General features: G+C 41.0%; 205 protein-coding genes, 5 tRNA genes, 1 pseudogene and 1 riboswitch (2 of these 212 only partly in view). Of the genes and pseudogenes, 120 read left to right on the forward strand and 91 right to left on the reverse strand.

Annotation, left to right across the window (positions count from 1 at the left end):
- The 20 genes from H6614_06350 to H6614_06445 form a co-directional block, all read left to right on the forward strand.
- Positions 1 to 498: the 3' portion of a hypothetical protein gene (locus H6614_06350; protein ID MCB9243275.1), read on the forward strand. The gene continues 87 nt to the left of window position 1, outside the view; 498 of the gene's 585 nt are visible here — the last part of the coding sequence; the start codon falls outside the window, past its left edge; the stop codon is at positions 496 to 498.
- A 63-nt stretch (positions 499 to 561) separates the two neighbouring features.
- Entirely contained in the window at positions 562 to 1,323 is a 762-nt protein-coding gene (locus H6614_06355; GenBank protein MCB9243276.1) for a type III pantothenate kinase, read from the forward strand.
- Positions 1,320 to 1,742, forward strand: a complete 423-nt coding sequence (locus tag H6614_06360) for a YjbQ family protein (GenBank protein ID MCB9243277.1) — start codon at positions 1,320 to 1,322, stop codon at positions 1,740 to 1,742. Before H6614_06355 ends, H6614_06360 begins: the two co-directional genes overlap by 4 nt.
- A gap of 3 nt (positions 1,743 to 1,745) precedes the next feature.
- Positions 1,746 to 3,218 (forward strand): glycosyltransferase family 39 protein, encoded by a 1,473-nt coding sequence (locus tag H6614_06365; protein ID MCB9243278.1) that lies wholly within the window; start codon positions 1,746 to 1,748, stop codon positions 3,216 to 3,218.
- A 78-nt stretch (positions 3,219 to 3,296) separates the two neighbouring features.
- Complete coding sequence (locus tag H6614_06370; GenBank protein ID MCB9243279.1) at positions 3,297 to 5,366, forward strand: 4Fe-4S dicluster domain-containing protein; 2,070 nt, start codon at positions 3,297 to 3,299, stop codon at positions 5,364 to 5,366.
- 28 nt (positions 5,367 to 5,394) lie between these two features.
- The gene (locus tag H6614_06375) at positions 5,395 to 6,540 is read left to right on the forward strand and encodes a methionine adenosyltransferase (protein MCB9243280.1); all 1,146 of its coding nucleotides are present in this window, start codon (positions 5,395 to 5,397) and stop codon (positions 6,538 to 6,540) included.
- Between the two features lie 3 nt (positions 6,541 to 6,543).
- Complete coding sequence (locus H6614_06380; protein ID MCB9243281.1) at positions 6,544 to 7,305, forward strand: EI24 domain-containing protein; 762 nt, start codon at positions 6,544 to 6,546, stop codon at positions 7,303 to 7,305.
- Positions 7,302 to 7,877, forward strand: a complete 576-nt coding sequence (locus H6614_06385; protein MCB9243282.1) for a hypothetical protein — start codon at positions 7,302 to 7,304, stop codon at positions 7,875 to 7,877. Before H6614_06380 ends, H6614_06385 begins: the two co-directional genes overlap by 4 nt.
- Positions 7,864 to 10,116 (forward strand): phosphoribosylformylglycinamidine synthase subunit PurL, encoded by a 2,253-nt coding sequence (gene purL / locus H6614_06390; protein MCB9243283.1) that lies wholly within the window; start codon positions 7,864 to 7,866, stop codon positions 10,114 to 10,116. The genes H6614_06385 and purL overlap by 14 nt, the downstream gene beginning before the upstream one ends.
- A gap of 2 nt (positions 10,117 to 10,118) precedes the next feature.
- A complete protein-coding gene (locus H6614_06395) occupies positions 10,119 to 10,778 on the forward strand; it encodes a hypothetical protein (GenBank protein ID MCB9243284.1) in 660 nt (219 codons plus the stop codon).
- 92 nt (positions 10,779 to 10,870) lie between these two features.
- Positions 10,871 to 11,590 carry an ABC transporter permease gene (locus H6614_06400; protein ID MCB9243285.1) on the forward strand — a complete coding sequence of 240 codons (720 nt, stop codon included), beginning with the start codon at positions 10,871 to 10,873 and terminating at the stop codon, positions 11,588 to 11,590.
- A complete protein-coding gene (locus H6614_06405) occupies positions 11,587 to 12,402 on the forward strand; it encodes an ATP-binding cassette domain-containing protein (GenBank protein ID MCB9243286.1) in 816 nt (271 codons plus the stop codon). The genes H6614_06400 and H6614_06405 overlap by 4 nt, the downstream gene beginning before the upstream one ends.
- A 16-nt stretch (positions 12,403 to 12,418) precedes the next feature.
- Positions 12,419 to 13,495, forward strand: a complete 1,077-nt coding sequence (locus tag H6614_06410) for an MCE family protein (GenBank protein MCB9243287.1) — start codon at positions 12,419 to 12,421, stop codon at positions 13,493 to 13,495.
- A 127-nt stretch (positions 13,496 to 13,622) separates the two neighbouring features.
- The gene (locus H6614_06415; GenBank protein MCB9243288.1) at positions 13,623 to 13,880 is read left to right on the forward strand and encodes an acyl carrier protein; all 258 of its coding nucleotides are present in this window, start codon (positions 13,623 to 13,625) and stop codon (positions 13,878 to 13,880) included.
- A 24-nt stretch (positions 13,881 to 13,904) separates the two neighbouring features.
- Complete coding sequence (gene fabF / locus H6614_06420) at positions 13,905 to 15,152, forward strand: beta-ketoacyl-ACP synthase II (protein ID MCB9243289.1); 1,248 nt, start codon at positions 13,905 to 13,907, stop codon at positions 15,150 to 15,152.
- A 24-nt stretch (positions 15,153 to 15,176) separates the two neighbouring features.
- Positions 15,177 to 16,001: a ribonuclease III gene (rnc, locus tag H6614_06425; GenBank protein MCB9243290.1), complete on the forward strand. Its 825-nt coding sequence runs from the start codon at positions 15,177 to 15,179 to the stop codon at positions 15,999 to 16,001.
- A gap of 290 nt (positions 16,002 to 16,291) precedes the next feature.
- Positions 16,292 to 20,395, forward strand: a complete 4,104-nt coding sequence (gene porU / locus H6614_06430; GenBank protein MCB9243291.1) for a type IX secretion system sortase PorU — start codon at positions 16,292 to 16,294, stop codon at positions 20,393 to 20,395.
- Between the two features lie 33 nt (positions 20,396 to 20,428).
- Positions 20,429 to 21,562: a type IX secretion system outer membrane channel protein PorV gene (porV, locus tag H6614_06435; GenBank protein MCB9243292.1), complete on the forward strand. Its 1,134-nt coding sequence runs from the start codon at positions 20,429 to 20,431 to the stop codon at positions 21,560 to 21,562.
- 79 nt (positions 21,563 to 21,641) lie between these two features.
- Positions 21,642 to 24,674, forward strand: a complete 3,033-nt coding sequence (locus tag H6614_06440) for a hypothetical protein (protein MCB9243293.1) — start codon at positions 21,642 to 21,644, stop codon at positions 24,672 to 24,674.
- Between the two features lie 75 nt (positions 24,675 to 24,749).
- Entirely contained in the window at positions 24,750 to 25,856 is a 1,107-nt protein-coding gene (locus H6614_06445; protein ID MCB9243294.1) for a glycosyltransferase, read from the forward strand.
- Here H6614_06445 and H6614_06450 read toward each other — a convergent pair.
- The 5 genes from H6614_06450 to H6614_06470 are packed head-to-tail and all read right to left on the reverse strand — an operon-like array spanning position 25,853 to position 30,403.
- Positions 25,853 to 26,506: a hypothetical protein gene (locus tag H6614_06450; protein ID MCB9243295.1), complete on the reverse strand. Its 654-nt coding sequence runs from the start codon at positions 26,504 to 26,506 to the stop codon at positions 25,853 to 25,855. The genes H6614_06445 and H6614_06450 overlap by 4 nt on opposite strands.
- A gap of 2 nt (positions 26,507 to 26,508) precedes the next feature.
- Positions 26,509 to 27,396, reverse strand: a complete 888-nt coding sequence (locus H6614_06455; GenBank protein ID MCB9243296.1) for a DUF2520 domain-containing protein — start codon at positions 27,394 to 27,396, stop codon at positions 26,509 to 26,511.
- Position 27,397: 1 nt separating this feature from the next.
- Entirely contained in the window at positions 27,398 to 27,844 is a 447-nt protein-coding gene (locus H6614_06460) for a D-tyrosyl-tRNA(Tyr) deacylase (GenBank protein ID MCB9243297.1), read from the reverse strand.
- Complete coding sequence (gene prmC, locus H6614_06465; GenBank protein ID MCB9243298.1) at positions 27,841 to 28,749, reverse strand: peptide chain release factor N(5)-glutamine methyltransferase; 909 nt, start codon at positions 28,747 to 28,749, stop codon at positions 27,841 to 27,843. The genes H6614_06460 and prmC overlap by 4 nt, the downstream gene beginning before the upstream one ends.
- Entirely contained in the window at positions 28,715 to 30,403 is a 1,689-nt protein-coding gene (locus tag H6614_06470; protein MCB9243299.1) for an amidohydrolase, read from the reverse strand. The genes prmC and H6614_06470 overlap by 35 nt, the downstream gene beginning before the upstream one ends.
- Before the next feature lie 201 nt (positions 30,404 to 30,604).
- On the opposite strand from H6614_06470, the gene H6614_06475 reads away from it, so the two are divergent.
- The 5 genes from H6614_06475 to H6614_06495 all read left to right on the forward strand — a co-directional run bounded on the left by H6614_06475 (position 30,605) and on the right by H6614_06495 (position 36,480).
- Positions 30,605 to 31,048: a MerR family transcriptional regulator gene (locus H6614_06475; GenBank protein MCB9243300.1), complete on the forward strand. Its 444-nt coding sequence runs from the start codon at positions 30,605 to 30,607 to the stop codon at positions 31,046 to 31,048.
- 108 nt (positions 31,049 to 31,156) lie between these two features.
- Entirely contained in the window at positions 31,157 to 32,791 is a 1,635-nt protein-coding gene (locus H6614_06480) for a T9SS type A sorting domain-containing protein (protein ID MCB9243301.1), read from the forward strand.
- Positions 32,792 to 32,869: 78 nt separating this feature from the next.
- Complete coding sequence (locus H6614_06485; protein ID MCB9243302.1) at positions 32,870 to 34,183, forward strand: cytochrome ubiquinol oxidase subunit I; 1,314 nt, start codon at positions 32,870 to 32,872, stop codon at positions 34,181 to 34,183.
- Positions 34,176 to 35,186 carry a cytochrome d ubiquinol oxidase subunit II gene (locus H6614_06490; protein ID MCB9243303.1) on the forward strand — a complete coding sequence of 337 codons (1,011 nt, stop codon included), beginning with the start codon at positions 34,176 to 34,178 and terminating at the stop codon, positions 35,184 to 35,186. The genes H6614_06485 and H6614_06490 overlap by 8 nt, the downstream gene beginning before the upstream one ends.
- 289 nt (positions 35,187 to 35,475) lie before the next feature.
- On the forward strand, positions 35,476 to 36,480 hold the full coding sequence (locus H6614_06495; protein ID MCB9243304.1) for a YihY/virulence factor BrkB family protein: 1,005 nt from the start codon (positions 35,476 to 35,478) through the stop codon (positions 36,478 to 36,480).
- Between the two features lie 51 nt (positions 36,481 to 36,531).
- Here H6614_06495 and H6614_06500 read toward each other — a convergent pair whose 3' ends face one another.
- The gene (locus H6614_06500) at positions 36,532 to 37,491 is read right to left on the reverse strand and encodes a DUF4097 family beta strand repeat protein (protein ID MCB9243305.1); all 960 of its coding nucleotides are present in this window, start codon (positions 37,489 to 37,491) and stop codon (positions 36,532 to 36,534) included.
- Positions 37,492 to 37,609: 118 nt separating this feature from the next.
- Between H6614_06500 and H6614_06505 the strand changes: the two genes are divergently transcribed.
- Entirely contained in the window at positions 37,610 to 38,293 is a 684-nt protein-coding gene (locus tag H6614_06505; protein MCB9243306.1) for a ComF family protein, read from the forward strand.
- A gap of 385 nt (positions 38,294 to 38,678) precedes the next feature.
- On the opposite strand, the gene H6614_06510 is transcribed toward H6614_06505, so the two are convergent.
- The 7 genes from H6614_06510 to H6614_06540 all read right to left on the reverse strand — a co-directional run bounded on the left by H6614_06510 (position 38,679) and on the right by H6614_06540 (position 46,475).
- A complete protein-coding gene (locus H6614_06510) occupies positions 38,679 to 39,890 on the reverse strand; it encodes an aminotransferase class V-fold PLP-dependent enzyme (protein ID MCB9243307.1) in 1,212 nt (403 codons plus the stop codon).
- A gap of 20 nt (positions 39,891 to 39,910) precedes the next feature.
- Positions 39,911 to 40,690, reverse strand: coding sequence for a heme ABC transporter ATP-binding protein (locus H6614_06515; GenBank protein ID MCB9243308.1), 780 nt, complete (start codon positions 40,688 to 40,690; stop codon positions 39,911 to 39,913).
- Positions 40,683 to 41,750 (reverse strand): iron ABC transporter permease, encoded by a 1,068-nt coding sequence (locus tag H6614_06520; protein ID MCB9243309.1) that lies wholly within the window; start codon positions 41,748 to 41,750, stop codon positions 40,683 to 40,685. Before H6614_06520 ends, H6614_06515 begins: the two co-directional genes overlap by 8 nt.
- The gene (locus H6614_06525; protein MCB9243310.1) at positions 41,725 to 42,618 is read right to left on the reverse strand and encodes an ABC transporter substrate-binding protein; all 894 of its coding nucleotides are present in this window, start codon (positions 42,616 to 42,618) and stop codon (positions 41,725 to 41,727) included. Before H6614_06525 ends, H6614_06520 begins: the two co-directional genes overlap by 26 nt.
- A 44-nt stretch (positions 42,619 to 42,662) precedes the next feature.
- Positions 42,663 to 44,783 carry a TonB-dependent receptor gene (locus H6614_06530; GenBank protein MCB9243311.1) on the reverse strand — a complete coding sequence of 707 codons (2,121 nt, stop codon included), beginning with the start codon at positions 44,781 to 44,783 and terminating at the stop codon, positions 42,663 to 42,665.
- Positions 44,784 to 44,992: 209 nt separating this feature from the next.
- Positions 44,993 to 45,322: a hypothetical protein gene (locus H6614_06535; protein MCB9243312.1), complete on the reverse strand. Its 330-nt coding sequence runs from the start codon at positions 45,320 to 45,322 to the stop codon at positions 44,993 to 44,995.
- 112 nt (positions 45,323 to 45,434) lie between these two features.
- Positions 45,435 to 46,475 carry a transglycosylase SLT domain-containing protein gene (locus H6614_06540; protein MCB9243313.1) on the reverse strand — a complete coding sequence of 347 codons (1,041 nt, stop codon included), beginning with the start codon at positions 46,473 to 46,475 and terminating at the stop codon, positions 45,435 to 45,437.
- A 247-nt stretch (positions 46,476 to 46,722) separates the two neighbouring features.
- On the opposite strand from H6614_06540, the gene H6614_06545 reads away from it, so the two are divergent.
- From H6614_06545 to H6614_06555, 3 genes are read left to right on the forward strand one after another with little or no spacing between them, the layout of a single operon-like run.
- Positions 46,723 to 47,280, forward strand: a complete 558-nt coding sequence (locus tag H6614_06545) for a sigma-70 family RNA polymerase sigma factor (GenBank protein ID MCB9243314.1) — start codon at positions 46,723 to 46,725, stop codon at positions 47,278 to 47,280.
- Between the two features lie 11 nt (positions 47,281 to 47,291).
- A complete protein-coding gene (locus tag H6614_06550) occupies positions 47,292 to 48,002 on the forward strand; it encodes a hypothetical protein (protein ID MCB9243315.1) in 711 nt (236 codons plus the stop codon).
- 31 nt (positions 48,003 to 48,033) lie between these two features.
- Positions 48,034 to 48,519 carry a hypothetical protein gene (locus H6614_06555; protein MCB9243316.1) on the forward strand — a complete coding sequence of 162 codons (486 nt, stop codon included), beginning with the start codon at positions 48,034 to 48,036 and terminating at the stop codon, positions 48,517 to 48,519.
- A gap of 163 nt (positions 48,520 to 48,682) precedes the next feature.
- Here H6614_06555 and H6614_06560 read toward each other — a convergent pair whose 3' ends face one another.
- The 3 genes from H6614_06560 to H6614_06570 form a co-directional block, all read right to left on the reverse strand.
- Complete coding sequence (locus H6614_06560) at positions 48,683 to 49,210, reverse strand: GNAT family N-acetyltransferase (GenBank protein ID MCB9243317.1); 528 nt, start codon at positions 49,208 to 49,210, stop codon at positions 48,683 to 48,685.
- Between the two features lie 106 nt (positions 49,211 to 49,316).
- On the reverse strand, positions 49,317 to 49,982 hold the full coding sequence (locus H6614_06565; protein MCB9243318.1) for a hypothetical protein: 666 nt from the start codon (positions 49,980 to 49,982) through the stop codon (positions 49,317 to 49,319).
- Positions 49,983 to 50,089: 107 nt separating this feature from the next.
- Complete coding sequence (locus H6614_06570; protein MCB9243319.1) at positions 50,090 to 50,383, reverse strand: GIY-YIG nuclease family protein; 294 nt, start codon at positions 50,381 to 50,383, stop codon at positions 50,090 to 50,092.
- 823 nt (positions 50,384 to 51,206) lie between these two features.
- Between H6614_06570 and H6614_06575 the strand changes: the two genes are divergently transcribed.
- Positions 51,207 to 51,395 carry a hypothetical protein gene (locus H6614_06575; protein MCB9243320.1) on the forward strand — a complete coding sequence of 63 codons (189 nt, stop codon included), beginning with the start codon at positions 51,207 to 51,209 and terminating at the stop codon, positions 51,393 to 51,395.
- A 427-nt stretch (positions 51,396 to 51,822) separates the two neighbouring features.
- Here the strand turns inward: H6614_06575 and H6614_06580 are convergent, their stop codons facing one another.
- On the reverse strand, positions 51,823 to 52,380 hold the full coding sequence (locus H6614_06580) for a hypothetical protein (protein MCB9243321.1): 558 nt from the start codon (positions 52,378 to 52,380) through the stop codon (positions 51,823 to 51,825).
- 284 nt (positions 52,381 to 52,664) lie between these two features.
- On the opposite strand from H6614_06580, the gene H6614_06585 reads away from it, so the two are divergent.
- The 3 genes from H6614_06585 (at position 52,665) to H6614_06595 (ending at position 55,965) form a co-directional block, all read left to right on the forward strand.
- Positions 52,665 to 53,213, forward strand: coding sequence for a MerC domain-containing protein (locus H6614_06585; GenBank protein MCB9243322.1), 549 nt, complete (start codon positions 52,665 to 52,667; stop codon positions 53,211 to 53,213).
- The gene (locus H6614_06590; protein ID MCB9243323.1) at positions 53,203 to 53,544 is read left to right on the forward strand and encodes a hypothetical protein; all 342 of its coding nucleotides are present in this window, start codon (positions 53,203 to 53,205) and stop codon (positions 53,542 to 53,544) included. Before H6614_06585 ends, H6614_06590 begins: the two co-directional genes overlap by 11 nt.
- 72 nt (positions 53,545 to 53,616) lie before the next feature.
- On the forward strand, positions 53,617 to 55,965 hold the full coding sequence (locus tag H6614_06595; GenBank protein ID MCB9243324.1) for a TonB-dependent receptor: 2,349 nt from the start codon (positions 53,617 to 53,619) through the stop codon (positions 55,963 to 55,965).
- A gap of 310 nt (positions 55,966 to 56,275) precedes the next feature.
- Here the strand turns inward: H6614_06595 and H6614_06600 are convergent, their stop codons facing one another.
- The 4 genes from H6614_06600 to H6614_06615 form a co-directional block, all read right to left on the reverse strand.
- Complete coding sequence (locus H6614_06600; GenBank protein ID MCB9243325.1) at positions 56,276 to 57,649, reverse strand: aldehyde dehydrogenase; 1,374 nt, start codon at positions 57,647 to 57,649, stop codon at positions 56,276 to 56,278.
- Between the two features lie 19 nt (positions 57,650 to 57,668).
- The gene (locus tag H6614_06605; GenBank protein MCB9243326.1) at positions 57,669 to 58,703 is read right to left on the reverse strand and encodes an NAD-dependent epimerase/dehydratase family protein; all 1,035 of its coding nucleotides are present in this window, start codon (positions 58,701 to 58,703) and stop codon (positions 57,669 to 57,671) included.
- 203 nt (positions 58,704 to 58,906) lie between these two features.
- Positions 58,907 to 59,632, reverse strand: coding sequence for an SDR family NAD(P)-dependent oxidoreductase (locus H6614_06610; protein ID MCB9243327.1), 726 nt, complete (start codon positions 59,630 to 59,632; stop codon positions 58,907 to 58,909).
- A gap of 3 nt (positions 59,633 to 59,635) precedes the next feature.
- Positions 59,636 to 60,814: an anhydro-N-acetylmuramic acid kinase gene (locus H6614_06615; GenBank protein MCB9243328.1), complete on the reverse strand. Its 1,179-nt coding sequence runs from the start codon at positions 60,812 to 60,814 to the stop codon at positions 59,636 to 59,638.
- Between the two features lie 166 nt (positions 60,815 to 60,980).
- Here H6614_06615 and H6614_06620 point away from each other — a divergent pair, with 166 nt between their 5' ends.
- From H6614_06620 to H6614_06630, 3 genes are read left to right on the forward strand one after another with little or no spacing between them, the layout of a single operon-like run.
- Entirely contained in the window at positions 60,981 to 61,352 is a 372-nt protein-coding gene (locus H6614_06620) for an STAS domain-containing protein (GenBank protein ID MCB9243329.1), read from the forward strand.
- 21 nt (positions 61,353 to 61,373) lie between these two features.
- Positions 61,374 to 61,793: an ATP-binding protein gene (locus H6614_06625; protein ID MCB9243330.1), complete on the forward strand. Its 420-nt coding sequence runs from the start codon at positions 61,374 to 61,376 to the stop codon at positions 61,791 to 61,793.
- Between the two features lie 34 nt (positions 61,794 to 61,827).
- Positions 61,828 to 63,570 (forward strand): SpoIIE family protein phosphatase, encoded by a 1,743-nt coding sequence (locus tag H6614_06630; GenBank protein ID MCB9243331.1) that lies wholly within the window; start codon positions 61,828 to 61,830, stop codon positions 63,568 to 63,570.
- Positions 63,571 to 63,605: 35 nt separating this feature from the next.
- On the opposite strand, the gene H6614_06635 is transcribed toward H6614_06630, so the two are convergent.
- The 9 genes and pseudogenes from H6614_06635 to H6614_06675 form a co-directional block, all read right to left on the reverse strand.
- Positions 63,606 to 63,893: a 30S ribosomal protein S18 gene (locus tag H6614_06635; GenBank protein MCB9243332.1), complete on the reverse strand. Its 288-nt coding sequence runs from the start codon at positions 63,891 to 63,893 to the stop codon at positions 63,606 to 63,608.
- A gap of 84 nt (positions 63,894 to 63,977) precedes the next feature.
- The gene (locus H6614_06640; GenBank protein MCB9243333.1) at positions 63,978 to 64,667 is read right to left on the reverse strand and encodes a ubiquinone/menaquinone biosynthesis methyltransferase; all 690 of its coding nucleotides are present in this window, start codon (positions 64,665 to 64,667) and stop codon (positions 63,978 to 63,980) included.
- 9 nt (positions 64,668 to 64,676) lie between these two features.
- On the reverse strand, positions 64,677 to 65,897 hold the full coding sequence (locus tag H6614_06645; GenBank protein ID MCB9243334.1) for an ABC transporter permease: 1,221 nt from the start codon (positions 65,895 to 65,897) through the stop codon (positions 64,677 to 64,679).
- 2 nt (positions 65,898 to 65,899) lie between these two features.
- A pseudogene (gene prfB / locus H6614_06650) lies at positions 65,900 to 67,000 on the reverse strand (peptide chain release factor 2).
- Entirely contained in the window at positions 67,000 to 67,311 is a 312-nt protein-coding gene (locus H6614_06655) for a hypothetical protein (GenBank protein MCB9243335.1), read from the reverse strand. The pseudogene prfB and the gene H6614_06655 overlap by 1 nt, the downstream one beginning before the upstream one ends.
- Positions 67,312 to 67,315: 4 nt before the next feature.
- Positions 67,316 to 68,521 (reverse strand): T9SS type A sorting domain-containing protein, encoded by a 1,206-nt coding sequence (locus H6614_06660; protein ID MCB9243336.1) that lies wholly within the window; start codon positions 68,519 to 68,521, stop codon positions 67,316 to 67,318.
- Entirely contained in the window at positions 68,518 to 70,602 is a 2,085-nt protein-coding gene (locus H6614_06665) for a T9SS type A sorting domain-containing protein (GenBank protein MCB9243337.1), read from the reverse strand. The genes H6614_06660 and H6614_06665 overlap by 4 nt, the downstream gene beginning before the upstream one ends.
- Before the next feature lie 25 nt (positions 70,603 to 70,627).
- Positions 70,628 to 71,137 carry an isoprenylcysteine carboxyl methyltransferase gene (locus H6614_06670; GenBank protein MCB9243338.1) on the reverse strand — a complete coding sequence of 170 codons (510 nt, stop codon included), beginning with the start codon at positions 71,135 to 71,137 and terminating at the stop codon, positions 70,628 to 70,630.
- A 7-nt stretch (positions 71,138 to 71,144) separates the two neighbouring features.
- Positions 71,145 to 72,209 carry a type III polyketide synthase gene (locus tag H6614_06675; protein MCB9243339.1) on the reverse strand — a complete coding sequence of 355 codons (1,065 nt, stop codon included), beginning with the start codon at positions 72,207 to 72,209 and terminating at the stop codon, positions 71,145 to 71,147.
- A gap of 89 nt (positions 72,210 to 72,298) precedes the next feature.
- Here H6614_06675 and H6614_06680 point away from each other — a divergent pair, with 89 nt between their 5' ends.
- Together H6614_06680 and H6614_06685 are read left to right on the forward strand one after the other, a co-directional pair.
- Positions 72,299 to 73,660 carry an FAD-dependent oxidoreductase gene (locus H6614_06680; protein MCB9243340.1) on the forward strand — a complete coding sequence of 454 codons (1,362 nt, stop codon included), beginning with the start codon at positions 72,299 to 72,301 and terminating at the stop codon, positions 73,658 to 73,660.
- A gap of 34 nt (positions 73,661 to 73,694) precedes the next feature.
- On the forward strand, positions 73,695 to 74,120 hold the full coding sequence (locus H6614_06685; GenBank protein ID MCB9243341.1) for an arsenate reductase ArsC: 426 nt from the start codon (positions 73,695 to 73,697) through the stop codon (positions 74,118 to 74,120).
- On the opposite strand, the gene H6614_06690 is transcribed toward H6614_06685, so the two are convergent.
- From H6614_06690 to H6614_06750, 13 genes are all read right to left on the reverse strand, one after another.
- Positions 74,117 to 75,064 carry a tyrosine-type recombinase/integrase gene (locus H6614_06690; protein ID MCB9243342.1) on the reverse strand — a complete coding sequence of 316 codons (948 nt, stop codon included), beginning with the start codon at positions 75,062 to 75,064 and terminating at the stop codon, positions 74,117 to 74,119. The two genes, H6614_06685 and H6614_06690, sit on opposite strands and share 4 nt — an antisense overlap.
- A 37-nt stretch (positions 75,065 to 75,101) precedes the next feature.
- On the reverse strand, positions 75,102 to 77,426 hold the full coding sequence (topA, locus tag H6614_06695; protein MCB9243343.1) for a type I DNA topoisomerase: 2,325 nt from the start codon (positions 77,424 to 77,426) through the stop codon (positions 75,102 to 75,104).
- Between the two features lie 71 nt (positions 77,427 to 77,497).
- On the reverse strand, positions 77,498 to 77,953 hold the full coding sequence (gene ybeY / locus H6614_06700; GenBank protein MCB9243344.1) for an rRNA maturation RNase YbeY: 456 nt from the start codon (positions 77,951 to 77,953) through the stop codon (positions 77,498 to 77,500).
- 15 nt (positions 77,954 to 77,968) lie between these two features.
- Positions 77,969 to 78,400, reverse strand: coding sequence for a hypothetical protein (locus H6614_06705; protein MCB9243345.1), 432 nt, complete (start codon positions 78,398 to 78,400; stop codon positions 77,969 to 77,971).
- Between the two features lie 77 nt (positions 78,401 to 78,477).
- Positions 78,478 to 78,690, reverse strand: a complete 213-nt coding sequence (locus H6614_06710; protein MCB9243346.1) for a cold-shock protein — start codon at positions 78,688 to 78,690, stop codon at positions 78,478 to 78,480.
- Positions 78,691 to 78,867: 177 nt separating this feature from the next.
- Positions 78,868 to 79,395 (reverse strand): gamma carbonic anhydrase family protein, encoded by a 528-nt coding sequence (locus H6614_06715; protein ID MCB9243347.1) that lies wholly within the window; start codon positions 79,393 to 79,395, stop codon positions 78,868 to 78,870.
- Positions 79,392 to 79,937, reverse strand: coding sequence for a hypothetical protein (locus tag H6614_06720; GenBank protein ID MCB9243348.1), 546 nt, complete (start codon positions 79,935 to 79,937; stop codon positions 79,392 to 79,394). Before H6614_06720 ends, H6614_06715 begins: the two co-directional genes overlap by 4 nt.
- Before the next feature lie 6 nt (positions 79,938 to 79,943).
- Complete coding sequence (locus H6614_06725) at positions 79,944 to 80,864, reverse strand: hypothetical protein (protein ID MCB9243349.1); 921 nt, start codon at positions 80,862 to 80,864, stop codon at positions 79,944 to 79,946.
- A 41-nt stretch (positions 80,865 to 80,905) separates the two neighbouring features.
- On the reverse strand, positions 80,906 to 81,937 hold the full coding sequence (locus H6614_06730) for a hypothetical protein (protein ID MCB9243350.1): 1,032 nt from the start codon (positions 81,935 to 81,937) through the stop codon (positions 80,906 to 80,908).
- A gap of 24 nt (positions 81,938 to 81,961) precedes the next feature.
- On the reverse strand, positions 81,962 to 82,612 hold the full coding sequence (locus H6614_06735; GenBank protein MCB9243351.1) for a cob(I)yrinic acid a,c-diamide adenosyltransferase: 651 nt from the start codon (positions 82,610 to 82,612) through the stop codon (positions 81,962 to 81,964).
- Between the two features lie 12 nt (positions 82,613 to 82,624).
- Positions 82,625 to 84,517 carry a TonB-dependent receptor gene (locus H6614_06740; GenBank protein MCB9243352.1) on the reverse strand — a complete coding sequence of 631 codons (1,893 nt, stop codon included), beginning with the start codon at positions 84,515 to 84,517 and terminating at the stop codon, positions 82,625 to 82,627.
- A gap of 116 nt (positions 84,518 to 84,633) precedes the next feature.
- Positions 84,634 to 84,842, reverse strand: a riboswitch (cobalamin riboswitch).
- A gap of 62 nt (positions 84,843 to 84,904) precedes the next feature.
- Positions 84,905 to 85,330, reverse strand: coding sequence for a hypothetical protein (locus H6614_06745; GenBank protein MCB9243353.1), 426 nt, complete (start codon positions 85,328 to 85,330; stop codon positions 84,905 to 84,907).
- Between the two features lie 86 nt (positions 85,331 to 85,416).
- Positions 85,417 to 86,610, reverse strand: coding sequence for an aminotransferase class I/II-fold pyridoxal phosphate-dependent enzyme (locus tag H6614_06750; GenBank protein MCB9243354.1), 1,194 nt, complete (start codon positions 86,608 to 86,610; stop codon positions 85,417 to 85,419).
- A 114-nt stretch (positions 86,611 to 86,724) separates the two neighbouring features.
- Between H6614_06750 and H6614_06755 the strand changes: the two genes are divergently transcribed.
- From H6614_06755 to H6614_06770, 4 genes are all read left to right on the forward strand, one after another.
- Positions 86,725 to 87,705: an NAD-dependent epimerase/dehydratase family protein gene (locus tag H6614_06755; GenBank protein MCB9243355.1), complete on the forward strand. Its 981-nt coding sequence runs from the start codon at positions 86,725 to 86,727 to the stop codon at positions 87,703 to 87,705.
- Entirely contained in the window at positions 87,706 to 89,349 is a 1,644-nt protein-coding gene (locus H6614_06760; GenBank protein MCB9243356.1) for an arginine--tRNA ligase, read from the forward strand.
- A gap of 15 nt (positions 89,350 to 89,364) precedes the next feature.
- Positions 89,365 to 89,742 carry a TonB family protein gene (locus H6614_06765; GenBank protein MCB9243357.1) on the forward strand — a complete coding sequence of 126 codons (378 nt, stop codon included), beginning with the start codon at positions 89,365 to 89,367 and terminating at the stop codon, positions 89,740 to 89,742.
- Between the two features lie 110 nt (positions 89,743 to 89,852).
- Positions 89,853 to 90,242 (forward strand): energy transducer TonB, encoded by a 390-nt coding sequence (locus tag H6614_06770; GenBank protein ID MCB9243358.1) that lies wholly within the window; start codon positions 89,853 to 89,855, stop codon positions 90,240 to 90,242.
- A 181-nt stretch (positions 90,243 to 90,423) separates the two neighbouring features.
- Here H6614_06770 and H6614_06775 read toward each other — a convergent pair whose 3' ends face one another.
- Positions 90,424 to 95,475, reverse strand: a complete 5,052-nt coding sequence (locus H6614_06775; protein MCB9243359.1) for a carboxypeptidase regulatory-like domain-containing protein — start codon at positions 95,473 to 95,475, stop codon at positions 90,424 to 90,426.
- Positions 95,476 to 95,664: 189 nt separating this feature from the next.
- Here H6614_06775 and H6614_06780 point away from each other — a divergent pair, with 189 nt between their 5' ends.
- The 5 genes from H6614_06780 to H6614_06800 are packed head-to-tail and all read left to right on the forward strand — an operon-like array spanning position 95,665 to position 100,468.
- Complete coding sequence (locus tag H6614_06780) at positions 95,665 to 96,375, forward strand: DUF2461 domain-containing protein (protein ID MCB9243360.1); 711 nt, start codon at positions 95,665 to 95,667, stop codon at positions 96,373 to 96,375.
- A gap of 1 nt (position 96,376) precedes the next feature.
- A complete protein-coding gene (locus H6614_06785) occupies positions 96,377 to 97,165 on the forward strand; it encodes an alpha/beta fold hydrolase (GenBank protein MCB9243361.1) in 789 nt (262 codons plus the stop codon).
- A 33-nt stretch (positions 97,166 to 97,198) separates the two neighbouring features.
- On the forward strand, positions 97,199 to 98,554 hold the full coding sequence (gene nhaA / locus H6614_06790; protein MCB9243362.1) for a Na+/H+ antiporter NhaA: 1,356 nt from the start codon (positions 97,199 to 97,201) through the stop codon (positions 98,552 to 98,554).
- Positions 98,544 to 99,458: a TIGR01777 family protein gene (locus H6614_06795; protein ID MCB9243363.1), complete on the forward strand. Its 915-nt coding sequence runs from the start codon at positions 98,544 to 98,546 to the stop codon at positions 99,456 to 99,458. Before nhaA ends, H6614_06795 begins: the two co-directional genes overlap by 11 nt.
- 20 nt (positions 99,459 to 99,478) lie before the next feature.
- On the forward strand, positions 99,479 to 100,468 hold the full coding sequence (locus H6614_06800; protein ID MCB9243364.1) for a phosphotransferase: 990 nt from the start codon (positions 99,479 to 99,481) through the stop codon (positions 100,466 to 100,468).
- Here the strand turns inward: H6614_06800 and H6614_06805 are convergent, their stop codons facing one another.
- Genes H6614_06805 through H6614_06825 form a run of 5 tightly spaced genes read right to left on the reverse strand, consistent with a single transcriptional unit; the run spans position 100,469 to position 106,382 of the window.
- On the reverse strand, positions 100,469 to 101,701 hold the full coding sequence (locus H6614_06805; GenBank protein ID MCB9243365.1) for an ABC transporter permease: 1,233 nt from the start codon (positions 101,699 to 101,701) through the stop codon (positions 100,469 to 100,471).
- A 5-nt stretch (positions 101,702 to 101,706) separates the two neighbouring features.
- The gene (locus H6614_06810) at positions 101,707 to 102,933 is read right to left on the reverse strand and encodes an ABC transporter permease (GenBank protein MCB9243366.1); all 1,227 of its coding nucleotides are present in this window, start codon (positions 102,931 to 102,933) and stop codon (positions 101,707 to 101,709) included.
- A 3-nt stretch (positions 102,934 to 102,936) separates the two neighbouring features.
- Positions 102,937 to 103,650: an ABC transporter ATP-binding protein gene (locus tag H6614_06815; GenBank protein MCB9243367.1), complete on the reverse strand. Its 714-nt coding sequence runs from the start codon at positions 103,648 to 103,650 to the stop codon at positions 102,937 to 102,939.
- Positions 103,651 to 103,654: 4 nt separating this feature from the next.
- On the reverse strand, positions 103,655 to 105,001 hold the full coding sequence (locus H6614_06820) for an efflux RND transporter periplasmic adaptor subunit (GenBank protein MCB9243368.1): 1,347 nt from the start codon (positions 104,999 to 105,001) through the stop codon (positions 103,655 to 103,657).
- A 31-nt stretch (positions 105,002 to 105,032) separates the two neighbouring features.
- On the reverse strand, positions 105,033 to 106,382 hold the full coding sequence (locus H6614_06825) for a TolC family protein (protein MCB9243369.1): 1,350 nt from the start codon (positions 106,380 to 106,382) through the stop codon (positions 105,033 to 105,035).
- Between the two features lie 221 nt (positions 106,383 to 106,603).
- On the opposite strand from H6614_06825, the gene H6614_06830 reads away from it, so the two are divergent.
- Positions 106,604 to 107,008, forward strand: coding sequence for a 6-carboxytetrahydropterin synthase (locus tag H6614_06830; protein MCB9243370.1), 405 nt, complete (start codon positions 106,604 to 106,606; stop codon positions 107,006 to 107,008).
- The gene (locus tag H6614_06835) at positions 106,968 to 107,786 is read left to right on the forward strand and encodes an RNA methyltransferase (protein MCB9243371.1); all 819 of its coding nucleotides are present in this window, start codon (positions 106,968 to 106,970) and stop codon (positions 107,784 to 107,786) included. The genes H6614_06830 and H6614_06835 overlap by 41 nt, the downstream gene beginning before the upstream one ends.
- A gap of 56 nt (positions 107,787 to 107,842) precedes the next feature.
- Here the strand turns inward: H6614_06835 and H6614_06840 are convergent, their stop codons facing one another.
- Complete coding sequence (locus tag H6614_06840; GenBank protein ID MCB9243372.1) at positions 107,843 to 109,837, reverse strand: T9SS type A sorting domain-containing protein; 1,995 nt, start codon at positions 109,835 to 109,837, stop codon at positions 107,843 to 107,845.
- Positions 109,838 to 110,107: 270 nt separating this feature from the next.
- Positions 110,108 to 112,117, reverse strand: a complete 2,010-nt coding sequence (locus tag H6614_06845; GenBank protein MCB9243373.1) for a T9SS type A sorting domain-containing protein — start codon at positions 112,115 to 112,117, stop codon at positions 110,108 to 110,110.
- A gap of 290 nt (positions 112,118 to 112,407) precedes the next feature.
- Here H6614_06845 and H6614_06850 point away from each other — a divergent pair, with 290 nt between their 5' ends.
- The gene (locus H6614_06850) at positions 112,408 to 113,622 is read left to right on the forward strand and encodes a T9SS type A sorting domain-containing protein (protein MCB9243374.1); all 1,215 of its coding nucleotides are present in this window, start codon (positions 112,408 to 112,410) and stop codon (positions 113,620 to 113,622) included.
- A 1-nt stretch (position 113,623) separates the two neighbouring features.
- Here the strand turns inward: H6614_06850 and H6614_06855 are convergent, their stop codons facing one another.
- The 8 genes from H6614_06855 to H6614_06890 form a co-directional block, all read right to left on the reverse strand.
- A complete protein-coding gene (locus H6614_06855; GenBank protein ID MCB9243375.1) occupies positions 113,624 to 114,874 on the reverse strand; it encodes a competence/damage-inducible protein A in 1,251 nt (416 codons plus the stop codon).
- Positions 114,871 to 115,428, reverse strand: coding sequence for a phosphatidylglycerophosphatase A (locus tag H6614_06860; protein MCB9243376.1), 558 nt, complete (start codon positions 115,426 to 115,428; stop codon positions 114,871 to 114,873). The genes H6614_06855 and H6614_06860 overlap by 4 nt, the downstream gene beginning before the upstream one ends.
- A complete protein-coding gene (gene pgsA / locus H6614_06865) occupies positions 115,415 to 116,002 on the reverse strand; it encodes a CDP-diacylglycerol--glycerol-3-phosphate 3-phosphatidyltransferase (protein MCB9243377.1) in 588 nt (195 codons plus the stop codon). The genes H6614_06860 and pgsA overlap by 14 nt, the downstream gene beginning before the upstream one ends.
- A gap of 28 nt (positions 116,003 to 116,030) precedes the next feature.
- Entirely contained in the window at positions 116,031 to 117,236 is a 1,206-nt protein-coding gene (locus H6614_06870) for a thiolase family protein (protein ID MCB9243378.1), read from the reverse strand.
- On the reverse strand, positions 117,236 to 117,841 hold the full coding sequence (locus H6614_06875) for a hypothetical protein (GenBank protein ID MCB9243379.1): 606 nt from the start codon (positions 117,839 to 117,841) through the stop codon (positions 117,236 to 117,238). Before H6614_06875 ends, H6614_06870 begins: the two co-directional genes overlap by 1 nt.
- A 128-nt stretch (positions 117,842 to 117,969) precedes the next feature.
- A complete protein-coding gene (locus H6614_06880; GenBank protein MCB9243380.1) occupies positions 117,970 to 118,422 on the reverse strand; it encodes a hypothetical protein in 453 nt (150 codons plus the stop codon).
- Between the two features lie 3 nt (positions 118,423 to 118,425).
- Positions 118,426 to 120,447: an acetate--CoA ligase gene (gene acs / locus H6614_06885; GenBank protein ID MCB9243381.1), complete on the reverse strand. Its 2,022-nt coding sequence runs from the start codon at positions 120,445 to 120,447 to the stop codon at positions 118,426 to 118,428.
- Between the two features lie 153 nt (positions 120,448 to 120,600).
- Entirely contained in the window at positions 120,601 to 123,483 is a 2,883-nt protein-coding gene (locus tag H6614_06890; protein MCB9243382.1) for a hypothetical protein, read from the reverse strand.
- A 277-nt stretch (positions 123,484 to 123,760) separates the two neighbouring features.
- On the opposite strand from H6614_06890, the gene H6614_06895 reads away from it, so the two are divergent.
- Together H6614_06895 and H6614_06900 are read left to right on the forward strand one after the other, a co-directional pair.
- A complete protein-coding gene (locus H6614_06895) occupies positions 123,761 to 124,876 on the forward strand; it encodes a winged helix-turn-helix transcriptional regulator (GenBank protein MCB9243383.1) in 1,116 nt (371 codons plus the stop codon).
- A gap of 7 nt (positions 124,877 to 124,883) precedes the next feature.
- Positions 124,884 to 125,717: a class I SAM-dependent methyltransferase gene (locus tag H6614_06900; protein ID MCB9243384.1), complete on the forward strand. Its 834-nt coding sequence runs from the start codon at positions 124,884 to 124,886 to the stop codon at positions 125,715 to 125,717.
- A 10-nt stretch (positions 125,718 to 125,727) separates the two neighbouring features.
- Here H6614_06900 and H6614_06905 read toward each other — a convergent pair whose 3' ends face one another.
- Complete coding sequence (locus H6614_06905; protein ID MCB9243385.1) at positions 125,728 to 126,231, reverse strand: OsmC family protein; 504 nt, start codon at positions 126,229 to 126,231, stop codon at positions 125,728 to 125,730.
- Positions 126,232 to 126,402: 171 nt separating this feature from the next.
- On the opposite strand from H6614_06905, the gene H6614_06910 reads away from it, so the two are divergent.
- The 6 genes from H6614_06910 (at position 126,403) to H6614_06935 (ending at position 131,897) form a co-directional block, all read left to right on the forward strand.
- Positions 126,403 to 127,377, forward strand: a complete 975-nt coding sequence (locus H6614_06910; protein ID MCB9243386.1) for a cytochrome C — start codon at positions 126,403 to 126,405, stop codon at positions 127,375 to 127,377.
- Between the two features lie 135 nt (positions 127,378 to 127,512).
- Positions 127,513 to 128,442, forward strand: a complete 930-nt coding sequence (gene fabD, locus H6614_06915) for an ACP S-malonyltransferase (GenBank protein ID MCB9243387.1) — start codon at positions 127,513 to 127,515, stop codon at positions 128,440 to 128,442.
- 13 nt (positions 128,443 to 128,455) lie between these two features.
- Positions 128,456 to 129,181, forward strand: a complete 726-nt coding sequence (gene fabG, locus H6614_06920; GenBank protein ID MCB9243388.1) for a 3-oxoacyl-[acyl-carrier-protein] reductase — start codon at positions 128,456 to 128,458, stop codon at positions 129,179 to 129,181.
- Between the two features lie 31 nt (positions 129,182 to 129,212).
- The gene (locus H6614_06925) at positions 129,213 to 129,575 is read left to right on the forward strand and encodes a hypothetical protein (protein ID MCB9243389.1); all 363 of its coding nucleotides are present in this window, start codon (positions 129,213 to 129,215) and stop codon (positions 129,573 to 129,575) included.
- On the forward strand, positions 129,551 to 131,167 hold the full coding sequence (locus H6614_06930; GenBank protein ID MCB9243390.1) for a methylmalonyl-CoA mutase: 1,617 nt from the start codon (positions 129,551 to 129,553) through the stop codon (positions 131,165 to 131,167). The genes H6614_06925 and H6614_06930 overlap by 25 nt, the downstream gene beginning before the upstream one ends.
- Before the next feature lie 13 nt (positions 131,168 to 131,180).
- A complete protein-coding gene (locus H6614_06935; protein ID MCB9243391.1) occupies positions 131,181 to 131,897 on the forward strand; it encodes an SDR family oxidoreductase in 717 nt (238 codons plus the stop codon).
- 477 nt (positions 131,898 to 132,374) lie between these two features.
- Here the strand turns inward: H6614_06935 and H6614_06940 are convergent, their stop codons facing one another.
- Positions 132,375 to 132,887: a DUF2179 domain-containing protein gene (locus tag H6614_06940; protein MCB9243392.1), complete on the reverse strand. Its 513-nt coding sequence runs from the start codon at positions 132,885 to 132,887 to the stop codon at positions 132,375 to 132,377.
- A 130-nt stretch (positions 132,888 to 133,017) separates the two neighbouring features.
- Here H6614_06940 and H6614_06945 point away from each other — a divergent pair, with 130 nt between their 5' ends.
- Positions 133,018 to 133,383, forward strand: coding sequence for a hypothetical protein (locus tag H6614_06945; GenBank protein MCB9243393.1), 366 nt, complete (start codon positions 133,018 to 133,020; stop codon positions 133,381 to 133,383).
- Here the strand turns inward: H6614_06945 and H6614_06950 are convergent.
- Entirely contained in the window at positions 133,380 to 134,471 is a 1,092-nt protein-coding gene (locus H6614_06950) for a histidinol-phosphate transaminase (protein MCB9243394.1), read from the reverse strand. The genes H6614_06945 and H6614_06950 overlap by 4 nt on opposite strands.
- Before the next feature lie 171 nt (positions 134,472 to 134,642).
- Between H6614_06950 and sdhC the strand changes: the two genes are divergently transcribed.
- The 7 genes from sdhC (at position 134,643) to H6614_06985 (ending at position 140,412) form a co-directional block, all read left to right on the forward strand.
- The gene (sdhC, locus tag H6614_06955; protein ID MCB9243395.1) at positions 134,643 to 135,080 is read left to right on the forward strand and encodes a succinate dehydrogenase, cytochrome b556 subunit; all 438 of its coding nucleotides are present in this window, start codon (positions 134,643 to 134,645) and stop codon (positions 135,078 to 135,080) included.
- Positions 135,081 to 135,094: 14 nt separating this feature from the next.
- Entirely contained in the window at positions 135,095 to 135,481 is a 387-nt protein-coding gene (sdhD, locus tag H6614_06960; GenBank protein MCB9243396.1) for a succinate dehydrogenase, hydrophobic membrane anchor protein, read from the forward strand.
- Between the two features lie 206 nt (positions 135,482 to 135,687).
- Entirely contained in the window at positions 135,688 to 135,870 is a 183-nt protein-coding gene (locus tag H6614_06965) for a histone H1 (GenBank protein MCB9243397.1), read from the forward strand.
- Between the two features lie 125 nt (positions 135,871 to 135,995).
- Complete coding sequence (gene lepA / locus H6614_06970) at positions 135,996 to 137,795, forward strand: elongation factor 4 (GenBank protein ID MCB9243398.1); 1,800 nt, start codon at positions 135,996 to 135,998, stop codon at positions 137,793 to 137,795.
- 161 nt (positions 137,796 to 137,956) lie between these two features.
- Complete coding sequence (lepB, locus tag H6614_06975) at positions 137,957 to 138,850, forward strand: signal peptidase I (GenBank protein ID MCB9243399.1); 894 nt, start codon at positions 137,957 to 137,959, stop codon at positions 138,848 to 138,850.
- Between the two features lie 16 nt (positions 138,851 to 138,866).
- Positions 138,867 to 139,985, forward strand: a complete 1,119-nt coding sequence (gene hemW, locus H6614_06980) for a radical SAM family heme chaperone HemW (protein ID MCB9243400.1) — start codon at positions 138,867 to 138,869, stop codon at positions 139,983 to 139,985.
- Positions 139,986 to 140,049: 64 nt separating this feature from the next.
- Positions 140,050 to 140,412, forward strand: a complete 363-nt coding sequence (locus H6614_06985) for a response regulator (GenBank protein MCB9243401.1) — start codon at positions 140,050 to 140,052, stop codon at positions 140,410 to 140,412.
- Here the strand turns inward: H6614_06985 and mgtE are convergent, their stop codons facing one another.
- The 3 genes from mgtE to H6614_07000 form a co-directional block, all read right to left on the reverse strand.
- Entirely contained in the window at positions 140,413 to 141,816 is a 1,404-nt protein-coding gene (gene mgtE / locus H6614_06990) for a magnesium transporter (protein ID MCB9243402.1), read from the reverse strand.
- Between the two features lie 82 nt (positions 141,817 to 141,898).
- Positions 141,899 to 142,258, reverse strand: coding sequence for a YraN family protein (locus H6614_06995; GenBank protein ID MCB9243403.1), 360 nt, complete (start codon positions 142,256 to 142,258; stop codon positions 141,899 to 141,901).
- A gap of 4 nt (positions 142,259 to 142,262) precedes the next feature.
- Positions 142,263 to 142,859, reverse strand: coding sequence for a ribonuclease HII (locus H6614_07000; GenBank protein ID MCB9243404.1), 597 nt, complete (start codon positions 142,857 to 142,859; stop codon positions 142,263 to 142,265).
- A 172-nt stretch (positions 142,860 to 143,031) separates the two neighbouring features.
- Between H6614_07000 and ffh the strand changes: the two genes are divergently transcribed.
- The 7 genes from ffh (at position 143,032) to H6614_07035 (ending at position 147,668) form a co-directional block, all read left to right on the forward strand.
- Positions 143,032 to 144,381, forward strand: a complete 1,350-nt coding sequence (ffh, locus tag H6614_07005; GenBank protein ID MCB9243405.1) for a signal recognition particle protein — start codon at positions 143,032 to 143,034, stop codon at positions 144,379 to 144,381.
- A gap of 52 nt (positions 144,382 to 144,433) precedes the next feature.
- A complete protein-coding gene (gene rpsP / locus H6614_07010) occupies positions 144,434 to 145,087 on the forward strand; it encodes a 30S ribosomal protein S16 (protein MCB9243406.1) in 654 nt (217 codons plus the stop codon).
- 108 nt (positions 145,088 to 145,195) lie between these two features.
- Positions 145,196 to 145,477 (forward strand): KH domain-containing protein, encoded by a 282-nt coding sequence (locus tag H6614_07015; protein ID MCB9243407.1) that lies wholly within the window; start codon positions 145,196 to 145,198, stop codon positions 145,475 to 145,477.
- A gap of 8 nt (positions 145,478 to 145,485) precedes the next feature.
- On the forward strand, positions 145,486 to 146,034 hold the full coding sequence (gene rimM / locus H6614_07020; GenBank protein ID MCB9243408.1) for a 16S rRNA processing protein RimM: 549 nt from the start codon (positions 145,486 to 145,488) through the stop codon (positions 146,032 to 146,034).
- 1 nt (position 146,035) lies between these two features.
- The gene (trmD, locus tag H6614_07025; protein ID MCB9243409.1) at positions 146,036 to 146,728 is read left to right on the forward strand and encodes a tRNA (guanosine(37)-N1)-methyltransferase TrmD; all 693 of its coding nucleotides are present in this window, start codon (positions 146,036 to 146,038) and stop codon (positions 146,726 to 146,728) included.
- 60 nt (positions 146,729 to 146,788) lie between these two features.
- Positions 146,789 to 147,226 (forward strand): 50S ribosomal protein L19, encoded by a 438-nt coding sequence (rplS, locus tag H6614_07030; protein ID MCB9243410.1) that lies wholly within the window; start codon positions 146,789 to 146,791, stop codon positions 147,224 to 147,226.
- A 67-nt stretch (positions 147,227 to 147,293) separates the two neighbouring features.
- The gene (locus H6614_07035; GenBank protein MCB9243411.1) at positions 147,294 to 147,668 is read left to right on the forward strand and encodes a hypothetical protein; all 375 of its coding nucleotides are present in this window, start codon (positions 147,294 to 147,296) and stop codon (positions 147,666 to 147,668) included.
- A gap of 37 nt (positions 147,669 to 147,705) precedes the next feature.
- On the opposite strand, the gene H6614_07040 is transcribed toward H6614_07035, so the two are convergent.
- The 4 genes from H6614_07040 to sprA all read right to left on the reverse strand — a co-directional run bounded on the left by H6614_07040 (position 147,706) and on the right by sprA (position 156,892).
- Complete coding sequence (locus tag H6614_07040) at positions 147,706 to 147,855, reverse strand: hypothetical protein (protein ID MCB9243412.1); 150 nt, start codon at positions 147,853 to 147,855, stop codon at positions 147,706 to 147,708.
- A gap of 12 nt (positions 147,856 to 147,867) precedes the next feature.
- Complete coding sequence (locus H6614_07045; GenBank protein MCB9243413.1) at positions 147,868 to 148,977, reverse strand: Glu/Leu/Phe/Val dehydrogenase; 1,110 nt, start codon at positions 148,975 to 148,977, stop codon at positions 147,868 to 147,870.
- A 35-nt stretch (positions 148,978 to 149,012) separates the two neighbouring features.
- Complete coding sequence (locus tag H6614_07050; GenBank protein MCB9243414.1) at positions 149,013 to 150,191, reverse strand: glycosyltransferase family 9 protein; 1,179 nt, start codon at positions 150,189 to 150,191, stop codon at positions 149,013 to 149,015.
- A gap of 77 nt (positions 150,192 to 150,268) precedes the next feature.
- On the reverse strand, positions 150,269 to 156,892 hold the full coding sequence (gene sprA / locus H6614_07055) for a cell surface protein SprA (GenBank protein ID MCB9243415.1): 6,624 nt from the start codon (positions 156,890 to 156,892) through the stop codon (positions 150,269 to 150,271).
- 183 nt (positions 156,893 to 157,075) lie between these two features.
- Between sprA and H6614_07060 the strand changes: the two genes are divergently transcribed.
- Positions 157,076 to 160,198, forward strand: a complete 3,123-nt coding sequence (locus H6614_07060; GenBank protein MCB9243416.1) for a PD40 domain-containing protein — start codon at positions 157,076 to 157,078, stop codon at positions 160,196 to 160,198.
- 69 nt (positions 160,199 to 160,267) lie between these two features.
- On the opposite strand, the gene H6614_07065 is transcribed toward H6614_07060, so the two are convergent.
- A complete protein-coding gene (locus H6614_07065) occupies positions 160,268 to 160,756 on the reverse strand; it encodes a hypothetical protein (GenBank protein MCB9243417.1) in 489 nt (162 codons plus the stop codon).
- A 122-nt stretch (positions 160,757 to 160,878) separates the two neighbouring features.
- The gene (locus tag H6614_07070; protein MCB9243418.1) at positions 160,879 to 161,199 is read right to left on the reverse strand and encodes a hypothetical protein; all 321 of its coding nucleotides are present in this window, start codon (positions 161,197 to 161,199) and stop codon (positions 160,879 to 160,881) included.
- A gap of 256 nt (positions 161,200 to 161,455) precedes the next feature.
- Here H6614_07070 and H6614_07075 point away from each other — a divergent pair.
- The 14 genes from H6614_07075 to H6614_07140 all read left to right on the forward strand — a co-directional run bounded on the left by H6614_07075 (position 161,456) and on the right by H6614_07140 (position 176,994).
- Positions 161,456 to 161,529, forward strand: a tRNA-Arg gene (locus H6614_07075).
- A gap of 51 nt (positions 161,530 to 161,580) precedes the next feature.
- Positions 161,581 to 162,276 (forward strand): SDR family oxidoreductase, encoded by a 696-nt coding sequence (locus tag H6614_07080; protein ID MCB9243419.1) that lies wholly within the window; start codon positions 161,581 to 161,583, stop codon positions 162,274 to 162,276.
- A 58-nt stretch (positions 162,277 to 162,334) separates the two neighbouring features.
- Entirely contained in the window at positions 162,335 to 164,938 is a 2,604-nt protein-coding gene (locus H6614_07085) for a hypothetical protein (GenBank protein ID MCB9243420.1), read from the forward strand.
- A gap of 3 nt (positions 164,939 to 164,941) precedes the next feature.
- Positions 164,942 to 168,538, forward strand: a complete 3,597-nt coding sequence (gene smc / locus H6614_07090; GenBank protein ID MCB9243421.1) for a chromosome segregation protein SMC — start codon at positions 164,942 to 164,944, stop codon at positions 168,536 to 168,538.
- Positions 168,539 to 169,288 carry an HAD-IB family phosphatase gene (locus H6614_07095; GenBank protein MCB9243422.1) on the forward strand — a complete coding sequence of 250 codons (750 nt, stop codon included), beginning with the start codon at positions 168,539 to 168,541 and terminating at the stop codon, positions 169,286 to 169,288.
- Between the two features lie 20 nt (positions 169,289 to 169,308).
- Positions 169,309 to 170,430 carry a lipid-A-disaccharide synthase gene (gene lpxB / locus H6614_07100; protein ID MCB9243423.1) on the forward strand — a complete coding sequence of 374 codons (1,122 nt, stop codon included), beginning with the start codon at positions 169,309 to 169,311 and terminating at the stop codon, positions 170,428 to 170,430.
- Positions 170,427 to 171,017 (forward strand): lysophospholipid acyltransferase family protein, encoded by a 591-nt coding sequence (locus H6614_07105; GenBank protein MCB9243424.1) that lies wholly within the window; start codon positions 170,427 to 170,429, stop codon positions 171,015 to 171,017. Before lpxB ends, H6614_07105 begins: the two co-directional genes overlap by 4 nt.
- A gap of 5 nt (positions 171,018 to 171,022) precedes the next feature.
- On the forward strand, positions 171,023 to 172,045 hold the full coding sequence (lpxK, locus tag H6614_07110) for a tetraacyldisaccharide 4'-kinase (GenBank protein ID MCB9243425.1): 1,023 nt from the start codon (positions 171,023 to 171,025) through the stop codon (positions 172,043 to 172,045).
- Positions 172,042 to 172,737, forward strand: a complete 696-nt coding sequence (locus H6614_07115; protein ID MCB9243426.1) for a gamma-glutamyl-gamma-aminobutyrate hydrolase family protein — start codon at positions 172,042 to 172,044, stop codon at positions 172,735 to 172,737. Before lpxK ends, H6614_07115 begins: the two co-directional genes overlap by 4 nt.
- Positions 172,718 to 173,497: a DUF4292 domain-containing protein gene (locus tag H6614_07120; protein ID MCB9243427.1), complete on the forward strand. Its 780-nt coding sequence runs from the start codon at positions 172,718 to 172,720 to the stop codon at positions 173,495 to 173,497. Before H6614_07115 ends, H6614_07120 begins: the two co-directional genes overlap by 20 nt.
- Positions 173,488 to 174,663, forward strand: a complete 1,176-nt coding sequence (locus tag H6614_07125; GenBank protein MCB9243428.1) for a peptidoglycan DD-metalloendopeptidase family protein — start codon at positions 173,488 to 173,490, stop codon at positions 174,661 to 174,663. The genes H6614_07120 and H6614_07125 overlap by 10 nt, the downstream gene beginning before the upstream one ends.
- A 5-nt stretch (positions 174,664 to 174,668) precedes the next feature.
- Positions 174,669 to 175,316: a glycosyltransferase family 2 protein gene (locus tag H6614_07130; protein MCB9243429.1), complete on the forward strand. Its 648-nt coding sequence runs from the start codon at positions 174,669 to 174,671 to the stop codon at positions 175,314 to 175,316.
- Positions 175,316 to 176,383: a bifunctional diaminohydroxyphosphoribosylaminopyrimidine deaminase/5-amino-6-(5-phosphoribosylamino)uracil reductase RibD gene (gene ribD, locus H6614_07135; protein ID MCB9243430.1), complete on the forward strand. Its 1,068-nt coding sequence runs from the start codon at positions 175,316 to 175,318 to the stop codon at positions 176,381 to 176,383. The genes H6614_07130 and ribD overlap by 1 nt, the downstream gene beginning before the upstream one ends.
- Positions 176,383 to 176,994: a riboflavin synthase gene (locus tag H6614_07140; GenBank protein MCB9243431.1), complete on the forward strand. Its 612-nt coding sequence runs from the start codon at positions 176,383 to 176,385 to the stop codon at positions 176,992 to 176,994. The genes ribD and H6614_07140 overlap by 1 nt, the downstream gene beginning before the upstream one ends.
- A 375-nt stretch (positions 176,995 to 177,369) precedes the next feature.
- Here the strand turns inward: H6614_07140 and H6614_07145 are convergent, their stop codons facing one another.
- From H6614_07145 to H6614_07175, 7 genes are all read right to left on the reverse strand, one after another.
- The gene (locus H6614_07145; protein ID MCB9243432.1) at positions 177,370 to 178,371 is read right to left on the reverse strand and encodes a glycosyltransferase family 9 protein; all 1,002 of its coding nucleotides are present in this window, start codon (positions 178,369 to 178,371) and stop codon (positions 177,370 to 177,372) included.
- Entirely contained in the window at positions 178,371 to 179,174 is an 804-nt protein-coding gene (locus H6614_07150; GenBank protein MCB9243433.1) for a lysophospholipid acyltransferase family protein, read from the reverse strand. Before H6614_07150 ends, H6614_07145 begins: the two co-directional genes overlap by 1 nt.
- Before the next feature lie 90 nt (positions 179,175 to 179,264).
- The gene (gene miaB / locus H6614_07155) at positions 179,265 to 180,590 is read right to left on the reverse strand and encodes a tRNA (N6-isopentenyl adenosine(37)-C2)-methylthiotransferase MiaB (GenBank protein ID MCB9243434.1); all 1,326 of its coding nucleotides are present in this window, start codon (positions 180,588 to 180,590) and stop codon (positions 179,265 to 179,267) included.
- 114 nt (positions 180,591 to 180,704) lie between these two features.
- Positions 180,705 to 181,181, reverse strand: a complete 477-nt coding sequence (locus H6614_07160) for a hypothetical protein (GenBank protein MCB9243435.1) — start codon at positions 181,179 to 181,181, stop codon at positions 180,705 to 180,707.
- Positions 181,174 to 183,090, reverse strand: coding sequence for a 1-deoxy-D-xylulose-5-phosphate synthase (locus tag H6614_07165; protein ID MCB9243436.1), 1,917 nt, complete (start codon positions 183,088 to 183,090; stop codon positions 181,174 to 181,176). Before H6614_07165 ends, H6614_07160 begins: the two co-directional genes overlap by 8 nt.
- Positions 183,091 to 183,099: 9 nt before the next feature.
- Positions 183,100 to 183,309: an exodeoxyribonuclease VII small subunit gene (xseB, locus tag H6614_07170; GenBank protein MCB9243437.1), complete on the reverse strand. Its 210-nt coding sequence runs from the start codon at positions 183,307 to 183,309 to the stop codon at positions 183,100 to 183,102.
- A gap of 11 nt (positions 183,310 to 183,320) precedes the next feature.
- Positions 183,321 to 184,505: an exodeoxyribonuclease VII large subunit gene (locus H6614_07175; protein MCB9243438.1), complete on the reverse strand. Its 1,185-nt coding sequence runs from the start codon at positions 184,503 to 184,505 to the stop codon at positions 183,321 to 183,323.
- Positions 184,506 to 184,578: 73 nt separating this feature from the next.
- Here H6614_07175 and H6614_07180 point away from each other — a divergent pair, with 73 nt between their 5' ends.
- The 10 genes from H6614_07180 to H6614_07225 all read left to right on the forward strand — a co-directional run bounded on the left by H6614_07180 (position 184,579) and on the right by H6614_07225 (position 191,851).
- Positions 184,579 to 185,439: a hypothetical protein gene (locus H6614_07180; protein MCB9243439.1), complete on the forward strand. Its 861-nt coding sequence runs from the start codon at positions 184,579 to 184,581 to the stop codon at positions 185,437 to 185,439.
- A 70-nt stretch (positions 185,440 to 185,509) separates the two neighbouring features.
- A tRNA-Asn gene (locus tag H6614_07185) sits at positions 185,510 to 185,581 on the forward strand.
- Between the two features lie 87 nt (positions 185,582 to 185,668).
- A tRNA-His gene (locus H6614_07190) sits at positions 185,669 to 185,741 on the forward strand.
- A gap of 116 nt (positions 185,742 to 185,857) precedes the next feature.
- Positions 185,858 to 186,550 carry a sigma-70 family RNA polymerase sigma factor gene (locus H6614_07195; protein MCB9243440.1) on the forward strand — a complete coding sequence of 231 codons (693 nt, stop codon included), beginning with the start codon at positions 185,858 to 185,860 and terminating at the stop codon, positions 186,548 to 186,550.
- Between the two features lie 87 nt (positions 186,551 to 186,637).
- Complete coding sequence (locus tag H6614_07200) at positions 186,638 to 187,510, forward strand: hypothetical protein (protein MCB9243441.1); 873 nt, start codon at positions 186,638 to 186,640, stop codon at positions 187,508 to 187,510.
- An 8-nt stretch (positions 187,511 to 187,518) separates the two neighbouring features.
- Positions 187,519 to 188,160 (forward strand): TlpA family protein disulfide reductase, encoded by a 642-nt coding sequence (locus tag H6614_07205; protein ID MCB9243442.1) that lies wholly within the window; start codon positions 187,519 to 187,521, stop codon positions 188,158 to 188,160.
- A 109-nt stretch (positions 188,161 to 188,269) separates the two neighbouring features.
- Positions 188,270 to 189,424 carry a 1-deoxy-D-xylulose-5-phosphate reductoisomerase gene (locus H6614_07210; protein MCB9243443.1) on the forward strand — a complete coding sequence of 385 codons (1,155 nt, stop codon included), beginning with the start codon at positions 188,270 to 188,272 and terminating at the stop codon, positions 189,422 to 189,424.
- Positions 189,425 to 189,500: 76 nt separating this feature from the next.
- Positions 189,501 to 190,868, forward strand: coding sequence for an RIP metalloprotease RseP (gene rseP, locus H6614_07215; protein ID MCB9243444.1), 1,368 nt, complete (start codon positions 189,501 to 189,503; stop codon positions 190,866 to 190,868).
- Positions 190,869 to 191,080: 212 nt separating this feature from the next.
- Positions 191,081 to 191,170: transfer RNA gene (locus tag H6614_07220), tRNA-Ser, on the forward strand.
- Between the two features lie 54 nt (positions 191,171 to 191,224).
- Positions 191,225 to 191,851, forward strand: coding sequence for a hypothetical protein (locus tag H6614_07225; GenBank protein MCB9243445.1), 627 nt, complete (start codon positions 191,225 to 191,227; stop codon positions 191,849 to 191,851).
- Between the two features lie 6 nt (positions 191,852 to 191,857).
- Here H6614_07225 and H6614_07230 read toward each other — a convergent pair whose 3' ends face one another.
- Together H6614_07230 and H6614_07235 are read right to left on the reverse strand one after the other, a co-directional pair.
- Positions 191,858 to 192,562, reverse strand: a complete 705-nt coding sequence (locus tag H6614_07230; GenBank protein ID MCB9243446.1) for a hypothetical protein — start codon at positions 192,560 to 192,562, stop codon at positions 191,858 to 191,860.
- Positions 192,563 to 192,607: 45 nt separating this feature from the next.
- On the reverse strand, positions 192,608 to 193,201 hold the full coding sequence (locus tag H6614_07235) for an SAM-dependent methyltransferase (GenBank protein ID MCB9243447.1): 594 nt from the start codon (positions 193,199 to 193,201) through the stop codon (positions 192,608 to 192,610).
- A gap of 179 nt (positions 193,202 to 193,380) precedes the next feature.
- On the opposite strand from H6614_07235, the gene H6614_07240 reads away from it, so the two are divergent.
- The 3 genes from H6614_07240 to H6614_07250 all read left to right on the forward strand — a co-directional run bounded on the left by H6614_07240 (position 193,381) and on the right by H6614_07250 (position 196,477).
- Positions 193,381 to 193,462 (forward strand) — tRNA-Leu (locus H6614_07240).
- A gap of 52 nt (positions 193,463 to 193,514) precedes the next feature.
- Positions 193,515 to 194,801 (forward strand): ATP-dependent Clp protease ATP-binding subunit ClpX, encoded by a 1,287-nt coding sequence (clpX, locus tag H6614_07245; GenBank protein ID MCB9243448.1) that lies wholly within the window; start codon positions 193,515 to 193,517, stop codon positions 194,799 to 194,801.
- A 20-nt stretch (positions 194,802 to 194,821) separates the two neighbouring features.
- Entirely contained in the window at positions 194,822 to 196,477 is a 1,656-nt protein-coding gene (locus H6614_07250; GenBank protein MCB9243449.1) for an acyl-CoA carboxylase subunit beta, read from the forward strand.
- On the opposite strand, the gene H6614_07255 is transcribed toward H6614_07250, so the two are convergent.
- Entirely contained in the window at positions 196,474 to 197,793 is a 1,320-nt protein-coding gene (locus H6614_07255; protein MCB9243450.1) for an AAA family ATPase, read from the reverse strand. The genes H6614_07250 and H6614_07255 overlap by 4 nt on opposite strands.
- 81 nt (positions 197,794 to 197,874) lie before the next feature.
- On the opposite strand from H6614_07255, the gene H6614_07260 reads away from it, so the two are divergent.
- Genes H6614_07260 through H6614_07295 form a run of 8 tightly spaced genes read left to right on the forward strand, consistent with a single transcriptional unit; the run spans position 197,875 to position 206,251 of the window.
- The gene (locus H6614_07260) at positions 197,875 to 198,681 is read left to right on the forward strand and encodes a glycosyltransferase (GenBank protein ID MCB9243451.1); all 807 of its coding nucleotides are present in this window, start codon (positions 197,875 to 197,877) and stop codon (positions 198,679 to 198,681) included.
- 45 nt (positions 198,682 to 198,726) lie between these two features.
- Positions 198,727 to 200,340, forward strand: coding sequence for a T9SS type A sorting domain-containing protein (locus H6614_07265; protein ID MCB9243452.1), 1,614 nt, complete (start codon positions 198,727 to 198,729; stop codon positions 200,338 to 200,340).
- Between the two features lie 5 nt (positions 200,341 to 200,345).
- Positions 200,346 to 201,179, forward strand: a complete 834-nt coding sequence (locus H6614_07270) for a glycosyltransferase family 2 protein (GenBank protein MCB9243453.1) — start codon at positions 200,346 to 200,348, stop codon at positions 201,177 to 201,179.
- A gap of 60 nt (positions 201,180 to 201,239) precedes the next feature.
- Positions 201,240 to 201,992 carry a glycosyltransferase family 2 protein gene (locus tag H6614_07275; protein MCB9243454.1) on the forward strand — a complete coding sequence of 251 codons (753 nt, stop codon included), beginning with the start codon at positions 201,240 to 201,242 and terminating at the stop codon, positions 201,990 to 201,992.
- A complete protein-coding gene (locus H6614_07280; GenBank protein ID MCB9243455.1) occupies positions 201,989 to 203,803 on the forward strand; it encodes an ABC transporter ATP-binding protein in 1,815 nt (604 codons plus the stop codon). Before H6614_07275 ends, H6614_07280 begins: the two co-directional genes overlap by 4 nt.
- A 5-nt stretch (positions 203,804 to 203,808) precedes the next feature.
- Positions 203,809 to 205,038, forward strand: coding sequence for an O-antigen ligase family protein (locus H6614_07285; GenBank protein MCB9243456.1), 1,230 nt, complete (start codon positions 203,809 to 203,811; stop codon positions 205,036 to 205,038).
- A 2-nt stretch (positions 205,039 to 205,040) separates the two neighbouring features.
- Complete coding sequence (locus H6614_07290; GenBank protein ID MCB9243457.1) at positions 205,041 to 205,394, forward strand: DUF1844 domain-containing protein; 354 nt, start codon at positions 205,041 to 205,043, stop codon at positions 205,392 to 205,394.
- Positions 205,391 to 206,251: an NAD(+)/NADH kinase gene (locus tag H6614_07295; GenBank protein ID MCB9243458.1), complete on the forward strand. Its 861-nt coding sequence runs from the start codon at positions 205,391 to 205,393 to the stop codon at positions 206,249 to 206,251. Before H6614_07290 ends, H6614_07295 begins: the two co-directional genes overlap by 4 nt.
- Here the strand turns inward: H6614_07295 and H6614_07300 are convergent.
- The 4 genes from H6614_07300 to H6614_07315 form a co-directional block, all read right to left on the reverse strand.
- Positions 206,248 to 206,865 (reverse strand): carbonic anhydrase, encoded by a 618-nt coding sequence (locus tag H6614_07300; GenBank protein MCB9243459.1) that lies wholly within the window; start codon positions 206,863 to 206,865, stop codon positions 206,248 to 206,250. The genes H6614_07295 and H6614_07300 overlap by 4 nt on opposite strands.
- Before the next feature lie 37 nt (positions 206,866 to 206,902).
- Positions 206,903 to 208,684 carry a T9SS type A sorting domain-containing protein gene (locus H6614_07305; protein ID MCB9243460.1) on the reverse strand — a complete coding sequence of 594 codons (1,782 nt, stop codon included), beginning with the start codon at positions 208,682 to 208,684 and terminating at the stop codon, positions 206,903 to 206,905.
- A 94-nt stretch (positions 208,685 to 208,778) separates the two neighbouring features.
- On the reverse strand, positions 208,779 to 209,675 hold the full coding sequence (gene xerD, locus H6614_07310) for a site-specific tyrosine recombinase XerD (protein ID MCB9243461.1): 897 nt from the start codon (positions 209,673 to 209,675) through the stop codon (positions 208,779 to 208,781).
- Entirely contained in the window at positions 209,676 to 211,946 is a 2,271-nt protein-coding gene (locus H6614_07315; GenBank protein ID MCB9243462.1) for an HDIG domain-containing protein, read from the reverse strand.
- 197 nt (positions 211,947 to 212,143) lie between these two features.
- Here H6614_07315 and H6614_07320 point away from each other — a divergent pair, with 197 nt between their 5' ends.
- On the forward strand, positions 212,144 to 213,397 hold the full coding sequence (locus H6614_07320; GenBank protein MCB9243463.1) for a cystathionine gamma-synthase family protein: 1,254 nt from the start codon (positions 212,144 to 212,146) through the stop codon (positions 213,395 to 213,397).
- Positions 213,398 to 213,454: 57 nt separating this feature from the next.
- On the opposite strand, the gene H6614_07325 is transcribed toward H6614_07320, so the two are convergent.
- Together H6614_07325 and H6614_07330 are read right to left on the reverse strand one after the other, a co-directional pair.
- Positions 213,455 to 213,754: a hypothetical protein gene (locus H6614_07325; GenBank protein MCB9243464.1), complete on the reverse strand. Its 300-nt coding sequence runs from the start codon at positions 213,752 to 213,754 to the stop codon at positions 213,455 to 213,457.
- A 228-nt stretch (positions 213,755 to 213,982) separates the two neighbouring features.
- Positions 213,983 to 215,539 (reverse strand): T9SS type A sorting domain-containing protein, encoded by a 1,557-nt coding sequence (locus H6614_07330; protein ID MCB9243465.1) that lies wholly within the window; start codon positions 215,537 to 215,539, stop codon positions 213,983 to 213,985.
- A 144-nt stretch (positions 215,540 to 215,683) separates the two neighbouring features.
- Here H6614_07330 and H6614_07335 point away from each other — a divergent pair, with 144 nt between their 5' ends.
- From H6614_07335 to H6614_07365, 7 genes are all read left to right on the forward strand, one after another.
- Positions 215,684 to 217,237, forward strand: a complete 1,554-nt coding sequence (locus H6614_07335) for a DUF3808 domain-containing protein (protein ID MCB9243466.1) — start codon at positions 215,684 to 215,686, stop codon at positions 217,235 to 217,237.
- A gap of 76 nt (positions 217,238 to 217,313) precedes the next feature.
- Entirely contained in the window at positions 217,314 to 219,443 is a 2,130-nt protein-coding gene (locus H6614_07340) for a thioredoxin domain-containing protein (protein MCB9243467.1), read from the forward strand.
- Positions 219,444 to 219,458: 15 nt separating this feature from the next.
- Positions 219,459 to 221,708, forward strand: coding sequence for an aconitate hydratase (locus tag H6614_07345; protein ID MCB9243468.1), 2,250 nt, complete (start codon positions 219,459 to 219,461; stop codon positions 221,706 to 221,708).
- 1 nt (position 221,709) lies between these two features.
- Positions 221,710 to 222,165 carry a rhodanese-like domain-containing protein gene (locus H6614_07350; protein ID MCB9243469.1) on the forward strand — a complete coding sequence of 152 codons (456 nt, stop codon included), beginning with the start codon at positions 221,710 to 221,712 and terminating at the stop codon, positions 222,163 to 222,165.
- A gap of 38 nt (positions 222,166 to 222,203) precedes the next feature.
- Positions 222,204 to 222,920 (forward strand): M23 family metallopeptidase, encoded by a 717-nt coding sequence (locus tag H6614_07355; GenBank protein ID MCB9243470.1) that lies wholly within the window; start codon positions 222,204 to 222,206, stop codon positions 222,918 to 222,920.
- 7 nt (positions 222,921 to 222,927) lie between these two features.
- Positions 222,928 to 223,692 carry an exodeoxyribonuclease III gene (xth, locus tag H6614_07360; protein MCB9243471.1) on the forward strand — a complete coding sequence of 255 codons (765 nt, stop codon included), beginning with the start codon at positions 222,928 to 222,930 and terminating at the stop codon, positions 223,690 to 223,692.
- Positions 223,693 to 223,695: 3 nt separating this feature from the next.
- Positions 223,696 to 224,685 carry a zinc-binding dehydrogenase gene (locus H6614_07365; protein ID MCB9243472.1) on the forward strand — a complete coding sequence of 330 codons (990 nt, stop codon included), beginning with the start codon at positions 223,696 to 223,698 and terminating at the stop codon, positions 224,683 to 224,685.
- Positions 224,686 to 224,735: 50 nt separating this feature from the next.
- On the opposite strand, the gene H6614_07370 is transcribed toward H6614_07365, so the two are convergent.
- The 3 genes from H6614_07370 to lpdA all read right to left on the reverse strand — a co-directional run bounded on the left by H6614_07370 (position 224,736) and on the right by lpdA (position 227,286).
- Positions 224,736 to 225,314 (reverse strand): DUF948 domain-containing protein, encoded by a 579-nt coding sequence (locus tag H6614_07370; GenBank protein ID MCB9243473.1) that lies wholly within the window; start codon positions 225,312 to 225,314, stop codon positions 224,736 to 224,738.
- A gap of 17 nt (positions 225,315 to 225,331) precedes the next feature.
- The gene (locus H6614_07375) at positions 225,332 to 225,751 is read right to left on the reverse strand and encodes a YtxH domain-containing protein (protein ID MCB9243474.1); all 420 of its coding nucleotides are present in this window, start codon (positions 225,749 to 225,751) and stop codon (positions 225,332 to 225,334) included.
- A 128-nt stretch (positions 225,752 to 225,879) separates the two neighbouring features.
- The gene (gene lpdA, locus H6614_07380; protein MCB9243475.1) at positions 225,880 to 227,286 is read right to left on the reverse strand and encodes a dihydrolipoyl dehydrogenase; all 1,407 of its coding nucleotides are present in this window, start codon (positions 227,284 to 227,286) and stop codon (positions 225,880 to 225,882) included.
- Between the two features lie 109 nt (positions 227,287 to 227,395).
- Between lpdA and H6614_07385 the strand changes: the two genes are divergently transcribed.
- The gene (locus H6614_07385) at positions 227,396 to 227,620 is read left to right on the forward strand and encodes a DUF2905 domain-containing protein (GenBank protein ID MCB9243476.1); all 225 of its coding nucleotides are present in this window, start codon (positions 227,396 to 227,398) and stop codon (positions 227,618 to 227,620) included.
- Between the two features lie 45 nt (positions 227,621 to 227,665).
- On the opposite strand, the gene H6614_07390 is transcribed toward H6614_07385, so the two are convergent.
- Positions 227,666 to 228,202: a T9SS type A sorting domain-containing protein gene (locus H6614_07390; protein ID MCB9243477.1), complete on the reverse strand. Its 537-nt coding sequence runs from the start codon at positions 228,200 to 228,202 to the stop codon at positions 227,666 to 227,668.
- Between the two features lie 1,155 nt (positions 228,203 to 229,357).
- Between H6614_07390 and H6614_07395 the strand changes: the two genes are divergently transcribed.
- Positions 229,358 to 229,873 (forward strand): histidine phosphatase family protein, encoded by a 516-nt coding sequence (locus H6614_07395; GenBank protein ID MCB9243478.1) that lies wholly within the window; start codon positions 229,358 to 229,360, stop codon positions 229,871 to 229,873.
- Positions 229,873 to 230,686, forward strand: partial view of a polyphosphate kinase 1 gene (gene ppk1 / locus H6614_07400; protein MCB9243479.1) — the start only. 1,253 nt of this gene lie beyond the right edge of the window; 814 of the gene's 2,067 nt are visible here — the first part of the coding sequence; its start codon is at positions 229,873 to 229,875; its stop codon lies beyond the right edge, outside the window. The genes H6614_07395 and ppk1 overlap by 1 nt, the downstream gene beginning before the upstream one ends.

A 230,686-nucleotide genomic window follows, 5' to 3' on the forward strand; every position in this document is an offset into this window, starting at 1 on the left:
ATGAGCAAAGACGCGGACAAAATTTCACTTAACGAAAGAGTAAACTCTACTTACCTATCCCCTAATGCAACCGGTACTATCATTACACTGGGTGTTCAGGCTGGTGGTGCCTTTGTAGAAGATAATACGGGACTGACGATTGGCATGTTTGCTAATGTCAGTTACGGAGGATTTTCCTTTGTTCCGCAAGCAAACTACTGGAGAGTAGAAAACTCCAGTAATTTTGAAATATGTGGACTCGCAAGGATCAGGCTTTCAAATGACAGAAAACTTGAACCCTACCTTGACGGTGGCATCGGAATAAATTTCTATGACAATAAAGTTCAAACAGTTACTAAAGTTGGACTTGACGTAGGGGGAGGTATAAGACTCTATGATGTTGGAACAAACTATAACCTGCTCTTTGATGGTAAGTACAAGATTATTGTTAGCGATGTTCAACCTCAAGGAAATATTTCCGGATACTTTTTAACGGCGGGGATTGAATTCTCTTTATAGAATTAGAATTATAAATTTGATATTAAAAGCGTAAGGGTAACCTCTTGCGCTTTTTTTGAATATATGAGAGAAAATCTCTTAATAGATATAGGTAATTCTAATATCAAACTTGGGCTTTCAAAGGATGATGTAAATATTCAAAAAAAGAAAGCCTACAAGTACGACAAAAGTAAATTCAAGGACGAGTTTTCTAAAGTTCTGCGAAGCTACTCTTCTCTATATATAACACCTGGCACGATCGGTAATACCGGAATATCTGTTACAAACCCTCACATCAAAAAAGAACTAGAGGAAAAATTTAAAAAAAGCGGCGCCGTATTTATTGATAATAAGACCTCCCCGTATGTAAAGATAACCTACAAAAGCAGACTCGGTAATGATAGAGTATCATCTATTAATGCCGCATACTATATTTATAAAAAACCTCAAATACTGGTAATAGACCTGGGAACAGCAACCACATTAAATCTTATAATAAACGGCGAATTCATCGGTGGAAGCATTGCGCCGGGGATAGAAGTAGGAATGCAGGGGCTTTTAACAAACACTCCCCTGCCTAAACCGGGCACAAAGTTCAAGGAGGGACTTATTTTTAACAGTACAAAGGAAAGTATTGCTGGAGGTACAGTTCAACAAACGATTTTCTTTATCGAAGGAGCCGCAAGTGAATTAAGGAAGAGATATAAAGATCTCTTTGTAATTGGAACAGGTGGTTACTCCGACTATATTTCGCATCATACAGAGTGCTTTGACATTGTCGATAAAGACCTCGTAATGAAGGGAATTAATGTTATCCTTAACCACAAAAGCTTTAAGAAAGTATGATAAGGATCTCCACAAATGAAATAATAAAGAAGACCAGAGGTAACTGTGATATTATAAATCTCACTGACGACCTGATAGATCTTTTGAGAGAGACAGGTATGAACCAGGGACAGTGCACGGTGTTTTCTATCGGTTCAACATCAGCTATAACAACAGTGGAGTACGAGCCGGGACTAATCAAAGACATCCCTGAATTTCTTGATGAATTAATACCTCAGTACAAGAAATATCATCATAATGATACATGGGGTGACGGCAACGGACATTCACATTTGAGATCTTCACTATACAAATCCTCTTTGACAATACCATTCAGCAACGGAGAATTTTATCTCGGCACCTGGCAACAGGTAGTGTTCCTGGATTTTGATAACAGGGAACGCACGAGGCGAATAATCGTACAATTCATCGGCGAATAAATTTTGAAAATAGACAAAGGTAAAATACTCATACTGCTGGGTTTCCTATTTACCTTATACCTGCGGGTAAATCTGATCGAGAACAAGAACATGTGGTTCGATGAGATATACTCATGGAATACATCCCTGTACGGCATTGCCGGAATAATAAAAGCAGCAGCCGGCGATATACACCCTCCCCTTTTTTATATTGTCCTTAAGGGCTGGACAGCCATTTTTTCTGATTCTGTTTTTGCAATGCGGTCCCTGTCAGTATTCTTTAGCATTCTGAGCCTGGTATTTATATATAGAATTTCTAAGGACATTTTAAAAGATGACGTGAAAGTATTTGCAATAATTATTCTTTATGCATTATCCCCTGTCAATATTCACTACGCTCAGGAAGTACGCATGTTCATGATGAATACTTTCCTTTGTCTTGGCTCCGTTTACTTTTTCATGATTTTACTTCAAAGTAGAAGCAAGCGGGCAAGCATCCTTTTTGTACTTTTCTCTGTATTTGCAATTTACACACATTACTTTGCTTTTCTGGTTATTTTAACAGAGGGATTGATAGTATTATACCGACAGATCAGAGCAAAAAGCGATTTCACGTTATTAAAAACCTTTGCTCCTCTTTTTATAATAATCCTCCTATCTTATATACCATGGTTTTCGGAGTTCTTTGGACAGGTGTCTAAAGGACAATCCTGGAGAACCCCGCAGGACTTTTCATCACTTACATTGAATACTTTCGCATTCTTTCGTGAGATATTCTTCAGCTACTTCATTTATTATAAGTCTGCATCTATCTATCATATTTCTAATTATGTTACGCTTTCTCTCGTAATTATTTACTGCATACTATTCGTAATCATGATAAAAAGAAAAGAGATTATAGGTGATACTGCTGTCGTTACCACATTTTTTGCAATACCTATGATCATTGCGGTCATTATCTCTTATAAGAACAGTCTTCTGTTATCACGATATATCAGTATCATTATCCCCTTCTTTATTATGTCCTATGTGATATTTGCACTATCACTCAAAAATAAAAAGATATCATATACTATTATAACATTTTTTATACTGGTCAGTGCGGTAGGTACTAAGTTCGAGTATGAAATGGACTTTAAAAACAACGATTACAGGCAGATCATTCAATATCTGGAGAAGAATTATCACGACGGTGATTATGTTGTTGTTGAGCCTCACTACATGGGTTGGTCTATCAAATATCTCAATAAAAGAGAAGAAACCAACCTCCCCGCTCCGATTATAATTGACTACAGCCTTAAAGGTATCGTAGATTCCTTAAATAATAACAAAAGCATTGAAAATTTATGGCTGGTATTGGATTACAGCTCGCTTGGAAGGGATGGATATGACAACATTGTATCCTCGATGAATGCGATCGGCTTCGATATGAAGCAGGAAGAGACATTTATTGTAATTCCGGAGAAAGTAATGATATATTACTTCGTAAGAAGGTAATTCCCTCTTAATTATCTTTAAAATTACCTACATATTACATAACTTATGCTATTAACAATTTCTTAATAATCCCGCTGAATGATAAATACCATCATATTTGCGATAGTTCTTTTCGGAGCGCTGGGATTTTTTGCATATTCGGTAAAGAATTTCCTCTCGTACCTAAAACTCGGGAAGAGCGAAAACAGGTGGGATAATATCAAGCAAAGGCTTATTAATACGTTCGAGATCGCCTTTCTCCAGACAAAATTATTTAGACGAAGATTCGCGGGATTTTTACATTTCTGTATCTATTGGGGATTCCTTGTACTTGGTATTGTAGTGCTCGAAGGATTCATTGAAGGTTTCTTCCCCGGATTCTCACTCTCTTTCCTCGGACCTCTATATAACGTTATTACATTCACACAGGATTTCTTTGGAGCACTGGTATTTGTGATAGTGACTCTATCGCTGATCAGAAGATATGTCGGTACTCCAAAGCGACTCGAAAATATTAGCAGCGGTTCTCGCCTCGATGCAACTTTCATACTTTTACTGATATTACTCGTAATGGTAACGATGTTCGGAACAAGCGTCGAAAGAATAATGCTGGGCGAGTCCACGGGTTATAGACCGATTTCCACTATGATAGCAAATCTCATCGGTGGTAATGGGTCGGAATTTATGTACAGGTTCTTTTGGTGGGGACATAATATAGTTGTGCTTTCGTTTTTAAACTATCTTCCCTATTCGAAACACTTCCACGTGCTTTCATCGGTGCCAAATACTTTCTTTTCAAATTACCGTATTGAACCGAACGGAGTGCTGAAACCGATCAACTTTGAGGACGAGAGCATCGAACAATACGGCGTAAAAGACATCGAAGACCTTACCTGGAAACAGATGCTGGATGGCTATACATGTACGGAGTGCGGAAGATGTACCGAGGTCTGTCCTGCCAATTTGACCGGAAAGATGCTGAACCCGAAGATGATCGTAACAAAAATACGAAGACGCGTTGAAGACAAAGGTCCCCTCGCTGTTAAAGGTATTAAAGAAGACCCGATACTTGACAAAGATCTCGTTCACGACTACATAACTCCTCAGGAACTCTGGGCTTGCACTACGTGCAGAGCATGTGTACAGGAATGCCCCGTAATGATCGACCATGTTACGTCTATCGTTGATATGAGGAGAGACCTCGCAATGATGGAATCCGACTTCCCTCCTGAGCTCAATACCGTCTTCAAGAACCTTGAAAACAATGAATCGCCATGGGCATTCGGAGCAGATGCTAGAAATGAATGGATAGATGAGCTTTCCAAAGAAATGGAGCAGGAGAATAAAGATAATAAGCTCAAAAAACTGAGTGAGATAGGTTCTGCTGAAGAATTGGATGTCGTTTTTTGGTCCGGATGCGCGGGAGCTTTCGACAAGAGGTACAGGAACGTTACAAAGTCGTTCGCTAAACTTCTTAGCGAAGCAGGAATAAAATTTGGAGTACTCGGCAGTGAAGAAAAATGCACGGGCGACCCTGCAAGGAGGCTTGGTAACGAATTCCTCGCGGTACAGTTTATCGAGCAGAATATTGAGACTTTTAAAAATTACAAAGTAAAAAAAGTTGTAACGGCATGCCCACATTGCATGCATACGTTGAAAAACGAATATTCAAAATTTGGTTTAGAGTTGGACGTTACTCACCACTCTGAATACATAGACAAGCTGTTAGAGGAGAAAAAGATTACTCCAAAAAAAGAAATTAAATCCAAAACAACATATCACGACTCATGCTATCTTGGCAGGTATAATAATGTCTATACCCCTCCGCGAGAGTCACTGGAATCAATACCCGGCATTGATGTAGTAGAGATGACTCGCTCGAAAGACAAGGGTTTGTGCTGTGGCGCCGGAGGCGGCAGGATGTTCATGGAGGAGCATGAAGGCAAACGCGTTAATATAGAAAGAACAGAGGAAGCATTGGAAACTGGTGCAACTACGATCGCATCTGCATGTCCATTCTGTATGACGATGCTTACCGATGGTGTAAAAGCTAAAGAGAAAGCTGAAACTGTTGCTGTTAAGGATATTGCAGAGCTTGTACTCGAGAGTGTAGACCCCTCGGCGTATACTAAGCCGGAAGAGGGTCATTTAAAAGAAGAAGAACAATAAATTTATTTTAATATAGGAGAAATAATTCATGTCGTATTTTTTTACATCGGAATCTGTAAGTGAAGGACATCCCGATAAAGTAAGTGACCAGATATCGGATGCGGTGCTGGATGATATTCTTACCCATGATCCGGATGGAAGAGTAGCGTGTGAAACTTTTTGCGCAACGGGAATGGTGGTAGTTGGCGGTGAAATTACTACAACACACTACGTTGATATTCCCCACATTGTAAGACAGGTCGTTAGTGATATTGGTTACTCAAAAGGAGAATACAGGTTTGATTTCAACTCGATTAGCGTATTGTCGTGCATAAATAAACAGTCTCCCGATATTGCAATGGGAGTAGATACAGGTGGCGCCGGTGACCAGGGAATAATGTTCGGTTACGCTAATAATGAAACGGACGTATTTATGCCAATGCCGATATATTACGCTCATAAACTTGTGCAGAAGCTTGCTGACATAAGGAAACATCACCACGACGTTATGCCTTATCTCAGACCGGATTCTAAATCACAGGTGACAGTCGAGTATGATGACAATGCTAAGCCAAAACGAGTTGATGCGGTTGTTATTTCCACTCAGCACGATGATGACGTATCACAGGAAACTATCCGTGAAGATGTTATTGAAAAAGTAATAAAGAGGGTTATTCCTGAACATCTGCTTGATGATGAAACAAAATTCCACATTAATCCGACCGGAAAATTCGTCATTGGTGGTCCGCACGGTGATACGGGACTAACAGGCAGAAAGATAATTGTTGATACATACGGCGGTAGAGCTCCTCATGGAGGCGGAGCATTCTCAGGAAAAGATCCATCCAAAGTGGACAGGAGCGCGACCTACGCAGCGAGACATATTGCTAAAAATATTGTTGCAGCCGGGCTTGCTGACGAATGCTTGTTACAGTTCTCATATGCAATTGGAGTAGCTGAACCTGTATCGGTTTACGCTTATACACACGGCACAGGTAAACTTCCCGATAAAGAACTTGCGCGCATCGTTAAGAATGAAATCGATATGACCCCAAAAGGGATCATCGAAAGATTGCAGTTAAAGAGACCTATTTACAGAAAGACTTCGAACTATGGACACTTCGGAAGAGACGATGCTGATTTCACTTGGGAAAAATTAGATCTGAAAGATAATCTTACGAACGCTATTAAATAGATAATGAGAGATTTCTTCTTCGGGTTCTTTTACCCGATAAGAAGTTTGGGTTTTTTCTTTAAGCAACCAAAGATAATACTATATTCAATAGTCCCGATCATACTTAATCTGGTAATTTACGGGACTATTTTTTTCTTTACATACCGCTGGCTATACGGAATATCCGAGGATATTACCGGGGCAGGTACCGGCGACCCGAATGTGATCCAGGTTATGTTTCATGCTCTGTTATCGGTGATATTTTTTATCGTACTTTTATTCATCTGCTACCTTCTATTTATTACACTTGGCGGTTTGGTAAATGCGCCCTTTGAAGACCGGATATCGAGAGCAGTTGAAAAGATCATTACGAATACAAACTACGAAACTAACCTTGGATTCTGGAAGGAAAATTTCTTAAGTATTAAAGCAGAGTTTTTTAAACAGCTTTTTAATATTTGTATAATAGTACCTATCTTCTTTTTAAATTTCGTTCCGGCGGTTGGAACGGTTCTATCAAGCATTCTCGGAATCACATTCTCGTTCTTTTTTAACGCGCTTGATTATCTTGACTATCCAATGACACGAAGGTTTTATAAGCTGAGGCAGAAGCTTTCCGTCGTAAATTCCGGCGGATTGCTCTCATATGGATTTGGCGCTATGGCATTTCTGATGATGTTTTTGCCGATAATAAACGTATTCTTTAAACCTGTACTGGTTGTAGCCGGTACTTCCCTTTTCTACGAAAAGAAATATTTCGATCAAATTAAAAATTTTCATAAGTGATCTTAATCTCTGCTCATTCTGATACAAATTTTAAGACAACAAAACTGAGAATCGAGGGCGATTCTTATGTCGGATATCTTGATAACTTCGTAGGTGTGTATGCAGCGATGAAGGCGTACTTTAGCGGTGAAATAAAGCCTGAAGATGTTTGGATAGAACTTACATACGGCGAGGAAACCGACTTTGCCGGAGCTATCGAAGTTGCGCAGGACATCCAAAAGGATGACCTTGTTATAGTAATGGACGTAACTGCAACTCCTACAGATAAGGACATTGTAATTGAAAAGGCAAACTCGCCTGTTATAAGAGAGTTTCTTGGCGATGTTTTGCAAGGATTTAGTTACGACCTGTATGAAGGATGTCCGGACCCTATCTCTGATCGTGATGAAGTGGAAGTATACAAACACAAATCCGATTACTGTTTCTTCCTGGGACTTCCCTGCTCAGGTGGTGATTATAATGATGTTGAAGTGAAATGCAAAGTAAAGTCCGTGGATGAAGCGGCAAGAGCAATAATCGAAATAACAAAAAAATATAACAACTTTAAAAGATTAATAAATGAGCTACCCTGAAGTCAATCTCGAACTTGCAAAAGAGTTAGGTCTGCAGGAAGATGAATACCAAAGAATACTTGATTTACTGGGCAGGACACCTACATATACAGAGCTGGGAATTTTCTCGGTGATGTGGAGTGAGCACTGCTCCTATAAAAACTCCATAAAACAGCTTAAGACCCTTCCACGTGAAGGAGGAAAGCTTCTTGTCGGCGCAGGTGAAGAAAATGCCGGACTGATCGATATTGGAGACGGTCTTGCTGTTGCTTTTAAAATTGAATCGCATAATCACCCGTCCGCAGTCGAACCTTACCAGGGCGCCGCAACCGGAGTTGGCGGAATACTCAGAGATATATTTACTATGGGTGCCCGTCCGATCGCAGCTTTGAATTCTTTGCGCTTCGGTAAGATACTACCTAATGGAAATTCAAGCGAGAAAGAAATAGACAGAACAAAATATTTGTTCAGCCATGTTGTTAAAGGTATTGGTGACTATGGAAATTGCTTCGGTGTACCTACGGTAAGCGGTGAAGTTTATTTCGAGCAATGCTACCAGGATAATCCCCTCGTTAACGCCATGGCAGTAGGTATCGTTAAGCATAATCAGACTGCTACCGCAACAGCAATGGGTACAGGCAACCCCGTCTTTATTGTTGGTTCATCAACAGGAAAGGACGGTATACACGGCGCAACCTTCGCTTCCGAGGAAATATCGGAAAAATCTGAATCGAAAAGACCGAGCGTACAGGTTGGCGATCCTTTTACAGAGAAACTTCTCGTCGAAGCCACACTAGAAGCAATACAATCAGGTGTAGTTGTTGGAATACAGGATATGGGCGCAGCGGGGATTACCTGCTCAACCAGCGAAATGAGCGCAAAAGGAAAATGCGGAATGAAGATCGACCTCGATAACGTACCCTTGAGAGATGAAACCATGACAGCTTACGAAATAATGCTCTCCGAATCACAGGAAAGAATGCTTGTTGTTGTAGAAAAAGGAAAAGAGAAAGAAGCTATCGATATTTTTGAAAAATGGGATCTTAACTGCTTGCAGATAGGTGAAGTAATCGATGAGGACAGGGTAAAGGTTTACCATCGAGGAGAGCTCGAAGCGGATGTACCAGCTGATGCCCTCGTGCTTGGTGGAGGAGCCCCGGTTTATACACGCGAACAAAAGGAACCGGAGTATCTTAAAGATACACGCTCCTTCGATCCAAACACTATTTCTGAACCTTCCGACTACAACGATACTTTACTTAAGCTTCTCACATCACCTAATATCGCAAACAAGACTTGGGTTTACAAACAATACGATTATGAAGTCAGAACAAACACTGTTATCGTCCCGGGTGGAGACGCTTCCGTGGTAAGAATAAAGGGAACGAACAAGGGTCTCGCGATGAAAGTTGATTGCAACAGTAAATTTGTCTATCTGAATCCCTACATGGGTGGTATTACTGCAGTCAGTGAGTGCGCCCGAAACGTTGTCTGCACCGGCGGGAAACCCCTCGGCATTACGAACTGTCTCAACTTCGGCAATCCTTACGATCCGGAAGTGTATTACCAGTTTGCGGAAGCAATACGGGGCATTGGTGACGCATGTCGCAAATTTGACACACCTGTTACCGGTGGTAATGTAAGTTTTTATAACGAGTCGCAGGATTTTGCAGTGTACCCTACTCCGACAATTGGTATAATAGGTTTGATAGAAGATATTAATAAAATGATGACGAGTAATTTCAAAAAAGAAGGTGATGTGATTCTATTAATTGGAAAACAAAATTGTAATGAGATCGGTGGAAGTGAGTACCTTAACTTCATACACCATAAAGTTACCGGTGATTCACCTCAAATTGATCTGGATGAAGAAAAGGCTCTGCAGGACTGCACACTTGAACTAATTGAGAAAGGACTAATAAATTCCGCACATGATACATCCGAAGGCGGTATTGCAGTTGCTCTGACTGAAGCCTGCATAATGGATAAGAAGAATCTTTTAGGATGTAATGTCAGAATTGACTTTGCAAACAGAAAGGATTTTGAACTTTTTGGTGAAGCCCAAAGCAGGATAATAATTACTGCCGACAAAGATAAAATCGACGAGATAATTTCTATTTGTGAAAATAACGGCGTTCCTGTAAAAGAAATCGGCACCGTAACTGGAAAAGATATTAAGATCAACGATGATATATCTATTAGCACAGACGAGGCTTCACAGAAGTATTACAAAATGTTTGACGAGCTAATGCAAAACTAAACATGAAGAAGGTCATTAGAAATATCGTTATATTTTTTATCCTACTTATGACCTTTACAGTTCAGTCTTACGCTCAAAGCGTGGATTCTTCTGTTGTCTTTTTAAAAAATCAGCCTGAGCTGAAACTGCTTAAACTTGATACCGAAAATGCGCCTTCGCTAAAACCGGAAAATTCCACTCTCCCGCTTGCATTGGGTATAGTTATCTTCTTATATTTATTAAATCCCATGCTATTAGTAGAAGACGGTCTCGCCGTAGGAATGACAAAGGAGCTTTCTCTAGGATTTGGTGATTTTGGACAATACAGGCTCGGCGCTGAATATTCGTTTATTTTCAGATCACTCAATAAGAGCCAGTTGCGATTTTCGGGAAATTATGACATACTGACAAAGGACATCGAACCTTCCAACTTGCTTCAAACAACCGGAGCATTATCCCTCGGCGGAGGCTACTTTACGGATTTCGACAGTGATGGATTCTTTGGGCAGGCAGCTTATGGTTTCTCGATCAGGAATGACAAAATGCTTATTTTTCCACATGTAAAAGCACGTTACACAGTTATACCTACAAAAAACAGGAATAACATTTTCGATCTTTCGTTCGGGGTTATAATCGGTCTCGCTAACCCGTTCATCGATCTAAACATTAGACGAAAGCATTAACTTACACTTTGGCTGGATCAGCGACAAATAAATCTTTTCTTGAGGAATATCTTCCTCTATCATTGCAAAACCTCTTTTATAAGTCATGGGCAATGGTGCTGTTCGGGTTCAGATTCTTTTATGAACTTATCAAGCCCCCTTACGAAACAAAAGAATTCCTTCGTCAATGCTTTGAGATAGGATATAAATCTATCGGATTAACAAGTATAACCGGTTTCATCATAGGGTTAACATTAACTCTACAATCTATTCCTACCCTGGCAGATTTCGGAGCAGAGTCGCTTGTTCCTTCTATGGTAGCACTCGCTGTGATATTGGAGATCGGACCGGTGATCACATCTCTGATTTTTGCCGGTAAGGTGGGCTCGAGTATAGGTGCGGAACTTGGCTCCATGAAAGTTACTGAGCAGATAGACGCTATGGAAATATCCGGAACGAATCCCTATAACTATCTCGTCGTTACTCGTGTAGCAGCCACCACAATAATGCTTCCCCTTCTGGTGATATATGCTGATACTATTGCCCTTATGGGAGGATTTATCGCGGTTAATACATTGGCTGGCGGAATGTCGTTTCAGGTTTTCATACAGTCATCACTGTCCAGCGTAGATTTCTCGGACCTTTTACCATCTGTCATAAAGACATTCTTTTTTGGTTTTGCTGTTGGTGTAATAGGATGCTACGAAGGATATAATGCGGATCGCGGAACAGAAAGCGTTGGAATCGCGGCAAATACTGCTGTTGTCATTTCGTCACTGGCTATTATTATAATAGATATGATTAATGTTCAGATAACCTCAATACTACTATGACGGATAAGCTCGACCAAAATGATAAAGACCTTAAATTGGCGCCCCCTGATCCGGTTGACCCAAAAAAGCTTACGAAAGAAAACAGTATTCTTTTTCTTGAAGATATCCAAAAATCATTCGGCAGTAAGCAGGTATTAAAAGATATTCACCTTGCTGTCAAGAAAAAAGAAACTATCTCTATATTAGGTAAGTCCGGTACTGGTAAGTCTGTTATTTTAAAATGCATCATTGGTCTACTAAAACCCGATTTTGGTGAAGTATATGCTTTCCAGGAAGAAATAACGGGAATGAATAGAAGCCAGCTCGAAAAAGTCCGTCAGCGAATGGGCTTCCTGTTCCAGGGTGGGGCGTTATACGATTCTATGACAGTAAGAGAAAATCTTAAATTCCCTCTCGAAAGACAGCCGGATAAAATAAGCGAAGCTGAGATGGAAGAGAAAGCTGAGAATGTACTTAGAGAGGTAAGCCTGCTGGATGCTATAGACAAAATGCCTTCGGAATTATCCGGAGGTATGCTTAAACGGATAGCGCTCGCAAGAACGCTCATTTTAAGCCCGGAGATAATATTATACGATGAACCGACAACAGGACTGGATCCTGCTACATCAAAAGAAATAAGCGAACTTATTGTGAAAATGCAGGAAAAATTCGATGTAACATCTATCGTTGTAACACATGATATGCCATGCGCAAAAATAGTATCTTCAAGGATCAAAATATTAAAGGACGGGACGTTCTTTAAAGAAGGTACTTTTGATGAACTCGAAAAATCGGATGATGAATTCGTAAAAGGGTTCTTCGAATTTTATTAACCATTAATAAAACGTTATGGAAAAGTCAAAGTTTATCAAACTCGGATTCTTTGTGATCGCAGGATTAGCCGCATTTATATTTGCTATATTTTATATCGGAAACCAGCAGAACCTATTCGGTGATAATATTATTGTGTATTCCGATTTTAAAACTGTAAGCGGACTCGGTGAAGGTGCAAGTGTCAGATATTCAGGTATTGACGTTGGAACCGTCGAAAGCGTTAACATAACGGGGGTTGATAAAGTTACCGTAGGTCTTCGTGTAAAAAGCAGTGTTACAAAGTTCATCAAAAAAGATTCACAGGTTATTATCGCCTCGGACGGTTTGGTCGGAAACAAAATAGTGCAGATATCACAGGGAACAGTGAGTGCAAAGGATATTGAAGACGGTGACTTCCTCCCATCACAGGAACCCGTTGAGATCAATGACGTTATTGAGAACCTGAATGCATCATCCAAACATGCTGAGGAGATTGCACAAGATATTGCTGATATCGTCGACAAAGTAAATCAGGGTAAGGGAACTCTTGGACAGCTTATCAATAACGAAAGTCTCTATAACAATGTTGATTCGCTTATGAATAGTTATGCTTCAATAACAGGTAAGATTAATAATATTATTACCAAAGTCTCGGGAACGATCGACCAGGTTTCAACGGAATTTACAACGTTCTCTACCAGCCTTAGAAATATTACTGGTGATATAGAGGACATAACAAATAAACTTAATTCAAGCCAGAGTCTTGTTGGTACTTTATTGACCGATACCGCTTTTGCTAATGATATAAAGGGCATTATAGAAAATACAAATGCCACTACTTATAATCTCGAACAGGGATCGCTAGGCTTTTACCAAAATATGGAAGCTCTTAAACATAATTTCCTTTTCAAAGGATACTTTGAAGACCTGGGCTACTGGGACATGAATGATTTTGAACAAAAAATGGAATTGAAGGAATCGATGCTCAGACAAAGGGAATTTGAAGTAGAGCAAAAGGAAAAGCAATTAAAAGAGCTCGAAAACGCACTAAATAAAATTAAAGATAAGATAAATCAGGAAACAGAAGGTGTTGATAGCACTAAAAAGAAGTAAATTCATGCAAAATTTTCTGATTCAAATAGCACTTTATAATTTTAGTTAATATCTTTATTTTTACGAAATTCATAAAATCTAAAACAAACTTAAATATTTAAATTATAAAACATTAAGGAGAACCATTATGTCAAATGCTGAAATAGAAGCTAAAGTCAAACAGGCAATTGTCGATAAATTGGGTGTAGAAGAATCAAAAGTAACACCTGAAGCTTCTTTCATCAATGATCTCGGGGCTGATTCATTGGATACAGTTGAGCTGGTTATGAAATTTGAAGAAGAATTTGATATTAAGATTCCTGACGAAGATGCTGAATCAATTCAAACCGTCGGTGATGCTGTTAGTTATATTGAAAACAAATTATCCAGCGGTGACGGTGCTTAATTCCCTTTCTAACTAAACCATTACATGAGAAAAAGAGTTGTTGTCACAGGATTAGGTGTTGTAAGTCCTATCGGCTTGAACCTGCAGGACTTCTGGAAAAATCTCACAGCAGGTCAAAGCGGTGTTGACCTCATTACGTATTTCGATACCACTGAATTTGACACAAAGTTTGCCGCCGAGTTGAAAAATTTCGATCCGTTAAATTTTATGGATAGAAAACTTTCACAGCGTACGGATCCGTTCACACAGTATGCGCTCGCAGCAACAGAAATGGCAGTAAAAGATTCCGGCGTCGATTTCGAACAGTTCGATAAAAATCGCGTTGGTGTTGTCTACGGTTCTGGTATCGGCGGTATGTGGACTTACGATAAACAGCAGAATAATCTCTACAAAAGAGACGGCAATCCCGACAGGATAAGCCCGTTCTTTATCCCAATGCTTATAGCTGATATTGCCGCCGGCAGGATTTCGATGCAATACGGATTAAAAGGTCCTAACTATGCGACTACTTCCGCATGTACTACTTCCGCCCACTCTATAATTGATTCTGTAATGATAATACAGAGAGGCATGGCTGATATGATGGTTACCGGTGGCGCTGAAGCAGTTATCTGTCCTATGGGCGTTGGCGGTTTCAATGCAATGAAAGCCCTTTCAACCAGAAACGATGATCCTAAAAAGGCATCACGGCCTTTCGATAAAAACAGGGATGGATTCGTTATGGGTGAAGGCGGTGCAACTCTAATCCTCGAAGAGCTGGAGTCAGCTAAAAAAAGAGGAGCAACCATATATGCTGAAATAGCAGGTATAGGTATGAGCGCTGACGCTTACCATATTACCGAGCCGGCTCCTGAAGGAGAAGGTTTTGCTAATGCTATGATTGCCTCCTTAAAGGATTCGGATCTAACAGTGAATGACATTGACGTTGTAAACGCGCACGGAACATCTACATACTACAACGACAAAAACGAGACAATGGCTGTAAAACGCGTCTTTGGTGATAGAGCATATAAGATCCCTGTTCATTCTGTAAAATCTATGATTGGTCACCTCCTCGGAGCAGCCGGAGCTATTGAAGCAATAACTTCTATTTTGACTATCAAAGACAGTAAGGTTCCCCCAACAATTAACTACGAAGAAAAAGATCCCGAATGCGACCTGGATTATGTAACCGAGGGAGCAAGGGATATGGATGTAAAAACCGTACTCTCGGATAATTCCGGTTTCGGCGGACATAATACATCTATCATATTCAAAAAATACGAAGAGTAACGACGCTTGATCGCGAGCTAAATTATGTTCAAATTCCTTAAAAGTATAAAAAGGCTCCTCCCCGGTTTTAAAAAACCTGACCAGAGGGATTCCGTTTATGCACGCACCGCAAAAAAGATAGATTTCCAAAAGTTCCAAAAGACTATCCACTACTCTATTAACAATAAAGAGTTCTTTATAACCGCTCTTACTCACCGCTCATTTGTAAACATTAAAAAAGAACATATTCGAGCGGGACTTATCTCAAACGAACGGCTTGAATTTCTCGGTGACGCAGTACTTGATCTTGTTGTAGCGGAATTCCTTTATAAGAACTTCCCCATGAACGAGGAAGGCGACCTTACGAAATTCAGATCGATTCTCGTCAATAAAAGATTCCTCGCTGAGAGAGCCAAAAAGATCCATCTTCAGGACTACATACTCGCTTCATACACTGCCTTAAAATCCATTCAGGAAGGATACGACGCAATCCTGGCTGATGCTTATGAGGCTATCATTGGAGCTATCTTTCTCGATTCAGGTTATGAAGCCGCTAAAGAATTCCTCAATCAGGAGATCTTCGTTAAGCTGGATATAAAATGGCTGGATGAATTCGACGAAAATCACAAAAGCAGATTTTTAGAATACGCGCAGGCAAATACAGAATATGTTCCTGAATATTCAGTTATTAAAGAAGAGGGACCCGAACATAATAAGCTCTTCACTGTCGAGGTTTACCTGAATAGGACCAGCCTGGGAGTAGGTCAGGGTAAGTCCAAAAAGCAGGCTGAACAAATGGCTGCCAAAAACGCCATGGAAAATCTTGATAGGATCGAACCTTCCGAATTAAAGAAGAAAAAGCAAAAATAACACCCAATTAATATACTAATTTGTTATAGTTTAGGCTTGACATTAGTACCCTTTACCGATATATTTGTATCGGATTAATTAACTAAACAAGGAGAAACATAGGAGAAATTTCGACGATTTTTAATTTATTATTACAATAATGAACACATACTTAACTAAAGCCATTTATTAAGGTTTGACCGCATTAAGCTTTAATAAGTGGTTTTTTTATAGGTGAAAATTTGTTTAATAAATTAGAACTTTATTGGGATAATATACATTTTATTGGGTAAAGAAAACAAAGACTGACAATGAATTCAGCCAAAATATTAACTATCTCAATATTACTTTTTACTGCTGCTAGCCTGTCCTTTTCACAGGATAGAAGCCTTAACGATAAACAACCTGTAAGTACGGAATCTGAAAAGAGACCGGATACTTACATCGACGAAAATATCAAGCCGGGGGATGACTTCAAAGTGATCTCATCGTCCAGCTCCGCTATTGAAATTGAATACACACCTATTTATACAGGTGCATTCGATTTTATTGGCGCTACATCCAGAGACTCAAAACAAGGTTATCCCGATGCAAGATTCAGAAGCTTCCCGTTATTTTTACCGGGTCCTATGAATAACAGGATCGAGATCATCGACTATAAATACGAAGACACACAAAACTTTGACTTACCCCCTATTCCTACCCCGGTAAAGTCAAAGGACAACATGCAGACCGACTTTGAGTTAAAGAAAGATGACAAAGCATACTCTTCGAATAGTTTTTACCCTGTCGATGCCGGTTCGCTCGAACCTGTGACTATGTTCCGCAATAAATATATTTCAAACGCTATAATAAGCCCGGTTCTATACAACCCGGCTACAAAAACCCTACGAAGATATTCATACATTAAGTTTAGAGTGACTTTTGGCAGTAGCCCTATTTATACAAATAAGCAACAAAGCTTCGAGGAGAATTTATACTATCGCGACCTCGCAATTAATTCAAGTGTTGCTATCAACTGGTCGACTCCTGACTTTAATAACCCGCTTGATAACGGTCCGGCAAATAGCGTGTTGCAATCCGGTGACTTCTACAAAATAGAAGTAAAAGAAACCGGCATGTATAAACTGGACAAAAACGCCCTGCAAAATGCCGGAATAAATGTTTCCGGTATCGATCCGAGAACAATAAAGATATACGGCAACAGCGGAAGGGAAATTCCGTTCAGCAATGCTATCCCGGTTGCCACAGATCTGATCGAGAATAGGATTCTTGTTGTAGGACAGGATGATGGTGTTTTTGATGATGGAGATTATGTGGTATTCTTTGGAAGAAGCCAGAGCGACTGGACCTACTCTGAATCTGAACCATCTGTTTCACCATACTATCATTATATGAACCCCTATACAAAATCCAATTACTATTGGATCACGTTTGGCGGTTCTAACGGACTGAGAATGAATCCGGTTAATTCTCCCAATCAGGCAAACCCTTTATCGGAACCGTACTTCTATGACATATCATTCGAGGATCCGGAAGTAAATAACCTCGGTTCGACAGGAACGATATGGTTTAGCCAGAGAATAGGTCCTGGTGAAAGTTTTACTTTTAACAAATCGTTAAAAGGATACGCTCCTGGTGTACCGATGGAGATCTACTCAAAGTATGGCAACGGTACATATTTCACTACTGCATATTTTGAGTTCTCCGAATCGAGTTCGGGATATAATAGCATTACTGACGTTTTTGGATACTCCGGAGATTTTTCGCACATTAATCTTGTGGATAAGAGATTTCAGCTTACTCCTAACTCAGAAAACTTCACGCTGAGGATCTCTCTTCCATCAAATCTAAATCCGTCAAATGTTGTTGGCTATTATGACTTTGTAGAGTTTAAGTATCCGAGAACGTTTTCAAGCGTTGACAATAATACTTTATTCTTCCACGCTAAGGATACTACAGGCACATATGAATACACTGTATCGACATTTACTTCACCGGATGTGAGAATATATGACCTAACTGACGAATTTAATATAGATCTTATTACTCCTCTGTCGAACAGCAATGGAACAGTAAAATTCCAGTCCAACCAGACACAGGGAACACCCAGAACTTATTGTCTTGTTGGCGGATCAAATAATTATAAGGCTCCCCTTTCGATTTCATCCAAGGTACCTAACCAGAACCTTCATGGAATAACCGACGGTGCAAGTTTTATAATCATTACCGATAAAGAATTTATCCCGGCTGCGCAGAGATTAAAAGCAATGAGGGAAAAACCGGGTCCCAGTTACCTAAAGACAATGATCGTTGATATCGATCAGATATATAATGAGTTTTCGGCGGGTGTTATGGATCCTCTTGCTGTGAGAAGCTTTCTAAAAAGAGCATATTACAATTGGAGTGAAAGACCTGTCTATGTAATGTTCTTGGGTGATGGAAGCTATGATTTTAGAAATATCTACAATCTGCAAACGAAGAATTATCTTCCTTCTATGCAAAAATCAGACATCACGATTAACGAGATAAATAGTTTCCCGAGTGATGACTTCGTAACTAATATCAACGATACTGCTTCCCTTGTTCAGGCTGTAAAACCGGATTTTGGTGTTGGAAGAATATGTGCCAACTCATTGACCGATGCAAATAACTACATAGACAAGATAGAGAAGTATGAAAACCCGGAAAATAACGGTCTGTGGAAGAAGAAAATAATGTACGTTGCGGATGACGGCTGGACTACCAGCAATCCGGGCGGTGAAGGCTCACTCCATACCGGGCAATGTGAAATGGTAGCCGAGTTTTATACTCCGCAGGACTTTGAAAAGGAAAAAATATACATTGTTAACTATCCTACGGTAATAACTGCCCAGGGTAGAAGGAAACCTCAGGCAAACATTGACATCGTAAGAGGATGGAACGAAGGAAGGCTTGTTGTTAATTACACCGGGCACGGAAGCGCTGACCTATGGGCTCACGAACAGATATTCGAAAGACAGGTATCGATACCCCAGCTTAATAATAGCAAACGTTACCCGCTTGTTACCATAGCAAGCTGTGACCTGGCAAGATACGATGATCCGTTCTTCCCCAGCGCGGCGGAAGAGTTAACCAATCTGCCTAATAAAGGCGCTATTGGTGTCATTGCTGCCGTAAGACCCGTATACGCTTCACAGAATGCTGTATTTAACAACACATTCTGGAATAATTTTGCATGGAAAAAAGATACGCTTAACCTGCCCATCAGGATAGGAAGAGCTATGTACAATACAAAGCAGTCCTTTTCCAGCGTAAGTGATAACGACACAAAATACGTTCTGCTTTGCGATCCTACATTGAGGATTGCCATCCCGCAGTATTTTACAAGGATAGACAGCATAAACGGAACACCGGGTTCTGATACAGCCATTTTAAAAGCCTTGCAGAAAGTGAAGATCTCGGGAAGCGTACTTCGCCCTGACTCTACTTTCTGGAATGATTATAACGGTGAAGTATTTATTAAGATATTCGACGTAAGCAGGTATATAACTGTGTATGATTTTGGTTTTCCGTTTACATTTAGATTAGACGGAGGTCTGATATTTGCCGGTAATGCAAGCGTTACTAATGGTCTGTGGAATCTCGAATTTGTAGTCCCAAAGGACATATCTTATAGAAATGGAAGCGGTAAACTTATTGGTTATTTCCAAAACAGCAATACCGACGGTTCGGGTTATACCGATAGGTTTGTACTAAATGGTATTGATTCCCTTGCCGTGGCCGATACAACAGGTCCGCAAATATCGATATTTATGGGCGACCGTAATTTTAGAACCGGTGATGTTATAAATCAGAATTCGACCCTCATCGCTGACTTCTTCGATCAAAATGGAATGAACCTTACAGGTACGATAGGACACAAAATAGAGGCAATAATTAATAACAATGAGAACAATAAAATAGACCTGACATCATATTATAATGCAACAAGCGGCTATCAATACGGCTCATTGGAGTACCCCCTGCAAAATCTTGCTTCGGGTGATTATAACCTGAAGATCAAAGCTTGGGACACTTACAATAATTACTCCGTATCATCCGTAGATTTTAAAGTGATGGATAATAGCCAGCTGGTTATTGAGAATGTTTATAACTACCCGAACCCGATGACGGATAATACAAGCTTCCTCTTCAACCAAAATCTCGACCAGCCTCTGGATGTAAAGATCAAGATTTATACCGTAAGCGGAAGACTTATTAAAGAATTGACTCAAAGCAATGTAACAGATAAATTCGTCAAAATTGATTGGGACGGACGTGATGATGATGGCGACAATATTGCAAATGGAACTTATATATACCGTCTTATAGTAAAAACACAAGACGGTACGTTCAATGAAACTTCAACCGGTAAAATTGCTAAATTAAAATAATATTTTTCTTACTTAAATAGGAGCTTATCTTAGATGTTGAAAAGTAACAAAAAACGAGCAGTATACCTCTTGCTGGCAATAGTGGCTTTGTTTGCCGCTAAAGGAAATGATGTATATGCTCAGGATGAAAACTCAAATGTAATATCCACTGGTGTCCCATTTCTTCTGATCGGGCCAAACTCCAGGTTTTCAGGCATGGGTGAAACTGGTACTGCTGTAGCTGATGATGCTACCGCTATGCACTGGAATCCGGCTGGATTGGCATTTCAGGGACCCGGTACTGAGATAGACTTTACTCACTCACCATGGCTTGCTGGATTGAATATAGGTGATCTTTTCTACGATTATATTGCTGCTAAAAAGGACATAAAATCCATCAACGGAACGGTTGGCGCCAGCCTTACCTATCTTAATATCGGTGAAATTATTTTCACTGATGAAGCAGGAAGACTCGACGAATCCAAAAACTATAAAGCTTATGAGCTTGCATTCGCTCTTGGCTACGCCACAAAGCTTTCTAAAGATTTTGGTATGGGCATTACAACAAGGTTCATTTACAGCAGACTTTCGCCTCACACAGTTGGTGGTGAGCAAGGAAGCGGTACTGCTTTCACAATGAGCTTTGATATAGCTGGAATGTACAGACCTACAAAAGGTCCTAAGTTCCTCAAAGACAGGTTCTCGATCGGTCTTAATCTTTCAAACCTCGGTCCAAAGATCTCTTATGTTGATGCTGACCAGGCCGACCCTATTCCCACACAGATAAGGCTCGGACTGGCTTACGAAGTATTTAAGAACGAAGGTAACAGCTTAACTTTGACAACCGATTTCGCAAAACTTCTTGTGCACAGATACAAAGATGATAACGGTGATTTCCAATCAGATCCTTTCTATGAAGCGTTATTTACCTCATGGAGTGGTGATGTTTTATCATCTATTCAGACATCGATTGGAGCCGAATATTGGTACGGAAACCCAAAACTGATCGCGCTTAGAGCAGGTTACTTCTATGAAGATCCTTCATACGGTAACAGAAAGTTCATCACGCTCGGAGCAGGTATCAGGTACAGCCTATACGGTTTCGATTTCAGCTACATCGACGCTCTTGAAGAAAACCATCCGCTGGCTAATACCCTCAGGTTTGGTTTAAGTGTTAATTTCAAATAAGATTTATATGGAAGGGCTTGCATAAAGCCCTTCCCTTTTACTGCTTGAACTGTAATTTATAATAGAAATCCCGGAATTAATGATATTCAGAAGAGTTTTATTTGGTTTGCTGATCGTTTTTTCGGCAAACCAAATTTTATTTGCGCAAAGTACGGATAATTTTGTCCCTAAGCTTTCTCACAAGCTCCGGACCGGATTGGACAGATCTTCTTTCTTTTCCCCGGCACAATACGACGGCGTTCCCGATACTTTCAAGATCGTCGCTATCCTGGCACAGTTTCAAGAAGACAATTCCGGGCTTACTACCGGTGATGGTCATTTTGATCTTTCTAATAAGTACTACGATCCTTCTACACAAAAGGACACTGTGATCGATGCTCCGCCATATGACAGCGCATATTTCATTGACCACCTTAAGTTCTTACAGAACTATTTCTATAAGGTATCCAATGGACAGTGCATTGTTCAGTATGAGCTTTACGGCAAAGTGATCACTCTCCCTAAAAAAATGGAAGAGTATTCACCGAGAGCAAACGAAAATCTTTACAGGCTGGGTGACCTTTTCACCGATGCGTGGACTATCGCAGACAGCTTTGTGAATTTCTCCGGTTACAATGAAAATAATACCGCATTCGTCATCTTCCATGCAGGGGTTGGACGTGATGTTGACATCTCATCCATACTTGGATTCGACCCGACTCCCTATGATCTGCCGACCGTTTATCTCGGTCTAAACAACCTGCAGGAATTCTATGGAAGCAATTACACCGGCATCCAGACTAATGACGGTTTTAAGATCCAGAACTCGATGATCATTCCTTCGACTGAATTACGTGAATTGAATCTTATCAGTGGAAATTTCTTACTCGAACTCGGCTTAAACGGTATATTCAGTGCAAGCTTTGGCAGTTATCTTGGACTCCCCGACCTTTTTAATACCAGCACAGGACGTACTGCTATTGGAAGGTTCGGACTTATGGACGGTCAGAGTATATTTAGCTTCAACGGGATATTCCCGCCTGAGCCGTGCGCCTGGTCTAAAATATACCTCGGATGGCAGGAACCGATCACAATCTCCAGCGGAGCATTTAATAGTCTTCGCGTTAAAAATTCTTCGTCCGGCTTTTATTCCGACTCGACGATCTATAAAGTTTTGATTAGCAGTAAAGAGTATTTTCTTGTCGAGAACCGTAATCGTGATGAAAGTGGTACTGGACAGGTCGTTCACATGCGGAATAGAGCATTTAATGATTCTATGACATTCCTCCAGGATACGGACAATTTTAATTATTTCGACATCACAGCTGTTAGCGGTAATATAGTCGATGTTAAAACACCCGACTGGAGTTTACCGGGTTTAATTAACGATACAGCCAGTTTAAAAGGTGGAATACTCATCTGGCACATAGACGAAAATGTGATAGACGCGAATCTTTCATCTAATTCGGTTAATACAAATATTGACCACAGAGGTGTTGCTCTCATGGAAGCCAAAGGAGCGCAGACTATAGGCGTTGTCTTCTCCTCCCCGTTCGGTGAAATAGTGGGTGACGGTACATACTATGATTATTGGTACAATGGCGATCACGGCGTGCCTTCGACTATTTATTTGAATGAGTTCACACCTACGACATTCCCTAATACACTGAGCTATTCACTGGCAAATAATAACATCTTCTTTACGAATTTTACATCCACAGCGGGTATAATGAGCTTCGGTCTTTCCATTGGAAATTCGAATATCAGCCCTGTGGCTAATTTCCCTAGAATGCTCGGTATAGACTCGACCGTTAATTCACAGCCCGTACCGATAGACATCACTGCCAATGGCGTAGACAGAGTTTTCATTAATAACAACAACAGGGTTTTTGGATTCAATGCCGACGGAACAGGTTACAACAGCACTCCGGACGGACTCATTATCCCGAATTATGGAAAGTTTATTCCGCTTAGTTTTGATAACCAGATTTTTGTCGTTAATGACAGCCAGGTTGCGTTCTTTGATGCCAATATGATTCAGACTCAAACATTTAACACCGGAAGAGTCGCTACATGTCCCCCGGTACATATCAACAGCACAGGTCCTGAGGCAGTAGTCGGATTTAGGAATGGTACCGTATCAAAATACACTCCTGCGGGTGGAGTACAAAACCTTACTCCATCGACAAATCCGATAGTCGAGTTTTCGAGTCCGAATATGAATGATTTCATATTAATTGACACAACATATAAATACTTAACGACGGGAAATATTCTCTCGACAACCTCAGTTGATACATTAATTATTGACAGGTCAAATAAGATCTTGCTCAATGGCAAGGTTATTACTCAAAGTTACGGAATTACAACTATAAATAATTCTCCCGTCCTTGCAGACTTAAACAAAGACGGTAAGCAGGAGATTATTCTTGTGTCGAATGGATCGGTGTATGCTCTCAATTCGCAAGGTGTACTGCTCGATAATTTCCCAGTTAATTTCAACAAAACCATCACGTCGGGAGTCTCGGTTGGTGATATAAATAGCGATGGCGTTTTTGATCTGGTATTCGCATCATCGGACGGTAATTTGTACGCGTACAGCACTAACGGAAATATTGTAACTGGATTCCCTGTTCTTGTTGGTCCTAACTCCCTTTCTACTCCCGCGCTGGCAAATCTTAACGGTGTTGTTGGAATTTATATCTTCAGCGGAGATGGATACCTGTACGGATTCAAAACACAGTACTCTTATTCTGCTAATAATATGCTCTGGAAGAATTACCTTCACGACCAATATCTTGGCAATAAGAACTTTATATCCATCAATAATCCGCCGGTTTATGCGGGAAAGCTTCCTAAAGACAAAGTTTATAACTGGCCTAACCCGGTTTATGATAATACAACCTACATTCGTTACTACATAAATGGAGCCGCTGGTACGGTTAGTATAAAAATACTCGACCTCTCCGGCGAACAGGTCACTTCCCTCAATGCCACTTCCTTCTCTAATGCCGAGAACGAGGTAATATGGGACGTAACCAATGTCCAGAGCGGCGTTTACTATGGTGTCATAGAAGCAGAGGTTGACGGTTCTAAAGAAACACAAATAATAAAAATAGCAGTAGTAAAATAAGCTCCTTTCACTACAAGCGAGGTGAATTGTCTTATGTAATAGATAATTCACCTTTTTTATTTTAACTTTGTATATATGACGCTTTTCTTCATCATCACCGTTGTTGCCTATTTACTGGTTCACCTCCTTCTATATTTTGGATTGCTTAGATCTATGCGCCTTAAGCAAGACCGTGATAAACCCCTTCCAAAAGTTACTCTGATCGTTGCCGCTAGAAATGAAGAAAAAATAATCGCCCGCTGTATCTCTTTCCTAAAAAAGCTTGAATATGATAAAAGCCTTCTCGAAATATTTCTCGTAAATGATAAATCCGATGATCGCACAAAAGAGATAATGCTTGAAGAAACAAAGGGGCTGGATTATTTTAAGGTAATTGACTCGGAACCCGACGAAACAGGCAACCTGCTCGGCAAACCTAATGCTATAGATACGGCAATAAGGAAAGCAAGCGGTGAAATACTCTTCACAACCGATGCCGACTGTGAAGCGCCTCCCGAATGGTTACTCGAAACAGTATCATATTACGATGAAAAGACCGCTATCATCGGCGGCTTTACAAACATCGATTACAGCGGGTCCATATTCAATAAAGTACAATCGCTCGATTGGGTATACCTCCATTCACTTGCCGCTGGAAGCGCAGGAATTAATTCCCCTATCGCGTGCATTGGGAATAACATGTCATTCCGTAAAGATATTTACGATAAAGTTGGCGGTTTTGCGAGTATACCTTTCTCTATCACTGAAGACCTGGCTCTCCTGCGTGAAGTAGACCGCAACCACAAGGATTATAATATAAAATATCCCGTTGACCCTAAGTGCCTTATGAAGACCGAACCGTGTCGCGACTTCCTCACACTTGCCCGCCAAAAGAAACGCTGGCTAAAGGGCGCTACACGCGTCAACTGGCTCGGATTTATATTCGCATTCGAGTACGCGGCAATAAACATTCTTTTTATTGCCGGATATCTTTTTCTTGATTTGCAGGATTATTTATGGATGGTGCTTGTTATTTTCCTCTCTGAACTCATCTCTATCGTTCCCGTCATAAGGAGATTCAAACTCAAAAACCTTCTCATATATTACCCGTTCTTCAGGATATACTTTACAATATACTCACTCTTTACGCCCGTCTTGTTTTTAACAGGAAAGAAAATAATCTGGAAAGGCAGGAAGTTCTAGAATTTTATTACAGGGAAGTGGAATCTGGTATTTATTCCAAAAGTAGAATAATCTCCGGCGCTGTTATATGTCGTATATATATCGAAAATGAATAAAGTAAACCCTACACCGCCTCCGAAACCTACAACATTTTCACTAAGAGCAAATCCTGGATTAAATTCGGCCGGTGAGATCTCACGCTCCACCTTCATCATCTTTACATGTAATGTAACAAAAGGTATCGTGAAGTCTGATTTAAGGAATTTATTCAGGATAATATCTACCGATCCGCCAAATGAAGTTATGCTCGTCTTAAATGTACTCAGGAAATTAGCCGTCTTTATCTCATCCGTTCCTTCGTGGGACTCATACTGGAATAATCCCGCGATAACAAAGGGATATATCTTGCTGTGAGCAAATTCCAGCCTCAATCCGTAATCAAATGCGCCCTTTGAGTTATTGGAAAATTCCTGTAGTGGAAATTCGAACCCTAAGAATGGTGAGATAAAAATACCGCCCGCGTCTATCTTCTGTTCGGGCTTTAAATTAGGAGAGTATTTTAATTCCGGTAGTTCTGTTCCTTGTCCTCTCATGTTAGCGGGACGGGTAAGCTCTTGTGAATACACATTCACTGCAAATAATAGCGCAAGTAATACCGGAAGGCTCTTCATTTTCATCTTTTTTTGCTTAAAAAACGGTTTATATCTTCGTATTGCTTATCGGATAAACTACCTTTTTCTTTAGCTACTTTCGAGGTCAATTTGCTTGCCTCTTTGTAAAACGCTTCCATTTCGGGCAGGTGCTTCTTTAAATACTCCACATGCGCGGATATTGTTTCCATGTCATTCCTCTCGACCGGACCCGTTAGCGACCCTGCCGTGCCGTTTCTATTTATGTTCTTGAGCGTCTGCTTTATTATGCCCTTATACACACTATACGCGTCGACGTCATTTATCCCGGCTTTACTCAGTACATCAGACAATACCGCAATATTCGTTACAAGGAAGTTCGACGCTATTACGCTGGCTAAATGATACAGTGGTTTCTTCGCTGACACGATTTCCAGCACCCCAGATCCCAGCTTCTTTGCGGCCTTGTTAAGAAATTTCTTTACTTCCTCATCTCCTTCTATTCCGAAATATATCCCTTTTAATAACCTCTGATTCTTAAAACTAACTCCGCTGAATGTCTGTATCGGATGAAATGACCCTGTCAATGCGCCCTTTCTCTTTAAACCGCTCAGCGCGCGTGACGGAACCGACCCGCTTGTATGAATGAACATCTTACCTTCTACATCCGCGCCTGTTGCTTTGATCTCATCCACCGCTTCTTTCAACTGCGCGTCCCTCACCGTTATAAATACGATTGAAGACTTATCCAGTATCTCCTGCGACAATGTAAATGATATCTTACTGCCTTTGATCTTCTTTGACACTTTTCCGAGTATCTTCTCGTCTCTGCCTACCAGGTATTTCACCTTATACCCGGCATCAGCCAGCTCTATCGCCAGCGCTGAACCCGTCTTTCCTACTCCTAATATGCAGATCTTTTTTTTCTTCACACTATTTATCTAAAATTATCGTTACAGGACCTTCGTTTACAAGCGACACTTTCATCTCTGCCGCAAATACACCTGTCTTTATCTTCTCCGCCTGATAGTACTCTTTCATTTCTTTAACGATAAACTCGTACAATTCATTCGCCCTTCCCGGCTCCTCTGCCATTGTAAAGCTCGGTCTGTTACCGCTCTTACTGTCATCCGTACACAGAGTGAATTGCGATATAACCAGCACCTCACCGTCCACGTCACGCAGTCCAAGGTTCATCTTCCCCGCATCATCCTGGAATATCCTCAGGTCAATTATCTTTTTTGCAAGTGGCGATGCGTTTGCTTCACCATCCCCCTTCTTTATCCCGAGCAAAACAAGGTACCCTTGTCCTATCGAACTGTATTCCTTTCCATCTATCTCTACGCTCGCTTCCGATACCCTCTGTATCACCGCTATCAAACCGTCACCTCCATGATCCTTTCTATCCCGTTAAGATCTTTATAAAAACTATACTCTCTTATTCCTTCTTCTTTCAATAGTCTTTCCAGTTCATCCTTCTGTCCGAATCCTATCTCGCAAAATATCTTCGACCCGTTTTTCATTTCCTTTGACTGTTCTATGAATTTCCTGTAAAAAGTCATCCCATCGCCGTTATCCGTAAGCGCGCATTCCGGCTCATGTTCGAGTATCTCTTTGGATAATTCACTGTACTCATCCTGTGAGACATACGGCGGATTCGACACCAGATAATCAGTTTCATTATTTACTATCACTGAATCCAATACATTGCCGGTCTTTATCTCTATTCTCCCATCTATTAAGTGATTATATACCAGGTTCTCTAATGCAGTATCAACTGCCTCTTGTGATATGTCGTATGCGGTTATGTGATAGTTTATTTCCATTTTTTGTAACTCTTTGCCTAAAGCCCCAGCTATACATCCTGAACCCGTTCCTGCTTCCACAATGTTCACATCATTCTTTCCTGACTGTCTTATATCCTCCAGCACTTTCTCCACCAATAGCTCCGTTTCCGGTCGCGGTATCAGTACAGACGGGTTCACCTTAATGTCATACCCGTAAAAATTCACGCTCCCCATTATATACTGCAACGGTTCGCCAATCAGCCTTCTTTCGAGGAAATTATTATACCTGTCGAGTTCACTTCCCTGCATCACTTTGTCACCGATTCTCCTTAACTCAGTCCTCTTGCAATCCAGCATATCGGAAAGAAATATCTCGACATTCGCCCTGGCTTCGTCTACGCCTCCCTTTTCCAGCAATTCAACCCCGTAATCTACTGCATCGCTGACCGTGAATATTCCTGCCTTATTTAAATGCTGACGGTTTTTTGTCGCCTCCATAAACCACCACTCCATTTACAATTGTTTTAAGCACCTTCGTTTCCAGCAGGTTCTTACTGTCGGCAAATATATCATTTGATATTACAATCATATCTGCGTACTTATCTTTCTCTATAGAACCTCTGAACTTTTCTTCAAACGCCGAATACGCCGCCCATACTGTGTAAGCCCTTATCGCATCCTGCAGTGATATCTTTTGATTTTGATTTGGTATCTTCACACTGTCGCTTCCTATCACCGACCTCGTCGTAAGATAATACATCTGCACGAACGGATTCAGTATGTGGAACGGAAAGTCCGATCCTGCCGTTATCTTTCCGGCAGACTGTATCAATGAATTCCACAGGCCCAGGTTCTTCTCATTGCTCTCATTTATCAAAAACGGCAGTATCTGCGCGTCCGATATACAAACTTCCGGCCTTATCGAAGGAATAACCTTGAGATCTTTTATCCTTGTCAGATCTTTCTCTCTCACGAACTCACTCTGCTCCAATACCGTCCTGTGATCCTCCGGCTTCACGTCTCGCACTACCCGCTCTATTGCATCGAGACTCTTCTCAACTCCCAGGTCGCCCACTGCCTTCACCCTTAGCTGAAATCCTTTCTCTAATCCTCTCTTAAATACACTCTCTATTTGTGTATCGGAATCATATGGAGTTTTTCTTTTTGGATCGTTCTTATACTCGTCTATCATAGCCGCATCCTGCAGTTCGAATGCCCCGTCATAATCCATGGAAACAGACCTTATCGTCAGCTTATCTTTATAGTTTACTTCTATTCCCTTTTCTAAATACTTCTCGAATCCTTCATCACCGCCTGTTAATACCGCGTAAACCCCAACCGGGAATTTACCCTCGTCTATCAATCCTCGAATCGTTTCTATTCCGTCACTTGTGAGATACCTATCCTGAACTTCTGTTATACCCCAGCTGAGTAATTCATTGCCCGCATCCGAAAGCAGTTTCTTTTGTCTGTCTATTGTTAATTCCGGTATGATTTTCCTTACCAGGTCCATAGCTGAACCCGCAAGAATCCCTATCAACTGACCGCTCTCTTCATCTACTAATATCTCGCCATTCTCGGGAGATTGTGTCTCAGGCGTTATCCCCGCGGTTTGGAATAATTTCGAGTTACCCCATAATGCTATGTTCAAATTATCGATAAGGTATATATTCTTATCTGTGGATACTTCGTCTAATGTTTCCTTTGTTATCAGCTCGAGATCCTCTTCAGGGAATAATTCCGGGTTAAATCCGTAACCACCTATCCATTCCTCGCCACTGCTGGTTGCTATTTTATCCTTCAAAAGCTTCTTAATCTGCTCGACACTCGTAGCGCCCGCTAAATTTACCAGATCCAGATTTCTCGAATAAATAAACAAATTCCCATCGGTATCTATCAATCCCGGCAAAACTATCTTCCCGCCAAGGTCTACGGTCTCGCTTCCTTTATATTTTTCCGATATTTCCGATGTAGTCCCCACATCCAGTATTTTCCCATCCTTTATCGCTACAGCCTCAACCACGCTGTTTTTATCATCCATTGTGTATATTTTGCCGTTTGTGTACACTACATCCGGGTTAGTTGAGCACCCCGTTAGCCAAAATATACCTATAATCAATAATATCGCAGGAATTACCTTTCTAAAGCTCATTAAGTAATTGTTTATTTTAGTAAATGATTGTCAAAAATACTAAATTAACCCTTCAATTAAAATGGAATAAATTGATTCCGCTAATTGCTCTAATTTGCATTTTTTTAATAATGTTATGATAATTAATTAAAGAATAAAATTAAGAGATTAGTATTGAATTATAGGAATTAATTAGATAATTTTGAAAAAATATAGAGAATTATGAAAAAGTCCTTCTCAATGAAAAAACTGTATTACTCCATCAGCGAGGTGAGCAAGATCACCGAACTGGAGCAATACGTTCTCAGGTACTGGGAAACTGAATTTGAACAACTGAAACCGGCTAAAAATCTCGCCGGGAACAGGATATATACAAATAAGGACATAAAGCTCATTCTCTATATCAAAAAGCTCCTTCGTGAAGAAAAATACACTATCGAAGGCGCGAAAAAACTACTCAAGAACTATACTGCAAAAGAGCAGGAATCCGACTCCGAAAAGAAGTCCCTTGCTTCTTCTAAGCCGGAAAACTACAAAAGTGAACTTTCTCTATTCAATCCCGAAGAAGGAGAAAACGAAGAATCCCTTAAAAAGGAAAATAAACTGCTCAAAAAGGATCTGCAGGAGATCAAATCGCTCCTTTCAGACCTGCTTAATGGATTATAATAAGTTTTCGTAAGGCTCCCGTTTTTATTTTTTTAAAGTTAATTTACCCTTAGATAATACCATCTAAGGGAACGATTTGTTAATTTTAAATAATAACTGGAGATTAAAATGAGAAAAATCTACCTTCCTTTAATATTCTTTATCTTCATTCTTAGCTCTAATTCATATTCACAATTTGTAAGCTGGCATCAATCTTACAACGGTACGGGAAACGGAACGGATGTTTCTACATCGCTTGTGATGTCGAGTAATAGCTCTAAAATTGCATCTACGGTGTCGGGTTATACTTTTAATGGATCCAACCTTGATATTAGAACTATACAATATCGGTATTCCGGAAGTTTTAATTGGGGCACAACAACCGACAGGGGCGGTGACGATGCGGTATATGACCTGGCGCTATCACCGGATACTAATTTTATTTATGCGGTAGGTTATAGTGAAGACACAACTACCGGGAAAGACATCATCCTGATCAAATACAAAGAGTCGAATGGTGCGGTAATTTGGACGAGATATTATAACAGGAATGGAGCAGGAGATGATGAAGCATTCTCACTAATTATTGACAGGGCAAGTAATATTTTCATTGCAGGATATAGCGACGAAATTGCTGGAACCGGGCATGATTTTACCGCGCTCAAATATGACTCGGCTGGTAATCTCATATGGGCTCGTCACCACAACGCTTTTAATAACGGATTTGATGAAGCACTGGAGGTTAAGCTGGATTCTACAGCTACTCCATATTTCACTGGCAGGTTCGATAATGGCGGCAATATTGATTATGGAACTGTTAAGTATGATTCGAGTGGTAACTTCCGCTGGGCAAAATCATATAACGGAGGCTTTAATGGAAATGATTACGCTGTGGGACTCGGCGTAAGTCAACCTACTGGAGATATTTATGTGACGGGTTACAGCGATACAACGGGAGGATTCGATTTCGTTACTATCAAATATGATTCAGCTGGACAGGTAATATGGCTCGATAAGCATAATGGTTCCGGTGACGGTAATGACTATGCTTCTCAGATTGAAGTTGATCATAATGGCAATATTATCGTTGCGGGAACAACATATGGCGGTACAACTAATAAACAGGAATATACCACGATAAAGTACTTCCCAAACGGAACCCGTGACTGGACAAATGTTTTGAACAGTACTTTTAATGATAACGATAGTGTTACTGCAATCCATATCAATGAGATTAATTGCGTTTACGTTACCGGCACCAGCAAAGGAAGTTCTAATTATAATTTTGTTACGGTATTGTACAATACTGCCGGCTGGACACACTGGAGTAATACCGTAAATAGCCTTAATAATGGCGAAGATGTGCCGAGATCTATTAAATCTATTAAAACCGATGCTACTATTACAGGTACCAGGGAAATTGCAGGAAACTACGACTATTACACCTTTTTGTATGGCGGAATTATTGACAATGTAAATATTGTTTCGTACTCTGTCCCGGATAACTATTCCTTATCGCAAAATTATCCTAATCCTTTTAACCCGTCCACAAAGATAAGGTTCGGTATTCAACACTCTACTAGTGCTGATATAACCATTTATGATATTATGGGCAGAAAAGTGGAAAACATATTACAAAAACAACTCACCCCGGGAACATATGAAGTAAAATGGGACGCTTCTAAATACTCCAGCGGTGTTTACTTTTATAGATTTACCACTCCGGGGTTTTCCGACATGAAAAAAATGATTCTTCTTAAATAATTCTTACGACTTTTTACACTTCTTTTATAAACCGGTGTTGGTATTTTACAACATCGGTTTTTTATTTAAATAGATTGAATGGAAGACCTTCTCGCTGCGCGCCTCCAAATGGCGGTCTCACTTGGATTTCACATCATTTTCGCATGTATTGGTATGTCTATGCCCTTCCTTATGGCTGTCGCCGAATGGAAATATAACCGCACCGGTGATAAAGTATATCTCGACCTTACTAAAGCATGGTCCAAAGGCGTTGCTATCTTCTTTGCGACTGGCGCAGTATCGGGAACTGTCCTTTCATTTGAGCTCGGTCTTCTCTGGCCTAAATTCATGGATCACGCCGGTCCTATTATCGGAATGCCCTTCTCTCTCGAAGGAACGGCGTTCTTTCTCGAAGCTATCGCGTTAGGGCTTTATCTCTATGGCTGGAATCGTGTCAACAAGTGGGCGCACTGGGTTTTTGGTTTGATAATCGGTGTCAGCGGTGTCGCATCAGGCATATTTGTAGTTTCCGCTAACTCATGGATGAATAGCCCTACCGGGTTCGACTGGGTTGACGGTAAAGCAATTAATGTCGATCCCGTTGCCGCTATGTTCAATCCCGCGTGGCTCTCTCAGGCGCATCATATGATACTCGCCGCTTTTGTTGCAACTGCATTTGCAGTAGCCGGTATTCACGCTTTCTTGCTAATTAGAAACCCCGGTCATGAACTTCACAAACGCGCTTTAAAGATCGCTATGATGTTTGCCGCTGTCTTTGCATTACTGCAGCCAATTAGCGGAGATCTTTCAGCTAAATTCGTCGCTCGCAATCAACCGCTAAAGCTCGCTGCAATGGAGGGATTGTTCAAGACTACGACACACGCGCCTCTTACTATCGGCGGTATCCCCGACATGAAAGAGAAAAAGATGAACTTCGGTATTGAGATACCCGGCGGTTTGAGCTTCCTCGCATTTGAAGATTTTAACGCCGAAGTAAAAGGTCTGGACGCTTTCCCGGAAGACGAGTGGCCTCCCGTACCTATTGTGCATATCTCATTCCAGATAATGGTCGGGATTGGCTCTATTCTAGCGTTAATTGGGGTTCTGTATCTATACTTCTTATTCCGTAAGAAGAACCAGATGTTTAATAAGTGGTATCTTAAATTGCTCTTTCTCTGCACACCGCTCGGGTTTATTGCGGTTGAAGCAGGCTGGTTCGTCACCGAGGTCGGCAGACAGCCGTGGATCATTTACGGCATTATGAAAACAAAAGACTCGCTGACTTCTATGCCCGGGCTTACTTACACTCTTATACTCTATACTGTTTTATACCTTATACTATCATTTATTGTAGCGTGGCTTATGTACAGACAAATAAAAGCATTACACATTAAATATTCCGCAGATGCTTGAGGTGGTAATAATATTCCTGGGATTATCCCTTTTGCTTTATGTGCTGTTTGGAGGCGCTGACTTCGGCGGAGGCATTATCGAACTCGTATTCGCGCGCCGTATAAAAGAACCGCAAAAGCTCATCATAGACCGGGCTATTGCTCCTGTGTGGGAAGCTAACCACATGTGGCTAATTATTGTCGTAGTTATTCTATTTGTAGGTTTCCCGGCTGTTTACTCGACGATGCTCACGTACCTGCATCTCCCTGTGACAGCATTGCTTGTGGGAATTGTCATCCGCGGAACCGCCTTTACATTCCGCCATTATGACGCTATAAAAGACAATTCGCAAAAATACTACGAACTGCTTTTCAAACTATCCAGCCTCTGGACATCATTTTTCCTCGGCGTAACGATGGGTGCTATGGTATATGGCAGGATCGATCCTGATGGTACTTCGTTCGTAAAACAATTCGTTTCACCCTGGTTTAATCCTTTCTGCATCAGTATCGGAATATTCACTTGCTGTATCTTTGCTTTTCTCGCCGCGGTATATCTTATTGGCGAATCCGATGACGATGAATCCAGGAAAGTATTTATTAAAATAGGAAAAGTGCTTAATCTCCTTACGGTTATTACAGGCGGAACGGTTTTCTTAACGGGCAGGAATAACAGCTTCCATCTGCTCGAAATGTTCCTTAATTCCACGTTTGCGCTCGAGTGCATCGCTCTTGCGACGCTTTCACTCCCGGTACTCTGGATTGCTCTAAAAAATGGTAAAGGCTTGATAGCCCGCCTCACCGCAGGCTTCCAGATACTAATGATCATGCTGGCTTGGTACGCGGTCAATTTCCCTATTGTGCTCAACGTCAACAATACTTCATATATTACGCTCACCGAAAATACTGCCCCGCAATCGACGTTGACAATACTCGCGCTCGCGCTTTTATTCGGCTCTCTGTTTATACTTCCGTTTCTGTTTTATCTATTGAGGGTATTTAAACTGAATAGGACGGGAAAATAATTCGGTTTGGACAAAAAAATAGGAGAGATACTTATAAAGGCTGCTCCTAAATCAAAAGGGAGTTTAAAAAGAACGAAAAAGCAACCAATTTCCTTCTAGCGTTATCGTATCTCTCCTGCAAATTATAACAACATCCCTATAGAATTAATTCCACAAAAAGCACTTCATAACTGACTGTAATATCATACCTAAACTCCCCCATTATTGCCGTACAACAATTACCATACTTGATTAGGCATAGCATATCTACTTTAGAAATAATAAATTAGCGGACAAAGTTTAAAGCAATTTGTCAAATATCTTCAAAAAAATACTCCGCTTCTTTAAAAGGCTCATTTTTAGCCTTCCGCGAAGCTTTCTCCACAGAGTAAAAGAGATCTATGGCTTGTTAGTGCAGACTATATATGAATTTGCCGACGATAAAGCCGTAAAAATGTCCGCCGCGCTGTCATTTTACATGATATTTTCTCTCTCTCCGCTGTTAATTATCATCGTCGCAGTGCTGGGCTTTATTTTTGGGCAGGATGCCGCTTCCGGGCAGATCGTCGCCCAGATACAGGATACTATCGGAAAAGAGAATGCTGAAGTCGTTCAGTCACTACTGCAAAATGTTTCCACTCCATCTTCGGGAATAATAGCTACAATAGTGGGTGGTGGTATCATTATTTTCGCGTCGGCAGGTATTTTTGTCGAATTAAAGGAATCCCTTAACATGATATGGGGTGTCGAACCCGTTCCTGCCGGAATACTGGGCTTCCTCCGCAACCGAGCTAAATCATTCGTTATGGTACTCATCATAATGCTTCTTCTTTTCGTTACCATTATCAGCTCTACCGCTCTCTCCACAATAAATAATGTAATGGATGGAAAATTAAGCGATTTCGTACCCGGCTGGCAGTACATTAATATATTCCTGAACTACATTATGACGACAGTCCTTATTGCAGTGATATATAAATTCCTTCCCGACGTTATAGTACGATGGAGATTTGTATGGCTCGGCGCGCTGATAACTGCGCTTCTACTTGCTCTCGGTAAGTATCTTATAGGCGTGTATTTGGCTGAAAGCTCTTACAAATCCCTTTTCGGCGCGGCAGGTTCGCTTGTTATATTTATGATCTGGATTTACTATTCTTCATTTATATTTTTCTTCGGCGCGGAGTTTACCCAGGTTTACAGGAATAAATACGCCATTACACCGCTCCGGACAAATAAGTATGCCCTTAAAGTCGAAAAGGTCACCAGTCTCATCAATGACGCCATGGATAAAGTAGAACAAAAAACCCCGAAATGAATCATTCCGGGGTTTCGGCTAATTAGCCATTTACCTTAATTTTACCATCGTCTAATTGCTGGACACCTTTATGCTTCCTGCCGACGTATGACACTCTATCCTCTCGCCTCCGCCATTGATCGATGTTTTCATGTATGACCCCATTCCGTTCTTCTCAGCCTTTCCAAAGTCCGTCGATATACTTCCGACGTTTGTAGATAAGTTCAGGTCTGCGGAAAAATTGCTCGGAATACTAAGCGATATCGAACCCGCGCCTGTATTCAGATCTATTCCGTAGTTAGAACCCGTATAATCCAGTGAGATACTTCCTCCACCGGTTGAAACTTTTACCGAGCCGTTCGATCCATCCATGCTTACGCTTCCTCCGCCGGTGTTAACTTCTACGTTACCGTTAAAACCTTCTAATTTCACCACGCCTCCGCCTGTATTAATATCGAGGTTTCCTGAGTTATTACTTATCTTTACAGAACCCCCGCCGGTATTTATTTTCAGATCACCTATCGTGTTGCTTACCGAGATCGAACCCCCGCCCGTACTTACATTTACATCGCCATTAGTATTACCGACCGATACCGAACCGCCCCCTGTTTTTACCTTAATGTTATATGATGATGGTACTTCTATCTCAAATCTCAGCCTGAAAGTCCAATTGTCATCTTTCTTATATTCATCTTTAAACCTTGCTGTTACTTCGACGCCTTCGGTTGTCTGTTCTGCTTTATAATCCACCCTGCTATTGGTTGCATCGTCCCCGTAAACTTTAACTTTCACAGTATTATCGCTGGAACCAACTTTTATCTTTACCGACCCGGCATCGGAATAAACCCTTAACGTCTGTCCGGGCGATGTAGATATTGTAAAATCGTTCAGCAGTTTATCGTCATTGTCACCGGCTGTGTATTTAGTGCTTTCATTCACGTAATTTGAGGACGAACAGCCTGCCGCTATGGAGACCATCCCAAAGAAGACCATAAACACTAGAAATATTTGAAAATTGTTTAAAATGTTCATATTTAACTCCTTTATTGATTGAAATCTTTTCCTATATGATGTCCCGCAGATTAATAAGGTTTATCATGTAATAATTACTTTGAAATTTTTATATTAGACTCATAACATACAGTATTATATGATAGTTAAACAATTACTTCGCGATGCCGTGCATTTTATTTTTCCGCCCGTGTGCGTAATTTCCGATAAGCGCCTCCCGCAAAACAACTCCAACAAATACATCCTGGATGACATACTCACGTCACTCGATAGGATCAATCCATCCGATTTTACAGATCTGAAGAATAAAGTGAATGCCGATGAGGTATTCGCTATCTATACTCTCTACCCGGACAGCCAAATGGAAAAGATCGTCCACCATATTAAATACTCCGGGATGAGATACTTCGGTAAGTTCATGGGATCGCTCGTCGGTCAGGAAATGAAACTCGGCATGACTTACGATTATATAATCCCTGTTCCATTGCATAAGGTCCGCATACGTGAACGCCATTACAACCAATCCGATTACATAGCCGATGGTATCGGTGAAAGAACCGGCATTCCTGTGCTAAGAGACGCCCTTACCCGCATACGCTATACAAAAACACAAACGCATCTCACCCGTGCCGAGCGTATAGAGAATGTAAAAGGCGCATTTGAGATTAATGAAGGTTATAAAGAAAAGTTAAATGGAAAGAATATTATCGTATTGGATGACATTATTACTACCGGCTCGACAATAAACGAGGTGATAAAGATACTAAAAGAAAACGGAGCCGGACACATATTAGGTGTTTGTCTGGCTATGGCAAGGGATTAGGCTTCTTTTGAAATAATTTATACCATACATATATCAGGAAGAAAGCAAATACTAATACAGAAATAGCTAAAATAAATACAATATACAGGTAAAAGAGAAAAATAAAAAATATACATATAAGTGAATACTGAATAAAATAACCTATCTTAATTGAAGGGTTGTTTTTTTTACCCAAGATCGTTTCAATAAACACGATTACTGAGCCCCAGGAAATTCCAAGAACAAATGCAAAAAGAAAGTCTATGACACTTCCGGAAAAGTTAAAAATAAAATGACTATATATAAATAATTGACAAACCAGGAAACTCCACCATACAGCTTTTATTGATATCTCACGCTGAAAAAATTTTCTCATGATGGTAGATAAGTGAAATAATACTTATTCCTAATACATATTTTGTGACGACACTGAAAATTTCTTCATTTCTCGCGCGAGCGTCAGCACGTCCTCCTCATTATTATAAAGATGCGCCGAGATCCTGATGAATCCTTCCCTCACAGCTATAAATATATTCTTCTCCTCCATCGCGATACGTACCGCCTGGTTTTGCGAAGGGTCTTTATGTGATAGCAATAATATATTCGACCTGTGATCCTCCTCCATTGAAGAAACCACATAAAAATCACTGCCTTCTAATTCATTTATCAAGACATCTTGCAAATGAATTATATGCTTGAATATATTCTCTACACCAAGCTTCAGGAACAGGTCTATGGATGATTCCATCCCAATCATACCCAATGTATTCGGAGTAGAGTTCATATATGCCGTGCCGTTCTCATTGAACTTTAACCTGTAATCCAGAAAATTATCGAAATCATAATCTACGCCAAGTGTGCTCGCGTATGTCGGTCTTACATGCTCACGCATTTCCCGCTTTATGTATGCGAATCCGATGCCCGCCGGAGCCATCATCCATTTCTGCGACCCCGTAGCATAATAATCTATCGCCGGGTCCTTTACATCCAGCAGCACTACTCCCGTTCCCTGTATCGCATCGACCACAAGGTAACACCCGTATCTGTCACATATGTTTTTTATCGCATGCAGGTTATTCCTGTATCCGAGAAATTCCACGTGACTTATCGTCAGCACCTTGACATTATTATCGCGTATCACTCTTTCAATTTCACCATCGTCTATCATACCTCCCGGAGACGACTTTATCATCACTGTTTTTATGCCCCGTAATTTCTCCTGGTTGAGCCACGGATAGACTACTGCCGGGAATTCACAGTCAGCATAAGCAACAGTATCCCCTTCCTTTAGGTCTATACCATTGGCAAAAATATTCAGCCCGTGAGTTGTATTTCCCGTAATGATAATGTCGGATGGGTCAGCATTGATAAGCTTTGCGCATTTCTCGCACAGCCGTGTTCCCATTTTTAGATTAAACTTCGTGAGGTTATCGTTAGTATGGGTGAAGTTATCGATGTAATCTTTCAGCCTCCGCGCGGTCTCCAGCGAATATGCCGCGTAATGTGCCGCGTCCAGGTAAACGCATGTATCCGTTACCGGGTAAAGCTTTCGCGCGTCTTTTACATCTGTGAGGGTGTCAAAAATTTCTTTTACGTCTACTGTGTTGTATTCTAACATGCATCATTTTAGCAAAAGTATTATTCATTTACAATAACAAGCGGTTTCCCGTTCACCGGGTTTGTTATTATGTCAGCTTTCACGTCGAATACGTTCATTATAACCTCCTTCTCTAAAGGTTCGTTTACGTCGAACTCATATACTATCCCGGCATCTTTCATAAATACCATTCTGTCGGCATAGTTCAAAGCCAGATTTATATCATGGAGCACAGCGATCACAAAAGTCTTTTCATCGATGAACGACTTCGCTATGCGTAATAGCTCATGCTGATAAAGCAGATCGAGGCTCGATACCGGTTCGTCGAGAAGCAGGATTCTTCCTTCCTTTTCCTCATCCCATATCTGCGAAAGCACCCTCGCCATCTGAACCTTTTGTGCTTCTCCTCCTGAAAGAGTATTGTAATATCTCTCCTTTAGCTCCTTTATCTTTATCAGGTCCATAGATTCATTCACCACTTCATAATCCCGTATCCTGGGCGTGCTTTTGAAATGCGGATACCTGCCCATCATTATTATATCCTCCACTGTGATCGGGAAAGTTATCTCATAATGCTGTGACAGGACCGACCTCACCCGCGCAATATCCCTCTCCTTTATTTCCCGCAGGTCTTTCCCGTTTAATTCGATATTCCCTTCCGACGGTTTTAAATTCCCCGATAAAAGTTTTAATAACGTCGACTTACCCGCTCCATTACGCCCCATTATCACAATAAACTCCCCGTAATTAACCGATACATCCGCGTCTTTCACGAGATACTTACTGCCGATCTTATATGATATATTTTTCGCTTTAAGCATACAGACCCGCGTTTTGTTTCTTCATTCTGTTCAGCAGCCAGAGGAATAATGGCGCTCCTACAAATGCCGTTATTATTCCTATCGGCATCTCCGCCGGTGCAATTATAACCCTTGATATTATATCCGCGGAAAGCATAACGTCCCCGCCTAGAAATACAGAACCTATAACGAGATACCTGTTATCCGATCCTTTTATTAATCTCAGCATATGAGGGACTATCAGTCCCACAAAACTTATCACGCCCACCATAGAGGTCGCCACCGATACCATTAGCGTTGTAACGATTATTAATTTAAGCTTTGTCCTCTCCACGTTTACGCCGAGATATGCCGCTTCTTCATCACCCAATTGCATAGCATTGAGATCTTTCGTGTGTCTTAAATTATATATGATACATGCCAGCGCCACCCAAAATACCAGCGTGACTGATGACCAATCCGATGCCGAGAATGTACCCAAATTCCAGAATGTTATCGAACGTGCCTGTGGATCACGTGCCATATAAGAAAGAAAACCTGTTCCGCCTGCCGCCATGGCATTGACCGCCATACCGGCAAGTATCATCGATGTCACATTAACCTTACCAAATGTATTCGAAAATCTGTAAACCAACATAGTTGCGATCATTCCGCCGGCAAATGCAGTAGCCGGGAGGAGAAAACTGCCCAGGAAGTCCATCTTGGAGAAGAATACCATTTGTCCAAAGACAAAGATGAAAGCTGCCCCAAGTGCAGCTCCGGCTGACGTGCCGATTATGCCTGGCTCCACGATAGGATTGCGGAATATTGACTGCATTACTGTACCAGCAACCGATAACACAGCTCCAACTATTATACACATAAATACCCTCGGCATTCTCACAAACAGGAACAGGTTTTCGTAGATAGTATTATCACTGGACCCAACATTGCCGGTGATAAAATTCTTTGTAAACTCTATTACTTTTTCGGCGGGTATGTACACTGCCCCCACCATTGCCGATAATAATATCAGCAAGATCATCAATACTGCCAGTCCCGTATATATAACCGAATTATTTGCCTGACGTAGTATTTTCATTACCTTTTTGATGAATTAATTCCATTATCTTCAAAATATTCTCTCCCGTTCTCGGTCCGAAATATATCAGGTCGTGCTCCTCTATCCTGAATATCCTTCCGTTTTTTGCTGCGGGAGTAAGTGCAACGCCGGGAAGCTTCACGAAATTTTCGAGACCGCCCGTCCTGTCGAATCCGAACTCCGTCGCCAGTATCACATCCGGCTGGTTCTTAACAATTACTTCCGGGCTCAGCATTTTAAATCCCGTCGTGTCTGCCGCGTTAACACCGCCTGCCATCTGTATCATCGAATTGGCATTTCCTCTCGTGCCTATTACAAAATACTGGTTCATTGCCTGCCCAAAATGTATTATCATTACCTTTGGCGTATCGGTATACTGTTTTCTCTGCTCTTCCACCCTTTTCAGATCGGCGTCCAGTTTCGCGTTCAGCTCCTTTGCTTTTTCCTCGTTCCCAAATTCCTTTCCCAGTGTCAACAAAAGCTGTTTTGCATCTTCTATGGTCGGTGTACGCTGGTATTCGATAAGCGGTATTCCTACAGTCTTAAGCTGTTCCTTTATTGCATCCGGACCAATACCGCCGTTATCATATACCGCGGTCGGGTTTAGTGAAACTATTCCCTCAAGACCCAGCGCCCTGTGATAACCAACAGTCGGAAGGTTCTTAACTTCGCGGGGATATACAGAGGAAATATCCACGCCTACTATCTTATCTCCCCCGCCAAGCGCAAAAATATATTCCGTGAGTTGTTTGGAAATGCACACTATCCTCGTCGAATCTCCTTTGTTCTCGGATGTATCCTTATTACCAAATCTTCCGCACGAATAAAGAGCTGCGGATATCAAAATTAATACTATGTACTTTTTCATATTTTTAATTGAGGGGCAGATCTCTCCGCCCCTCGTATCTTATTTTAGAAATTATAATTCAATGATGCTCCGCCATAGAATGTTATCTTTGGTCCGGGGTTAAAGAACTTTGGTAATTGTCCCGGAGGAGCTGACAGGTTAATAAATACCATTGCCGGGTATTTTTCACTTGTCATGTTATCTGAACCTGCAAAGATGTTCAGTATCCAGTTCTTATCGAGCTGTTTCTTATATCCAAGTTTCATATTCAGCAGTCCGTATGCCTCAGCAATATGAGAGTTATCGAGCACGATCGGATATTCCGCTGTGTATGAGTATGAAGTATAAAAATATCCGCCGAAATGTGTTTCCACGTCGAGGCCTGCATTTAATAAATGCGGAGGTACACCGGATACTTTCAGCCCGGAATAGTCGATTGTCGTTGAGTCGTTGTTATTATTATTCTTGAAATCGACATTTTCTGCGTCATTGTATGTATAGGTAAGGTAAGGTCTGATGTGTGAAAAGAATGACCTCGGTTTCCCGAACCAATCATAAAAGATAGACGCTTCCACACCCTGGTACTTTACTTCGCCGGCATTGACGGTGGTCGTGTACATTGGTGTTGTGCTGGTCGCGGAAAATGTTTCCGGTACGAGCTTATTCGTTACCTGCATGTAATACAGAGCTATCGAATAATTAAATTGCTGGTTCATGAAACTTCCCTTTGAACCTATTTCATAACTTGTTCCTTTTTCCGGTACCAGGTCCGTATTTACCTGTCCGATCTCAGGAATTACAACCTGGTTCGTCGACGGCGGCGCGTACCCCTGGCTAAAGCTGGCGTAAACCGATACGTCCTTGCTTAATAGCTGGTTCAATGCGATCCTCGGAGTAAGTACCGGGTCGAATGACTTATAACCGGTTGTGTTATTGTGTGTCGATGATTGCGGAATGTTATCTGTTATGTCATACTCGACGAAGTTTACACTTGCACCTGCGACGAGCTGGGTATTCGGAGTAAAATTAAATTCCGTCTGCAGGAATGCAAAATAAACCATCGGCTTCACTTCCAGATCCGACCTCGTTCCGGTGATCTGCTGGTTCACGTAACCGTATGACTTTTGATAATTGATATTCCGCAAGACCTCCGCCCCGAATATAAACCTCGATGGTATCTTTCCGAGCATTGGCTTGTAGATAAAGCTTGTCCTTCCACCAAACTTTACCTTGTTTGACCTGTTGAGACCAACTGCAAATGGCTGATCGAGTGTAAAACCCCCAACGAAAACACTCGAGCTGTTCGAAAATACTTTAGAAAAATTATAATCATGCGCGACACCGATCTTCTCACTTTCGATCTGGATATGAGCATCATTTTTTAGATAGGCAACCTCGGCAGTATCGGGATCATTTATGAATTGTATACTATCGACCTGCCCGGCTAACTGGTCATCGGAGTTTGTATAGTTGAAATATATAGATACCTTCCTGTTAGGATCAGAATATAAATAACCGTTTGCCGTCATGAAATTCTTGAGAGATTTATTGTGAATACGAAAGCTCTCGTATGACTGCCATCCATAGTTCAGGAAGAGATTGGTCTTCGGAGTTCCCATTTCCACCATGGTATTGCTTCTGTATAGACCATAGCTACCGCCTGTGAAGTCCTCCCTGAGTGTTGTTCCATTAGGTGCTTTTTCGGTTTGCATATTTATCACACCCCCGATCCCCATTCCGTACAAACTGGAGAACGGTCCTTTAAGGATTTCCATCTTACCTATTGTCGTAAAATCTATATCGTCCAGCGTTGTCGTTCCGTCTGCATCGGTGAGTGGGATATTGTTTAGATATGCTTTGTAACCGTAACCGTTAAAGTTGGTTTGCGTTCCATAGCCTCTCATTAATATCCTTGTTCCCGATGTCGCTGTCCTCATTTCCATCTTTATCCCCGGAATAAGGTTTATAGTATTCATCAGGTGAATACCGTTATTCCTGTCAAAATCATGTTCGGTTACTATGTCTATCGAACCCGGAGTTTCTTTTAAGTTGATCCCTTTGTATTCATCATATACTTCTATCGTCTCGGTTTTATATTTCGTAGTGTCGGGTGAGTCATTATCCTGCGCATACACTGCGCCGCTTAAAAACAGGAGTAGTACTAAAATAGAAAGATTCTTTCCCATTTTATTGTGTTTAAATTTTTATAATGCGCATAGACCGGTATAGCGACGTACGGTACGGATGTACCGGCGCATCTGTGCGCCTCGCGTATGCCTGCAATTCTGCACCCGGGCATGGATACACTTATCCGTTTGCCCTGATACCAGGCATTACACGGTATACACTACACCGTTTACGCTATGCGTTTACAACAGTAAGTAATTATTTAGTACTATGAGAATGGGTGTTCGGGAGGAGACCGTCCGAGATATGTTATTTCCGGTTCAGATGATTCGATTCTTTCATCGAGATCATATATTACTGATACAACTTTGAGATCTATTAAAAGGGAAAGACTGCATATATCGACAACCTGGTTGGTATTTTCCAGGACACCTATTACAGATGATATCTCGTCCTTGTCACGAGCCATCTCCGTATGGAAATCGACAAAAATTAAAATATATGCAAATATTCCCAGGACCAGTATGAGGTTAGCTACTGGTGGGTTATCCTTGATAAAAGGGAGTTGTTTTACCCGCCGATATGTGTCTCCAAGCAATTGCAAAGCAATTTTAACATTTTATTAAAATTACTTTACTAATGCAATAACCCTATTAATGCTTAGTCAAATAAATTTTTAATGATTTTTTCGGAGAAATGTTGGGAGGAAATTATTTCGATTTCTTCTTTTGAGACTTCTTTTTGGATGACTTCTTCTCTTCTTTTAGATTGCTCTCGTATAATTTTTTATAATTATCGTAAAAGTACATAACATACTCGACATAATTATACGGCTCTCTCCAGTTGTTGAGAGTTCCGCCGGGAGGTCGTTTTGTGTTAGGCCATACAAGCGCGTGAACTGAATCCTGGTTCGATGCTAGGTAAGGATACATTTCCTTAACATTATCCCACTTGTTATAGTCGAGATCGAAATATGATGCGATCGTCATCGCGTCCACTACCCTGCCGTATCCGCCGTTGTATGCAGCGAGTGCGAACTTGTATTTATCCTCGCCCGTAAATTCGAAACTCGCCACCAATTTTGCGTAATAATAAATTCCCGCGATAAGATTATTGTCGGGCATTTGTGTATCTTCGAGGTCAAGCTCTTTTTGCAGACCCGCTCCCGTTCCCGGCATTATCTGCATAAACCCGAACGCTCCCGCGTGAGATTTCGCTTCCGGGTTAAAATATGATTCCTGCCTTATTAGCGCTAGTATTATTCGCCAGTCCAGCTTATAAAAATTACATTCCCTTACTATCACAACTCCGTATGCATCGACAAGCGCGTCCACGTTACCGAGACTGCGGTACTTCATTTCGTCCATACCCGGCATCTGGTCGAGCTTGCTCAGGTTTCCTTCTTTGGAATTAACATTAAACACGAATGACTCGAATATATCGCTCCAGCCCAGGAATGATTTCTCCATTTTATAGATATTCTCGTAGGTCTGGACGTTCAGCATATTTTTGAGCGGATCCTTCTTTAGCTGTTCCGGATCGACCGGGGCAGTAATGACCTCCTCGTCAGCGCTGGGCATATTGTCGATATTATCCTCCGGGGCATTATTTGACCCCTTATCGATAAAAACCGCGTATATGACACCCACGAATATCAGCAGTGTCGGGAGGAAAATATATAGCCTGTCACGAAGGATTAACACTGATTTTATTAATGTTTTTTGTGCTATTTTATAGCTATTCTTTAGCAATTTCGCTCTGCATACTATACAAAGTTACTGTATATGCAGTAATTATTCCACAGTAAACCGAATTTTTTTGATTTCCCCGTGTTTAATATTAAACACAGTAATTCCCCTATTGGTTCTCAATAAATATTAAACTTTGGGGGGTTTAAGTTGTCTAACATTCAGAGCTAGATATATCTTGGGTGAGAAAAACATAAATATACAGTCGGATGATTCCGTCCTGGTAGAGGAGTTCAAAAACGGCAGCAGGATGGCGTATAATCTCCTGGTGCAGAAATACCAGAAAAGGATATACTGGGTGATCAGGAAAATGGTGCTGGATCATGACGACGCAAATGACATTACCCAGGATGTGTTCATTAAAATATACAGCTCATTGCACGATTTCCGGGGGGATTCGCAATTCTTTACCTACATTTACAGGATCGCTGTGAATTTCTCCATTAATCATATTAATAAGAACAAGCGCGTGAATTCCGGGCGGGTCGATATCGATACGGAAGCGTACCGCATCCCCGATAACAATCATCCCGGTAAAAGTTACGACGATAAGCTCAACGAAAAATATCTCGCGGAAGCAATAAGCGGTCTTCCTGATAAACAGCGGGCGGTCTTTAACCTGCGTTATTACGACGGGTTGAGCTATGAAGAGATATCGGTAGTGATGGAAACCTCCGTCGGAGGATTGAAAGCGAATTACTTTCACGCGGTAAAAAAGATACAGGAGTTTTTTAAGAGTAAGAATATTTTTGATGACGTTAGATTAGACGGTAAAGAAAAAGAAAAAACAATAAGCGAAAATAATTAATACTAAATAATATGGAAAAGAATATAGAGAAACTGATGCACGAACTGCCGGATTATATCAATGGCAGTATCACCGATGACGAACTGAGAAGGGAGATCAAAAACGAAATAGACTCCAACCCGGAATTCCGTTCCGAGTACGAGAGCATGAAAAGCACTTTTTCATTTCTCGGTGAGGCGGCATTGCATGAGCCGTCACCGTTCTATTTCACTAACCTGCTTCCTAATATAAACAAGCGCATCGATGCGATCGAATCGAAGCACGAAAGCGTAATGCCCGCGTGGCTGATTAACGCGCTGAAATTCGCCATACCCGTTGTGATAATCATACTCGGCTATTTTATTTATACGCAGATCACCGGATCCGATGACCCGTCGAAAGAACAGATGACCGACGACAAGAACACCATTATACAGGATGATCAGCCCGGCACGAACAACGATAACCTGTTCTCGAATACCGGTGACTCGACCGACAGCGGAAACACGCCGGAGATACAACACAGCAGTACAGACCGCGACGCAACGACTTTTTCCGGCTCGTATAATGCCGGCGACAATGGCGGCAGTTCCTATACCGCGGATGACGAACTCGACGAATTGATCACGGAAACGGCTACGTACCCTGTTACTAACGACGACCCTGAGATAGAAGCCGTACAGGACCTCTCCACTCAGGAGCAGGATGAACTTTTAAAATATCTGGAAAATGCACAACTATAATAAAAATATTTTATATATAAATAAGGGAATTATGAGACATCTCATACTCATTTTTGCTGTAATGGCGGTATTGCTCTCTACAGCAACGTCGCATTCGCAGACGCGCGATACGCTCGACAGAAAGAACTTCCGCGAGAAGCTCTTCACGCTCAAAAAAGAGAAGCTCATGGAAAAAATGAATCTCGACGAGGTCACTGCCGACAAGGTTTTCGGAATAGTGAAGGAGACCATGGAGCAGGTCGGCGAATACAATAAGCAGAAGCGTCTCACGTATCAGTACATCGAGCAAAACCCGGACGCTTCCGACATAGACGCAAAAATAAACGAGCTCCTCGACCTCGACGTGAAGATAGCGAATGCTAAAAAAGAACAATATGATAAGCTTAAGGAATTCCTGACACCAAGCCAGATCGCCAAGGCGTACCTCTTTAACAGGAATTTCGATAAGGAGTTAAAGAAGAAGCTAAAAGACTTTAAGAAAGAGGGTAAACGGGACAAAAAGGAAAGAAAGAAATAGATTTTCTTTGCTACTCAATCAATGCTTCCCCCCTTTTACAAAGGGGGGTGGTCGCATCAGCGACCGGGGGGTTAATCCCCTCCGTAGAGAGGGGTTGTCCCGACTTGTCGGGAACGGGGTGGGTTGAATCTGGTTTTAAAATCCTGTCACTGTATCTCAAAATTTAGTTCTGTATCTCGAAATTTCGTTTCCTCAACTCATCCAGGTCTATCCTGTAATAGATCGTAGTCGGTTTCCTTTTCGGATAAACTATATCCTCCTTTATCTCCTCGAATCCAAACCGTGAATGAAATGCCTGCGACGTGAAATTCTTCGGGTTTGTGAAGTAATAAGCCGTATCACATGTCCCCGGTATAAATTTAAGCCTCACTCTTATTAATTCCGTTCCAACTCCCCTCCTCCTGTACTCCTTTTTAACATTTATACCAAGCAGGTACCATCCCCCGGGCGCAGTATTTACCGGCGCGTCGTCACCGGGAATAAAATACCGCATTATGCAAAACCCGATAATAAGACCCGGTATCTCCGCAATAAATACATGCGTTGTCTCGATGTCCAGACCTTCTCTCACCAGCGTCTTTGATTGCGCGAGAAGTTCATCGTACTCACCGCCCTCACGCTCATGCCGGAGCACAGCAATTCCCTCCTCGTCACCTTCTTTTGCGAGACGAATGGTAAAACCTTCCGGCAAACCCGGGTTGTCGCCTTTTACGGGATTATATTCCTCGAACCAGCTCAGCTTCGTAAATTAGATTTACGAAAATTACTTATATTTTTTTAAAGATGAAATAATGAGGCTAGAAATTCTTTTCCTTTGCTACCTGGTATATGAGACCGCTCCTCTGCTCGTCATATATCATCAGACCGAAATTCTTGTTCCAGTACCATATAAATGTCTCCGTTGTGCTGTAAGGTGAATCGTATGTAACCCTTTGCTCCAGCCTGTATGACGGGAACGCCCCGAACCCCGTGTAAACCGTTGTCTGTGTCACGTAACTCCTTATGTCCAGGTCCCACCTCTGCCCGTTGATATTTTCATCTATGGATTGGTAAGTGTAGCGGTTGGTATCGGCGAAATCGAACAGCTCTATCCACATTGGTACGATGCGGTAGTAGCCATAAGAAAGAAAATAAATGTTGCCGTTTATGTCCTCGGAAAAATACAGCGTGTCACGGCGCTGAAGCCCCTCTACACCGTACTGCTCGGAATAATGGAACGTCGAATCGATTATCGCGGATGCGTAGCGCCCGTCTATGTAACCCACGTTCCCCAGCCCGGTAAACGTGATGTACTTATTATGGACGGAATTACCGAAATTATTCGTGTATGTGTAGCCGTCGTATGTGACGCGCTTATTATAGCCGAAAGGATCTACATTATTGGGGTTAGTCGGGTCGACGAGATCGCATCCCGCCAGCGTAACCCCCAGTAATATAAGCAATATAGTAAAGTTTCTATTCATAATAGGTTTAACTACGGTTGGGGGAGAAATGTTTCAAATATTTAATGTCCCTTTTATGTTGTCATTCCTGCGAAGGCAGGAACCTAGAGGATAAAATCCGGGTAGAGTTATGAGGTTAATTCCTTATAAAGGTCTTTCCATTCGGGATTAAATTCTTCTATCAACTTTAACTTCCAATCACGTTTCCATTTTTTAATATTCTTTTCACGTGTTAATGCCTGACTGACTTCAGTAAAATGTTCGTAATAGACAAGCTTTGTTACGCCATATTTTTCAGTGAATCCTTTTAAGAGTTTAGTTTTATGCTGATCAACTCTTACAAGCAAATTATTTGTTACGCCGGTGTAAAGCGTACCATTTTTACCGCTCGCCAGTATGTAGACGTAGTAATTTTTCGACATAAATAAAATTGGCGGTAATAATTTTATTAGTCAAGTGTGTTATAGATAGTCGTGTGGAGTTATTGGTAAGGAATTAACAGCTTAGCGACGTTCTAAAGTGACGGGTCTAGGTTCCTGCCTTCGCAGGAATGACAAGAGATATTTGTTTTGTTGTGGTAGTTGGTTTTTGTTTATTCGTTTTTGGTTTTTGTTAAGGGATTTAGTTTATTTCTCGTATCAAGTTTTTTCTTCTGGATTCCCGCCTTCGCGGGAATGACAAATAAGAGAAGGATGACAAAAATATAAACAGGCTAGCCTGATTTCGTTGTATCATACGTTATACAGTATTTAGGGCAAGTATCCCACAGAGGATAAGGATACAACTGCTCCTTCTGCCGAAGGCGACGGAACGCTTTCACGCGATCAGAATCGCATTACAGACGGCTGAACTGTTACGTTGGACTTTTTAGTAGAGGTCCAAGCCACGGGTCACTATTAGACTCTCACCGCCGAAGGGAATATACATATCACCCTTCCACAACATCCCTCACCGAAAGCACACCTCGGCTTGCACGAATTGATCCTCTCACAATTCCTGCACGAGGGACAGCTTATGCTGCCGGTAGAGACCCTTCGAACAGAAGTAATCAAGCGGTCCCGCCCGCCTAGCGACCTAGGACATTGACAATCTTTACTTAAGCAACAGTGAAAGCGATGCAAGTTAGACAAACAGAACACCGCGGAGCGCGGATATTACCGTTCCTGCCGTAAATACCGGTTCAATTGAATGAACTAGTTATCCGAATAACTGCTACAAAGATAATGTGTGAGTCAAGTGTTTTAAATGAAGAAAGGGTTAGATACGTATATATACTTTTTAATGAATAAGTATTATGAATACAAGAGGGACTTTTACCACGGAGACACCAAGACACGGAGAAAAAACTCTCTTTTTGTCATTCTGAACGAAGTGAAGAATCTCGGAATGGTTGAGATTCTTCGTCGCCCCGATAAATCGGGCTCCTCAGAATGACAAAGGGTGGAGGAGGGGATGCAATGGAGAAAGGGTTAGTCCCCAAGGACTCTACGGAGATACATATCTATACCTTTTTGTTGAATAGTTTATTGTGTATGCGAAGTTTATAACTTTGTGTTTTTCCGTGGTATGGGATACCCGTTTGTAATCAGTAGCAAGGAATGTACGGTACGGCAACGATCCCGAGCGACGGGTCTAGGTTCCTGCCCGACAGAGTCGGATCGTGGACTTCCGCAGGAATGACAAGGTGGAAGGGGATGCAATGAAGAAAAGGGTTAGTCCCCAAGGACTCCTACGGAGATACGTATCTATACTTTTTTTATGTCTTGGTCGTGAGAGGTATAGAGACCGAATAATGTACTTAGCAACGTTCCGAAATGAGTAGTTATATAAGCAAAACGCTCCCCCAATTTTGTCAAGAGTTTTAAAATCTATAGCCTAATGACATATTGCCAAAAGTTTTAAACGTACCGTCGTTGTTATTATTATAATTGAAACATGTTTTTAGGAACATTCTATTAGTAAAATCATATCCAATACCTGCTTTGATACCAATATTAGTCTCAGAGATACTCACATAACCGGCGCTGGCGGATAAATAATATAACCCTAAACCAATAATACCAAAGAAACCATCGTCCCTTATTTTTAGGAACTTATAGTCACCAGTAAGTGATGAAGCCGTAAAATCAAACCCTTTGCTTCCAGTTGAGAATGCATTGACCGTAAGATCTATATTTATTGTTGAACTAAATGTGATATCACTGAGAGGAATTTCTACACCTCCTCCAAGATTAAAACCGCCTTTTAGACCATTATTGTCACCAAAAGGAATGCTTCCACCACCCTGTACATATCCACGGACCCGAGGTTTATTATCTTTACTTTTATTTATTGATGTCCCAAGCTTGTACTCAGAGCATTGTTTTTCCTTTTCCATAAAATAATCATATTGTCTTTCAGACATTTTATCAATATCCATTCCTTTTAATACCAAATACAAAGAATCCTGGCAAGGATTTAATGATTGTGAATATACATCGATACATGCAAACAGAAAAATTAAAACAAATGGAAATGATTTTCTCATTTTATTGAATTAAATGTTTATGATTTTGACTAAAGTGATTTCTGTGAATCTAGCTTAATTAATAGTTTCATACAATACTTTTTTATAGCATTATAGCTCTTATCTCTCTTGCGAATGGTTTGCATTTATGTTGACTTATTGAATTAAATTCCCCATTTTGCAAATGAGTCGCAATTATGCAATCAGAGCAAATCGAACATAAGAGGATATCACGCCTGGACATGCTGGGGTTTTCGGCATCGACGATATGCGCCATTCATTGCGCGCTATTGCCCGTGATACTGCTGTTCCTGCCCCTGCTGGGACTGGAATTCATCACAAACCCGGCTATAGAGATCACTCTAATCGGTGTAAGCTTAATTGTAGGTCTGTATACACTTAGGAGCGGCTATCTGAAGCATCACGGCAAACTCTACCCTACGGTGCTCTTCATACTGGGATTGTCAATAATCGTCATCGGACACTTCACTATCGGTCATGATCTGCACGAGGGAAAGATAGACGAGATCACATTCCTGAGCGTCCTGGGCGCGGTAATAATCCCGATCGGTGCGGTCCTGATAGCAGTAGCGCACTACAAGAACAGGAAAATGTGCCTCAGCTGTAAGCATGACCACACTAAAGAGCACGACAGCCATTCGCATGAGGGAGCGCACATATATCATCATCACGAGCTGATGGACCAAAGCGAGCCTTCTAACCTAACTCCGAGCGATGCGGTATAGCAGAAGCAAAATATTGAACGTATTCCTGCTGTGCGCGATCGTGATGAGCTTTGGCGGAAGCGAATTCCTGCACCATCACGGAAGCATATTCGACCCGGCGCACAGTGTATCGAAAGTAGAGGACTCGCACAAGGAGCTTTCGCATTCATCGAACACGGAATGCCCCGCGTGTATATTTTCACACGCGTTCAAGAATGCCTCTTGCGGTACATTCCCCATCCATTCGGCAGTTGCAATAGTACAATACAAAACATACGATCATAAGTTTACCGCAGTAATAAACCCGTACCTCCACAAGAACACGGGTCTCTCCCCTCCCGCAGTTTCTTAATATAAGCTGACATAAATACTCCGCCCGCGGACGCGATCCGCCGGCATTTTACATAACTCAAAACAAGTTTATATGAGAAACGCAATATTAATAATATTGACGGCGTTCATAATATACGGCGTGACATGCGCAGTAACATACACAGACGGGTATTCGCAGACGCCGGTGAATACGCTTAAGGGAACGGTAGTGGACGATACAGACGAACCGCTGACGGGAGTAGCGCTGACGATACAGGAGTTGTCGCTGACGGCGAAGTCGGATGAAGAGGGTAAGTACGAATTCCGGGATATACCGGCTGGCACGTATCACATGAGCATGCAGCATAACGGGTTCACTAACATGAGCCAGACGGTGAACATAACGGCGGGTGACAACACGCTGAACATCGTGATGCAGAGGACATTGATAGAAACGCCTACGATAGATGTAACGAGCTCCTTCCAGCCGACGGACATATCCAATTCGACATATTCGATAACGTCGCTCGGACCGCGCACCATAACACGCACACGCGAAGAGAACCTCGCAAGGACGATACAGAACGTTCCGGGAGTGAATAACCTTTCGACGGGGAGCGGTATAGGGAAGCCGGTAATACGGGGCCTGACATCCCAGAGCGTGATAGTGGTAAAGGACGGCGTGAAGCACGAATCACAGCAATGGGGCGACGAACACGCGCCGGAGGTCAGCACGTACGACATAGACAGGATAGAGATACTGCGGGGTCCGGCAAGCCTGGTGTACGGGGCAGACGGGATAGGCGGTGTGGTGAACGTGATCTCGAAACCGCTGACATTTTCCTCCGGTAAGAAGCCGGTCACATACGGGACTTTGGATTTGAACGGGTTTTCGATGAACCAGGAGGGCGAAGGAAATCTCATGCTGGGGCTCGGATGGAAGAACTTCGGTATAAAGGGGTCGCTGGGCTACAGCAACAGCGGTAACATTACTACCCCGGACGGAACGCTGACGGTACAGACGCCGGACGGTGAAAGAGTTATCGAGGGCGGAGAGCTATTCAACAGCGCGACGAAGGACTTACAAGGAACACTGACGGCGGGCTATAACGGGAATTTCGGGAGCATCACGGGGGTATTCGAGAGCTTCAACCGGGAGATACAGATACACGAGGATCCCGAGGAAGAAGCGGACGCCACACCAAACCAAAAGATAAACACGAACCATTTCGAGGTGAAGGGGCGGTTCCCGATAAATGGTAAGTTACAATTAGAGACGATAGGTTCATACGAAAATCACATCAGGAAGGAATTCGAGTCAACGGAAGATAAGGATGAAAATAACGCTTCTCTAAACCTGGATCTGAAAAACGTGCAGGGAGACATAAGGCTTCAGCACTCGCTTACAAAATCGTTACAGGGAACGGTGGGAATCGCGTTGAACAATTCAAACAATGAGACGCTGGGTGAGGAGAAATTAATACCGAATTATGATTCGTTCGGGTACGGGCTGTATCTCTCCGAAAAATACGAGCAGAAATATTACACCATATCGGGCGGGATACGGTATGACAATAAAGACCAGAGCATAAAGCAGACGGTATTCGAGGAGGATTCCCTGGGAACACCGACGAAAGTTATTTCACCGAGGGACCTTACATTTAATTCAGTAACGGGATCGTTTGGGGTGGTGGTAAAGCCGGTTGAATTCGTGGATGTGTTTTCGAATGTGGGGAGAGGATGGAGAGCGCCGTCGGAATTCGATCTGTACGCGGACGGCGTACACGAAGGGACGGGAAGATTCGACAGAGGACTGCTGACGGTGGATTCGACACTCACACCTGAGCCGGAGGAATCGCTGAATTTCGACATAGGAGTCCGGGTAAGAAATAAATATGTAACGGGCGAGATCTCTTTTTTCAGGAATACGATAGATAATTTTATTTACCCGTCGCCTACCGGGGAGACCGACCCGGAGAGCAATCTGCCGATATATGACATTAAGCAGGATAAGAGTTCATTTACCGGGATGGAATACAGCGTACAGGTACAGCCGGTTCAATGGATGCTGTTATCGCTCAAGGGGGATCTTGTAAAGACGAACAACGAGGTAACGGATAATCCCCTGCCATTCACTCCGCCTATGAAGAATATCGCGGAAGTGAGATTACAGGAAAAGAATATAGGGAATTTCAGTAATCCGTACGTGAGCTTCACAAGCAAATTCGTCTCGGCACAGAACGACGTAGATCCGCTGGAGTCACCGAGTGAAGCATATACATTGCTATCGGCGGGAGTAGGATTCGATTACCTGCTGGCTAAGTCGATAATATCGGTGGACCTGTCGGTAACGAATTTAGCGGATACTAAGTACGCGGATCATTTGAGCAGGTACAGGTATTATGCAATGAACCCGGGGAGGAGTTTTAATCTGAAGGTAAGTGTACCGTTTGAGTTTTAGGGAATTGCCACGGTGAGATTCTTCGCTTCGCTCAGAATGACAAATCAAGGATGAGTGTACGTTCCAGTTTTAAGGAATTACCAACGAGAGATTCTTCGCTTCGCTCAGAATGACAGAACAAGGGTAAGTGTACCGTTTGAGTTTTAGGGAATTGCCACGGTGAGATTCTTCGCTTCGCTCAGAATGACAAAAAAAAGCCCATTGAAAAATGGGCTTTTGACGTATAAAATTTAATCTATAGAATAATCAGTTGACTAATACATGAACTACCGGGTCTAGATTCCCGCCTGCGCGGGAATGACAAAGAATATTAGTCTCTGTAGGAAATTTTCTTTGGGACGGTGAACTGGCGCATGCCGTCGATAGAACCGAGGTAGCCGAAGCCGCTCTGCTTGATGCCGACCCACGGCGTACCGGAAACCCCTCCGATACCCTGATTTAAACCAATCATACCGGATTCTATCCTGCGCGCAAGCTCTTTTCCTTTTTTCTTGTTCTTAGTCCAGATAGTAGCACCGAGACCGAAAGGAGAATTATTAGCTTTCTGGAGCGCTTCCTCCTCATTCTTAACCTTCTGGATACAGACGACAGGTCCGAAAGTTTCGCGGATCATAATGTCGTGGCTGTCCTTCAGGTTAGTAAGCACAGTCGGCTGGAGGAAATATCCTTTAGTATCTTCGCCGTTCGTACCGCCGTAGAGAACTTTCGCGCCTTTCTTCTTCGCTTCCTCTATCTGGCTGACGACGTGATCTTTCTGGGTTTTATTCACCATAGGACCCATATCGGAATTTTCATCGAAACCGTCACCGACGCGGAATTTCTTCACGCCTTCAAGGATGAGCTTTTCGAATTTATCAGCAATCTTCTCATCAACATAAATACGTTCAACTGAAACGCAAACCTGCCCGGAATTTCTCAATGAGCCGTTAACAGCATAGCCGGCAGCTTTTTTGAGGTCAGCGTCTTTAAGTACGACCATAGGGTCTTTTCCGCCGAGTTCGAGAACGAGACGATTGAGGCGTTTAGATGATGCTTCCATGATCTTTTTACCAACAGCCTGCGAACCTACGAAACCAACCATATCGATATCAGAATTAACTATCTCGTTACCGACTTCACCTGCGCCCTGCAGAAGATTGATAACTCCTTTAGGGAGGTGCCTGTTATAAATTTCGTAAATGGCTTTACCGGTCAGCGGAGTATTTTCGGACGGTTTAAAGACTACCGTATTTCCTGCTAATATAGCGGGAGTAAGAAGAGATTCGGGCATACCAACCGGGAAATTCCACGGAGTAATGATACCAACGACACCAATCGGTGAACGGTGGAGTTCCGTAGTAAGGTCTTCCTCTTTATGAATCTCTGTCTGGTATGCTTCTTCGGCAAGCTTAATATGTTCTTTTATGCCGTAAGATGAGCCGATTGTTTCACCGACGGCAGATTTATACACCTTACCCATTTCCATCGTAACAAGTTTACCAATCTTTTCACGATTTTTATAGAGGTCGTCAGCAATCTTTTTTACAGCAGAGCATCTTTTCTTAAGCGGAGTATTGCTCCATACTTTGAGAGCTTTACGCGCGAGTTTAACTGCAGATGCTATCTCGCCTTTCGATGAGCACTTTATCTTTTCGATTAATTCTCCTGTGGATGGATTAATATCCAGAATGAACTTCTGTTTCATTTTTTCGTCTTATTTATGCTTATAAAAACTTTTTAAAGAAACTGAGGATACCCTGCTTCCAGGCTATCCTGTGAGTTACGCCTGTTCCCTGCTGAATAGTGCCTTTATTATCGAGGTACCACTGATAGGAACGAATAAGCGCTTCGGAATTAGAGTACTGCGGATCCCAACCAAGCTGTGTCTGCGCTTTTTCTATAGATACGAATGAGTCGGTATCGGCTGTACCGTAAATCCATTTATACAACGGGGAAACACCGAGCACTTCAAAAAATCTCAGCGCAGGTTTTACCATCCATGAAGGGGTACGCATAACCCGAGAGCCCGTTCCTGCGTAATCACACATCGCGCCGACGTCTTCTTCAACTGTTTTAAACTCTTTCGCGCCGACATTGAATGTGTCGTTGATCTTTTCGAGAGGAAGAGTTGAAGCAAGAAGGATAGCATCAACCAGGTCTTCGACTTCGAAAAGCTGGTAGCGGTTCTTACCGTTACCGATGATAGGGATCTTAACACCGGACTCAACCCAATCATAGAGGATCTGGAATACGCCGAGACGTGCGATACCGATGAAGCTCTTGGGGCGCAGGATACAAATGGGCAAGCCCTTCGCTCTGTATTCTTCACAAACCTCCTCAGCCTGCACTTTGCTTTCGCCGTAAGGACCAACGCCAATGCGGTTATGGTATTCAAAAAGCGGATGCACGTCGGGCACACCGTAAACCGCCGTCGAGGAAATGTGAATGACGCGATTAACTTTGCTTTTTAGCGCACTGTCGAGAACGTTTCGTGTGCCGTCGACGTTCGTTTCAAAGATATCTTTCTTTTTCCACAGCGGAAGCGCGGCGGCGCAGTGAATAACAACGTCGACGTCCTTCATCATTTCATCCATCTGCTTTTTATCGCGAACGTCGCCATAGATGCAATTGATCTCAGGGTTATATTCACCCTGAGGAAATTCAGCTATATCAAAAAACGTTGTATTTTTCGGGTCGGTGATCCGGTCAATTTTACGAGAGATATGGAAGCCGAGAAAACCGGCTCCACCGGTCACCACTACTTTAAGGTCAGGATTCTTCTCCAATTTAATTCAGATTATTTTTATTTATTAAATTAATTTTTTACCTCACCCCTAATCCCTCTCCTTGTAAAGGAGAGGGGAACAGGAAAATATTCATTTGAATACAAAATAACTCAACTTAAAACTTTGGCAACCCACCCCGTCGCTACGCGCCACCCCTCCGTCGGAGGGGATTATAATCAGTACTTACCGTAAACTTTTACCATACTCTGGCGGACATCACTGAAGCTGTCCCGCAAGAGCGTCCAGATGATATCGGCAACTTTTTCGGGTTTCACCCAAGTTTTAATGTCCTCGTCACTTCCCCACTCACGATTAGCGGGCGTATCCAGAATGCTCGGGATAACAGTATTAGCACGGATATCAGTGCCTTTATTCTCCTCGGCAATAGTATTCATAAGGTTAATTACGCCGGCTTTAGACATAGAATAAGCAAAAACACCGGGCGACGGCTCCAGCGCGGCAATCGCACCAATCGAGATAATGCGTCCATAATTTTTTTCTTTCATACGCTTCAGCACTTCACGAGAAAAATAAAACGTAGACTTGAAATTGAAATCGTACATACTGTCGAGGGTTTTGGTGTCCATTTCATCGATAGTTATCTTGCCATGTATTCCACCGACTGTATTTATCAGGTAATCGATCTGTCCCTCTTCGAGCTTAGAAACGCTGTCGACGAACTCTACCACTGAGGATTCATCGGTAGCATTGCAAACGAAGCTGAAAATGGATTTAATCTCAGGTTCATCCGAACTCTGGGAGCGGTCGAAGACGGAATTAAAATCTTCCATCGAGATGGCCGGCACGTAAACCTTTACGCCGTCGGAAGCGAGCCTATCGACGACACATCTGCCGAGAGCTCCGGTACCGCCTGTTACAATCGCTATTTTTTTATCGCTCATAATTTATACAAGACAAATTTTTCCTAAAACGGTTTTTTTCTCAGCGCCTGACACGAGAGGGAGATTGGCATAGTTGCCGTGAATCGCCTCATTAGCCAGAACCGCAAAGAGAACGGCTTCCTTATTATCGGGATTTATACCATTCAACTCAAGAGGCTTTACCTCTGCCTCAAAGAAATAATCCTTTATCAACCCCATCAGGAATGGGTTATTTGCGCCGCCGCCGCTAACGAGCACTTCGTCGGGCTTGCCATTTATGAACTCTTTCACGTTATAGTGTATCGTGTACGCTGTGTACTGCGTCATCGTTCTAATTACATCCTCATCGGATATACCGTGCGCGACGGAAACGATATATTCGATGAAGCTCTCTCCGTAAAATTCCCTGCCGGTAGATTTCGGCGGTTTACGGTTATAGTAATTATCGAACTTCAAGACATCGTCGAAGAGCTTTTGTTGAATCTTTCCGTCGGAAGCGGTTACGCCGTTTTCGTCGTAAGGTTTATCGTAAAATTCCATCATCAAACGGTCGATGACCATATTACCGGGACCGGAGTCGAACGCCGTAACGGAATCTATCTCCCCGTTTTTTGGAAGAAACGTTACGTTTGCGATGCCGCCGATATTCACAAGGAGACGGTTCTTTGTATCACTTTTAAAAAGAACATAATCAAGAAACGGTACGAGCGGAGCACCTTCACCACCGAGCGCCATGTCCGCAGTACGAAAATCCCCGACGGTTGTGATGCCGGTCTTATTCGCGATGACTGACGGGTCACCTACCTGTAATGTGGATTTGAATTTGTATCCGTGGAGTTCCTCCTCCTGAGGTATATGGTACAACGTCTGTCCATGAGATCCGATCAGATCAACGTCCTTTTTATCTATCCCATTAGCGGAGAGAAAATTATTTATGCTGTCCGCGAAGAGATTTCCTATCAGAGCATTAAGTTTGCATACGTCCGCCACAGTACCAGATTCCTTATTCGAGGCTCTGAGAATATACTGCTTAATATCCTGCGGAATGGGAATGGAGTCAAATTTGGCCACGGAAACCTTAGTATCAGCCTCTGAGCCGATTACCTCAGTTAATGCAATATCCACCGCATCGACCGAAGTTCCGGATAAAACCCCAATAATAAGCTTCTTATCCCTATTTATTAAATCTATGACCTTTTTCATCAAATGTAACAAATATAACTCTAATACGAATTATATTCTATGAAATTTGATTTACATAAGTTTAATATAAACCCTCTGTGAACAAAATATTTAGATTTAGCATAGAAAATATTCCCGATTGTTGTTATTTTGAGCCTAAATATATAACTCAAATAACAAATTAAGAATGGAAGAGTTTAACATCCAACTTAAAAACGACGATGGAATAACGGTAGTCCATGTGGAAGGATTTTTGGATGCCCATACATCAACAGACCTGGAGAAGTGCTTCGAGGACCTTATACGGGATAAGGATTATAGGATCGTGGTCAATTTTGACAAGCTGACCTATATCAGCAGCGCAGGGCTGGGTGTATTTATGGCATTTATAGAAACCATGAGAGACAACAACGGTGACATAAAACTAAGCAATATGAGCGACAAGATATATAATATATTCGACATGCTCGGATTCCCCGTTTTATTTGAGATATATAAAGACGAAAAAGCCGCGCTCGACAAATTTAAAAACGGAAATAAAGATGAAAATGTAAATTGAGACGATCCAGGAGATAATACATTGGGAGGCAATAATCAAATAAAGATTCCAAGCTCTACAAAAAATCTGGCAACGATTCGTAAATTTGTAGAGGATAAAGCGTTGGAGATGGGTTTTGACCCGACACTGACGAACCAGATCGTTTTGTCAGTGGACGAGGCATGCACAAATATTATTAAATATACGCATAAGTTCAACGAGTCAGAGAGCATAGAGCTAAAGATCGATACTAATGGAAAACAAATAAAGATCACCATCAATTATCACGGAGACAGTTTCGATCCAAATAACGCAAACGAACCGGACATGGAAAAGTATTTCGAGAAATTCCAGGTAGGAGGACTCGGGATACCGCTTATGAGGAAGTTTATGAACGACATTGTTTACATTCACAAAAAACCGGATTACAATTCGCTGATACTTACGAAAGTACTGCCGTAGCAGTTCACAAAAAACTTACCCGCACTCGCCCTATATGACACAGCAGGAATCAAAAAAACAACTCGAATTAGATTCGCTGATAGAATTTTCCCAGTTGATCAATAGTAATCTTAACCTCAGCTTTATTCTCGGGAATATTCTGCTTAGTATAATGGGTAAGATGCTCATTACGAAGGGTATGGTGATGATAAAGCAGGCAACAGAGGAAGGATCAGAATTTTATACGATAGAATCATCAAAAGGTATCCCCTTAGGTGAAGAAAACAACCAGGTCGTAGTAGAGTTTCCCAAGGAGCCGGTATTCTGTGTGAATGATATCGCGGAAAGGGACAGAAATTATTTTGAAAGCAAAGGTCTGCTGAACTTCTTTAAGATATATTTCGACAAGAAGTTGTTAGGTGTGCTTTGTTTGGGTAAGAAAGTTTCTCAAAAGGACGGAGCCGAACCTCTCACAAAAAACGAGGTAATATTCCTGGAAACACTGCTCAATCTTTCCGCGTCATCGATAGAGAATACGATAAAATTTAACGAGATAAACCGCCTTAATATATCGCTCAGTAATAAGGTAAACCAGCTAAAATCGCTGTTCGAGCTGGGCAAGGAGTTCAACTCCACTGTCGTAAACAGGGACAAGATCATACGGCTATTGAGTTACACGCTACTGGGAAATTTCGGTATTAAGGACTTCCTTATACTCAGTAAATACAGATCGGAAAATTTTAAGCTCCTCAACGAAAAGAGAAATATAGAGCTGGAGAAATACGATCTATCGGAGCTGGAAGAAATACAGACGCCTACAATAATAACGGAAAATTCACAGAACGAATTTATTAAATATCTTTCGGCAAAGGATTATGTGCTGATGGTGCCTACGTTTAATGACGGGAAGCTGGATAACATAATTTGCCTCGGCAGGAAGCTGAATAAGACGGGATTTACGCTGGAAGATATAGAATTCCTCGAATCAATTCTTAATCTATCCGTTATATCGATAGAAAATTCGATCCTATTCGAGGAGTATCTCGAGAAGCAGCAGATAGAAAATGAGCTCAAGATAGCTAGAGAAATTCAGATGGCGTTACTGCCGGAGTCACTGCCGATAATTGACGGGTACCAGATAGCAGGCGATAATATCTCAGCACTCCAGGTGGGTGGTGATTATTACGACGTGATCAAGCTGACAGAAACGAAATTCGCATTTGTAATCGCTGACGTATCGGGGAAAGGCACGCCGGCATCATTACTAATGTCGAATATACAGTCGGCGGTGCATTCATATTTAAAGCTTTACTCGGAAAGTTTCGATATAGCATTCGTGACAAAGAACATTAATGAGCTAATCTACGATAATACATCGTCGGAGAAATTCATTACATTCTTCTGGGGAATACTGGATACGGAAAGCAACGAGTTCCAATACATAAACGCCGGGCACAACCATCCGTACCTATTCAGAGGAGACGAAGTGATACATCTCGACAAGGGCGGCCTGATGATTGGTATTTTGAAAGACGGAATAGGATACGAAGTCGGAGCGGTAAGGCTGGAAGATAACGACGTCCTTGTTATGTACACTGACGGTGTTACCGAAGCACAAAACATCAATAAAGAAGATTACGGAGACGACAGGTTAATCTCGCTGGTAAAAGATAATCTGAATTACAAAGCCGGGGAGATCTCACTTAAAATAAAAGATTCGATAGACAAGTTCGTCGGAAAGGCAAAACAATTCGATGATATCACCATGATAGTCATCAAAAAAGCAAAGGCTCTCTAAAAAGAGAGCCCTCGAAAAATCTTATTTAAGAATTATTAGTATTTAGAACCTTCGCTGACGAATGGAATGAGAGCGAGATGTCTTGCTCTTTTTATAGCGGTGGTAAGCTGTCTCTGCATCTTAGCAGTAGCTCCTGTAATTCTTGCAGGTAATAGTTTTCCCTGGTCGTTAAGGAACCTGTTCAAAAGCCTTGTATCTCTGAAATCAATAAAATCCTCGACACCTCTCTCTTTGAAAGGGTCTCTTTTCTTTTGCTGAACATGCTTTTTAGCTGTCTGCTGGGTAAGCTTGTAAGTTGCGCCCTTACCCTTGTCTTTCCTCATTTTCACTATAAAACGTGTTAATTTATTATTTACAAGCTACAAATATAAATATTAAGGGTAAAATAAACAATTGATTTAGGGATATTATTTAAGCCCGAAATACACCGTATTTACCACACCAACCAGGTTATTTTTCTTATAAATGGGAGAAAAACCATATTTTTGGCATAATTCCGTAAATTCCTCTACTGTGTAAAAATCCTTTATCGACTTAAAAAGATACTCATATGCCTCGGACCGTGAGATCATGTTCCCTACCGTTGGAAGGAGAAATCCGCAGTAAATCTTGTCCAGAGCAGAAACAAATAATCCTCGTTTATTAAAATTCTCAATCACGATAAAATGACCATCCGGTTTCAGAACGCGCTTAATTTCTTCAAGGGCTTTTTCGAGGAACTGGAAATTACGAACACCGAAACCACATGTGATAAGATCGAATGAAGCGTCTTCGAAAGGCATTTTTGTAACGTCGCCGTGCATAATAGTCACGCGCGGGTCACATACTTTTTCACGCTGTATGTCGAGCATCTTGTCCGAGAAATCAACAGACATTATCGACTCCGGGTTAAGCTTAAGGAGTTCGATGGTAAGGTCGCCGGTTCCGGAAGCGGCGTCGAGTATTTTTTTGTGTTTGAAACCGAGTTTGGTAATCTTCTTCGCGATCTGCTTACGCCACCTTTTATCCATATTAAATGTAAGGAGGTGGTTAAGGAAATCATATTTTTTTGCTATGTCGTTGAACATAGCTTCGATACGTGTCCTGGATTTATCCATTATATATAATTAAGCAAAGCGAAGAGATTTAACAGGATCGAGACGAGACGCAAGGAATGCCGGTATCAGTGTTGCAATGAAGCAAAGCACAAGCGTTACAATCGAGATCAAAACAATTATATGAGGTTCGAGCAGTATGGGCACCTTTTCAACGTAATAAAAATCGGGCAGGCTTATCAAATGAAAGCGCATTTCCAGCATGCACGCACCAACTCCGATAATGATGCCGAGTATGGTCCCAATTATCCCAATAAGCAGCCCGTCATAAATAAATATTTTCATTATCCCCATACGGCTCGCTCCGAGTGATTTAATAACGCCGACGGAGTGTGTTTTTTCGAGAACAAGCATCAGCAGTGTGCTGACGATGTTAAATGTTGCCACCAGCACAATAAGGCCGAGAATGATCGGGATAGGTTTTTTCTGAAGCTCAACAAAACTAAACAGTGCGCGGTAAATCGTGAAAAGTGACTTCGGGTAGTACGGGTAACCGAGAAGTTCGCCGAGCTGTTTTGTAACCGAATCGGCGCGGTCTATGTCGTCGAGTTTGAGTTCGATACCGGAAACGTTACTGCCAAGGTCGAATAGTCCCTGCGTCGTCGGTATATCGGAATAGATAAGTATATCGTCGTAATCGCGCAAGGTTGTTTCATATATACCGCTGACGATGAACTGCTTAATCTTAGGCTGATTCAACGGTGAAGGGATTCCACGGAGCCCGAAAACAATTACCTTATCCCCTACTTTCACATTGAGGTTTTTGGCAAGCTTATTCCCGATTATCAAACGCGAGACACTGGAATCGACGGGAGCGAGGTTGTATTCGCCATCCACGATCTTATTCTGCATATCGGATATGTCGTTGTTCGGGTCGATCCCCTTGAGTATAATGCCCTCTATCTTTTCTTTTGCGCGAATCACGGCTTCCTTTTGCGTGTATTCGGCAACCTGCGTAACGCCTTTTATATTTTCCTTTATCTGCTTAACGCCGTATTCGTGGTCGGCGATACCATTAGCAAGGAACGAGCTGATCTGTATGTGAGAAACGAGCCCCGTTACCTTATCCTTTATTTCTTTTTCGAAGCCATTCATAATTGAAACGGCAATAATAAGCGCGGCTACACCGAGGGCGACTCCGGCAATGGAAATATAAGTGATGAAGGAGATGAATTTCGAATCCTTCTTCGAAAACAGATACCGGTTCGCTATGAAAAGTTTAAAGTTCGTCAATACTAGTGTGTCGGCATTAATAGATATTCTTTAATAAAGTCGTGGATGTCGCCATCCATTACTGCTTGCGTATTACTTGTTTCAAAATCCGTGCGGTGATCCTTAACCATGTTATAGGGGTGGAAGACGTAACTGCGAATCTGGCTACCCCACTCGATCTTTTTCTTTGATTTTTCGATATCCTGTATCTTAGACATTTCCTTTTCTTTCTCGAGCTGGTAGAGCTTAGATTTAAGCATCTTCATCGCGTTGGCTTTATTCTGTCCCTGCGAGCGCTCGTTCTGGCACTGTACGACGATACCGGTTGGGGCATGAGTGATACGGATGGCGGTTTCTACCTTATTTACGTTCTGTCCACCTGCTCCTCCAGCGCGATAGGTGTCTATTTTTAGATCGCTTGGATTGATTTCTATCTCGATGTTATCGTCCACGATCGGGCTCACGTAAACAGCAGCGAAAGACGTGTGGCGTTTTTTATTCGCATCGAATGGCGAGATACGCACGAGGCGGTGTACACCGTTCTCGGCTTTAAGGTAGCCGTACGCGAAATCGCCGTAGACTTCGATAGTGGCGCTTTTTATTCCCGCGCCATCTCCGTCGAGGCGGTCTACGAGAGCGGTCTTAAAGCCCTGCTTCTCGCAGTAACGAAGGTACATGCGGAGAAGCATCTCTGCCCAGTCCTGCGACTCTGTACCGCCTGCGCCTGAGTTTATTGTTATAATGGCGTCGCGGTCGTCATCTTCATCAGATAGCATCTTCTTGAATTCGAGGTCGGCGACATTCTTTTCGAGGCGGTCGAGTTCATTATTGATCTCATCGACAGCAGATTCATCTTTATCGGCTTCGGATAATTCGATAAGGATCTCCGTGTCGGAGAATATTGTCTCTACTTTTTTGTATTCTTCGATGAATTTTTTGAGAGATGAGACTTCGCGGAGAATTTCCTGCGCGGTTTTATTGTCGTCCCAAAAGCCTTCGACTTCGGTTTTCTTTTCGAGTTCTTTTACTTTTTCAGCTTTGGAGTCGACTTCAAAGAGACCTCCTCAGCTGTTCCAGCTTATCTTTATTTTCTGCTAAACGATATTTTTCCTGGTCGAACATATTATTTTTCTATCTCTATTTTTAATAACGCGGAAGCGAGAGTCTTTCCCTGCGCGTCGAGCTTAAGTGAAACGGTACCGCCGCCTCCGAGAGTGTTATTGAGAACAAAGTTAAGGGCGTTTATGTTCGGCATTTCGTAGCGTTCGACTTCACCCTCGCAGATACCTTTAAAGAATTCCTTTACTCTTTCCGCGGTGACCTCGCGCTCGATGAGATCGTAATCTTCTTTTTTGTATGCAATGAGACCGATATTAGCAGCATCGCCTTTATCGCCGCTTCGTCCGTGGCAAATCTCTCTGAGTTGTATTTTCATTAAGTTATTTTAATAACGTCATTTTACGAGTACTAAAATAACTATTTGATTCCATTTTTACTATGTAAATGCCGGAGGGATAGGCTGAGGCATTCCACTCGATCTCATATGAGCCGGGATTTAACTGTTCATTCAGAAGCAGTTCGACCTCCCTACCAAGCATATCATATATAGTTATTCTCACTTTGTCACTCCGGGGGATGTCGAATTTTATTTTGGTAGAGGGGTTGAAGGGGTTAGGATAGTTTTGGTGGAGGAGATACCTAGCGGGGATTTCGGAGGAAACGGGGTTTACCGAATTAATTCCACCAGTCCGGGTCGTTATGATCTTTCCAGAGGCACATACTGCGTAAACAATTAAACTATCGACACACGATATATCAAAGGGTATATAATCTATGTTGGTATAATTTAAATTCCATGTTTTACCTCCATTGGATGACTTCATAATATAATTTATAGTTGTAACAACACCATAGACTATATTCTTTGAACAAAAAGAAACATTATCCATTACAGCCAAAACAGTAGTCCAGGAATTTCCTTTATCGAATGACACATAATCATTTGAAAATCCATATCGCATCCCATAGCATACCGAGTCATAATATTTTTCAAAATTACTGGGATAAGTAAATGCTGGATAAACCGAGTTCCAATTTACGCCTGCATTTGTAGTTTTATACAAACCGCGCTGACAACCTATATAACCGGTATTATAATTAAAGAAGACTGTGCCTGTCATTGGAAGGAAATTAGGGATTGTATCGGGTGTATTTATGGGCGTCCAGCTGGCACCACCATTAGTAGTTCTGGACAAGCCACCACACATAATAAATCCAGTATCACGGTTTATAAAACTTATATTGTTTGGATCTGCCGGAGTCCATAATTCTGACCAGGATAAACCTCCATCAGTGGTTTTAATCAATTTGGGAAAGTCCTCAATAGCATAACCAACCTGTTCGTCAATAAATATTAATGATCGAAGATCATACGTTGTATTGCTTGGTATTACCGTCCAGTTCTGTCCTTCATTTGTAGTACGCAGAATAATACCGCTATCGCCGACAATTATCCCGGTATTTGAGTTAATGAACTCGACGGACCTAAGATTTTTAGTGGTTCCCGAATTCAATTCGTACCATGCTGACTGGGCGAAGAGATTAAGCGAGCAGAATAAAAAAAATAGAGTAATGGCAGATTTCATTTTAGCAATATCATTTTTCGGGTTTGAGAAAAGTCCGGGGATTCGATGCGGTAAAAATATGCTCCACTGGATAATCCAGCCCCGTCGAATACAGCTTCATACATACCAGGGTCTCTAAATTCATTGACAAGCGTTCTTATTTCTCTGCCTGTTAAGTCGTAAATAATTATTTTTATCGGTGAGCGGTGAGGCACTTCGTATTTAATTTTCGTAACAGGGTTGAAAGGGTTGGGATAGTTTTGGGAAATAAAATATTTTACGGGGATATTTTCGACCGAATTGTTAATACCAACAGTGCCGGGTGTAAAGGTACGCAAAATATTACCTTTATTTCCGGCTATTACATATTGACCATTATCCAAATATTCAACATCATTAATAACCTCATTGTTAACTCTGTCGGAGAATAAAAACCAATTGAGACCTGAATTGGTTGTCTTTTTGAGAATGTGCCCATCTGTTGCTACTGCGGTAGAGTCATTTACTTTGACTAAAGATGTATTGCTTATTGAATCTATTTCAACCCAGTTTAGTCCACCATTTGTAGTTCTTCTATCATTTCTCCCACCGAGTGCATAACCAGTCATTGAGTCGAAAAATATTATATCGAGAACTGGATTTATAGGTTCAAAAATGATATTTGTCCAATTACTTCCACCGTTTGTGGTTCTGAGGATATACTCTCCTCCACCTACAATTCCTGTATTATCATCAAAAAAATAAATTCCTGTCCAAGCTTGACTTATAGGCATATCAATCTTACCCCAGTTTTCACCAGAATTCGTAGTCTTAAAAATTCGATTTCCATTTCCGATATATCCAGTTTTTTCATTCATAAAATCAATTGATGTATAGTTTCCGCTCCAACCCATAAACCGATTTTCCCAGGTAATACCCTTATCTGTGGATTTTAAAATTGTTGCATTATTCCCAATTATGAAACCGGTATTTGCATTAATAAATTTAACTTCATTTAACCTAAAACCAAATAGTACTCCACTCGGAATCTCATTCCAAATTCCATTAGTTGTGAGCAAAATTCTAGCAGTATCGCAAACTGCAACTCCAATATTTGTATCCGAATAAGCTATAGAATTAATTTTATAATTATTTCCAATTTCCTCGTAATTCTCAAACCAACTAACGCCTCCATTTGTGCTTCTTACTATTGACCAATAACTAGAACCTGTTCCTTCAGGGGTAATTCCAATCCCGTTTTGTTCATTGAGCCAATTAAAATCAAGGATTCTAAACCCAGTATAAAAAGGAAACCAGTTTTCACCTGTATTTGTACTTTTCATTATAACATTTGGACTTGAACTCGCAATAAAGCCTGTAGTTTGATTGACAAATTTCAAATCATTTTGATATCCTAGAGTTCCAATTGGATGTAAGAGCCAATTATTGCCACCATTTGAAGTTTTAAGTAAATATCCATTATTTTGAGAAAGTGTCATTCCATTTTTTGCATTTGAGAAATAACACTGATAAGCATTAACTCCTCCCGTCAATTGAGGTGTCCAATGAACACCAGCATCAGTGGTCTTTATTATCTTATAACTTGATGACATTGTGGCATAACCAATGTTCTCTTCCGGAAACATTATGTCACTTACATATCCGCTAAGAGTATCAACAAGAGTTGAAAATGAAACCCCAGAATTAGTAGTTTTAATTATAATACCAGATCCACCTATATACCCTGTTGAACTGTTAATAAAAAACATACTAGTTAACGCTTTTATTGAGTTCGTTGGAACAGAAAACCAGCTAGTACCCGAATTAGTCGTCTTCAATAAAATTCCTCCGGCACAACAAATAAATCCCGTTGTAGGATTTACAAATCTTATATGATATAAATGTTTGTTGGCAACAGGTTCGACCTGATACCATGAATTTCCGCTATTAGATGTTCGTATTATTGTACCAAAACTACCTATAAAAATGAAAGTGTTATTATCAAGCATTACACAATCATTTTTATACAATGCCATAGGTCTGGGATTTTGCCACATCCACAGGGGTTGTGAATATGAACTTAGCGAGCAGAATAAAAAAAATAGAGTAATGGCAGTTTTCATTTTGTAAAAGTTTTAAGTTCAAGAATTAATTCTGACTTAAAGCCTTATTTTCTACCCTTACTCTATTCGTGAGTATTACTGCATTTAATATAGTAAATATTATACAAGTAAAATACAGATTAAATATCAAAGGAAGGGTCAATATTTCGCCTATAACCACCATATAATTAGGGTGTTTAAGGTACTTATAAATACCGGTACTAACGAGAGGTTCTCCCGGGATGCGGTAAACCCGCGTGCACCAATATCTGCCGAGAGATGTAAGAACCGAGATACGAATAATTTGCAAGAATACGAAAACACCCAGGAAGATATAATTGATCACAGTTAGTTCGATATACCTTCCACGGAGAAAATATTCGGCAATCAGGCTGAGGATAAAGCCGACGTGGAGCATTACGATGTATTTGTAGTGCTCTTTGCCGTACTCGACAGCGCCACGGGAGATGAGCCATTTCTCGTTGCGTTTGGCAATGGCGAGTTCGATGAAACGCTGGAGGATCACAAACGATATGACAATAATGAATAATGTCATATTAAATTCAATTGTGTTTCATATCGAGGAGGAGCATCTCGCAGGAGAAACCGGGACCAAGTGACATCATAAGCCCGTAGCCGTCGTCAAAACCATCGGTGAGGAATTTATCCAGCACGTAGAATGCCGTTACGCTGGACATGTTGCCGTAGTTTTGGAGAACGGTGAATGTGTTGTCCAGCTTAGAGCGGTCAATTTGAAGAGAGTTAACGTACGCATCGATCACCTTCATGCCACCAGGATGAATGATGAAGTTTTTTATGTCATCGAGGGTAAGGTTATTCTTTGTCAGAAAATGTTGTATGTCGTTCTTTACGGTGTCATTTACGATCGTGGGTATGTCGCGAGAGAAGAGAACTTTAAAGCCTTCATTTTCGAAATCCCATCCCATTACGTCAAGGCTGTCGTAGTACAGCCGGCTTTCAGATGAGACGATTCGTATATCGTTAGCAGAATCAACATTGCAATTATCCCCTGCTACCAGTAAAGCCGATACACCGTCAGAGAAGAGGCTCGTCGCGATGAAGTTGCTTTTGGAAAGGTCGTTACGAATGAACGTGAGCGAACATAATTCAACCGCAACGAATAACACAATGGCATCGGGGTTCGCTTTCGCAAGCGCATTTGCTTTTGCAAGTCCGGACACTCCCCCGGCACATCCCAGTCCCCAGATAGGAATGCGGTTGATGTTAGGATCGAGCTTCATTTTATTAATTATCAGAGCGTCAATGGACGGAGTAGATAAGCCGGTTGTGGAAACGAAAACTATATCGGTGATGTTATCTTTTGTAATATTCGTCAGTGAAAGACATTTCTCGATAGCTTGGACGGAATATTCCAGCGCGTATTTTATGAAGAGATCATTCTTTTCTTTAAAAGAACGATCCTGCGCGTAAAAATCAACGGGGACACAGAAATTACGATTAATAATGCTCGTATTCTCAAAAACCGGCAGAAGTCGGTCGATATCCGGGAATGCTTCAGCGAACATATTACCGGCGTATTGCTCGAGATCCTTCTGCGATACTTGATATGGGAGGTCGATATTTGCCAGGGAGACGATTTTAGCCATATATCAAAGTAAACAATACTAATTAATTAAAAATTGTATTTAATTATGCATTTTCCTAAATTAACGAATCCAACTAAAATTATAACAATATGTCAACACGGAGAGAGTTTTTAAAACAGTCAGCTACAATAGCGGCAGCGACTGTCATTGCGTCCAATATGAAGGGTATAAATCTCCTTTCAAAGAAAAAGGTGGTTATAATAGGAGCGGGGTTTGCAGGGCTTTCGGCGGGATATAAGCTTATGCAGAACGGATATGACGTGGTAATACTCGAAGCACGGAACAGGATCGGCGGACGAGTATTTTCATTTAAAATCGATGAAAATCCTGATCTTGTGATAGAGCTCGGCGCGGAATGGGTCGGGGCATCGCATGAAAGATTAATAGAAATGTGCAAGGAATTCGGGCTGGAACTGAAGGACAACAGGTTCCACTCACATCTCATCTATGATAACCAGTATTATCCCAAAGGGCAATGGGACTATACTGCGGAGTGGAATCAGAAATTCGATGAGATAATGAAGAATTATGCGAATTTCACGGAAGAGGACAAGATAAGGCTGGATAAGATGGATTGGTGGAGATTTTTGGTTAACAACGGGATGAAGGACAGAGACCTGGACATACGGGAATATCTCGACAGCACAGACTTCGGTGAAACGATAAGGAGCGTATCGGCATATGCAGCGCTAGCGGAGTACGCGGAGTCGAGCGAGTATAATGAAATGGATTATAAGATCGTCGGCGGTAACGGACGATTAGCGGAAGAGCTGGCGAAGAGAATCGGTGACGGTAACATACTAACGAGTTATGCCGTAGAGGCGGTTTCACAGACATCATCCGGTGTAACGGTTAACTGCGCGAATGGAAAGTCGTTCGAGGGAGACTTTGTGGTATGTACGATACCAACATACTCCGTAAATAAGATAAAGTGGACACCGGGAATGCCGAACGAAAAAGTTCAGGCACTAAACGCATTACAGTACGCAAGGATCAATAAGAATGCGACACTATTCAGTGAGAGATTCTGGAACGACGAGGCATTCGACATGATCACGGATACACACGCACATTATTATTATCATGCAACAAAGAATCAGCAAGGTCCGCACGGTGTGCTGATCTCATACAATACGGGTGACAAAGCGGATATGATGTCAAAGCATTCCAAGCATCACAAAGAAAAACTTGCGGTAGAGAATCTTCAGCTTGCATTTGGTGATGTTTCAAGTAAGGCGTTGAAGAATGTAAATTATTACTGGGGAACGGATCCGTACTCAGCGGGAGCATATGCGCTTTATGGCAAAGGCCAGTGGTACGGCACAATGCCGGTAATCAAAGAGAAGTTTGTTAACGTATATTTCGCGGGTGAGCATATTGCCGACTGGCAGGGATTTATGGAGGGCGCAATAAATTCAGGTGAGGAAGCGGCGGAAGCAATTATGTCTTAACATACAGATAACATCTATACTTTATTTTATATAAATGGGAAAACGAATACTAATACTCTGTACAGGAAATTCATGCCGAAGTCAGATGGCGGAGGGATTTTTTAAGTCATTCGATAACGGGCTGGAAGTATATTCTGCGGGAGTAGCTCCGGCAGGCGCAGTCAGCAGAGGCGCAATCAAAGTAATGGATGAGATAGGCATAGATATTAGCAGTCAACAACCGGAGAACGTAAGTAAGTACCTGGATATGCCGTTCGATTATGTAATTACCGTGTGTGATCACGCAAAGGAAACATGCCCGGTATTCACCGGCGACGTGAAGCACAGGATACACATCGGATTCGAAGATCCGGCAGAGGCGACGGGTTCGGAAGAAGAAGTTTTGGGTGTATTCAGGAAAGTACGTGACCAGATACAGGAAGAGATGAAGAAGTTTTATGATGAAAATCTAATAGATTAGGCTTTCGGGTGAGCCTGCTTGTAGGCTTTCTTTAATTTCTCAGGAGTAACGTGAGTATAGACCTGCGTGGTGGAAAGACTCTCATGACCGAGCAGGTCTTTCACAGCGCGGATGTCAGCTCCGCTATCGAGAAGATGTGTTGCGAAAGAATGACGAAGAACGTGAGGTGATTTCTTTTTAGATTCGGTGACAAGTGAAAGTTTCTTTTTAATTATCCTGTACACCTTCATTTCATAAAGTTTGTTCCCCTTATTGTCGATAAAGAAGTAATCCGAATTTTTAACGTTCGCAATATCTCTAACCTGCAGAAAGTTATTCAAAGCTTTGTGCGCGTACTGCCCGAACGGTATAATCCTTTCTTTCGAACCCTTACCCATTACTTTAACGGTCTTTTTCTTAAGATCAACGTTCGTAAACTTCAGATTGATGAGTTCAGACAGCCTCATACCGGTACTATAGAATAATTCCAGGATAGCTTTTTCAAGTGTGGTGAACTCTATCCCCTCTTTTTCCTCGAGTAAGGTTTCCATTTCCTTTTTAGTTAGAAATTCGGGGAGCTTCTTATCCAGCTTTGGGAATATCAAGCCGGAGGTTGTATTTTTTGAAACGTAACCTTTTTTGCCAAGAAATTTGTATAGGGATTTTAACACAGATATCTTACGTGAAATGGACTTCTTAGAAAACTTGGTGTTCGACCGTCTTTTTGTATTATATATCTTGCTCGATGGATCGGAGAGTTCAGCGATGAAAGATTTAAGCATACCCAGAGGGAGTTTTTCGAAATCCAGGACTACGTCGTTCGGGTCAAACTCCGATTTCTCCTCGATACTGTGTTCGGAAATGTAGAGGAATTTAGCAAACTGCAGAAGGTCGTTTTGATAGGAGATGAGTGTGTGATGAGAGTAGTTTTTGGTTACCTCAAGGTATTCAAGGTACTCATCCATGTATTTTTGAAAGCTCTGCTTCAAAGCGTCCGGTTTATTATTCCGCCACTTCTTCTACTTCTTCTTTTATTTCGTACTTAGCCTTACAATTCGGGCACTCGAGGAAATCCCCGTCCTTCTTCGTGGTCTTTTTGACCAGGTAATTGCTTTCACAGCTCTCGCAGTTTTGTATGACCGGCTTGTAATTGGAGATAAAATCGCAATCGGGATACCTGGTGCAGCCATAGAATAATCTCTTTGCCTTACCACCCCTGCGCTCGAGAATCTCACCTTCATTACATTTCGGACATTTGATGCCGAGAGTTATAGGTTTAATGCCCTTACACTTTGGATAGTTGGAACATCCATAGAATTTACCGTACCTGCCGACCTTAACGACCATATCGGCTCCGCACAGATCGCATGTAACACCTTTCGCAAGTTCCTTATGTTCAGCATGCTCTTCTTCAAGTGGCATGGAGGCTTTACAGGTAGGGTATCTTTCGCAAGCCATGAACTGTCCGTTCCTTCCCCATTTTTTGACCATCTTCGCACCTGTTTCCTCACCGCACTCGGGACAGGTAATGTCTGTCTTCTCAGTAAGGCTTGCTTTTATATCTTTAGCAACCTTATCGGCGGCATCCAGGTCCTTGCTGAACGGGATATAAAAATCGTCGAGAACTTTTTTGTATGTGGATTCACCGTTGGCGATCGTGTCAAGTTCGTCTTCCATTTTTGCTGTGAACTCTACGTTAATTACATCCTCGAAATGTTTGTCGAGAATTTCATTCACGGTCATGCCTAGTGTCGTCGCAAAGAGCTTCCTCTCATCGAGTTCGACGTACTTCCTATCGATAACAGTCGATACAATGAGCGCGAACGTACTAGGACGTCCAATACCCAGCGCGTCTAGCTGTTTGATAAGACTGGATTCGGTATACCGTGCCGGTGGTTTAGTGAACTTCTGCTCTTTGTTCATGCTTATCGCTTTGAGCATATCATCCACGCTGAGATTTTCCGGGATGATGCTGTTGTCTTCATCCGGGTTCTGATCCTCGGTTGTATCACCATAAACTTTTAAGAAACCTTCGAACTTAAGCGTTCTGCCGGAAGCACGGAAGAAATACTGATCAACGTTACCGCGAGGGCTGAGAGCTTTGATAATAATCGTCTTTTGGTCATAAACCGCCGGTGTCATCTGTGATGCAACAAACCTATTCCATATCAATTTATACAGCGCGGCAAGGTCCTTCGTGAGCGATTTAAGGACTGCAGGTTCACGTTCCATATTAGTCGGGCGGATAGCTTCGTGAGCATCCTGAGTCTTCTTAGAGCTCTTTTTGGCTGTAGTATTATTCGGTTTATCGGGGATGAACTCTTTCCCGAAATTATTCTTTATATAATCTCTGCATGATGCTACTGCTTCAGGGCTGAGCCTGGTAGAATCAGTCCTCATATAAGTAATAAGACCTACGTTTCCTTCCCCTTTCACTACTTCGATACCTTCATAAAGCTTTTGCGCCAGCATCATTGTCTTTTTCGGAGAAAAGCCGAGATTGGTCGAAGCTGCCTGCTGGAGCACACTAGTTGTAAAAGGCATCGGAGGATTTCGCTTTACCTCTTTAACCGTAACATCTGTTATTTTATATTGGTTATTCTGCAGGTCCTGAAGTATCTTGTGAGCCTGATCAATATTTTCGATACATGGTTTTTCACCATTAAATTTCAGTGTATCTTCGTTAATCTTATATAATCTTGCCGAAAAAGGCTTGGAATTTCCGGATGGTTTAGTAAACAGCCCGTCAATTGTCCAATATTCTTTGGGTTTGAATGATCGTATCTCTTTCTCACGGTCACAAATGAGCTTTAAAGCGACGGATTGCACTCTTCCTGCTGAAAGACCGAAGAAAAACGTTTTCCATAAAAAAGGGCTAACTTTATAGCCCAAGATCCTGTCCATGACCCTTCTTGCCATCTGAGATGTCACCAGGTCCTCATCAATGCTCCTGGGGCTATCCATAGCCTCTTTTACACCGGTTTTAGTTATCTCATTGAATAAAACTCGCTGAATGTTCTTATTTACGGGTTTTATCTCACCGGCGATATCAGCAGCGATAGCCTCGCCTTCCCTATCAGGGTCAGTCGCTATGAAGATTTGGTCGGATTTTTTAGCTATTCCTTTGAGTTTGTCAATTACATCTTCCTTACCTGCTATAGTCTCGTAAACGGGTTTATAACCGTCTTCAATATCAACGCTGATCTTGCTTTTGGGAAGGTTCTTAATATGCCCTACCGTAGCCTCTACAACATAATCCTTACCTAAGTATTTATTTATCGTTTTAGCCTTTGAAGGTGACTCTACTATTACTAATGATTTGCCCATTATAAGAATTTAGTGATTATCTATTACCTGTAATGTATTTTAAGTAAAAAATAGTTCCAGTAAGTTAAAAATTAAGCATTTAGATTCAAATATCCAATTTTCTCCAAATATTGATCCTCTTTTTGTCTCATTATCTTTTTGTTTTTAGCACTTTTATCATCATAACCGCATAAATGCAGTAATCCGTGAAGAATGACGCGAAACAATTCTTCGGAAAAACTCTTCTTAAAGCGCTTTGAGTTATATTTCACCGTATCCGGGGAGATAATTATGTCACTTTCTATCTTTCCGCGGTCATCTGTATCGTAAAAAGTCAGAATATCGGTTTCGTAATCGTGTGAGAGAAACTCCCTGTTAAACTTCCTTATCCTTTCGTCCGTGCAAAAAAGGAAACTGACTATGGAACAGTTTAATCCTTCCTCCTTATGGAGGGTTTTAACAGCCTCTACTACTTTACTCTTTAATAACGATTTCTGTTCCCTTTCGGGAATAAACTCGATCTCGTATATTAGATTAACTTTAGTAATACCCTAATCTTTAATTTAGGCAGATTCCATAACAGAAAGAGCAACTGCCGATAACAGCTTTTCGGAATTAAGATCTGCAAAGTCGGAGCTGAGAAGCTTTTTATCGACATTCGAATAAAGCGCGCAGTCCCCCTGCTTTGAGATTATCAAACCGGATATCTTATCTTCCGTTTCCGATACAAATATAGCTTCCTCGAGCATCTTGCTCACAATAAACTTTCTGCAAGATTGAAGCTGTAAGTGACAGTTATTCGTATACACGGAAATAAGGTATGACCCTCCCTCACCTTCTTCCGATTCAGGGATCACTTCCACGTGAATCTTGGAGTTATCCTTTAGGTTTTTAAGTTGCAGAGAATAAGATGCGCCCTCTCCAGCAAACTTCGTATCAAACAGTTCTTCGACCTGTCGAAGCAACTCTTTGGTGCTGTCCTTGAAATTTATCAAGCAACTTCCTTTTATTTAAAAACCCTAACTGAAGAAAATCAATTAGGGTTGATAAGTTTTTTTAGATGCTAACTAATTTATCCGACAACACGGACATTCTTAGCTTTCTGCCCTTTGTCGTCTTCTTCTATTTCATACTCAACAGCTACGCCATCTTCCAGAGTTTTGAAAGAGTTATCCGAAGCTATGGCAGTATAATGAACGAAGATGTCTTTGGCACCTTCATCATCACTAATAATGAATCCGAAGCCCTTTTTAGCATCAAACCACTTTACTTTTCCTTTCGGCATTACTTGGAAATTTAAAAATGACTCCGCATTTGAGAATCAAAGCTACAGGTAAAAAATAATTAAAAATTCACACCTCAAATGCAGAACTACCTGTACTTTGTATGTGGTTAAAGAACAATACCTACTAAAATAGAGATATTAATTTGATTTGTCAATATGTAAACCTATATAAAACAATTATTCTTTGACATTTGCACCTCTATAATTACCTACATACATCACATAATTCCTCGCGCTCTGTTTAATTTTATCTATCTCTTCCGATGATAACTCCCTTATAATCCTACCCGGTACACCTGCCACGAGGACTCCCTCCGGAACTTCAAATCCTTCCCTTACAACCGTTCCGGCAGCAATAAGTGAATTTGAATTTACTGTGCAATTATCAAGTAAAATAGCACCCATCCCTATTAAAACAGAATCTTTAACAGTACATCCATGAACGACAACGCCGTGCCCGGCTGTAACGTCCGAGCCTATCACCAGCGGGTATTTTTTGTACGTTACATGCAAAATAGAGTTATCCTGAATATTTGTTCTCTCACCAATACGGATGTAATTTACGTCTCCGCGGATGACGGTATTATACCATACACTGGAATCCTTCTCAATCACCACATCCCCAATAATTCGCGCGCCCTCACAAAGGAAGACTGATTCATGGATCTTTGGACTGATGCCCATATATGGCTCGATGGTGATCACTTGGAATCGTTTAGTTCTATCTCGACGTCGTGAAGGTCAATGTCTAACTCCCCCAGCCGAAGTTCTTTATCATCGGACGGAAAGAGATGTTTATTCTCGCGCGCCCATTTCGCTGCGATGCCGTTGAGCGGACTGGAGATACCATAGTTCTTGTATTGTATCATCTCCCCAATCTGGTAGATAATATCCACCAGCGTCTCGCCCGAAGCCCAGTAATCACCGATGCATATATCATGAGGTGAGGCAATGCGAAAATTAGGATGAAATATCTCAGTCAAGATATAACACTGAGGTTTTAATCTTGGATAGTCGATGTGAAGATAAATTTCGATCTTATGCTCATTGACATACTCCGGTACTTTCTCATCTTTCGTCGAACCGGAAGAAAGTTTTATTCCACGCACGTCTTTATATGCTACGAAATATCTCTCCGGTACATTTCCATCCACAGCTTCATATTCGAGCGTTATATTTGGGTGTTTTAAAAATTCCGCTTTTAATTTTTCAAAGTCAGCGTGCAGTCTTCTTTGTCTTGGGCTCATAAATATTTATTTAGTAATCATAGAATCACTTTTCAATGAATCATTCATAAGTGAATCAACCTTATTCTGTTTCATTTCGGATTCAATAATAAAATTCTCGAGTTTTTGATTTAAATTCCTGTAGTTCTCTTTTAGTTCGGACATATCCTGCAAAAGCTGTTCAGAAGAACGAGTTCTCTTCTCAATCTCTGTATACTGGTAAAACAAAAACAGCGAAAGGAGGATGTTCCCAATCAGTAAAATAATGATGAGAATATTTTTTAAACCGCTTCCGCTTTGGGGCTTGTCATCCGTTTCAGGGTCAGGATATTGTACATATTCCTCCTTTTGGGGCTTATCATCCAGTACAGATCCCCCAGCAGCAGAGAATACTTTATCGCCTTCCTCGATAGCTACATAATAACCGCTCGACTTTTCTGTTTTCTTATCATTCCAATAGAAAAACCCTCTCTCATTTATGGTCGGATCGTAAACGTAAGCTACCATAAAGTCCATATTGAAAAAGTTCTCCTGTATGAACATATCATGCCCGGAAAGAAAAACCGTGTGACCCGGGTGAGAATGATACCATCCGAGAACCATTTGATCAGGAAATTTTTTCTCTATTTCCCTATCGAAATGTTCCCATGTATCGTGAGTGAATGTCAGCCGTGATACAGATGCGGTAGTATGTTTTGCGTGTACATAGTCCCGGATATATATAAACCGCTCACCGGTCGAATTTTCACACAAATCCCCAATCAGCACACCGCCGAGCTCCTTATTTATGTCGCCCGACATGTAGTCATCAATTTCCGTAAGTACCCTTCTTTTTATATAAATTTTTATTTCTGAGTCTGAAGGGATATTTCCTTCAAGAATGCAGTCGTGCGGCGGGTCGCATTTCATCGCTTTAATATGACCATCCCTATTTTCAACGTCGATCATAATTAAAAATAGGGATAGTTAATATAATAATAAAGAGTAATTTACTTTATCAGGAGCCTTCTGGGAGCTACGCCGGTCGTGTAATCCGTGGCAATTCCTCCGGAGAGTACCCTCAGCTTTCCGTTATTGGTAAAGTCAGGCACTATGGAAACAAACAAATCACCTGTAACGCTATCGAATACCAATCCATAGTAATTGTTTCCCACGGACATAATTTCTGTTAGCGCCCTCGTTGAAAGGTTTAATCTTAATACTCTAAATGAAGGGAAACTTCCTGCGATGAAATAAATATTGTCGGAAGTCTTATCTACGGAAATATCACGATAGCATCCGTCAGGAATGAGGAACGAATCTAATTTAGCGTAACTGTTTGGATCAACCTTGTATATATATTTGTTTGTGCCTGGACAACCGATTAGAAGTTTGCCATCATTTGATAAAGCAAGTGCGGAAGGATCTTTTTGTACATTAATAACAGCTACAACCACATCGTTTTGCGAATCAATTACAGAGACAGTCGAATCATCGGAACCACCAAAAGCGCTTGTGTTGCAAACATAAACTTTGGTTCCGTAAGTAATGATCTCTTGCGGGTATGAGCCAACAGGGATCGTGTTCGTTGTATTCAAAGTACTTTTATCGACTACAGAAACGTTGCTTGCAGGTCCGTTAGTTACATATAATTTGCCACTTGCCTCCGTCAATGAATACGGATTTGTGCCGACATCGTTTGAAGCCTGTACATTCCCAGTCTGGTCGAGCTTATATATTTTACCTGCCGAGCCGAAATTACCCTGCGCAGTCATATACAAATCATTGCCACTTGCAATGAGTCCGTCCGGATACGAGCCGACATTTTGGGAAAGTATATTTTGCGTGAATGAAGAATCCGTAATATTATAATATGATAACGCTACAGATGATGAAGTACCATTCCCTTCCGAGAGAACATATACACCTCTGGCGGTTATTATCACTGTTCCGGGTCCTGTTAGTTCATCCCGGGAACATCCTTGCAAATACAAAATACTTAGAACGAACAATATCAGGGAAAGTTTTAAAGATTTTCTCATTTAAAGATATATTTAGAAGGTTATTTAAAATTCGATTCCTTCGCGTGCAGGAATACCCGCATCGAAATAGTGTTTTACTTTACGCATCTCGGTGATAAGGTCAACTTTTTCTTCGAGTCCATCCCACAGCTTATGCCCTGTCATTACCATTTCAAAACGTTGGTTTTTTCTATATAGAGCAATAACCTCCTCAACTTCTTCCTTTTTAAGCAGGTTATATGCAACGGCGGCAATAATCTCATCTAAGACAAGTAAGTCCTGATTGCCATTTTCGATGAGGTCCTTTGCAATGCTGAGACCGCGCTGAGCTTCGGCAAGGTCATCATCATTGCTTTTAAAACGGAACGTTCCATCCTCATTCATCCTTTCACAGCCCGTAGGATAGATTATCATTGGGTAACCAATCTCTTTAAGCTTGCGAAGAACTTTCCGTTCGCTGTAATGTTCATTCTTTCCATCATAACCCTTATCGAATTGGACAATGGCTACTTTCTTTTCCGCACCCAGGGCGCGAATCGACAGACCAATCGATGCAGTGGTCTTACCTTTACCATATCCATAGTAAACATGAATGCAGTTCTTTTCCTCATCTGAAAGCTCTTTATACCCCTCGAGGGTCTTCATCATTTTTTCGTGAAGCTTACTTCCACCTTCGATTATTTCTTTTTCATTCATAAGAATATTCCTTTAATAACTAATTGATAATCCAATTTTAAAATTACGCAACGGCATAGGATAGCCCGGCATGATCTGGTAATCAGTATCAAAAATATTATTTATTTCCACCTTTGCCTGTGCTTTTATTTTCCATAATGAATAATTGTAGTAAACATTCCCATCAAGCAGATCAACCGCAGGAAGGAATCTTGTATTTTCAAAATCCAAATACCGTTTGCCGATAAAATTATAATAGAGATTTAAACCGATAGACTTATATGCTAAACCTAGGTTAGCCTTTGACATTTCTTTTGGGATGTAAATGATCTGCTTATCATAATACTCGTTGGTCTTATTAACGGAATTTGCGTAAGTGTAATTTATTCCGAGATCAATATTGATATTACGAGCTAGTTCACTTGATGCGGTGAAGCCAAATGCAAATACATCGGAACGCGTCTTGCCAACATTATTAGGTGACCAGATGCCATTAGCACCCGGCTGCCAAATTATCTTATCGGTAAAATCTATTCCGGTATAATTAACATCCACAACATTATCCGTTATAAAGTTGAATCTATATATAAGTCCACCATCTATATTAAATGACCTTTGTGTGCGAAGATCGGGATTACCTCCCTGCTTCCAATAGAGCTGATTAAACGTGGGTGCGGCGTAATTATTCCCAATATTCGCTCTCATGTATAGATCTACAGCGGCAAAGGGTTTGTAATTGATACCCAGCTTCCCGGCGGCATTCGTTTGGTTTATATCGGAAACATTATCCACCCTAAATGAAGGAAATATTTTCAAATCATCAAAGAGACTTACTTCGACAGCAGTGAATAACCCCGTTTGATACCTGTTAACGTCTGATTCAAGTTCATTACTATTTATGGTTGCATAGGTGAGATCGTATCCGCCGGCAATTTTAAAAATCCCGGAACTGTAATCTAACTGGGACCTATTGGATAGGACAATATTTTTATAATAGCTATCTATGTATTGCTCATCATAGTAATTGGAGAGGTTATTCTGGAAATTCCCTTCACTGCGTAGAGTAAAGTTTCTATTTATGGAGTTTTTATAAACAATAATATTATTCCAATTCCTTTCTTTTTCTTTTGTGTTTGCCGGGGCGGTACCAGATTCAAGTCCGGGAATATCCCGCCTATCCGAAACAAAATTAGTATAATAAGAAAGGCTTTGCTCATTACTTAATTTCAGACCCATATCAGAGAATACATTCTGGAAGGTATAAGTATTATTGACACGGGTTTTTAGAATGTTCTCCTGTCCGGTATTATAATAGTAATCAAAATCATCATCGGACGCTTCGTTAGAATAGCCAGCATTAATAGAAAAATTCTTTATCCTGTTATTCACATCAAGATATACTTTTCTATATCCATATGAACCAGCCTGTGTATTGAGTTTAAATCCGAAGTCTTTTTTGTTTTCTGTAGTAATGATATTAACTACGCCACCAATCGCGTCCGACCCATAGAGAGAGCTGTACCCGCTGCTCACAACTTCGATTCGCTCAATATTATCTTTTGAAATAAGCGAGAGATCTATCTGAGCATTCTGATATGAGTTGAGCTTACTGCCATTTAGCAAAAGCAAGGTCTGTTCCGTTTCCATCCCGTTCATTGAGATAGTCTGAAGCGATGATCCATTGCCGTAAGATTTAATAAATACACCCCCTGCCGATTGGAGAATGTCGGAAAGTCTGTCCCCATTCTTTGACAAAATAAAATCTCTCCTCAAAACCTCTATCTTTGCAGGGGAGTGGAAAACGCTCGTCTCTATTATATTGCTGGTAACCTTAATTTCATCGGTCGTGTATTTCACAGAATCTTGTGATATGACCACCGGTGCAGGCAGTAAGATCAATAATAATATGTATATAATTTTCTTCAAGCTTCAGTCATGTAAATAAAAAACTCCTTATCTCATTCATCTCACGTGTGTATGTGAAGATATAAATGAAACAAGGAGTTTCTCTTATAGCCATATAACTTTACCCACGAAGAATATGAAAATAGATGCTTTTCGGCAGGTCTCCTGACTCAAGAGCAATTTCCGGTCTCCTTCCCACCGTCAAAATCCGGCAGTGGATAGTGAGCTAAGCTCACCGACCGATCTTCTCTTTTACAGTTGCGGGGACAGCTCCGGAATTTCACCGGATTCCCTTTTCATCCTCTACTCATCTCAGAGTTTAGGAACCGCAAGCATTGATTTGTTAAGAACAACGTATTACAAAACTAATCTAAAAAAATCTTATTTGCAAACTCAATAATAAAACGGCTATCTAACATACTGCGATTTCAATCCGTAACCTGTTTCTGTTTTTTCAAAAACTATTTGCTGGTTAACGGGATCGTAGAACTTTTGTATCAAGAGTGAGCTTTTGCTTCCGTTCAATTCATAAGTAAGAATATAAACCGATGACGATAGCCTATCGAGTGTTACCTTTGAAGCCTTTTCCATCGTTGGATATATTTCCTCTTCAAGGTAAGACTGCAGATCACTTTCCTCGTTTCCTTGCAATACGTCATTCACAAGAACCATACTGAACAGCTCTGCGTCGGAAAGAGCTGTTGTATCACCGTCTTCGTCATCCACATCTTCGGTCTGATCCTGGTCATTATTCTGGTCATGAATGGGTTCATTATTACCACACGAGTAAAGCGCAAAAGCTACGAACAGCAATATTATTAAACGGAATTTCATTTTGATCGGATTGAGTTTTGGAATAAAAAAGCTCCCGAAATATAAGGAGCTTTAATATATTAATATAGCCTAAAAGAAAAGTAGTCTTATGAAATAACACCTAGCTCCTTACCAATGTCACCAAATATCTCCAATATCCTGTCCAAATGTTCATCCTCGTGTGTCGCCATATAAGATGTTCTGAGCATAGCAAGGTGTTGTGGTACACCGGGGGAAATAAACGCATTTACGAATACACCTGCATCGAATAGCTTTCTCCAGAACTGGAATACCAGCATATCATCTCCCAGAATAACAGGAACAACAGCTGTTTTTGCTTCGATGATCTTAAAGCCCATGTCTTTATATCCCTGACGCATTTTGTTTGCGTTCCTGATCAAATTATCGATCCTCTCCGGTTCAGCTCTTAAAATGTCGAGCGCTGCATCGGCTGCCGCAACAGAAGAAGGAGTAGGAGATGCAGAGAATATCAACGCAGGCGAATGGTGTTTTATGTAATTAATGACCGGCGCTTCAGCAGCAACAAAACCTCCGAGTGATGCAAAAGTCTTCGAGAAAGTACCCATCGTCATATCGACTTCATCAACAAGGTCAAATTCCGAAGCCGTGCCTCTACCGCCTTTACCTATAACACCTGTAGCGTGGGCATCATCTATTAAAATCCTTGCGTTATGCTTTTTTGCTAATTCAACTAATTTAGGAAGGTCAACTATCTCTCCTGTCGTGGAAAATACACCATCTGAAGCAATGAGCTTTGGCGCATCATCAGGAAGAGCCGATAAAACTCTTTCGAGGTCCGCCATGTCGTTATGTTTGTAACGCATGAACTTCGCAAAGGCACCGCGAGCCATCATATTTGCAGCAAGAATACATGCATGGTTATCTTTATCAGAGATCATATACTCATCTTTCTGTACTAAGGTCGGAATAATACCCTGCGCTGTTTGATAACCGGTAGAAAAAAGAAGCACGCTCTCTTTACCGATGTAATCAGCGAGCTTCTCTTCAAGTTTTATATGTAAATCGAGTGTTCCGGTAAGATATCTCGATCCCGAACAGCCGGTTCCGTATTGATTTACGGCATCGATCGCGGCTTGCTTAACTTTTGGATGTGTGGTCAGTCCGAGATAATTATTGGATCCTGCCATTATAACTTCTCTTCCTTCTATCTTAACTACGGGTCCTTCATTAGCCTCGATGGCTCTGAAATACGGATAAAATCCCGCAGCTTTTACCTCATCGGCTCGCTTAAAATTATACGCTTTCTCAAATAGATCCATATAGTAGTGTTAAATAATTGTTATCCTAATGTTATGAAAAATTTTAAAATAGAAAATAGTAATTATAATATTTAACTTCTATCCTTAAAATAATCAAAAGATAAGGTCGAATCTATGAAGGCATTTGTGACAGGGGCTACCGGGTTTGTTGGAAGCCACCTGGTGGATAAGCTTATAGAAATGGGTATCGAGCCGTATTGTCTAAAGCGTAAAACATCAAATATTAGATGGTTAAAGGATAAGCCGGTTAAGTTCGTCGATGGTGACCTATTCTCCAATGAGGCATTGGAGGATGTAATCAAAGACATGGATTATGTGTTCCATTGTGCCGGAGTTGTAAAAGCAAAGAACAAGGAAGGCTATATAAAAGGCAATCATTTAGCTACGAAAAACCTAGTTGAAATTACAAAAAAGGTAAATCCAAACATCAAAAAATTTGTACACATTTCCTCGCTTGCTGTATGCGGACCTACACCAAAAGGAGTTGCAATCGACGAGACTTATGAGCCTAAACCTATGACATCATACGCGGAGACAAAACTCGAAGCCGAAAAAGAAGTAATGAAACACAAAGATGAAATGAATGTTACGATAATCCGACCGCCGGCAGTTTACGGTCCGCGGGATACCGAGATATTAATTTACTTTCAGACTTTTAAAAAAGGTTTAAACAGTCTCATAGGTTTCGGTGATAAGTATTTAACTTTATCATATGTGAAAGAGCTCGTGGACGGTATCGTCCTTGCAGCAGAGAAAGATGCATCAAACGGACAAATATATTTCATCGGATCGGATAAAGCATATAACTGGGACGAAGTCGGTGTCATTACATCAAACATTTTAAATAAGAAGTCTTTGAAAATACGTATACCTCACTTCTTTGTATTCGGAGTGGGATACATGGCGGAGTTTTTTGGGAAGATCGCTAACAAGGCCGTCACGCTTAACGTGGAAAAAGTGAAAGATATTACCGCGGAGGGCTGGGTATGTTCGAGTGAAAAAGCAAAGAGAGAACTCGGATATAATCCGATCGTAACTCTTGAAGAAGGTTTCAGGGAAACTGCCGAGTGGTATACAAAAGAAGGGTGGCTGTAATTGAAAGAGTATATTGAAGAAATATTGACCACCGCCATTAAAAAGCTGGGAGTCGACAATAAGGAAATCGATATTACAACGCCTAAAGATGAAAAGTTCGGCGACTTCACTACAAATCTCCCTCTTACTCTTGCTAAAGAACTTAAAAGTTCACCCAGAAAAATCGCGGAAGATATAATTGAGAACCTTGGATATGATAACCGCATCGAAAAAGTCGAGATAGCAGGAGCAGGATTTATAAATTTTTATCTCAGCAATAACATTTATAGGGAGGTCCTCCCGAGAATATTAAACGAGGCAGATAATTACGGACGATCAGAAAAATACAATGGAAAGCGAGCCGACCTCGAATGGGTAAGCGCAAATCCCACGGGACCGCTTCATGCCGGTCACGGCAGACAGGTTTCCCTCGGAAACGCGATCGCAACATTACTGGAATGGGTTGGTTATGATGTAACCCGCGAATATTATTATAATGATGCCGGCGCACAGATGGATAACCTTGGTAAGTCCGTTCACGCCAGGTACATACAGATATTCGACAAAGACTTCCCTTTCCCGGAGGATGGATACCATGGCAGTTATATAAAAGACATTGCACAAAGAATATATGATGAAAAGGGCGATTCATTAAAAGATTCCACAGACATGGAATACTTTAAGAAAGCTGGCGAAGAATATAATTTCGATTCGATAAAAAATACACTCGGCAAACTCGGTATAAAGCACGATATATTTTACAATGAGACATCGCTATATAAAGACAAAAAGATCGATGATATACTGAAGGATTTCAAAGAGAAGGGACAGTCCTATGAAAGTGAAGGCGCTGTCTGGCTAAAAATGGACGAGGCGGAGGGATTCGAGAAGGATAAAGTAATAGTAAAATCCTCCGGAGAGCCAACGTACAGGCTTCCCGACATGGCATATCATATCGACAAGATAAAGCGCGGGTATGACCTGATAATCGACATATTCGGGGCTGATCACGGCGATACATACAAAGAGGTCTTATACGGTGTCAGGAAAGCAGGTTATGATACGTCAAATATCAAGGTGATCATTCATCAGATGGTAACCTTTAAAAAAGGCGCGGAATCGGTCAAAATGAGCAAAAGGAGCGGTGAATCATATGAGCTGAATGATCTTCTAGAGGACGTAGGTGTGGATGCGACACAATTCTTCTTTGTAATGCGCGGAGCGAATACGCACCTGGATTTCGATATAGAGCTGGCAAAGGAGCAATCCGATAAAAACCCAGTGTATTATTTACAATATGCTCATGCGCGTGCATGCGGTATTTTGCGAAATGCAGATGATAACTTACCTGTATATAATGAGATTAAACCTAAGGATATAGAACTTAATTTAATTACCACAGAGGATGAGATAAGGTTACTTAAGACTTTATCACAGTTTCCGGAAGTAGTTTCGAATTCAGCTGAGACTTTTGAACCGCACAAGATAATTTCTTATCTAAATGAAGTCGCGGGTAACTTTCATTCGTTCTACCACAACGATAGGGTTTTAAATTTAGAGGAAAAAGAGTTATCTTTGGTGCGCCTGCAACTGATACTTGCAGTAAAGCAGGTCCTAAAAAATGGTTTCAAAATAATCGGCATATCAGCGCCGGAAAGGATGTAACAAAGGAAAAAATTAATGAAGAAATTATTTTTTGTATGTATCGTATTGTTAGCAACAGCTCCATTTGCACACGCAAACGTTACCGGTGACAAACTTCCGAAGGTCACAAATCTAAACAGCATTATAACTAAAATATCATATCCTGACGATGCTAAGAACCAGTCGATCGAAGGCAGAGTAACTGCTAAACTTCTGGTAAATGAAAATGGTGTAGTAGAAGAAGTATCCAGAAACGATTTCAAAGGTCCGTCGGTATTTTTTGACGAAGTAGAGAAAGTAGTATGGAGTCTTGAATTTGAACCCGCAACCGAAAACGACGTTCCGGTCAAAAGCTGGGTGGAAGTTCCGTTCAATTTCAAGCTTCCCAAGAAAGAGCCAATGAAAAGTAAATAAGGTTTATTTGTAAGTTCAAATAAGCAAATCCCGCTCCAAAAGAGCGGGATTTTTTGTTAAGTATTGTGGAAATAAAATGAATCCGATATATTTATTTTACATCACTACAAATGATAAAGTATACCTCCATAATAATATTATTATTGGCAGCTGGGTATCTGCATGCGCAGGATGATCAACATAAAAAAGAGGAAGCACCAACACCCTTAAATCTGGGAACAGTTAGAAGTATGATCCATTACCCTGATTCTGCCAGAATAAAACAGATCGAAGGAAGGGTTGTTGTGAAAGTACTTGTTGATGCTTATGGAAATGTAGAGTATGTATCTAATGAACTTACAGGTCCGGAGGTCTTTCATGATGAAATCATCAGAGTATCTCGTTACTTAAAATTTGCACCTGCTAAACTAGACGGAGTCCCGGTCAAATGCTGGATATCGGTCCCCTTTAATTTTATGTTGCGTAATCCGTCGGATGAATCAGAGGATCAAGAAGAATAAAGCAAATCCCGCCAAAAGAGCGGGATTTTTTACGAGAAAGGATATAAAAGAGAGAATTAACTAGAGCTTTAACATATCTGTGTAGAGCAAACCATTTATATCTTTGACAATCGTTTTTACCAATAGGTTTAAGCAAAAAAGGCGGGATTACCCGCCTTTTTGCAAATATTTTTAATTTTATTTACTTATCGTATATTCTCATCACCATATCCTGCGAACTTCCATTCACATCTGTGTAATACATCAGCATTCCCTGAGCCGGATTGACTGTATACGTGCCCGGTATCTGCGCCCTTACGATGTAAGAGAATTCATATGAGTTACCGTACAGGTACGTCGCGAAGAATGTTACCCTGTTGTCTCTTATGTCCTTATCGGCATACCACCATCTCCACCAGTAATAGTCATACCCGGTGTAATTAGGTTCTTCCTCGATCTGGTAAGCCCAGTCATCCTTTACAACTTCGCATCCGGCCGGGATCGGGTCTTCAAGCATAAAGTAGTTCATATTTTCATTCTCTTTGGAATATACTCGTACCTTAACCAGGAATACGTCTCCTGATACCGCAGTACCGTCGAAGTATTTCTTCCTATAAGTGATCTTATTATCTGTGTATGATTCATACTTCTCAAGTTTGTAATATTCCCTCTCGACCCTAAATCCATTTTCACGTGCCTTTACTATGTAATCACTCTGATAAAAGCTGGTGTTTGCAGAGAAATATACTTTCCCAGCGCCTTCTTTTTCGATTCTTATTTCGTTATTTCCGGTTCGTAGTTTATCGTTAGGGATTTCGATCAATTCATCTTTCTTAAATATATCCTCGGTAGTCATCTGCTTTTCCATATACAGCTCGTTATTCACATAAACGCTTACTTTGTAATTAGGAGTCAGCTCATTTGAGTTCTTGAGGTAATCGACCATAGCATAGATTATAAATGCTGTCTCCTGTGTATTTCTCCATGCAAGACCAAACCTCTGGTTCATTAACCATCTTATGATCTTATTTTTTAGATCGGAGTCACCTTTTACATTCACAAGAGCTTTTAGTCCCATAGCAGTTGTCTGAACTTTGTCGTCCTGCCAGTTATAATGGAAGCTCTTGCCTTCCCAGTAAGCCGCACCTTCACCTGATACTGTTACATTGTTTTCCAGATCTCCTACAACCGTCAGCGCTCTTTCTTTGTCACCAATCATTTGCAGAGTCATTGCAACAAGAGCTCTTGCATAATTATTAACCTCCCTATCGGCTAATACCTTGTCTATCTGCTCCTCGAACAACTTGCTGTCCCTTTCCTCGGCTACTGCAAGAGAGTAAAGTATATAAGCCCTCGTGGTCGGATCCAGGTCTTCCCTGAGGCTGTTCTTCATGGCTATAATACCATTGCTCAATGCGCTAGCTTTTATCTGATAGCCTGCTGATTTAGCAAGTGAAAGCCCGTAAATCACGTAAGCTGTCATGAATGGATTTGACTGGTCGTTTTGCCACCAACCCCAGCCTCCATCGTAATGCTGGAATCCATAAAGTCTCTTAAGACCGGCATCCACCATTTTAGGAAGTTCATCCTTTGTAGCCGCGCTAATAGGTGCATTTAGCTCCTTATAGGTATTTGCTACTACTACCGTAGGCAGGAATCTGCTCATAGTCTGCTCGACGCATCCATATGGATAGCCGGCGAGTTCGTCCAGTGCATTCAATATCGTGCCAGCGAGTGATGGTGACAGGCTGAACTTCATTCCTGCGCTCCTTATGTCCACGCTCTCGGGTATATATACATTCTTCAGCTCGATCTTTGAATTATCTTCAAAGTCCGCGATCGTGCTTTCCGTCACTTTCAAACCTTTAGGCTGAAGCGGGATCTTAATCTGGACTGCATCCGATTCCTCGTCAGTAAGAGCTTCTGCGTATAATACCGCCTCACCTATCGGCTGAGTAACTTTTATCTTCCAATCGAGCCTCTGGTCTGTATTTGAAGCTAGTTCGATAGTCCTTTCACCGCCGTCGAGTAATTCGACATTCTCAGCAGTGAATTTCACTTTGGTACTCTTATCCGAAGATAGATAATTATGAATAATAGTAGATATAGTTACTTCATCATCCTGCTGAAGGAATCTCGGTGTTTCCATTCTAACCAGCAAATCCTTCCTTGTGATAACGGTCTTGGTATTCTGCCCGACTTTCGTGTCCGCAGTTATTACCCTGGAAGTAATTCTCCATGTTGTGAGGTTATCCGGATAATCTATGTATACAGTTGCATACCCATCTGCGTCGGTCATTTGATAAGGCGACCAGTATATCGCATCCCTAAAATCGGAGCGGACATCGACAGGAGCAAGGGATTTATCTTTAGAATCTTCATCACCGGTTTTAGTACCTCTTGTATTAGCAAGCTTTTCAGACTCTTTTTTCATCTCGGGACGGTTTATCTCAATCTGGTCTTGAGTAACTTCCGATGTTATCAAACCGGAATTTCCATCAAGCATTGTTTCTTCCCTATCATCTCCGAGAGTAAGCTCGCCGAAGCTTTCAGCGTTTACTCTCAAAGTTACCGTTTTTGTGGCACCACGTTTGACACTTATATTAACCTTATTATCTTCATCCACCTGCGAATGCAATACTCCGATCTCGTAATCGCCCTCCGGCAGTTTGAATTCAAAATTACCCTCATTATCGGTAAAGCCTGCGAGATAATCATTATCTACTACAATAGTAGCCTCTGCAATTGGAGTATCATCCGGTCCAAGAAGACGTCCTTTAATTGTTCCAAGATCGGAATCCTTAAGCGACCTAATATTAAATCGCTCATATATACTCAGTAATCTTGAGTAACCGTAATTCTGGTTATATGAATTAAAGGTAGTGCTAACGGACGTGAATCTTGGTCCGTAGAAGAATTTCCTTATATCCTTTGTAAGATCCGGCTGAATGTCATATATGCTCTCATCAATAATACCAAGAGATACTTCTGCATTACGCACCGGATTACCATTATCGTCTACAACTCTGACTTTCAATTCGCCGGTTTCTTTCGGCTTGTATATTTCCTGTGATGGATCTATTTCAACAGTAAGGAATTTATCTTCCTGCATTACTATCACAGGTTTACTTTCCGAATAAAACACACCATCCGCGACATAAGATACACTTATATCGAAATTAGACGTGTAATCTTCCGTAATCGGAATATCTATCATAGCTGACGTACCGGTAAACTTCTCTGCTTTGTAATAGAGTATGTTGTCAGTCTGCGTTGCCGTAAGAACATGAGCGTTAGGTGTAGGTATTATTATAAATGCCTTACAGACCTCGCCTTTCATGTAGCTGTCCTTATCAGTTATTATCTGTATACCTCCGGACTGATTATAGTACCATGAGAAATCTCCATCGGAACAATAAAAATACGTCGATGTCTCGATGACGTTTCCTCTTTCATCTTTTGATTTTATCTCGGCTGTGTAATATCCATTCGGATCCGGGTTATCCAGCTTAAATCTCGCATATCCTACGCCATCACTCATTGTTTTACCTGAAACGGTCGTGATGTAGTCCTTACTGTTCTTATTATCATAATAACTCCACCTGTTCTTATATATAGCCGCTTCAAAGTCTGTCACAACGGGCTTATTCTCGAAGTTCGTTGCTATTACTTTTAAATTTACCTCATCACCGGACTTATACCAGTATTTATCGGCATTCGAAGCCAGGCTAAAACCTCCGCGGGTTACAAATGCCGTCGTAGTACCTGATATTTCCCTTCTCGATTTGTCTACTACCCTTGCCTGTACTATATACTGAAAATCATTCGATTGAGGATACCACCATCTCCACCAGTAGTCGCCGTCTTCTTCCTGTTTAAAATCTTCTTTTATTGCATATTCAAAATCAAATTTACCTTCGCTATTCAATGTACCAGTGCCTGAATATATCATTTCTGCACCGGAATACTGGCTGTTTGGATCCAGGCTTGCATAATAATCTTCATACCACCATGCATACTCGGAGAACATCCACCATGGACGGTAATATCTTTTCTTGTAAACATTATATTCCACCTCAGCGCCATCCACCGGGCTTCCGAAGTAGTATTTTGCCTCCACTGTACCTTTCATTAGATCCTCACCGTAATATTGTCCCTTATCCGTATTGACCGTCACTTTATATTCGGGTTTTTTGAACTGCTCAACCTCAAAAGACGCACTCGATGAATTACTCTCATCGATATTTACGTATATCCAGTATGTGCCAAGCGGAGCTTCTTTATCTATCTGAAACTGTCCATTAAAGCTTCCCATGTCATTGGTCGTAAGAACCTCTTTATATACCTCTGCATAACGAGAATCTTTTATCGTAACCGTTACATTTTTGTTTGCATACACTTCATAGTTCGCAGTTGAATTTTTTCTTATCGTGCCTTTAAACTCTACTAAAGATTCTGTTCTGTAAACCGGCTGATTCGTAAAAACATACGTGTAAAATCTATTTGCACCATATCCGAAATACAAATAAGCATCGGATATTACTATATCATCTCCGAATTTACCAACTATGAAAGGTGACGTGTTATCCATACCTTCATATACATCAGGATTTACAACCTGATAGAATAATCCATCCTGTGTATTTCCTTTTCCTATTTGCTTATTTCCGACAAAGAAATTAAGATCTGCACCTGTTATAGGATCACCGCTCTTTCTATCAACTACGTATGCAAGCATTGAATTATTTCCTGCCTTTGATATCACGCCCAATGAGGAAATAATAAACCCGCAGTATGCCACCTGTTTGCCGTTTGTAGCTTTTACCAGGTATGCGCCCTTTTCCGTTATGTTGACATTTACCGATTCGTTCACATAAAAATAACCGTAATCGTTTTCTACTTTTATTTTCTTTGTGAATGAATCGATCTCGTCGGTAAGAAAGGTAAGGTTCGTGCTGTCACTACCGAATACATCTATATTGTATCTTGAGCTTTGCTTTGAGTAAAACCCGTTCACGTCCTTAATTTTATATATTGTGAACCGGAACGGGATGCTCCTCAAATTTTTTGACCTCTCGTCATAGCTGTATGAGTAGAGGTTTATAGCAATTTTTTCTCCCGGGGAGTATATATTGTTGGATGAGATATTATACGTAAGATTAATATCGTCATCCTGCGCATTTGCTTTGTTTAGGCTCACCAAAAATAAGCCCAAAACTATGGCAAATACCGATTTTAAAATCATCCTTTTCATGGCTAAAAGTGTAAAGTTTTTAAAATTTTTGTTCCGGGAAAGCCGTGCTCTAGTTATCAGCTTTGATGTTTATATCCCTTATCTGCCCCAATAGTTCCAATATTGTCTATTTTTTTATACATATCTGTCTACTTTTTAGAAATCAGATTTTTTATTTTCAAATATACACAAAATTAAATAGATTTTACGATGCTGAATGATTTAATAAAGGAGCCTTTTTTTGGGTTCGATAAAAAAGCCTTTACCTTTATGAGGGCTTTAAAGAACTCGAAAAATAACAATAAAGAGTGGTTCGACGCTAATAGGGATACCTATGAGGAGTACCTTAAAAAACCAATGCGCGACCTGATAGACACCCTTGCCATAGAAATACGAAAGATAGATCCGGATATTGTGGTCAACTATAAATCGATCTTCCGCATAAACAGGGACATTAGATTTTCAAAGGATAAGCGTCCCTACAAGACATACCTTTCAGCCGCGTTTGCCTTTGACAGGGTAAAGTCTTCGGAAATACCGCAGTTCTATTTCCATTTCAGTCCCGATGAATTTATTGTTGCCGGAGGACAATACAGCTCCGATCCGGATATGCTGAAAAAGATCCGAAAGGGTATCTACCAGGATTTTGAAACATATTCAGCTATCATAAACGATAAAAAATTTAAGCGTGAATACGGAAAGGTCGAGGGGGTTAGCCTTACAAAAATGCCGAAAGAATACGCACACCTCCCTGCCGATACAGATAAAAAACTCCTCGATGCGTTGAAAATGAAACAGTTTTACGTTTGGAAAGACCTGGACAAGAAGATTCCTCTCACAGGAAAGATAGTCGATGTTGTCGTAAAACATATTAAGCATATGTACGATTTTACAAAATTCCTTCATGAAGTAAGCAAATAAAATGCAGACACACAAACACAATGGTATCCATATAGTCGAACACGAAAACAACGGACCACCCTTAATATTTATTCACGCATTTCCTCTTTGCCACAGAATGTGGGACAGCCAGGTCGAATATTTCAAAGACAAATACAGGGTAATACTCTACGATGCTCGCGGGCTGGGATACAGCACCGTCCCTGATGAACAGTACATGATGGAAAATCTTGCTGATGACCTTATTGATGTTATGGATTTTCTAAGCATAGATAAAGCTCATGCGTGCGGGCTTTCTATGGGAGGATATACATTATTAAGGGCATTAACCAAGAATCCGGACCGGTTTAACTCGGTAATCCTTGCCGATACCCGTGCGGAAAGAGATGACGATAACGGACTAAAAGCCCGGTATGCAATGTTTAACTCCGTCAAAACCACCGGCACAGAAACCTTGATAAGAGACTTTACAAAAAAATTATTAAATGAAGCCAATTATGGGAATGACACTCTCCGCTCATTCGTTGAGGAGATGACTAGCTGGCAAACAGTGGAAGGAGTCTGTGGCGCTCTAATTTGCCTCGCTACGAGGACAAATACACTGGATGAATTGAGAAACTTAGATGTTCCCGCCTTAATACTCGTGGGAGAAGATGATGTACTTACACCAATCCCATTCTCTGAAAGAATGAGGGATGCCCTTGTAAATTCCGAATTAAAGATCATCCCTAATTCAGGGCATTTAGCTAATATGGAGAACCCGCAGGAATTCAATAAATCAATAGAAACCTTTTTAGCTAAAATCTCTTAATTAATTATTGCAATTTCATAAAAACCCGTATTAATGGCAGATACAAACTACAACAAGAATATTGACGTCATCACACAGCCTCCCATACAGAGAATACTGATACCATTTCAGAACTTCTTTTCCACGCAGGCATCGGGTGGTATTATACTTTTTATTGCCGCCGTCCTTGCAATAGTATGGGCAAATTCACCATGGGGACATTCTTATATCGAGCTGTGGGAACAGCACTTTCAAATTGGTTCGCTCGATCTCTCCCTGGAACACTGGATAAATGACGGGCTTATGGCAATATTTTTCTTTGTTGTAGGTTTGGAAATAAAACGTGAGCTTATAATAGGTGAACTATCATCGCTCAAACAGGCGTCTCTCCCAATAATAGCCGCCCTGGGAGGAATGATAGTTCCTGCGATCATTTACGTAGCATTTAATGCCGGCACCGACTCCATTTCTGGATGGGGAATCCCAATGGCAACTGATATTGCATTTGCTCTTGGCGTACTCGCCCTTCTTGGCAAAAGGATACCGCTTTCTTTAAAAATTTTCCTCACCGCACTTGCTATAGTAGATGACCTCGGCGCTGTGCTTGTTATCGCCATTTTCTACACATCTAAGCTTTCATTGGTCGCTCTGGCAATTGGTCTGGCATTACTGCTGGTTTCCCTTGTACTTAGTATTCTACATGTTAGGTCTCCGTTAGTGTATGCTGTACTCGGAATATTCATATGGATAGCCTTTCTTCAATCGGGTGTTCATGCAACTATAGCGGGAGTTCTTCTCGCGTTCACGATACCCGGTAAGGCGCGTATTGATTCGAAGAGCTTTATAACACGGTCTAAGAATATCATTTCTGAATTGGAGAACAATTGTGAGATCGGGGACATGGTTCCCGCAAGCAAAGAGTTTAACTCCGGTGTATTCGAGCTTGAATCTAACTGCGAAAAAGTACAGGCTCCCATGCAGAGGCTGGAGCATTTGCTTGCTCCGTGGGTAGCGTACTTTATTATGCCAGTCTTTGCGCTGGCTAACGCCGGATTGGTTATCGAGCCTGAACTTCTCGGATTGTTCTTTAATCCGATCACGCTAGGAATAATTCTTGGCTTATTTATCGGTAAACAGATCGGGGTGTTCTTATTCTCGTGGCTCTCAGTAAAATTCAAATTAAGTGATCTACCTGACGGAGTCTCATGGCGCAAAATATATGGAGTCTCATGTCTCGCCGGTATTGGTTTCACGATGTCATTATTTATCAGTAATCTTGCTTTTTCTTCTGATCTGTATGCTCAGGAAGCGAAATTGGGTATACTTGTAGCATCATTGCTGTCGGGAATATTGGGAGCAGTTATACTTATGAAGGAGGATAAATCCGAAAAATCATCCGATGCCGGATAAGATCATTATATCGGGTGGAACCGGCTCAATCGGCAGTTATCTGGCTCCTGCGCTTATCGACAAAGGATTTGATGTATTCATTCTCACACGTTCACTGGAAAAATACACACCCTCCAATAAAGTTAAGTTCATCAAATGGGACATGAACAAACCGAATGAAATTTATAAAGATCTTTTCGAAGATTCGAAAGCAGTTATAAATCTCGCCGGAGCATCTCTGGGCGACAAAAGATGGTCGCCGAGCTATAAAAAAATCATATACAATAGCAGAATAGATACGACACGAAAACTCGTTGATATAATAAATATGTGCAATAATCCTCCCGAGTGTCTCTTGAGTGCATCAGGAACTGATGCATATTCTGATGAAGGGGATAATATTATTACAGAAGAATCTCAAACGGGTGATACTTTTCTCGCCGATCTCTGTAAGGAATGGGAATCCGAAGCCCTTAAGGCACAAGAAATAGGTGTAAGAGTTGTTTTATCCCGTAACGGAGTGGTTCTTGAAAGAAATAATGGAGCATTTCCCCGACTTTCTCGTTTGTTTAAATTCTTTCTCGGTGGTTATCTCGGCAATGGGAAACAATGGTTCCCATGGATACATATTACCGACGCAGTAAATTTAACCGTATGGGCAATTGAATCCGGTATTTCCGGAGTTGTAAACAATACTTCACCAAATCCGGAAACTAATAAAAACTTTAGCAAAAAACTCGCTAAGGCTTTACACAGGCCTTGCTTTATTGGCATCCCCGGTTTTGTTCTAAAGATAGTGCTGGGAGAATTTGCGGAATACCTTCTCTCCAGCCATCGTGTGGTCCCGGATAAAGCAGTTGCGAACGGATTTCAATTTAAATTCAGTACCCTCGATGAAGCATTAAAAGACCTTACTACAAATTGACTCTCCACCTAACCGAAATATTGCTCACTACCTTCCGGAACCTCTTCTATTCTAAATTCAATGTGGATCCTGAGCACATCGTCCCAATAAAAGAGGGAGCTTCCAGAAGACAGATTTTTCGCATCTCTGCCGGCGATATATCATGCATAGGGATCTATAATGAAAATGAAAAAGAGAATATTGCTTTCATAGAGTTCACCAAAGCCTTCCTCAATCACGGTCTTAATGTACCGGATATTTATGCTATCTCGAAAGATATGAAATACTACATCGAGGAAGATCTCGGTGATGTAACTCTTTACGATCTTTCTGGCACTATTAAAAATTCCGATATTCTGAGACTCTACGAAAAAGCCCTCACCGAGCTACTCCGCTTCCAGATTGAGATGAAGGATAACCTCGATTACGACCTCTGCTACGAGACCAGGGTTTTCGACAAAAAACAGCTCGGCGCAGACCTGGCAAAATTCGACAATTATTACCTTAAACAATTCGGCATAGTAATAGACGAAAAACTCACCGAAACAGCCGTCCTTACGGTTAGCAAGGAATTCCTCTCGGAAGACAACAGTTTCTTTACCTATCGTGACTTTCAACCCCGAAATATCATGGTCAAAGGCGAAGATTTGTACTTCATCGATTACCAATCCGGCAGAAAAGGTCCCCTGCTCTACGACCTTGTGTCATTTTTATATTCCGGGAGCATCAACTTAAATGAACAAGGCAGAGAGTACCTGCTTAATTATTACCTAAAATGTCTCACTAATTACGTCTTCTTTAGCCGAAAGATAATGAAGGATAAATTTTATTATGTGGCAGTTGCAAGGCTCTTACAGGTGCTGGGCAGTTATGGATTTACCTACAAAGAAAAAAAAGATAATAACATTCTCTCGAAGATACCAAAGGCGCTTAAGAATCTAAAAAGTGTTTCCGGAAAAATAAGAGATGATAGGATAAAGAAATTTATAGATCAGCTTACTTCACAAAAAAAATTCCTTAATATTAATTAACTACTCGTACCTAAGAGCTTCGATCGGATTTAGCTGTGCTGCTTTATGAGCCGGATATACCCCGAATACTATACCGACCGCTGAACAAACGACCAGACCGATTATAGCCCAGTCATATGGTATGACCACAGGTGAACTCAGGAACAGTCCCACCAGGTTTCCCACAATAATACCGAGCACTATGCCAACAATACCGCCCAGTTCACACAATATAATGGCTTCGATAAGGAACTGCGTCAATATACTCCTGCTTCTTGCTCCAATCGCTTTCCTTATGCCTATCTCACGCGTCCTCTCCGTTACCGATACAAGCATAATATTCATTATACCAACACCAGCCGCAAGAAGCGCGATGAACGAAATGAATCCGGCACCATATTTAAAATACTGCGTAAAATTATTTACTTCACCGATTAGAGACTCATTCGAAAATATAGAGAAATTATCCTCCTCTCCCGGCGGTACTTTACGTATTACACGCATCACATTTATAACGTTCTCAAGAGTCTCTGGGTACAATTCGGCGTTTTCTGCCTGTATCGCAATATTGATCGATCTGTTATTCTTACCATATATCTGGTGCATCGAAGTAATGGGAATTAGCGCGAAGTTATCCGAGCTTGACCCAAAATTCTGCCCTTCCGGCTCTATGACTCCCACTATCTTAAACGGATGTCCGTCGAGTATAACGCTTTTCCCTATGGGATAGGCATTAGGAAACAGCTTATCAACAATATCCATCCCTATCACGCATACCGGATTAGCATTCTCTACATCAAACTGCGTTATAAATCTTCCCCACATTACTTTCTTATTGTTACAATCCAGGTATTGCGGGGTGATACCGCCAATGTAATTATTTGGATTCGTCTTTTCCTTGTCCGTCCTGAACATCTTACTATATACATAATCCTCGAGTGAAATACTTTTATACACAGTTGCTGTTTCTATTAACCTTACTCCCTGGTTATAGGTAATATCCGGTCGGTTTCTGTATTTCTTATCTGAACCCGGTCCGCCTACCTCTATTGCAGGGAATTTCTGTATCTGAAATGTATTGCTCCCCAGCGCACTAAGACCTGTCTCGATACCAGACTGCAATGCATTTAAAAGTGTCATTATCGCTATTATTGAAAATACGCCTATAACAATACCAAGAAGAGTAAGCGAAGCTCTTAGCTTGTTCGCTCTTATTGTACCAAAGGCTAATTTTAATATTTCTAATAATAGCATAACTCTTATTCGTATCTTAATGCATCGACAGGGTCAAGCTTCGATGCCTGGAATGCCGGGAAAAATCCGGCTAGTACTCCAAAGAATATTGAGATAAACAACGCGAGGAATATCACCCATAACGGCATCGCCGTAGGTAATACCGCCGCGTCTATTAATATACTGATCGGGAATGAGATAAATAGACCTATCACTCCTCCCAATAAACATATCATACATGATTCCACCAGGAATTGTAATAATATTGTCCTTCGTCTTGCGCCAATAGCTTTCCTTACACCTATTTCCTTAGTCCGTTCTTTCACGGAAACGAACATTATGTTTGCTATCCCTACTGAGCCTACAATCAATGCAAGAGAAGTTATTAGCGTTCCTATGATCTTTATAAGTCCGGTCAATGAATCGTACGTACTTTTGAATGCCTCCTGCTGGTTTACACCGAAATCATCCTGTCCACCATATGGTATTTTCCGCGCCTTCCTGAATATGGCAATAACCTCTTCCTTCGTCTCCTCCATATTATTAATGTCGGCGGCTTTTATGTTGATAGTAAGACTCCGCTTTGTCCCGTAAAGGTTAAAGAACCTGTTTATGGGTATAATTATCCTATTGTCCAGGCTGAATAGCCCCAAGAGGCTCCCCTGCTTCTCTACAATGCCTATTATTCTGAATGAGTAACTTCCTATCTTAATTGTTTTACCTATTGGATCCTGATTTGGGAATAGTCCGTCTCTGATATCCATACCGATACAGCAAACCGGGTATCCGCCGTCCGATTCTCTTTGAGTAAAGAATCTTCCCTCTTCCATATTAAGTCCGCTCGTTATCTGATAATTACTCGTCGTACCAATAATGAAAACATTTTCCAGTGCCAGATTGCTATATTTGACCGTTTGCGCCGTCCCAACCGTTGGAGCCATCGCAATTGCGCTCTGAAGGTTTCTATCCAGAAAATCATACTCACGCATGTTGATGTCCTTGCGATTTCTAACCAGTGACCAGTCTTCTTTACCGAACCATTCGAACTTCTGAACATAGAGCACGTCCGCCCCGATTGCAGATATACTATCCTCAAATGCCCTATTGATACCTTCGATAACAGTCTGCATAAGCGTAACCGCGGTTATACCTATGACAATACCCAGCGTCGCCAGCAAAGTACGCATCTTATTGGCTGTAATGGCATTAAATGCCATCAGAATGCTTTCTTTTATCTCGGATAAAAAATTCATCTGTTATATGGTTATACCTTCATTTTTAATACGCTCTCCTTTTGCACTCAAAATATCTTCTTCGATAAGACCGTCTCGTAACCTAATTATTCTGTTTGCTCTCTGGGCTATCTCATCTTCGTGTGTTACGAGAATGATAGTGTTTCCTTTTGTCCAGAGTTCATCCAAAAGATCCATTATTTCATAACTCGTTTTAGTATCCAGGTTTCCTGTGGGCTCATCCGCCAGTATTATAGATGGATTATTCACAAGCGCCCTTGCTACGGCAACCCTCTGTCTCTGTCCGCCCGATAGTTCATTGGGTTTATGAAGCATCCTATCCCCTAATCCAACATTTATCAGTGCTTCTTCGGCTACTTCTTCCCTTTCTGCTTTACTCATTCCTGAATAGATCAAAGGAAGTTCGACATTCTGGAGTGCATTTATCCGGGGAAGAAGATTAAACGTTTGGAATACGAAGCCTATCTCCTTGTTTCTAATAGTAGCCAGTTCATCATCATCTAATTCGCTTACATTATTCCCATTAAGAATATACTCTCCGCTTGTTGCCGTGTCGAGACATCCTACGACGTTCATCAGTGTTGACTTACCCGAACCTGAGGGTCCCATAATAGCAACATACTCATTCCTCTCAATATTCAGCGTAACACCGTTCAGAGCATAAAGCTCCTCCTCACCCATTATATATACTTTGGTAATGTCTCTTATTTCTATGATGTTATCAGCCATCGGATTCTTTATTATCCTTATTTGATTTATTCTTATCCTCTATCTTTACCTTCGTATCATCTTCCAGCTCACTGTTTATCGCCTTAAAACTTCCCTTGACAACCTGCTCGCCTTCAGTAAGGCCGTCCGTTATCTCAATATATGATTCATCACTTATACCTGACTTAACGTCTTTCTTCTTAGCAACTCCGTTCTCTACTATGAATACAACCTCTTGTGGTTTTTCCTGCTGTCCGCCTGTATTTTGCATCGAAAGATTTTCATTGCCGGTACCATCCTGGTTTGTTTCATCCTTTTTTTGGTCATCACGTATTGTAACGGATTGTATTGGAACCGATAATACGTTATCCTTCTTATCAACCTCTATATATGCCGTGCAACTCATACCGGGACGTAGCTTCAGGTCATTGTTCAGTATTCTTATTTTTACTATGAAGTTTACCACCTCTTCCTGTGTTCCCTGTCCGGTCGTCTGGGCAGAATTACCTACTTCATAGACCACTCCTATGAACTTCTTATCCGGGAATGCGTCTATTTCTACTCGTGATGTATCACCTACCTTTACTTTAGCAACGTCTGTTTCTCCAACCTCTACCTGGCATTCCATCTTTGAAAGGTCGGAGATCGTCATTATCATCGAACCCTGGTTAGAGATCGTTCCAAGAACCTTTTCACCCGGTTCGTTATTTAGTGTAGTAACCGTGCCACTTATCGGTGAGTTTATAATGGTCTTGGATATATCATACTTTACGGAATTTACTGCCGCTTGTTGCTGGTTAATTTGAGCCTTAATTGTATTCATTTGAGCCAGCGTTTGATCAACGTTGCTTTTTGCTATATCCAGCTCGCTCTGCGTAGCGAGCCCCTTATCATATAGTTGCTTTACCCTGTTATATTCCAGCTGGTATTTTTCCAATGTTACATCCTGTGCCTCAAGATTCCTTTTCTGAACATTTACACCCGCTTGCTGTTGCTGAAGTTGTGGATAATATACATCCGGTTTTATTTTTACCACCAGGTCACCCTTATTAACCTGGTCACCTTCCTTAAATGGAAGCGATATGATCTCACCACTGACTTCTGCGCTTATATCTACCTGTATCTCAGACTGGATCTTACCTGTCGCAGTTACAGTTTGAGTTATATTCCGCCTTTGAACGGGTTCTACCTGTACCTCAAGCGCTTTCTCTTTATTGCTTGAGACCACTACGGCAATTATTATTATAAATACTACCGCTAATATCAGACCGATTATCAGTCCCTTACGGGATTTCTTCTTTCTCCTTTTGACCTTAGGAAGCGGTGTAGGCGATGAAGTTGGTATTTGTGTTTCTGACATTATTGTTTATTTAATTGTGTATTGTAAAATTTTAGTATGTTAATGCACCTATATAATAGTCTATCTGCCTTTTGGCAAGCAGAAAATTATATACTGCGTTGCTTTGCTGTATTCTTAGATTATTTAATGCAATTGTCGCCGTCTGAACTTCGAGTATTGTACCAAGCCCTACCCTGTAATTTTCCTCCGCCAATAGCTTATCCTGCTCAGCTGATTGTATGCTTGTCTCAAGTATCTGTGCCTGTTTGTATGCCGTTTCAAGGTCTAGAACTGACTTCTTAACTTCCGCGCTTATCTGTAATTCCAGGTTAGAAAGCTCATCCTTTCTCTGCTTAACATTCACTTCGGCAATCTGCTTGTTGTTATCTAGACTAAAGCCCAAAAATATTGGATAAGAAACAGTAATACCGTATGACGCTACCCTGGTATCGGTTATACCATCTATAGACTGCCCTGAAAGATTATAATCACCAAAAGCTGTTACAGTCGGGAAATAAACACTTCTTTCTGCTATATCGAGCTCTAGCATCCTTGAATTTATATCCTGCACTACTGATTTATAATCATACCTGTTATCAACTGCTTTTCTATAGAGATTCTGCGTATTTGAGTACTGATCCAAAACTGTCTTTAATTCCGCCGTCGTCATATTAGGATTTATCCCCGAAGAGCTTAGTTCTATTTCCTTATTGATGTCGTCATTCATCTGCAACAAAAGATCCACCTTCGACTTTTTAAAATCATTCTTCGAACTCTCCAGCGCTAGCTCGTTCTGCGCAACCTGCACCTCCTGCCTGTATACGTCCGCTAACGTCGACTTACCTGCCTCCATATATGCCTTCACTCTATCGAGCTGGGATTTCGAATCATTGAGATTCTCCTCGTTTATTACAACTACCTGCTCTTTCTTTAAAGCATCGAAGTATGCTACATTTATATTCAGTGCTACCTGCCTCTTGGAATTTTCCAGATCTAACTTTAGCTTTGTAAATCTCGATTCGTTCAGATCCACAGTCTTGTAATTTGAAAATCCATTAAAAAGCGTCAACTGTGAATTCAACCTGAGATTAAAGTTGTCGGATGTCGTGTTTTGATCGCCAATTGTTATCGGCACTCCATTTTGGAAAATCGTACCGCCTTTTGAATAAGTATGGTTCCTTGTCCATCCCCCTGAAAAAGTCAGCGTCGGAAAAAGATCTCCCTCGGATGTTTTTGTATTGTATCCCTGTATCTCCATACTGCTTACTATTGTCTGGATGGAAATATTATTATTGATGCCCGTTCTTACCGCCTCATTGAGATCTATAACTTCCTGGGAGTAAGTATTTCCGTAAAATGCAAATAGTAGTGCGCCGAGTATTAACAATACTTTTTTGCTCATTAAAATATTTTATGTTGTTTGGATTGTCCGATAATCGGTTTATATAACGTAATTAAATATAGTTAGTTTCAAAAAGCTTTTATATGCAAAAATAATCTTTAACTGCTCCCTAAATTTAATGTTTTGACGCCAATAGATTCAAAAGGTTGCACTCATTACGGCTATAAGTATATAATATATAATGGATTTTAACTATTTTAATCATGATAAAAAAGCAGAACATGATATACATTACCAGAAAAGAACATTTTTCCTCAGCCCATAAACTAAATAATCCGGCACTCTCCGAAGAGCAGAATCTCGAGATATACGGAAAATGCAATAATTTCCACGGGCATAACTATTATATAGAGGTTACTCTAGCCGGTGAGCCTGATAAGGATAGCGGCTACGTTATGGACCTCAAAAAACTAAAAGAAATAATCCACAAAAATATTATAGATAAGGTTGACCACAAATACCTCAATGATACTGAACTATTTAAAGATATTGTCCCCACAACTGAAAATATGGCGATGGTATTCTGGGACCAATTGATAGATAAAGTTACCTCTGAAAATGTCAAGCTCTACTCCATTCGATTATATGAAACCGAAAAAAACTATGTGGAGTATAGGGGTGAGTAACATTACCAAAGGCGAAGTAAAATTCTATGCCTCCCTCAAGCAGAAAAAAAATAGGGAGCTTGAAAAAAAATTCATTATCGAAGGCACCCATCTAGTTGAAGAAGCCCTTCGATCCGAGATTTATTCCGGCAAGCTCGAAAAGGTCCTCGTAAGAAAAGATTATATGAATGAAGACCTTCTTGCTACAATTGCTAAAAAGAACATCCCCATCGCAACCGTTTCCTCAAAAGACCTGGAAAAAATATCCGATACTGTAACTCCGCAGGGAATTATTGGCGTAGTAGATATTCCTTCTGGAACCATCGCATCGCCTTCGACTGGTCCAATTATTGCGCTGGATAATATAAATGATCCCGGCAATATGGGTACGATCTTGCGGACAGCGTATTGGTATGACGTAAAGAGTATAATTGTCAGCGAAAACACCGTCGATATATTCAATCCAAAGGTCGTTAGAGGATCACAGGGAGGAATATTTAATATTTCCGTTGATACTGTACCTAATCTACATCAATACCTCCTGCAAAAAGCAAACGAGGGTTGGACGGTACTCCTGACCGACCTTAAAGCAAAAGAATATCTGTCGGATTACAGCTTCACCGGTGATAAATATATCCTCGTACTCGGTAGTGAAGCCTCCGGCGTATCACCCTCTATACTCTCCGAAAATAAATTCCACAGTATCAAAATTAAACCTTACTCTAAATGTGAATCTCTCAACGTAGGGGTTACTACAGGAATAATGCTTAACGAATTCCGCTCTAAAACAGACAAATAAAAAGCCCCTCCTCGCAAAAACGAGAAGGGACTCGTGTGATTAAAAATTTCCCCAAATTATTTAATCAACAACATCTTTTTAGTAACAGTGTAGTATCCCGTTTGTAATTTATAAAAATATACTCCGGACGATAATCCGTCACCCTTGAAATCCACACTATAAGATCCTGCGTCCTGAACTCCCTGTTTGTATGTCTTTATCAGCTCGCCTGAGGTACTATAGACCAGTATGTTCACGTCGGTCTTTCTTGCCAGGGAATACCCTATCCTTGTTACAGGGTTAAAAGGATTCGGATAATTTTGCTGTAGTTCGAATTTAGTTACCAGATTATTATGTGTCAACGTAGTGACTGTAGTCGAAGCATATATCGTTGCTGCCCTTTTATGGATCGGTGTACCGTTAGGACCTTGAGCGGTCACCGTTACCGTGTATGTACCCGGTGTAAGATTATTTGCCGTGAGCCTTACCTTTCTGCTTCCTGTAGGACTGGGAAGTATGTTTCCATTCGGATAAGAAATATTCAACGAAGCTCCTGGATTGGGGTTGATCGATGCAGAAAACATTACAGTATCAGTGTATAATTTCACGCTCGGTATATTTGCTGTTATATCTATCATTCCATTGACTGAGTTTATACTGTCACTCGACGGGTTCAGCAGGTATGCAAAATCCGGGAAGTAAGCCACATAACTATCGTACCTTCCAACTCTGAAATCTGCCCATGAGATCATCGAGGTTTTTGAATTGGATGACACTGCATTATAATCTCCTTGATATCGGGGCGTTCCTCCGCCGCCACATGTCGGGCAATCTATCTTCATTTTTTGATTTGATATCATCTGGTTCTGAATGAACGTTGCTCCTCCATCTGTTGAATACGACGCATAGATCAACGCGCTATCGCTGGTCGGTGTATCCCTTGTATCCATCCATTGTACATAAAGTCTTCCTGTTTCCTTATCACACCATGTTGCTGGATGCCATTGCTGGTTATTTTGAGTATTTGCATCGTCATTCACTTTCACTTCCGAAGACCAGCTTGTACCCCCGTTTGTTGAATACCTGCAAAATACATCTGATTTGTTACCGCTTCCTGAAGGCTGGTTTGAAGCATAGACCAGGTACAGCCTTCCTCTGAATGATCCCCAGCTATTATCCGCTGTTATAAATGGATATGGTCTGGTTCTCATATTTGAAACGGAGTTTCTTCCGCCTACATTTGTACCAACATAATTTGCAAAATTTTGCGATGACATCTGGCTAAAATTTGCTCCACCGTTAGTTGATCTGTAAAAGGTATATGTTGAGGCAAACGAGCTTCCGGAATTTGTTACTACATAAACAGAACCGCCTGATGTACTTCCATTGGGACCTACACACACCATCATCCCGGGAAGACTCTGAGTACCCGGTGTGAAGGTCTGGTTAAAGCTTAAACCGCCATCGGTGCTCCTTCTAAAGGTTCCGCCTCCGCTTGTAGTCATTACGATATAAACGTTATTTGAATACGGACCATTTGATTGATCTGCCGCTATCCAATTCTTATCAACACCAAGATTCCCCGCTACATCGCTTAACCAAGATATTGAGTTGTTGGTCGATTTCACTACCCTTGTTCCGAATACACTAAAACCGTTTCCGTACATATTTTCGTAATACAGATTTCCCGCACTGTCATATGCTGTTACAGGATCACCCATCATAGTTGAACCGGAGAAAGGAGGATTGTTTCGCTGCCAATCGAATCCATTCGTTGTGTACCATGTATTGTTTATGTTGAATGCAACAAAATACTGTCCCGGCATACGAGGATTCTCGGAAATGTGGGATTCCGCAAAATCCGTTCCCAGAAAAAAATTGTCATAACCATTAACTACTATCACAGTTGCATCCACATTATCATTTTGATTATTTGAAACAAAATATTTCCAGGGTATGAAATCCCTGTTCGGATCATCTCTCCACTGAGCATCCGCTTTACCTTGAATAAAAAAACAAATAATAAATAAACACACTAATCCCCTGAAAGAAGAATTTTTATAGTTTGACATCTGCTTGGTTTTAAATTCCTAAAGAATTTATTGGTTTAAAAAATATCTCATTTAGGGCAATAAACCAATAACCATTTAGGCTAAAAAAGAGAAATTGGATTTGAACAAAAATTAAAATTTGGGGGGGTAATCTTAAAATTTTATTTTCTAAACAAAGGAGTCACTAAATCACCCAAAATGTAATTCACTTCCATCTTGTCTTAAAGATCAGGCATATAAAACAAAAAAGCCCCTTGAAAAAGGGGCTTTTAATCAATCTTGATAAAAATTTTACTTTATCAGAAGCATCTTTCTTGTTTCTGTAAAGAATTCTGTTTCGAGCTTGTAATAATATACACCGGAAGCTAATCCTTCACCTTTGAAATTGATAAAATATCTACCGGCATTTTGGAATCCTTGATTTATTGTTTGCACTTGTTTTCCCGCAGCGTTATATACGGTCAATTTCACATTAGTGTTCTTTGCTAATGCATAATCAATCCTTGTGCTTGGGTTAAACGGATTCGGATAATTTTGCATCAGTTCGAATTTCTCCGGCAAGCTTGCAGTGTTACCAATCGATGTAACTGTTGTTGATGCATAAATAGTTACATTTCTTCTGTGTACTGGAGTTCCGTTTGGTCCTTCCGACTGAATTGTTAATGTATATGTTCCCGGAGTCAAATTGTTTGCAGTTAATCTGACCCTTCTTGAACCATTAGGCGTCGGGAAAACGCTTCCACCCGGATATGTTATACTCAAAGCTCCGCCTGGATTCGGTGTAACCGAAGCACTTAGACTTACTGAACCCGTATATAATTTTACTGATGGTATCAGAGCTATTACTTCTATCTGACCGTTAACTGAATTTATACTATCAGAGGTTGGTGGAATAGTCTGGAACGCATAATCTGGGAAATATGAACCCATGTTTGTATAGTTACAGCTTCTTGGATCGTACCAAACCGCATAACCAACATTCTCGTTGGCTGTCATTCCGTCATAATCACCTCTGTAACAGTTTTGGTTAGCTCCGCATGCAGGACATGGATATGTCCATGATGCGTTTGAGATCCTTTGATTAGTAGCAAATGTCTGACCACCGTCTGTTGAATATGTTGCCCAGACACCGGTTAGATATGTTGCTGGATTTTCCCTGGTATCATACCACTTTATGTATAGCTTTCCGGTTTCTTTTTCACACCAGATAGCCGGGAACCATTGATCACTAAGTGTTGGATTTGCATTATCGTTTACCTGGATCGGGCTTGACCATGAAACTCCTTTGTCATCACTGTACTGAAGGAATACATCCGGCTTGTTGCCGTTTCCTACAGGTCTGTTTGATGAGTATACAAGGTAAGCTCTACCTCTATGCGGACCATAGCTGTTATCCATTGCGATCATAGGATAAGGTCTCATCCTTGCATTGTTGATAACAAGTCTGCCAACTGAGTTTAAAGTACCTGAATAACCGGCAACATTTAATGATGCTCCGTTATTGAATGTTGCACCGCCGTCTGTAGAGTAGTGGAAGTTATATACGCAAGCAGCGGTACTACCGGTATTAGTAACATAAAGAACCGTTCCACCCTGCACAGAGCCGTTCGGACCAACTGCAATCATTACACCTGGAATAGTATTAGATGATGAATATGTTGTTGTCCATGATGTTCCACCGTTTGTTGAGCGAGCAAAGTTACCCGGAGTGATCGCGGCATATACATAACCGCCGTAAGGACCGTTTGTCTGATCAACAGCCAAGGTATTTCTGTCATTACCACTGACTGAAAGAACGGGCGATGTCCAGTTATTACCGTTTGTTGTTGACTTGTAAACATACTGTCCGCTTACACCTGAACCGTAATAAAGTACACCGTTGCTATCGTAACCCGACCATGGGTCACAGCATGTTCCACCCGGATATGACGGGTTAAACGAAACCCAATCATGACCATTAGTAGTATTTCTGGCGTTCTGAGGTGAGCCGTTCACTCCAAAGAATATCCATTTCGGATTTCTTGGATTAGATGTCATATTCTGTTCTGCAAAGTCCACGCCCATATCGAAGTTATCATATCCATTTGCATCGGTAATTACATCTAAATTACCATCATGCTGCATGTGCAGATAATGCTCATACGCCTCCCTGGTTGGTTGATCGAGATATGGATCATTGTCATTAAAGATCCAATAATCATCCTCACCCTGACCTTGTAAGACTATTATGCCCCCTACTACTACAACTACTAATAGTAGACTCCTGAACACAGTATTAAAAAATTTGGGGAAATTTTTCATTGTTCTCCTTTCAGAAAAATTAATTGGTTGATTAGATAGTTGACTTTTTTTAAAAAAAATTCTCCTTACTGAGCAATTATTACTAATTCTCCTTATATGTAAAATATCTCATTATCTTATCTAAGTCAATGAAATTTATTTAAGCATGCAAACCAAAATAATTTGAAAATTTTCACAAATTTAGTATCTTGCAATAGAAGTTTTACTCAATGATAAACTACTGTAAAATAAAGACTACATTTTGCGCCATTTTTGTTGTTTCTTTGATATTTAGCGGCAAATCTTTTGCCGTGGATTATTGGATTCAACAAACTTCACCAACAAACAAAAATCTTACCATTTGTACATTTGTTGACAGCCTCAACGGATGGGCATGCGGTGATTCGGGTCTCATATTATATACCTCGGACGGAGGCACCAGCTGGGTCATCCAGAACACTCCCGTAAATTACTACCTCGAAGACATCGTCTTCATAAATGAAAATACAGGCTGGGCAGTCTCAAACGAATTCTTCTTTTCCGGATCGACTATATTAAAAACAACAAACGGTGGCACTAACTGGGATACCACCACATTCTTCGATACAACGGTCGTCCTTTCTTCGATACAATTCACCGATAGCAATAACGGATGGGTAGGCTCTTACTACGGAAATATCTTCAAAACCACCGACGGTGGAGCTAACTGGTCACTTTGCCCCGACTCGAGCACTTCACCCGGTTTTACTATCCGAAGGATAAAATTCTACTCCCCCGGATATGGACTTGCGTGCGGTGGCAGGATCGATATCGTTGGAACGATGTGGAAAACAACAAACAACGGCTCTGTGTGGTACTCTCAGCCCGTTTCCTCCGAACCAGTGTTCGATTTTGAATTCATGGATTCACTTACAGTGCTTGCCGTGGGTGGTGATTTTGAATACGGTGCTTTCACCTCTAAAACAACCGACGGCGGAGTTAACTGGAATTACACCTCACTCAAACTCTTTGGACAGGGTGAAGCTCTCGCGATAAGAACCCCCTCTAATTTCTGGGTACCGCTCGGCTTTTCGCAGAACTGGGCTGTCACTTTCAACGGCGGAACCTCGTGGCTCGAGATTCCCGTCGAACAAACCCGTGCAGTACATGATGCGCAGTTCATCGACCCAATGCACGGATGGGCGGTCGGCGATAGCGGGCTAATACTTAAATTTAACCCCAAATCCGTCGGCATCGAACCGATTTCGGGCATTCTACCGGGAGATTACTCTCTCCTGCAAAACTACCCCAATCCGTTCAACCCTTTTACAACGATCGAATATGTATTAAAAAAGCCTGCGCTCGTTAAAATTACCGTCTTCGATATCACCGGGAAACAGCTGGATGTCTTCGATCTCGGGAAGAAATCCATTGGCACGCACAGGATCAACTTTAACGGCTCGCGTTATGCCTCCGGAGTTTATTACTACACTTTAAATGCGGGTGATGATTTTGTGGAAACAAAAAAGATGGTGATCGTAAAATAGATTACTTCATTTCATTCAGACGGCACCTCAATACCTCAAGAGCCGCCATTGTACTTCGCTCTATATTTCTCCCTCTGTCATTACCAAAATAAAACTTCATAGCATAAGTCTTTTTTTTGTCCGAGTACCCTATCCATACAAGCCCTACGGGTTTCTCATCTGAACCTCCCGTCGGTCCGGCTACCCCCGTTGTAGATATCGCAATATCTGATTTAAACTTCTTCCTTGCGCCCTTTGCCATTTCCTTTGCGGTCTGCGCGCTAACGGCTCCGTGTTTCTTAAGTGTCTTCTTCTTCACACCAAGCACATCCCTTTTCCCCTTATTCGAATACGTGCACGCTCCCCCGTTAAAATACTCAGAGCTACCTGCCACGCTAACTATCGTCGCCGAGATCCTACCGCCCGTGCATGACTCAGCAGTGGCAAGCGTCAGTTTTCGTTTGAGCAGTTCCCTGCCAATCGTTACTTCCATACTTTCACTTCCCGTACCGTAAACATACTTCCCTGCTTTATCCCTGATATACTTTTCGAGAGCATCCAGCTTTGCATCCGCCTCTTTATCTGAATTAGCCTGTACCTCTACACGCAGACGTACCCCCGATGCAGACGGCAAATAAGCAAGTTTCCCGCCATTCAGTTGCTCTTTCATATCACCAACTTTCTCAAACAACGTAGACTCGCCGATCCCGGTTGTAAGTATTACTCTGTACTTATTTACAGTTCTTATCCTGTCTTTGTAATATTCCTTGAGCCCAGGTACGACATATTCCTCCATCATTGCCTTCATCTCGTAAGGTACACCCGGTAGTGACACTACCACTTTCCAGTCCCTTTCGAACCACATGCCCGGAGCCGTACCGTTCTTATTTCGCATCACCTTTGCGGTTTTTGGAACCATCGCCTGCTCTCTGTTCGATTCCGGCATATATACCTTCCTGCTCGTGAATATCTTCTCTACATCCTCCATCACCTCTTCATTAAACTCCAGCTCGTCCCCAAAAAATTTTGTCAGTATCGGTTTTGTCAGATCATCATGTGTAGGTCCAAGACCGCCCGTTATTATCGTAACATCGTAGTTTGCCATCGAATCATATAGCTCATTAATAAGTGATTGCTCTTCATCGCTGATAGTCACCATTTTTTGAACGGGCATTCCGCTTGCGTACAATTTCTCACCAATGTATGCCGCGTTCGAATTTATTATCTGCCCGATCAGCAGTTCATCACCTATTGCTATTACTTTTGTCTTCAAAATAATTTCCCGCCCAGTCCTTTAAATATTATTACCAATATTAATAGATTTGATATTAATAACGTTATCAATCCTGCGTATATCCCCGCCATCACGTCATCCATCATTATACCGTAACCGCTATTCATTCTGTCGAAATACTTCGTCGGCCATACCTTCACAATATCAAAAAACCTGAATGTAAGAAACCCTACACCAAATATGATAAGTTTTACTGGCATGTCCACAATATTCAGTGCAGGTAGTACGAATAACATTGTTACCCACATCCCGACCACCTCATCCATCACCACTACCGATGGATCATGGCCGTATCTCTTTATCATATTTTGAGAGGTTATTACTCCGAGAACAAAGAATACAACTGTTGCTCCGCCAACCGTAAGATAATTATTGAACCACGGTATGAAGAAGAATAAAAGACCTGCCAGGGATCCGAACGTACCGCTTGCAACGGGAATGTGTCCTATATACAAAACCGACGAAAACGCTTCACTGAATATATCCACTTTAGCGTCCGGATCGACTATCTTTTTTCTTTTAATTATTCCCATTTATTCTTTCTGCTCTCTTCTTTTCAAAAAAATATGCTATGCCGGTATACAGTGTTATCGCTGTTATGAAAAACATTATATAGTAATTAGTATCCGAATAGAGAAGTGAAATGAGTTGGTTGGCAAACTCCCTATCTCCTCCGACGGCATCATACATCAGGATAGACAGTACGGCAAATATATACACCATTTGAAAAAACGTCTTTGCCTTTGCTACCCATGAAGTCTTCATCGTAACACCGTTCGCTTCATGATATGATCTGAGAAGTGTGATGAAAATATCCCGCATTACGATTATTATCACCATCCAGATAGGTACTATACCATACAAATAAAACAAAACGAATGCAAATGATGTCAGAACCTTATCAGCAAACGGATCCAGGAATACACCCCATCTCGTTATCTGTCCGTATTTCCTTGCGTGCCACCCGTCATACCAGTCCGTTAGAGACGCTATTACGTATATAGCAAACCCTATCGTCTTTACGGTCGTATTTTCCGAAAGGAATAAATACAGGAAGACGGGAGATAAAATTATCCTTAAGATCGAAAGTTGATTTGGTAATGTCAACTTATGAAGGTTATTGTTCTTTAAACAACTATACTCTTTCGATAATGGATGCCATTCCCTGTCCGACTCCTATACACATTGTAGCAAGTCCTCTCTTCTTATCCTGCTTCTCCATTTCATTAAGCAGTGTAACGATTATTCGTGCGCCGCTGCTTCCCAGTGGATGTCCTAAAGCAATTGCGCCCCCGTTCACGTTTATTATGCTCTGGTCTAGTCCCAGCTCGTCGATACACGCGAGACTTTGCGCCGCGAATGCTTCGTTTAGCTCGATCAGGTCAATATCACTCAGCTTCAAGCCTGCTCTTTCGAGCGCTTTCTTTGTCGCGGGAACAGGTCCAACACCCATGCACGCCGGGTCCACACCCGCCGCTGCTGAAGCTACATACTTAGCCCTGGGTTTGAGGTTATACTTCTTAACGAAATCTTCCGAAGCAAGCATCATCATACTGGCGCCGTCGTTTATACCGCTTGAATTTCCCGCAGTAACGGTTCCGTTCTCTCTAAATGCAGGTCTGAGCTTCGCTAATGCCTCCATCGTAGTATCCGGTCTGGCAAATTCGTCTTTGTCAAAGATTATAGTATCTTTTTTTATTCTTACTTCCACACCCGTTATCTCGTTATTGAATTTCCCGCCTTCGATCGCCGTCTTGGCTTTCATCTGTGAATTGTAAGCAAATTCGTCTTGTCTTTCCCTGCTTAATTTATACTTTTCTGCAACGTTCTCAGCAGTTTCACCCATCGAATAGGGATAGTGCATCTTAGCCAGTTTTGGGTTTGTAAACCTCCATCCGATCGTAGTATCGAACATTTCCACGTTCCTTCCAAATGGTGAAGCGTTCTTTGCCGTTACAAAAGGTGCTCTCGTCATTGACTCGACCCCGCCGACTATGTAACACTCTCCGTCGCCGTTCCTTATTCCTCTCACACCGTCGACGAACGCCTGCATCCCCGACGCGCAAAGCCTGTTCACTGTCGCACCTGCAACGGATATCGGCAGTTCTGCAAGCAGTACGCACATTCTCGCCACGTTCCTGTTCTCCTCACCTGCTCCGTTCGCATTGCCAAGAAGTACGTCTTCTATTTCTTCCTTTGGGATGTTGTTCGCGTCGAAGTTCCTTTTCACGATCTCTTTAATAAGAAGCGCCGCCATGTCATCCGGTCTCACGCTTGAAAGCGTTCCGGCGAACTTACCGATCGCTGTTCTTACTCCGTCGATTATATATACGTCTTTCATTAGTTGCAGTACCCCTTATATTCTTTAATGTAATCGTATGCAATTAATTCTCCCGCGAGACTAAAATCGTTATTAAGACCTTCCTTGTTCATATTAGCATCCCAGTATTTCCACACCTTGCAAAAATCTTCATCCATAACTTCCTGTCCCTTCGCAAGCGTGTAAATTAAATTAGCGGTTCTGCTATTCGGCATTTCCTTCAGCGCTTCCTCCAGATATGGCAGTCCGGCTTCGGGCTTAAAATAATCATCCATAATCGTCATGTAACCAATGACCAGCTTTTGGTCCGGTGAAAGGCTCTTCATCGTAAATTCCTTCTTGCCGTGATAAACCTGTGTCAGGTACAGCTCTGTATTATTACGTCCCGAAATATCCCAGCCCATTGCATTAATTACAGCCATTCTCACGTCTATCGGGTTATTATCATTAGCCAGGTAATCCGCGATAGTATTATCCATTACCTTCTTTCCCGCGGCATATGTGACTATTGCCCCGTCGTAATACGCCTCGTGAAACGGCGTTGAAGTTATAGGCGAATCCGCGAACACCGTATTCACGCCCAAAAATACTGCTCCAAGTAAAAGAATACTCTTTATCAGCTTCATTCAACAAATTTGATTTCAAAAATCGAAAATAACCATTTCTCTCCTCAATTTAAAACCACTCTATTTTCTCTTTACCAATAAAAAACCCGCTTTTAGCGGGTTTTTTTGATACAATATTATTAAAAGTTCTATCTCATTTCCTTCACGACTACCGGTTTCATATCGACCGACAATAATCCGTTTTGCGGTCCGGTTATCTCCCCTATCTCAAAATAACCCTCTATGCTCATATTGTTTACGTTATATAAGTAATCATTTTCCACATCGTCACGCCCGTCCAGCATTATATGATACTCACTTCCGGACAGCCTGTCATCGTCGTCGTAAACGGCAAAGAAATAAAATATCTTCGTCCTGCCGTTTGCGTAACCGTCATTCTGGTCATAGTCCATTGTTATATTTATGTGGACGAGGTTTCCCTCGTTTTCCAGCATAAAATCATTAAACCTCCTTCCTTCGCTCAAAATACTATCATTCGACATCCCCACATACCCTGTAAATTCCCTCACCTCACCTATGCTCTGCCCGTATCCGCTTCCCGAGATCAAAACAAAAAATAAAATGATTAAGCTAAATTTCATATTCTATTCTTCCTCCTCCGCTCTCAGCTTCTCCAGAACAGAAAAATCTTCCAGTGTAGTGACGTCGCCTTTTACCTCTCCGCTATTCGCTAGCTCCCTCAGGAGCCTCCTCATGATCTTCCCGCTGCGCGTCTTCGGGAGCGCATCCGTAAATCGAATCTCATCAGGTCTTGCGAGCACCCCTATCTCCTTTACTACCCACGCCTTGAGCTCCCCCTTCAGCTCGTCGCTCGGCACCTGCTCCCCTTCCAGCGTCACGAATGCGCAAATAGCGCTGCCTTTAATCTCATCGGGCTTAGCTACCACGGCTGACTCTGCGACCTTCGGATGCGCTACCAATGCCGACTCTATCTCGGCGGTGCCGAGGCGATGGCCGCTAACATTTATTACGTCGTCGACCCTGCCCATGACCCAGAAGTACCCGTCTTTGTCGCACCGTGCGCCGTCGCCGGTGAAGTAATAGCCGGGGAATTCCGACCAGTACTGCTTTTTATAGCGCTTATCATCGCCGTAGATAGTCCTCAGCATCGACGGCCACGGCGTTCTCATTATTAGGAAACCGCCCGCGCCTTTGGGGACCTGTTTTCCGTGTTTATCGACGACTTCCGGGCGGATGCCGAAGAACGGGAACGTCGCCGAGCCGGGTTTGCAGGGTGTGGCGCCGGGCAACGGCGTAATCATAATTGCGCCGGTCTCGGTCTGCCACCAGGTATCGACGATAGGGCATTTTTTCTTTCCAATCTTATTATAATACCACATCCATGCTTCTGGGTTAATTGGTTCACCAACGGTGCCGAGTAAACGGAGCGAGCTAAGGTCTTTTCCCTTCAGCCACTGGTCACCCCATTTAATAAATGCCCGTATAGCAGTAGGCGCTGTGTAAAAGATGCTCACCCGATACTTATCCACTATGCGCCAGAACCTATCCGGATTTGGATAGTTAGGAGCGCCTTCGTAAATCAAAACGGTCGCGCCGTTTTGCAGGGGTCCGTACGTGACGTAACTGTGCCCGGTCACCCAGCCAATATCAGCCGTACACCAGTATATATCTTCGTCTTTCATATCAAAAACATACTTCGTTGTGAGATATGTCTGGACGCTGTAACCGCCGGTCGTGTGAAGAATCCCTTTCGGCTTTCCGGTCGTACCGCTCGTGTATAAAATGTAAAGTGGATGTTCGGAATCAAGTTCAGCGGGCTTGCAATAGTTATCAGCATTTTTCATCTCTTCATAATACCACACGTCCCTGCCCTTAATCATTTTCACATTGTTTCCGCACCTGTTAACGACGATAACTTTTTTAATAGTAGGGCAACTAATGAGCGCTTCATCCACATTCGCTTTGAGCTCGACAATTCCTCCCCGCCTAAATCCCCCGTCGGAAGTGATAACCATCTTAGCTTTTGCGTCATTTATCCTGTCGATCAATGCCTGCGCCGAAAATCCGCCGAAGATTATCGAGTGAACCGCGCCGATACGTGTACATGCCAGCATTGCGATCACCGCTTCAGGAATCATCGGGAGGTAAATACAAATCCTGTCACCTTTCTTAATGCCGTTCTTTTTCAGCACGTTCGCGAACTTATTCACCTCTTCATACAATTGCTGGTATGTCAACGTCCGAGTGTCGCCCGGTTCCCCTTCAAAAAAGAGCGCAACCTTATTTCTTCTGTGCGACGCAACATGCCTGTCGAGACAGTTGTATGACATGTTTATCTTTCCGCCGAGAAACCATTTCGAGTGAGGGGCTTTCCATTCGAGCACTTTATTCCATTTTTTAAACCAATGGAGTTCACCCGCGGCTTTAGCCCAGAACTTTTGCGGATTCTTTATGGACTCGTTGTACATTTTCTTGTACTGCGCCATGGACGAGACGTAAGCCTGCTTAGAAAATTCGGCAGAGGGTTTGAACAGCCTCTTCTCGCTGGAGAGTGAGGTTATCTTTTGCGAACCAGACTTGTCACCAGAGGTTCTCTTTTTTGCGCGTGAAGCCTTTTTGACCGGTTTCCGGTTGGTTTTACTCATTTATGAAGGGATTTATTAGCTGAAAATGAAAACTAATAAAAATGACGGGGAAATTGAAGGAAGAAGGAAAATTCTTTCGCTTCAAACTTTTAGAAAAACAAACCCCACCCTCTTTTAACAGGGTAGGGCTGTGAATATATGATTTACCAAATATTACGGAGTAATAAATTTCTGAACAATATACCAAATATCCTCAGATTTTACATATTTCAATTTTAAAAAATCTCCCGGTTGAAGCGTAAAGGATGAAGGAGATGACGGAACAATTGACCCTCCCGAGAATGAAAGACTTGAGACCTCTATATTTGGAGCACTAACTAAAATCTCCTGACCATCTTGTAAGAAATCGGAAGGCAGTGTGACTGTTGCACTAGATATAGTAGAAGTATCATCGAATATTATAGTATTCTCAAACTGATAAGGATTTGAATTAATATTACCTGATACATATTGTACATCCTCAATCCAAGAATTGTTTTTATTTCTAATCTCATCGAAAACAATATTGCTAGATGAAGATGAATCAAATAAGATTATTTCATCAAGTAACATATCATCTACTCCTGATGCGTTATTATTATTAATAATCAAAATATCACCATGATAAGCCATCGAGCCAATATCAGAACCTAATATTATTCTAGTTTCAGTTTCATCGGCAAAAATTACATTATTATTATTCAAATTAAGTATTTTAAGTCTTGTCGCTGATGCATTTCTAACAAAGGTTCTATAGTTTGCAGCTGGAGGACTGTCTGGGCAGAAGATTTTTGCAAAATTATTTTCAATAATAGCTGTTTCTGATTGTCGTATCCTTATAACAGAATGTGTCATGTTATCTAATGCATTTATTTCATTATTTCTAATATCTAATTGATTATATGCACTTGGTTCAAGCACAGAAGGTTCGCTTGGTTGCGTTGTTGGGTAACTTGGCATTGGAAAATCGGGTTTATACCCAAAATAGTTATTATTTATATCTATATTTCCTAAATAAGAAGTTAGTGTTAAATTGGATAGATAAGTAGTTAAAATTGTATTATTTCCAATTATTATGTCTCTATCGACTATGAATTCAGCCTCAATAGTCCCACCAAGAATAAGTTCTACAAGGGGATTATTCTTTAATATTAAATTCTCTAAATAATAATGAGTTTCCATCGCCTCATTTTGATATACCCCAACGTTAATCATACTTCTTACCCCTGTCAAAGTGTTTCCCGAAATCTCACACATATTTGTTCTTCTGGTTACAGACAGAACCTGTTCAGCATGAATCGAATTATTTTGAATTTCAAATCCTGTATCATATAGTGCTTCCGATATTTCAGGCTCCGTATTTGACGTCCCAATATTAAAAACAGGCCTTATTATATCAAACCCGGATGTAGGAATTGCTTTCCATCGTGTCTCCCTTGCCTCCCAATACGCTCGAACGTCTGATACAACAGAAGAATCTACATAATTAGAACCTCCTGCGAGGGCAGTGAACTGTGTTAAATCTTTAACATAATAGAACAAACTTCGCGATATTGAAAGGGTATCGCTGAAAACATAATTTGATGATCTAGACATCCTAAATTTGTTGCCTTCAGCAAGTATCTTGCCAATTTGGTGTGTAACAATTGCAGTTACGGAGCATCCTTCGATTATATTGTTAGCAAGAATATGCTGAGCCTGAGGATCCTGTCCCTGATTTTTATAAAGAAATATATTCCTACCTGCATACATATCATAGTTTGTGTAAGGCTTAATTACGTTGCCTTCAATAACGGAGTTATCTCCGGACATATAGCAATGAATTCCGTAAGTATCAAGAAAAGTATTATTTAGAAATTTTGCATCATCATATAGCTGAAATAATATACTCTCATCCGCTTCATCCGAGACAGAGTCTAACCGACAGGAAGTAAATGTATTATTCAGAATTTCATACTTAAAGCTTCTCCTTACAGCTGTACCCTGGATCGAACCTCCTATGAGTACAAAATAGGCAAGTGTAGAAAAATTTTCCGAGCATATATTATCCTTTATCAGGATGTCATGAGCAGAAGGCATTCCCCAAACAATAGACTGATGAATGTATTTAAACGTATTATTCAGATACTGCATGGATTTGAAACCGTATAATTGGGTAGGAACAGATTTTATCCCTGTTCCAGTCGACATTGCATGGGGTATCCAGGTAGAACTGGGATTACCTCCCGTAATCTCAAAGGCAGACACCCTTGTACAAAATTTGAAATCACAATCATTGATTTTCAAGTCTCTATCAGGGCTGATACCATATGGATTATAGATAAACGGGGTAAAATCTATAAAGCTTATATTCTCCATATAAATATCACCTGTCGAAGAAAAAGCGACAGAGGGTACATAGACACTCCATGGATTTGTAGTACCGTCATATTTTAAGATCGAACCGATAATAACTTTAAGGAGCGTTTCATTAGGATTAGGATTAAAATCTGAATATGGATAACCTCCTGATGGAACATCTGAAATCTTGTTAACGACATAATAACCTTCATAGGTAGGTAAACCGGTGGTTGTGGAAGCATCGACATAGGTAATCATATTTGCAGTTTTAACTTCTTCGAGTGTTCTTGCTACTGCGTCGGGACTTCCCCCAGTTAATTCAATATAATCTCCGACCTGAGGGTCTGTAAGTCCTGAGTAGGCTGAGTCAATGATTCCTGATTTACCAATAGTATCTATTTGGTAAATCCCATCCTCAACCGGTCTAGGTTTTGTAATATCAACCCTGGGCGGACACTTCATAGAGATGCCTGATTCTCCGTTATAGGTTGTAAATATTACCCCTTCACGACTTTCTCCTCTAAACCTAATGGAAACGTCTTCAAAATCATATTCGTAATCGACCGGCATTAGGTATGTGCCGTTAGGGAAAAAAAATTCATCGCCATCAACGGCGATTGCAAATACACCGTTTAAGCGATTTTCTTCATTCGGGTCTCCATTATTAAATAAAGGATAAACCGAACCGGGCGGGTCTAACACATTAATTGTTGCCATGGTAGTTAAATTTAATTGTTTTTAAAATACTATAGATGTCTCTATAGCAGTGGTAAATTATGGGTGGTGAAAATTAATCTATTACAGTATAAAGTGGTAAGATTAGTATACGCTAAAATAATGTATATGAAATTATAAACAAAACAAAAAAAGTATAGATACGTATCTATACTTTTTTAAACGGACAATTAAACTTTAGGTTTTATCTTGACAGAGAAATATTAATTTTATAAATTGAGTTTGATGTTTATCAAACTAGATTTATAAGTATCAAACCATGAAAACTATATTTGTAAAAACACCGCGGTTTGAGGTTCCGCTGGCAATGCAGAACCTATTTTATGATAAACCAGTTATTCACCCGAACTGGAAAGACTTCGCAAGCAAAAAGCTTGGTACGGAATTTTTCCAGATTGCAAACGGGACTTATAATTCGCCTGTACTTTGGGGAATAATCTCCGACGGAATCGGTGAAATTGATATTGACTCAAGCTTTGAAGAATGTATCACAAGATTTAGAGAAATGCCGGTGAGAGGTTTTCAGTATAATATACTCGAAGGCATACTTCATAACGGAGAAACAGCAGATCTTCTCATTACTGAAAAAATAACTCTCAAAGAAAGTCTTTCCGTTGTAAAGAGAAACAAACTCGAATGGCTTGCATATATTGGTCTTTATCCATATGACAACAGAGCGAGCATTGTCAAAGCCTTAAACCATTTAATCCATCAGCCGGAACAGTTCATGGATACTATAGCCAAACTTTTTACGATATTCTGGGAAAGGGTTTTTAGTGAAACATGGAAAAGAATGGAAAGCGCCCTCGATAATTCCATAGATTCGCACAAGAGATTATTTTCATCGCTTAGTTTCGAAGAATTTGCAAAAGAAGTTAATTTAAAAATTAAGGTCGATGAGAAGAAAAGGACACTTGAAGGAATGCGGGGAGGATATAAACTAGGCTTTGACAGTATTACCGACTGTTACTTTATTCCATCCGTTTTTAACGACAAAAAATTCTGGACGAATTTCAAGACAAAGAACAATAAGTGCAAAATATATATCCCTTATTTTGATCACCGTATATCGCTCGACAATACCGGTACCGACCTTTTAGAGCTAGAGCCAGACGTTGCCCTTATACTGAAAGCTTTAGGAGATACTACAAGGTATGCAATAATGGGTTTGATCTCAGAGAAACGGCAGAGCTCAAAAGAGATTGCCTCAAGTTTATCCATTAACAAATCAACGGTATCACATCACATTAACATTTTGCGCGAAGCCGGTCTTATCGATGAAAAACCGGACGGAAGTTTTACTATGCTATCGATAAATACAGAAACAATTAACAATATCACACCTCTTTTAAAAAAGAAATTAAAAATTAATTAAAAAAGTTATGAACTCAGGACTTGAAAAAACCAATCACACGTCTTTTATGTATTATGACAGCGACTACCCGTCAACTATTTTTCCGGGGTATCAAGAAAATCTTGATGGGATACTCGAAACTCAGGGATTAAAATATGACCTGGAAAAATATGCAGAGCTGGCAAAAAAAGCCAGTGGGGACGTGCTCGAGTTATGCTGTGGAACAGGAAGGGTTGCATTAGCATTATTATCAACAGGATTTAATGTGACTGCGGTAGACTTTTGCGAGGAATTCCTAATTCAATTCAAGAAAAAACTCGGAGAAATGCCCGAGCTACCGGGTAAAACAAATATTGTTTTACAGGATGTAACTAACCTAGATCTGGATAATAAAGATCACGGTTTAACAATAATGGCATTTAATAGTCTTCTCTGCATCACGGATTTTGAAAGTCAGCTTCTTGCCCTTAAAAAAGCATCCGAACATATGGTAAAAGGTGGAATCCTTGCACTTGATCTAATGAACCCTCTGAATCTAAATTTTAAAGGGGATCCCCAGGCGGTTCCTTTTTTTACAAGAAGGAATCCATATAATGGAAATACCTATACAAGGTTTGCAGCAGTAGGACCAATGTCAGAAAAGCAGGTTCAAAAGTTATATGGATGGTATGACGAAACGGATAAGACCGGAAACTTAAAAAGAAACTATTATGAAATGCATTGGAGACCTGTTTTCAGATATGAAATCGAGCTTATGCTAGAAAAGACGGGATTTAAGCTCACGAATATCTATGGAGGGCACCGAAATGAAAAGTTCGAACCCTCAAGCAAAAAAATGTTTATCGAGGCAATAAAGATCTAGTAGTGGAATCTTAAACCGCAACCGTCTCCACTTCGACCCCATTCTTTAAGGTCTGGTAGACGACGCAGTAGCGTTCAGTGAGCTCTATAAGTTTGTCGAGTTTTTCTTTTTCTTCATCGCAATCTATATCGAAATACATTCTAATTTTTTTGAAACCGACGGGGACATCTTTGGTTACAGCGAGTGTTCCTCTGAAATCAAGATCACCCTCAGCCCGTATCTCCGCTTTGCGGTATTGTATTCCCATAGCCAGCGATACGGCTTTGAAGGTTACACCTGCACACGCTACGAGCGCATCGAGAAGCATGTCACCGGAACATGCCTCACTGCCGTCACCTCCGGCTGCGGGATGGAGCCCGGATATTATTTTACCCGAAAAAGTTTCAACAGAACAGTTCACATCGTCAGGACTAATATCTCCTGAAGAATGATGAACTACGAGGGCTGATGCAGGATCTTGCTTATATTTTTCCTTGAGGGGCGCCTGATTAGCGCGGAGTTCTTCTTTTGTCATTATTCACCTATTTTTTACAAAAATTATGCAATTCTTCTGATAATAAAAATTTATTTGCTATTACATAAAATTTGATTTTTAAATGGATTTTTAGCATTTTTGCTAAGCATTTCCCAGCTTCAATATTTAAAAAACAGCTAAAACAATCTTACTTAACCAAACCAAATCATAATGAAATTTTTCAAGATCGCAGGGATAGTTCTTGGAGTACTGTTCTTGATAATAGTAGGAGTTTACGCATACATTATGACACAATTTCCTAAGGTAGACCCGGCACCCGACCTGGTAATAAATTCTACTCCGGAAATGATAGAGAGAGGAAAATATCTTGCTACGACGATGTACAGCTGTATCGACTGTCATTCTCAGCGTGACCCGGGTAAATTCATGATGCCTCTTATTCCCGGTACGGAAGGAATGGGCGGAATGGACATGGGCGAAGGCGCCGGGTTTGTTCCCGCAAGAAACATTACACAGGATAAAGAGACAGGTATAGGCAACTGGACTGACGGGGAGATATTCCGCGCAATAACCGTCGGTGTGGATAAGAACGGAGATCCACTGGCTCCAATGATGCCATATGGCTTATTCAGAGAACTGGACAGCACCGATCTTATTTCTATTATTGCATACATAAAAACTTTGAAACCGATCCACAACGAAGTGCCTGCTAAAAATCTTAACTTCCCTCTTAACCTGATCTTCAGGACGATACAGGGTCCGGCGGAATTAAAACCGAAGCCCGATCCCAATGATAAGATCGCTATGGGGCAATTTCTAGCAACACCATGCGTTTTCTGTCATACGCCGTCAGACCAGGGAGTGATGTTTCAAGACAGCCTGGTTGGAGGCGGTGTTCCGTTTACGCTTCCTAACGGAGGTTATGTATGGACAGCCAATATAACGCCGGACAATGAAACAGGAATCGGCAGTTGGACAAAGGAAATGTTCATTAAGAGATTCAAGGACGCAACCGATCCAAACACACATGTCGCGGTTAAAAATGAAGATTTCAACACAGTGATGCCGTGGACATTTTACGGTCAGATGACGGAAGAAGACCTGGGTCTGATCTATGATTATTTACGAACGGTAAAACCCATAAAACGGCAAATTGTAAAATATACACCGCCGACAAAATACTAATAGCTCAATCAATTTTAATCCTCCTTCGGGAGGATTTTTTTTAGTGTTCTACTGATGCGAGTTACTATGCAAATATCATTTAATCTATCGCATAGATTCGCTATTTTGTTAATATTTAGTCACAAAAATCGTTAAATGTCAAAAATTGCATTTGTATTTCCAGGACAGGGTTCACAGCAGGTCGGGATGGGTAAAGACCTTTTTGATAACAATGACACCGCACGGGAATTATATTTAAAAGCAGACGAGATATCCGGACTGCCATTAAGTGAAATTTCTTTTAACGGTCCTGCAGATATATTAAAGGAAACACAGTACACACAGCCGGCACTGTTCGTTAATTCCTATATACTGACACAGCTGATCGGCGATAAGATAAAAGCAGATTATTCCGCGGGTCATTCACTGGGTGAATATACGTCATTCGCTTATGGCGGGGCGTTCGATTTCGAGACAGGAGTAAAGCTCGTAACACGACGCGGTGAGCTGATGAAAGATGCCGGTGATAAGCAAAAAGGAACGATGGCGGCGCTAATAGGGCTGACATATGAGCAGGTCTATGAGATCTGTGACAAAGCCGAGAAAGCTACAAACGGTAAGGTGTGTGATGCGGCGAATTTTAACTGTCCGGGACAGATAGTAATATCGGGCGACGTGGAGGCGGTTCATAAGGGGATGGAAATAGCCAAAGGCGAACCGTATAATTGCAGGCTGGCAAAGGAGCTTCCCGTGAGCGGGGCATTTCACTCAAGGCTCATGGTGCCGATAGCGGACGAGCTGAGAATCTCAATCGAAGGCGCAGGAATAAATGACAGCAAAGTGGCAGTATTTTCCAATGTAGAAGCGGAACCGGTAACGGCTAAAGCCGGAATAGAGCAGTGTCTCTACAGGCAACTATACTCCCCCGTTAAGTGGGAGGATTCGATACGAAACATGGTGAATGAAGGTGTAAGCAAATTTTATGAGATAGGTTCGGGGAAAGTGCTGACGGGACTTATTAAAAAGATACATCCGGATGCTGAGCTGTTTAATATTTCAACATTAGAAGACATACAGAACTTATAAATCAAACAACATTATGTCAGAGTTTAAAGATAAAGTAGTAATCGTAACGGGCGGTTCAAGAGGTATAGGTAAATCCATCGCGGAATTATTTAACGAGGAAGGCGCAAAGGTAACCGTTACCTACAAAAACAAGATAGACGCGGACCACTTCGACAAGCTGGGCATAAAACATGCGCAGTGCGACGTGGCGGACCTGAAAGCAGTGACAGATTTCATCGACAGCGTGATAAAGGAACACGGGCAGATAGACGTACTGGTAAATAATGCCGGCGTCACAAAGGACGGTCTGCTGATGAGGATGAGCGAAGATGATTGGGATCTGGTGATCGATACGAATTTGAAGGGGGTGTTTAATTTAACGAAGGCGGTATCGCGCCACATGATGTCAAAAAGACAGGGAAAAATAATCAATATGACGTCGATAGTCGGTATTATCGGGAATGCCGGGCAGGCTAATTACTGCGCCTCAAAAGCCGGTGTTATCGGATTTACAAAGGCAACGGCGAAGGAATTTGCATCCAGGAACATCAATATTAACGCGGTTGCGCCTGGATTTATAGAAACAGAAATGACGCAGGAGCTTTCTGATGAGGTAAAGCAGAACTATCTGAACTCCATCCCGATGAAAAGAATGGCAAAATCGGATGAAGTAGCAAGGCTGGTGAAATTCCTGGCTTCAGACGACGCAGGATATATAACAGGACAGGTGATACAAATAGACGGCGGACTGGCAATGTAGTTCATTTATTAATCTTCAACGTTCACATAATATGAATAAAATAATTTCTATAGTTTTTCTTTTTGTGATAGCATTAATGGTATTCGGGTGTGAAAGCAAGCCAAAGGATATGTTCGTAAACAAGGTCTTCGTCCATGAAGAAGGAGGACAAAAGCAGATAGTAGGATTTTATGATGACAAGATGATATTCAAATGGGATGATACGCTTGGTGTGGAGTACCATGAATCTCAATATAACATTAACCCGGTGAACGATTCGACATTTAACATAGAGGTAAAGGATAAGACACCCTATATGGAGAACAATACGTGGCAGATAGTTATGTCTAAGGATGGAGTTAGCTTCACGTCGGCAGATTCAAAAAAGAGATACGTGCTATCACAAGGCGAGTAGTAATCAATAACAGAGTTTTGGGAAAAGAAATAAAACAGCGCAAGCAAGAGTTTAAGACAGATTCGGAGATAAGTCTCCCCGCCTACCTTAGTAAACCGGACGGCGATCCCCCGCCCAATCCCGGAGATTATCCGTACACACGAGGCGTTCATGAAACCATGTACCGTTCACGGCTGTGGACGATGAGACAATACGCAGGCTTTGGCACGGCAGAGGAATCCAACCGGAGATATAAATACTTAATAGCGAACGGGACGACAGGGCTGTCGGTAGCATTCGATCTGCCGACTCAGATAGGATATGACAGCGATGATCCGATGGCTGAAGGCGAAGTAGGAAAAGTAGGCGTGGCAATAGATTCGCTCGAGGATATGGAGACATTATTCGAGGGAATTAAGCTACAGGACGTTACGACATCTATGACTATAAATGCCACGGCTTCATTATTACTGCTAATGTACGTAGCTATTGCAAAGAAACAGAACGCCGACCTTTCAAAGATCTCCGGCACGGTACAGAACGATATACTAAAGGAATACATAGCGCGCGGTACATATATTTATCCTCCGAAACATTCGCTGAGACTGATAACTGATCTATTTTCATGGTGCGGTGAGAACCTGCCCATGTGGAATACAATCTCAATAAGCGGTTACCATATACGGGAAGCCGGTTCGAGCGCGGCGCAGGAAGTTGCATTTACGCTTTCTGACGGGATAGAATACGTGAGAGCGGCAATCAGGTCGGGGCTGGACGTGGATGAGTTCGCCGGGCGATTGTCATTCTTTTTTAATGCACATAATAATTTTCTGGAGGAAATAGCTAAATTCAGGGCGGCGCGCAGGATATGGGCAAAGATAATGAAAGAGAAATTCGACGCTAAGAATGAGAACAGCATGAAGTTGAGATTTCATGCCCAAACAGGCGGTTCAACGCTCTCCAATCACCAGATAGAAAACAACGTAGTGAGAGTAACGGTACAGGCATTGGCGGCAGTGCTTGGAGGCGCGCAGTCGCTTCACACAAATGGTAAGGATGAAGCACTTTCGCTTCCTACCGAGGAAGCCGTGCAAACCGCACTCAGAACACAGCAGATACTTGCCTATGAAAGCGGTGTGGCTGATACGGTAGATCCTATGGGCGGATCGTATTTTATCGAATATATGACGAACCAGATGGAAGAAAAGGTCTGGGAATACATTAATAAGATAGAAGATATGGGGGGGTCGCTCAAGGCTATCGAAGCGAATTACCAGAAATCACAGATAGAGAATAATGCCTATAATTTCCAAAAAGCCGTAGAAGAAGGAAAAGAAATCATTGTGGGAGTTAACAAATTTGCTTCCGATATCGATGAGGAGATCGAGATACTTCATATAGACGAAACCGCAAGGAAGACGCAGACAGAGAAGTTGAGAAAATTAAGAGAGAAGAGAGATAACACCAAAGTAAAGGAATCCCTGGGTAAGATCAGAGAAACTGCACAAACGGAAGAGAACCTACTTCCCTACCTGCTAAATGCAATCGAATCGTACGCTACAATCGGCGAAATCTCCAATACTCTTCGCAGTGTCTGGGGAGAATACAAGTAGTCAAATCATAAAAGTGAAAGATCAGAATAAAATAGTTTGGATAACCGGAACCACTGCCGGTATAGGAAAAGCACTCGCAGTGGAGTTTGCCAATGCAGGGCATACCGTGATATGTTCAGCACGTAGAAAAGGAAAGCTAATACAGGAGGTGAAAGCGATAGAAAAAAGCGGTGGGACGGCAATAGCGATGCACTGTGACGTTTCTAAGGAGGCGGACGTCTCTAGAACGGTCAAAAACATAATCAAGAAATACGGAAGGATAGATGCCCTGATAAATAATGCCGGAGTGACGGAATTTAAACTATTTACCGAATCTACAGTAAAGGATTTTGATAATATAATCGGAGTTAATTTAAGAGGAGCATTCCTATGTATGAAGGCGGTATTGCCCGGAATGATCAAAAAGAAAGACGGTCAGATTATCAATATACTTTCAGTGGCGGCTATAACAACATTTGAATACAGTTCAATCTACGCCGCATCTAAAGCGGGACTTAAAGCAATGTCCGAGGGAATAAGAAAGGAGATCAGGAAGTATAATATTAAAGTTACTAACATAATGCCAGGAGCAACAATAAGTCCAATGTGGGATAAGGATTTTGCTGAAAGAAATAAGAAAAGGATGATGAAAGCGGAAGATATTGCAAGGCTCACCTTGGATGCCTTCAATCAACCAAAATCTTTGGTGACTGAAGACATCGTAGTGAGACCAATTAAAGGAGACGTATGACTAAACTACACTCTGTTATATAGATATAAGAACTTAAACTCTTCTATTTAATGAACGGCTTTAAAAAGCGCCGTTTACTTCAAAAACCAGTCTTTCAATCAATCAATAGTATAACCTTTAACACTAAAGATAGTGTTGCATTCTCCGGTCAAAGAAATTATAAAGAACACCGGAAAGTAAAACAAAAGTTCTCATTTTGTGAAGTCCTACTAAGGAGATTCAATTTATAAGTTTTAAATTTAAAAGTCTATATACAGATGCGGTACAGGAAGGAAATTATGAAAATTTTACATAAGTATTTATGGAAATATTACAAACTGAACGTATCATACTAATAATAATTAGCAACTTAATGAGGAAGATTAAAGTATTAATCTAAGTTGAAATTTTTTTCAGACAATAAGCTTTTACTTGAAGTATTTGGATTATTTTATTAACTATACATGATTATAGCATTATTGCTGTTTAATTAATGAATTACTTCCTTTGCATATACCCTCGTGAAGGTGTAGCAGAATTCACAGAGACGAACGCAGTATGGTCTATGTGATCGATAAGACTCATCAGTTCTTTCTGTCTTCTGCGGAGTGTGAGTACCATGAGTATAGATACATTACCAGAGCTTCCTTCACCGGGAAGTTTAGTAACACCAAAATTCTTCTTACGAAGAAGCTCAGCTATCTCTCCTGCCTTCTTTAGTGAGACAATATATGTTTGTATAAATCCTATGCCGATCCTTTTTTCTATGACAATTCCAAGCATATTACCTATGGCAAAACCGGAAGCATATCCGAGGATATTCCAGGGATTATTCAGATGCTGAACTACATAGCTAATGGCAATGACCCAAACTGTTGATTCCACAAAACCTATTGCACCGGATGGACCAACCCTGCCCTGCATTATCATAAGTGTCCTGACCGTAGCCAGTGAAACATCTATTATCCTGAGGCACATTATGAACAATGCGCCTAAAATTATCTCTGCCATTTTATTATTTTTTACCTGTTTCCAGTATATTATTCTTATATTGACGCAAAGAGTAATTTTGCGTAACTTCACAATTAAGAGGGGGAAGGTTTATTGAATAAAACCTTTTGTTCACTAAAACCTTCGTAACATGTCACTTATAAAATGTCCAACCTGTACAGCAGAGATATCATACAACTATGATATCTGCCCAAACTGTGGCGCTACAGTGTATGACTTCGAACCGGAAACCGGTTCCGAAGAAAATTACAACAACGACTTCAAAGATTACGTCTCCACAACAAAGAAAGCAAAGTGGTATCACGCGGCAATATTATTTTTAGCTGTGCTGGCAATGTTCCTTGGTGTGCTGTGGGGTTTCGATGACGTATTAAGAACCAAAGCGTTAAATTCCGCCCCGGAAGAATCATATATATTATTTGCAGCGGGGCTTGGCTTATTCGTAGTAACAAAAGTAGTAATTCATTCGGATAAGCGACGCGAAGACTTTTTTTAAAGAACATTTTTAAGGGCTTTTACCAGAAATTCATTCTCCGATCGAATACCGATCGTAACGCGTATACACGTCGGTAATCCGAACGGTTTCAATGGGCGTATGATCACCCCTTGCTCCAGTAACTCCTCATTCAGTGTAAGCACATCTGCCTCCAGCCCCATATCGATCAGGATAAAATTAGCATAAGAAGGAAACCATTTTAATCCGAGCGCAGTGAACTCCTTCGTAAGATACTCATACCCGGTACTATTTATTTCGCGGGTTTTAGCAAGAAATTCCGTATCTTCCAGTGAAGCAAGTGCTCCTGCCTGCGCAACATTACCAGGCTCAAAGGGAAGTTTCACTTTCATTATTATTTCAACGAGGTCTCTGTGAGCGAGCGCATACCCTACCCTTATGCCGGCTATACCGTATGCTTTTGAAAATGTACGTAATGTAATGATATTATCCAGCCGGTAATCCATCGAATCCGGATACCCCTCTCGCCCAAATGCATATTCATAATACGCTTCATCAAGAAGCACAAGAATATCTTCAGGTACCTTCTTAATAAATACATCAAATTCTTCTTTCGTAAAGATAGTACCTGTCGGGTTATTGGGATTGCACAGGTAAATCATTTTTGTCTTTGGTGTAATCGCATTGGCTATTGCATCGAGGTCGAATTTATACGTGTCATGGGGCATAGGGACGTAGTGGCATTTATTTGCTCTGCCACGTACCAACACTTGGAAGCCGATGAACGTGGCTTCCGATGAGATGATCTCATCACCGGGCGTTAAGAATGCCCTCATAATAACAGCCATTATACCTTCGCTACCATTCCCGACAGCAACATTATCAATCTCTACGTTAAACCTTTCTGCAATCTCGGTACGCAGGGCAATCGCGCCAATATCGGGATAGCGGTGGACATTTGCGAATGCATCCTGCATCGCTTTAAGGGCTTTGGGTGAAGGACCGAGCGGGTTTTCGTTAGACGCAAGCTTATGGATAGTATCAAGATGATACTCTTTTTTTATCTCTTCAATAGAGCGTCCGGGAACATACGGTTTAAGCTCGCGAATATAATCGGGTACTTTGATCATGACATAGATTTGGTAAAATATATAATTTATAAAAAGGATTTTAAGGTATAAATGGAAAAAGCCGGGAGATGGTTTTATTGGAAAAAGGTAAGATTCCCCAAATAAGTAAATTGTTTATAAAATGAGAAATATATAATTTTTGGAAATCAAGCAAACTAAGCTTCACAATAAATGTCCGAATTAGACAGTTCAGCAGAATCAGCCCGAAAAATCAAAACATACGACCAGCGCCAATGGATAAAGGAAAATCTTTCTTACAAGAAAGATACCGGTAGCAAAGCATGGATATTACACAGGATCACCGGAGTCGCGCTTATTGGTTATCTGTTTCTACATATATATTCAATCAGCCCGCTAACACAGGGAAGAGTCGCATTCGATGAACATATAAAGGTATATACAACGCCGTTTTTTATGGTAATGGAATGGTTCTTATTTGCATTCGTACTTTTTCACTCATTAAACGGGATAAGAATAGTACTTGTTGATTGGGCAGACGGAGCCAGGTATCACAGGCAGTTATACTGGATATCATGGGTAGCCGGGATAATATTATTTTTTGCCATGGGAGCATTGATGTTTTCCTATGAATTAAAGCAATTATTTTAAATACAAAACCATAAATGTATAAATACAAAGGTACAAAAGATTCGGGCGGAAGAAGCTGGCTGATGCAGAGGGTTACCGGTCTTGCACTGGTGGTATTAATGGTAGGACACTACGTACTGATGCATTACACCCCGGAATCGGGTCATACATATGACGCGGTACTAGGTAGAATGCAGTATTCATGGTACAGAATAATAGATATTGTATTTGTAACTCTAGCAATGTATCACGGACTTAACGGAATATGGGGTATATTCAGGGATTATAACTTAAAACCATGGCAAAGTTATGCTATAGTATCCGCTTTGATAGTATTCGGGGCGGCATTTGTTGCATGGGGATATGTAATAATTTTTTCAATTCCCTACGTCAATACAGGTGTTGCAATTGTTGGTCCTTAATGTAAGTTATTGATTAATCCGACATGGAAAATTAGTATTTTCGCTAGTTTTTTTTATATATAAAAACTCAAAAAAAAATTAAATTAGTATTCCATATTTTGAAAATTATCAATATATTGCAATAATTTAATTTTAATTTTATTTAAAAATTAACCTTTATACATACCAAACCTATCCACAAATTCTTAAAAACTTAAGGAGTCAAAATGGAAAAATTGCAGCAAATCAGAGAAATTCTTGATGGAATGCAAAAAGATATTGAAAAATTCTATGACAAGGGGCAAAACGCCGCCGGTACCAGAATTCGTAAAGAATTAAACAATATCAGAAAATTGGCAGCCGAAATGCGAAAAGAGATTCAGGACGTAAGAAACAGCAGAAAGGGTTAATGAATTAGTATACGTACGGGGTAACAGAAATTTAAAGTGGATTCTAAGATATGTTCTACTGTATTTTAGAATCCACTTTTTTATTTTTTATCAGTATCTTAGTTATTAATAATTTTTGATACGATTTGGAAAAGTCGAAAATACGCAATTTTTGCATAATAGCTCATATTGATCACGGTAAATCCACCCTAGCCGACAGGTTACTGGAAAAAACTCACACAATAGATAAACGCAATATGTATGCCCAGGTGCTCGATGATATGGACCTGGAGCAGGAAAGGGGCATTACAATAAAGCTTCACGCCATCCAGATGAATTATAAGGCAAAGGATGGTGAAGAATACACATTAAATCTAATAGATACACCCGGACACGTAGATTTTTCATATGAAGTATCGAGATCACTCGCGGCATGTGAAGGAGCGATATTGGTCGTCGATTCTACACAAGGAGTTGAGGCACAGACAATAAGCAACCTTTACCTTGCAATAGAGAACGGTCTTGAAATAATTCCTGTCTTGAATAAGATAGACCTTCCGAGCTCAATGGCTGAGGAAGTAAAACAGCAGGTACTAGAGCTAATAGGAGGCAAAGAGGAAGATATTATTCTCGCGAGCGCTAAAGCAGATATCGGTACCGAGGATATTCTCGAAGCTATTATCGAAAGGATACCACCTGCAGAGACCGAGAAGGATAAGCCCTTAAAGGCACTTATATTCGATTCGATGTTCGATACTTACAGAGGGGTGGTAGCATATATAAGGATAGTGGAAGGAACACTGAAACAAGGTGACAAGATCTCCTTTTACTTTAACAATAAGTCTTTTGAAGCGGAAGAAGTCGGTGTTCTGAAGATGGGCAGACAGAAAAGAGATAAACTGGAAGCAGGAAATGTTGGTTACCTGATCGCTGGGATGAAGGATGTGAATGATTGTAAGGTCGGTGATACGATATATCTCAGTTCATCGCCAATAGATAAACCTCTGCCGGGTTACAGAGAGGTAAAGCCTATGGTCTTCAGCGGTATATACCCTTCGGTATCAGAGGATTTCGAGGAATTGCGTGACGCATTGGCAAAGCTTAAACTAAATGACGCGGCTCTGTCATATGAGCCGGAGAGCTCGGTAGCGCTTGGATTCGGGTTTAGATGCGGATTCTTAGGAATGCTTCACATGGAGATAGTCCAGGAAAGACTGGAAAGAGAATATGACCTAACTATAGTAACTACTGTTCCTAACGTAGAATACAAAGTTTATAAAACTAATGGTGAACTGGTCATAGTAGATAACCCAGCTCAGATGCCGGACAGAGCGAGCATAGATAGAATCGAAGAACCGTACATTAAAGCTCAGATCATCACGCCAACCGAGTATATCGGTAACCTGATGAAGCTTGCTACGGATAGAAGAGGGATATACAAAACGACGCACTACATTGATACTAAAAGAGTAGATCTGCAATTTGAGTTTCCCCTATCGGAAATAATATTCGACTTTTATGACAAGCTGAAATCAACATCACGCGGATACGCTTCATTTGATTACGAACTGCTTGATTACAGAGAATCGGATCTTGTAAAACTTGACATACTTCTTAACGGTGATGCAGTAGATGCACTATCAACGATCGTTCATAAAGATAACGCTTTCGAGTGGGGCAGAAAACTTTGCAAGAAGCTAAAAGAACTGATTCCAAAACAGATGTTCGAAGTGGCAATACAAGCTTCTATAGGTTCAAAAGTAATCGCACGTGAAACTATCAGTGCAATGAGAAAGAACGTTACATCCAAGTGTTACGGTGGTGACATAACAAGGAAGAAGAAATTGCTTGAGAAACAAAAAGAGGGAAAGAAGCGTATGAAGCAAGTGGGAAGTGTTGAAGTTCCACAGGAAGCATTTCTAGCTGTACTCTCACTCGAAAAGTAAGGATGAATAATTAACTAAAACGGACAAACTTTAATAACAGAAAATTAATTACATTTACAAAAGAATTTCATTATAATAGATAAAATTGAGATTTGACAACACCAACGAAGAAAGTAATAAGAAACAAGAATATACCGACAAATAGTAAGGGTAAAACAGACATTAATAGTAGCTCTAAAGACTCAAAGAACGGAAAGAAAAAGAACAGGACAAAGGAATTTACCGATGCGCTTATTTACGCGGCAATAGTTGCATTTTTTATAAAGGTTTTCTTTTTTGAAGCATACAGGATACCTACCGGTTCGATGGAAAACACTTTACTTGTCGGAGACTTTTTGATCGTAACAAAGTTTACATACGGTTCGACAACACCGCGCAATATCCCTTTTACAGACGTACGGCTTCCATTTGTCAAACTCCCCGGCTTTAAAGATCCTAAGGCTGGTGACGTAGTAGTATTCGACTACCCCGGAGACAGGGATGTTCTTCAGTCGCCGGTGGTATTAAATTACATAAAAAGATGTGTTGGTACACCGGGCGACACAATACAGGTTATCAATAAACAGTTATACCGGAATGGTGAGATGGTCCCCGATGCACCTAACGGACAAAGATTTAATTCAACAAAAGCACCCGGCGAAGTCGAACCGGACATCTTCCCAAAAGGAAGCGGATGGAATAAAGATAATTACGGACCGCTCTATATACCCAAAGAGGGTGACAAGGTATCAATCGATGCACGGAATTACGAACAATGGAAAGTCTTTGTAGAAAGAGAAGGGCATGATATCAGGCTGGATGGAGAAAGTATTGTTGTAGATGGTGCTCCCCTCCCCAATGGAGAATACACCGTCGAAAGGAATTATTATTTTATGATGGGTGATAATCGAGATAACTCGGCCGACAGCAGGTATTGGGGCTTTGTAGCCGACGATGATATTGTTGGACAAGCGCTTCTAATATACTGGTCATGGGATCCCAGCATAGGATTTGATGAGTTTTTCGAGCTGATGGGCTCCGTCAGATGGGACAGGATCGGAATGCTCATCCACTGACAATTTAGAAATTTAAATGTCAGGAATTTATATTCACATACCATTTTGCCACAAGAGGTGCGTATATTGCGACTTCTTTCTTGTGACCAATCCAAATCTTATAGCGAAATTCATAAAAGCACTCTACCAAGAGATAGAGATATCAGCGCACGCATATAAGGATTCGACATTTGATACGATATATTTCGGAGGAGGTACTCCTTCAGCTTTATCGCCTCAGCAGATCATAGACATAATAAAAGCGGTAAAGAAGAATTTTACCGTAACGGAAGATGTGGAAATAACGATCGAAGCTAATCCGGAAGATCTGAACAGCACTAACATACATGAATACAGAAACGCCAGTGTGAACAGGCTGAGCCTTGGAGTACAGTCATTTAACGACACCGAACTAAAGTTTTTAACTCGAGAGCATACAGCAGAGGATGCAGTGGAGGTAGTAGAAGAAGTTAAGAAGAGCTTCGATAATTATTCGATAGATATCATATACTCCCTCCCGCAACAAACAACCAAAGATATTAACTATTCACTGCAAAAAGCCATCGGGCTTGGGGTTCCCCACATATCTGCGTACGCACTCACATTCGAGAAAAGGACAGTGCTCCATAAGCAAATGGAGAAAGGAATAGCTAAGCAGAATAGTGAAGAAACGGAGTCGGAGATGTATATATTCGTTTCAGATACGCTAAGCAATGCAGGATATAAGCATTACGAAATATCAAGCTTCACAAAGCCGGGCTACGAATCCCGACACAACGGCAAATACTGGGTACTAAAAAACTACCTGGGACTGGGACCTTCATCACACTCTTTCTTCAATGGGAAGAGATGGAACAACGTAAAAAGCATCGAGGAATATTCGACAATACTCGGTGAGGACAAACTTCCGAAAGAGAATGAAGCTAAACCGGATAAAGATGAACTGCTCTTTGAATATGTTATGACATCGCTAAGAAGCGGTGGTATAGAGTTAAAAAAATTTAGCGAGTTGTCGGGAAATGATTTCCATGAGACAAAAAAAGAAGCTGTAAAAATATTAGTTGATAGTAAATTCGCTGAAATAAATGATGAAAGATTTGCACTAACCCGAAAGGGTTTCAGCATTGCCGATGAAATTATCGCAAAGTATTTTTGAGAAAGTAAAATAGCTCAATATTTAAGAGCAAAAATGTTATTTTGTATAAATTTAATACCAAAGCATGCGGACAATTCTACTCGTAGAAGATGAACCTATAAATATGAAGCTTATGACCAGGATACTGGAAAAGCATGACATGAACGTAGTAGCTGCTCACAACGGAAATGACGCTTTAAAAGCATATACAGAAAGAGATGATATAGACGTTATCCTGATGGACGTGCAGATGCCCATAATGGACGGATTTGAAACTACAAGACTGATAAGAGAAACAGACAAATACCAGGAGAAGAAAACCAAGATAATCGCTTTGACAGCATTTGCTTATGAAACAGATAGAGAGAAATGCTTACAAGCAGGAATGGATGATTTTATTTCGAAGCCGATCGATATGAAGCTCCTTATAAACAAGATCTCCAACTGATCAGAGAGTAGTAAGAAGGAACTGAGCTAACGTCAAAAAAATAGTCACACCAATCACATCCTGGAACGCAGTCGCAAAAGGTCCGGATGAAACCGCAGGATCAAATCCAAATTTCTTAGACAGCATGGGTATAGCCGTACCGGCAAAACCAGCTATATTTATTGAAGTAAACATAGATATACCAACTGTAAAGCCGAACTTCAGATTTTGTGGTGAGGAACTCATTAGATAACCTATAATCCCTACAAGCACGCCTATTACTAAGCCTATTATTAAGTTGGTTTTTATCTGCCTAAAAAAAGGCACCCACCATTGAGCAAGTGTAATGTAGCCCGTATCCAGAGCCCGAACAACTATAGCGGCTGATTGGAGACCGGAATTACCCGAGATAGCATTAATAATGGGCATGAAGGCGGCAAGGAGAATAATCTCACCAAGCATTTTATCATGCGCTTTTATTACGATCACAGCGATCATTTCGACACCGAGAGCTATCATGAGCCATGGAAGACGCATACGCGCGATTTGCAGTGATGATTTCTTTTCAAGTTCCTCTGCATCAGTACCCGTCATTTTCGCAACGTCTTCGGTATATTCTTCTTCCACAACATCCATAACGTCATCAATCGTGATCCTGCCAATGACTCTTTCATCTGAATCTACAACCGGGACAGAAACAAGGTCATAGTTCATAAATATCTTTGCTACCTCTTCCTGGTCCATATTTGCATCGACAGAGATAACATCAGGGTTCATAACCTCCGACATCTTCTGATTAGGATCTTTCATCGAAATGATAAGCCGTCTCAGAGAGATAATGCCTTTTAGGTGGTTATGGTCATCGACAATCCACATATTGTAGAATTGGTCAATCTCATCACCTTTTTCCTGAATTACCTTAATTGTTTCGGAGACGGAATCATTCTCATGGGCAACGATAAACTCCTTTGCCATGATACCGCCGGCAGTATTTTCATCGTATTTAAGGAGTTCCCGTAGTTCGTCGGAGTCTTCTTTGCCGACTGTATCGAGGCTTTGTAAGACCTTGTGCTGTTCATCTTCATCCAGATCGGCGACAAGATCAGCGGCATCATCGGAATCCATCTCTACGAGCAGATTTGAGAGTTTTCCTTCACTGAGATTCTCGAGAATAGCATCCCTGCGTTCATCACCAAGTTCGAGGATAATTTCTCCGGCGGTCTCCTGTGATAGTAATGAAAATAGGTAGATTGCGTCATTATCATCACGCAGAGTGTCGATTAGCACCGCTATGTCATAATCATACAGGTCAGCAAGAATATTACGGAGAAGTGCATCGGAGCGGGATTCTATCAGGCTCTCTATCTCGGAAAGGAGTTCCTTATCAATTTTGAGATGGGATTTATTTTTGGATTCGCTTGCCACAATATCAAAAGTTTAAAAATTCATCAAAAGGAACGAATCAAAATATTCATTCCGAAATGCATAATCAATCAACTAATTTCCGTTAAAAAGCGTTCTCGATATGATTTATTTCGGTATTCTCTCCCGTCAGGATAATTGAGACAACATCCAACCGCAGGTCGTGGGTGTTATACATTTCGTGCTCGGTGGTAAAGCCCATTGCGGCTTTTCTAATCTGATCCATTTTCAGAGGAGTTACAGCCTCCTCGGGTTCGCCAAACCGTTTATTAGTGCGGGTTTTCACCTCTATGAAGAGGAGCAGTTTATTTGTTTTATCTTCAAAAACCAGGTCGATCTCAGCGCGGTCGTAACGGTAATTTTCCTTAACAAAGGTAAGCCCCTTTTTAAGAAGAAAGTTTTTCGCTATTAACTCACCCCGTTTGCCGAGACGGTTTTTGTACATGCAGTCACTCATCGAAGTCCAACTTATAATTATATTCAAATATGCGGCGACAAAAACTTGCACGGTGTATTTCGCAAAGACCATGCTCCCTGATATTTTCGATATGTTCCTTTGTGGCGTATCCTTTGTGGCTGGAGAAATTATAAAGCGGGTGAACTTCGTGCAGGTCCTTCATTATCCTGTCCCGGGTAACTTTTGCTATGATGGACGCACAGGAAATAGCAAATATCTTTGAGTCGCCCTTTACAACGGTTTCATAGTTAAATGTCTTCTCGCGTTCGTTATCGAGACGGAAGTAGTTGCCGTCAATATAAATCTTGTCAGGTTTCTTACTGAGGCGATCGAGGGATTCCTCCATTGCTTTCATTGTTGCTCGGAGGATATTTATCTCGTCTATTACACTATTCCCGACAATACTGACAGAATAAGAGACACATTTGTCGAGGATCTGGCCAAAAAGATCCTCCCTTTCTTCTTCAGTAAGGAGTTTAGAGTCGGCAACTCCCTCGATAAAACAGCCTTTATCCAGAATGACAGCTGAGGCAACAACGGGTCCGGCTAGTGGTCCCCTTCCAGCCTCATCTATACCGCAGATGAGCATATTGATAGATATTTTATGGAAAATATTGTAAATTATGGACTTTTTAAATACATAAGTTAAGAAAAATCGGGATTTTTTATGCAATTGGTGAGGTCCAACTTCCTTGAAAAAAAACATTAGTATTTGTATTTTCACAGACTAAACTGTATTGTAATTATTACGTCCATTTGCTATGTTTGATGATTTGTCTTATAAGCTCGAGAGTGTACTGAAGAAGGTTCGCGGGCAAGGAAAAATTTCTGAAAAAAATATTGATGAGTCCCTCCGGGAAATAAGGAGGGTGTTTTTTGATGCCGATGTAAATTATAAAGTTGTAAGTTCTTTCATAAAAGACGTCAAAGAGCGGTCATTAGGAACGGAGGTGCTTAACAGCATAACACCGGGTCAGCTTATTGTAAAAATAATAAACGACGAGCTGATAAAGCTGATGGGTTCAGAGAAGGCGGATATAAACTTCTCTAACGACATCCCATCAGTTATTCTCATTGTAGGTCTGCAAGGTTCTGGTAAGACGACGTTTTCGGCTAAACTGGCAAAGTATATCAAGTCGAAGGGACGAAATCCCATACTAGCGGCATGCGACGTTTACAGACCTGCGGCTATCGACCAGTTAAAAATCCTCGGCAAGCAGATAGAGGTTCCGGTATTCTCGATAGATGGCGAGAAAGATACCCTTAAAATCGTCAAGGATGCAATTACTGAAGCCAGGAAGAATGCTAAGGACACTCTGATAATCGATACTGCAGGACGCCTTGCGATAGACGAAGAGATGATGAACGAGGTCAAAAAGATAAAAGACTTCGTTAATCCGGCTGAAACACTGTTTGTGGTAGATGCAATGACGGGACAGGATGCCGTTAATACTGCTAAAGCATTCAATGACAAGCTGGAATTTGATGGTGTGGTTCTGACAAAGATGGACGGTGATACCAGAGGTGGTGCGGCTCTTTCGATCAGGGCGGTGGTAAATAAGCCGATAAAGTTCGTGGGTGTAGGCGAAAAACTTGACGCGCTGGAGATGTTCCACCCGGACAGGATGGCATCGAGGATACTCGGCAAAGGTGATATAGTATCATTAGTCGAGAAGGCACAGACTGAATTTGACACGACAGAGGCTCAGAAGCTCGAAGAAAAGCTCAGAAAGAACAGGTTCGATTACAATGATTTTCTTGCTCAGATCAAGCAAATCAAGAAAATGGGATCTGTATCGAGTTTAGCCTCGATGATACCGGGAGTAGGAAACGCACTGAAAGGCAAAGAGATAGATGAAAAGGTATTTACAAAGGTGGAGGCGATAATACTATCAATGACGCTCGAGGAGAGAGAAAAGCCGAATTTGCTTAACGGATCGAGAAGAAGAAGGATAGCAAACGGAAGCGGAACAACGATACAGGACGTAAACAGGATAATAAAGCAGTTCACTGATATGCAGAAGATGATGAAGAAGTTTAACAGCGGAAAGATGAAGAATATGCTGAAGCAGATGAATTTACCGGGAAATTTAGCGAATCAATTAAAATAGATATAATAATAATAAAACAAAATAAACTTAAACAAGGAGCACTAAAAGTAATTTGGTTAAATTAAGATTAAAACGAGCCGGGAGAAAAAAGCATCCTATCTACAAGATAGTTGCTGCTGACCAAAGGTCACCCAGAGACGGCAGGTTCATAGAGCAAGTTGGTTATTACGACCCAAATCAAAACCCAATGCAGATAACACTGCAGGAAGACAGGGTGATGTACTGGTTAAAAACCGGGGCACAACCGACAGATACGGTAAGAAGTCTTTTCAAAAGAGAAGGAATACTGTATAAATGGAATCTGGAAAAAAGAGGTAAGAGCGAAGACGAGATACAATCCGAGCTGGATAAGTTCAAAGAAAGAAATGCTGATAAGCACGTTAGAGAGACCGAGAAAAAGATAAAACGAAAAGAAACAAAAGCCAAGCAGGAAGCAGAGGCGAAAAAACAAGCTGAGGCTCCTAAAGAAGAGCCGGCTAAAGAAGAAGCAGAAGTAAAAGCGGAAGAAACTGCCGTTGCCGAGCCGGAAGTTAAAGAAGAAGTCAAAGAAGAAGCTCCTGAGGTGAAAGAGGAAGTTAAAGAGGAAACTCCTGAAGTTAAAGAAGAAGTAAAAGAAGAGACGCCGGAAATAAAAGATGAAGCAAAGGAAGAGCCGAAGGAAGAAGTAAAAGAAGAAGAGTCTAAGGAAGAAGAGCCGAAGGAATAGGTATTGCCCTGAATCGGAGTTGGGTTTTAGCTTGAGTAAGAGTTGTTTAACTGGTAACAGTATAAAATCTTAATCATTCTTTAATCATCCCAACCAGGAGGAACTGGCATGAAAGAATTTATTGAATTTATTGCAAAGCATCTAGTTGACAAGCCCGAAGCAGTCCGTGTTGAGGAAACAGAAGAGAACAACAAGATCAATTTTAAGTTATTTGTAGATGACCCCGAGACCGGCAAGGTGATCGGGAAATCAGGAAAGACGGCAAAGGCGTTAAGGACATTACTTACCGCAATAGCCGCGAAGGAGGGTAAACGTGCTTTCCTTGAAATTCCGGATAAAATAAATAAGCAAGGCGACGGCGGACAATCAAATGACGAGGCAGGAGAATAATTAATTAGTTGAAACCTCCAAATTTTGAAGATGAGATAGTTATCGGGAAGATTGCCCGTAGCTTTGGAGTAAAAGGTTATTTAAAGGTGATCCCATTGACGGATTTTCCGGACCGGTACAAAAACCTCAAGAGTGTTCATTTGTATTCGGAAACACGAAAAGCGTTTTTTGACAATAGTGGTATTTACGAGTTTGACGTGGAGGAATCACAAGTAACACCTGATCTGATCAAGCTGAAACTAAAAGGAATCGACAGTAAAACTCAGTCAGATCTATTGCGAAATAACCTCGTGACAATACCGCTTGATAAGAGAGTAAAGCGAAATAAAGGTGAGTTCTATTATTACGAACTCATTGATTGCGATGTATACGATGATGGAAATTTGATAGGAAAAGTAATTATGATAGAAAATTTTGGCGGAGACGATCTTTTAAAGATAAAGCTTGAAGAAAAAGGAACTGATGTTTATATCCCCTACCGGGACGAATTTATTAAAAAGATTGACAAGAGTAAGAAGAGAATAGACGTAAAGCTGATAGAGGGTTTAATCGAATAGTATGAGATTTGACATAATAAGCGCAAACCCGAAAATACTCGAAAGTTCTTTAACAAATGGATTGATATCCAGAGCCGTAAAAAAGGGGCTCGCTGAAGTAAAAATGCACCATCTCCGCGATTACGCGGAAGGTTCATACCGCCAGATAGACGATATTCCGTATGGCGGAGGGACGGGAATGGTTTTAAAGCCTGAGCCGTTCTTTAAGTGCATAAAAGAATTAACATCTGAGAGAAAATATGACTCGGTGATACACTTCAGCCCCCAGGGAGATTTATTCAACCAGAAGTCCGCGAACAAATTTTCGCTTAAAGAAAATTACATTTTGTTATGCGGACATTACAAAGGGATCGATCAGAGAGTGATAGATGCCTTTGTAACAGAAGAGGTCTCCATCGGAGAGTATGTGATCTCCTGCGGAGATATAGCGGCTCTTGTGTTCATGGATGCAGTGCTCAGATTAGTTCCGGGGGTACTCGGAGACGGTGAATCCGCGATAACGGACACATTCCAGGTTGAAACCGAGGAAGGTGAAGCAGGATTCGATTACCCGCAGTATACCAGACCGGAGGAGTATGAAGGATACAAAGTACCGGATGTATTATTGAGCGGGAACCATGCAAAAATAGATGAGTGGAGAGAACAAAAAGCATCCGAAAGTTTTAATAAACACAAAGAAAAAAATAAAAAATAAAATATATTTTATACACATGCGACCGGCTAAAGCGACATGGTATAGAAAGGAGAAAAAACAATGGATAAAATTAATTTAGTATCGGCGGCTCAGATGAGGGATGATATTCCCCGTTTTCATCCCGGGGATACAGTTGCAGTTTCCGTAAAAGTAGTAGAAGGTAATAAGGAAAGATTACAGGAATTTAAAGGTATCGTAATGGGTATCAAAGGTTCAGGCATAAACAGGACCTTTAGGGTAAGAAAAATATCTAACGGCGTCGGCGTCGAAAGGATATTCCCCATCAACTCACCTAAGATCGATAAGATCGACATCGTTAAACAAGGAAGTGTACGAAGAGCTAAGCTATATTACCTGAGGAAATTAACCGGTAAGGCGGCCACGAAGATCAAAGAAAAGAAAAGAGCCGATCTGAAAGAAGTGATCAAACCGGTAGAGAAGATACAGGAACCCAAGGTAGAAGAGGAATTAGTTACAGAAGAAAACACAAACGAATAAAAGTAATTTAAGGTAAATTATAGATCCGTCTCTGAAATCCGGAGACGGGTTTTTTATTTTTAATAACATGCTGATAGAAGTCTCAAACGGAGAAATAATTGATAAGCTGACCATTTTAACTATCAAGCTTGCCAATATACAGGAAGAACAGAAACTCGGCAATATCAGGAAGGAATTCGATGTCATGTATAATGCCGCTAAGGAGATAGGAATAGACGAAACCAACGATCTTTACCAGCAAATGCTCGAGATAAACAGCAAACTGTGGGATATAGAAGACAAAATACGAGACTGTGAAAGCAGGAAAGACTTCGGCGAAGAATTTGTTAAACTGGCAAGAAGTGTATATATCACAAATGATGAGAGAAGCAGAATTAAGCGGGAAATAAATCTCCAGACAGGATCGTCTCTGATAGAAGAGAAAAGTTATAAAGGATACTAAAAAGGCTCCCTAAGGAGCCTTTTTTATTGCTATACTTTTATTTGTTTTCATTTGTATCATCCTTTTTCTCTTCCTTTGCATACTTATCGACCATTTTATCACCCCATTTAGTAACCGATGTGAGAAGCGCGAGAATAGTGGACACAATAGTAACGACTATAATAATTATCCATATCGCGAGTTCCACGCTTATTACTCCTTATAGGTTCCTCAATTTGAATAAATTCAGATCACGGTATACTCTTACTTTTTTGGCACTGGAAATTGACTCTATCCTCTTCTCTGCTATTTCTCTTGAAGCCATGTGAGTAGGAATATCCTGATCTTTAGCGATCTGAATGATGTTTGACATTATATCGTAAATACCTGCAGTCTGTTTCAATGCCCTGTCACGGTTATACCCTTCGAGTTCATTATATACATTAATGAGACCGCCTGAATTGATAACATAATCCGGCGCATATAAAATACCCATTTCTTTAAGCATCGCACCATGTTTATCTTCATTCTTAAGCTGGTTATTCGCCGCACCTGCAACAATTTTAACCTTGAGCTGAGGGATAGTATCGTCATTTAAAACTGCCCCCAAAGCCGCTGGAGAAAAAATATCAGCTTCATATGAATAAACATCATCGACCGGAATGATCGTTGCGCCAAAATCATCGACTAGTGGTTTTAACTTTTCTTCATAAATATCACTCACGAAAAGTTTTGCGCCTTCTTTGTTAAGATATTCGCATAAATGTCTTCCAACATTACCACCGGCTCCCTGTATAACAACCTTCTTATCTTCCAGCAAATCTGATCCGTAAACCTCTTTTGCACAGGCTTTCATGCCTACATATGTACCGTAAGCGGTCACCGGTGAAGGATCACCACTTCCGCCCAACTCTTGAGGTATTCCTGTTACGTTACGTGTCTCCATCATCACATATTCCATATCCTTAACATTTGTACCAACATCCTCAGCTGTGATATATCTGCCGGATAAACCTTCAACAAATCTTCCAAAAGCTCTAAAAAGTGCTTCAGACTTCTGGGTTCTAGGATCGCCGATTATAACGGCTTTTCCCCCACCGAGATTAAGCCCTGCAACAGAGGCTTTATAGGTCATACCCTTAGATAATCTTAAAACATCTACAAGTGCTTCATCTCCATTTGCATAAGTCCACATCCTGCATCCTCCTAAGGCAGGTCCTAACGTAGTATTGTGTATTCCAATAATGGCTTTTAAGCCGGATTCTTTATGAGAACAAAATACTACCTGTTCGTGTCCCAGATCTTCAATCATTTCAAAAATCGGAAACATATTTTTTTCCATAAATGTGAATTTATATATTTATATTAATTATTTAAAATCTCCAGTCCGGTGAAAAGCTCAGGATTGAGAGCTTTCCTGATGTAAATAAAAACATCATCGACTGATATGTGTGCCATGCATTGAGGTGCTTGGCATCCATATTCATGTCCCAGGTATAAGCAGGGACTGCAAAACTTATCACTTTGTATTAGAACGGAATTTTTACTGTAAGAGCCCCATTTAACAGGATTAGTCGGTCCATGCAGACCCATTGTCTTTGTTCCAACGCATGATGCTATGTGTAACATTCCGGTATTACTGCATACGATCAGCTTAACCTTTTTTACGATCGCAACAACATTGTCAAGAGTATATTTGCCGGCAGTATTGATCACATTGTCTTTGATCCCGGCGGCAATTATGTTACATCTTTCTACTTCAAGAGGAGATCCTGTTATAAGTATTCTAATATTAGGATCGTAAGCAACAAGTCTTTTACCAAGATCTATGTATCTTTCGTCAGCCCATTCTCTCGGCTTGCCATTCTCACCGCAACCTGGGTGAAGACAAATTACCGTTTTATCATCGAGGTCATTTTCCCGCCAGAAATCATTTGCGAACTTCTCGTCATCGGGAGTAAGAAAATACTCTAACTGTTTATCTTCTTCCTTAATATCAATACCCAAAGGAGCAAGCAAGTCAAGAAAATTTTCCAGTTCGTGCTTATTTCTCTGGTGCGGAACTACCCTATCGTATACGAAATGTTTAAATTGACCCTTAGTTCTAAATCCAACGGAGCAATCACTCTTTACAAAGGCGGCTGTTATGGCGTTGATCCTTTCCCACTGCCCGGCATCTATCAGGATATCGTATTTCTCTTTTCGGAGATCACTGATAAATTTTACAAACCGCAAAGGATTTTTGAGAAAAGAATGAACGTCACAATTAACTATCTTATCTACGTATGGTATCTTTTTTATTACCGAGTAATTGATGGGCGAACAAACGAAGGTAAGCTCAGCATCCGGAAATCTTTTTTTCAGCGTTCTAAGGGTTGGTATCAGTAGTATTGAATCACCTATTGCGGCAAGCTTAACAAATAGTATCTTTTTGATATTTTCGATCGGGAGCCTTTTCTTCCTTTTAAAGAAAAGAGCAAGAAAGATGACAATCGGAATGCCTATATACCTATCAAAGAACCTGAATATCGCCCTGCGTCTCATAACCAAAAATGATATAACCTTTGAATATACTAATAAATTACTAGATTTTCAATTTATAAGGGCAGGCAAACTCTACCTTATTGTATAGAAATTCTGATATTTAAACCGCCCTCATTGGAAGTTCTTGGTACTGTGGTAAAGGTAGCGTTAAGTGGTTCTGTCCGGATATATTTATAGAATAACTGCATCTGAACCTTTGAACTTAATGAATATTGTATAGAAGGATTTATAGTAAACACACTTGAGCCATTACCCGGTAATTTGTCAGAGATTTCCTCACCTGGGTTAAACCTGTAGTCTATCGGCTCATTAGCAGTTTTAGATACTGATAGTGAGAATGCAATATCATTTTGCAATGAAAGCCCAAAGAATGGAATTTCAAACCCGGCTTTGGAAAAGCTTGCGCTGATACTCCAATCCGAGGTCTTCGAAGATTGGATAAGGTTTGACGACGGTACTAGTGTCAGAGTTTTAGCAGTGTTTATTTTAAATGAAGCCGTGAGATTTCCGCTAAAAGCTTCCTTGAAAGTAATATTCATACCAAATAAAGGAGAAAACGTCTGCTTAACAACTTGAATAGAAGGAATCTCGATATCGGCATTATTTACGGAATAAGTCTTTGAGTACTCCGATTCAAAATTATTCTCTATTGTAACAGACGATGCAAATTGCCCAAAGAAAGGAAATTTCTCAACACCCGTTATCGTCATATTCCAATTAGGGAATGGGAACGATGCCAACCCATCCTCAAACGAGTTAGATATGTTTTTGAGATTTTCATTCGGATCGCTAACCACTAAATACTTAAAATCCTCAGCATCAGGAAAGAAGAAGATCGAATATGCATTATTCACAGAATTAGACTTATTCGTCTGAAATGATAGAAGCCCTTCATTATTAGTCGTATATGTATTCGTATTGGTAAAGCCCCATCGTTTCTTAAAACTAAGATTCATCCTGATTGCATCAGGGAAAATTGGTTTTATTGTTGTACTAAAGACAATATTGTTTGCTAATTGAAACTGATCCTGTACATTGCTGAGATTTGGGATCCTCTTTCCCGGATCACCGCTCAATCCAAGCTGATAAGCACGTGAAGGACCGGCGGATTCATCCGAGCCAAAGGAAAACCAGAAATTACCAAAACCCGGTCTTCCCTGGATCGCGGGATTTATACGTGTATTAGTCTGGTTAAATGTTACCGAGACAGCATCCGGAATAAAGCCTTTGAAAAGTTTAAATACGTCGAGAATGTTTTGTCCTTCTCTATCGTCATTATTGCCGCCTATTGATCCACGCGATTTATTTGTTTCACTACCCGAAATAAGCGAGAAGAGTTCATTTAATTTAAAGTTAGCAGTCGTCGATGCATTATTTGAGAACTGGACATTATACCCAACCGCGTTATCCTGTACGTTCGGATTCCGCCACCCATACGTTACATTATAGCTTGCGGTCAGATCAAGGAATTTCTTAATAAATGGTATATTGAACCTTGGATTAAATGATGTGGTCTGCGCATAATCTAGATCTCTGCCGAAATTTATCAGTGCATCATTAAAGAATATACTGCTAAGAACCTCGCTTTCCGGTCTTTGTGTACTTAGACTGTCATTATTGGTTTCAAATGGTCTTAGATCACTTCCCACCCTATAGCTGTAATTTCCGGAAAGATCCACTATCCACCCCTCTATAAATTTCCAATCGAAATTAAATCCTCTGTGCGCATCGAATACCCGGCTGATCGGATTCATTGTATTGAGTGACCTTTGCTTACTTTCTTCCCTCGTTCGGTTAAAGTCTATACTTCCTGCAAAATTATTTGAAAATAACGGTGCCAACGGGAGGAAAGGTAGCGCAAAGTACAACTTCGCATCCTTATAATCATCACCCAGATTAAGCCATTTGCCTATACTTAAATGATAATCATCACCCAGCGCAAAATCAGGCTTGAAATTGACACCTCCATTATAAGCAAAGTTCTCCCGGTTTTCATAGGTAACATCGCGGTAAGTACCGATTGAACCGTTAAAGCTTAACTCAAATCGGTTCACAATGTTCTTTAGTAAATAGTTATTACCCGGAAAAGTGAACTTCATTCCATTTACACCAAATTCATTCCTTACTTCAAGTGTCTGGGATTCTATCTTAAGGTTATTACTTGCTGTTGTTGCTTCCTGCTCATTTCCTGTTTGGTTATATACCTGGTTATACCTTTCCTGCATTGCGTTATCTATAGCAATGTCGGTACCTGGATAATATTTAGGATCGATGATCCTCTCCGTATGCCTGAATGTCAATGGAAGTGTGAGGAAATTACTCCACTCTTCCGAAAACCAGTTTGCAAAGAAATTATTAAAGAATTTATGCATGTTCAGAGTTGCGCTTACATCCCAGTTAAGGCCCGTCTGCCGTGTCCCAAAACGCCCGTCGAGGTTATAAAAATTAGGGCTGGTCTTTCCAAGACTGAAATTGATAGCAAGCAAATTAGCCAGATTTACTCCTGCTGTAACTGTATATGCATAGCCCGGATCATCATCCACATTTAAAACACGGATCTCATTAAACCAAACACTTCCTGTTATCGTCGCGTTATACGAATTTCGGTTCTTTTCTACTCCTAGCGCCATCTCCCGTATAGAGGTAATTGTCGGATTACCCTTAACCCTGTAGAAAGAACCAGGTGGTCCGTTCGGCACGGCAAAGAGCGAATCCGAGAAACTGGTTGTATCTTGTGCTATCTTTATTGCAGTAAGATCGGAAAAGTTTATAGTAACTTCATTCTGTGAATCCCATGGAGAACCGGGACGCACGTCAGGATGTATTGGTGCTCTGTATTCATAGTAGTTATTAGAATCCGTTCCCATACGGACGACCATCCACGCATCAAATATATTTTCATCTGTATAGTTAAAACTCGGATCACCGTTCACAAAGAGTTTTAGTGTCTTGTAGTTAAAAAGATCAAGTGGAACGGTTCTGAAATCCTTTACTGCCATCTTCCTCTGACCGTTCTGCATGTTATTAAAATTGAGCGATAGTGACTGCTCATTAGAAAGTGTGTTCGCACCAGATGTGTTCCTGATCTCCTGTCTCAAGACGTTTCCAGGAACAGGGCTTTCGTATATCTGCGGATTCTCTTCGATACTTACAACTGAAATACTATAAGTAGTATCGAGTTTGTTTGTTTTAAACCATTGGTTACCTGTTAAATTAAAATCAACGAGTCTAACCGTAACCGGCTCTTCTACACCTGATATCCATACACGCGCATATTCTATATTTGTAAAGCTGGGATTATTGAACAAATTCACAAATTCGGACAAACCTATCCTATATTGGAACCACCCGGTTCCGGGCGCACCTCGCCCTGTGATATTGGGATTGTTCGTCGTATCAAGGCTTATTTCATACTGGAAATAAGCGCTATAACTTTCCCAGTTACCGCTCTTATCCAGATCCTCGGTATCGGGTCTGTTACCGCCTTCAAATAACCTGTTATTCTGAGTACCATTAATAATACCATAATCGATCACGCCTGACGAATTATTATCATCCTTTGCAGGATCCCCGTTTGGGAAATCCGCGAGTGTCAGAGATGTCCCGTTGATCGAGTTATATATTGCCAGCTCTTCATCATTCTTCTTGTAATCAAGCCCTATATCTTCCGCAGTATCCAATACACCGTTCTGGTTCTGGTCTTCTGTGTCAAATATTCCATTTGGTATCGCATCCTCCGAAATTGTTCCTAATTCGATGACAAGTTTTCCGGGTCTTATTTGATTATAGAACAAACTATCATCGATCTGCATATTAAACTCAATGAAGTTTATATTTTCACTTATAAGATCTGTAGACGTTGTATTAAGATAGCGCATCATACCTCCCCATATCTGCGTAGGTGTAGTATTCTTTATCGAATCGAATTTATTTGCATAATAGTTATACTGCCCCCGGCTCGTCGGATCGAAAGTTACATCCAGCGGTGTAATCGTTTCCTGCCCGGGTTGCACATCCTTAAGCGGATAAACATCCTTAATGGAAACGGAATTTGGAACATTATACCATCTGAAAAATCCTCTTTTTGACTGCCCTACTTGGTTCGAATCATTTGGAAGTTTTATAGCGCTATCCAGTGGCAAAGATGCTAGTGTCCATGCGCTGTAATTTGTACCAAGTGTGATTATTTTCTTAGCACCCTCCATATCATCGACATATGCAATAGGTTCATTATTATCGGATGGGATCTTACTACGTTTTGTGTTAGGATCGGGCAGAAGATAAGCAAACTCTCCTTTCAGCGTAAAAGATGACTCATCCTTTGTATTAAACCCGGGGAGCATGTTTACAACATTCGTAAGCCATTTTGATTTAATGTTTGTACTGAAATCGAGTCCGAACATCGAGTTATTGGTTGGTTCTTCTCCTAATCTGACCTTATCATTAAGAGTTTCCTGCTTAAGATTAACAAATGTAAACCCTAGCGCGCTTTCCTCTCCGAGTTTATACACACCTCTGGCTCCAATAAGCGTTTTCGACGCAAGCTGGAAGAGATCATTGGTTTCATATTTTATTTTTAGATCATTAGAGACCAGTGCGGAAGCATTTTTTATAGTCACTGTACCGGTAGAATAATCAACCGAATAGTCTATGTTGTTTGCCAGTTCTTGTGCACCCAAAAAGAGTTTTACGCTTCCCTGGACGACGTTAAATCCAAGATTGATAATGTTGCTGATGCCCGCCTCACCTTTTGCACTGCCAACTAAAAAGTATCTTGAAGCGAGCGGTGAGTTTTGGGAAACTTGTGTTTTCCTTTTTGTGTATATGTCAGAGAATACAAAAGCTGAATCTCCGGTACCTGCTAAGACGGAATCAATGTTATCCCAAAAAGGACGCAATGTTGGGAAAATAATATCACCCGTTTCGGTGTTTATTGTGGTCCCCGGGAAATAATCGAATATACCATCTGCCGGTGGGCTTTTCTGCTTGCCGGTATACCTGTCGATCCTTAATATCGTAGAAAGGGATGAAGTTAAACCGGCAATATTCGGAGTAAGAATGTTGTCCTCCAGGTACATTGCCTGGAATTTAAATCCATCCTCGATGATCCTTGAGACAGGTAGCCGGTAAATATTCTTTAGCTTAAGCTCCCACGCAAGAGGTGTCTGATCCGGGCTCTGGTCCTTAACCTTTATCATCTTCAATATCAGTGTATCTGTATAATTAGGACGATCGGTACTTGTGGTACCATATTTTTTATACTGGGTACTGTAGGCTACACCAATGTGATAATTCTCAGGAACATTGATCTTAAGACTTATAAAACCTGCATAGGGATTTATATAATACTCTGATGGTTCGAGTTTTCTGAAGTAACCGCTGAATTTTAGTCCAAGTACGGTTCCGGGAGTTGTTAACGTATCACTATATCCGCCTGTTGGTTGCTCATATAGCATCGTGTGAGCTACAGCGATCCTCTTATTACTCCAAGTGTTATCGGTCTGTACCCATACCTCCAGAACCGTCTCAGGTTGAGTGACAATAGTATTACTATCTGTGTATGAAGATATGACACCCGTGGAAGTATTAAAATAATCAAGGAAGCTCTTTTTATACAAAGTATCAAAAAGGAAATGGTTATCGGAGTAATCCCACGCGGGTATCTGGAAATCCTGCTGTTGAGCCCCGCCAACGTAATCTTTTTCTTCCTGCTTACTTTTCTTTTGAGAAACTACAGTAGTAAGTGAGAGTGGTCCTAGCTGGAACTCACCTTTTATACCAAAAAGTGCTTGAGTAGATTGTATCAGCCCTGAATTGGTTTCGAGAGATACGTTACCGGCTTCTATCTTCTTAATAACTTCGTCCGGATAACCCTCGTATTTTATCTTAAGCTGGTTCTCAAAGTCGAATACCCGCTCTGTATTCCAGTCCGCGTCTATGGTTAACTTATCACCTACTGTACCCTTTGCTGTTACATATACCTGTTGCTTAAAATTAATGTTATTCTGAGATGTATTTGTCGTACTGACAAGTTCCTGGTCACTCTGTATCTTTTCATAGGAGGCAGTAATATCTATGTTACCGTTAATGCGAAGATTGATGGTCGGCGGACCAAATATGGTCTCACTTTTAAATGGCAAAGGAATTGTAATGTCTGTGAACTTTTCGAAAAACTGTGAAAGGTCATCCTGTGTCTGACCTTTAAAATTCTCAGCAACTATCTCCTGGAATAACGTCTTGTCCTGCTCGACCGCCAGCTCGTTTATATAATCATTGAAAGAAATAACCCTCGGTACCTGTACGTCTTCCCCATCGATCTGTTTTCTTAAAATTACATTCCCCGTCGAATCAAATGTAACAGTATAGTTTATCTGCGAGGCGTCTCCCAGCAAAAGCGGATGCTTCCACTGATTTACTTTTACACCATAGCTGTACTCCGGTTCATACGGAAAATACCTCTCTGCCGCAGTGGAATCTATAATTAATATCTTTGATGAATCGATTGTTGTTACAAGTGTGGTGTCAGTCGAGGTACCGGTATCACCCGGCGTGTATTGATTACCATGAAGAATATCCCAATCTCTTCTTCCTTGTGAAAAAGAGACATTGCTTAATGCAAATAGATTTAGTATAATTGTGAGACCAAAAAAGTACTTGATTAGTCTCGATTTACTAAGTATGTATTTAGAATGGGATTTCAAAAACCCGAATAATTTATAATTTTCAAATCGTAAACTTTAATCTATAGGCATTTGTTTTAATTTTTTAAAAAACAACTTTAAACCACTACAGCTTATCGAACTTTCTACCCGCATTTACAATCTCTATAGTTTTTTAACTTTTTTCAAGTCATACAATTATATTAATTAAGTTTAATTATTTCAATGGTTAAGAGAAAGATATACATTTACCTTATTTTATTCACTTTTTGTCTTTTTGTTCCGAATAAGGCTACCTTTTCCCAGATCCTGGAGCCATATCCGGAGCTTAAGTGGTATACAATAGAAACAGAGCATTTCGTAATTAATTTCCACGAAGGAGCGGAAAGAACAGCTACAACAATAGCCAAAATAGTTGAGGAAGTTTACGGTCCGATAACATCATTGTATGACTATAGACCGGATGAAAAAATCGTCATGAAGATAACCGATGTATCCGATATAGCAAATGGTGCTGCGGATTATTTTGGTAATAGGATGTTTATATTTGCTTCACCGCTCGACTACGACTTAAGAGGAACTCACAACTGGTTACGTAATGTGATCACACACGAATTCACTCACATCATACAGCTCCAGTCAGCAATGAAATGGAGCAGAACGATCCCGGCTGTTTACCTGCAATGGTTGAATTATGAAAACGAAAGACGCCCCGACGTACTATACGGCTATCCAAATGTCCTCGTATCATACCCTGTAGCAGGCATTGGAGTACCGGCATGGTTTGCAGAGGGAGTCGCCCAGTATCAAAGACAACCTCTTGAATACGATTTCTGGGATTCACATAGGGACATGATACTCAGGATGCAGGCTCTTGGCAACGAGATGCTTAGCTGGGAAGAGATGGGACAGTTCGCTTCTGTAACTTCCCTTGAAGCAGAGTCTGTCTATAACTCCGGATATAATCTTGTTAGGTATATTGCCGATACATACGGTGAAGATAAGTTAAAGGGAATATCAAGTTCTATGGGTGATCTTACTACCTTCAGTATAGACAAAGCGATCGAAGACCAGACCGGAAAAGATGGCAAGGAGGTGTACAATGAATGGAAGAGTTTCCTAAAACAAGACTACGAAAAACGCGTCAGCAATCTGCGTAATGACAAAATAGAAGGTGTATTAATAGAAAAAGAAGGCTTTGCTAATTACTACCCGGAATACTCACCTGACGGCAAAAAAATTGCATACTTATCTAACCAGGACTATGACTATGGTACAGCGGGGTTAGTAATATACGACGTTGAAAAAGGTACATCAAAAGCACTTATCGGACCTGTAGGCAGTTCATTTTCGTGGACACCTGACGGGAAAAAGATAATTTTCTCACGAAGAAATTCTCCCAACCTGGAGCATATCTCGGTTTACGATATATACGAATATGATATAAAGAAGGATGAGGAAACCCAGCTTACGCAGTCACGCAGAGCATATTACCCCAATCTGTCCAGAGACGGAAGCAAGCTCGTCTATGTTGTAAATGGCGACGGTACACTTAATTTGGAAATTTCCGACTCACGTGGCAATAACCCACAACCTCTTACATTCTTCAAAAACGGAGAGCAGGTTTTTAATCCTAAATTCTCGCCGGACGGTAAGAAGATTTACTTCGACTACGCCTTTGAGCACAATCGTGACGTAGCAGTACTCGATCTCGAAACCAAGAACATCGAGTATCTATTCGAAGATCCGGACATAGATACCCGAACCGTTTCATTCTCGCCGGACGGCAGTAAGATGTATTTTGCATCGGATAGAACGGGAATCTTCAACATTTATTCCTATGACATGGCTTCCGGTGAGGTAAAGCAGATAACAAACGTACTCGGCGGAGCTTTTATGCCGAGTGTCGATGGTAAAGGCAACCTCGTTTACTCAACGTTCGAACCTACCGGATACAAGATCGCTCTCCTAAATGGATACACAGAGAACGACGTCAATACTCTCGCGGCATATGACAGACCTCCAAAATTCGTGACAAAATATGTTAATCCCGATTCTCTGACAGCCGTGGGAAAAAACAATTTCGATTGGATGAAGCTCAGAAACTTCAACGATAAGAGCATCCCGGAATTAGAGATAAAGCCATACACCAACCAGTTTTCTTCATTACAGTTTTATCCGATAATCAGGTATGATAATTACATTCAGGACAGATCATTTCTTGAAGCGTTAAAGCTCGGTGTGTACTTTTTCTCGGATGAAGCGCTCGGTAAGTTCTCTATCTTCGGAGGTGCAGCGCTCAACAAAGAATTGGAACGCGACCTGTTCCTCCAATTCCAGTATAATAACGGAATGCCTGTATTCAGCGACTTCTTTAACAAGATCGACTTTCACCCGGTATTCTCACTCGAAGGGTACAACATAACCAGGAAGACGACTGCAGATCTTATCGCAAGTATCGATACAATAGACGTAGGCGTAGAATACGACCTCCTTGCATTTGATTTCAGTATGGCATTCAATGCGATCAGCCTCGACCATAGATTTAAATTCCTTTATTCATACTCAAAATACGCTTCAAAAATTGACCCGTTTGTGATTCCGCAAAGCGGCATCTCGGTTAGATCGTCCACCGAAGACTATTTCAAGGCAAGCGATTTCGGTTTTGTTTATAATTACAGTTTCGTACAGCCATCCAGGAATGATGACATAAATCCGGTTGGGCATAAATTTCGGCTGAGGTATGATTATGAGATCAGTGAAATTAATCCTGAGGTTGAGGTTACGGATGAAGGAAATCTGATCACAAAATTCCAGAATAATAACCTCAATAAGATGGAGGGAGAATTATGGAAGGGAGTCGGTCTGTTCAATGATTACCATACAATTAATCTCACACTTCACGGTGCTATAATATTCGGACCGCAGGTAGATGATTTCTACAGTTACTACGCTTCCGGATTACCCGGCATGAGAGGATATCCGTACTACGCGCTCGGAGGGGGCAGACTTGCAACCGCAAAGCTCGAGTACCGTTTCCCTCTTATAAAGAAAATGGATTTCAGGATTGCGCCGCTTTATTTTGATAAGCTATATCTGTCAGTATTCGGTGACTTTGGTAATGCATGGGATGGTGATGTAAGCCTTAGCGACTTCAAAAAGGATGTCGGAGCGGAATTGCGTCTACAGACAAATTCATTCTATATATTTCCGACAAGTATTTTCTTCAGCGCCGCGTATGGCCTGGACCAGTTTACAAGAACGTTCCAGAATACTCCCGTTACCTATGGTAAAGAATGGAATTTCTACTTTGGAATGTTGTTTGGATTCGATTTCTGGACTGATTAACATCAAGTATAGTAAATAAAAAGCCCTGTATCATAGTTGATACAGGGCTTTTTTAAAAAACTTTTAGCATCAATTAGTATATGCGTTAGCTGTATCTCCATAAGCTGTTATATCTATATCGAGCAATCCCTCTGATGTGCGAATCGTAGCATATTTATTAGGTGACAAATAGCAGGCTGTATCTGTCGGCGGAACCGTACAACTATATACACCTAGAATTTTAAAAAAAGAACTGCCGTCGGAATACATCAATGTTGCAACATATGTTCCTGATGGAACCTCAGCTAGCCGGTACTGATATTGCATCACATATTTATTATTTTGTTTTACAATGTTAACTACTTGGCTCGATACCGGGTTTCCTCCAAATGGATTCCAATTATCTTTTCTCCACGCATATACGGTATACTCTCCTGCGCCTCCAAGTGTAAAGTTAGAATCAACAAACGTAACCTTTCCGTTCAAAGTAAATGCATCTGGAACAACCGGGTTGGTTTCCTGACAACTGTAAACCACTACTGCTATAAAGAATACTATTAAATAGTTAATTACCCTCATATGCTAAAAAGTTAATTTAGTTATAATATTATGTAAAGATTATAAAATTCAATACTAAAATACATAATAAAAAAAGCTGTCCAACGACAGCTTTTTTATTATCAATATCTAAGTTTTTGACCTTAAATGTTACTCTCTGAAACTCTTATTGCCCTAACCTCTTTCGAATCTCCTGATTCCATTACACAAAAATAATCACCGGGTTCTAGATCATTTAATGCAATTTCGTTTGAATGTTGACCACTCCTCAGAAATTCTCCATTTAGTATTATTCTTACGATTTTACCTGATTTATCCAATAATTTTAGGAATACGTTAGAATCAAATGGAAGATTAAAATTCACTTTTGGGATCAATGCAGGCTTTGATAGCAAGTCCGCAGTACTCTTATATGAATTGGATGTTGATAACTTAAACTTGTTTTGGGAAGCAATATTTTCCATAATTAGTTATTTAGTTTAAATACACCCCGTTTTGTAATATTATTTCAATAAGCATGCCAAATAATCACTTTCTTTAATTATTTCAATATCAAGCGTTTACAATTTTACACATAGTAAACATTAAAAATATGTAGATTATAAAGGTTTTGCTATAGTAGTGACGAAACTATAGAAAACGTTAAAAAAGGCACGATAACCAATACTTACTGGATTGATTGAGATTTTAAATTTAAGTAGTTTTGTTTTTTATATATTTGCGCCCGTAGCTCAACCGGATAGAGCATCAGCCTTCTAAGCTGAGGGTTAGTGGTTCGAGTCCACTCGGGCGTACAAGTTAAGCGAGGTAATCCTCGCTTTTTAGTTTAATATAAGCTGAATGATATGACTGATCAAAAAGTGGCAGTAATTACAGGCGCATCGAAAGGCATTGGACGAGCCTGCGCAAAACTCTTCCTTGATAAAGGATATATAGTGGTTGATGCTTCACGTTCCAATCCCCACCCGTTTGATAGTGAAAATTTTATCCATATCAAAACCGATGTATCACAGGAGGAAAGCATTAAAAACCTGTACGAGGAAGTGAAGAATAGATTTGGGAGAACAGACGTTCTTATAAACAACGCCGGATACGGTATATTCAAAAAACTTGCTGAAACAACTACTGAGGATTTTGATAATATCTATGCCGTTAATGTAAGAGGATTGTATATTTGCACAAGGTATTTCATTAAAATGATGCTGGAACAGAATTCCGGAACCATCATCAATATTGCGTCTCTTGCTGGAAAGAACGGGTTTAATGAAGGAACTCTTTACTGCGGTACTAAACATGCTGTAATGGGAATATCGAAGTCACTTATGCTGGAAGTAAGAGGAAGTAATATTAGAGTGATCGTTGTTTGTCCGGGTTCGGTCGATACGGAATTTTTTGATGTCGCAGATGTTGAAGTAAATAACGACCCTAAAACTTTTTTAACTTCAGAAGATATCGCTAGTGCATGTCTGCTTGCTGTAGAACTTCCTCCGAATGCATTAATGAATGAAATTGAGCTAAGACCGGCAAACCCTCATAAATAAGGTTCTTACATTTTATTTCCCGCTCAATTTATTTATATTTGCAGATATTTATAACTTAATGACAGTTGAAGGGACAATAAAATTACTTCAAAATAAGCTTCTTATCATAATTGTCTCCTTTTTAACCCTCATTCCATCAATTTCATCTTCACAAATAAAGATTTTTGAACGCCCTCCCCTTCTCGATATAACCAATCCCGGTTTATCAATGATGAGCAGTACCCGTGAAAAGATAGACCTTAACGGTGAATGGGAACTGTCATTCAATGAAGGCAGTACTTTCAATAAGGTATCGGTGCCGGTTGTTTACGAATTTGAGGGAAATACTTTATTCAGACGAAGTTTTTCGGTTTCGAGTGAGATGATGAATAAGTACAGCTTTATTCTTGTTGCTGAGGGCATTTCATATGAGAGCAGTATCAGGATCAATGGTGTTTTTCTCGTAAATCACAAAGAAGGTTTTACTGCAGTAACAATTCCTATCGAGGAGGAAGTAATACGTGAAGATAATCAGATAGAGATATCCGTCAATAATGAGCTAACTACTAATACAACTATTCCCCTTTCTGATCAGGTCAATTTTTCCAGGATATATGGAGGCATCCCAAAGGATATTTACCTTGTTGCCGTTCCAAAGGTAAGCACATTTTCCAATCGCATTAAATATTCCATCGAAGGATATAACAAAGTTGTTATCGAGAATAATGTTGAAGTAAAATCGTCCTCGCTAGATAATCTATCCGGCAGAGAGTTTTCGATCAAAACCGAATTAATTGACAAATCTACGGGTCAGGTTACCGCTGAAAGTTCACCCGTCACATTTTCTATAGAGAATTACAAATCCCTTAACCTTAAGAATAACTTTACCCTCGAAAACCCGCGTATGTGGTCTTTCGATGAGCCTAATCTTTACATTGCAAAAACGGTCATATCAGATTCATCGGGCATAGTCGATGAAAAAATTGAAGAGATTGGTATAAGAAAGATATTGGTAAAGGGAAACACGATTTTTGTGAACGGGAAAGAATACAACTTAAAAGGTATTAACTATTACGAAGATTCCCCCGCGTATGCCTCAGCATTGGATTATTATGAGGTAGAGCGCGACCTCAAGAATATAAAAGACCTTGGAATAAACTGCATTCGTGTACCCGGCAGAGTCCCGCACCCGTATATTGTGAATATTTGCAATAACCTGGGGCTCTTTGTTTTTGCGGAGATACCATTTAATGAAGTAGCTAATGCACTTCTTGACAAGCAGGATTATGTTAGCCCGTCTCTGGATTATTTGGCAAGCGCAATCGTACAATATAGAAACTCGCCATGTATCATAGCGTGGGGTATCGGAAATGATTTTGATGTTACAAAAGAATCTTCCGCAAATTACGTGCGTCTGGCAAGAGAGAAAGCCCTGGAATTAGATACCCGCCCGGTGTATTACACTACTAAAAATTTCGACCGCGATATATGCTCAGAATATGCCGATTTCAAAGGTATCAACTTACTGGGTAGTGAAATAAAAAGCATCAAGGAATTTGTTTCTTCGCTTGAAAATAATCTTAACGCGCTCAAGAAAAAGAACGGTAAGCCTATTTTTATTTCGGATTACGGACTCAGCATCGAAAACGAAAACAGAAATGGCGCAAGGGACGTTCATTCGATCGAAGCGCAGGCAGAGTTCATAGTAGAGACATATAAAACTTTATCTAACAAGTTTTTTGTGAATTTCATTTCCAGCTATGCTGACTGGAACGCAGAGCGGCCGCTGAATTACCGGCAAAACTATAACCCGTACCTGCAAACAAACGGCATCTTCACAATTTACCGTGAACCGAAGCAGGCGGCATTATATATAAAACGGCTGATAAACAACCAGGACACCCCCAAGATCCTGGAAGGAAACCCCGGCGAGGACGATTCGCAATTCTTCCTTATTACGGGAGTGATATTATGCCTCGTATTGGTATTCCTGCTGTTTAATGTTAGAAAGTTCAAAGAGTATTCGGTCAAATCACTACTCCGCCCAACTAACTTCTTCCAGTTCGCCAGCGAGCAGATGATTATTCCTGTCTCACTAAATTTCATCTTAAGCATATTAATTTCCCTCGGTGTTGCGCTTTACCTATCGGCAGTATTCTATTTTTATCGGGAGAGCATTTCCTTCGACATGCTGACAGCTAACATTTTTTCATCCGACACATTAAAGATCCTCTTCTCGGACATGTCTAATCAGCCGTTATACTCAATCCTGATCCTGGGTGGCATCGGGTTTATTTTGCAATTACTCGTATCATTCATAATTTTCGCCTTTTCCTATTTTGTGAGCGGGCGGGCATATTACAAGAACATTTACATGGTTACCGTGTGGTCAGCACTGCAAATGGCGGTCTTTTTGCCCATCGGAACCTTCATTTACAAGCTTGCGCTGGAGGATACGGAATTTGTATATTTATCAGGAATATTATTTCTTATCTTAATTGTATTTTATATTATAAGGTTAATTAAGGGAGCCAGAACCGCTTATAATCTTACCTTCATAAAAGCATACGGTTACGGAATCCTCCTGGTCATTTTAACATTTGGAAGTCTTTACTCTTACTTCTATTTTATTCGTCATACACAGTACATAATAAGTTTATTAAACAGCTATTTAAAAGGTTAATATTTGTATTTATCGAAGCTTGAAATATTTGGTTTCAAGTCCTTTGCGGAAAAGACAGCGATTGAATTCGACAGCGGTGTCTCTGCGATCGTCGGTCCTAACGGCTCCGGCAAGTCGAACATCGTGGATGCATTAAGATGGGTTCTCGGCGAACAGGGTGATAAGGCGCTGAGGAGCGAAAAACGCGAGGACGTAGTCTTTAGCGGGACCAGCAGAAGGAAACCGCTCGGTTTAGCCGAAGTAGCTTTGACACTCATTAACAACAAAGGAATCCTTCCTACCGAATATAATGAAGTAACCATAGCCCGAAGGTTCTACCGAAGCGGCGAGACGGAATATTTCCTCAACGGGACAAAAGTCAGGCTCAAAGACCTCCGAAATCTTTTCGTTGATACCGGTGTAGGTCCCGATGCCTATTCCGTGATCGAGCTAAAAATGGTCGAGACTATCCTCTCAGCTGTAAAGAACGAGCGCAGAAAGATGTTCGAGGAAGCCGCAGGTATCGTGTCATACAAAAAGAACCGCGACCTTACTTTTAACAAGCTAGAATCCGTACGTGAAGCGCTGACTCGCGTTACCGACATTATAAGAGAAAAACAGCGCAACGTGAACGCACTCGAACGCCAGGTAAAAAGGAACGAGGAAGCAAGAAAGGTTTCGCAGGAGCTCGAAGCGCTCGAGCTCAAACTCTACAACACCGAATACCGAAATAAGCTCATTGAGAAAGATAATATAAAAAACAACGAAAGTGAGAACATTCTCCTCAAAGAAAGACTATCCCTCGAAATAAAAGAGTACGACACAAAGATAGACGAGCTGAGAGAAGTTGTCTCCCGGTATGAGACAAAGCTTAGGGAACTTAATACCCAGCTTACCGCAAAACGTGAAGAGATTACGAAGATCGAGAAAGAAAATCTCGTCTCCGACCAGAAGATCAAATCATTAACAGCAAACGTATCCCGTCTGAATAGCGAGAATGAATCTCTCCGTAATAGCATCACGAGGAACAAGGACAGGCAGACTGAACTCCACGAAAAGATTCATACACTTAAGCATACCGTCGATATATCGTCCGCTTCCCTTTCCGAAAAGAAAGAGAAGCTGGATAAAACAATACGCCTCATAGGTGAAAAGAAAGTAGAACTCAAGGATCTGGGCTCGAAGCTGAAAGTTCTCAACCAGTCGCTCCACGACATGAAAACCGAGTACCATAAAGACAAGGTAAACCTCGAAAACAATCTGTCCGAACTTCAACGGCTTTCAGATAATACCTCCGAGAACCTCAGCCAGACAAATATATTAAGCGAGGATAAGACACAGCTTGAAGCCATACTGCTCGAATCCAAAGCGAACCTAAAAGCCGCGCAGGAAGAGCTTAAACTTCATACAAATAAACAAACCGGACTTGCCGAAGAAATAGCATCGTTCGAGCGCGAAATAAACGAAAGAAAGCTCGAACTGAACAAAAAGAACAGCAAGATAGAATACCTGACCAACCTCCTCCATTCTATGGAAGACTACGCCGAGGGTATCAAGTATCTGGTTAAGGAAAGAAAAGAGGCGAATATCAAGACAGTGATCGACATGATGCAGGTAGAGGATAAATACCGCGTCGCCGTCGAGACCGCTCTCGGTGAAGTGTCGAATTACCTCATCCTGGACGAAGCTAAAGACGTTAGCAGGCTCATTCAGCTCCTCGAAGAAAATGACAAAGGAAAAGTTACTTTCATCTTGAACGAAAAGCTCAACTTCGACGATCTTCTCATTGGGCTTTACGATGAAAAACCGGATTTCTTAAGCGACAAAAAAGTTTATGGCTTTGCCGACAAATTCGTAAAGAGCAGTCACGACAAATACCTGCTCTTAATTAGATACTTACTTGATGAATATGTCATAGTCGAAGACATTCCAACCGCGATGAAGTATTCTAAGGACAATTACTACAAGTTCATCACACTCAATGGCGACATTATAACACAGAGTTTCATCAGGGCAGGCGGTAACATAAAGCAGGAAAATCTTAAGCTGGGAAGGGAAAAACAGATAGACCTGCTGAAAGACGAAAGCAAGCTCTTAGAAGATGCCATCAAAGAGACCGAGGATAAGATAAATAACCTGCGCGAACTTCATGACAATATGCCGATAGCCGAATACAAGGATAATGTCGAAAAACTGAGAGAAAAGTTCCACTCTGCCGAAAACGACCTTGCGAAAGTAGATTTCAAGCTCGAAGAGATAAATAAGAACCTTACAAAGAACGAAGGAAACTATCAGCGCATCGAAGAGGAAAATATAAAGCTCAATAGCAGGATTAACACCCTTATCCAGGAGATCAATAGCAAGGAGAGTGAAAATTCAAACCTCGAAAAAGAGCTGGGGTTCCTGACCGACGAATTCAATGAGATAGAAAAGAAATATACCGAGTATAATACCGACTATAACTCTTTTAATATTCAGGTTACTGAATTAAAAAATGAGCTGAAAAATGAAGAGCAGTATCTTAACAGGCTTGTAAATTCCGTACGGGATGATGAAGAAAAGATCGAGGACAATGAGAGGCTCATTAGAGATGAGAATTCTGAGATCGAAAATCTAAAATACAATCTCACCAATAATTCTTCCGTAATGTCCGGGCTGAAAATGGAAGAAGATTCCATTAATGACCGTTACCTCAAGGAAAGAGAAGTATTTGACAACAACAAGGAAGAACTGAGCAGGATAGACCTCGAGCAGAGGGACCGCAGAATAAAATTCGACAGAGTTTCACAGAATCTTATTGACTCGCAGATAAAAATGAAAGAGTGCGAGATCAAAGCCGAGCAATATAGGGATCATATTCGTGAGAAATACGAGAGGCACATTCCTATCGAAGACGGTTCGGTAGGCTTCATAGACGACGAGATGGAATTAGCCCAGTCGAGAAAAGACGTGGAGAGCCTGATTGAGAGATTAAAAAGGCTTGGCGGCGGTTATCAGCAGATGCTTTTCGAGGATTTTGAGCAGGAGAAAGAAGAGCTCCAGAGGATGGCTGAACAAAAGAACGACCTTATTGAGTCCGAGAAAGATATTAGAAGAACGATCGAAAGAATAAATGAGGAAGCGCGTGAGAGATTCCTGAAAACATTCGAACAGATTAGAGAGAACTTCCGCATGATATTCACCGAGCTTTTCTCCGAGGGCGATGAAGCAAACCTGAAGCTAATTTATGATACCGATGACGAAGGCAAGATTAACGAAGACCCGCTCGAAGCAAAGATAGAGATCGTTGCAAAACCAAGAGGAAAAAGACCTACCTCGATAGAATTACTTTCCGGGGGTGAAAAAACCCTTACGGCAATCGCGCTTCTGTTTGCCATTTATCTCGTTAAGCCGTCTCCTTTCTGCGTACTCGACGAGGTGGACGCTCCATTAGATGTCGCTAACCTGAAGCGTTTCAATAAACTGATCAGAAAGTTTTCCAATAATACACAGTTCATACTTATAACCCACAACGAAAGAACTATGGAAACCGTTGACAGGTTATTCGGCGTAACCATGCAGGAGCAGGGCGTTACAACCATCGTGGAGACCAGGTTCAAAGAAAAGATGCAGGCTGGCTAATTGGCTAAAAAGGATTACAAGCTTAAGATATTTTGTGATTTCGATGGCACCGTCGCAAAAAACGACGTTTGGGTTAGTGCAATTGGAAAGTTCGTTAAGGATAAGGAAGCATTTGATAAACTCTCCGATGATTTCTGCAGTTTGACACTCAACGCTAAGGACTGCAATTGGATGAGCCTTGAGCTGGTGGAAGACTTTACCCTGGAGCAATTCGACAGGTACCTCGATGAAGAGGATATCGACCCCCATTTTAAGGATTTTGTAGAGTATGTTAGAAGTGAGGAAGATGAAGTCTTTATCGTAAGCGGTGGTCTGGATTATTATATAGATTACGTTCTTAAAAAAGAGGGACTGGATGTAAAATACTTCGGCACTCAATTGACCACCACACCAATCGAAGGGACGGATTACATAAAACCGGGTGTTGAGTTTCCATATGCAGACGAGAACTGCGAGAAGTGTGAGATCAGCAAACGGAATATCCTGATAAATAATACAAATGATCTTTATGATGAGGTTTCGGTGTTCGTTGGCGATGGTATTTCCGATTATTGTGTCGTACATTATGCCGACATAGTTTTTGCCAAAAAGCGGTTGGCATCATACTGCTGGAAAAATAATATAACATATTTTGAATTCGACGACTTTAGTGACGTTAAGAAGAAACTGGAAAGATTGAAAATGGAGAATAAGATAAAGCACAGACAATTCGCAAAGACCAACCGAAAAGACGTACTCCTCGGAGGCTGAACCGGGAGTAAACATTTCAAATGAAAAAAATCTTTATAATAGCAGGAGAAGCGTCGGGTGACTCTCACTCGGCTGAGCTGGTTAGAAAGCTAAAGGAACTGGATCCCGGTACCAGGTTTTACGGCATCGGCGGTAATAACCTGAAAAAGCAGGGAGTCGAGCTCATATACTCATACGAGGATGTGAATTTCATCGGCTTCACTGCAGTACTAAAAAACCTCTCTTCTATAAAAGCGAAGCTGTCTGAGGCGGTAGAAAAAGTCAAAGAACTGGAGCCGGACGCGGTCATCCTCACCGATTTCCCCGGCTTTAATATCAGGTTCGCAGAAAAGATAAGGAAATTCTACAAAGGAAAGATTATCTATTACATTTCACCGCAGGTATGGGCGTGGCATAAAGACCGTGTAAAGAAGCTCAAAAAACTGTGCGATGCTATGCTTGTGATTTTCCCGTTCGAGGTGGATTTTTATAAGCAGGAGGGAATGGAGGCGAAATATGTGGGTCATCCGCTTATAGAAAAAACAAACCGGTTCATTTCGGAACATTCAAAACGGGAGAAAGCAAATAAGATAATTACATTGCTCCCCGGAAGCCGTCCGGAGGAAATTAAACGCATATTGCCAGGACTGCTCGAAGTCTCGAAGAAATTACAGGATGAAACCTGCGCTGAAATAAAGATTATATCTCCTCCATATTTAAATGCCGGATTTTACAAAGACCTGGTAAAAGGATACAATGTGGAGATCGTAAAGGATGACGAAGACAAAAATACATATTACGAGACAATTTACAATTCTGACCTTGTGTTCACAAAAGCCGGTACGACAACAATGGAATGCACGCTCCTCGGTACTCCGTTTTGTGTCGCGTACCGTGCAGGCAGAATAAATTACCTTATCGGTAAAAACATGATTCGTGTGAATTTTGTCGCGATGCCTAATATACTCCTCGATAAAGCTATCGTAAAAGAGTTCATACAGAATGAAATGACCATTGACAATCTGTATTCTGAAGGGAAAAAAATTCTTACGGATGAGAAATACAGAGAAGAGATGAAGAGTAACTTCGCAAGGATAAGAGAGCTCCTCGGAGATAGATCCGCGTCTGCTACTGCCGCTGAAATTATTAATGCAATGCTTTGAAAGGGAGTTTCTCAAATAGCCTGGCGCAATGGCTGATACCCTTGCTGTTACCTGTTTATTTGCTCACGGTACGTACTAAAATATTCGGTAACGTCCCGGAAAAAAACGCTATATTTATATTCTGGCACAATAAAATGCTCATCGGGTGGCGGTTATTCAAAGGGAAAAGATATACTGCTCTCGTATCACAAAGCAAGGATGGTGAAATACTCTCTCGAATGCTGAAAAAATGGAAATATAACGTTGTGCGTGGCTCCAGCTCAAAAGGCGGAAAGGAAGCGCTGGATGAGATCGCGTCGGATAAATTAAATAGCTCCGTAGTCATCACTCCCGACGGTCCGCGTGGACCCGCCGGCATTATTAAAAACGGCGCTTTGATCCTGTCAAATAAAACAGGATTCCCAATTATCCCGGTCAGCATATCGTACTCACGAAGCAAAGTCCTGTCAAAAAGCTGGGATAAGTTCGAGATACCGCTCCCCTTTTCGACTTGCACTGTAAAATTCGGGGATGAATTTTACTACTCGGAATACCTTCCCGACCCGGAGCTCGATCAATTCAAAACCCGGCTGGCTAAACAAATGTAATAACGATGCGCATATTACTTTTACCTTTATCATATCTTTACCTGCTTATCACCTACATCAGGAATAAGCTCTACGATAGAGTCATCCTCAAAAGCACATCGTTCAATACATCTGTCATCTCCGTTGGCAATATCACCACCGGAGGCACCGGCAAAACCCCGCTTGTCATTTACATTGCTAAATACTTCCTCACTAAAAACATGAAAGTCGCCATCGTCTCACGAGGCTATGGAAGGAATTCCACATTCCGCATGCTCGTCTGCGACGGGAAGTCCATCTTACACCCCGTCGACATGACCGGCGACGAATTGTATATGATATCGGAAGAACTTCTCACGACCGGAGGCACATTCTGGGTAATAGCGGACAATGACCGCGTCCAGGGCTGTGAATACACAATAAAGGAATTAAATCCCGACGTGATCATCCTCGACGATGCATTCCAAAAGAGGAATCTCACCAGAGACCTCGACATCGTGATGATTGACCGGAGCAAATTCAATACTTTCTTTAATAAGATCCTTCTTCCCGCCGGCGATCTTCGGGAAAGCAAAAATGCATTACACAGAGCATCGATCATTATTCAAAATAATAAAGACACCGCCGCCGAAGTAATTCCTGAACTCAACCGGTACAACAAACCCATAATGCGTATCTCTTATAAAGTGCTCGGTATCTACGATAAGAACGACATCAAAGCTGAGACTTTACCAAAAAAAGTCGCCGTCATCGCCGGATTGGCGAACCCGGATTCGTTTTACAAACTGATCCAGAACCTCGGCTTTGATATAGCTGATAAATTCGACTTCCCCGATCACTATAGCTACATTTTCAAAGACATCCGCCACATAAAGGAAATGTGTGAAGGCGGCATTCCCATCATCACCACGCACAAGGACTACGTTAAGCTCAAGGAATTCGACACTTTTATTAAGGAATTTCCCGTTTATTATCTAAAAATTGGATTAAATTTTGAAGATAATATTAATATTTTAGAGAATATGTTAAATGACGCCGTAAGCAAATGAAAGTAGGAATTTCAAAATGCAGATCTAAGTTTGATAAGTACCTCGACTGGCTGGAATTTTTCGGCATTGAGTATGAGGTGCTGGATTACGAAAATGGCAAAGGAGAACTCGACAAGATCCACAATTGCAGTGCGCTGATTTTAAGCGGAGGTACGGATATTTACCCGGAGATATATTGCGATTGGGATACTACCGAAACCAAAGGTACTTACGAACCCGAACGCGACGGTTTTGAGATGAACCTTATCGAAGCCGCCATCGTTAAAAAGATGCCGATACTCGCTATCTGCCGAGGTTCGCAACTTATAAATGTGTACTTTCGCGGTAATCTCATATTCGACATAGAGGAGATCCGAGGTTTTAGTTACAGAAAAATGATAAAGGACGGCGTTTACCCGGAGATAGACATAAATATTTTCAGAAACTCACTAGCCTATGAGATATTCGAAAGTGAAACCATTAGGGTCGTTGTTTCAAATAACCAGGCAGTGGAGAGGGTCGGTGAAGGGTTGATGATAAATTCTAAATCACAAGAAGGCATCATAATGGGAACGGAGTATGCTAATAAAGAAGGAAAGGGATTCCTGCTTGGTATCCAGTGGCATCCGGAGAGATACACCGATTATTCGGCTGAACCGTCCGTCAAACTCGCAAACAGATTAAAAAAAGAAATTGAGATATACACTTCATAGCATAAAGGCATTACTGATATTTGCGCTCGGTCTTTCTCTTTACTCGTGTACTACCGGTACGTCTATCGATAAAAATATCACGATTCCTGAAATAAAAAAGAAAGTAAATACAAACTCTAAGCGGATAACTTCGGTCGATGCAGAGGGAAATATATTTTTTGAAACCCCCGACGAATCTAACTCCGCTTACATGACTCTTAGTATTAATAAACCGGACAGCCTTTACGCGAAATTTCAGGGTCCCTTCGGCATCACCGCCGGGAATGTGCTGGTCACACGGCAAAATTTTGTTTACTTCAATGCGCTCGAGAATATTGTCATAAAAGGTCCGTCCTCCCCTCTTAACCTGGGAGCGGTGCTCCGTATCAAAGTTAATTTCGATGACCTGATAAGAGGATTATCATCCAGTATGATCTTTGCCGGCGAAACAGCCGAAAACTCACAGCTGAATATCAATGAATCCGATTATCTGGTAACGGTATATGAGGACGGGATCGAGAAGAAATACTGGGTGGATGCTTCTGGATTTTACATTACAAAATATGCCGAGTACGAAAGCTCCAAAACTCCCTCGCTTGAGATAAAATACTCTAACTTCATTGAGGATAATGGCAAACACTTCCCTATGAAAATGGAGATAAATAGACCTGACGCTTCCCAATATGTTTCTATTGACCTGAGGGAATTTGAACTTAATAAGAACAGGCTTACGTTTAAGCTAGTAATACCAAAGAACGCCAAAATAATCGAATGGGATTAAGCTGTTCTAAAATATTGCTCACATTTTTGCTCGTTTGCACTTTGATGCCGTCGAATATATTTGCCGATTATGATCTGAGAAAGGATAAGAAGAAGCAGATCCTGAACTATAAGAATGACGTCGAAAAACTACAGAAAGAGATCAGGGAAAATGAGATACTCGCCGATCAATACAGAACTGAGATTGACGATCTTGCTTCACAGCTAAAACTCCTTACCAAGTTCATTGGCGATGTGGAATCCAACGGGCTTGAGGACAAAGATTCCTTATTGATGAGCGAAATAGAGATCAATAAGATAAAGGAAAAACTCGACCCCCTAAGAGAGAATTTTAAGAAAAAGGTTATATGGCTCTATAAGTACGGCAGGGATTATGAAAGCGAAGTGCTCTTTTCATCGAGATCGCTTGATGACCTGTACGGTCGCATGGTTTACCTCAATAAGATATCGGGTATAAGAAAGAAGGAGTTTGAAAAGATAAAGGAGAACCGGTTCCTTATTGAGGAAAAAAAGAAAATGCTCTCTCTCCAGGCTCGCCAGCGACTTGGCTTCATTGCTTCGAAAAAGGAGGACCAGCGCACACTCTACGAAAAGAAGATCCTTACCGAAAATCTGATCTCAAAACTGCAAGACATCAATACTAACTATACTAGGCAGATCGAAAGACTTAATGAAAAGATTTCTAAAATAGAATCGAGGCTTAATAACCTTAACACGGAGTTTATTTATAAGATAAGCAGGCAGGCAGATTATTCGGGTGTCCAGTTCGAGCAATTGAAAGGCAGACTCATATTACCCGTGCAGAGTGTAGATATTATTGAGGATTTCGGAACACAGATGAATCAAAACACGCTCGCCGTTTCTTACAATAACGGGATCGACGTCTCCATTGCGAAAGGCTCGGAGGTTGTTTCCGTTGCCGATGGAGTCGTCGAATCGGTTTCCTACATCCCTTCTATCGGTGACGTTATTATCATTAATCACGGGAACGAATACCGTACGGTGTATGGACTAATTGATAATATTGCTGTTAGCGTCGGTGATGAAGTTACCGCAGGCAAAGTGATTGCTTTCACCTCCGATAATTTAGACGGGCAGTCATTCCATTTTGAACTATGGAAGGATAAAGAACCGCAGAATCCGAAATTCTGGTTCAGCAGAAACTAATACCGATGATAGCTTCCGGAAAAAAATTTAATGTTTCGGTCATAATTCCTCTTTACAATAGAAAGAAACTCGTAAAAAGAGCTATAAAGTCCGTACTGGATCAATCCTATAGAAATTTTGAAATTATCGTTGTAGATGACGGAAGTACCGATGACCCGTATAAAGTCATCGCACCGATAATGAGATCTAACCCCAATATCCGGTATGTAAAGCACTCAAACAGAGGACCGGCTTTGAGTATTAATGCGGGGATTAAATTATCTGAGGGTGATTATATTACGTTCCTTGATTCCGATGATGAATACAAAAAAGACCATCTGAAAAAAAGGATACAGTACTTTAAAAAGCATCCAAAGACTGACCTGACATACTCTACAGCCGATGTGATTGGGAAAGAGAGCGATATGTATGTGCCCGATGCAAGAAATAAAAAGAAACTGATTCACCTCGATGATTGTATTATCGGCGGAACGTTTTTTGGGAAAAGAAAAGTTTTTGATGAACTCGGAGGATTCAAAAATATTTACGCGTACGATTACGATTTTTACAATAGGGCTAAAAAGAAGTTCAAAATTGTGAAACTGGAAATACCGACTTACATATACTACAGGAATACACCCGATAGTATACTAACAACGCTAAAGAGTAAATAATGACCGAAGAAGAAAAATACATGAGCATGTGCATAGACTTAGCCCGCAAAGGCGCCGGCTACGTCTCCCCCAATCCCCTTGTTGGCTGTGTGATAGTCAAAGACGGAAAAGTGATCGGGAAAGGTTATCACCAAAAATACGGTGAAGCGCATGCCGAGGTAAATGCTATAGCCGACGCGGAGAAAAACGGATACGATGTAAAAGGAACTGACCTGTACACTAATCTAGAACCATGTTCGCATCTCGAAAAGACTCCTCCGTGCGCTGACCTTATTATAAAAAAAGGACTGGCGAGAGTTTTTGTGGGAATGGAAGACCCGTATCCCAAAGTGAATGGTAAAGGTATCAAACGGATGCGCGATGCCGGGATCGAGGTAAAGGTTGGAATTCTTGAAAAAGAGTGCCGTGAGCTTAATAAATTCTTCCTCAAATATCTTCTTCGCTCCAGACCTTATGTAACTCTAAAGATCGCGCAAAGCATTGACGGTAAGATCGCTTTGAAGAACTACGACTCCAAATATATTACGAATGAGGAATCCCGGAAGTATGTTCATCAGCTGAGAAGCGAATACGATGCGGTACTTATCGGGAGAAATACCGCTTTAAAGGATGATCCCAAACTTACCGTGCGGGATGTTGAAGGCAGAAATCCATTGAGGTTCGTGCTCGATGCCGCCGCTTCCCTTCCTAAAAAGCTTCGCATGTTTAATAGTGAGCACAAAACCGATACATTTATCCTCGGTTCAAAAATGGAAAACGATCATGAATACAATATCGTTTCCTGCAAAGAGGAAAACGGACTTATCAATCTAGGTGATGCTCTTAATAAGATGTGGGATAAAAAGATTACAAGCGTGCTTGTCGAGGGAGGCGCTAACGTGTTTTCACAATTCCTGGAAAATGGCTTGTTCGACGATATTTACTTTTTCATTGCTCCTAAAATAATCGGCGACGGCATTTCACCGTTTGAAGCGCATTCCATCAGCTCATTAAGCAAAGCGTATGACCTCAGGTTTGACTTTCTAAAACACCTCGGCGATGATATCTTAATACATTACACGAAATAATGTTTACAGGAATAATACAAACAACCGGCAAAGTAACCGCAAAAGAAAATGAAGGCGACGGCATAAAATTTTCTATTGCCCCTGCGCAAACGAACTTACTTGACACCCTTAATATTGGCGATAGTATTGCTATTAACGGCGCCTGCATGACTGTGGTAAACAAGGACGGTGATTCATTTTCCTTTACGACAATTAGTGAATCCCTTTCCAAAACTAATCTCGGAGATCTTGAACCCGGCAGTACAGTTAATCTGGAGCCCGCCATGACCATGAACTCCAAACTGGACGGGCATATAGTACAGGGACATGTGGATACCACAGGGATTGTGAAGGATATCAAAGATTTGGAAAATAGTCATGAATTTTTTATCGAATTCCCTGCTAGCTTCCGAAAGAATATTATTTACGTCGGCTCTATCGCGGTAAATGGTGTAAGCCTTACAATTGCGGGAATAGTCTCGGAAGATGATAACAGCGTTGTAATAAAAATTGCTATTATCCCTCATACGTTTGAAGTAACTACTTTCGGGATCTTAAAACCCGGTGATAGAGTGAATATCGAATTTGATATGATAGGAAAATACGTACAAAGAATAATGGAGAGTAAGTAATGAGATTATTAATTGTTATCCTGATGTTCTGTCTCCCGGCTATTACTTTCGCCCAGGGTAAGATTATCTCTACCGATACGACAGTTCAAATTGATTCTTTCTATACTCAATTTCATTCCTCAGGACCACATATAATGTCTCAAGAATCAATTTTTATTCCTTTTAAATCATACATCAATTATGAGATCTTTAATGATAATTTTTCGGCAGTGCTTCTAAATGGTATTTTAGATAAAGGGAAATATGTTCTGGACTATTCAAATATAACTGACACAATGAAATCTGGAATTTACCATTTAAGAATGTCTTTAGACAAAATGAGCGAAGCTTATATAGTTGATAATTATTATTATAAGGTATCTAAAATCATTCTTATTAAATAAATTCTTCAGCTTTTTTCACTATATCCTTCTTCTCTATCCTCATCATACACTCAAAAGTACCTATCGGGCATTTATTTCCGCCGTGGATACTACATGGTCGGCACGCTAACCCGTTCGTCTCTACTATCACGTCATTCTCCCCGTAAGGGAAAAAGCCGAAATCCGGCACCGTAGCCCCGAATATTGCTATTACGTCCGTTCCCATTGCGTTAGCTATGTGCATCGGAGCCGAGTCATTCGTTATCAATAAACTCGCCCTTCGGATCAGCTCAGCCGACTCGAGCAGGGACAGCTTCCCCGCCGTATTTACCACCTTCTCGTTCACAGCTAGATAGTTACCCAGCTCCTCATCATCCTTCCCCCCCACGATGAAAATATTTATATTTTTCGCCGTGAGCATCTCCACTACCCACCTGTAGCGCTCCTTCGGGTACCGCTTCGTGTACCAAATCGAGCCCGGCGCCACACACACAAATCTCCCACTCACCCCTGCCTCATCCAGTATGGCGCCTATCCGCTCCCTCGCGCCCTCCCCCGGGAACAGCTCCGGCCTCACTATCCTGTGTTCGTTTATCCCCACCACCTCCGCCAGCAAGCCGAGATTCCTCTGTATCTCGTGCTGCTCCTGCTTGTACTCCACCGTCCACTTATACACCCACCTCATGTCGGATTTATCGAACGCGATCGAATTTTTGCAGCCTGATAGAAATGTGATAAGCGAACTACGAAACGATCTATGCGGTGAAATAATTACGTCGTATTTTTTTTTCTTTATCTCGCGGGCGATGCGGAGGAGTCCTTTCAGGCCGGATCTTCGTTTGTCGTAGATGAGTACATCGTTCAGGTAGGGGTTATTGCTCAATATAGGGGCGGTGGAGGGAATGCAGAGAAAATCGACCAATGCATCGGGCATTTCCCTTTTTATCACCTGAGCCACGGGGAGAGTCAAAATCACGTCACCAATGAAAGCCGTCTGTATTATAAGTATCTTCATCAGTCTTGTTTTACGTGCTTAAATCTTCTATGGAACCAGAACCACTGATCGGGGTGTTCCCGCACTATTTCTTCGAGCTTACTCTGCATACGCTGTGTAAGCGCTGTGACATTTTCCGTGGTGTCGTCACGGATGTCATCATAATTAATCGGCTCTAAATGGATGCGGTAGCGAAGTTTCTCGTCCCGGATCATATATCCCATTATTACGGGTGAGCCCTGCTTCAAAGCCATCTTAGCGGAGCCGGCAAATGTCGCCACCTTCTTTCCAAAGAAATCCACGTAAACGGAGTAATCCGGGTGCGCCGACTGGTCAATTAAAAAGCAAAGTATCTTATTCGTTTTCAATATCTGGTACGCCTCCCTGAGTGACGCTCCTATCTGTATGATCTTATTACCGGATTTTCTTCTATACTTGTTTATTTTTTTGTCGAGTAGCTTGCTCGCCTGTATCTTCGCAATGATATTGAGCGCCCTCCTGCGCAAGAGCGGGTATGCGAAGGCGGACAGCTCCCAGTTAGAAACGTGACCACTAAGCAATATAACACCCTTCCCTTTCATTATAGCCTCATCCATATGCTCATTTCCGACAACAGTTATTTCCTTGTTGGCTTTTACCTTGTTAATTTTCGGGAAATATAAAAACTCGAACAGGACAATGAAAACATTCTTATATGCTTTTTTAAGAATGTCCTTTTTCCATTCGACCGGTTTTTCGGGGAAACAAATTTCAAGATTGGAGAGGACTACGTCTTTGCGGATAGGAATTAGATAAAAAAAAACATGCCCCAAAAATTGCCACATGCTCTTACCCAGCTCAGCGGAAAGAGCCTGACAAAAAACCCAAGTGTCACAAAAAGGATTACGCTTAATAAGTCTGCCAAACGGGTAAAATTATATTCTTACTTCTTCAAGGACAGGTTCACCGAACAGAGTCGCAGAATTTACTTTATTTATCTTAACCTTTACCATATCACCTATCTCAAAGGATTTTTTCGACATTAATTCGCCCTCTTCATTCACAAAACTCATTTCTTTGGGAATAATAACCGGCTTATTACAATCCGTTCTTCCCATGAACTGTTCATCGGATTTCTTACTGAGAGATTCAACCAGCACATCCATTTCCTTTCCAATAAGCTCTTTATGGATTTCAAAAGATATCTTTCTCTGCAGGCTTATAATCTCATCCAGGCGCCTTTTCTTAGTCTCCGCGTCGATATCATCGGGCATTCTGTATGCCTTTGTATTCTCCCTCCTGGAATAAACAAATGTGAACGCGCTGTCATACCTGACTTCATTAATGACGACGAGAGTCATCTTATGTTCATCTTCCGTTTCGGAAGGAAAGCTCGATATTATATCCGTAGATAGTCCAACACCGGGCATCATTTCACGTGCTTTTTTCATTACGCTCATATAATGATCCACGGAGTACAGCCTGTTCATTTCCTGAAGCACCCTATCCGACCCGGATTGAATTGGAAGGTGAATATATTTGCAGATGTTATCATACTTCGCCATAGTTTCGAGAAGTTTTACTGAACAGTCGTATGGATGTGAGGTCGTATATCGTATCCTCATATCGGGAAGTTCCCTTGCTGTCAGCTCAAGGAGGTCCGCGAAATCCACTTCATCATATTTATACGAATTCACATTCTGACCCAGAAGCCAAACATCTTTTACGCCTTCATCACGAAGCCTAACTGCTTCATTCAAAATGTTCTTATAATTCCTGCTCCGCTCCCTGCCCCTGGTGAAAGGCACAACACAGAACGTGCAGAACTTATCGCATCCTCTCATTATCGATAGCCATGCCGTAATACCCTGCTTACGCACGGGAAGAATATCGTCATAGGTCTCAACCCTAGACAATTGTACTGCAATACCCTTTTCTCCATTGAATACAACATTATCTATGAGTTCGGGTACTCTCCTGTATTCATCGGGACCAACGATAATATCAACAATCTTTAATTCATCGATGAGTTTTTTCCTCAAGCGCTCAGCCATACATCCGAGAATACCAACGACGAGGTTAGGGTTGCGTTTTTTATACTTCTGCAACTGCCCAAGACGCGTGTAAACTTTCGTTTCGGCGTTTTCCCTGATACTGCATGTATTAAGAAGGATAACATCGGAATTATCTATATCACCCGATTCATTATAGCCAAAGTCGCTCAGGATGCTGAGGACGATCTCCGAATCGGAGAAATTCATCTGGCACCCATAAGTTTCTACATAAACTTTCTTGTCGTTAGAAGCCCGGTTGAAGTTTGGTTTAACCGGTTCAGGCTGGTTATTTATTATCAGATGATCTAGCTTCACCGGGATCTATTCTACTCCGTAAATTTTGAGATCTCTTACAAGTAAATGGTAATACTGCCCGGTACAAACCGATGCAAACAATCTTAATTGGAAATGCACGTCGCTCATATACTGCGGTGCAGGAAGACTGATGGATTTATTACCATTAATCTCAGTCAGTCCCTCAAGATTGAAAAGATTCATCACTCCGCTTGCAAAATAATACATCACAAGATTAGACCTATCACCGTCAGTGTCCGCGTAGAACTCGATCTTTATCGTACTGTATTGTGACATATCGATCGTATCGAGAAAATGATTTCTTATGAGATATGTTGAACAAGTACCATTAAGACTATCGAGGAGTCCGGGCTTTTCATAAAGCAAGTCACCCCCGGTAGAAGTCCCGGTATTCGTACCCGTTACGGTATCACTTTCACTGCAACCCGCAAAATAAATCCCTGCTAAAACTATCCCCCATATCATCAAGATATGTTTAAACATTTTTCTTTTCCTTAATTAAATGTGATCTCACTATGTCAGCGATACCTTTTGCATCGATCTTAAGGTCCTCGTGAAGCTCCTCCGGTGTCCCGTGATCAATGAACCTGTCAGGTATGCCGTGAATTAGAATGTCGTTCTTGTAATTATGCTGTGACGCAAATTCCGAAACCGCGCTACCGAATCCGCCAAGTATTGTATTGTCTTCGACCGTCAGGATCTTATCGAACCTGTTGAAAACATCCATCAGCATTTCGATATCCAGCGGTTTTACAAATCTCATATTGATAACTTCAGCTTCGATACCCTCTTCAGCCAGAATGTCCGCGGCTTTTTGAGAATTATTCACCATATTACCTATCGCAAGTATCGCAACGTCGCGTCCTTCCCTGACCTTTTCGGACTTACCTATCGGTAATTGTTCGTACTCACCGATCTCTACCCCCAAAGCATTTCCCCTGGGATACCTGATCGCAACCGGACCACGTTTGTATAACGTGGCGGTGTATAGCATCTTCCTTAACTCGTCTTCATCTTTAGGAGCCATGATAACCATTCCGGGTATTAACCTCAGGTAGCTGAGATCGAAAGTCCCGTGGTGTGTAGGACCGTCAGCTCCAACCAGCCCCGCCCTGTCGAGAACAAATACAACAGGAAGTTTTTGAATGGCAACATCATGAACTATCTGGTCGAATGCACGCTGAAGGAATGTAGAGTATATAGCGCAAACGGGTGTATATCCTTCCGTCGCAAGTCCCGCAGCAAAAGTAACGGCATGCTGTTCCGCAATTCCAACGTCATAATACCTGTCCGGTATCTCTTTCTGCAAGGCGTTGAGCCCTGTGCCACTCGGCATTGCCGCCGTTATTCCGATTATCTTATCGTCCTTTTTCGCAAGTTCGACAAGCGCATCACCAAAAACTTTCGTATAACTTGTCCCTGATGACTTTTTCAGAACTTTACCGGTTTCTTTGTCGAATGGAGTTAATGCGTGAATTCTTTCCGGATGATCGTCAGCATATGAAGGTCCTTTACCTTTTTCTGTAACAACGTGCAGAAGTATCGGACCGGACATCCTGCTTATCTCATCCATGACCTTAACAAGATTGACAACATTGTGACCGTTGATAGGACCAAAATATCTGAATCCCATTGCTTCAAAAAGCATACCCGGTGTTAATACACCCTTGATACCGCCCTCGATCTTCGATGCTACTTTTCTTAGCCTGTCGCTGTTCTTTGTATCGAGATTACCGGCGAGGTCCCAGACGAAAGTTCTGAACTTGTTATATGCCTCATTTGTAAGGAACTCGTTAAAGTAATTCTGAACAGACCAGTTATTCGGTGCGATGGACATCTTATTATCATTCAGTATAACCGTAATATCTTTCTTTAAAAGTCCGATGTTATTCATTGCTTCATACGGCATTCCGCCTGTCATCGAACCGTCACCGATGACCGCAACAACCTTATAATTCCTCTTCTGATAATCCCTTGCAGCGGCGATACCCAGCGCGGCTGAAATTGACGTGGACGCGTGTCCCGCGCCGAACACATCATACTCGCTTTCGGTTCTTTTGAGGAAACCGCTGATGCCGCCTTTCTGGCGAATAGTCTGGAGAGCTTCTTTTCTTCCTGTGAGTATCTTATGAATATATCCCTGGTGACCAACGTCCCATACAATTTTGTCATCGGGTGTATTGTAAACGTAGTGAAGCGCCAGTGTGAGCTCTACAACGCCAAGAGATGCTCCGAGGTGTCCGCCAATCTTTGAGATAGTATCTATAAGGTATTCCCTGACCTCATCTGAGAGTTCTCTCAGATCCATCAGGTTTAGTTTTTTCAGATCTTTTGGATAGTTAATGTCTTTGAGAAACTTAGTGCAGCTAATGTCATAATGGTTTGCTGTCATCGCTTGTGTTTATTGTCCTGCTTTAATTTTTTCTATTTTTAACTCCGTCTCATTGAGTTTCGTTCTGCAGAATTTCAATAATTCGAGCCCTTCCTGGTAATAATTCATTACGTCATCGAGAGGTGTTTCGTTTATATCATTCTCCAGTTTATTGAGTATATCCTCAAGCCTTTTAAAAGAACTTTCGAATGTCTGCTCTGCGGATCTGGTTTTTGCCAATGTATGTGAGATTATTTAATTTGCGCTTCTTTACTGCCGTCAAAAAACGAGATACTTACATCGTCTTTGCTCTTTAACCCCTCTGCCCTGGATACCACCTCATCATTTCTTTTTACGACAGCGTATCCCCTTCTCATGATAGTTTGGGGATCCACATTTTTCAGGATTTTGTCTATATAGTTTAAACTATTATTTAAACTATAAAATTTCTCCTTAATTGTTCTTTCTACCGACCTGTCAATTTCATCAAGGCGGTATTTATATTCATCGAGAATATCCATAGGTCGATTAAAGGCATAACTGCCCTCCAGCGCGTCTAAAATCTCCCTTAAGTTATTGATTTTATCAATTATTGCGCCATATATATAATACTCAAATTGCTTTATTCTTTCAAGTAATTCCTTTTTGTCAGGAAATATGAGCTCAGCGGCGGCTGAAGGTGTCGGAGCACGTAAATCAGCCACAAAATCGGCTATTGTGAAGTCTATCTCGTGTCCAATAGCGCTCACAATGGGGATTTCGGCGTCATATATGGCTCTGGCTACCCTTTCCTCGTTGAATGACCATAAATCCTCGAGAGAGCCACCACCACGAGCTAATACGAGCACATCCAGCCCGGGTTTCAAGGTATGAGCTTTCTTTATGGCAGTTACAATTGTGCCGGCGGCAATTGCCCCCTGCACCGTTACTGGAAAGAGAAATATCTCTGCATTGGGATAGCGCTTGGATGTGACGTTACAAAAATCGTGCATCGCAGCGCCTGTCTCGGAGGTGATGATGCCTACCCTTTGCGGAAATTCGGGCAGGTCTTTCTTGTGCTCCTCGTCGAAGAGACCTTCCTCCTGTAATTGCTCCTTCAACCGTTCGAATGCTCGCTGGAGTTCACCGACACCCGCAGGTTCTACTTCGAACACGTCTATCTGGTATGTACCCCTTCCTTCATATACGGTGACGCGCCCTTTGATGACGACCTTCATACCGTCTTCGGGAGTTACATGCAGAAATCTATTTCGAGAACTCCACATAACGCATGATATCTGGGCCTTATCGTCCTTCACTGAGAAATAGTAGTGTCCGGATGCTGTGTGTATCTTGAAGTTGGAGATCTCGCCGGTAATGTAGATAAAGGGGAAATTTTGTTCGATGAGGAATTTCAATTCCTGGCTTAGCTCTGAAACCGTAATGGGGTTAATCAAGTATAAATTTAACTTTAAATTCGAGTCCTAATATTCTAAATTAGGTATTATATTTAGTAAATTTAAGTCAATTATGCAAAAGATAACAACGTTTACGGTAATTTTGGTACTTGGATTGATCAGTTTATCGCTGTGGTCGTGTAACAGTGAGAATGTAATAACTCAGATATTTTCAAATGAGATAACGGCAAAGGACAGGCTTGATTCAGCGAATGCACAATCGAAACGTGATTATGGTGACACAACAGATATGGTCATGATATACGGAAGGAACGTAACAGTGGAAGGAAAGACAGATCTAACGGCACTGACCATACTGACTAGCGGTAATCTGGATTCGATAGGTACGTGGGTGTATGTGTATAAGTCAGGAAGTACGTCGTCATTCAGGCTGTATGCTCCCGACCCGATACCGGGACAGACGGACTGTGTGAACCTTACACAATTTTTTAATCCGCTGGATCTGCTTAGCCTTATCTCCGATACATCGGCGGCGAATATAATTAGAGGTGCGCTCGACTTAATAATAAGCAGTAACATTAAGATCACAACTCCGCCGGGTTTGCTGATAGATTCGGATGTGGCACTAAATCTTGCGAACACAGAATCGCAGATAATAAAATTTAATTCAAGCTTCACGCCGAGCATATCGTCGACGAACGGAAATATTTTCTTTCAGACGGGTACGAACAAAAAGATAAACGTGTTTTTGATCCCGGCGGCGGGCACACTGAATCTACCGGTGTATATTTCGGAGCTTATAACATTCCCGGCTGACCTGTGGATAGTAAATTACACTAAAACCAATACAAGCGGACAAATGGAGAATATGGTACTGGCTACAGTGGTTCAGAGCAACCAAGCAATGGGATTAACGACAATCCCGGGATTCAGCAGTCGCGTAATCAATCTGTCTAAATTCTTCTCAAATTGAGTATTTAGTGCATTGCGGAAATAAATGGTTTATTTTATATTTGTTATTCTTTGATTTTCAGTATGAATATTGAACGGTAGCTCAATGGTGGAGCATTCGGCTGTTAACCGAAGGGTTGCGGGTTCGAGTCCCGCCCGTTCAGCAAAACCCCCTGTAATAGGGGGTTTTTTAATGCATTTTACTTCATTGATAATCATCAAATAAGGCAGTATTTTTAAATAGATACACGGCGGGTGTAGCTCAGTTGGTAGAGCGTCAGATTGTGGCTCTGAATGTCGCGGGTTCGAGCCCCGTCACTCGCCCAAAACTATCTCAAATCATTTGTTTTTCCGGCAATTTCGCATTCCCTTTTATTCATTGAAAAACATAAGGATTATGTATAGTTTGCCACAATATTCAGTTATCAACTACACAACACATGCCCGAAAACGAAGCTGAAAAAGATGAAGTGACATTGAATAGTGATGAGATTGATGATAATGCCGATGATCCCGAAGAGTCAGAAGAAATAACAGAAGAGGAAGTTCTCAGTGAGGAAGAGCTTGATCAGAAGAAGAAAGACTTCGAGACTGAGGCTATGCCTTATATAAATCTCCTTCACAATTATGCCTACCGAATGACAGGGAATCAGCTAGATGCCGATGACCTGGTTCAGGAGACATATCTACGCGCATTCCGCTTTTTTCATAAGTTCGAAAAAGGAACTAATTGCAAAGCATGGCTGTTTCGAATTATGAAAAATCTGTTCATAAATAAGTACCGAAAAAATCAAAAGGAACCGGGGAAAGTCGACTACGATGACGTCGAAAATTTCTTCGATTCAATAAAGTCAGACAGGGTCGAATCTACCGATCTTCAGGAGAAATTATTCTCGAACTTATTAGACGATGATCTTGTTAATGCTCTTAACTCGCTTCCAGACGATTTTAAGACGGTAGTGATACTATGCGATATAGAAGGATTGAGCTATGAAGAGATAGCAGAGTTTGTGCAATGCCCAATTGGGACGGTAAGAAGCAGACTTCACAGGGGGAGAAAACTATTACAACAAAAACTCCTTGGATACGCAAAGGATAAAGGTTATGACGTTACAAAAGCCTTAAAAGAATAAATTATTTTTTTGCATAATTAAAACTTGCCTATGGGGCAGAATTATACAAATTCTGAAAAAAACGACGGCTCTTTAAATTCTTACGACATGAAGGAACTTATTTCCGCACTGCTTGATGGTGAGATAAGCGATGCAGATAAGGAGAGAATACAATCACTGCTCGACTCAGACAGTGATTTCAAGAACAGATACGAAGCAGAGAAGGCACTTAAGACGGAGATCAAGCAAAGGGTCACCCGTATTGAAACTCCTCAGTACGTATATCAGAACATTCAAACGAGCATCAATTCATATTCCGAGCAGATCTCGGATATGCATGCCCGAAAAAATCAACCGACTACATCAGCTCAACCTGCAGGTGCAGACCCTAGAAAGGTTTCAACCGGCAGATCAAGGAACTACATGTATCTTTTTGGCAGTGTAGCGGCGGCACTTATATTAATATTCTTCTCCGTCAATTATGTTTTCAAAGGGGAAGATGTACCGCATGATGTAAACCTGGTCGAAATGTCGCGCGACGTATATGAGAAGATAGAAGCCGGTGATATTAAAGTTCAATACGCTACAAATGACGCACGAGAGCTGGAAAAATTCTTCGATGAAAAATTAAACTACAAAGTATTCGTTCCCGACGTAAAAGATGCAGTGCTTCTTGGCGGTGTATATAATGTAATCAACGGCAAAAAGACAGCGCATTTTATACATAAGAAAGGCGATATGATCATATATACAATGCAATTGTGTAAGAAGGACATACTCGACGATGCCAATAAAGACCTGATGCTTACCGAGGACATGAAAGAGAACGTAATGGAAGGAAAGAACTGGCTTCATTGTCCGAAAAAATTCGGAGGAAAGGAAAACATAATACTATGGCATAAGGATGACGCACTTTCTTCATCCGTTTCCAAAATGGATCCCGATCAAATCCACGCGGTTTTAACTAACTTTAAAAAATAATCTGCAAAATGAAAATCTTAAACTTCACACTGGCTCTGGTATTTACGGTTTTTTTGATGGCATGCGGAAGTAAAGACAAAACAGACACGACGTCCGATAACAAGAAGACGGATGGCGACTCCAAAGTTGAAAACACCTCAAACACAAATTCCAATACTGATACAAAAACAGCAGGCGACGGTGTAATGCTGTCACCGGTCGGAAAAATCGAAGCGGCAGGAACAAAGGGTAACGTTCCTAACTTTACATGGCAAGAAGACGGAAAAGAAATGTCAACTGCCGATCTTAAAGGAAAGGTACTTTTCATCAATATGTGGGCAACGTGGTGCGGACCATGTATAAAGGAAATGCCAGAACTATCCGAAATCTCAAATGAGCTGAAGGACAAAGATTTTAAAATGGTCGGTCTCAGCGTATTCCACCAGGAAGGCACACCCGAGGTTAAGGATTTTCTAGAGCAGAAACCCGTATCATACTGGATAGTGGATGGAAACGACGAGCTTGTTAATGCATTCGAACAATCAATCGGGTCGACTATCGAAAGCATTCCCACAACATTCATAGTAGATAAAGACGGAAAGATCGTAGAAACATTGATCGGAAGCAGAGATAAAGCGGCATTTATGGAAATTATTAATAAATACCTCTAAAATCCGCCTTATTTAGCCTCAAATTTTAAAATAAATAAGTTTATATTTAAAAACTCAGTTCCTTAATCGGAATTGAGTTTTTATTTTTTAAACATCTTATTTGGACAATATCACAAAAAAGGTCTGTATTCTTGGATCAACCGGATCGATCGGCAGTAATGCTCTGAACGTGATCCGGAGCTTAAAGAAATTCGGTTACGATATAGAAGTAACCTACCTCACAACCAACTCCCAAACAGATAAACTCGCAGAACAGGTGAAAGAATTTTCGCCGAAGGGAATAGTAATCCTCGATGCGGTAAAAGCAAAGGAGTTCAAAGATAAATATTCATTCCCCGACCTCGAGATAATTACAGGTGAGGAAGGTCTATGTGATATAACATCCAGGTATGATTATGATCTTTTGATAAGTTCACTAGTAGGGTTCGCAGGATTAAAGCCGACGATCGAAGCCATAAAGACCGGGAAGACCATTGCGCTGGCAAACAAGGAAACGCTTGTAGTAGCAGGTGAGATGATAAACAAACTTCTCAAAGAAAATGACACGACACTAATTCCCATAGACAGCGAGCATTCAGCTATACTCCAATGTATAGTAGGAGAAGATACGGCTTCGGTGGAAAAGATCATTCTGACTGCGTCGGGCGGTCCGTTCAGAACAAAATCCATAGAGGAAATGCGAAAGACTTCCGTAAAGGAAGCACTGAATCATCCTAACTGGAATATGGGAGCAAAGATCACGATCGATTCGGCTACGCTAATGAACAAGGGATTGGAAGTAATAGAAGCGCACTGGCTATTCAACATATCGCACGAGAAAATAGAAGTGGTCGTACATCCCCAGTCAATTATACATTCGATGGTAGAATTCACGGACGGGTCCATTAAGGCACAGATGGGTATTCCCGATATGAAGATACCGATACAATATGCCATTACATACCCTGAGAGAGTAAAGTCCGACTTTACGAGGCTGGATTTCAGCAAGTATAATACACTTACTTTTGAAGAGCCTGATTATGAGAAATTCGAGTGTCTAAAGCTGGCGTTCGAGGTACTGAAAAAGGGCGGTACATATCCGGCAGTGCTGAACGCCGCAAATGAGGTGGCAGTCGATCTGTTTATTAAGGAAAAAATAGGATTTTTGGACATTCCGGCGATAATTAATAAATGCCTGGATTCACATGAAAACAGGAACAATTTTACGCTGGAAGATATTATAGATATAGACCGTCAAACGCGGGAAAGTATTAGTATGTATTAATTTTACATAAAACTATTTATCTTCACTGGCGTATAATCGATTTAAAACGCCACTTAACAAAGGATAGAGAATACAGATGGAGTTTATAAACACGCTATTTTATTTCATAATTGTAATTGGAATTCTTGTATTTATACACGAATTGGGACACTTCCTTGCGGCAAGAGCAATGGGAATGCGCGCAGACGTATTCGCGTTGGGAATGGGTCCAAGGATATTAGGATTTAATAAGAAGACAGGGTTTTCATTTGGTAAGCTAAAGGATGATCTGGACCTCGAAGGTAATACAGATTACAGGATATGTGTCTTCCCTATCGGCGGATATGTAAAAGTAGCCGGTATGGTGGATGAAAGCATGGATAAGGAGTTTATCAATACCGAACCGAAACCATGGGAATACAGATCAAAGCCTGTCTGGAGACGAATGGTCGTTATAACAGCGGGAGTCATTATGAACATCCTGCTTGCATTCGCAATATTCTACGCAATCAATCTCGCAAAAGGAAAGAGCTACGTCGATACAACCACAGTGGGTTACGTAAAGATGGGTTCACCTGCCGAAGCATCGGGACTAAAAGCCGGTGACGAGATACTCACGATCAATAATAAACCGATACAATACTGGGACAATATTATCCAAAGCATCAAGATAGATAATCTAGGTGAGCCGCTTACGTTCGTCGTAAAACGAAACGGTGAAGAAAAGATAATTACCGTCCCAAAGGATGCAACGGGTGATCTTACTCAGGATGGGTTTGGTTTGTACCCGGAGAAGATGCTTCCGGTAATAACCCTGGTCGAGTCGGATAAACCAGCCGGTATAGTAGGACTTGAATCTAAGGACGTGATAACTTCTTTTGCGGGAGTTCCTATAGATAACCAGCAACAACTGATCGACCTGATAAGAAGTAACGCAAACACGGAAGTAGAGATAGCATGGACACGTGACGGAAAAGAAATGTCGGGAAAGATCACGCCATCGGGAGATTCGACGATAGGTATCGGTATAGCCGGAGAATATACCGGTCCGGTACAGGAGATTAGTTACAATGTTTTCAGCGCAGTACCAAAAGCGGCAGGCGATATGTATTATTACGGTATAGAGGTCTTCTTTGGCTCCATGGCGAAGATATTCAAGGGTGATATTCCATTCAATAAAGCGATAGGCGGTCCGATAAAGATCGCGCAGGTTTCGGCACAATCTGCTGAGGGCGGATTCTTTACATTCATTAGTTTCATAGCACTGTTATCGATGTCGCTGGCTATAATCAATATACTTCCATTCCCGGCGCTGGACGGAGGACATTTTATGCTGTTATGCTATGAGGGAATAGTGAGGAAGCCGGTACCTTTCAAGGTGCAGATAGTGCTTCAGAATGTGGGCTTTGCGCTGTTACTGCTATTGATGTTATTCGTTATTTATAATGATATTATATCGCTATAGGATAAGACAATTGCTCTTATCTTGAATAGCGCTCTAAGAAAGTTTATATTTGTAATTCAGCCGTAATTCCACGGAAGGGTGAAAAGATCATCCTTTGAGTAGCTGTCCCGAAGGGATGCCTTCGGCAAAACCAATCCCGCTTTAGCGGGGACTAAACCGCCAGACGGTTTAGCGTTCTAAATGAGTTTACTTTAATTCAGCTTGTATATCCCGGAAGGGTGGGTGAGTGGCTGAAACCAACGGTTTGCTAAACCGTCATAGGGAGTAAATCTCTATCGAGGGTTCGAATCCCTCCCCTTCCGCTCTTTAGCCTCATTCAATGATGGGGCTTTTTCATTAGAAAAAAAAATCTATCCATGAGCATTCTAGATAAATTATCTACTTCATTAAATAGAAGGGATGAAGTTCCGAACCAGGAATTAGCAAAAAAAATCCTAAAGAGCAAGGATAAGAAAGCAATAAAGGAGCTTGCAGAAAACCTTGAGAATAAAAATAAAGGTATTCAAAGTGATTGCATTAAGGTGCTCTACGAGATCGGCGAAAGCGATCCTTCTCTAATTGCAGGTTATGAGAATAATTTTCTGGATCTGCTCGACAGTAAAAATAACCGTCTTATTTGGGGCGCATTGACAGCTCTGGACTGTATTGCTTCTGTGAGTTCTAAATCGATATATAAGAATATCGAAAAAATTCAGAAGGCAGCAAACGAAGGTTCGGTCATTTCAAAAGATCATTATGTTAATATCCTGATAAAATTATCTTCCGATAAATCTTATGCAAACCGAACGATACCCTTGCTCTTCAAGCAATTAGAGACAGCCGCAATCAATCAGCTTCCAATGTATGCAGAAAGAGCTATGACGGCAGTCACAGGTAATGATAAAAAAATGATGATAAAGATCTTGACAGTCCGGCTTGTTGAGATCGAGAAGGAAAGTAAAATCAAGAGGATCCGTAAAGTTATAGACAAACTTAATAAATAGAACTCTTTATTCTTTTGAATATGCAATGTCGTTTCGCAGGACATCGGTGAGTTCATAAGCAAGCTCCTCCGCAGTAAAATTTATCGCATCGCGTATCTCTTTCTCGGTCATGTTCATCAGCCGGACGGCATTAATAATGCTGGTAGCGGTTCTTACCCTTTTATCCGGATAATATGAGTAATATGCTTCCTTAAGCGGAGTGCTGACGCGTTCGGTATTTTTCCAGACGGTCTTAGCGCTTTTACGGTCCACGATGAGCACTTCAGCAGAAATGTTCGCGTAGATGCCGTAGCTTCCCGAGCCTAGCTCGAACTTTTCCAAACGTGTGTCAAACAAGTAGTCGGGATTATCTGACTGCGCGGATACGGGAGTGAAACTAAAATAATCTCCAAGACCGGTTTTTAATCCGTCGGAAAGTTTAGATGAAACGGTATCCGGCTGGTAAGCCCTGTTAATTTTCTCCTGCACATTCGAGGAGAAGATGTTCTCGCCGACTTCAGTCAAAATGATTTCGACCGGATTATTATCCGATACTATGTCGGGTTTTGTAATATTCACTCTTACATTCGAGGCGGAATGCATAGCAGATGATTTGAAGAGTATCCTGGAATTTCTAATATCGTATCTGGCAAACTCATTCACTCCAGAACAGCCGGATATTGCGAGCACACCAAGCAGAAGCAATAGCTTTATGGTATTGGAAGGTTTCATAATGGAAAATTTCCCATTATACTCCGGAATGGGAGATTTTGTTCCCTAGATTGCGTGTTTTTTGGTGAGATTCATGAATAATTCCCTGCCCTTTCTGGGCTCGATGGAATTAAACGCGGTGTCAAAAACATTGATGTCGAAGTAAGGTGAGAAGTACTTAATATACTCGGATTTGAATCCGCCATAAGGAGGACGGTCAGTATTAAGCTCAACGTTAAACAGTACTCCAACGAGCCTTCCATTCTCATTTAGGAGATCGTAAACTTTGCGTGCATATTCGGGACGAAGTATCGGCTCTATTGCGCAAAAGAACGTTTGTTCGACGATAAGGTCGTATTTGCCGTTATGTTCAAAGAAATCATCGATTAGTATGTTCTCTTCAGGAAAATCAGGGTAACGCGAAAGAAAACTTTTGACAGCAGACTTAGACCAATCCAGAACGTAAGTATTCAGAAAGCCTCTGCTGTGAAGATACTCCGCTTCATAGGCATTTCCCGCTCCCGGAATGAGAATGAAAATTTCTTTGTTATTTAATTGATCGAAGTATTCACGAAGAGGAGTTGCAACGTAACCAATATCCCATTTGAGCTCTCCCTGTTTGTACTTTTCGTCCCAATAATTCTTATTCAGCCTAAACATATGTATATTGGATAAAATATTGTAAAATTAATATACGCAATTTTCTTTAGATTAAATAAACCATTAATTTATCATTAAAAAACAGTTACCCAATAAACCAATCTATAAGAAAAAGCCTTTAAGTTATAAATGAATATTGTAATTAGAAATACTTTTGGTTATTTTTGTATTTAAGTTTTGCGTGATTGGCGGAACTGGCAGACGCACTAGACTTAGGATCTAGCGGGGCAACCCGTGGGGGTTCGACTCCCTCATCACGCACGAGGTTTTACGATGATCAGTTAAACAATTTTGCTAACTCAAACTCTGGCAAATGGCAGGCAAAGACAAACCCGGCTCCACAAAACCAAGATGTTCCTTTTGCGGAAGAAGTGCTGACAAGGTTACAAACATGATCAAGGGTCCCACAGACCCAAGAGGCAGAGATGTTTATATCTGCGAGATATGTGTAGGTAATGCAATGCAGATCATAAAACAGAACTCGATATCAAGTCAGAGCAGATCGGTTAGTAAGATAAAATCCAACCTCACACCAATCGGTATCAAGAAATTCCTCGATGAATACGTAATAGGACAGGAAAGGGCAAAGAAATCTCTTTCCGTCGCAGTGTATAACCACTACAAAAGGATAGACTCACTCGAAGTAAACGCTCTCGACGACGTCGAAATAGAAAAGAGCAACATCCTGCTCATCGGACCTACCGGGACAGGTAAGACATATCTCGCACAGACACTAGCAAAGTTATTAAACGTTCCTTTTGCGATTGCAGACGCTACGACCATAACAGAAGCCGGTTATGTAGGTGATGACGTAGAGTCAATACTGGTAAGCCTTTTGCAGAATGCTAACTATGACCTGCACAAAGCAGAACGAGGTATAATATATCTGGACGAAATAGATAAAATAGCGAGAAAGAGCGACAGTGTTTCCATTACACGAGACGTATCGGGCGAGGGTGTTCAGCAGGCATTGCTGAAACTGCTCGAAGGTACAGTAGCAGGCGTACCACCGCGGGGCGGAAGGAAGCACCCTGAACAGCCATTGATCAACATTAACACAAAGAACATCCTATTCATCTGCGGCGGCGCATTTGAAGGACTGGAAAAGACCATCGAGCACAGAATGGATAAGAGTTCCGTCGGTTTCGGCGCGAACGTTATTTCGAAGCACGATAAAAAGAACGATGAGATAATGGAATTGGTCGAGCCGGACGATCTGATCAAGTTCGGTCTCATACCGGAATTCGTTGGAAGGCTTCCTGTCACGACAACGTTGAAATCCCTCGATAAAGCGGCATTGCTATCCATACTCTCAGAGCCGAAGAACGCCATTATCAAACAATATCAGAAACTTCTCCGAATGGAAGGTGTCGAGCTGGAATTCCAGGATGACGCCCTTGAGGAAGTCGCACAACTGGCTATCAAAAGAGGTACGGGCGCAAGAGCATTGAGATCCATACTCGAAAATATAATGATGGATATTATGTACAAGATACCGTCGAAGACCAATGTAACGGATTGTATAATTACTAAGGAAGTAATTACCGAACAGAAAGAGCCAATATATATCAATTCCAATAAGAAGGTATTCGCGCAATAACAGCGTGACCTCCCAAACATATGAGTGCCATAGAATCCGATATCAAGAAAGACAATGAATTTCTTGCGCGTGAAGATTTTCACAAAAACTTACTGCGCAAAACAAAAGCCATTGGCGACAAGCTCAAACTCGGAGGCGGTGAAAAAGCCATCGAGAAACTCCATTCAAAAGGCAAGCTTCACTGCAGGGAAAGAATTAACCTGCTTATAGACGAAGGATCGTTTTTCATGGAGCTGGGTCTGTATGCCGGTTACGGTATGTATGAAGAATACGGCGGAGCTCCGTCATCCGGAACGGTCTTTGGTATCGGAAAGATACACGGACGTAATTGCGTCATAGTAGCAAATGATGCCACTGTGAAAGCTGGCGCATGGTTCCCTATCACATGCAAGAAGAATCTCCGCGCGCAGGAGATATCTATGGAGAATAAGCTTCCGATAATCTATCTCGTAGATTCGGCAGGTGTATTTCTTCCAATGCAGGATGAGATATTCCCTGACAAGGAGCATTTCGGAAGAATATTCAGGAACAACGCGGTAATGAGTTCTATGGGAATCCCCCAGATAGCGGCAATAATGGGTCCCTGTGTAGCAGGCGGCGCTTATCTTCCCATCATGAGTGACGAGGCGCTGATAGTAGACAAGACGGGAAGCATCTTCCTGGCGGGCTCACACCTGGTAAAGGCGGCAATAGGTGAAAAAATAGATAACGAATCACTCGGAGGCGCAACCGTAACGACAGAGATCTCGGGCATTACCGATGAGAAAATGAAGAACGACGAAGAGTGTATTGCCAAAATAAGAAGCCTCGTAGAAAAGTTCGGTGAAACGGAAAAGGCAGGATTCGACAGGATAGAGAGCAAACTCCCTAAACATAAACAAAAAGAAATTTACGGAATACTGCCTGAAAGCACCTCTAAGCCATACGACACATACGACCTAATCGCAAGAATTGTTGATGACGGTGATTTCGATGAATATAAACCGGGCTATGGAAAGACTATTATTACGGGTTACGCGAGAATAGACGGATGGGCAGTTGCTATCGTGGCAAATCAAAGAGAGGTTATCAAAAGCAGTAAAGGCGAGATGCAATTCGGCGGTGTAATATACTCCGACAGCGCTGATAAGGCAGCGCGTTTTATAATGAACGCTAACCAGAGGAAGATCCCGCTGGTATTTCTGCAGGACGTAACAGGATTTATGGTGGGTTCACGCTCGGAACACGGCGGTATCATTAAGGATGGCGCTAAAATGGTGAATGCGGTTGCTAACTCGGTCGTTCCGAAGATCACCATCATAACCGGGAACAGCTACGGAGCAGGAAACTACGCGATGTGCGGTAAAGGATACGATCCCCGTTTCATATACGCATATCCAAATGCTCAGATTGCCGTGATGGGCGGCGCGCAGGCAAGCAATGTACTGCTGGATATTAAAATGGGTCAGCTAAAGAAAGAGGGTAAAGAAATAAGTGAAGAGGATAAGAAGAAATTCCTCAAAGAAATACACGACAGGTATGATGAACAAACGAACGTGCTTTATGCTGCATCAAGATTATGGGTGGACGAAGTGATAGACCCGGCAAAAACACGTGAATATATTTCCTATTCAATAGAACTAGCAAATAACAATCCCGACATGCCCAAATTCAATCCGGGCGTGATACAGACTTAGTGTTTCAATTCCCTTTTCAGCGCTTCTTTTTCTATTTCCAATTGCTTAATTCTTCTGTCTATCTGGTCTATCTCTTCAGGCATGGAATCTATTTCTATTCTTAGTTTGGAAGCAGATTCGTCTATCAGGTCTATCGCCTTATCGGGTAAGAATCTATCCGCGATATAACGGTCGGATAATTGCGCTGCGGCTACTATTGCTGCGTCGGTTATCCTGACACCGTGATGTACTTCGTATTTTTCTTTTAAACCGCGAAGTATGGAAATCGTATCCTCGACATCGGGCTGCCCAACGAATACAGGCTGGAATCTTCTTTCCAGCGCGGGATCTTTTTCAATGTATTTCCTGTATTCATCGAGTGTCGTCGCGCCAACACATCTGAGTTCGCCCCGCGCCAGAGCGGGCTTCAGCATATTAGATGCATCCATCGACCCCTCCGCCGCGCCTGCCCCGACGACAGTGTGTAATTCATCTATGAAAAGAATTATCTTGCCGTTGCTCTCCTCGACTTCTTTAAGGACACCCTTTAGTCTCTCTTCGAACTGTCCCCTGTACTGCGCACCGGCTACAAGTGCTGCCATATCGAGTGCGACTATTTCCCTGTCACGAAGATTTTCCGGGATGTCGCCCTGCACTATCCTGTGCGCGATGCCTTCCGCGATGGCAGTCTTACCGACACCGGGTTCACCTATCAGCACGGGATTATTCTTTGTTCGCCTGGATAGAACCTGCAACACTCTCCTTATCTCCTGGTCGCGTCCGATAACGGGGTCCAGTTTACCTTTCGCGGCAAGCTGGTTGAGATTTCGTCCGTATTTTTCGAGAGACTGGAATGTTTCTTCAGGATTTTGTCCGGTTACCCTTGCAGAGCCGCGGACTTCCTTCAATATTTTTAGTATGTTATCCTTTGTTATCCCGCTGGAGTTTAACAGCTCCCCTACTTTCGTTCTTTTCGCATCCGCAAGACCGAGAAGTAAATGTTCGACGGATACGTATTCATCATTCATCCCGGCGGCTTCCTTAGAAGATTTCTCCAGCACGTCCGCCAGTTCACGTGATATAGCGATATTTCCTGCCCCTGCGCCGGATACCTTTGGGAAGGATTTCACAATTTCTTCCGTTCTTGATTCCAGCAGATCCTTATTTACCCCGAGCTTCAGGAGGATGGAGTTGACTATTCCCTCTTTCTCGGAGAGGAGCGCTTCAAACAGGTGCGCGGGTTCTATCTGCTGGTTAGAGTTATCGGAAGCCAGATCCTGAGCCTTCTGTATGGCTTCCTGTGATTTCAGCGTGAGCTTGTTAAAATTAAATGCCATAGTAATTTATTTTCTTAAAATTAAGCTTATATTTAGCTTTTTTCAATTACAACTTTAATAACCATTTTGTAATTTTGTCAGATGAGCAATGCTTCCATAATAATTTCAGTATATAAGAATACTAAGGCGCTTGAATTGATATTTTACGCACTTAGCAAACAATCGTATAAGGATTTCGAGATAATTGTTGCTGAGGACGGTGAGAATGAAGGTATTTCCGAGCTAATCGGAAAAAGTAAATCCTATCTAAATAATCCTATCATACATATCACACAGGAAGATAAGGGATTCCGTAAGAACCGTATCCTTAATGAAGCTATAAGAAAGTCAAACACGGATTATTTGATTTTCATCGACGGCGACTGCGTCCCCCACTCGGATTTTATCAAGGAGCACGTAGAAAATCGTGAGGATAATACAGTATTGTGCGGGCGCAGGGTGGCTCTGGGGAAGGAAATGTCGGAAAGGATCACTAAGGAGAGCATTTTGTCCGGTGATTACCAGAAGATCGGGCTGAAGCACTTCGTCGACTCAATGAAAGGGTCAGGTGAGGGTTCCAAGCACGTGGAGGAGGGATTGCGGTTCAGCGCGAGGGTGTTCGGGAAAGATGACGAGCATATACTTGGATGCAATTTTTCCATACAGAAGTCACTTCTCGAAAAGACAAACGGCTTCGATGAAAATTATGAAGGTCCGGGATTGGGTGAGGACTCGGATATAGAGTTCAGGTTAAGGTTGATAGATGTAAAGTTCAAATCGGTCAGGAATAAGGCAATACAATATCATCTTTTTCATCCGAGAACAAAGGAAGACGAGAGGAATTTCGAATATTTCCAGGAAGTGAAGGAAAAGAAAAATTTTTTTGCTAAAAATGGTTTATCTAAATAACAATATTCATATTTTGTTGTTATATACCAAGTAAATCTATTAGAAATGAGAAAAATTATATTCGTTTTATTAGTAATGCTTATTTGCATATCTAATTTATATCCACAGATATCCACAGAATGGATAAATACATACAACTACCCTGTTTATGGGATTCGTTTGCTAGGTGGATCAACCATTGACAATCAAGGAAACGTTTATATGAACGGATCAAGTATGAATTATTATAACCCCACTTTAAAATTTTCTTCTAACGGAACAACTAATTGGGTTAAAATATCGGAGGAAATAGGTTCTGGTATTACAGCAGGGAACGACGGTTTTTTGTATGCCATAAGCATAAGGAGTTTGATGGCTTTAACTAAATATACATCTACCGGGGATACTATTTGGTCAAGAGGATTCTCTGGAAATTTACCAGGGTGGAATTATCCATATTTTGTTACTACTAATTCACAAGGACATATTTTCACAATAAGTGTTACAAAGGATACAAATTCCCCAAGCAACATAACAATTATCAAATATGACAATAATGGAAACCAGCTCTGGACAAATTACTTCAGAACCCCAAATCAATATGATTCATATATTTTCCCAAATAGTTATGTTTTCGATCAAAACAATAATTTATATGTAACAGGAACTCTTCCAAATAATGGAGGTGGATTATGCTTTTTCATTACAAAAATTACTTCAAGTGGAACAACGGAGTGGATTAATTTTGATTACAATGCAATGTCTGGAACTGACGTTGCCTTAGACAATTTTGGAAATGTATATTGCACTGGATGGAGTGTCGGATTTTCGGGTAGTCATTCATATTATTTCACGAAAGCTTATAAATATTCTCCTTCAGGCACGTTAGTATGGGACCGGGATTATGTTAATGATCCTAACAATGATGGAACATTTGGATCAAGAATAAAAGTCGATAACCAAAATAACCTCTGTATCCTGGCTGTTGAGCAAAAACATAACACTTTGAAAAATCCAATCCATATTTTAAAATATGATGCATTAGGTAATCTTTACTTGGACAAAATCACCTTTTATTTACGTAGAACGAATGGAGTTGCGGAAAAAACGACAAACTTAATATTAGATGAATATAATAATATATATATTAACGGTTATGGTAGCAGGACAATAAATGACAATGAAAGGGGTCTGGTTACCGCCAAATATGACACTACGGGATCGTTAGTATGGATCACAAACATAACTAATACCTCATTTGAAGACGATGAAATTGGAGATCTTTTTGTTAAAGGTCATAATATTTATACAACAGGTACTTCTTACAAAAATTACCCAAATTCGGGGAGAGAACTTCTAGCTGCCAAATATTATCAGACTTCGATAGGCATTCTTCAACAATATTCAGAAATACCTGAAAATTATAAGTTGGAGCAAAATTATCCCAATCCATTTAATCCCTCAACAAAAATTAAATTTTCTATTCCAAAGGGCAGTTTCACATCATTAAAGGTATACGATGTAACAGGTAAAGAAATCAAAGAGTTATTGAATGAGTTTATTCCAGCGGGCACCTTTGAAATTGAATTTAGTCCGGAAAGCATTCCAAGTGGAGTTTATTTTTATAAACTTACTTCTAATAAATTTGAATCCGTAAAGAAAATGATAATTATTAAGTAAACACCATGCCTGAAAAGATCTCCGCTGTTGTGCTGACATATAACAGCGAGGACAATTTACCCCGCTGTCTGGAAAGCATTAAATGGGTGGATGAGATAATCGTAGTAGATTCCCACAGTAAAGATAAGACTAAGGCAATAGTACTTTCATACAATGCAAAACTCTTTGAAAGAGATTATGACGGATATACAAGACAACTTGAGTACGGAGTAAGGCTAGCCGGTAATAACTGGATCTTTGTAGTCGACTCGGATGAAGAGCTAACAGAAGTACTGCGAAAGGAAGTATTGGATCAGCTAAGTAATCCTCCCGAGGATATAGGGGGATATGAAATATCCAGGAAAGTTAAATTCCTCGGCAAATACATTCTTCACGGAGGTTGGTACCCAGATTACCAGTATAGGTTATTCAGAAAAGACAGGTCCTATCCCATTCATAGAGAGATACACAGCTCATACACGACAGATTCCCGTAAAATCAGGTTGAAAGGAAACATCATTCATTACACTTACCGGAACCTTTACGATTACATAAGTAGAATAAATATTTACACAACCTATGATACCAGCAATAAACTTAAGGAACTGAACGGCAAAAAAGTAAGATGGTATAATCTCATTATAAATCCTATTCCTGTATTCATAAAAATGTTTATACTCAAGGGAGGCTTCAGGGACGGTATACAGGGGCTTATTCTGGCATTATTCTCAGCGTTTTACCGTTCTGCACTTTATGCTAAGACCTGGGCTTACCAAAACAGTGGGAAATATTGCTATGAAAAACCGCCAATTACTAACACAGATCTCATAAAATTTAGAAAAAGGGGCGATAATGACTAATCCGTTTTCTGTTACAATTATTGGGTTCATTTAGTAAATTATTGAATCATAATTACTAAGATGAAGATTTCTGCTGTTATTATATGTACAAATGAAGAAAAGAACATTGAGGACTGCCTCAAAAGCGTCTCGTGGGCTGATGAAATAGTTGTCATCGACGGCGGAAGCACTGACAATACGCGAGAATTAGCTTTAAAGTATACCGATAAGGTCTATGAAAATAAGTGGGAAGGATATGCTAAGCAGAGGACTTTCTCTTTGGGCAAAGTGAGCAATGAATGGATGTTTTCACTCGATGCCGATGAAAGATGTACGGAAGAACTGACGAAAGAAATGCTGGAGAGGTTAAATGCCGATGGCGAGAAATATTCCGGTTACGAAATGCCGCGTAAAAGCTTCTTCCTCGGAAAATGGGTGAAGCACTGCGGATGGTACCCTGACTATAAATTAAGGCTATTCAGAAAAGATAAAGTTAAACTAAGTGACAACCTGGTCCATGAGAGATATCTTATCGACGGTGAAACCGGCAGATTAAAAAATGACATACTTCATTACACCGTTACCTCAATATCGGAGTTCATGGATAAAGTTAATGTATACTCTACCCTATCGGCTCAGGAAAAAGCAGGAACAAAATCAGCCGGGTTTTTTGTGCTGATGGTCCGGCCATTCTTCGGATTTTACAGAGAGTATATTTTCCGCGGAGGATTTCTCGACGGAGTACACGGGCTTATGGTCTCGTTTTTTAATATGATCACATCTATGCTGACATATATGAAGATATGGGAAATACAAAATAAGGACAAACGATGAAAACTTACCGACGTCTGCTGACATACGTAAGGAATTACAGGAAATTTATCATACTATCGGCAATATTATCTATTTTATTTTCTATATTAAGCGGTATTGCGGTATATCTGACCATCCCTTTGATGAAAACACTCTTCCTCGACGAAGTACAATCTACAGGAAACGACTCCACCGGCATTTTCTCATTTTTGAGGTCATTTCTTACGTGGATAGAACAGTTCATTTTCGAAGGTGGTAAACTCAGTGCGCTCGGAAAAGCGTGCATACTTATATTTGTCGCCTTCTTCCTGAAAAACCTCACCGGATTTCTGCAATCGATCACGATCCAGCAGGTAGAGAAAGGCGTGGTACGCGACATACGTATTCAAATGTACGAGAAAATAAACGCGCTGTCGCTGAGATTTTTCACTAACGAAAGATCGGGTAACCTTGTTTCCATTATGTCAAATGATGTGAATGCGATACAGATAGCAATATCATCTACTTTCCTTAACCTGATGCGCGAGCCGATAATGGTTATGATATTTCTTGCAATCGCGTTATCCATCAGCTGGGAACTTACTTTAATAGCATTCCTTGTATTCCCTGTTACGATCTTAATTGTTTCTAAAATAGGTTCATCACTTCGTCGCAGGAGTATGCGCATGCAGCAAAAGTCTGCGGACATTATCTCCGTAATATCGGAGACGATATACGGTGCAAAGATCATCCGCGCGTTAAGGGGCGAAGCATTCAAGAATAAAGAGTTCAGGGGTGAAGCGAATGAGCTGAAGAACCTTACAATGAAGAATGTATATGCAAGCGAGATGGCATCCCCCATTTCGGAGCTGTTAACAATCACAGCGGGGATCATTATTATCTGGTTCGGAGGGAGACAGATTCTCGTGGATCATACACTCGACCCCGCGGAATTCCTCGGCTTCATTTTTGTCATATTCCAGCTTGTAACACCAATAAAAAATCTCGGCTCGATAAACAACAGGATACAGGAAGCCTCGGCTTCAGCAGACAGGATCTTTGGAGTTCTGGATCAGCCTGTAGAAATCAGCGAATCTCCGGCAGCAATTGACAAGCAAGGGTTCGAGAATAGTTTAAAACTTAATAATGTTTCATTCAGTTATAATGACGGTACACCGGTATTACAGAATATCGATCTGGAAATAAAGAAATCGGAAGTTGTCGCGGTAGTCGGTCCGTCCGGAGCCGGGAAATCCACTCTGGTCGATCTTATATTCAGATTCTATGACCCGACTAATGGCGAAATTCTTATTGATGGAACAAACCTGAAGGAAGTAAAACTTTCCTCACTGAGGAACCTGATGGGAATGGTACAGCAGGAGACGATTCTATTCAATGACACAATAAGGAATAATATTCTTTTTGGATTGGAAAATATCTCCGATGAGGAATTAATAACCGTATGTAGATCAGCAAATGCCTATGATTTCATCGAGCAGACAGAAAATGGTTTCGATACAGTAATTGGAGACAGGGGTATCAAACTCTCCGGCGGTCAAAAACAGAGGATTTCGATAGCAAGGACACTATTACGCAATCCTCCGATTTTGATACTGGATGAAGCAACATCATCCCTCGACATGGAGTCGGAAAAGCTCGTACAGAATGCTCTCGAAACATTGATGACGAACAGAACTTCTATAGTTATCGCGCACAGGCTTTCCACGGTGAAAAATGCGGATAGGATTATTGTTATAGAGAATGGAATAATAGTTCAGTCCGGTACGCACGATGAATTAATTGCTTCGCCGGACGGTGTTTATAAAAAATTATATGAATTACAGTTCAGCTGATAAAGTTGCCCGACACAAACGATAAAATATATTCGAAACTCAACGGAATAATTGTTTCGCTTCTGGTAGTCCAGGTTATTACTGTTAGTGTTTCCGTGGCTGCTTCCTCGATAGCATTTGGGACCTGGGGAGGTCTATGGATTATACAGCTTCTGGTATACCGAAAAGAACCACATGGAAAGGTCATCTGGCAGGAGCTGAAATATATTGTCCTTTTCATGCTATTATTTTCCGTAGCTGAGATACTTTCGCGAATTTATGCCGTCTATCCGGAAGGAGCAATGATCGGGTTGAAAAGATTGTTACTGTTCCTTGTTTTCTTTGGTACGGTATACAAGATTCCGGACAGAAAAGCATTACACTTCGTATTATTTGTTGTACTTTGTTCGGTAATGCTTGTTTCAATATATGAACTTGTAAACTACTTTATATTAGCACCTACACTGATCCCGGAAAGAGGCTTTGCTGAGACACGTATAGATTATTTACTCTACCCTATCAGCAGTGCAGAGATCAAGATCATGGTGCTGATGACTATATTCCCACTTATGTTTATTAAGGAAAGATTTTTTGTGGATAGAAAGTATCTAATAATAATATCCATACCGATCTTGCTCTCAATGCTTCTGACGCAATCGAGAAACGTACTACTCGCATTCATAGTTTGTCTTGCAATCTTTGGATTTATCAAAAACTGGAAGGCTGTGATAGTAGGGGCGGTAGTGATCATTATTTTACTTTTTGTCTTACCGCCGGAGTTCACTTCCAGATTCACAAGCATATTCGACCCTGAGCATGGCAGTAATGCAGCGCGCCTCACTATGTGGAAGACAGGCTGGCAGATATTTCTGGCAAATCCATTTACCGGCGTAGGCGATAATAAAATAATGGATGTCTATATCATGTATAAACCCCACCTTACCGAGTGGGAGCATTCCCACCTGCATAGCAATATATTCATGATACTGGCTACAACAGGCATATTAGGTTTTGTTTCATTTGTAGGATTGTTTCTAACAGTATTCCTTAAACAGCTGAAATACTACCGGGAAATAACCAACGAAAGCGACCATGCACTGATACTGGGAAGCATTCTTATGTTTATATCGTTTCAAATATCCGGTATCTTTGAATGGAACTTCGGTGACCACGAAGTACTGACGGTATTCCTTTTCCTTTTATCCGTGCCATTTATTATATTTAAATTAACACCAAAAAAACAAAATAAAACGTAAACATGGAAATCACAAGAAGTACACAATTATTCCTGTCACTTATTAACAGTTTCCAAATGCAGACGATGATGCAATTAGGCAAGCTAAAAAATCCTTTTACCGATGAAAGCGAGAGAGACCTTAATGCGGCGCAAGTGAGCATAGATATTCTCGACATGCTAAAGGAAAAAACGGCTAACAATCTAAATGACGATGAAGGCAGATTCCTTAACCAGGTTATCTCAGACCTTAAGCTTAATTATGTCGAAGAAAAGAATAAGGATTCAAAAGCCGAATCTAACGGCAGTCCGGAAAAACCGGAAGAAGATACCAATCCAGAAGAACAAACCAATGATGATAAACCTGAAGGTGAATGAGATTTGGAATAATCGGAAATATTAATAAACCTGACATCGAGAGCACCCTTTTTGATCTGCTCTCATTTATGACAAAGGAAAAACTGGAATTTTTTCTTGATAAGGACCTCATATCTAAAATTACAAAGCCGGAATTTAAGAAAAGATGTTTCACTTCTTCAGAAGTAGTACGTAATTCAGACGTTATTATTTCTCTTGGTGGTGACGGTACATTCCTCCATACTGCTAGGCTTGTCGGAAATAAGCAGATCCCTATCTTTGGAGTAAATATGGGTACACTCGGATTTATGTCTGAGATCAATCCATCTGAGATGAAGAAATTCATCAAACAGCTGACAAAAAAACATTTTAAAGTTAAAGATAGAGTTGTTTTATCGTGCAAACTGCCAAATGGTAAAAAACTCCATGGCATAAATGAGATAGTTGTAGATAGATCCCACTCTATCCGCATGATGGAGATCGAGATACTCTATAATAATGAAAAAATAGTACAGTTCCTTGGTGACGGAGTTATAATCTCAACGCCGACCGGATGCACGGGATATTCTCTCTCCGCCGGAGGACCAATCGTTTCATTGGAAAGCAGTGATTTTATAATTACTCCGGTATGCCCGCATACGCTCAATGTGCGCCCAATCATTGTTCCCGATAAGGGTATCATAACCGTTAAGGTTCACCGGGAAATTGAAGCACGGGTGACAGCTGATGGGCAGAAATTCAGGAATTTTAATTCTCCTGTCGAGTTCACATTTGAGAAGGCAGATTATACTATGAAGGTCATAAACCGTCCGAGATCGAGCTATTTTAAGACCTTAAATAAGAAACTTCTCTGGGGTAAGGATCTAAGGAAGTACTAATCAAGAAACTCTACAGCACCTGAGGCAATATCATACCAGGCACCTTTTATTAATATTTCACCTTTTTCTTCCATTTCTCTTAAAATATCGCTTTCACTTCTGAGCTTTTGTATCATTAGTAAAACATTCATTTCGCATACTCTATGGACATAATCAGGATTATCGGCAGATATATCACCTTCGTATGATTGGAGAGCATCAACAGCAGGTTTAATTTTATCCAAAAGCCCGGTCAATTTTCCTAACTTAACATCATTTATTGTACCCAATATTGCGCCGCAATTTGAATGACCGAGGATAAGTATGAGCTTAGCACCGACAGCTTTGCAGGAAAATTCAAGGCTTCCGATTATGTCATCATTTACAATATTTCCGGCTATCCTCGTTACAAATATATCCCCAAATCCCTGGTCGAATACGACTTCAACCGGCACCCTGGAATCAATGCATCCAAGAATAGCCGCAAATGGATATTGCGAAGTGGAAGTCTCACCCGCTTCATAATGATAATCCCTCTCCAGCTGATTTTTTTCAACAAATCTTTTGTTGCCATCCTTCAGCATCTGGAGAGCTGCCTGTGGTGTAACTAAGCTCTGTGATTCTTTTGATTGCATAATAAAAAAGGGCGGCATATCTGCCGCCCGGATATAATTATTTTATAAGAAGCATTTTATTAACTCCAACAGTTTCACCGTTCGCAAATAGCCTGTAGAAATAAACTCCCGAAGTCAGTCCTTCAGCATTAAAATTATATTCATAACTTCCTGCATTCAGATCGCCCGCAAATAAAGTTTTTACTTCCTTGCCAAGCATATCATATACAGTAAGCCTTACATTAGATGATTTAGTAATATCAAATTTAATATTAGTCGAAGGATTAAACGGATTTGGATAGTTCTGATATAATTTAAATGTTTCCGGTGTTTGATTTGAGACCGTGTTAATGTTTACCAGGGTCCTATTATTATACTCGCCGGTATGTTGTACATTATATTGCCACACCGGATTATACATACGTGAAGTATTATATGGCATTCCTGTATTCCATAGATAGATATGAACTATCTGGCTTACTATTTCATTTCCCGTTCCTGCAATGTCCAGAATACCATCCCTGTTTACATCGGTCAATACAGGTGTACTGAAAAACGAACTGCCCGTAAATTCGATAGGCCATCCACTGACGGGTGTTGCATCATGATTATATGCCAGATACCTGCCCGGTGGTGATGTATTGTCATCAAAGATAAGCTCCGTCATATTATCATTGTCTATATCTGCAAGAATCACCTGTGCATTAACAGCCCATACCGGTCCTATCGGAAATCCACTGAGCGCGGTGCCATTTATATTCCAGGCATATACAAAATCAGCCGGAGAACCGCTTCCCACCTGATCACCTACTGCAACGTCGAGAATATTATCATTATCTATATATCCTACGGCTGGAGGTCCATATACCCATTGCGAAGTAGTTTTTGGCCAGCCCGGCATTACTGTACCGTCATTCTTTAAAATGTAAACAAAACCGCCTGATGATCCATGTGTCCCGAATACAATCTCTTTTTGATTGTCTCCGTTCACATCTACAAGAACAGGTGAGGAATAGGAAGTGTTATCACCATTGGTTAACATATATGGAAATCCCGGGAGTGAATCTCCGTTCGCATGCCACGCGAAAATACCATCGTACGCTTCCATTATGATCTCAGGACCGCCTGTATTATCGATATTTCCTACAGCCGCGCTTGAGCCGGGGACGTGGCTTAAAGATCTTGGCCAGCCGGGATATACAGTACCGTCACCTTTGTAAACCCATAGTTCATTTACACCGGTTGCTCTCTTATTAACTATTATTTCCATTGAACCGTTATTATCAAGGTCAGCAAGAACAGGGGTTCTGGAGCAATAGCCGTGGTTTATTGGGAAACCTGTAACATTAGAACCATCCAACTCATATGCACGAATTGTGCCACCGGATGAGACCGTAGCTCCGTGAGAAACAACAACGATCTCTCCTTGGCCGTCACCATCGATATCACCGAATGAAGGAGCGCCGTCCGCTGATTGTGTTAAAGTTTTTGGCCAGCCCGGTACACTCGATCCGTCGAGATTTCTTGCCTGAACAGATAAACCGGTATTATACACTATCTCAAGCTCAGGATCCCCGTCCATATTACAAAATATTCCACCCTCTGCGGTAGTAGCACTTGTTATATTAACAGGGAAACCCGAATACATAGGAAACGAATCGGGATTATCCGTATGAACAACTAACATATTCCCCTCGTTATCAAGCAGATTAACATTACCCATTACATCAGGGATGTATTTGATGGAATTATTAGAATTAGAAATAATCCTATCTCCAAAATCAAATCCAGTTGACAAAAATATAGATACAACGAATAAAGTAAAAATTAAGCGTCTCATTTTCTTAGCATTTTATTTTATTATTTTTCGCACATTTATTCCACTCTTCAAAATATTATAAGAATCTTTGAAAAATAAAATGGATTTATAATAATCAGGCTCTTGGGTGAAATGTCTTATGAACCTCGATGAGATACTCCTTATCAATATGAGTGTATATCTGGGTGGTGGAAATATCAGAATGCCCCAGCATCTCCTGTATGATCCTTATATCCGCTCCACCCTCCAATAGATGTGTTGCGAATGAATGCCTGAGTGTATGCGGATGGACATCCTTCTTTATACCCGCTTGAGTACAATATTTTCTAACAATGTCCCATATTGCCATTCTGGATAACTTCTTCCCTCTAAAATTAAGGAATAAATAATTCTCAGATTTGTCATTCCTCAAAATACTACGGGAGCCCTCTACGTATTTCTTTACCCAATCGAGAGCCGAGCTCCCTATCGGAACAATTCTTTCCTTCGATCCCTTGCCCATTACTCTTAGAAACTCTTCATCCGTGATGATATCCGATAATTGTAAATTAATAACTTCGCTCACGCGTAATCCGCTTGCATACATTGTCTCAAGTATCGCCCTGTCTCTTAAGCCAAGTTTGTCACTCACATCCGGTTTTGAGAGGATAGAGTCTATCTCACTTACGGAGAGCACTTCAGGAAGTTCTCTTTTTTGCCTGGGGGAATCAATATTTTCCATTGGGTTCGCTGAAATCACACCTTCTGATTCAAGAAATCTGTAATATGATCTCAATGTAGAAAGCATACGCGCCATTGATTTTTCGGAGATTGGTTTTTCATCTTTAACTGAGCGGAGGCTTCGCAAAAAGTCTATGACGTTCTTTTCAGACGCTTCGTCTATTCCCGATACCTTTTTAGTATCTAGAAAGTCGGAAAATTTTTTTAGATCGAATGAATAGGATTGCACAGTATTTTCGGAGAGTGACTTTTCTGTCCTGAGAAAATTTATGAACTGTTTACGATAATCCATTTAGATGGCTATATCTTCCTGCTGAGTTTGTTTCTTTTGCTCTTCAGGATATTTTATTCTGTGATGATGAATACCAACAAGAATTGCAAGGAAGCTTTGTTTTATCCTCGTAAGATCCTTTAATGTAAGATCACACTCATCAAGTTGTCCGTCGTTAAGGCGCTCATTTATTATCCTGTCGATCTGCTTTTCGAGCTTACCGGGAGTAGGATCATCCATAGCCCGTGTCGAGGCTTCCACTGCATCTGCCAGCATCACTATACCGGCTTCCTTCGTAGAGGGTTTAGGTCCGGGATAGCGGTATATTTCATCCGACTGCCCTTCCGCTTCGAGAGCCTCTTTATCTTTATTGTGAAAATATGACACAAGTATGGTACCATGGTGCATCGGTATAAAGTTAATTATTTCCTGCGGAAGTCTATATTTCTCGGCAAGCTTTACGCCATCTTTTACGTGTGAGATAATTATCTTTGCACTCATTTTTGGATTAAGCCTGTCATGTAGATTATTATCCATCTGGTTTTCCACGTAGTATTCCGGTCTTGCTATCTTTCCGATATCATGGTAATAGCATCCGACCCTGGCAAGAACACCATTCGCGCCTATCGCATCCGCGGCTTTTTCACTGAGATTACCCATTATAATACTATGATGGAACGTACCCGGAGCCTTCGATGAAAGCTCTTTCAAAAGCGGGTGATTAAAATCCGACAGCTCTACTAAAGTTAAGTCTGTTGTAATTCTGAATGCCTTTTCATAAAAGATCAGCAGACCGTATGCTATTACAGGCGACATTATAGCATTTATCGCTCCAAATAACAAATGGCTCAAGATCTGACTGGTATCCTGTACCCTGTCGAGTGATATAGCAAGTATAGAAATGGAATTACCAATAAGAATGAAGAAAAACGAGCGGAATATCTGGTTCCGATTCTTCATATCCCTTACACTGAATATCGCGAGAACAGCTCCACAGAAGGAAATGAACGCAATTGTAAAATCTCCTCCCCTTACGGCGGCAATCAGGAAGCATGTTATTGCCGAACTGTAAAATGAAAGTCTGGAGTCAAAAATGATCGTAAGTAAGATAGAAGTAACAGGCACAAATATTAATAGTTCTACCGGGGCATTGACCACTACTTGCAAGCTCAGGTAAGCAAAGAAACATTGAAGTATGATCAATGAGGAGATCAGAATAAGCATGAGGTTGTCGGCAAAAACCTCCGGCCTGATATACCTTAAAAAGAATACGAATGAAAGCAAAAGTATAAGCACCATTAAGGCTTTCCCAATATACTGCACGAAGTAATCCTGCACTCCTACTCTTTCGAGTCTGACCTTCTTATAAGAATCGAGCTTAAGTTTTGTCTGTCTGGTAATGGGGTCATGTTTACTTATTATTCTTTCGTTCTCGCGAACTATTCCGATGGTTTTGGGGATTGCATCGATACGTGTCTGTATCTCAAGATTAGTAAGGTTTTCATCGTAGACAAGACTAGGTTTTAAGAATACATTACTTATTTTTCGTACAACTTCGCTTAGTTCATTATTGGAAAGCAGGGGCGTAAATTTTGAGTTAACCATTTCGACCACCTGCTCTTTATCGAATATATCGCTAACATTCTCCGAAGACAGTACTTTGTTATTACCTATAATAACAGAGACTGTCTCTGATTTAATATCAGACTTACTCTTATCGGTGATTTTGTTCTTGGATAGTTCCTGAAGATATAACGACAGATCTTCCTTTAGCCTGCCGTAGGAAATGCGTTCACCGCTTAGATCTCCTTTGTAATATGAAAACAAAGCCCGCCATTCCTCCGGGGAAAACTCAACAAAAAGCTTATCCTTCTGTTCGTCGAGAAGCTCAGAATTAATATCGCCCTTATTATCTTTTTGGAGAACTTCTGCTTTATTAAGAATATTATCCAGCTTATCAAAGAAATTACTCAATTGAGACTTAACGCTGGCTTCCTGCAGTCCGCTTTCTTTGAATATCGGTGATACACTATTTATGACCTCCTGCTTTTCATTTTCATAATCCTGGTCGTCCTTATATACAGGAAAGGAAAACGGCGCAATAAGGTCCTCATTTGACCATATAGTCCCAATCTCGTACTGCGTTTCGATTGATTTATAGCTGGGCAGGAAAAGGATAATAATTATCCACGTAACAATACCAATCCCGATCTTGACTCCGATATTCGTCCTGAAATCAAAGCCCGGCGGAACAGTGAAAAAGTCCTTTATTTTCCTAACAGCAGTAGCCATATCTTACTCGTATACTACTTCAATAATTTGTTTTTAAAATATTTAGCTAAAATTGTTATTAAAATGTAATTAGAAATATAATTATAATTAAGGTTAAATAATTTCCTATACTGAGTGTCTAACCTAATTTTTGAATTAAGATTATCAACCAATAATGGTAAATTATTATTTGCACATACAATAAAATTTAACACATCATGGATAAAAATGATCTAAAACCGGAAAGCCTGATGATGTCATACGGATATGATCCGGAACTCTCTGAGGGCGCAGTAAAATGTCCTATATTCCAGACTTCAACATTTGCATTTAAAACGGCCGAAGAAGGTAAAGCTTTTTTTGAGGTGGCTTATGGACACAGAAAAAAGAAACCGAATGAACATATGGGGCTTATATACAGCCGTATCAATAATCCTGATCTGGAAATACTCGAAAACAGGTTAACACTTTGGGATAAAGCAGAGGATTGTGCTGTTTTTGAAAGCGGAATGTCGGCAATTTCGACCATTTTTCTCGAATTTCTAAAACCGGGTGATCTGCTTGTCTTCTCATCACCACTATATGGAGGCACCGATCACTTTATCAAACATGTTCTGACAAAATTCAATATCAATATTCTCGGAGTAAAAGCGGGGATGCTAAAAGATGAAGTGATAGGCTTGATCGAAAAATCCGGTTATGCTCAAAATCTCGCAATGATATATATTGAAACGCCCGCAAACCCCACAAATGCTCTCATTGATATCCAATGCTGTAAGGAAATTGCGAATAAATATTCAAAAGATGATAAAGAAGTTATTCTTGCGGTTGACAATACATATATGGGTCCCCTATGGCAGCATCCTTTACAGCTCGGAGCCGACCTTGTTGTGTATTCGGCAACAAAATATATAGGAGGGCATAGTGATGTTATAGCAGGTGCATGTCTCGGATCAAGGGAATTGATTTCAAGGATAAAGACTCTGCGTACCTTTTTGGGAAATATGTGCGGACCATGGACAGGATGGCTTCTCATGCGAAGTCTCGAGACACTTAAGATCAGGATGGAACTTCAAGCGCAGAATGCTGCAAAGGTAGCAAAATTCCTTAAAGAACATCCAAAGGTCGAGAAAGTTTACTACCTGGGATTTATTACGCCGGACGATGAGCCTGCCTATTCGATATACAAGAAGCAATATGATTGTGACGGAGCAATGATCTCGTTCGATATCAATGGCGGGGAAAAAGAAGCTTTTACATTCCTTAATAATCTTAAACTGATAAAGCTGGCAGTTAGCCTGGGGGGAACAGAAAGCCTCGCAGAACATCCTTGCACAATGACGCATGTTGACGTAGACGAGAATGAACGAAAAGATATGTTTATTACAGAAAAGCTTATACGGTTGTCTATCGGGATAGAGAATGCAGACGATCTGATATGGGATATAGAGCAGGCGTTACAAAAGGTATAAAATAAAAAAGACGATCTCGAGGAAACCGTCTTTAATAGCTAATATATTAGAGTAATATTAAATTCCGTATTTGGTACTGTATGTAGCTTTACCGTCAGTAATTATATCCTTATATAATTTTTCGGTAATTTCCATTACTGTATCGTCATTGTTATCCTCGATATTTTCATATTCTTCCTCATCTTTGCATATATATATTTCCGAAAAATTGTTTGAGCCCTTCTTATTCTCGTAAATTCCATAATCTTTACCTAGCTCATTATTTATATGATTCGTAAGCTTTTCAGCAAGTGAAAGAAACTCACTTCTCTTTTCCGGGTTAATATTATAGTTGATCTCAAATATAATTTTTGACATTAAACAGAAATTTGGTTTTAAAAAGCATTAATATAGCTATGTCCTTTTGGAAAATAAAGATAATAAATTTTTACATTTCCTGAGGCGATAATGACATTCTGTAATAAAATAAGTCAATAACAGGAACAACCCCTCGTTTGTTCAAAATAAATTTGAATCTTAAAATCGAATATGCAAAAAAAAAGAGCGTTTATGGAAAACGCTCTTTTTTTATATATTATATATACTTTATTTCAGTAGTACCATTTTCTTAACTTCTACGAAATCTCCAACTTGGAGTCTGTAGAAATAAGTACCACTTGACAAGTTCGATCCGTCAAAGTCCACTGCAAACTCACCCGCACTTAGCTGGTCAGCTACTAATGTTTTGACTTCTCTTCCGAGCATATCATAAACCCTCAGGCTTACGAGACCTGCTTTTGGAATTGAGAAGTTGATCTTTGTCGATGGGTTGAATGGATTAGGATAGTTTTGTCCTAATACATATCTATCTGGTGTCTGATTGTTATTAGAGATAATTTGGGTAATGGTTCCGCTATAGAAACAAATATGCCATGCTCTAAGTGAACCTGTGTCACCACTGGCTCTGTCATGCATTGTAAGTACCCAGTTACCCTGAATGTCTGAAGCCGGACCAACTGCTCTTACAAAGTGCTTCTTCAGAGAGTCAACACCTGATCTACCACCGGCTAAGTATTGTCCGGCCGGAGGAGGAACTGTATTGCTACCGTTAGTATTAACAATTGGATTGTTTGAAGAGTCTGTTAAAGCAATACCAAATAGATTATCTCCACTATTACCGAAAGAACCGGTTCCCATCCATGCAAACAGTGTATCAACCTGACCACCGTGTGAGAGATCGAATATGAGGTCACCGACCCATGTATGGATAACGGTATCCATTACAACTGTGATATCATCAAGAGCCCCCATGTTATTAGGTACCTTTATGGTGTCTCTTGCTGTTCCTGTCATATTGTCGGGAATCGATACCCAGATGCCGCCCCTGCTAAAGCACAGGCTATTACCTGGAGGAGGAGGAGCATCAACAACATATCTTATCACACCTGTAAGAGCCCGTGATGAGAAGAAACTTCCTGTTGTAGTAAAAGGAGCTGTACGTGAATCACCGGTTATTAATGTAATATTGGTATCTGAGTATGTACTGTAAGGTGGCGTACCTGTACCGAAATATCTTGGACCTGCACCTGTAAATAGGAATGCAACACCTACAGTATCACCAGCCGGTACCATTATCGGAGGTATATTAAAGAGTTCCGAAATTCCCTGGGACGTTGCACCTTGGGTAGCAGGGACAGTACCTAGAGATGTCCATCCAGCAGAAGAACTTCCCGGTCCTGAACCTACGGGACCGCCTAATGCATTCCCTGTACGTGTAAATACTTCAACTGTAAAACTTGCACCTGCAGTTGCGGTGTTACCTGAACTCATCTGGGTAACAATAATATTATTGGATCCCGCAACAAGATTTGCGAAAATTGCATATCCGGTCGCACCACCATTATTGGATGGACCTGGATTCGCATTAAGAGTAATTGTGTCAGCAGCGTCAGTTTGCAATGTGTAAACAGGACGCTCATAAGGAATATTAAAAAGTGTATTTCCTTCCGTCGATAGATTTAGATTCTCCTGTGACGCAAGATAATCAGGATCATCACTAAACCCAAAGAAACTACCGTAGAAGAAAACAACAGAAACTACTAACAACAAAGAAAGAACAACGTTAAATCGGTTGAATTTTCCGAACATATTTATTCCTCCCATTTGATTTTATAGTAATATAGCTATTAAAAACAATGCCTGCAAAGATTTTTTTAGTCCACACTATCCAAAAAAATTTTTTAGAACCCCCTTTTTGACTATTTTTATCAGGATTTTATAACCTAAATTGATAAATAATAATCATCTATGAGATATCTTTTGTCCGTATTTTTCACATTAGTATTTATTATTCCCTTACAGGCAAATAACCCTATTTTTGAGCATAGAAGTAAACTTGCTATTGATATGCGCATAGATGAGCTTATTTTCGCGGGGCTGGAAGATATGTACTACCTCAAATTCGATGACGCAACTAGCTACTTCCGGAAAGCACAAACAGAATATCCAAATGACCCGAAAGGTTTCTTTTATGAATCTTTGATATTGTTTCATACTGCCATGGCTTCGCGTGATGAAAAGATATATGAGCAATATATTCTAAGTTCAGAAAAGGTTATCGAGAAGTGCGATGACTTACTCGATAAAAATGACAACAACATCGAAGCACTATTTTACAAAGGACAGACATACAGCTACCGCTCTCTTTTACTCCTTAGTTTGAATAAGAGTCTACTCTCCGCGGCTTCAGACGGAAACTCAGGCTATAGAATATTAAGTGAGATCACAGAAAGAGATCCTGCTTTCAATGATGCATATATGGGATTGGGACTTTACAAAATTGCAATTTCATTCGTTCCGGAAAAATTTCAATGGCTGATGTCGATTATAGGGTTTGATGGAGATCTAAAAGAAGGAAGAGGTATGCTCTCACGTTCCCGAAACAATGGCAAATTTACAAAAGTCGAATCACAAGTTTACCTCGCTATTTTCTCATTAAGGGAAAGAGAGGAAGACAATGGTGAAACCGAGCGCATGCTTAAGGAACTCACCGAGAAGTATCCCGAAAGTCCCCTTTTCCGGCTTTTTTATGCTAATATTTTACAGCAAATGGGTAAAAACGATGATGCAATCGCACAGGCTAATTTGTCACTTGAACTAAATACCCACTCCCTTCAAAATGAAATAATGAAAGGCGCTAACTTCGTCCTGGGTATGTCTTATTTTAGAAAAAATGATTTTGACAATGCGGCTAAATACTTCGAGGAACATCTAAAGCATGTCAACTACGAAGACAGGTATAATATCAGTCTATTCCATCTTGGTATCGCATATGAAATGACAGGACAAAGAGACCGTGCGCTTAATTACTACCGCGAGACTCGTGAAGATTTTATCGATGAGAGAGATGGTGAAGCTGAAAAGATTTTCCTTAAGTATTCAAAAAAGTTGATAGATAAACCTATGAATGAGTTCGATATGTCATTACTAAAAGCAATGAATCTGAGATATGATTCTAAATACACTGAAGCCCTGCAAATTCTTAACAATATCCTTGCTTCCGATAAGGTTACGACATTAAATGATGATGACAAAATTAGACTGTATTCTGAAACGGGTCATACTCATGTTTATTCCGGTAATGATGATCTTGCAATAGATTACTTCACACGCTGTACAAAACTCGATCCGGACCTCGAAAAATGGATGATACCGCACGCGTATTTTGAGCTAGGTAAGATATATACAAGGAAAGGAAATAAAGGAAAGGCAAATGAAATGTTTGATAAAATATACGATTATGGTGATTACGACCTGAGGTCACTGCTCGAGATCAGGTTGAAAAGCTATATTAACAGTTGATTATCATTTTCGCTTTATAGGGATATGATGCGCTATTGCATTTATTAATACCTGAAAAATCGTTATCTTAGGGATTATGGTTACGAACAATGCCAAGCCTAATCCACTGATAAACGAAAAAAGCCCCTACCTATTACAGCACGCATACAATCCCGTCGAATGGCATCCCTGGAATGAAGAAACATTCAAGTTAGCTAAAAAAGAAGACAAACCAATATTTTTATCCATTGGATATTCTACTTGCTATTGGTGTCATGTAATGGAGCGTGAGGTCTTTGAAGATCCCGAGATTGCCGAGTTAATGAACAAGTATTTTGTCAATATCAAGGTCGACCGTGAGGAGAGGCCGGACGTCGACAGAATATATATGATCGCATTGCAGGCAATGACCGGAGCAGGTGGATGGCCAATGAGCATGTTCCTGACACCTGATCTGAAACCCTTCTACGGAGCGACATACATTCCGCCAAAAGCTAAATACGGACGAACCGGGTTTGAAGATGTGATCGAAGAAATTCATAAGGTCTGGACTAATAAAAAGGAAGAAGTAATACAAAGCAGTGACAAGATAGTTGACCTGCTAGAAAAAAACATAAACGAGAAAGCTCCTGTCACCGAAAAGTTTTCTGAAACTGTTTTCGATAAATGCTTCGAGACATCCGAGCGCATATTTGATTTTGATGAGGGTGGCTTTGGTACGGGAAATAAATTCCCTCGCCCGGTCGTCTTTGACTTCCTGCTTGCTTATTGCTTCTCTACCGGGAATAAAGAAGCTTTGGACATCGTAACATTTTCTCTTCACAAAATGTACCGTGGAGGGATGTTCGATCACCTTGCCGGAGGTTTTCACAGATATTCCGTTGACCCGGTGTGGCGTGTTCCGCATTTCGAAAAGATGCTTTACGACCAGGCACAATTGGTTAATACATATCTGGATACATACCTTATTACAAAAAAAGAATTGTTTCTCGGCGTTGCTGAAAAAACGCTGGAATATGTTTCGAAATATCTAACTTCACCCGATGGCGGATTCTATTCAGCTGAGGATGCCGAGAGCGCTCTGCATGAGGATAAACCGGATGACAAAGAAGAAGGCGCATTTTATCTCTGGACACAGGACGAGATAAACGAAGCTCTCTGGAACCAGAACGGGGTGATACTCAACAACTACTTCGGCACACAGCCTAACGGTAATACACTGAACGACCCGCATGAAGTATTCGGGAACAAGAATGTACTATTCATTTCAAAAGATATTTACGACCTCGCGAAACTATTTAACAAACCTGCGAATGAAGTGCTGGATATTTTAAAAGAATCCAAGACTAAACTTCTCGAAGAAAGAGAAAAAAGACCGCGCCCGCATCTGGACGACAAGATACTTACTTCATGGAATGCTCTTATGATATCTTCTTTTACTAAAGCTTTCACAGTAACAGGTGATGAAAAATACCTTACTTCAGCAGAAAACTCTGCCCGGTTTATTTTGACTAATCTTTATACAGACGGTGCCCTTCTTCACCGATACCGTGATGGAGACGCCCGCTTCGAGGGTTCACTCGAAGATTATGCTTACATGATACAGGCTTTGATTAACTTATATGAAGCTACATTTAATATTGACTATTTAAACAAAGCCATCGAACTCAACAATACAGCTGTCGGGAAATTCTATGATAATGAAAACGGAGGATTCTTCGATGTAGCCGGCTCTCCGGAAGATATTATACTCAAAACAAAGGAATCCTATGATGGAGCCGAACCGGCAGGGAATTCTATCCAGATCTTAAATATGCTCAAACTCGGCATAATCACTGAAGACAATTCTCTCACGGACAAAGCAGTAAAAAGTCTTGAATTTTTCTATGAAGACCTTGATAGAGCACCCTTCTCCAGCCCGCAGATGCTCTTCGCACTGTATTTTTATATGAAGGGTTCCGTCGAGATAATTCTCTCCGGGGATAGGAATGAAAAGTTTGAAAAATTCCTGAAAAGAATTAATAACACATTTATACCAGCAAAGTTGCTTTTATATGCAGAAGATTCTATTAAAAACATTTCGCCGTTTATTGAAAACATAGTAAGGTCTGACAAAGAAAACAAAGTTTACATTTGTAAAAATTATAAGTGCGACCTCCCTATCGATGAGGTAGAAAAGCTGGAGGAAGCGTTAAACAGTTTAGAAACAAACACTATATCAACATAAAGTTTCGGAGGATATATGATATTCGATATTGATCTGATAAGATCATTTTACAAAGATTATAAATTCAAAGTTGACGATGCTAAGGCAAAGCTTGGACGTCCTATGACCTACGCTGAAAAGATATTATACGCACATTTAACCGATGATTTTGAGAAACCCTGTGAAAGGGCTAAAGACTTCGTTTACTTCTCACCGGACAGGGTTGCTATGCAGGATGCAACGGCGCAGATGGCTCTTCTCCAGTTCATGTCAGCCGATATTCCTAAAGTCGCTGTCCCGACAACTGTCCACTGTGATCACTTGATACAGGCAGAGGTCGGTTCACATGATGATCTGTTGAGAGCAAAGGACACTAACAAAGAAGTTTACGATTTTCTCGGAAGTGTCTCGAAAAAATACGGCATTGGTTTCTGGAAACCCGGCGCAGGCATCATTCACCAGGTAGTTCTTGAAAATTACGCCTTCCCAGGTGGGATGATGATAGGAACGGATTCCCACACGCCAAACGCCGGCGGTCTCGGCATGGTAGCAATAGGTGTTGGCGGTGCGGATGCTGTGGACGTTATGGCAGGATTACCGTGGGAGCTGAAATTCCCGAAATTGATTGGTGTCAAACTCACCGGGAAAATGAACGGCTGGACCTCTCCAAAGGACGTCATCCTCAAAGTCGCAGGTATCCTAACCGTTAAAGGTGGTACAGGGGCAATCGTTGAATATTTCGGCGAAGGAGCAGATAGTATATCCTGTACGGGAAAAGGCACAATCTGTAATATGGGTGCGGAGATAGGCGCTACGACTTCCCTATTCGCCTACGGTGATAAAATGTCGGAATACCTTAAAGCTACCGGCAGAGAAGAAGTTGCTCAGATGGCTGACGAATTAAAAGATTACTTGAGACCCGATCCAGGTAGTGATGAGTATTACGATGAGATAGTCGAGATAGACCTCTCGACACTCGAACCGCACATTAACGGACCATATACTCCCGACCTTGCTTGGTCGATTTCGGAATTTAAAGATGCCGTTAAAGAAAAAGGCTACCCCGAGGAACTAAAGGTTGCTCTGATCGGAAGCTGTACTAACTCATCTTATGAAGATATGGAGCGCGCTTCATCTATTGCTGAACAGGCAATCGAAAAAGGTCTGAAAGCAAAATCTGAATTCGTTGTTACACCTGGTTCTGAACAGATACGCGCAACGATCGAACGTGATGGACAGATAGAGAAATTCGAAAAAATCGGCGGGATGGTTCTTGCTAACGCCTGCGGACCTTGCATCGGTCAATGGAAACGTCATGACGTAAAAGAAGGTGAAAAGAACTCTATCTTAACTTCATACAATAGAAACTTCTCTAAGAGAAACGACGGGAATTACGCCACGCACTCCTTTGTAGCTTCACCTGAGATAGTAACGGCGTTTGCTCTTGCGGGCACGCTGACATTTAACCCATTAACGGATACACTGGTTAATGACAAGGGTGAAATGATCAAGCTGGATGAACCTGTTGGAAAGGAACTTCCCGACAAAGGCTTTGAGAAAGGTGAAGAAGGATATATTCCCCCGGCTGAAAACGGCTCCGGAATCGAAGTAATAATCGACCCCGATAGCCAGCGTCTCCAAAAGCTCAGTCCATTCCCTGCTCCCGATCTGGATAAGGATTTTAAGGATTTACGGGTGCTTATAAAAACAAAGGGTAAATGTACTACAGACCATATTTCAATGGCGGGTCCATGGCTGAAATACCGCGGGCATCTGGATAATATTTCCAACAATATGTTCATCGGTGCCATAAACTATTTCAATGACAAGATGAACAGCGTAAAGAACCTTCTCACTGGTGAATACGGAGAAGTTCCGGCAGTGGCACGCGATTACAAAGCCAATGGTATCGGCTGGGTAGCACTTGGCGAAGAAAACTATGGTGAGGGTTCCTCCCGAGAACACGCGGCGATGGAGCCGAGATTCCTTGGAGCAAGAGCAGTGATCGTGAAATCATTCGCCCGTATCCACGAGACAAATCTCAAAAAACAAGGCATCCTCCCGCTAACATTCTTGAAACCTGAAGATTATGATCTGATAAGAGAAGACGACATGCTGGATATCGACATAAGCGAATTAAAACCAAATGAATCTGTCATGATGTCTGTAAAGCACTCTGACGGAACAAGTGACAACATAGAACTGATGCACACAATGAATCGTACACAGATCGATTGGTTTAAAGCCGGATCCGCGCTTAATCTGATCGCAAAACAAACGACCTAATATGTTGAAACATCTTAGTCATGGGATATATTTACTATGTTGCTTTATCGCGCTCTCATTGGCTTCATGCGAGGAGAGTGATGAAGATTTGGAATCGGAATTTACAGATATGGATTCCATATCTAGTAATTTGACCCCGGATACGATTTCTGTCACAGAGCTTGAAGATATGATGAAATTACCGGGCTATATTGTCCTGGATGTCCGGACCGTTGCCGAATATGATTCAATAAGCATTCCAAATTCTCTGAATCTCGATGTAAACTCCGGGCAATTTGAGGAAAATCTAAAGATCCTTTATGATGACCATACATATCTTGTCCATTCAAACAATGATGTACGAGCAGGGAAAGCTGTTGAGATCTTGAAGAAAAACGGCTTCAAAGCCATACTTGTCAAAGGTGGTATTAAGCAATGGCAAGCAGAAGGTAAACGTGTAATAAATAACATTGAATAATGCGTTTTTGTTTTTATATTTTATTTCTGTTCCTGTGCTTGGGAAATGCATTCCCGCAATCTGATTCCGTCGATTATGATATCTGCAATAAATGGGACGCCCTCGATAAAAATATTATCTTTGTACAGATAGATAAAGAAGAAGGCGCTAAACTCCTCGAGCTATACGAAAGAGCTCTCGTAAAATACTTCATCGCAAAAGGTGGCAGGTATGCTAACCGATCTGATTGGGTTTTCCCGCTAAAAAACTTCACATCCGTCTCGCACAGAGACAATGGAAATGATTACAGGTTGAGCACATACGATTATTTTCAGGGATCGGATACAAAGGGACACCCTGCGCATGATATTTTTATCTTAGACAGCAATAAAGACCTCCTGGATGACTCGACGGGAAAGCCGGTCGATGTTGTTAGCATGTCCGGCGGGATAGTGGTTGCAATCGATACAACATGGAGACCCGGTTCGTTTCTACGCGGAGGGCAGTATGTCAAGATATTCGACCCGGCAACATATAAATATTTTTATTATTCGCATCTTTCGGTTGTAAGTGTACTCCCCGGAGACCTGGTAAACCCGGGAGACAAGATAGGCGAAGTTGGCAGAACCGGGCGTAAGACCATACTCCCCGGCGGAAAAACACACGTCCACGTGGCGTTGCTGAAATCTGTAAAAGGTTATCCGTACCCCGAACCCATTATCGATGACATATGGAGAACAAAAGAAAAATATTATTCGACACATGAAGAAAGATAAAGGCGCGATAAGAATATACTCCTGGAATGTGAACGGCATACGGGCTGTTCATAAAAAAGGCTTCCTGGATTGGTTAAAGGAATGTAATGGTGATATCTTTTGCCTGCAGGAAACTAAGATCCAGCCGGACCAGATCCCTGCTGAACTCAAGGATGTCAACGGTTATAAATCCTACTGGTTCTCTGCTGAACGAAAAGGTTATTCCAGCGTTGCTACATATTCATCCATTGAGCCAATTAAGGTTGTTAAAGGACTAAACAATCCCCGTTTCGATAGCGAGGGAAGAATAATATTCACTGAGTACGAAGATTTCGTACTGGCTAATGTGTATTTTCCGAATGGAGGACGCGGACCTGACAGGGTTGTTTATAAACTGGACTTTTATGATGAACTTTTCTTCCTTCTCAATAAAAAATACAAAGACAGAAAAGGCGTCATAGTTGCAGGTGATTATAATACCGCGCATAAAGAGATAGATGTTGCAAAACCCGATCAGTGGAGTAAACATAGCGGGTTTCTTACTGAAGAAAGAGAATGGCTGGACAAGATAATCAACCTCGGGTACACCGACGTTTTCAGAAAGTTCAATGATAAGCCCGGCATGTACACGTACTGGGATAATTACACTTTCGCACGCGATACTAATACCGGCTGGCGAATAGATTTCTTCATGGTGTCCAATGACATAGCGGATAAAGTAACCGACGCCCGCATACATCCCGAGGTCATGGGAAGCGACCACTGCCCCGTAAGCATCGACATTAAACTATAACATATGAAATCCGCTGTACTTCATAATACCGGAGATATTTCACAATTAGATAAGAACCTCCTTGTCGAGGATTTCCCTACACCGGAACCAAACAAAGACGAAGTATTGGTTAATATCCGGTCTGCTTCATTAAATCATCGTGACCTCTGGATAACTAAAGGGCTTTACTCCAAAATAAAGCTCCCTGTCATACTAGGCTCAGATGGTGCAGGAATTCTGGAAAATGGCGACGAGGTGGTAATCAATCCCTCAATCAACTGGGGTGATAGCGAAGCCCATCAATCACCAACTTCATACGAGATTCTCGGTCTTCCACAAAACGGCACGCTCGCTGAGTACACTAAGGTAGATAAGTCGAAAGTTTATCCCAAACCCGCTCACCTTGATTTTGATCAGGCATCGGCATTACCGCTCGTTGGATTAACTGCTTACAGAGCAGTGATACTAAAAGCAAATGTACAGCCTTCCGATAAAGTACTCATCACGGGCGCGGGAGGAGGTGTATCTACGATGGCTCTGCTTTATTGTATCGCTATAGGCGCAGAAACCTACCTCACTTCCGGCTCTGAAGCAAAGATAGCACAGGCTATAAAACTAGGTGCAAAAGGTGGTGTGAATTACAAAGAAGAGATATGGGGCGAAGCGATCAAAGAAATGACCGGTGGTGTTACAGTTGTAATAGACAGTTCATCAGGCGACACTATTGCAAAAGCGCTGGATTTCACGACTTACGGTGCGAGGATCGTTTCTTATGGAGCTACTAACGGCACAGTTAAAGACTTCGATATGCGAAGGGTTTACTGGAAACAATTGCAGATACTCGGCTCGACAATGGGCTCTGACAAGGATTTTGCTGATATGCTCGCCTTTGTTAACGAATACAAGATCATACCAATTGTAGATAAGGTCTATCCCCTGGATGATGTCCATTCCGCTTTCAGAAGAATGAATGACGGAGAACAATTCGGAAAGATCGTTGTAAAAATGGCATAAAAAAAATCCGGCGTATAACCGGATTTTGTAAACTGCTTATGTAAGCCTGCTTAATGCTTTTTCATTTCATCTAACTTCTTCCTGACCTCGTTTAGCTCCTTATCTATTTCATCATACTCTTCTTGCAAATCATCACTATAAACGTTAATGTTAGCATCTGCATCTGCTCTGAATTCGACCAGAGGATGGTGTCCGTTCTTTCGTTCCTTTATCTTTTCGAAAAATACCTTTACACCTTTGACTATCGCCACGTAGGTATTTACGGTATCCATAATAGAGGGCTCGATACTTCCCTTTATCTTCCGCTCGAAATTAACAACATCATCGGCAATATCGACACCTTTCTCTACTATCGAGTTGGCGTTATCGACTATTTTGCCGGCACCTTCCACAACATTATCTATCTTATCGGAGATCTTATTGACACTGTCAACAAAATCCTTAAGGCTGTGGATCAAAGGAATTGTTTCTTCCTTAAGTTCCGATAACTCACCGGTAAGTTTATCTACCTTTGAGTCGAGATCCTGCGCCCATTTTATCAGCTTTAATACAAATATTATCAAAGTGACAAAACTGATCGCAATGATCACGTTCGTAATAATGGTCGTTATTTGAAGTGCTTCGTTCAATTTAACCCGGGATTAAATTATGATTTCTTTTTTTCGTCTTTATAAGCGTCGACACCTGCCTTTAGAGCATCTTTGATTCTATCGGATTCATGAGAGATCCTGTCTTTAGCTTCACCATACTTGTTTGATGCTTTCTCTTTTGCGTCATTGAGCAATGAATTAGCATCGTCGATCAAAGTACCTGCTTTCTTTTTTGCGTCCTGGATCAGAAGTTCCGATTTTCTCTTTCCTTCGTTGATCAGGTTTTCAGCTTTCTCTCTAGCTATTTGCATGTATTCCGATGTATCATCAATGAATTCATCGGTCTTGTGCCTGATGTCAGCTCTTAATTCCCGTCCGCTTTTTGGTGCATAAAGTAATGCGATCGTGGCTCCGATAGCTCCTCCTGCTAAAAAGCCAAGCATTAAGCCTTTTGCCATTTTATTGTCATCATCCATTTTAAAAGTTCTCCTTTTCTTTTCTTAATACGGCAATTACAATGATTTAGTTATAATTACCCTATCAAGAATTATTTTAGTTTATATTATAAAATAACGAATTTATTGAATAAAAATCAAATTATAAATTAGATATTAATCGCTTCATCATGCGCAACACCTGCCGCTTCCATTATCGCCTCGCTCAGGGTCGGGTGAGCGTGAACTGTCGATAATATCGTCTTTCCCGTACCTTCGAGCGTTTTTGTCATCACAAGCTCGCCTATCAGTTCGGTTGCCTCAGGTCCAACTATATGCGCGCCAAGCAACTCATCATATTTCTTATCGAATACTAGTTTCACCATACCTGCTGTGTCCGCTATTGCTCTTGCTTTTCCATTTGCCGAGAACGGAAACTTACCAACTCGTACCTCATATCCCTCTTCTTTCGCTTTATCTTCTGTCAGTCCGACCGATGCAACCTGAGGATGACAGTATGTATTCGCCGGGATCGTCAGGTAATCTATGTCGCCTGCATCTATACCTTTTATCTTCTCTACACAATTAACTCCTTCTATCACCGCTACGTGCGCCAGCCATAACTTCCCTCTTTCATCTATCAGCGCGCTGTCACCTATCGAATAAATTCCGTCCACGTTCGTTTTGTAATCCACATCAACTGCGATTCCCTTCTTATAAGTCTTAACACCTGCTTCCTCCAGTCCAACATCCTCTATATTTCCTGTAACACCTATCGCTATCAATACAACATCCGATTCTAATTCCTCGTCCGTTTTTCCCGATACTTTTGTGATAACCTTGTCGCCTTTCACTTCAACTTTCTCAACCTTCGTATCGGTAAGTATTTTAATTCCGCTCTTCTTGAATTCCTTTGCCACCACATTCGATATCTCCTTATCTTCGTGAGGCAGTATCGTCGGAAGCATCTCTACTATAGTAACTTCAGTACCGAATGCATTATAGAAGTACGCAAATTCCGCGCCAATCGCTCCACTGCCTACTATCGACATCTTCTTTGGTATCTCTTGTAAGAGCATCGCGCCTGTCGATGATAATATCTTCTTCTCATCGAAATCCAGTCCCGGAAGCTTTATCGGTCTTGCACCTGTCGCAATAATTGTATGTTTTGACTTAATTTTATCAAGCTCTTTTCCCTCATTGTCATAAATTGAGATTGTCTTATCTTTGTTCAATTTCCCTGTTCCCATGAAGACCGCGATCTTATTTTTCTTCATCAAATACTGCACGCCTTTCTCTGAAGCATCCGCCACTCCTCTCGATCTCTCGATGACTTTGGGAAAATCTACCTCAAACTTGCCCGCTTTTACCCCAAATTTATCCAGCTCATTAAGTGTATGCATTATTTCCGCGTTTTTCAGCAGAGCTTTTGTGGGAATACAGCCCCAGTTAAGACATACTCCGCCTAATCTGTCCCTCTCCACAATTGCCGTTTTAAATCCCAATTGCGAGGCCCTGATAGCTGCTGAGTACCCACCCGGTCCGCTTCCTATTACGGTTACATCGAATTCTTGCATAAAATTAAGTGTATAATTTGAATTAATTTGTTGAAATATTTTTGGTGAAACTGTAATTTACTAATATAATACCTCTAACTCAATGTAATTAGGAGAGTATCACTACAGTATGAACCAGTCACTTGGCAAATATCTTATTATTTTCGGCATAATTATCATTGGTATAGGACTTCTTGTCAATTTTTGGGGTAAGATCCCCTTTCTCGGCAAGCTCCCCGGAGACATCCGGATAGCAAGGGAAGACTTCACGTTTTACTTCCCGGTAACTACTTGTATAATTATAAGCGTTCTGCTTTCTCTGATCTTCTGGCTGATCAATTACTTCCGTAAATAAAAAAAGGCGCTCCGAAAAGCGCCTTTCTAACCTATTTTTTAAAATTTATTTTAAGAGTATCATCTTCTTTGTTTCTTTAAATGAACCCACTTCAATTTTATAGAAATATACTCCGCTCGAAAGAGCATTGCCGTTAAACACTATTTCGTAACTTCCTGCTTCTTTAATCTCATTCACCAACGATATTATTTCTCTACCTGCCATGTCATAAATCTTAAGTTTTACTAGTCCTTCTTGTGGTATAGAATACTTTATCTTAGTCATTGGGTTGAACGGGTTTGGATAATTTTGATAAAGCCTGTAATCAGAAGGCAACTCATTCCATATCTGGCTGATACCTACAGTGCTGTCGGGATTTGTGAATGAGCGAACATTGCAAAATACATCCGAATTACCGTTTCTACTATCATCCCAAACACTTATGATCTTATCTCCATATACGGCTACATCTGTATAATTCTTATTAAAATTCTGTGCTTCAATACTAACCGCATACTCTCCGCCTATTTCATTCCCGGATGAATCAAGCCTTTGAAAATATGGCACGTTGTTCATAAAGCCCTTATCGAAGGCTACCACCATCTTTCCATCACTTCTTTTTTCTATTGCCCTTAAATACTGATCCAAAGAAAAAGGAGCTACAACGAAATCCGTTCCGTCACGGCTGCCGTCACTATTAAAAGGCTGACCTCTTATCCGGAATACGGGACCTGACAGGTCGAATTCGGTAAAGCATATACAAAATCTATTTAGCGAATCCGATGATGCTAATGGAAAGGTTTGGGCATTAGATAATGTATCATCATAAACCCTGGTATTACCTCCGATCTTATTACCATCTCCATCGAACATCTGGTAATAAATGTCTTCCACATTTGTCACACGCCGATCCTGCCATGTAATTACAAAACGGTTATCCGGAAAAACATTAATGGATGGATTATCTTTCCTAACGGGAGTCTGGTCATCGGCAATACGGTTTGTACCGATCTTATTACCATTAGAATCAACTACCTGGTAATATATTGTTTGGAAAGTAGATGTATTAGGTCTGTAATCCCACGTTATTATATATTCTCCTAAAGAGTTGATATCGATTCGCGGGTCTCCATGTATACCATTTGTACTATCATTTAATATGATTTCATTTGTAATAGGATCACCTTGTTTGTCATATAGTTTTAAATTTAAATGTGTCTGGAAGTTCGTACTTTGATACCAGCAAATACCAAATTTCCCATTTTTATTCACCGCTATGTCAGGACTTGAAGAAGAATCGGGAATATTGTTAACTCTGAAATTATTTCCTATCCTGACACTATTGCTATTATACATCTGACAGAATACATTTGGTCTTCCTGTCCTTCTATCGGTCCATGCTATTACATAATTACCTTCTCCATCGACATCAATTCTTCCCTCAAAGTCATCCCTTGCAGCAGTATCCGGATCATTTACCTGGAAATCAGAAACCAGTTGAGCGAAAAGAAGATTGGGAATAAATGCGATCAATAATAACAGCAAGTTCTTCATCACATTCAATTGTTTTTACATATTATTTTTATGGTAGTTTGACATGGTAATAAAATGTTTTAAATTACACTTTAAAAAACAAGATTAAAATCTTCCCTTTAACCGACTTACCAATGTTAAGTTTTCAAATTTGATTATTAATTATTGCTTATAAGAGCTATATTTATATATACACTGCATTTAAATAATTAAACCATTTTCGTCATCAAAACCTTACTCGTAGTCAGGCACGCTAAGTCCAGCTGGAAGCATCCGGATCTATCCGATCACGACCGTCCCCTAAATAAGCGGGGAAAACGGGATGCCCCCTTTATGGCTGAATTTGTCGCTAAACGTACCGATTCCAAAAAAATCGGGTTGATATCCAGCTCCGCGGTCCGCGCCTTTACTACGGCTAAGTTCTTCGCCAAAGCCCTCGGTATGACGGAAGATGACGTTTATTACGAGGAGTCGCTTTATCTCGCGGGCGAGTACGAGGCGCTAAAAGTGATCCAAACCGCTCCCGATGATTACGATACGTTGTTCATTTTCGGACATAATCCTGGCTTCACTTATCTTGCAAACAGGTTATGTGATGCTAACATCGAAAACGTTCCCACGTGCGGAGTCGTTTGCATTACGTTCGATGTAGATTCATGGAAAGATGTTAATTTCGGCAAAGGCGAACTGAAGTTTTTCGAATACCCAAAGAAATATTATAAGGAGCCGCTCTCGGAGTAATGGAAGATTTTGAACTTTTCGACAGGGAATTAAGTTGGCTCTCATTTAATTACAGGGTTTTGCAGGAAGCAAAAGACCCCACTGTCCCGCTTTACGAAAGAATAAAATTTATCGCGATATTCTCTTCCAATCTTGAAGAGTTCTTCCGTATACGTGTAGCCGGTATCCGCACACTCCTCGATCTAAGTAAAAAAACACAACGTGCACTCGACTTCGATCCTGCTAAGTTACTAAATAAAATAACAAAGACCGTCACCGCGCACCAGGAGGAGTACGGACAGATATTCCGCGAGCAGATAATGCCCGATCTTAATAAGAACAACATCCTGCTTGTAAATGAAACACAGCTTAATAAAGAGCAATCTAATTTCGTCACGGATTATTTCTATGACAATATCCTACTTCATATTTCCCCGATGATGATCGTCAAACGCAAGGTCAGCCCCTTTATGAAAAGCGGGCTCCTCTACCTTGCAATAAAATTATCACCCAAACACGAGACAGATGAACCTCCAAAACGCATCCGCCATAATTACGCAATAATAGAAATTCCATCGGATAAACTTCCGCGCTTTATACAGCTCCCAAAACACGGGAATAAAGACCACGTTATCTTTCTCGATGATATAATAAAATTCTGTCTCCCGAACATATTTCCGGGTTATGACATAGTAGATACATATTCAATAAAACTCACACGTGATGCGCACCTTCACATAGATGACGAGTTCACCGGTAACCTGCGCGAGAAAATATCCAAAAGCCTCCGCCAGAGAAGCCGTGCTGTCCCGTGCCGTTTCCTTTACGATAAGA

Source organism: Ignavibacteriales bacterium, from assembly GCA_020635255.1.
Classification (GTDB): domain Bacteria; phylum Bacteroidota; class Ignavibacteria; order Tepidaquicellales; family Tepidaquicellaceae; genus JAEYVS01.

Coding starts and splice junctions, on each gene's coding strand:
- porU (MCB9243291.1), top strand. CDS start 16,292: ATGAATTCAGCCAAAATATTAACTATCTCAATATTACTTTTTACTGCT.
- H6614_06730 (MCB9243350.1), bottom strand. CDS start 81,937: ATGAGAAAATCTTTAAAACTTTCCCTGATATTGTTCGTTCTAAGTATT.
- H6614_07205 (MCB9243442.1), top strand. CDS start 187,519: ATGAAAATCTTAAACTTCACACTGGCTCTGGTATTTACGGTTTTTTTG.
- H6614_06780 (MCB9243360.1), top strand. CDS start 95,665: ATGCTGAATGATTTAATAAAGGAGCCTTTTTTTGGGTTCGATAAAAAA.
- H6614_06770 (MCB9243358.1), top strand. CDS start 89,853: ATGATAAAGTATACCTCCATAATAATATTATTATTGGCAGCTGGGTAT.
- H6614_06615 (MCB9243328.1), bottom strand. CDS start 60,814: ATGAAAAAGGTCATAGATTTAATAAATAGGGATAAGAAGCTTATTATT.
- H6614_07390 (MCB9243477.1), bottom strand. CDS start 228,202: ATGGTGGTAGCCTTCGATAAGGGCTTTATGAACAACGTGCCATATTTT.
- H6614_07070 (MCB9243418.1), bottom strand. CDS start 161,199: ATGGAAAATATTGCTTCCCAAAACAAGTTTAAGTTATCAACATCCAAT.
- H6614_07045 (MCB9243413.1), bottom strand. CDS start 148,977: ATGTTTCCGATTTTTGAAATGATTGAAGATCTGGGACACGAACAGGTA.
- H6614_06840 (MCB9243372.1), bottom strand. CDS start 109,837: ATGTCAAACTATAAAAATTCTTCTTTCAGGGGATTAGTGTGTTTATTT.
- porV (MCB9243292.1), top strand. CDS start 20,429: ATGTTGAAAAGTAACAAAAAACGAGCAGTATACCTCTTGCTGGCAATA.
- rnc (MCB9243290.1), top strand. CDS start 15,177: ATGTTCAAATTCCTTAAAAGTATAAAAAGGCTCCTCCCCGGTTTTAAA.
- fabD (MCB9243387.1), top strand. CDS start 127,513: ATGTCAAAAATTGCATTTGTATTTCCAGGACAGGGTTCACAGCAGGTC.
- H6614_07060 (MCB9243416.1), top strand. CDS start 157,076: ATGGTTAAGAGAAAGATATACATTTACCTTATTTTATTCACTTTTTGT.
- H6614_07150 (MCB9243433.1), bottom strand. CDS start 179,174: ATGTGGCAATTTTTGGGGCATGTTTTTTTTTATCTAATTCCTATCCGC.
- H6614_06395 (MCB9243284.1), top strand. CDS start 10,119: ATGAAGAAGGTCATTAGAAATATCGTTATATTTTTTATCCTACTTATG.
- H6614_06845 (MCB9243373.1), bottom strand. CDS start 112,117: ATGAAAAATTTCCCCAAATTTTTTAATACTGTGTTCAGGAGTCTACTA.
- H6614_07235 (MCB9243447.1), bottom strand. CDS start 193,201: ATGTTTAGGCTGAATAAGAATTATTGGGACGAAAAGTACAAACAGGGA.
- H6614_06450 (MCB9243295.1), bottom strand. CDS start 26,506: ATGAAGAGCCTTCCGGTATTACTTGCGCTATTATTTGCAGTGAATGTG.
- H6614_07295 (MCB9243458.1), top strand. CDS start 205,391: ATGAGATTTGGAATAATCGGAAATATTAATAAACCTGACATCGAGAGC.
- H6614_06490 (MCB9243303.1), top strand. CDS start 34,176: ATGCTTGAGGTGGTAATAATATTCCTGGGATTATCCCTTTTGCTTTAT.
- H6614_07375 (MCB9243474.1), bottom strand. CDS start 225,751: ATGGATGATGACAATAAAATGGCAAAAGGCTTAATGCTTGGCTTTTTA.
- ribD (MCB9243430.1), top strand. CDS start 175,316: ATGACCGAAGAAGAAAAATACATGAGCATGTGCATAGACTTAGCCCGC.
- nhaA (MCB9243362.1), top strand. CDS start 97,199: ATGGCAGATACAAACTACAACAAGAATATTGACGTCATCACACAGCCT.
- fabG (MCB9243388.1), top strand. CDS start 128,456: ATGTCAGAGTTTAAAGATAAAGTAGTAATCGTAACGGGCGGTTCAAGA.
- H6614_07180 (MCB9243439.1), top strand. CDS start 184,579: ATGCAAAAGATAACAACGTTTACGGTAATTTTGGTACTTGGATTGATC.
- H6614_06405 (MCB9243286.1), top strand. CDS start 11,587: ATGACGGATAAGCTCGACCAAAATGATAAAGACCTTAAATTGGCGCCC.
- H6614_07385 (MCB9243476.1), top strand. CDS start 227,396: ATGAACCAGTCACTTGGCAAATATCTTATTATTTTCGGCATAATTATC.
- H6614_06945 (MCB9243393.1), top strand. CDS start 133,018: ATGTCACTTATAAAATGTCCAACCTGTACAGCAGAGATATCATACAAC.
- H6614_07085 (MCB9243420.1), top strand. CDS start 162,335: ATGACAGTTGAAGGGACAATAAAATTACTTCAAAATAAGCTTCTTATC.
- H6614_06890 (MCB9243382.1), bottom strand. CDS start 123,483: ATGGCAACAATTAATGTGTTAGACCCGCCCGGTTCGGTTTATCCTTTA.
- H6614_07260 (MCB9243451.1), top strand. CDS start 197,875: ATGAGCAATGCTTCCATAATAATTTCAGTATATAAGAATACTAAGGCG.
- H6614_06530 (MCB9243311.1), bottom strand. CDS start 44,783: ATGGGAAAGAATCTTTCTATTTTAGTACTACTCCTGTTTTTAAGCGGC.
- H6614_07345 (MCB9243468.1), top strand. CDS start 219,459: ATGATATTCGATATTGATCTGATAAGATCATTTTACAAAGATTATAAA.
- H6614_06880 (MCB9243380.1), bottom strand. CDS start 118,422: ATGAAATTTAGCTTAATCATTTTATTTTTTGTTTTGATCTCGGGAAGC.
- H6614_07140 (MCB9243431.1), top strand. CDS start 176,383: ATGTTTACAGGAATAATACAAACAACCGGCAAAGTAACCGCAAAAGAA.
- H6614_06470 (MCB9243299.1), bottom strand. CDS start 30,403: ATGAGCTTTAGAAAGGTAATTCCTGCGATATTATTGATTATAGGTATA.
- H6614_06725 (MCB9243349.1), bottom strand. CDS start 80,864: ATGATCGACGTTGAAAATAGGGATGGTCATATTAAAGCGATGAAATGC.
- H6614_07290 (MCB9243457.1), top strand. CDS start 205,041: ATGGAAATCACAAGAAGTACACAATTATTCCTGTCACTTATTAACAGT.
- H6614_07270 (MCB9243453.1), top strand. CDS start 200,346: ATGCCTGAAAAGATCTCCGCTGTTGTGCTGACATATAACAGCGAGGAC.
- H6614_07265 (MCB9243452.1), top strand. CDS start 198,727: ATGAGAAAAATTATATTCGTTTTATTAGTAATGCTTATTTGCATATCT.
- H6614_07280 (MCB9243455.1), top strand. CDS start 201,989: ATGAAAACTTACCGACGTCTGCTGACATACGTAAGGAATTACAGGAAA.
- H6614_06565 (MCB9243318.1), bottom strand. CDS start 49,982: ATGAATAGAAACTTTACTATATTGCTTATATTACTGGGGGTTACGCTG.
- H6614_06635 (MCB9243332.1), bottom strand. CDS start 63,893: ATGAGGAAAGACAAGGGTAAGGGCGCAACTTACAAGCTTACCCAGCAG.
- H6614_06410 (MCB9243287.1), top strand. CDS start 12,419: ATGGAAAAGTCAAAGTTTATCAAACTCGGATTCTTTGTGATCGCAGGA.
- H6614_07300 (MCB9243459.1), bottom strand. CDS start 206,865: ATGCAATCAAAAGAATCACAGAGCTTAGTTACACCACAGGCAGCTCTC.
- prmC (MCB9243298.1), bottom strand. CDS start 28,749: ATGGAGGCGACAAAAAACCGTCAGCATTTAAATAAGGCAGGAATATTC.
- H6614_06545 (MCB9243314.1), top strand. CDS start 46,723: ATGGCGTATAATCTCCTGGTGCAGAAATACCAGAAAAGGATATACTGG.
- H6614_07325 (MCB9243464.1), bottom strand. CDS start 213,754: ATGTCAAAAATTATATTTGAGATCAACTATAATATTAACCCGGAAAAG.
- H6614_07160 (MCB9243435.1), bottom strand. CDS start 181,181: ATGTTTAAACATATCTTGATGATATGGGGGATAGTTTTAGCAGGGATT.
- H6614_06745 (MCB9243353.1), bottom strand. CDS start 85,330: ATGAAATTCCGTTTAATAATATTGCTGTTCGTAGCTTTTGCGCTTTAC.
- H6614_06380 (MCB9243281.1), top strand. CDS start 6,544: ATGAGAGATTTCTTCTTCGGGTTCTTTTACCCGATAAGAAGTTTGGGT.
- H6614_06905 (MCB9243385.1), bottom strand. CDS start 126,231: ATGACAAAAGAAGAACTCCGCGCTAATCAGGCGCCCCTCAAGGAAAAA.
- H6614_06995 (MCB9243403.1), bottom strand. CDS start 142,258: ATGTACAAAAACCGTCTCGGCAAACGGGGTGAGTTAATAGCGAAAAAC.
- H6614_06355 (MCB9243276.1), top strand. CDS start 562: ATGAGAGAAAATCTCTTAATAGATATAGGTAATTCTAATATCAAACTT.
- H6614_06895 (MCB9243383.1), top strand. CDS start 123,761: ATGAAAACTATATTTGTAAAAACACCGCGGTTTGAGGTTCCGCTGGCA.
- acs (MCB9243381.1), bottom strand. CDS start 120,447: ATGAGTAAAACCAACCGGAAACCGGTCAAAAAGGCTTCACGCGCAAAA.
- H6614_06620 (MCB9243329.1), top strand. CDS start 60,981: ATGGAAGAGTTTAACATCCAACTTAAAAACGACGATGGAATAACGGTA.
- H6614_06590 (MCB9243323.1), top strand. CDS start 53,203: ATGCGGTATAGCAGAAGCAAAATATTGAACGTATTCCTGCTGTGCGCG.
- H6614_06750 (MCB9243354.1), bottom strand. CDS start 86,610: ATGGATCTATTTGAGAAAGCGTATAATTTTAAGCGAGCCGATGAGGTA.
- H6614_06965 (MCB9243397.1), top strand. CDS start 135,688: ATGGAAAAATTGCAGCAAATCAGAGAAATTCTTGATGGAATGCAAAAA.
- trmD (MCB9243409.1), top strand. CDS start 146,036: ATGAGATTTGACATAATAAGCGCAAACCCGAAAATACTCGAAAGTTCT.
- H6614_06685 (MCB9243341.1), top strand. CDS start 73,695: ATGGGAAAACGAATACTAATACTCTGTACAGGAAATTCATGCCGAAGT.
- H6614_06985 (MCB9243401.1), top strand. CDS start 140,050: ATGCGGACAATTCTACTCGTAGAAGATGAACCTATAAATATGAAGCTT.
- H6614_06580 (MCB9243321.1), bottom strand. CDS start 52,380: ATGGATATTGATAAAATGTCTGAAAGACAATATGATTATTTTATGGAA.
- topA (MCB9243343.1), bottom strand. CDS start 77,426: ATGGGCAAATCATTAGTAATAGTAGAGTCACCTTCAAAGGCTAAAACG.
- H6614_07125 (MCB9243428.1), top strand. CDS start 173,488: ATGGGATTAAGCTGTTCTAAAATATTGCTCACATTTTTGCTCGTTTGC.
- H6614_06830 (MCB9243370.1), top strand. CDS start 106,604: ATGATATACATTACCAGAAAAGAACATTTTTCCTCAGCCCATAAACTA.
- H6614_07015 (MCB9243407.1), top strand. CDS start 145,196: ATGAAAGAATTTATTGAATTTATTGCAAAGCATCTAGTTGACAAGCCC.
- H6614_07350 (MCB9243469.1), top strand. CDS start 221,710: ATGTTGAAACATCTTAGTCATGGGATATATTTACTATGTTGCTTTATC.
- H6614_07115 (MCB9243426.1), top strand. CDS start 172,042: ATGAAAGTAGGAATTTCAAAATGCAGATCTAAGTTTGATAAGTACCTC.
- H6614_07080 (MCB9243419.1), top strand. CDS start 161,581: ATGACTGATCAAAAAGTGGCAGTAATTACAGGCGCATCGAAAGGCATT.
- H6614_07315 (MCB9243462.1), bottom strand. CDS start 211,946: ATGGCTACTGCTGTTAGGAAAATAAAGGACTTTTTCACTGTTCCGCCG.
- H6614_06925 (MCB9243389.1), top strand. CDS start 129,213: ATGAATAAAATAATTTCTATAGTTTTTCTTTTTGTGATAGCATTAATG.
- sdhD (MCB9243396.1), top strand. CDS start 135,095: ATGTATAAATACAAAGGTACAAAAGATTCGGGCGGAAGAAGCTGGCTG.
- lpxK (MCB9243425.1), top strand. CDS start 171,023: ATGCGCATATTACTTTTACCTTTATCATATCTTTACCTGCTTATCACC.
- purL (MCB9243283.1), top strand. CDS start 7,864: ATGAGCTACCCTGAAGTCAATCTCGAACTTGCAAAAGAGTTAGGTCTG.
- H6614_07340 (MCB9243467.1), top strand. CDS start 217,314: ATGGTTACGAACAATGCCAAGCCTAATCCACTGATAAACGAAAAAAGC.
- H6614_07255 (MCB9243450.1), bottom strand. CDS start 197,793: ATGGCATTTAATTTTAACAAGCTCACGCTGAAATCACAGGAAGCCATA.
- hemW (MCB9243400.1), top strand. CDS start 138,867: ATGTCAGGAATTTATATTCACATACCATTTTGCCACAAGAGGTGCGTA.
- H6614_06660 (MCB9243336.1), bottom strand. CDS start 68,521: ATGAAATCTGCCATTACTCTATTTTTTTTATTCTGCTCGCTTAATCTC.
- H6614_06370 (MCB9243279.1), top strand. CDS start 3,297: ATGATAAATACCATCATATTTGCGATAGTTCTTTTCGGAGCGCTGGGA.
- H6614_06860 (MCB9243376.1), bottom strand. CDS start 115,428: ATGGGAATAATTAAAAGAAAAAAGATAGTCGATCCGGACGCTAAAGTG.
- H6614_06440 (MCB9243293.1), top strand. CDS start 21,642: ATGATATTCAGAAGAGTTTTATTTGGTTTGCTGATCGTTTTTTCGGCA.
- H6614_06875 (MCB9243379.1), bottom strand. CDS start 117,841: ATGAAGCTGATAAAGAGTATTCTTTTACTTGGAGCAGTATTTTTGGGC.
- miaB (MCB9243434.1), bottom strand. CDS start 180,590: ATGAATTTCTCCGATTCGGAGATCGTCCTCAGCATCCTGAGCGACTTT.
- H6614_06785 (MCB9243361.1), top strand. CDS start 96,377: ATGCAGACACACAAACACAATGGTATCCATATAGTCGAACACGAAAAC.
- lpdA (MCB9243475.1), bottom strand. CDS start 227,286: ATGCAAGAATTCGATGTAACCGTAATAGGAAGCGGACCGGGTGGGTAC.
- H6614_06735 (MCB9243351.1), bottom strand. CDS start 82,612: ATGAATGAAAAAGAAATAATCGAAGGTGGAAGTAAGCTTCACGAAAAA.
- H6614_06480 (MCB9243301.1), top strand. CDS start 31,157: ATGAGAAAAATCTACCTTCCTTTAATATTCTTTATCTTCATTCTTAGC.
- H6614_06820 (MCB9243368.1), bottom strand. CDS start 105,001: ATGTCAGAAACACAAATACCAACTTCATCGCCTACACCGCTTCCTAAG.
- H6614_06570 (MCB9243319.1), bottom strand. CDS start 50,383: ATGTCGAAAAATTACTACGTCTACATACTGGCGAGCGGTAAAAATGGT.
- H6614_07230 (MCB9243446.1), bottom strand. CDS start 192,562: ATGAAACCTTCCAATACCATAAAGCTATTGCTTCTGCTTGGTGTGCTC.
- H6614_06550 (MCB9243315.1), top strand. CDS start 47,292: ATGGAAAAGAATATAGAGAAACTGATGCACGAACTGCCGGATTATATC.
- H6614_06445 (MCB9243294.1), top strand. CDS start 24,750: ATGACGCTTTTCTTCATCATCACCGTTGTTGCCTATTTACTGGTTCAC.
- H6614_06900 (MCB9243384.1), top strand. CDS start 124,884: ATGAACTCAGGACTTGAAAAAACCAATCACACGTCTTTTATGTATTAT.
- H6614_06670 (MCB9243338.1), bottom strand. CDS start 71,137: ATGACATTATTCATTATTGTCATATCGTTTGTGATCCTCCAGCGTTTC.
- H6614_06475 (MCB9243300.1), top strand. CDS start 30,605: ATGAAAAAGTCCTTCTCAATGAAAAAACTGTATTACTCCATCAGCGAG.
- H6614_07050 (MCB9243414.1), bottom strand. CDS start 150,191: ATGAGACGCAGGGCGATATTCAGGTTCTTTGATAGGTATATAGGCATT.
- H6614_07320 (MCB9243463.1), top strand. CDS start 212,144: ATGGATAAAAATGATCTAAAACCGGAAAGCCTGATGATGTCATACGGA.
- H6614_07250 (MCB9243449.1), top strand. CDS start 194,822: ATGAGTGCCATAGAATCCGATATCAAGAAAGACAATGAATTTCTTGCG.
- H6614_07305 (MCB9243460.1), bottom strand. CDS start 208,684: ATGAGACGCTTAATTTTTACTTTATTCGTTGTATCTATATTTTTGTCA.
- H6614_06520 (MCB9243309.1), bottom strand. CDS start 41,750: ATGAAAATACTACGTCAGGCAAATAATTCGGTTATATATACGGGACTG.
- xerD (MCB9243461.1), bottom strand. CDS start 209,675: ATGGATTATCGTAAACAGTTCATAAATTTTCTCAGGACAGAAAAGTCA.
- H6614_06870 (MCB9243378.1), bottom strand. CDS start 117,236: ATGAAAGACGTATATATAATCGACGGAGTAAGAACAGCGATCGGTAAG.
- H6614_06525 (MCB9243310.1), bottom strand. CDS start 42,618: ATGAAAAAGTACATAGTATTAATTTTGATATCCGCAGCTCTTTATTCG.
- H6614_06940 (MCB9243392.1), bottom strand. CDS start 132,887: ATGGCAGAGATAATTTTAGGCGCATTGTTCATAATGTGCCTCAGGATA.
- H6614_06710 (MCB9243346.1), bottom strand. CDS start 78,690: ATGCCGAAAGGAAAAGTAAAGTGGTTTGATGCTAAAAAGGGCTTCGGA.
- H6614_06805 (MCB9243365.1), bottom strand. CDS start 101,701: ATGCTATTATTAGAAATATTAAAATTAGCCTTTGGTACAATAAGAGCG.
- H6614_07365 (MCB9243472.1), top strand. CDS start 223,696: ATGAAATCCGCTGTACTTCATAATACCGGAGATATTTCACAATTAGAT.
- H6614_06680 (MCB9243340.1), top strand. CDS start 72,299: ATGTCAACACGGAGAGAGTTTTTAAAACAGTCAGCTACAATAGCGGCA.
- H6614_06360 (MCB9243277.1), top strand. CDS start 1,320: ATGATAAGGATCTCCACAAATGAAATAATAAAGAAGACCAGAGGTAAC.
- H6614_06600 (MCB9243325.1), bottom strand. CDS start 57,649: ATGAAACAGAAGTTCATTCTGGATATTAATCCATCCACAGGAGAATTA.
- H6614_06665 (MCB9243337.1), bottom strand. CDS start 70,602: ATGAAAACTGCCATTACTCTATTTTTTTTATTCTGCTCGCTAAGTTCA.
- H6614_06585 (MCB9243322.1), top strand. CDS start 52,665: ATGCAATCAGAGCAAATCGAACATAAGAGGATATCACGCCTGGACATG.
- H6614_07200 (MCB9243441.1), top strand. CDS start 186,638: ATGAAGGAACTTATTTCCGCACTGCTTGATGGTGAGATAAGCGATGCA.
- H6614_06690 (MCB9243342.1), bottom strand. CDS start 75,064: ATGGATGAGTACCTTGAATACCTTGAGGTAACCAAAAACTACTCTCAT.
- H6614_07195 (MCB9243440.1), top strand. CDS start 185,858: ATGCCCGAAAACGAAGCTGAAAAAGATGAAGTGACATTGAATAGTGAT.
- H6614_06575 (MCB9243320.1), top strand. CDS start 51,207: ATGAAGAAAGGGTTAGATACGTATATATACTTTTTAATGAATAAGTAT.
- H6614_06765 (MCB9243357.1), top strand. CDS start 89,365: ATGAAGAAATTATTTTTTGTATGTATCGTATTGTTAGCAACAGCTCCA.
- H6614_07035 (MCB9243411.1), top strand. CDS start 147,294: ATGCTGATAGAAGTCTCAAACGGAGAAATAATTGATAAGCTGACCATT.
- H6614_07335 (MCB9243466.1), top strand. CDS start 215,684: ATGAGATATCTTTTGTCCGTATTTTTCACATTAGTATTTATTATTCCC.
- H6614_06415 (MCB9243288.1), top strand. CDS start 13,623: ATGTCAAATGCTGAAATAGAAGCTAAAGTCAAACAGGCAATTGTCGAT.
- H6614_07225 (MCB9243445.1), top strand. CDS start 191,225: ATGAGCATTCTAGATAAATTATCTACTTCATTAAATAGAAGGGATGAA.
- H6614_06720 (MCB9243348.1), bottom strand. CDS start 79,937: ATGAGCCCAAGACAAAGAAGACTGCACGCTGACTTTGAAAAATTAAAA.
- H6614_06400 (MCB9243285.1), top strand. CDS start 10,871: ATGGTGCTGTTCGGGTTCAGATTCTTTTATGAACTTATCAAGCCCCCT.
- H6614_06755 (MCB9243355.1), top strand. CDS start 86,725: ATGAAGGCATTTGTGACAGGGGCTACCGGGTTTGTTGGAAGCCACCTG.
- H6614_06655 (MCB9243335.1), bottom strand. CDS start 67,311: ATGAAAATACAACTCAGAGAGATTTGCCACGGACGAAGCGGCGATAAA.
- H6614_06510 (MCB9243307.1), bottom strand. CDS start 39,890: ATGTTAGAATACAACACAGTAGACGTAAAAGAAATTTTTGACACCCTC.
- H6614_06485 (MCB9243302.1), top strand. CDS start 32,870: ATGGAAGACCTTCTCGCTGCGCGCCTCCAAATGGCGGTCTCACTTGGA.
- H6614_07275 (MCB9243454.1), top strand. CDS start 201,240: ATGAAGATTTCTGCTGTTATTATATGTACAAATGAAGAAAAGAACATT.
- lpxB (MCB9243423.1), top strand. CDS start 169,309: ATGAAAAAAATCTTTATAATAGCAGGAGAAGCGTCGGGTGACTCTCAC.
- H6614_06610 (MCB9243327.1), bottom strand. CDS start 59,632: ATGAGCGATAAAAAAATAGCGATTGTAACAGGCGGTACCGGAGCTCTC.
- H6614_06500 (MCB9243305.1), bottom strand. CDS start 37,491: ATGAACATTTTAAACAATTTTCAAATATTTCTAGTGTTTATGGTCTTC.
- H6614_06775 (MCB9243359.1), bottom strand. CDS start 95,475: ATGAAAAGGATGATTTTAAAATCGGTATTTGCCATAGTTTTGGGCTTA.
- H6614_06630 (MCB9243331.1), top strand. CDS start 61,828: ATGACACAGCAGGAATCAAAAAAACAACTCGAATTAGATTCGCTGATA.
- H6614_07330 (MCB9243465.1), bottom strand. CDS start 215,539: ATGGGAGGAATAAATATGTTCGGAAAATTCAACCGATTTAACGTTGTT.
- H6614_07165 (MCB9243436.1), bottom strand. CDS start 183,090: ATGACAGCAAACCATTATGACATTAGCTGCACTAAGTTTCTCAAAGAC.
- H6614_06810 (MCB9243366.1), bottom strand. CDS start 102,933: ATGAATTTTTTATCCGAGATAAAAGAAAGCATTCTGATGGCATTTAAT.
- H6614_06825 (MCB9243369.1), bottom strand. CDS start 106,382: ATGAGCAAAAAAGTATTGTTAATACTCGGCGCACTACTATTTGCATTT.
- H6614_06595 (MCB9243324.1), top strand. CDS start 53,617: ATGAGAAACGCAATATTAATAATATTGACGGCGTTCATAATATACGGC.
- H6614_06950 (MCB9243394.1), bottom strand. CDS start 134,471: ATGATCAAAGTACCCGATTATATTCGCGAGCTTAAACCGTATGTTCCC.
- H6614_07065 (MCB9243417.1), bottom strand. CDS start 160,756: ATGAGGGTAATTAACTATTTAATAGTATTCTTTATAGCAGTAGTGGTT.
- H6614_07130 (MCB9243429.1), top strand. CDS start 174,669: ATGATAGCTTCCGGAAAAAAATTTAATGTTTCGGTCATAATTCCTCTT.
- H6614_06910 (MCB9243386.1), top strand. CDS start 126,403: ATGAAATTTTTCAAGATCGCAGGGATAGTTCTTGGAGTACTGTTCTTG.
- ffh (MCB9243405.1), top strand. CDS start 143,032: ATGTTTGATGATTTGTCTTATAAGCTCGAGAGTGTACTGAAGAAGGTT.
- H6614_06515 (MCB9243308.1), bottom strand. CDS start 40,690: ATGCTTAAAGCGAAAAATATATCATATAAGATCGGCAGTAAGTATCTC.
- fabF (MCB9243289.1), top strand. CDS start 13,905: ATGAGAAAAAGAGTTGTTGTCACAGGATTAGGTGTTGTAAGTCCTATC.
- H6614_06505 (MCB9243306.1), top strand. CDS start 37,610: ATGATAGTTAAACAATTACTTCGCGATGCCGTGCATTTTATTTTTCCG.
- H6614_07000 (MCB9243404.1), bottom strand. CDS start 142,859: ATGCTCATCTGCGGTATAGATGAGGCTGGAAGGGGACCACTAGCCGGA.
- H6614_06835 (MCB9243371.1), top strand. CDS start 106,968: ATGAAACCGAAAAAAACTATGTGGAGTATAGGGGTGAGTAACATTACC.
- rseP (MCB9243444.1), top strand. CDS start 189,501: ATGGAGTTTATAAACACGCTATTTTATTTCATAATTGTAATTGGAATT.
- H6614_07145 (MCB9243432.1), bottom strand. CDS start 178,371: ATGAAGATACTTATAATACAGACGGCTTTCATTGGTGACGTGATTTTG.
- sdhC (MCB9243395.1), top strand. CDS start 134,643: ATGTCCGAATTAGACAGTTCAGCAGAATCAGCCCGAAAAATCAAAACA.
- H6614_06675 (MCB9243339.1), bottom strand. CDS start 72,209: ATGGCTAAAATCGTCTCCCTGGCAAATATCGACCTCCCATATCAAGTA.
- H6614_06640 (MCB9243333.1), bottom strand. CDS start 64,667: ATGGATAAATCCAGGACACGTATCGAAGCTATGTTCAACGACATAGCA.
- rplS (MCB9243410.1), top strand. CDS start 146,789: ATGGATAAAATTAATTTAGTATCGGCGGCTCAGATGAGGGATGATATT.
- H6614_06375 (MCB9243280.1), top strand. CDS start 5,395: ATGTCGTATTTTTTTACATCGGAATCTGTAAGTGAAGGACATCCCGAT.
- H6614_06555 (MCB9243316.1), top strand. CDS start 48,034: ATGAGACATCTCATACTCATTTTTGCTGTAATGGCGGTATTGCTCTCT.
- clpX (MCB9243448.1), top strand. CDS start 193,515: ATGGCAGGCAAAGACAAACCCGGCTCCACAAAACCAAGATGTTCCTTT.
- H6614_06795 (MCB9243363.1), top strand. CDS start 98,544: ATGCCGGATAAGATCATTATATCGGGTGGAACCGGCTCAATCGGCAGT.